The sequence below is a fragment of the Streptomyces sp. NPDC015131 genome (assembly GCF_043079975.1).
Classification (GTDB): Bacteria; Actinomycetota; Actinomycetes; order Streptomycetales; family Streptomycetaceae; genus Streptomyces.
This window is the reverse complement of sequence record NZ_JBIBVB010000008.1, coordinates 223,679-445,206: the sequence shown is the minus strand read 5'-3', so window position 1 is coordinate 445,206 and position 221,528 is coordinate 223,679. Positions and strand designations below refer to the sequence as shown.

General features: G+C 75.4%; 192 protein-coding genes, 2 pseudogenes and 2 riboswitches (1 of these 196 cut by a window edge). Of the genes and pseudogenes, 103 read left to right on the top strand and 91 right to left on the bottom strand.

Annotated features, from left to right (window positions below):
* From purL to purS, 3 genes are all read right to left on the bottom strand, one after another.
* The coding region (purL, locus tag ACF08D_RS29835; RefSeq protein WP_392227070.1) for a phosphoribosylformylglycinamidine synthase subunit PurL at nt 1-1,172 on the bottom strand (1,172 nt) is incomplete at its 3' end.
* Nucleotides 1,172-1,852, bottom strand: a complete 681-nt coding sequence (purQ, locus tag ACF08D_RS29830) for a phosphoribosylformylglycinamidine synthase subunit PurQ (RefSeq protein ID WP_392227068.1) — start codon at nt 1,850-1,852, stop codon at nt 1,172-1,174. The genes purL and purQ, both read right to left, overlap by 1 nt.
* The gene (gene purS, locus ACF08D_RS29825; RefSeq protein ID WP_073756364.1) at nt 1,849-2,094 is read right to left on the bottom strand and encodes a phosphoribosylformylglycinamidine synthase subunit PurS; all 246 of its coding nucleotides are present in this window, start codon (nt 2,092-2,094) and stop codon (nt 1,849-1,851) included. Before purS ends, purQ begins: the two co-directional genes overlap by 4 nt.
* Before the next feature lie 235 nt (nt 2,095-2,329).
* On the opposite strand from purS, the gene ACF08D_RS29820 reads away from it, so the two are divergent.
* The 16 genes from ACF08D_RS29820 (at nt 2,330) to ACF08D_RS29745 (ending at nt 19,129) form a co-directional block, all read left to right on the top strand.
* Nucleotides 2,330-3,736 carry a flavin-containing monooxygenase gene (locus ACF08D_RS29820; RefSeq protein WP_392227066.1) on the top strand — a complete coding sequence of 469 codons (1,407 nt, stop codon included), beginning with the start codon at nt 2,330-2,332 and terminating at the stop codon, nt 3,734-3,736.
* A complete protein-coding gene (locus tag ACF08D_RS29815; protein WP_392227064.1) occupies nt 3,733-4,611 on the top strand; it encodes a hypothetical protein in 879 nt (292 codons plus the stop codon). Before ACF08D_RS29820 ends, ACF08D_RS29815 begins: the two co-directional genes overlap by 4 nt.
* Complete coding sequence (locus ACF08D_RS29810; protein WP_392227062.1) at nt 4,608-5,138, top strand: hypothetical protein; 531 nt, start codon at nt 4,608-4,610, stop codon at nt 5,136-5,138. Before ACF08D_RS29815 ends, ACF08D_RS29810 begins: the two co-directional genes overlap by 4 nt.
* Entirely contained in the window at nt 5,135-6,625 is a 1,491-nt protein-coding gene (purF, locus tag ACF08D_RS29805; protein ID WP_392227060.1) for an amidophosphoribosyltransferase, read from the top strand. The genes ACF08D_RS29810 and purF overlap by 4 nt, the downstream gene beginning before the upstream one ends.
* Before the next feature lie 14 nt (nt 6,626-6,639).
* Nucleotides 6,640-8,451 carry a fatty acyl-AMP ligase gene (locus ACF08D_RS29800; RefSeq protein WP_392227058.1) on the top strand — a complete coding sequence of 604 codons (1,812 nt, stop codon included), beginning with the start codon at nt 6,640-6,642 and terminating at the stop codon, nt 8,449-8,451.
* Nucleotides 8,448-8,738 (top strand): acyl carrier protein, encoded by a 291-nt coding sequence (locus tag ACF08D_RS29795; protein WP_392227056.1) that lies wholly within the window; start codon nt 8,448-8,450, stop codon nt 8,736-8,738. Before ACF08D_RS29800 ends, ACF08D_RS29795 begins: the two co-directional genes overlap by 4 nt.
* Before the next feature lie 4 nt (nt 8,739-8,742).
* Complete coding sequence (locus ACF08D_RS29790; protein WP_392227054.1) at nt 8,743-9,054, top strand: DUF6506 family protein; 312 nt, start codon at nt 8,743-8,745, stop codon at nt 9,052-9,054.
* A 363-nt stretch (nt 9,055-9,417) separates the two neighbouring features.
* Complete coding sequence (locus tag ACF08D_RS29785; protein ID WP_392227052.1) at nt 9,418-10,590, top strand: cytochrome P450; 1,173 nt, start codon at nt 9,418-9,420, stop codon at nt 10,588-10,590.
* 14 nt (nt 10,591-10,604) lie between these two features.
* The gene (locus ACF08D_RS29780; protein ID WP_392227050.1) at nt 10,605-11,615 is read left to right on the top strand and encodes a 3-oxoacyl-ACP synthase III family protein; all 1,011 of its coding nucleotides are present in this window, start codon (nt 10,605-10,607) and stop codon (nt 11,613-11,615) included.
* Nucleotides 11,612-12,355 carry a glycosyltransferase gene (locus tag ACF08D_RS29775; RefSeq protein WP_392227048.1) on the top strand — a complete coding sequence of 248 codons (744 nt, stop codon included), beginning with the start codon at nt 11,612-11,614 and terminating at the stop codon, nt 12,353-12,355. Before ACF08D_RS29780 ends, ACF08D_RS29775 begins: the two co-directional genes overlap by 4 nt.
* Nucleotides 12,352-13,539, top strand: a complete 1,188-nt coding sequence (locus tag ACF08D_RS29770; protein ID WP_392227046.1) for a cytochrome P450 — start codon at nt 12,352-12,354, stop codon at nt 13,537-13,539. The genes ACF08D_RS29775 and ACF08D_RS29770 overlap by 4 nt, the downstream gene beginning before the upstream one ends.
* The gene (locus ACF08D_RS29765; protein ID WP_392227044.1) at nt 13,536-15,116 is read left to right on the top strand and encodes a class I adenylate-forming enzyme family protein; all 1,581 of its coding nucleotides are present in this window, start codon (nt 13,536-13,538) and stop codon (nt 15,114-15,116) included. Before ACF08D_RS29770 ends, ACF08D_RS29765 begins: the two co-directional genes overlap by 4 nt.
* The gene (locus ACF08D_RS29760; protein ID WP_392227042.1) at nt 15,113-16,000 is read left to right on the top strand and encodes an NAD-dependent epimerase/dehydratase family protein; all 888 of its coding nucleotides are present in this window, start codon (nt 15,113-15,115) and stop codon (nt 15,998-16,000) included. Before ACF08D_RS29765 ends, ACF08D_RS29760 begins: the two co-directional genes overlap by 4 nt.
* A 34-nt stretch (nt 16,001-16,034) precedes the next feature.
* Nucleotides 16,035-17,102, top strand: coding sequence for a phosphoribosylformylglycinamidine cyclo-ligase (gene purM, locus ACF08D_RS29755; RefSeq protein ID WP_392227040.1), 1,068 nt, complete (start codon nt 16,035-16,037; stop codon nt 17,100-17,102).
* Nucleotides 17,103-17,201: 99 nt separating this feature from the next.
* A complete protein-coding gene (locus ACF08D_RS29750) occupies nt 17,202-18,629 on the top strand; it encodes an amidase (protein ID WP_392227038.1) in 1,428 nt (475 codons plus the stop codon).
* A 110-nt stretch (nt 18,630-18,739) separates the two neighbouring features.
* Complete coding sequence (locus ACF08D_RS29745) at nt 18,740-19,129, top strand: VOC family protein (RefSeq protein ID WP_392227036.1); 390 nt, start codon at nt 18,740-18,742, stop codon at nt 19,127-19,129.
* Between the two features lie 75 nt (nt 19,130-19,204).
* Here ACF08D_RS29745 and ACF08D_RS29740 read toward each other — a convergent pair whose 3' ends face one another.
* Both ACF08D_RS29740 and ACF08D_RS29735 read right to left on the bottom strand, forming a co-directional pair.
* Entirely contained in the window at nt 19,205-20,503 is a 1,299-nt protein-coding gene (locus ACF08D_RS29740; RefSeq protein ID WP_392227034.1) for a geranylgeranyl reductase family protein, read from the bottom strand.
* Between the two features lie 49 nt (nt 20,504-20,552).
* The gene (locus ACF08D_RS29735) at nt 20,553-21,011 is read right to left on the bottom strand and encodes an SRPBCC family protein (RefSeq protein ID WP_392227032.1); all 459 of its coding nucleotides are present in this window, start codon (nt 21,009-21,011) and stop codon (nt 20,553-20,555) included.
* A 219-nt stretch (nt 21,012-21,230) separates the two neighbouring features.
* Between ACF08D_RS29735 and ACF08D_RS29730 the strand changes: the two genes are divergently transcribed.
* Entirely contained in the window at nt 21,231-21,647 is a 417-nt protein-coding gene (locus ACF08D_RS29730; protein WP_392227030.1) for an STAS domain-containing protein, read from the top strand.
* Between the two features lie 21 nt (nt 21,648-21,668).
* On the opposite strand, the gene ACF08D_RS29725 is transcribed toward ACF08D_RS29730, so the two are convergent.
* The 7 genes from ACF08D_RS29725 to ACF08D_RS29695 form a co-directional block, all read right to left on the bottom strand.
* Complete coding sequence (locus tag ACF08D_RS29725; protein ID WP_392227028.1) at nt 21,669-21,830, bottom strand: hypothetical protein; 162 nt, start codon at nt 21,828-21,830, stop codon at nt 21,669-21,671.
* A gap of 89 nt (nt 21,831-21,919) precedes the next feature.
* Nucleotides 21,920-22,417, bottom strand: coding sequence for a DUF4430 domain-containing protein (locus tag ACF08D_RS29720; RefSeq protein ID WP_392227026.1), 498 nt, complete (start codon nt 22,415-22,417; stop codon nt 21,920-21,922).
* Nucleotides 22,418-22,470: 53 nt separating this feature from the next.
* The gene (locus ACF08D_RS29715; RefSeq protein ID WP_392227024.1) at nt 22,471-23,337 is read right to left on the bottom strand and encodes an ECF transporter S component; all 867 of its coding nucleotides are present in this window, start codon (nt 23,335-23,337) and stop codon (nt 22,471-22,473) included.
* Nucleotides 23,334-25,019 (bottom strand): ABC transporter ATP-binding protein, encoded by a 1,686-nt coding sequence (locus ACF08D_RS29710; protein ID WP_392227022.1) that lies wholly within the window; start codon nt 25,017-25,019, stop codon nt 23,334-23,336. The genes ACF08D_RS29715 and ACF08D_RS29710 overlap by 4 nt, the downstream gene beginning before the upstream one ends.
* Entirely contained in the window at nt 25,016-26,218 is a 1,203-nt protein-coding gene (locus tag ACF08D_RS29705) for an energy-coupling factor transporter transmembrane component T (RefSeq protein WP_392227020.1), read from the bottom strand. Before ACF08D_RS29705 ends, ACF08D_RS29710 begins: the two co-directional genes overlap by 4 nt.
* 4 nt (nt 26,219-26,222) lie before the next feature.
* Nucleotides 26,223-27,236 carry a hypothetical protein gene (locus ACF08D_RS29700; protein WP_392227018.1) on the bottom strand — a complete coding sequence of 338 codons (1,014 nt, stop codon included), beginning with the start codon at nt 27,234-27,236 and terminating at the stop codon, nt 26,223-26,225.
* Complete coding sequence (locus ACF08D_RS29695; RefSeq protein ID WP_392227017.1) at nt 27,233-30,181, bottom strand: prenyltransferase/squalene oxidase repeat-containing protein; 2,949 nt, start codon at nt 30,179-30,181, stop codon at nt 27,233-27,235. Before ACF08D_RS29695 ends, ACF08D_RS29700 begins: the two co-directional genes overlap by 4 nt.
* 125 nt (nt 30,182-30,306) lie before the next feature.
* A riboswitch (cobalamin riboswitch) is annotated at nt 30,307-30,378 on the bottom strand.
* A gap of 149 nt (nt 30,379-30,527) precedes the next feature.
* Nucleotides 30,528-30,604: riboswitch (cobalamin riboswitch) on the top strand.
* A gap of 142 nt (nt 30,605-30,746) precedes the next feature.
* Here ACF08D_RS29695 and ACF08D_RS29690 point away from each other — a divergent pair.
* Nucleotides 30,747-32,159 (top strand): hypothetical protein, encoded by a 1,413-nt coding sequence (locus ACF08D_RS29690; RefSeq protein WP_392227015.1) that lies wholly within the window; start codon nt 30,747-30,749, stop codon nt 32,157-32,159.
* Between the two features lie 68 nt (nt 32,160-32,227).
* On the opposite strand, the gene ACF08D_RS29685 is transcribed toward ACF08D_RS29690, so the two are convergent.
* Nucleotides 32,228-33,001, bottom strand: coding sequence for a response regulator (locus ACF08D_RS29685; RefSeq protein ID WP_392227013.1), 774 nt, complete (start codon nt 32,999-33,001; stop codon nt 32,228-32,230).
* A 105-nt stretch (nt 33,002-33,106) separates the two neighbouring features.
* Here ACF08D_RS29685 and ACF08D_RS29680 point away from each other — a divergent pair, with 105 nt between their 5' ends.
* Complete coding sequence (locus tag ACF08D_RS29680) at nt 33,107-34,711, top strand: ATP-binding protein (RefSeq protein ID WP_392227011.1); 1,605 nt, start codon at nt 33,107-33,109, stop codon at nt 34,709-34,711.
* Nucleotides 34,711-35,907 (top strand): PP2C family protein-serine/threonine phosphatase, encoded by a 1,197-nt coding sequence (locus tag ACF08D_RS29675; RefSeq protein WP_392227009.1) that lies wholly within the window; start codon nt 34,711-34,713, stop codon nt 35,905-35,907. The genes ACF08D_RS29680 and ACF08D_RS29675 overlap by 1 nt, the downstream gene beginning before the upstream one ends.
* 31 nt (nt 35,908-35,938) lie before the next feature.
* Here the strand turns inward: ACF08D_RS29675 and ACF08D_RS29670 are convergent, their stop codons facing one another.
* The 5 genes from ACF08D_RS29670 to ACF08D_RS29650 all read right to left on the bottom strand — a co-directional run bounded on the left by ACF08D_RS29670 (nt 35,939) and on the right by ACF08D_RS29650 (nt 42,420).
* On the bottom strand, nt 35,939-36,355 hold the full coding sequence (locus tag ACF08D_RS29670; protein WP_392227007.1) for a hypothetical protein: 417 nt from the start codon (nt 36,353-36,355) through the stop codon (nt 35,939-35,941).
* 114 nt (nt 36,356-36,469) lie between these two features.
* The gene (locus ACF08D_RS29665) at nt 36,470-37,321 is read right to left on the bottom strand and encodes an RNA polymerase sigma factor SigF (protein ID WP_392227108.1); all 852 of its coding nucleotides are present in this window, start codon (nt 37,319-37,321) and stop codon (nt 36,470-36,472) included.
* A 91-nt stretch (nt 37,322-37,412) separates the two neighbouring features.
* Complete coding sequence (gene meaB / locus ACF08D_RS29660) at nt 37,413-38,432, bottom strand: methylmalonyl Co-A mutase-associated GTPase MeaB (RefSeq protein ID WP_392227005.1); 1,020 nt, start codon at nt 38,430-38,432, stop codon at nt 37,413-37,415.
* Complete coding sequence (gene scpA, locus ACF08D_RS29655; protein ID WP_392227003.1) at nt 38,429-40,609, bottom strand: methylmalonyl-CoA mutase; 2,181 nt, start codon at nt 40,607-40,609, stop codon at nt 38,429-38,431. Before scpA ends, meaB begins: the two co-directional genes overlap by 4 nt.
* On the bottom strand, nt 40,609-42,420 hold the full coding sequence (locus tag ACF08D_RS29650; RefSeq protein ID WP_392227002.1) for a methylmalonyl-CoA mutase family protein: 1,812 nt from the start codon (nt 42,418-42,420) through the stop codon (nt 40,609-40,611). The genes scpA and ACF08D_RS29650 overlap by 1 nt, the downstream gene beginning before the upstream one ends.
* A gap of 197 nt (nt 42,421-42,617) precedes the next feature.
* Here ACF08D_RS29650 and ACF08D_RS29645 point away from each other — a divergent pair, with 197 nt between their 5' ends.
* Nucleotides 42,618-43,364, top strand: a complete 747-nt coding sequence (locus tag ACF08D_RS29645) for a (2Fe-2S)-binding protein (protein WP_392227000.1) — start codon at nt 42,618-42,620, stop codon at nt 43,362-43,364.
* Nucleotides 43,365-43,560: 196 nt separating this feature from the next.
* Here ACF08D_RS29645 and ACF08D_RS29640 read toward each other — a convergent pair.
* Both ACF08D_RS29640 and ACF08D_RS29635 read right to left on the bottom strand, forming a co-directional pair.
* Nucleotides 43,561-44,196, bottom strand: a pseudogene (locus ACF08D_RS29640) (sigma-70 family RNA polymerase sigma factor); the annotation flags it as partial.
* Between the two features lie 107 nt (nt 44,197-44,303).
* On the bottom strand, nt 44,304-45,053 hold the full coding sequence (locus ACF08D_RS29635) for a hypothetical protein (protein ID WP_392226998.1): 750 nt from the start codon (nt 45,051-45,053) through the stop codon (nt 44,304-44,306).
* A 123-nt stretch (nt 45,054-45,176) separates the two neighbouring features.
* Between ACF08D_RS29635 and ACF08D_RS29630 the strand changes: the two genes are divergently transcribed.
* Complete coding sequence (locus ACF08D_RS29630; protein ID WP_392226996.1) at nt 45,177-46,478, top strand: MFS transporter; 1,302 nt, start codon at nt 45,177-45,179, stop codon at nt 46,476-46,478.
* Nucleotides 46,479-46,649: 171 nt separating this feature from the next.
* Here ACF08D_RS29630 and ACF08D_RS29625 read toward each other — a convergent pair whose 3' ends face one another.
* A complete protein-coding gene (locus ACF08D_RS29625; RefSeq protein ID WP_392226994.1) occupies nt 46,650-47,894 on the bottom strand; it encodes an acyl-CoA dehydrogenase family protein in 1,245 nt (414 codons plus the stop codon).
* Between the two features lie 156 nt (nt 47,895-48,050).
* Here ACF08D_RS29625 and ACF08D_RS29620 point away from each other — a divergent pair, with 156 nt between their 5' ends.
* Together ACF08D_RS29620 and ACF08D_RS29615 are read left to right on the top strand one after the other, a co-directional pair.
* The gene (locus ACF08D_RS29620; RefSeq protein ID WP_392226992.1) at nt 48,051-49,847 is read left to right on the top strand and encodes a CoA transferase; all 1,797 of its coding nucleotides are present in this window, start codon (nt 48,051-48,053) and stop codon (nt 49,845-49,847) included.
* Complete coding sequence (locus ACF08D_RS29615; RefSeq protein WP_392226990.1) at nt 49,844-51,547, top strand: AMP-binding protein; 1,704 nt, start codon at nt 49,844-49,846, stop codon at nt 51,545-51,547. The genes ACF08D_RS29620 and ACF08D_RS29615 overlap by 4 nt, the downstream gene beginning before the upstream one ends.
* A 163-nt stretch (nt 51,548-51,710) precedes the next feature.
* Here ACF08D_RS29615 and ACF08D_RS29610 read toward each other — a convergent pair whose 3' ends face one another.
* From ACF08D_RS29610 to ACF08D_RS29600, 3 genes are read right to left on the bottom strand one after another with little or no spacing between them, the layout of a single operon-like run.
* Complete coding sequence (locus ACF08D_RS29610) at nt 51,711-52,517, bottom strand: metal ABC transporter solute-binding protein, Zn/Mn family (RefSeq protein ID WP_392226989.1); 807 nt, start codon at nt 52,515-52,517, stop codon at nt 51,711-51,713.
* Nucleotides 52,475-53,341, bottom strand: coding sequence for a metal ABC transporter permease (locus ACF08D_RS29605; protein WP_392226987.1), 867 nt, complete (start codon nt 53,339-53,341; stop codon nt 52,475-52,477). Before ACF08D_RS29605 ends, ACF08D_RS29610 begins: the two co-directional genes overlap by 43 nt.
* Complete coding sequence (locus ACF08D_RS29600; protein WP_392226985.1) at nt 53,338-53,973, bottom strand: metal ABC transporter ATP-binding protein; 636 nt, start codon at nt 53,971-53,973, stop codon at nt 53,338-53,340. Before ACF08D_RS29600 ends, ACF08D_RS29605 begins: the two co-directional genes overlap by 4 nt.
* Nucleotides 53,974-54,224: 251 nt before the next feature.
* Here ACF08D_RS29600 and ACF08D_RS29595 point away from each other — a divergent pair, with 251 nt between their 5' ends.
* Both ACF08D_RS29595 and betA read left to right on the top strand, forming a co-directional pair.
* A complete protein-coding gene (locus tag ACF08D_RS29595; protein ID WP_392226983.1) occupies nt 54,225-54,905 on the top strand; it encodes a pyridoxamine 5'-phosphate oxidase family protein in 681 nt (226 codons plus the stop codon).
* Between the two features lie 137 nt (nt 54,906-55,042).
* Nucleotides 55,043-56,707: a choline dehydrogenase gene (gene betA / locus ACF08D_RS29590; RefSeq protein WP_392226981.1), complete on the top strand. Its 1,665-nt coding sequence runs from the start codon at nt 55,043-55,045 to the stop codon at nt 56,705-56,707.
* Here the strand turns inward: betA and ACF08D_RS29585 are convergent.
* The 4 genes from ACF08D_RS29585 to ACF08D_RS29570 form a co-directional block, all read right to left on the bottom strand.
* Nucleotides 56,704-58,185, bottom strand: a complete 1,482-nt coding sequence (locus ACF08D_RS29585) for an FAD-dependent monooxygenase (protein WP_392226979.1) — start codon at nt 58,183-58,185, stop codon at nt 56,704-56,706. The two genes, betA and ACF08D_RS29585, sit on opposite strands and share 4 nt — an antisense overlap.
* Nucleotides 58,186-58,219: 34 nt before the next feature.
* Complete coding sequence (gene helR, locus ACF08D_RS29580; protein WP_392226977.1) at nt 58,220-60,376, bottom strand: RNA polymerase recycling motor ATPase HelR; 2,157 nt, start codon at nt 60,374-60,376, stop codon at nt 58,220-58,222.
* A 64-nt stretch (nt 60,377-60,440) separates the two neighbouring features.
* Nucleotides 60,441-61,676: a glycosyltransferase gene (locus tag ACF08D_RS29575; RefSeq protein WP_392227106.1), complete on the bottom strand. Its 1,236-nt coding sequence runs from the start codon at nt 61,674-61,676 to the stop codon at nt 60,441-60,443.
* Nucleotides 61,677-61,834: 158 nt separating this feature from the next.
* A complete protein-coding gene (locus ACF08D_RS29570; RefSeq protein WP_392227104.1) occupies nt 61,835-62,902 on the bottom strand; it encodes a MerR family transcriptional regulator in 1,068 nt (355 codons plus the stop codon).
* Between the two features lie 131 nt (nt 62,903-63,033).
* On the opposite strand from ACF08D_RS29570, the gene ACF08D_RS29565 reads away from it, so the two are divergent.
* Nucleotides 63,034-63,438 (top strand): DUF6336 family protein, encoded by a 405-nt coding sequence (locus tag ACF08D_RS29565; protein ID WP_392226975.1) that lies wholly within the window; start codon nt 63,034-63,036, stop codon nt 63,436-63,438.
* 36 nt (nt 63,439-63,474) lie between these two features.
* Here ACF08D_RS29565 and ACF08D_RS29560 read toward each other — a convergent pair whose 3' ends face one another.
* On the bottom strand, nt 63,475-64,632 hold the full coding sequence (locus ACF08D_RS29560; protein WP_392226974.1) for an alpha/beta fold hydrolase: 1,158 nt from the start codon (nt 64,630-64,632) through the stop codon (nt 63,475-63,477).
* 83 nt (nt 64,633-64,715) lie between these two features.
* On the opposite strand from ACF08D_RS29560, the gene ACF08D_RS29555 reads away from it, so the two are divergent.
* The 4 genes from ACF08D_RS29555 to ACF08D_RS29540 all read left to right on the top strand — a co-directional run bounded on the left by ACF08D_RS29555 (nt 64,716) and on the right by ACF08D_RS29540 (nt 68,053).
* A complete protein-coding gene (locus tag ACF08D_RS29555) occupies nt 64,716-65,849 on the top strand; it encodes an ArsR family transcriptional regulator (protein WP_392226972.1) in 1,134 nt (377 codons plus the stop codon).
* A 41-nt stretch (nt 65,850-65,890) separates the two neighbouring features.
* Nucleotides 65,891-66,991: a TerC family protein gene (locus tag ACF08D_RS29550; protein WP_392226970.1), complete on the top strand. Its 1,101-nt coding sequence runs from the start codon at nt 65,891-65,893 to the stop codon at nt 66,989-66,991.
* A gap of 46 nt (nt 66,992-67,037) precedes the next feature.
* Nucleotides 67,038-67,247, top strand: a complete 210-nt coding sequence (locus ACF08D_RS29545; RefSeq protein ID WP_392226968.1) for a hypothetical protein — start codon at nt 67,038-67,040, stop codon at nt 67,245-67,247.
* 71 nt (nt 67,248-67,318) lie between these two features.
* Nucleotides 67,319-68,053: an adenosylcobinamide amidohydrolase gene (locus ACF08D_RS29540; RefSeq protein ID WP_392226966.1), complete on the top strand. Its 735-nt coding sequence runs from the start codon at nt 67,319-67,321 to the stop codon at nt 68,051-68,053.
* A gap of 188 nt (nt 68,054-68,241) precedes the next feature.
* Here the strand turns inward: ACF08D_RS29540 and ACF08D_RS29535 are convergent.
* Nucleotides 68,242-68,979 (bottom strand): annotated as a pseudogene (locus tag ACF08D_RS29535) (DUF817 domain-containing protein); the annotation flags it as partial.
* A gap of 128 nt (nt 68,980-69,107) precedes the next feature.
* On the opposite strand from ACF08D_RS29535, the gene ACF08D_RS29530 reads away from it, so the two are divergent.
* The 8 genes from ACF08D_RS29530 (at nt 69,108) to ACF08D_RS29495 (ending at nt 78,512) form a co-directional block, all read left to right on the top strand.
* The gene (locus tag ACF08D_RS29530) at nt 69,108-69,968 is read left to right on the top strand and encodes an ABC transporter ATP-binding protein (protein WP_392226964.1); all 861 of its coding nucleotides are present in this window, start codon (nt 69,108-69,110) and stop codon (nt 69,966-69,968) included.
* The gene (locus tag ACF08D_RS29525) at nt 69,965-70,942 is read left to right on the top strand and encodes an ABC transporter substrate-binding protein (RefSeq protein ID WP_392226962.1); all 978 of its coding nucleotides are present in this window, start codon (nt 69,965-69,967) and stop codon (nt 70,940-70,942) included. Before ACF08D_RS29530 ends, ACF08D_RS29525 begins: the two co-directional genes overlap by 4 nt.
* A gap of 4 nt (nt 70,943-70,946) precedes the next feature.
* Entirely contained in the window at nt 70,947-73,013 is a 2,067-nt protein-coding gene (locus tag ACF08D_RS29520) for an iron ABC transporter permease (protein ID WP_392226960.1), read from the top strand.
* A gap of 166 nt (nt 73,014-73,179) precedes the next feature.
* Nucleotides 73,180-74,052, top strand: a complete 873-nt coding sequence (locus ACF08D_RS29515; protein WP_392226958.1) for a 2,3-dihydro-2,3-dihydroxybenzoate dehydrogenase — start codon at nt 73,180-73,182, stop codon at nt 74,050-74,052.
* Between the two features lie 161 nt (nt 74,053-74,213).
* A complete protein-coding gene (locus ACF08D_RS29510) occupies nt 74,214-75,419 on the top strand; it encodes an isochorismate synthase (protein WP_392226956.1) in 1,206 nt (401 codons plus the stop codon).
* Nucleotides 75,416-77,122 (top strand): (2,3-dihydroxybenzoyl)adenylate synthase, encoded by a 1,707-nt coding sequence (locus tag ACF08D_RS29505; protein WP_392226955.1) that lies wholly within the window; start codon nt 75,416-75,418, stop codon nt 77,120-77,122. The genes ACF08D_RS29510 and ACF08D_RS29505 overlap by 4 nt, the downstream gene beginning before the upstream one ends.
* Nucleotides 77,123-77,147: 25 nt before the next feature.
* Nucleotides 77,148-77,780 (top strand): isochorismatase family protein, encoded by a 633-nt coding sequence (locus ACF08D_RS29500; protein WP_392226953.1) that lies wholly within the window; start codon nt 77,148-77,150, stop codon nt 77,778-77,780.
* Nucleotides 77,781-77,924: 144 nt separating this feature from the next.
* Nucleotides 77,925-78,512 (top strand): fasciclin domain-containing protein, encoded by a 588-nt coding sequence (locus ACF08D_RS29495; RefSeq protein WP_392226951.1) that lies wholly within the window; start codon nt 77,925-77,927, stop codon nt 78,510-78,512.
* 55 nt (nt 78,513-78,567) lie between these two features.
* On the opposite strand, the gene ACF08D_RS29490 is transcribed toward ACF08D_RS29495, so the two are convergent.
* Both ACF08D_RS29490 and sigK read right to left on the bottom strand, forming a co-directional pair.
* Nucleotides 78,568-79,440, bottom strand: a complete 873-nt coding sequence (locus ACF08D_RS29490) for an anti-sigma factor domain-containing protein (protein WP_392226949.1) — start codon at nt 79,438-79,440, stop codon at nt 78,568-78,570.
* Complete coding sequence (gene sigK / locus ACF08D_RS29485) at nt 79,437-80,024, bottom strand: ECF RNA polymerase sigma factor SigK (RefSeq protein WP_392226947.1); 588 nt, start codon at nt 80,022-80,024, stop codon at nt 79,437-79,439. The genes ACF08D_RS29490 and sigK overlap by 4 nt, the downstream gene beginning before the upstream one ends.
* 113 nt (nt 80,025-80,137) lie before the next feature.
* Between sigK and ACF08D_RS29480 the strand changes: the two genes are divergently transcribed.
* From ACF08D_RS29480 to ACF08D_RS29465, 4 genes are all read left to right on the top strand, one after another.
* Complete coding sequence (locus tag ACF08D_RS29480) at nt 80,138-81,820, top strand: MFS transporter (protein WP_392226945.1); 1,683 nt, start codon at nt 80,138-80,140, stop codon at nt 81,818-81,820.
* 132 nt (nt 81,821-81,952) lie between these two features.
* Nucleotides 81,953-82,378 carry a sortase-dependent protein gene (locus tag ACF08D_RS29475; protein ID WP_392226943.1) on the top strand — a complete coding sequence of 142 codons (426 nt, stop codon included), beginning with the start codon at nt 81,953-81,955 and terminating at the stop codon, nt 82,376-82,378.
* A gap of 22 nt (nt 82,379-82,400) precedes the next feature.
* Complete coding sequence (locus tag ACF08D_RS29470) at nt 82,401-83,069, top strand: RNA polymerase sigma factor (protein ID WP_392226941.1); 669 nt, start codon at nt 82,401-82,403, stop codon at nt 83,067-83,069.
* Nucleotides 83,066-83,572 (top strand): hypothetical protein, encoded by a 507-nt coding sequence (locus ACF08D_RS29465; protein ID WP_392226939.1) that lies wholly within the window; start codon nt 83,066-83,068, stop codon nt 83,570-83,572. Before ACF08D_RS29470 ends, ACF08D_RS29465 begins: the two co-directional genes overlap by 4 nt.
* A gap of 7 nt (nt 83,573-83,579) precedes the next feature.
* On the opposite strand, the gene ACF08D_RS29460 is transcribed toward ACF08D_RS29465, so the two are convergent.
* Complete coding sequence (locus ACF08D_RS29460; RefSeq protein ID WP_392226938.1) at nt 83,580-84,251, bottom strand: lysophospholipid acyltransferase family protein; 672 nt, start codon at nt 84,249-84,251, stop codon at nt 83,580-83,582.
* Between the two features lie 300 nt (nt 84,252-84,551).
* Between ACF08D_RS29460 and ACF08D_RS29455 the strand changes: the two genes are divergently transcribed.
* Nucleotides 84,552-84,878 (top strand): plasmid stabilization protein, encoded by a 327-nt coding sequence (locus ACF08D_RS29455; protein WP_392226936.1) that lies wholly within the window; start codon nt 84,552-84,554, stop codon nt 84,876-84,878.
* Between the two features lie 103 nt (nt 84,879-84,981).
* Here the strand turns inward: ACF08D_RS29455 and ACF08D_RS29450 are convergent, their stop codons facing one another.
* The 7 genes from ACF08D_RS29450 to ACF08D_RS29420 all read right to left on the bottom strand — a co-directional run bounded on the left by ACF08D_RS29450 (nt 84,982) and on the right by ACF08D_RS29420 (nt 93,140).
* Nucleotides 84,982-86,382, bottom strand: coding sequence for an aldehyde dehydrogenase family protein (locus ACF08D_RS29450; RefSeq protein WP_392226934.1), 1,401 nt, complete (start codon nt 86,380-86,382; stop codon nt 84,982-84,984).
* Complete coding sequence (locus ACF08D_RS29445) at nt 86,375-87,691, bottom strand: flavin monoamine oxidase family protein (RefSeq protein WP_392226932.1); 1,317 nt, start codon at nt 87,689-87,691, stop codon at nt 86,375-86,377. Before ACF08D_RS29445 ends, ACF08D_RS29450 begins: the two co-directional genes overlap by 8 nt.
* Nucleotides 87,692-87,855: 164 nt before the next feature.
* Nucleotides 87,856-88,947, bottom strand: a complete 1,092-nt coding sequence (locus tag ACF08D_RS29440; RefSeq protein WP_392226930.1) for an ABC transporter ATP-binding protein — start codon at nt 88,945-88,947, stop codon at nt 87,856-87,858.
* 5 nt (nt 88,948-88,952) lie between these two features.
* Nucleotides 88,953-89,843 carry an ABC transporter permease gene (locus tag ACF08D_RS29435; RefSeq protein ID WP_392226928.1) on the bottom strand — a complete coding sequence of 297 codons (891 nt, stop codon included), beginning with the start codon at nt 89,841-89,843 and terminating at the stop codon, nt 88,953-88,955.
* The gene (locus tag ACF08D_RS29430; RefSeq protein WP_392226927.1) at nt 89,840-90,733 is read right to left on the bottom strand and encodes an ABC transporter permease; all 894 of its coding nucleotides are present in this window, start codon (nt 90,731-90,733) and stop codon (nt 89,840-89,842) included. Before ACF08D_RS29430 ends, ACF08D_RS29435 begins: the two co-directional genes overlap by 4 nt.
* Before the next feature lies 1 nt (nt 90,734).
* The gene (locus tag ACF08D_RS29425) at nt 90,735-91,865 is read right to left on the bottom strand and encodes a spermidine/putrescine ABC transporter substrate-binding protein (RefSeq protein WP_392226925.1); all 1,131 of its coding nucleotides are present in this window, start codon (nt 91,863-91,865) and stop codon (nt 90,735-90,737) included.
* 123 nt (nt 91,866-91,988) lie between these two features.
* Complete coding sequence (locus tag ACF08D_RS29420) at nt 91,989-93,140, bottom strand: aromatic ring-hydroxylating dioxygenase subunit alpha (RefSeq protein ID WP_392226922.1); 1,152 nt, start codon at nt 93,138-93,140, stop codon at nt 91,989-91,991.
* A gap of 394 nt (nt 93,141-93,534) precedes the next feature.
* Between ACF08D_RS29420 and ACF08D_RS29415 the strand changes: the two genes are divergently transcribed.
* The 7 genes from ACF08D_RS29415 to ACF08D_RS29385 all read left to right on the top strand — a co-directional run bounded on the left by ACF08D_RS29415 (nt 93,535) and on the right by ACF08D_RS29385 (nt 100,989).
* Nucleotides 93,535-93,945, top strand: a complete 411-nt coding sequence (locus ACF08D_RS29415; RefSeq protein WP_392226920.1) for a hypothetical protein — start codon at nt 93,535-93,537, stop codon at nt 93,943-93,945.
* Nucleotides 93,946-94,058: 113 nt separating this feature from the next.
* Nucleotides 94,059-95,501: an NADH-ubiquinone oxidoreductase-F iron-sulfur binding region domain-containing protein gene (locus ACF08D_RS29410; RefSeq protein ID WP_392226918.1), complete on the top strand. Its 1,443-nt coding sequence runs from the start codon at nt 94,059-94,061 to the stop codon at nt 95,499-95,501.
* Nucleotides 95,502-95,511: 10 nt separating this feature from the next.
* On the top strand, nt 95,512-95,703 hold the full coding sequence (locus ACF08D_RS29405; protein WP_392226916.1) for a ferredoxin: 192 nt from the start codon (nt 95,512-95,514) through the stop codon (nt 95,701-95,703).
* A 1-nt stretch (nt 95,704) separates the two neighbouring features.
* On the top strand, nt 95,705-97,780 hold the full coding sequence (locus ACF08D_RS29400) for an acetate--CoA ligase family protein (RefSeq protein WP_392226914.1): 2,076 nt from the start codon (nt 95,705-95,707) through the stop codon (nt 97,778-97,780).
* A 26-nt stretch (nt 97,781-97,806) separates the two neighbouring features.
* Nucleotides 97,807-98,982, top strand: coding sequence for an acyl-CoA dehydrogenase family protein (locus ACF08D_RS29395; protein WP_392226912.1), 1,176 nt, complete (start codon nt 97,807-97,809; stop codon nt 98,980-98,982).
* A 59-nt stretch (nt 98,983-99,041) separates the two neighbouring features.
* Nucleotides 99,042-100,217 (top strand): acyl-CoA dehydrogenase family protein, encoded by a 1,176-nt coding sequence (locus ACF08D_RS29390; protein WP_392226910.1) that lies wholly within the window; start codon nt 99,042-99,044, stop codon nt 100,215-100,217.
* A 160-nt stretch (nt 100,218-100,377) separates the two neighbouring features.
* Nucleotides 100,378-100,989, top strand: coding sequence for a TetR/AcrR family transcriptional regulator (locus ACF08D_RS29385; protein ID WP_392226909.1), 612 nt, complete (start codon nt 100,378-100,380; stop codon nt 100,987-100,989).
* 30 nt (nt 100,990-101,019) lie between these two features.
* Here the strand turns inward: ACF08D_RS29385 and ACF08D_RS29380 are convergent, their stop codons facing one another.
* Entirely contained in the window at nt 101,020-101,913 is an 894-nt protein-coding gene (locus ACF08D_RS29380) for a helix-turn-helix domain-containing protein (RefSeq protein ID WP_392226908.1), read from the bottom strand.
* A 147-nt stretch (nt 101,914-102,060) separates the two neighbouring features.
* Between ACF08D_RS29380 and ACF08D_RS29375 the strand changes: the two genes are divergently transcribed.
* The gene (locus ACF08D_RS29375) at nt 102,061-102,702 is read left to right on the top strand and encodes an NAD(P)-dependent oxidoreductase (protein WP_392226907.1); all 642 of its coding nucleotides are present in this window, start codon (nt 102,061-102,063) and stop codon (nt 102,700-102,702) included.
* 17 nt (nt 102,703-102,719) lie between these two features.
* Here the strand turns inward: ACF08D_RS29375 and ACF08D_RS29370 are convergent, their stop codons facing one another.
* Nucleotides 102,720-104,984 carry an FUSC family protein gene (locus ACF08D_RS29370; protein ID WP_392226906.1) on the bottom strand — a complete coding sequence of 755 codons (2,265 nt, stop codon included), beginning with the start codon at nt 104,982-104,984 and terminating at the stop codon, nt 102,720-102,722.
* Nucleotides 104,985-105,264: 280 nt separating this feature from the next.
* Here ACF08D_RS29370 and ACF08D_RS29365 point away from each other — a divergent pair, with 280 nt between their 5' ends.
* From ACF08D_RS29365 to ACF08D_RS29340, 6 genes are all read left to right on the top strand, one after another.
* Complete coding sequence (locus ACF08D_RS29365) at nt 105,265-107,160, top strand: glycoside hydrolase family 15 protein (protein WP_392226905.1); 1,896 nt, start codon at nt 105,265-105,267, stop codon at nt 107,158-107,160.
* Between the two features lie 63 nt (nt 107,161-107,223).
* Nucleotides 107,224-108,876: a GMC family oxidoreductase gene (locus ACF08D_RS29360; RefSeq protein ID WP_392226904.1), complete on the top strand. Its 1,653-nt coding sequence runs from the start codon at nt 107,224-107,226 to the stop codon at nt 108,874-108,876.
* A gap of 23 nt (nt 108,877-108,899) precedes the next feature.
* Nucleotides 108,900-110,288 carry a glucose-6-phosphate dehydrogenase gene (gene zwf, locus ACF08D_RS29355; RefSeq protein WP_392226902.1) on the top strand — a complete coding sequence of 463 codons (1,389 nt, stop codon included), beginning with the start codon at nt 108,900-108,902 and terminating at the stop codon, nt 110,286-110,288.
* A gap of 222 nt (nt 110,289-110,510) precedes the next feature.
* The gene (locus ACF08D_RS29350) at nt 110,511-111,422 is read left to right on the top strand and encodes an endonuclease/exonuclease/phosphatase family protein (RefSeq protein WP_392226900.1); all 912 of its coding nucleotides are present in this window, start codon (nt 110,511-110,513) and stop codon (nt 111,420-111,422) included.
* Nucleotides 111,423-111,503: 81 nt separating this feature from the next.
* Nucleotides 111,504-113,168 carry an SDR family oxidoreductase gene (locus ACF08D_RS29345; protein ID WP_392226899.1) on the top strand — a complete coding sequence of 555 codons (1,665 nt, stop codon included), beginning with the start codon at nt 111,504-111,506 and terminating at the stop codon, nt 113,166-113,168.
* Nucleotides 113,169-113,226: 58 nt separating this feature from the next.
* Nucleotides 113,227-114,600 carry a cryptochrome/photolyase family protein gene (locus ACF08D_RS29340; protein WP_392226897.1) on the top strand — a complete coding sequence of 458 codons (1,374 nt, stop codon included), beginning with the start codon at nt 113,227-113,229 and terminating at the stop codon, nt 114,598-114,600.
* Between the two features lie 34 nt (nt 114,601-114,634).
* Here the strand turns inward: ACF08D_RS29340 and ACF08D_RS29335 are convergent, their stop codons facing one another.
* From ACF08D_RS29335 to ACF08D_RS29315, 5 genes are all read right to left on the bottom strand, one after another.
* Nucleotides 114,635-115,570, bottom strand: a complete 936-nt coding sequence (locus ACF08D_RS29335; RefSeq protein WP_392226895.1) for an STM4011 family radical SAM protein — start codon at nt 115,568-115,570, stop codon at nt 114,635-114,637.
* Between the two features lie 10 nt (nt 115,571-115,580).
* Nucleotides 115,581-116,915, bottom strand: a complete 1,335-nt coding sequence (locus ACF08D_RS29330; RefSeq protein WP_392226893.1) for an STM4012 family radical SAM protein — start codon at nt 116,913-116,915, stop codon at nt 115,581-115,583.
* Nucleotides 116,912-117,718: an STM4013/SEN3800 family hydrolase gene (locus ACF08D_RS29325; RefSeq protein WP_392227102.1), complete on the bottom strand. Its 807-nt coding sequence runs from the start codon at nt 117,716-117,718 to the stop codon at nt 116,912-116,914. The genes ACF08D_RS29330 and ACF08D_RS29325 overlap by 4 nt, the downstream gene beginning before the upstream one ends.
* 136 nt (nt 117,719-117,854) lie before the next feature.
* Complete coding sequence (locus ACF08D_RS29320) at nt 117,855-118,979, bottom strand: STM4014 family protein (protein ID WP_392226892.1); 1,125 nt, start codon at nt 118,977-118,979, stop codon at nt 117,855-117,857.
* 7 nt (nt 118,980-118,986) lie between these two features.
* Nucleotides 118,987-119,952 carry an STM4015 family protein gene (locus ACF08D_RS29315; RefSeq protein WP_392226890.1) on the bottom strand — a complete coding sequence of 322 codons (966 nt, stop codon included), beginning with the start codon at nt 119,950-119,952 and terminating at the stop codon, nt 118,987-118,989.
* A gap of 254 nt (nt 119,953-120,206) precedes the next feature.
* Here ACF08D_RS29315 and ACF08D_RS29310 point away from each other — a divergent pair, with 254 nt between their 5' ends.
* Both ACF08D_RS29310 and ACF08D_RS29305 read left to right on the top strand, forming a co-directional pair.
* Nucleotides 120,207-121,100, top strand: a complete 894-nt coding sequence (locus ACF08D_RS29310) for a diiron oxygenase (RefSeq protein WP_392226889.1) — start codon at nt 120,207-120,209, stop codon at nt 121,098-121,100.
* A 51-nt stretch (nt 121,101-121,151) separates the two neighbouring features.
* Complete coding sequence (locus ACF08D_RS29305) at nt 121,152-122,804, top strand: FAD-dependent oxidoreductase (protein WP_392226887.1); 1,653 nt, start codon at nt 121,152-121,154, stop codon at nt 122,802-122,804.
* Nucleotides 122,805-122,820: 16 nt separating this feature from the next.
* On the opposite strand, the gene ACF08D_RS29300 is transcribed toward ACF08D_RS29305, so the two are convergent.
* The 13 genes from ACF08D_RS29300 to ACF08D_RS29240 all read right to left on the bottom strand — a co-directional run bounded on the left by ACF08D_RS29300 (nt 122,821) and on the right by ACF08D_RS29240 (nt 140,188).
* Complete coding sequence (locus ACF08D_RS29300; RefSeq protein ID WP_392226885.1) at nt 122,821-123,624, bottom strand: endo alpha-1,4 polygalactosaminidase; 804 nt, start codon at nt 123,622-123,624, stop codon at nt 122,821-122,823.
* Entirely contained in the window at nt 123,624-124,574 is a 951-nt protein-coding gene (locus ACF08D_RS29295) for an NAD-dependent epimerase/dehydratase family protein (RefSeq protein WP_392226883.1), read from the bottom strand. Before ACF08D_RS29295 ends, ACF08D_RS29300 begins: the two co-directional genes overlap by 1 nt.
* Before the next feature lie 7 nt (nt 124,575-124,581).
* On the bottom strand, nt 124,582-125,295 hold the full coding sequence (locus ACF08D_RS29290; protein WP_392226881.1) for an NDP-sugar synthase: 714 nt from the start codon (nt 125,293-125,295) through the stop codon (nt 124,582-124,584).
* Between the two features lie 80 nt (nt 125,296-125,375).
* Entirely contained in the window at nt 125,376-126,377 is a 1,002-nt protein-coding gene (locus ACF08D_RS29285) for an SDR family NAD(P)-dependent oxidoreductase (protein ID WP_392226879.1), read from the bottom strand.
* A gap of 34 nt (nt 126,378-126,411) precedes the next feature.
* The gene (locus ACF08D_RS29280; RefSeq protein WP_392226877.1) at nt 126,412-127,728 is read right to left on the bottom strand and encodes a hypothetical protein; all 1,317 of its coding nucleotides are present in this window, start codon (nt 127,726-127,728) and stop codon (nt 126,412-126,414) included.
* On the bottom strand, nt 127,725-129,251 hold the full coding sequence (gene pelF, locus ACF08D_RS29275) for a GT4 family glycosyltransferase PelF (RefSeq protein ID WP_392226875.1): 1,527 nt from the start codon (nt 129,249-129,251) through the stop codon (nt 127,725-127,727). Before pelF ends, ACF08D_RS29280 begins: the two co-directional genes overlap by 4 nt.
* Before the next feature lie 99 nt (nt 129,252-129,350).
* Complete coding sequence (locus tag ACF08D_RS29270) at nt 129,351-131,537, bottom strand: hypothetical protein (protein ID WP_392226874.1); 2,187 nt, start codon at nt 131,535-131,537, stop codon at nt 129,351-129,353.
* A gap of 491 nt (nt 131,538-132,028) precedes the next feature.
* On the bottom strand, nt 132,029-132,559 hold the full coding sequence (locus ACF08D_RS29265; RefSeq protein WP_392226872.1) for a hypothetical protein: 531 nt from the start codon (nt 132,557-132,559) through the stop codon (nt 132,029-132,031).
* A gap of 276 nt (nt 132,560-132,835) precedes the next feature.
* Nucleotides 132,836-134,029: a PP2C family protein-serine/threonine phosphatase gene (locus tag ACF08D_RS29260; protein ID WP_392226870.1), complete on the bottom strand. Its 1,194-nt coding sequence runs from the start codon at nt 134,027-134,029 to the stop codon at nt 132,836-132,838.
* Nucleotides 134,030-134,175: 146 nt separating this feature from the next.
* Nucleotides 134,176-136,068, bottom strand: coding sequence for an NAD-binding lipoprotein (locus tag ACF08D_RS29255; protein ID WP_392226869.1), 1,893 nt, complete (start codon nt 136,066-136,068; stop codon nt 134,176-134,178).
* Nucleotides 136,069-136,230: 162 nt separating this feature from the next.
* Entirely contained in the window at nt 136,231-137,802 is a 1,572-nt protein-coding gene (locus ACF08D_RS29250; protein ID WP_392226867.1) for a SpoIIE family protein phosphatase, read from the bottom strand.
* A 1-nt stretch (nt 137,803) separates the two neighbouring features.
* Complete coding sequence (locus tag ACF08D_RS29245; RefSeq protein ID WP_392226865.1) at nt 137,804-138,370, bottom strand: methanogen output domain 1-containing protein; 567 nt, start codon at nt 138,368-138,370, stop codon at nt 137,804-137,806.
* Nucleotides 138,371-138,529: 159 nt separating this feature from the next.
* Entirely contained in the window at nt 138,530-140,188 is a 1,659-nt protein-coding gene (locus ACF08D_RS29240; protein WP_392226864.1) for a sigma-70 family RNA polymerase sigma factor, read from the bottom strand.
* A gap of 315 nt (nt 140,189-140,503) precedes the next feature.
* On the opposite strand from ACF08D_RS29240, the gene ACF08D_RS29235 reads away from it, so the two are divergent.
* Nucleotides 140,504-141,304, top strand: coding sequence for a DUF1206 domain-containing protein (locus tag ACF08D_RS29235; protein WP_392226862.1), 801 nt, complete (start codon nt 140,504-140,506; stop codon nt 141,302-141,304).
* Nucleotides 141,305-141,329: 25 nt separating this feature from the next.
* On the opposite strand, the gene ACF08D_RS29230 is transcribed toward ACF08D_RS29235, so the two are convergent.
* Nucleotides 141,330-143,129 (bottom strand): S8 family serine peptidase, encoded by a 1,800-nt coding sequence (locus ACF08D_RS29230; protein WP_392226861.1) that lies wholly within the window; start codon nt 143,127-143,129, stop codon nt 141,330-141,332.
* Between the two features lie 280 nt (nt 143,130-143,409).
* Between ACF08D_RS29230 and ACF08D_RS29225 the strand changes: the two genes are divergently transcribed.
* From ACF08D_RS29225 to ACF08D_RS29205, 5 genes are all read left to right on the top strand, one after another.
* A complete protein-coding gene (locus ACF08D_RS29225) occupies nt 143,410-143,982 on the top strand; it encodes an antibiotic biosynthesis monooxygenase (RefSeq protein WP_392226860.1) in 573 nt (190 codons plus the stop codon).
* Nucleotides 143,983-144,095: 113 nt separating this feature from the next.
* Complete coding sequence (locus tag ACF08D_RS29220; protein ID WP_392226858.1) at nt 144,096-144,509, top strand: VOC family protein; 414 nt, start codon at nt 144,096-144,098, stop codon at nt 144,507-144,509.
* A gap of 110 nt (nt 144,510-144,619) precedes the next feature.
* On the top strand, nt 144,620-144,997 hold the full coding sequence (locus tag ACF08D_RS29215; protein WP_392226856.1) for a phage holin family protein: 378 nt from the start codon (nt 144,620-144,622) through the stop codon (nt 144,995-144,997).
* A 145-nt stretch (nt 144,998-145,142) separates the two neighbouring features.
* Nucleotides 145,143-146,054 (top strand): DMT family transporter, encoded by a 912-nt coding sequence (locus tag ACF08D_RS29210; protein WP_392226854.1) that lies wholly within the window; start codon nt 145,143-145,145, stop codon nt 146,052-146,054.
* A 248-nt stretch (nt 146,055-146,302) separates the two neighbouring features.
* Nucleotides 146,303-146,425 (top strand): hypothetical protein, encoded by a 123-nt coding sequence (locus ACF08D_RS29205; RefSeq protein ID WP_392226853.1) that lies wholly within the window; start codon nt 146,303-146,305, stop codon nt 146,423-146,425.
* Nucleotides 146,426-146,437: 12 nt separating this feature from the next.
* Here the strand turns inward: ACF08D_RS29205 and ACF08D_RS29200 are convergent, their stop codons facing one another.
* Both ACF08D_RS29200 and ACF08D_RS29195 read right to left on the bottom strand, forming a co-directional pair.
* Complete coding sequence (locus ACF08D_RS29200; RefSeq protein WP_392226851.1) at nt 146,438-148,045, bottom strand: glycerol-3-phosphate dehydrogenase/oxidase; 1,608 nt, start codon at nt 148,043-148,045, stop codon at nt 146,438-146,440.
* Nucleotides 148,042-148,641, bottom strand: a complete 600-nt coding sequence (locus ACF08D_RS29195) for a TetR/AcrR family transcriptional regulator (RefSeq protein ID WP_392226849.1) — start codon at nt 148,639-148,641, stop codon at nt 148,042-148,044. Before ACF08D_RS29195 ends, ACF08D_RS29200 begins: the two co-directional genes overlap by 4 nt.
* Nucleotides 148,642-148,714: 73 nt before the next feature.
* Between ACF08D_RS29195 and ACF08D_RS29190 the strand changes: the two genes are divergently transcribed.
* Both ACF08D_RS29190 and ACF08D_RS29185 read left to right on the top strand, forming a co-directional pair.
* Entirely contained in the window at nt 148,715-150,313 is a 1,599-nt protein-coding gene (locus ACF08D_RS29190) for an FAD-binding oxidoreductase (RefSeq protein WP_392226847.1), read from the top strand.
* 41 nt (nt 150,314-150,354) lie between these two features.
* Nucleotides 150,355-151,239: a diacylglycerol/lipid kinase family protein gene (locus tag ACF08D_RS29185; protein WP_392226845.1), complete on the top strand. Its 885-nt coding sequence runs from the start codon at nt 150,355-150,357 to the stop codon at nt 151,237-151,239.
* A gap of 144 nt (nt 151,240-151,383) precedes the next feature.
* Here the strand turns inward: ACF08D_RS29185 and ACF08D_RS29180 are convergent, their stop codons facing one another.
* The 3 genes from ACF08D_RS29180 to ACF08D_RS29170 form a co-directional block, all read right to left on the bottom strand.
* A complete protein-coding gene (locus tag ACF08D_RS29180; protein ID WP_392226844.1) occupies nt 151,384-151,899 on the bottom strand; it encodes a hypothetical protein in 516 nt (171 codons plus the stop codon).
* Between the two features lie 207 nt (nt 151,900-152,106).
* A complete protein-coding gene (locus ACF08D_RS29175) occupies nt 152,107-153,003 on the bottom strand; it encodes a GNAT family N-acetyltransferase (RefSeq protein ID WP_392226842.1) in 897 nt (298 codons plus the stop codon).
* Nucleotides 153,004-153,185: 182 nt separating this feature from the next.
* Nucleotides 153,186-155,468 (bottom strand): MMPL family transporter, encoded by a 2,283-nt coding sequence (locus ACF08D_RS29170; RefSeq protein ID WP_392226840.1) that lies wholly within the window; start codon nt 155,466-155,468, stop codon nt 153,186-153,188.
* A gap of 227 nt (nt 155,469-155,695) precedes the next feature.
* Here ACF08D_RS29170 and ACF08D_RS29165 point away from each other — a divergent pair, with 227 nt between their 5' ends.
* Together ACF08D_RS29165 and ACF08D_RS29160 are read left to right on the top strand one after the other, a co-directional pair.
* A complete protein-coding gene (locus ACF08D_RS29165; RefSeq protein WP_392226838.1) occupies nt 155,696-157,552 on the top strand; it encodes a glycoside hydrolase family 15 protein in 1,857 nt (618 codons plus the stop codon).
* A 90-nt stretch (nt 157,553-157,642) separates the two neighbouring features.
* Nucleotides 157,643-157,870: a hypothetical protein gene (locus tag ACF08D_RS29160; RefSeq protein ID WP_392226836.1), complete on the top strand. Its 228-nt coding sequence runs from the start codon at nt 157,643-157,645 to the stop codon at nt 157,868-157,870.
* Nucleotides 157,871-157,927: 57 nt separating this feature from the next.
* Here ACF08D_RS29160 and ACF08D_RS29155 read toward each other — a convergent pair whose 3' ends face one another.
* Nucleotides 157,928-158,368 (bottom strand): DUF6086 family protein, encoded by a 441-nt coding sequence (locus ACF08D_RS29155; protein ID WP_392226834.1) that lies wholly within the window; start codon nt 158,366-158,368, stop codon nt 157,928-157,930.
* A gap of 59 nt (nt 158,369-158,427) precedes the next feature.
* On the bottom strand, nt 158,428-158,724 hold the full coding sequence (locus ACF08D_RS29150; protein ID WP_392226832.1) for a type II toxin-antitoxin system Phd/YefM family antitoxin: 297 nt from the start codon (nt 158,722-158,724) through the stop codon (nt 158,428-158,430).
* A gap of 109 nt (nt 158,725-158,833) precedes the next feature.
* On the opposite strand from ACF08D_RS29150, the gene ACF08D_RS29145 reads away from it, so the two are divergent.
* The gene (locus ACF08D_RS29145) at nt 158,834-159,493 is read left to right on the top strand and encodes an ATP-dependent Clp protease proteolytic subunit (protein WP_392226830.1); all 660 of its coding nucleotides are present in this window, start codon (nt 158,834-158,836) and stop codon (nt 159,491-159,493) included.
* Complete coding sequence (locus ACF08D_RS29140) at nt 159,493-159,819, top strand: hypothetical protein (RefSeq protein WP_392227100.1); 327 nt, start codon at nt 159,493-159,495, stop codon at nt 159,817-159,819. The genes ACF08D_RS29145 and ACF08D_RS29140 overlap by 1 nt, the downstream gene beginning before the upstream one ends.
* A gap of 61 nt (nt 159,820-159,880) precedes the next feature.
* On the opposite strand, the gene ACF08D_RS29135 is transcribed toward ACF08D_RS29140, so the two are convergent.
* The 4 genes from ACF08D_RS29135 to ACF08D_RS29120 form a co-directional block, all read right to left on the bottom strand.
* Nucleotides 159,881-160,918, bottom strand: coding sequence for a lactonase family protein (locus tag ACF08D_RS29135; RefSeq protein WP_392226828.1), 1,038 nt, complete (start codon nt 160,916-160,918; stop codon nt 159,881-159,883).
* 61 nt (nt 160,919-160,979) lie between these two features.
* The gene (locus tag ACF08D_RS29130) at nt 160,980-163,046 is read right to left on the bottom strand and encodes a discoidin domain-containing protein (RefSeq protein WP_392226826.1); all 2,067 of its coding nucleotides are present in this window, start codon (nt 163,044-163,046) and stop codon (nt 160,980-160,982) included.
* Nucleotides 163,047-163,410: 364 nt separating this feature from the next.
* A complete protein-coding gene (locus tag ACF08D_RS29125; protein ID WP_392226824.1) occupies nt 163,411-164,661 on the bottom strand; it encodes a helix-turn-helix domain-containing protein in 1,251 nt (416 codons plus the stop codon).
* Between the two features lie 6 nt (nt 164,662-164,667).
* A complete protein-coding gene (locus ACF08D_RS29120; protein WP_392226822.1) occupies nt 164,668-164,820 on the bottom strand; it encodes a hypothetical protein in 153 nt (50 codons plus the stop codon).
* Nucleotides 164,821-164,997: 177 nt separating this feature from the next.
* On the opposite strand from ACF08D_RS29120, the gene ACF08D_RS29115 reads away from it, so the two are divergent.
* The 9 genes from ACF08D_RS29115 to ACF08D_RS29075 all read left to right on the top strand — a co-directional run bounded on the left by ACF08D_RS29115 (nt 164,998) and on the right by ACF08D_RS29075 (nt 176,278).
* Nucleotides 164,998-165,966 carry a DUF3068 domain-containing protein gene (locus ACF08D_RS29115; protein ID WP_392226820.1) on the top strand — a complete coding sequence of 323 codons (969 nt, stop codon included), beginning with the start codon at nt 164,998-165,000 and terminating at the stop codon, nt 165,964-165,966.
* Nucleotides 165,967-166,196: 230 nt separating this feature from the next.
* Nucleotides 166,197-167,450, top strand: a complete 1,254-nt coding sequence (locus tag ACF08D_RS29110) for a glycosyltransferase family 4 protein (protein WP_392226818.1) — start codon at nt 166,197-166,199, stop codon at nt 167,448-167,450.
* A 4-nt stretch (nt 167,451-167,454) separates the two neighbouring features.
* Complete coding sequence (locus tag ACF08D_RS29105; RefSeq protein ID WP_392226816.1) at nt 167,455-168,180, top strand: class I SAM-dependent methyltransferase; 726 nt, start codon at nt 167,455-167,457, stop codon at nt 168,178-168,180.
* Nucleotides 168,177-172,439: an alpha-(1->3)-arabinofuranosyltransferase family protein gene (locus ACF08D_RS29100; RefSeq protein WP_392226814.1), complete on the top strand. Its 4,263-nt coding sequence runs from the start codon at nt 168,177-168,179 to the stop codon at nt 172,437-172,439. The genes ACF08D_RS29105 and ACF08D_RS29100 overlap by 4 nt, the downstream gene beginning before the upstream one ends.
* On the top strand, nt 172,436-173,770 hold the full coding sequence (locus tag ACF08D_RS29095) for a condensation protein (RefSeq protein WP_392226813.1): 1,335 nt from the start codon (nt 172,436-172,438) through the stop codon (nt 173,768-173,770). Before ACF08D_RS29100 ends, ACF08D_RS29095 begins: the two co-directional genes overlap by 4 nt.
* Before the next feature lie 130 nt (nt 173,771-173,900).
* Nucleotides 173,901-174,662, top strand: a complete 762-nt coding sequence (locus ACF08D_RS29090) for a methyltransferase domain-containing protein (RefSeq protein ID WP_392226812.1) — start codon at nt 173,901-173,903, stop codon at nt 174,660-174,662.
* Nucleotides 174,659-175,582: a hypothetical protein gene (locus ACF08D_RS29085; RefSeq protein ID WP_392226810.1), complete on the top strand. Its 924-nt coding sequence runs from the start codon at nt 174,659-174,661 to the stop codon at nt 175,580-175,582. Before ACF08D_RS29090 ends, ACF08D_RS29085 begins: the two co-directional genes overlap by 4 nt.
* On the top strand, nt 175,579-175,881 hold the full coding sequence (locus tag ACF08D_RS29080) for a Trm112 family protein (RefSeq protein WP_392226808.1): 303 nt from the start codon (nt 175,579-175,581) through the stop codon (nt 175,879-175,881). The genes ACF08D_RS29085 and ACF08D_RS29080 overlap by 4 nt, the downstream gene beginning before the upstream one ends.
* A 10-nt stretch (nt 175,882-175,891) precedes the next feature.
* On the top strand, nt 175,892-176,278 hold the full coding sequence (locus ACF08D_RS29075; RefSeq protein ID WP_392226806.1) for a VOC family protein: 387 nt from the start codon (nt 175,892-175,894) through the stop codon (nt 176,276-176,278).
* A gap of 84 nt (nt 176,279-176,362) precedes the next feature.
* On the opposite strand, the gene ACF08D_RS29070 is transcribed toward ACF08D_RS29075, so the two are convergent.
* The 4 genes from ACF08D_RS29070 to ACF08D_RS29055 form a co-directional block, all read right to left on the bottom strand.
* The gene (locus tag ACF08D_RS29070; RefSeq protein WP_392226804.1) at nt 176,363-177,229 is read right to left on the bottom strand and encodes a C40 family peptidase; all 867 of its coding nucleotides are present in this window, start codon (nt 177,227-177,229) and stop codon (nt 176,363-176,365) included.
* Between the two features lie 248 nt (nt 177,230-177,477).
* The gene (locus ACF08D_RS29065) at nt 177,478-181,341 is read right to left on the bottom strand and encodes a helix-turn-helix domain-containing protein (RefSeq protein ID WP_392226802.1); all 3,864 of its coding nucleotides are present in this window, start codon (nt 181,339-181,341) and stop codon (nt 177,478-177,480) included.
* Between the two features lie 229 nt (nt 181,342-181,570).
* The gene (locus ACF08D_RS29060; protein ID WP_392226801.1) at nt 181,571-181,948 is read right to left on the bottom strand and encodes a hypothetical protein; all 378 of its coding nucleotides are present in this window, start codon (nt 181,946-181,948) and stop codon (nt 181,571-181,573) included.
* A gap of 165 nt (nt 181,949-182,113) precedes the next feature.
* Nucleotides 182,114-182,779 carry a TOPRIM nucleotidyl transferase/hydrolase domain-containing protein gene (locus tag ACF08D_RS29055; RefSeq protein WP_392226799.1) on the bottom strand — a complete coding sequence of 222 codons (666 nt, stop codon included), beginning with the start codon at nt 182,777-182,779 and terminating at the stop codon, nt 182,114-182,116.
* A gap of 293 nt (nt 182,780-183,072) precedes the next feature.
* On the opposite strand from ACF08D_RS29055, the gene ACF08D_RS29050 reads away from it, so the two are divergent.
* Complete coding sequence (locus tag ACF08D_RS29050) at nt 183,073-183,951, top strand: alpha/beta hydrolase (protein ID WP_392227098.1); 879 nt, start codon at nt 183,073-183,075, stop codon at nt 183,949-183,951.
* Between the two features lie 244 nt (nt 183,952-184,195).
* Nucleotides 184,196-187,111, top strand: a complete 2,916-nt coding sequence (locus ACF08D_RS29045) for an AAA family ATPase (protein WP_392226797.1) — start codon at nt 184,196-184,198, stop codon at nt 187,109-187,111.
* Nucleotides 187,112-187,147: 36 nt separating this feature from the next.
* On the opposite strand, the gene ACF08D_RS29040 is transcribed toward ACF08D_RS29045, so the two are convergent.
* Together ACF08D_RS29040 and ACF08D_RS29035 are read right to left on the bottom strand one after the other, a co-directional pair.
* On the bottom strand, nt 187,148-187,942 hold the full coding sequence (locus tag ACF08D_RS29040; protein WP_392226795.1) for a VOC family protein: 795 nt from the start codon (nt 187,940-187,942) through the stop codon (nt 187,148-187,150).
* A 110-nt stretch (nt 187,943-188,052) separates the two neighbouring features.
* The gene (locus tag ACF08D_RS29035; RefSeq protein WP_392226793.1) at nt 188,053-189,687 is read right to left on the bottom strand and encodes an FAD-binding oxidoreductase; all 1,635 of its coding nucleotides are present in this window, start codon (nt 189,685-189,687) and stop codon (nt 188,053-188,055) included.
* Nucleotides 189,688-189,844: 157 nt separating this feature from the next.
* Between ACF08D_RS29035 and ACF08D_RS29030 the strand changes: the two genes are divergently transcribed.
* Nucleotides 189,845-190,405 (top strand): DUF2165 domain-containing protein, encoded by a 561-nt coding sequence (locus ACF08D_RS29030; RefSeq protein ID WP_392226791.1) that lies wholly within the window; start codon nt 189,845-189,847, stop codon nt 190,403-190,405.
* Nucleotides 190,406-190,465: 60 nt separating this feature from the next.
* Here ACF08D_RS29030 and ACF08D_RS29025 read toward each other — a convergent pair whose 3' ends face one another.
* Entirely contained in the window at nt 190,466-191,062 is a 597-nt protein-coding gene (locus ACF08D_RS29025) for a Type-2Aa cytolytic delta-endotoxin (protein ID WP_392226789.1), read from the bottom strand.
* 198 nt (nt 191,063-191,260) lie between these two features.
* On the opposite strand from ACF08D_RS29025, the gene ACF08D_RS29020 reads away from it, so the two are divergent.
* Entirely contained in the window at nt 191,261-192,559 is a 1,299-nt protein-coding gene (locus ACF08D_RS29020) for an alpha/beta fold hydrolase (protein WP_392226787.1), read from the top strand.
* A gap of 42 nt (nt 192,560-192,601) precedes the next feature.
* Nucleotides 192,602-193,345, top strand: coding sequence for a PIG-L deacetylase family protein (locus tag ACF08D_RS29015; RefSeq protein ID WP_392226786.1), 744 nt, complete (start codon nt 192,602-192,604; stop codon nt 193,343-193,345).
* On the opposite strand, the gene ACF08D_RS29010 is transcribed toward ACF08D_RS29015, so the two are convergent.
* Nucleotides 193,346-194,809 carry a pyridoxal phosphate-dependent aminotransferase gene (locus tag ACF08D_RS29010; RefSeq protein WP_392226784.1) on the bottom strand — a complete coding sequence of 488 codons (1,464 nt, stop codon included), beginning with the start codon at nt 194,807-194,809 and terminating at the stop codon, nt 193,346-193,348. It lies immediately after the preceding gene.
* Nucleotides 194,810-195,100: 291 nt separating this feature from the next.
* Here ACF08D_RS29010 and ACF08D_RS29005 point away from each other — a divergent pair, with 291 nt between their 5' ends.
* The 12 genes from ACF08D_RS29005 (at nt 195,101) to ACF08D_RS28950 (ending at nt 206,772) form a co-directional block, all read left to right on the top strand.
* Nucleotides 195,101-196,069, top strand: coding sequence for an NADPH:quinone oxidoreductase family protein (locus ACF08D_RS29005; protein ID WP_392226783.1), 969 nt, complete (start codon nt 195,101-195,103; stop codon nt 196,067-196,069).
* Nucleotides 196,066-197,247, top strand: a complete 1,182-nt coding sequence (locus tag ACF08D_RS29000; protein WP_392226781.1) for an acyl-CoA dehydrogenase family protein — start codon at nt 196,066-196,068, stop codon at nt 197,245-197,247. The genes ACF08D_RS29005 and ACF08D_RS29000 overlap by 4 nt, the downstream gene beginning before the upstream one ends.
* A complete protein-coding gene (locus tag ACF08D_RS28995; protein ID WP_392226780.1) occupies nt 197,244-198,416 on the top strand; it encodes an acyl-CoA dehydrogenase family protein in 1,173 nt (390 codons plus the stop codon). Before ACF08D_RS29000 ends, ACF08D_RS28995 begins: the two co-directional genes overlap by 4 nt.
* Before the next feature lie 113 nt (nt 198,417-198,529).
* Nucleotides 198,530-200,125, top strand: coding sequence for an ABC transporter substrate-binding protein (locus ACF08D_RS28990; protein WP_392226778.1), 1,596 nt, complete (start codon nt 198,530-198,532; stop codon nt 200,123-200,125).
* A gap of 38 nt (nt 200,126-200,163) precedes the next feature.
* Nucleotides 200,164-201,129, top strand: a complete 966-nt coding sequence (locus tag ACF08D_RS28985; protein ID WP_392226776.1) for an ABC transporter permease — start codon at nt 200,164-200,166, stop codon at nt 201,127-201,129.
* A complete protein-coding gene (locus tag ACF08D_RS28980) occupies nt 201,122-201,988 on the top strand; it encodes an ABC transporter permease (protein ID WP_392226774.1) in 867 nt (288 codons plus the stop codon). The genes ACF08D_RS28985 and ACF08D_RS28980 overlap by 8 nt, the downstream gene beginning before the upstream one ends.
* Nucleotides 201,989-202,011: 23 nt before the next feature.
* Nucleotides 202,012-202,935 carry an ABC transporter ATP-binding protein gene (locus ACF08D_RS28975; RefSeq protein WP_392227096.1) on the top strand — a complete coding sequence of 308 codons (924 nt, stop codon included), beginning with the start codon at nt 202,012-202,014 and terminating at the stop codon, nt 202,933-202,935.
* On the top strand, nt 202,928-203,590 hold the full coding sequence (locus ACF08D_RS28970) for an ABC transporter ATP-binding protein (RefSeq protein WP_392226772.1): 663 nt from the start codon (nt 202,928-202,930) through the stop codon (nt 203,588-203,590). Before ACF08D_RS28975 ends, ACF08D_RS28970 begins: the two co-directional genes overlap by 8 nt.
* 80 nt (nt 203,591-203,670) lie before the next feature.
* Nucleotides 203,671-204,450 (top strand): hypothetical protein, encoded by a 780-nt coding sequence (locus ACF08D_RS28965; protein ID WP_392226770.1) that lies wholly within the window; start codon nt 203,671-203,673, stop codon nt 204,448-204,450.
* Nucleotides 204,451-204,555: 105 nt separating this feature from the next.
* Entirely contained in the window at nt 204,556-205,422 is an 867-nt protein-coding gene (locus ACF08D_RS28960; protein WP_392226768.1) for an ANTAR domain-containing protein, read from the top strand.
* A gap of 112 nt (nt 205,423-205,534) precedes the next feature.
* Nucleotides 205,535-206,452, top strand: coding sequence for a phosphatidylinositol-specific phospholipase C/glycerophosphodiester phosphodiesterase family protein (locus ACF08D_RS28955; RefSeq protein WP_392226766.1), 918 nt, complete (start codon nt 205,535-205,537; stop codon nt 206,450-206,452).
* Nucleotides 206,453-206,577: 125 nt separating this feature from the next.
* A complete protein-coding gene (locus ACF08D_RS28950) occupies nt 206,578-206,772 on the top strand; it encodes a hypothetical protein (RefSeq protein ID WP_392226764.1) in 195 nt (64 codons plus the stop codon).
* Nucleotides 206,773-206,811: 39 nt separating this feature from the next.
* On the opposite strand, the gene ACF08D_RS28945 is transcribed toward ACF08D_RS28950, so the two are convergent.
* Complete coding sequence (locus tag ACF08D_RS28945; RefSeq protein ID WP_392226762.1) at nt 206,812-208,020, bottom strand: phosphodiester glycosidase family protein; 1,209 nt, start codon at nt 208,018-208,020, stop codon at nt 206,812-206,814.
* A gap of 214 nt (nt 208,021-208,234) precedes the next feature.
* On the bottom strand, nt 208,235-209,041 hold the full coding sequence (locus ACF08D_RS28940; protein ID WP_392226760.1) for an aminoglycoside N(3)-acetyltransferase: 807 nt from the start codon (nt 209,039-209,041) through the stop codon (nt 208,235-208,237).
* A 228-nt stretch (nt 209,042-209,269) separates the two neighbouring features.
* On the opposite strand from ACF08D_RS28940, the gene ACF08D_RS28935 reads away from it, so the two are divergent.
* Nucleotides 209,270-209,662, top strand: coding sequence for a VOC family protein (locus tag ACF08D_RS28935; protein ID WP_392226758.1), 393 nt, complete (start codon nt 209,270-209,272; stop codon nt 209,660-209,662).
* A gap of 22 nt (nt 209,663-209,684) precedes the next feature.
* On the opposite strand, the gene ACF08D_RS28930 is transcribed toward ACF08D_RS28935, so the two are convergent.
* The 5 genes from ACF08D_RS28930 to pgm form a co-directional block, all read right to left on the bottom strand.
* The gene (locus ACF08D_RS28930; protein WP_392226756.1) at nt 209,685-210,275 is read right to left on the bottom strand and encodes an ATP/GTP-binding protein; all 591 of its coding nucleotides are present in this window, start codon (nt 210,273-210,275) and stop codon (nt 209,685-209,687) included.
* Entirely contained in the window at nt 210,262-210,576 is a 315-nt protein-coding gene (locus tag ACF08D_RS28925) for a DUF742 domain-containing protein (protein WP_392226754.1), read from the bottom strand. The genes ACF08D_RS28930 and ACF08D_RS28925 overlap by 14 nt, the downstream gene beginning before the upstream one ends.
* Before the next feature lie 50 nt (nt 210,577-210,626).
* Nucleotides 210,627-211,028 carry a roadblock/LC7 domain-containing protein gene (locus tag ACF08D_RS28920; protein ID WP_392226752.1) on the bottom strand — a complete coding sequence of 134 codons (402 nt, stop codon included), beginning with the start codon at nt 211,026-211,028 and terminating at the stop codon, nt 210,627-210,629.
* Nucleotides 211,025-213,340 (bottom strand): nitrate- and nitrite sensing domain-containing protein, encoded by a 2,316-nt coding sequence (locus ACF08D_RS28915; protein WP_392226750.1) that lies wholly within the window; start codon nt 213,338-213,340, stop codon nt 211,025-211,027. Before ACF08D_RS28915 ends, ACF08D_RS28920 begins: the two co-directional genes overlap by 4 nt.
* Nucleotides 213,341-213,585: 245 nt before the next feature.
* The gene (gene pgm, locus ACF08D_RS28910) at nt 213,586-215,229 is read right to left on the bottom strand and encodes a phosphoglucomutase (alpha-D-glucose-1,6-bisphosphate-dependent) (RefSeq protein ID WP_392226748.1); all 1,644 of its coding nucleotides are present in this window, start codon (nt 215,227-215,229) and stop codon (nt 213,586-213,588) included.
* Between the two features lie 196 nt (nt 215,230-215,425).
* On the opposite strand from pgm, the gene ACF08D_RS28905 reads away from it, so the two are divergent.
* The gene (locus ACF08D_RS28905) at nt 215,426-215,875 is read left to right on the top strand and encodes a DoxX family protein (RefSeq protein WP_392226746.1); all 450 of its coding nucleotides are present in this window, start codon (nt 215,426-215,428) and stop codon (nt 215,873-215,875) included.
* Here the strand turns inward: ACF08D_RS28905 and ACF08D_RS28900 are convergent.
* Both ACF08D_RS28900 and ACF08D_RS28895 read right to left on the bottom strand, forming a co-directional pair.
* Nucleotides 215,872-216,741, bottom strand: a complete 870-nt coding sequence (locus ACF08D_RS28900; RefSeq protein WP_392226744.1) for an oxygenase MpaB family protein — start codon at nt 216,739-216,741, stop codon at nt 215,872-215,874. The two genes, ACF08D_RS28905 and ACF08D_RS28900, sit on opposite strands and share 4 nt — an antisense overlap.
* Nucleotides 216,742-216,843: 102 nt before the next feature.
* Nucleotides 216,844-217,245: a DUF5997 family protein gene (locus tag ACF08D_RS28895; RefSeq protein WP_392226742.1), complete on the bottom strand. Its 402-nt coding sequence runs from the start codon at nt 217,243-217,245 to the stop codon at nt 216,844-216,846.
* Nucleotides 217,246-217,302: 57 nt separating this feature from the next.
* Between ACF08D_RS28895 and ACF08D_RS28890 the strand changes: the two genes are divergently transcribed.
* Complete coding sequence (locus tag ACF08D_RS28890; RefSeq protein ID WP_392226740.1) at nt 217,303-218,115, top strand: LysR family substrate-binding domain-containing protein; 813 nt, start codon at nt 217,303-217,305, stop codon at nt 218,113-218,115.
* A 53-nt stretch (nt 218,116-218,168) separates the two neighbouring features.
* Here the strand turns inward: ACF08D_RS28890 and ACF08D_RS28885 are convergent, their stop codons facing one another.
* Nucleotides 218,169-218,534, bottom strand: a complete 366-nt coding sequence (locus tag ACF08D_RS28885; RefSeq protein WP_392226738.1) for a transglycosylase family protein — start codon at nt 218,532-218,534, stop codon at nt 218,169-218,171.
* Between the two features lie 134 nt (nt 218,535-218,668).
* Complete coding sequence (locus ACF08D_RS28880) at nt 218,669-219,472, bottom strand: alpha/beta fold hydrolase (protein WP_392226736.1); 804 nt, start codon at nt 219,470-219,472, stop codon at nt 218,669-218,671.
* Nucleotides 219,473-219,579: 107 nt separating this feature from the next.
* Between ACF08D_RS28880 and ACF08D_RS28875 the strand changes: the two genes are divergently transcribed.
* Nucleotides 219,580-220,803 carry an MFS transporter gene (locus ACF08D_RS28875; protein ID WP_392226734.1) on the top strand — a complete coding sequence of 408 codons (1,224 nt, stop codon included), beginning with the start codon at nt 219,580-219,582 and terminating at the stop codon, nt 220,801-220,803.
* Between the two features lie 72 nt (nt 220,804-220,875).
* On the top strand, nt 220,876-221,528 hold the 5' portion of the coding sequence (locus ACF08D_RS28870; protein WP_392226732.1) for a SpoIIE family protein phosphatase. Its footprint extends 1,471 nt past the window's final position; only the first 653 of its 2,124 coding nucleotides appear in the window; the start codon lies at nt 220,876-220,878; the stop codon falls past the right edge of the window.

Here is a 221,528-nt window from a genome sequence, read left to right as displayed (position 1 = left end):
GCGTAGGGGCGGTGGTAGGTCGGGCCCTCGTGGGCGACCGTGCCCGGGGGCACGTCCACGATCTGCTCGCCGTGCCAGAAGATCTCCAGCCGCTCGCCGTCGGTCACTTCACCGATGACGGTGGCGATGACGTCCCACTTCTCGCAGATCTCCATGAAGCGGTCGACGTGCTGCGGCTCCACGATCGCGCACATCCGCTCCTGCGACTCGCTCATGAGGATCTCCTCCGGCGAGAGCGAGGCGTCGCGCAGCGGCACCGTGTCCAGCTCGACGCGCATACCACCGGTACCGGCCGAAGCCAGCTCCGAAGTGGCACACGACAGGCCCGCGCCACCGAGGTCCTGGATGCCCGCGACCAGCTTCTCCGCGAAGATCTCCAGGGTGCACTCGATCAGGAGCTTCTCCTGGAACGGGTCACCGACCTGCACCGCCGGGCGCTTGGTGGGCTTGGTGTCATCAAAGGTCTCCGACGCGAGGACCGAGACGCCGCCGATGCCGTCGCCACCCGTGCGGGCGCCGTACAGAATGACCTTATTGCCCGGGCCGGACGCCTTCGCGAGGTGGATGTCCTCGTGGCGCATCACACCGATGCACCCGGCGTTGACCAGCGGATTGCCCTGATAGCACTCATCGAAGACCACCTCGCCACCGATGTTCGGCAGGCCCAGGCAGTTGCCGTACCCGCCGATGCCCGCCACCACACCCGGCAGGACGCGCTTGGTGTCGGGGTGGTCGGCCGCACCGAACCGCAGCGGGTCGACGACCGCGACCGGGCGGGCACCCATGGCGAGGATGTCGCGGACGATGCCACCGACACCGGTCGCCGCGCCCTGGTAGGGCTCGATGTACGAAGGGTGGTTGTGCGACTCGACCTTGAAAGTCACCGCGTACCCCTGGCCGACGTCGACGACGCCCGCGTTCTCACCGATCCCCACCAACAGGGCATCGTTCTCGGGGGCCTTCTCACCGAACTGCTTCAGATGCACCTTGCTGCTCTTGTACGAGCAGTGCTCCGACCACATCACCGAGTACATGGCCAGCTCGGCACCCGTGGGACGGCGGCCCAGGATCTCCCGGATGCGCGCGTACTCGTCCTTCTTCAGGCCGAGCTCGGCCCACGGCTGCTCGACGTCGGGGGTCTCGGTGGCGTGCTTGACGGTGTCCAGAGTCATCAGGCGTTGACCAGCTTCTTGAGAATCGACGTGAAGAAACCCAGGCCGTCCGTCTTGCCCGTACCGACCAGCGGCTCGACCGCGTGCTCGGGGTGCGGCATCAGGCCGACGACATTGCCCGCGGCGTTGGTGATGCCGGCGATGTCGCGCAACGAGCCGTTGGGGTTGAAGGCGCCGTACCGGAACACGACACGGCCCTCGGCCTCGAGCTCGTCCAGCGTGCGCTCGTCGGCGACGTAACGGCCGTCGATGTTCTTCAACGGGATGTGGATCTCCTGGCCGTCCGTGTAGTCGGAGGTCCAGGCGGTCTGCGCGTTCTCCACCCGCAGCTTCTGGTCGCGGCAGATGAAGTGCAGGTGGTTGTTGCGCAGCATCGCACCCGGCAGCAGGTGCGACTCGGTCAGCACCTGGAAGCCGTTGCAGATGCCCAGGACCGGCATCCCGGCCTTCGCCTGCTCAATGACCGTCTCCATCACCGGCGAGAACCGCGAGATCGCGCCGGCCCGCAGGTAGTCGCCGTAGGAGAACCCGCCCGGCAGCACGACCGCGTCGACCTGCTTGAGGTCCCTGTCGCGGTGCCAGAGCGATACGGGCTCCGCGCCCGCGAGCCGGACCGCGCGCAGCGCGTCCCGGTCGTCGAGCGTCCCGGGGAAGGTGACGACCCCGATCCGAGCGGTCACGACTCCACCTTCACGACGAAGTCCTCGATGACGGTGTTGGCGAGGAACGTCTCGGCCATCTCATGGATACGGGCAAGGGCGGCATCGTCCACCGGCCCCTCCACATCGAGCTCGAAACGCTTTCCCTGACGGACGTCGGCGATCCCCTCGAAACCGAGGCGGGGCAGTGCGCGCTGCACCGCCTGGCCCTGCGGGTCGAGGATCTCCGGCTTGAGCATGACGTCGACCACGACGCGTGCCACTGGCACTCCTAACGCGAGAGTCTTCAGCAGGTTCATTCGGAAGAGGAAAAGTGATGCAATTCACTCTTCACCGAAGCCTGGACGTAGCCATTAGGCGGAGGCCGGCGCCGGGAAGTCAAGCTTCTGTCGGGTACTCGCCCGTCGCTTCAAAGTCTTTGAAAGTCACTGGAGTCGGACCGGAGCCGTGCGGCACGCTTCATGCATCCGACGTCGCACGGTGTGCGTGGCGTAGGTCATGAACTCAATGGGGGAATTGACGCACATGGCAGAACCACAGAACGATTCGCGTCCGGTCGCAGTGATCGGAGCAGGGCCTTCCGGTCTGGCCTCACTCAAGAGCCTCACCGATCTCGGCATTTCCTGCGTGGCCTACGAGTCCCACTCCGGTGTCGGCGGCATCTGGGACATCGGCAACGCGCGAAGCTCGGTGTACCAGAACACGCACACCATCACGTCCCGCGAGGTGACCGGGTACGCGGACCTCCCGATGGACCGGGCGCTCCCGGCGTATCCGCGCCACGATCAGGTGCTCGGGTACCTCCGCCAGTACGCGGAGCGGTTCGACCTGCTGAAGCTGATCCGGTTCGACTCCGACGTCACCGGCGTCGAGCGGCTCACCGACGGCTGGCGGGTCACGACCGCCGACGGCGAGGAGCACGAGCACAGCGCACTGATCATCGCCAACGGGCACAACTGGCACCCCTATCTCCCCGCCTTCTCCGGGAAGTTCGACGGGGAGCTGCTGCACAGCCGCGACTACACCAACGCGGCGGCGCTCACCGGCAAGCGCGTCCTGGTCGTCGGCGCCGGCAACTCCGGCTGCGACATCGCCGTCGAGGCCGCCGGGGTCGCGGACCACGTCGCCATCAGCATGCGCCGCGGCTACCACTTCTTCCCCAAGTTCATCTTCGGGAAGCCGGCGGACCAGGTCTCCGAGTCGAGCCAGCACCTGCGCCTGCCGCCGCCGGTGGCGCGCGCGGCGTACCGCACCATGCTCAAGCTGAGCATCGGGCGCCCGGAGCAGTTCGGGCTGCCGAAGCCCGACCACGAGCCGCTGGAATCGCCGCCCATCGTCAACTCGCTGCTGCCGTACTACTGCGCGCACGGCCGGGTGAAGGTCCGCAAGGCGCCCGTGCGTTTCGACGGGAAGTTCGTCGAATTCTCCGACGGAACCTTGGAGGAATACGACACCGTCATTCTCGCCACCGGTTTCCGGATTCACATTCCGTTCGTCGGCGAGGAACACCTCGACTGGGTCAAGGGGCGTCCCGACTTCTACCTCCTGGCCTTCTCGCCGCGCTACGACGACCTGTTCATCGCCGGTATGACCGACGGTACGGGCGGCCATTTCCCCACCGTGGAACTCCAGTCGCGCGTGATCGCCGGATATCTCGCGGCGCGCAGGCGGGACCCCGAGGCGGCCCGCCGGTTCGACGACCTGAAGCGCAGCCGGAGCGTCGACATCACCGGCGGCATCAACTTCCTCGACTCCCGGCGCAACCTCACCCAGTTCGAACTCACCACGTATCTGCGCATCCTGCGCGACCACCTGGCGGTGCTGGGTGGCCAGGACACCACGTACGCACGGCGGCCCTCGCTGCTCCAGCAGGCGGCCGGGCTCCTCCAGGGAGGTCGCAAGTGAACACCGTCGGTGCGGCGCTGCTGAGCGACGTGCAGAAGGAGGTCCTCGACGAGGTCCTCGTGGGCGTCCCCTACAACAGCGCCTCCCAGTTCCACGAGTACTTCGGCACCAAGGCCGCCCCGCCGCGCTTCGGCCTGTCCTGCGCCTGGCAGTCCTTCACGGCCGGACGCATGGTCGCTGAGCGCTCCGGCATCACCGCCGAGTACCTGATCGACGGTCGCCACGTGGCCGCCGTCTACCGCACGCAGGACGGCCTGGCCATCCTCGACCCGTACCTGCTGCACGGCGAACCGCTGCGGCTCGACCGGGGCGCCGCCGTCGACGGCAGCGTACGGACGACGGTCGACGCCTACCCCTTCCGCGTGAAGGCGGACGGCAGCCCCGCGCCGAGCCGGGTGCGGGCCACCTGGAACCTGGCCGACGACTCCATCCGCCTCGACTACCTGCGGTACAGCCCGACCCGCGGCCACAACACGGCCTCCCGGTCCTTCCTGCTGCGCCCCGAGTCCCGGCTCGACACGGTGCCGCCGGCGGCCGACTTCGTACGGCGGCTGCTGGTCCACCCGGAGCAGCACAGCGTCTCCGTCCGGGTCCTGCACCCGGTCACCCGCGGGATGGCCGAGCTGATCCTGCCGCTGGCGGGACGCCCCGCGGGCATCGCCGAGGACAGCGCCCTGATGCTCACCAAGGACAACCAGGGCGCCGTCGCCACCCATGGCGACGCCCGCTTCCAGCGCGACCTGGAGGTCGTCGCGGACGCCGTCGCGGCCTCCACCGACGACGTGACCGCCTTCCTGCTGGAGGCGGCGGCCATCCACCGCGCCGCCGCCCCCGCCGGGCTCGACCTGGCCCCGTACTCCCTGGAGGACGAGTGACCGCCCTCGAAGCGCCGGGCGCGCCCCCGCTGACCCGCTCGTACTTCCTCGCGGGCACCATGCAGGGCGCCCGCACCGGATCGGACCTCGTCGACCAGACCTACCGCGAGCGGCTGACCGCGGCCCTGCTGGCCCGCCGGCCCGGCGCCGTCGTCAACGACCCGGGTGTGGTGATGGCCGAGTGGCTGGCCGCCCACCCCGGCGCCCGCCCCGCCCACGCGGCGCTCGCGGACCGCGCGGTGCTGCACCACGACCGGCTCGCCCCCGAACTGCGCGAGCTGACCGCGCTGTTCCACCGGCTCACCGAGCTGGCCGCCGCCAGCGACGTGTGCGTGGCGTGGCTGCCGGGCCACGAGCCCAGCATGGGCACCGCGGCCGAGATGCTGTCGGCCCACCGCGCCGGGCGCACGGTCGTCTCGATCACCGACATGCGCCAGAACCTGGCGGTGCTCTCCTGCTCGACGGTGATCCTGCCGGACCTGGACGCCTTCACCGACTGGCTCGACGCGGGCGGGGACACGTCGTGACCGGCGACCCCATGGACGCGGACAAGCCCAGGGAGGCCTGCGGTGTCGCGGGCGTCTGGGGCCCCGCGGGCCACCACGCCGCCGTGGTGCGGGAGATGCTCGTCGCGCTCCAGCACCGCGGGCAGGAGAGCGCGGGCATCGCCGTCGGCACCGGGGACGCCCTGGTCGCCCGGCACGGCGCCGGGACCGTCGCCGAGGCCCTGCCGGACCTCGACGGGCTGCCCCTCGGCCCGGTGGCGGTCGGCCACGTCCGGTACGCCACCCACGGCACCCGCGACGCGCTGGCCGGGGCGCAGCCGGTCGTGCTCGGCCGGCCGCCGCTGGCCCTCGCCCACAACGGCACGCTCGTCGACCCGCACACCGCGCCGGGGGCCGACGCCGTCGACCCGGGGGAGTGGTTCACCGACAGCGAGCTGCTGACCCGCCTGCTGCAGGCCGCCCGCACGGAGAAGGGGCTCGACACCGTGGCCGCGCTCCACGCGGTGCTCCCCGGGCTGAAGGGCGCCTACGCCCTGGTGGTGTCCGACGGGCACCGGCTGTACGGCGTCCGCGACCCGCACGGCTTCCGGCCGCTCGCGGTGGGCCGGCGGGGCGACACCTGGGTGCTGGCCTCGGAGACCGCCGCGATCACCGCCGTCGGCGGCGACGTGGTGCGCGAACTGGAGCCCGGCGAGGTGCTGTCGATCGGCCCGCACGGCACGGCGAGCAGCCGGCTCGAGGTGCCCGACGCCAAGACCGCCGCCTGCCTCTTCGAGTACGTGTATTTTGCCCGCGCCGACTCCCACCTGTCCGGGCGCAGCGTCTACCAGGCGCGCTTCCGGGCCGGCCAGGCGCTCGCGGACCACGCCCCGGTGGACGGCGAGCCGCGGCCGGTGGTCGTCGCCACCCCGGAGACCGCGCGCGTCGCGGCCGACGGGTACGCCGAGCGCGCCGGACTCACCGTTGTCCAGGGGCTGTTACGGCCCGGCCAGGGCGGGCGCAGCTTCATCGCCCGCGACCAGGAGGCCCGCCACCACGCGGTGCGCCGCAAGCTCAGCCCCGTCCCGGCGGCGGTCGCCGGCCGCCGGGTGGTCCTGGTGGACGACTCGCTGGTCCGCGGCACCACCATGCGCACCGTGGCGCGGATGCTCCGCGACGCCGGGGCGCTGGAGGTCCACCTGCGCGTCGCCTCCCCGCCGTACCGCTGGCCCTGCTTCTACGGCATCGACACCGGGCGCCCCGAGGAGCTGCTCGCCGCCCGGCTGTCGATGACGGAGCTGGCCGGCCAACTGGACTGCGACAGCGTGGCGTTCCTGTCGCTGGACCGGCTGCTCGAGGCCGCCGGCGGCGACCGCTCCGGCTACTGCACCGCCTGCCTGACCGGCCGCTACCCGACCGCCACCCCCGCGGGGGCCTTCCCCGCGCCGGCCTGCGCCACCGGGCCGGGAGCCGCCGCGCCGGGCGCCGGCACCACCACCGCCCTTGCATCCCAAGGCACCGCCGAATGAGGAGAACCCCAGCAGTGAACACGCCCACCGAGGCGACCGCCACCCGCGCGCCGGCCGAGGCGCACACCGGCCGGGATGCCCGCACCATCGTCGAAGCCCTCATCGCCCGCACCCAGGGCCCGGACGCCGACCGCGCCCTGGTCACCGCCCTGGACGCGGCCGGCGAGGTGATCGAGACCCTGACCCCCGTCGCACTCGACCGGCACGCCCGCGCGCTCGCCGCCGCGCTGCGCCGGACCGGCCGCCCCGGCGACCGGGTGATCGTCCCCGCCCTGCCGGGGCTCGACTTCCACATCGGTTTCCTGGGCTGCCTGTACGCCGGCATGATCGCCGTACCGGTGCCCGCCTTCCGCGCCGCGGCCCGGACCGGCACCACCTCCCGCGCCGAACGGCTCGCCGCGATCTGCGGCGACTGCACGCCCTGCGCGGTGCTCGTCTCCACCCAGCAGGACGCCGAGGACGCCGGGGACGACCTGGCGCCCGGAGTGGAGTGGGTCGCCGTACGCCGCCCGGAGGGCGAGCCGGGTGACACCGCCGCCCTGCCCGACCCGCTGGCGCTCGACCCGGCGGCCACCGCGCTCCTCCAGTACACCTCCGGATCCACCGGCGATCCGCGCGGTGTCGTCGTCGGCCACGGCAACCTGGTCGCCAACCAGGCCGCCATGCGCGACCGCTGCGAGGTGGAGCCCACCACCACCATCGTCAGCTGGCTGCCGTTCTTCCACGACATGGGCCTGTGCACGGCGGTCGTCCTGCCGCTGGTGTCCGGCGCCACCACCGTCACCATGGAACCGGCCACCTTCGTGCGCGACCCCCGGGTGTGGCTGCGCGCCATCTCCGCCGAGGACGACGTCTTCACCGCCGCGCCCGACTTCGCGTACGACATCTGCGTCAACCGGATCCCGGCGGAGGAGCGCGCCGCGATCGACCTGTCGACCTGGCGGGTCGCCGTCAACGGCTCCGAGCCCGTGCGCGCCGCCACCCAGCGGCGGTTCGCCGAGGCGTTCCGGCCGAGCTTCTTCCGCGAGGAGGTCTTCTCGCCCGGCTTCGGCCTCGCCGAGTGCACCCTCGCGGTGAGCCTGACGCCCTCGCTGGTCCCGACCGTCGTGGGCCGCTACGACCGCGAGGCGCTGGCCGAGGGCAAGGCGGTGGCGACCACCGTCGCGGACGAGGGCCTCGAACTCGTCGGCTGCGGCACCGTGGTGGACGACGTCCGCGTCGCCATCGTGGACCCGGAGACGCACCGGCCGCTGGCCGACCGGGTCGTCGGCGAGATCTGGGTGGACTCCCCGGGCAACTGCGGGGGCTACTGGCGCCGCGAGGAGGAGTCGGCGGACATCTTCGCCGCCCGCCTCGCCGGCACGGACGGCGACGAGTCCGGCCGGACCTACGTCCGCACCGGCGACCTCGGGTTCCTCGACGGCGGTGAGCTGTTCATCACCGGCCGCATCAAGGACGTGCTGATCATCGGCGGCGAGAACTACTTCCCGCAGGACGCCGAGGCCGTCGCGCTGGACGCGCACCCCGCCTTCGCCCAGCAGCGGGCCGCCGCCTGGCCGCTGAGCGAGGACGACAAGGGCGTGGCGGTGGTCGTGGAGACCATCGAGCGCGACCCGGAGGCCCTGGCCGTCGCCGTACGGGCGGCCGGCATCGCCGTGGCGAAGGTGCTGCCCACCGCGGTCAGCGTCTACGCCGTACCGCGCAACAAGGTGCCCCGCACCACCAGTGGCAAGATCCGCCGGCGGGCCTGCGCCGAGCAGGTGACGTCCGGCCGCCTCCAGCCCCTGGCCCAGTGGTCCAGCCGGCGCACGGGCGGTGCCGCGTGAGCGCCGTACGGAGCACCGCGCCGGAGGCCCTCACCCGGGAGGCCGTGACGGAGCGGCTGAAGCAACTCCTGGGCGAGCTGCTGGAGATGGAGCCCTCGGACCTCGACGACGAGGTGCCGCTGAGCGCCTTCGGCATCGACTCCATGACCAGCTCCGCCCTCGTCTCCGACGTGGAGAAGTGGTGCGGCGCACAGTTGGAGAGCGCCGGCGCGCTGGGCAGCCTGACTCTGACCGAAGTGGCGGACGAGGTCGTGGCCCTGCTGCGACCGCTTCCCGAAGGGAATTGACACCATGGCACTCGACGCATTCGGGTTCCTCTTCACCGGACGCGGGCTCGACCCGGACCGCGACCGCACGGTGATCGAACGGGACGGGTTCCGTGCCGTCATCGTCGGCATGGCCGACCCGGCACGGGGGCCGGAGGTCGCGGCCGCGCTGGTCGACGAGGGCATCCAGCTCATCGAGCTGTGCGGCGGCTTCGGGCCGGTGTGGACGGCCAAGGTCATCGAGGCCACCAAGTCCCGGGTCCCGGTCGGATCGGTCGGGTACGGACCGGAGTCCATCGACGGCATGGCCGCGCTCTTCCCGCCGCAGACCGGCTGAACCCGGCCGCACACCCGCCCCGGGGCGGCGCCCACGCGCCACGCCCCCGCCCCGGGGCCGGGCGCCGGCACCCGGGGGCTCGCCGAAGCGCCGCCCGCGCCCACGAGCCCCCGGGCCGCCCGCCCGGCACCGGAGCCGGCCGCCCGGCACCAGGAGCCGCCGCGCCCGGCTGGCCACCCGGCCCCCCGGGCCGCCGCGCCCGGCCGGGCCGCCCCGGCCTCCCCGTACCGCCAGGACGCCCCGGAACCGGGGCCCCGATCTCCTGCCGGACCTCCTCCACGCGACCTTCCCCCGGGCCCCGGAGGAGGCCCGGCAGGCCCTTCGCCGTGTCCGCCGCCCCGCGCAACGACGAGATGGATCACCATGAACCGCGCCGAATTCCACGAGCTGCGCGTGCTGGCAGCCAGCCGTCCCGCACTGCCCCTGCTGCTGCACGCCGGCCGCATGGCCCGCCCCCTCAAGCACATCCCGCGCATCGGCTGGGTGACCGCCGACGCGGCGACGGCGCGGTCCGTCCTCACCGACCCCGAGCACTTCACCGTCCTGGACCGCGGCGGCGTCGGCCGGCTGTGGGCCCAGCTCCTCGGCGACTGGGTCGACGACCTCTTCGACGGCGAAGGGCACCGCGCCCTGCGCACCGCCACCCGCGACCTCTTCGGCGAGACGACCGCCCGCGCCCTGGTGGACCGGGTGATCGGCGCCCGGCTCGCCGAGGCCCGCATCCGGCTCGCCTCCGGCCGGCCCGTCGACGTCGCCGCCCTCGGCCGTACGCTCGTCGGCCGCATCGTCGCCGAGCTGCTGCGGGTCCCCGTGACCGGCACCGACGACGCCGCGTACGAGAAGGTCTTCGCCACCGCGCGCGAACTGGCCGCCATCTCCCTGGAGGCCGCCGGCGGGGCCGACCTCACCGACGAGACCGTCGCCCGGGGCCGCCGCGTCGTCGCCCGCCTCACCGGGCACGTCGAGGACGAATGGCGCACCGGCTCCACCGAGCACCTCGTCGGCCGCTGCCGCGAAGCCGGCCTCGACGCCCACCAGACCGCCGGGATGGCCGCCCTCGTCGGGGTCGCCGCGACCGAGACGGCGGCCAGCGCCATCACCCGCACCGTCGCCCTCCTGCACGACACCGGCGACCAGCACCGCCTGCTCGCCTCACCCGAACTCGTCCCCGACGCGGTCCGCGAAGGACTGCGCGTGACGGCCCCCGCTCCCGTCATCGGCAGAACCGTACGCGGCGACGTCCGCCTCGCCGGCCGCACGCTCCGGGCCGGAGAACGCATCACCCTGCTCAACTACACCGCCAACAGCCTCACCGGAGGCTTCCGCCTCGGCCGGCCACCGGAGCCGGCCAACCGGGAGCTGTGGTTCGGCGCCGGACGGCACCGCTGCCTCGGCTCCGCGATCGCCCAGGCGGAGATCGGCCGGACGCTGGAGACCCTGGCCGGCGTCGGCCGTCCCTGGCGGATCGTCGAGCGACGCTACAGCCGCCGCGTGGTCATCCCCACGTACGAGCGGCTCACCGTGACACTCGTCTGACGGGAGACCAGTCCATGCCCGCACTCCACGCCCGGCTCGCCGGAGTCGCCGTACACCTGCCCGAGACCCTGCGCACCGCGGCCGAGACCGAGAGCCTCGTCGCCGCCGCCTCCACCGGCTTCCGCCCGCCGCCCGGCCTCGTCACCCGGCTGACCGGCGTACGGCAGACCCATGTCATGCCCGGTGACTGGCAGGCGTCCGACGTCGCCGCGGCCGCCGCGCGCAAGCTGCTCGCCGACACCGGCACCGACCCCGGCGACATCGACCTGCTCCTGTTCGCCGCGGCCAGCCAGGACATGATCGAGCCCGCCACCTCGCACATGACCGCCGACCGCCTCGGCCTGCGCTGCCCCGCCTTCGACGTCAAGAACGCCTGCAACAGCGTGCTCAACGCGCTGGAGACCGCGCACGCGCTCATCGCCCAGGGCCGCTACCGCCGCATCCTCATCGCCTGCGGCGAGTCCCCCTCCCGGGCCGTGCGCTGGTCGGTGCCCGACCTGCGCACCTACCTCACCTCGATCCCGGGCTACACCCTGTCCGACGCGGGCGCCGCCCTGCTCGTCGAGGCGTCCGCCGAACCGGGCGTCATCGGCTGCGGGTTCGCCGCCGACTCCGCCTCCTGGAGCGTCGGCACCCTTCCCTCCGGCGGCTCCGCCCACCCGCGCGGCGAGGAGCACACCTACTTCCGCCTCGACGGCGTGGGCCTGCGCCGCGCCTTCGAACGGCTCGGCCCCCAGGTCCTCGACGACACCCTGGAACGGCTGGGCCTCGGCTGGCACGACATGGCCGCCATCTGCGTCCACCAGGTGTCCGAGCCGTACCTCGAACAGCTCGCCGACCGGTTCGGCCTGCCCCTCGACAAGGTCCCCGTCACCATCACCGAGCACGGCAACGCCGCCTCCGCGAGCCTGCCCCTCCAGCTGCTCCGGGCGCGCGAGAGCGGCCGGGCCGCCCCCGGCGACCTGGTCGCCCTGGTGGGTCTCGCCGGCGGCATCAGCCTGGGAATGAGCGTGATCCGGCTGTGAGACTCTGGGTGGTGGTCCCCGCGTACAACGAGGCCCACGGCATCACGGCGACGCTCCGCGCGCTCGCGTCCCAGACCGACGGGGACTTCTCCCTCGTCGTCGTGGACAACAACTCCACGGACGGCACCGCCGACGTCGTCCGGTCCTTCCCGTTCCCCGGCGACGTGCACGTCGTCCACGAGACCCACAAGGGCACCGGCGCCGCGGCCGACACCGGCATGCGGTACGCCATCGCCCACGGCGCCACGCACCTCGCCCGCACCGACGCCGACTGCCTCCCGGCGCCCGACTGGACCGCCCGCATCCGGGCCGCCTTCGGCACCGGACTGCAGCTGATCGCCGGGCGGTTGAGGCCCCGCACCGACGAGTCGCCGCTGCCCCCGCTGCGCCGCACCGCGCTCGTCGCCGCCACCGAGGTCGCCGCCCTGTTCGGCCGGTTCCGGCCGGGGAACCGGGGCGCCGGCTACCTCGGCCCGTACATCATGGCCCCCGGCTGCAACATGGCGATCACCGCCCGGCTGTACGTCCGCGCCGGCGGCTTCCCCCGCACCGCCATCGAGGAGGTCCACGAGGACCGGGCCCTGGTCAACGCGGTACGGCTGCTGACGACGGCGTACGGCCTGCGCAGGGACGTCCGGGTCCTGGGCTCCGCCCGCCGGGTGCGCGAATGGGGCCTGCGCCGGACCCTGGGCTGGTACGCGGACCACCGCTACCGCCCCGAGGTGGTGGACATCCGATGACCACGGCCACCACCGTCCCCGACGCCGGCTGGCAGCGGTGGGAGCACCGGGTGCAGACCTCCGCCCACCCGGTCGCCTACCGCCTGCTCCGCTCCATCGCGGCCCGCGGCCCGGTGGTGCGCGTCCCGCGCGTCGGCGTCGTCGTCAGCGACGCGACCCTCGCACGCGACGTCCTCGGCGACACCACGCACTTCACCAAGACCGGCCCCGGCTCACCGTCCGACCTGTGGACCCCGGTCCTCGGGCCCGCCGTGCTGCTCAACATGGAGGGCCCCGACCACACCGCGCTGCGCCGCCGCCTCTCCGGCCTCTTCACCCCCGGGTACGTCACCGGGCTCTGCGACCGGGTGCTGGCCGGGCCGCTCGCCGGCCTCACCCGGCGGCTCGCCGCGGGCGAGGAGGCCGACCTCGTCGCCGTCGCCAAGTCCTGCGCGGGCGCCGCCATCTGCGAGATCACCGGCATGCCCGCCGAGCCGGAGCGGTTCGCCGCCGCCCACGCGGACGCCTCGGAGGTCACCAAGGCGGTCCGGCTGTGGCGGCACTCCCTGCCCCCGCGGCAGATCCGGCACGCCCGCGAGGTGCTGGGACGGCTCACCGCCTCCGCCGTGGACGCCTACCGGCGCGGCGGCGACGACACCCTGCCCGGCCGGCTGCGCGGCCTCGGCCTCACCGAGGAGGAGGCCCGCGGCGCGGTCGGCGCGTTCCTGCTCACCGGCACCGAGACGCTGGTGTCCTTCATCCCCCGGCTCGTCGCGATCTGCCACGACACCGGCCTCCTCGACCGGCTCCGCGACGGCACGGCCGACGCCGGCACCGTCATCGAGGAGGCCCTCCGGGTCACCGTCCCCTCGCCGGTGATGCTCCGCAGCGTCGCCCGCGCCACCGAGGTCGGCGGCGTGCCCGTGGCCCCCGGCGACCGGGTCGTCGTCGCCACCCTGCTGTGCGCCGCCGCGTACGGCGGGTTCGACCCCGGCCGGCCCCACCCGCCGGAGCTGCGCCGGCTGTGGTTCGGCGCCGGACCCCACTTCTGCATCGGCATGCCGCTGGCCATGGTGCAGATCCGCGCGGTGCTGGACGCGGTCCTCGCCGCGGGCCCCGTCGTGGTCGCCGGCCGCCGCACCGCCCGCCGGGTGCTGATCCCCGGATACGCCCGGCTCACCCTGACCCGACGGAGCGCGCCGTGACCGACACCCCGCACCCCACCGGACCCGGCACCACCGACGTCCTCACCGCGCTGACGGACACCGCCCGCCGGCGCGGCGACGCCCCGGCGCTCACCGGCCCCGGCGGCCCCACCCTCGGCCACCGGCAGCTCGCCGACGCCGTCCGGGCCACCGCGCACGGGCTGCGCCAGGCGGGCATGGCACCGGGGGAGCGGGTGCTGTTCTCCGTACGCCCCGGCCCCGAGGGCGTCGTCCTCGCCCTGGGCATCATCGCGGCGGGCGCCACCGTCGTCTTCATCGACCCGGGCGCCGGGCCCGAGCTGTTCGCCGCCCGCAAGGAGCTGGCCGACCCCCGCTGGGCCGCCGCCGAGTCGCTGCTGTACGCCGCCGCCCGCTACGGCCGCCCGCTGGCCCGCCGCCGCGGACTGCTGCTGCCGGACTACCACCGGCTCGGCCTGCGCCACATCCACGCCGGCCGCAGGCTGCCCGGTGTGCCCGCCGGGGCGCTCTCCGCGCGGCGGCTCGCCGCCGGACCGGCCGGGACCTTCCGGCCGGAGCCCGCGCCCGGCCAGGAGGCGCTCGTCGTCTTCACCTCCGGCACCACCAGCGCCCCCAAGGCCGTGGTGCACACCCGCGGTTCCCTCGGCGCCGGCCTGGCCGGCTGCGGGCACGCCCTGCGGATGGGCGACGGCGACACCGTCCACACCGACCAGCTGATGCTGGGCATCCCCGCCCTCATCACCGGCGCCCACTGGACCATGCCCCCGTACGGCTTTGCGCCCGCCGCCGACCCCGTGCGGTACGCCGCCGGGCTGCACGGCGCCACCCACACCTTCTGCGTACCGGCCGACCTGCCCACCGTCCTCGACGCCGTCGAGCGGGGCGAGGCGACCGTGCCCACGACCCTCCGGTACCTGGTCCTCGGCGGCGCCCCGGTCCTGCCCGGGCTGCTCCGCCGCGCCGCCCGCACCCTGCCGGGCGTCACCGTCCTCGCCGTGTACGGCATGACCGAGATCCTGCCCGTCGCCGTCGCCACCGGCGCGGAGAAGCTCGCCCACGACGGCCCCGGCGACCTGCTCGGCACCCCGCTGCCCTCGGTGGCCGTCCGCACCGCCCCGGACGGCGAACTGCTGGTGTCCGGCCCGAATCTGTGCCGCGGCTACCTCGGCCGGCCTCCCATGGACGAGCACGCCACCGGCGACCTCGCCCGGCTGGAGAACGGCCGGCTGGTCCTGCACGGCCGCAAGAAGGACATGCTCATCCGGGGCCGCACCAACATCTACCCCGGCCTGTACGAACCGGCCATCACCGCACTGCCCGGAGTCGCCGAGGCGGTCATCGTCGGCGTCCCCGACGACTACGGCGACGAACGCGTCGTCCTCGCCCTCGTCCCCGAACGGCCCGGCGCCGCACCGGAGTCGCTCGCCGACCGGGTGCGCGGCCGGCTCCCCGCCCTGCTCGACGCCGCCGTCCTCCCCGACGACGTGGTGGTCCTCGACCGCGTCCCGGTCGCCGGCCGCTCCCGCAAACCGGACCGCGACGCGCTCCGCGCCCAGCTGCGCCGCGCCGCCGCCCGGGGGACGGAGCCGGTGCGATGAGGATCGCCGTCACCGGCGCACGCGGCTTCGTCGGCGGCGCGGTCTGCCGCGCGGCGGCCGAGCGCGGCTGGACCGTCCACGCCCTCACCCGCGCCGACTGGGACCTCACCACCGGCCGGTGGGCCGGCGCCCCCCGGGTCGACGCGGTGGTGCACGCGGCGGCGGCCGTGAGCGACTGGGGCGCCCCCGGCCCGGTGTGGCGGGCCAACCTCGCCGGCACCCGGCACGTCGCTGCGTCCTTCCCCGGCACCCGGCTGGTCCACATCTCCACCGCCAGCGTGTACGACCCCTTCCGTCCGACCGTCCACGCCGACGAGTCCGAGGCCCCCGTCCGCCGCTACCTCACCCCGTACGCCGCGTCCAAGGCCGCCGCCGAACGCGCCCTCGACGGGCGGCCCGACACCGTGGTGCTGCGCCCGCACGCCGTGTACGGCCCGGGCGACCGGACCCTGCTGCCCCGGGTGCTGGGCGCCGTGCGCGGCGGCTCGCTGTTCCTGCCGGGCGACGGCACGGCCGCGCAGTCCCTCACCCACATCGGCAACCTCACCGCCGCCGCGCTGCGCGCCTGCGACCCCGCCGCCCCGCCCGGCACCTACAACGTCGCGGACGCCGAGCCCGTACCCGTGGGGGAGGCGCTGCGCGAGCTGCTGGCCGCGCGCGGCATCCGGGTACGCCTGCGGTGCCTGCCCGCCCGCGCCGCGGACGCCGCCGCCGTGGCGGCCGAGACCGCGTGGCGGCTGGCCCGGCGGCCCAGTCCGCCGCGGCTCACGCGGTACGCGATCAGCCACCTCGCGGTGGAGCGCACCCTCGCCCTGGGCGCCGCCCGCCGGGACCTCGGCCTCGACCCGGCGCCCACCTCGTTCGACGGCGCCGGCGCGTGGTGACCCGCCGTCCGGCACTTCTCCGAAAGGCATGACCGTGACCTCTGACACCGGTGCCAGCTATGCGGCCGCGGGCGTCGACATCGAAGCGGGCGACCGCGCCGTCGAGCTGATGAAGGAGTGGGTGAGGAAGGCCGACCGTCCCGAAGTCCTGGGCGGTCTGGGTGGGTTCGCCGGGCTCTTCGACGCCTCCGCCCTGAAGCGCTACGAGCGGCCGCTGCTGGCGTCGGCGACCGACGGGGTGGGCACGAAGGTCGACATCGCCCGCCGGATGGGCGTGTACGACACCATCGGCCACGACCTGGTCGCCATGGTCATGGACGACATCGTCGTCTGCGGCGCGGAGCCGCTGTTCATGACCGACTACATCTGCGTCGGCAAGGTCCACCCGGAGCGGGTCGCCGCGATCGTCAAGGGCATCGCGGAGGGCTGTGTGCTGGCCGGCTGCGCGCTGGTGGGCGGGGAGACGGCCGAGCACCCGGGGCTGCTGGGGCCGGACGACTTCGACGTCGCGGGCGCGGGCACCGGTGTGGTGGAGGCGGAGCGGCTGCTGGGCGCCGATCGCATCCGTACGGGGGACGCGGTGATCGCGATGGCGGCGTCCGGCCTTCACTCCAACGGGTACTCGCTGGTGCGGCACGTGCTGCTGGAGCGGGCGGGGATGCGCCTGGAGCAGCGGGTGGAGGAGTTCGGGCGGACGCTGGGCGAGGAGCTGCTGGAGCCGACGAGGATCTACTCGCTGGACTGCCTGGCGCTGACGCGGACGACCGAGGTGCATGCCTTCAGCCACATCACCGGTGGGGGACTGGCGGCGAACCTGGCCCGGGTGGTGCCGGACGGGCTGCACGCGCGCGTGGACCGCTCGACATGGGCGCCCGGAGCGGTGTTCGACCTGGTCGGCAGGGCAGGGCGGGTGGAGCGGCCGGAGCTGGAGAAGACCCTGAACATGGGAGTCGGCATGATCGCGGTGGTGCCGGCCGGATCGGTCGACACCGCCCTGACCACGCTGGCCGACCGGGGCGTCGAGTCCTGGGTCGCGGGCGAGATCACCGAACGCGGCGACCGCACCACCGGCGCGGCACTCACCGGCGAGCACCCGGCCTGACCCGGATCGCCGCCGGGAAATGCCCCGCACCCCTCGTCAGTTACCCGACGGTAGGGAATGATGGCGGGCAATCATCCACACGGCCGGGCTGAGGTAGCGGTGACCACACACGAGCAACGGACCACGGTGCACGCCTTCCGGGACGACGCCCTGGGGGAGCACGACGCCGTCGGGCTCGCCGAGGCGATCCGGCGCGGCGAGGTCGGCGCCGCCGAGGCCGCCCGGGCCGCGGCCGAGCGCGTACGCGCCGTCGAGGCGCGGCTGAACGCGGTCCAGGTGCACATCGACGACCCCGTCCCCGCGACCGCGACGGGCGGCGCCCTCGCCGGCGTGCCCACCTTCGTCAAGGACAACGTCGACTACCTCGGCCTGCCCACCGGCCACGGCAGCGCGGCCTTCACCCCGAGGGCGGCACGGCGGCACGCGCCCTTCACCCGGCAGTTCCTCAGCAGCGGCGTCACCGTGCTCGGCAAGACCCGTATGCCGGAGTTCGGCTTCAGCCCCACCACGGAGTACGAGGGCGCCGAGCCGGTCCGCAACCCGTGGAACACCGGCCACTCCGCCGGTGGTTCGTCCGGCGGCAGCGCGGCGCTCGTCGCCGCCGGCGCGGTGCCGGTCGCCCACGCCAACGACGGGGCCGGGTCGATCCGCATCCCCGCCGCCGCGTGCGGGCTCGTCGGCCTCAAACCGACGCGCGGCCGCGTCGTGCTCAACGCCCAGGGCCGCCAACTGCCCATCGACCTGGTCTCCGACGGCGTGGTGAGCCGCACCGTGCGCGACACCGCCGCGTTCCTCGCCGCCGCCGAGACGTACTGGCGCAACCCCAAGATGCCCCCGCTGGGCCTGGTCGAAGGGCCCTCGGACCGGCGCCTGCGCATCGGCTACCTGGTGGACTCGCCCAACGGCGTGGTCTCCGACGCGCCCACCCGCGCCGCCGTCATGGAGACCGTGGCGACCCTCCGGCGGCTCGGCCACACCGTGGAGCCGGTCGAGATCCCCCTCGACCCCCGCTTCACCGCCGACTTCCTCACCTACTGGGGCCTGCTGTCCTTCCTCCTCGGCGTCACCGGCCGGACCCTCGGCTCCGGCTTCGACCGGCGCCGCATGGACGGCCTCAGCCGCGGCCTGCGCGAGGCGTACGTACGGGAGTGGCGCCGCACCCCCGGCGTGCTGCGCCGGCTGCGGCGGACGACCACGGCGTACGCGGCGGCCTTCCGCGGCCTCGACCTCATCCTGACGCCCGTGCTGGCCCACACCACCCCGCCCATCGGCCACCTCAGCCCCGACGTCCCCTACCACCTGCTGATCGAGCGCATCCTCGCGTACGTCGCCTTCACCCCGCTCAACAACGTCGTCGGCACCCCCTCCCTCTCCCTCCCCGCACCCCGCACCACCGGCGACGGCCTGCCGGTCGGCGTGATGTTCTCCGGCCGCCCCGGCGGCGAACGCACCCTCCTCGACATCGCGTTCGCCCTGGAGGCCGAGTGCCCCTTCCCGCGCATCCAGGACGTCGCTCCCCGCGGGTGAAGGGCACAGCACCATCCGGGCCCCTCCCGCGTGGCGTGCCCCCGGACCCCGCCGGCGGTGGTGTGCCCTGGGACGGCACACCCGCCCACGCGCGAAGGGGAACACCCGGCATGTTCGGACAGTCACAGGCGTTCAGCGGCTTCTCGGTCGACGACCTCACCGCCGCCCGCCGCTTCTACGGCGACACCCTCGGCCTCACGGCCGAGGAAGCGGGGGAGGGGGACATGCGCATGCTGATCCTCACCCTGGGCGGCGGCGCGCGCGTCTTCGTCTACCCCAAGGAGAACCACACCCCGGCCTCCTTCACCATCCTCAACTTCCCCGTCGACGACATGGACGCCGCCGTCGCCGAGCTGGAGCGGCGCGGAGTGAGCCTGAAGCGCTACCCGGGCTTCACCCACGACGACAAGGGCGTCGTCCGCGGCGACGAGGGCCCCGCGGCCATCGCCTGGTTCACCGACCCGGCGGGCAACGTGCTCTCGGTGCTCCAGGAGGAGTGACCGCACCGCGGGCCGCTCGGCCGCTCCGGCACCGGCGCGGCGCCCCTCCCCGGGGCGCCGCGCCGGTGGGCGGGGTCAGCGCCGGGGTGCCGGGACCAGGCGCAGCAGGGTGTGCAGCAGGGCGTCGACCGTGTCGTGGGCCGGGCCGTCGACGGGCTGGGTGAGCAGCCGCGCCAGGACGCGCAGCAGCGGGGGCGCGGCCATGACGCGGGGGTGCAGCAGGGGGCGGTAGCCGTAGCGCGAGAAGAGGACCTCGCCGGCGAGGTTGCCCAGCCGGTAGTAGCGGCCCCAGCGGCGGCGGAGTTCGACCGGGTAGTGGTGCAGCGCGTGCTCGCGGCGCGGGCCCTCCGGCCTGGCCAGGGCCAGGGTGATGACCTCGGCGGCCAGTTCGGCGGCCTCCATGGACTGGGCGATGCCCTCACCGCTCCAGGGGCTGATCATCCCGGCGCTGTCCCCGACCAGCAGCAGGCCCCGCCGGTACTGCGGGCGCCGGTTCAGCCCCATGGGCAGCGGCGCGCTGCGCAGCGGCGAGTCGGCGGTCTCCTCCCGCACGTCCCAGTGCGCCGGCATCCGGGACACCCAGTGGTCCAGGACCGCCCGCAGCTCCACCGGCCGGCGGCCCGGCCGGGGCAGGGCGCCCAGCCCGACGTTGACGCGGCCGTCCCCGAGCGGGAACAGCCATCCGTAGCCGGGCAGGTCCCCTCCCGTCCGGGGGCAGCGCAGGTCGGCCCACAGCTCCAGGTACGGGTCGTGGGTGCGGGCCTCGCTGCGGTAGTAGCGGCGGGCCGCCGCCGCGACCGGCCGCGCGGTGTCGCGCTCCAGCCCGAGGGCCAGCGCGGTCCGGGCCGACGCGCCGTCCGCCGCGACGACCAGCGGCGCCCGGTACCGCAGCGGCTCCTTGTCCGGGCCCTGCGCGGTGACCCCGGTGATCCGGCCCGCCGGGTCGGTCACCGGCGCCGTCACCCTGACCCGGGTGCGCAGCCGCGCCCCGGAGCCGCGGGCGTGCGCGGCGAGCAGGTCGTCGAAGTCGTGCCGGCTGCGGGTGAGCCCGAAGTCGGGGCCGCTGCCCAGCCGGGGCCAGTCCAGCTCGACCTGGTTGCCCTCGCACACCCAGCGCATGCCCCGGTTGCGCATCCACCCCGGCGCGCCGACGTCGATACCGAGGCGCAGCAACTGGCGTACTCCGCGCGGGGTCAGGCCGTCACCGCAGACCTTCTCCCTCGGGAAGTCGCTCTTCTCCAGCAGCAGTACGTCGACCCCGGCCCGGGCGAGGTGGGCCGCCGCCGCCGAACCGGCCGGCCCGGCGCCCACCACGATGACCTGGGCCTCCTCGTCGGTCGCGAGACCGCCCGCTTCGTCACGATTGGTGATCATTCCCCCACTATGCCGCAGCACGGTCGGCGGCGCCCCGCTCCCGACCGCATCAGCGGGGCGGGATGGCCGCTTCGGCGGCGGCCTTGATGCGCGCCCCGAACGCGGGCCCGTCCTTGCGGGCCGCCGTGAGGGCCAGCCCCGCCACCAGCCTGCCCAGGCCGTGGCCCTCCAGCACGTTGTACAGACGCAGCCGCGTCCGGCCGCCGTCCAGCGGCTCCAGGTCGTACCCGCCCTCGCGCACGGTCACCAGGTTCTTCGACACCTCGGTCCACCGGATCCCCGACGGGGCCTCCAGGGCGGTGATGCGGAACTCCCGGGCCGTCTTCATCCCGGCGTCCTTGACCACGCTCCGGAAGACCGTGCCCACCCCGGTCGGAGCGTCGGGCACCCGCTCGATCCGCAGCACCCGGGGGCTGAACCGCGGATCGTTCCGTCCGTCGGCGAGGAACGCGAAGACCTCCTCGACCGGCCGGTCGATCTCCGCCGTCGCTTCGAACTGTCCTGACATGGGCGCTCCTGGTCCCTCGGGCTCACGGCGCGGCCGCGCCACGGCACCGCGACCCTACGCCGCGGCGGCGCGCCGCGCCCGGCGGACGCGACCGGCCGGGTGGAACCCGCCCGAGCGGCCGGGCATGCCCCGGGCATTGTCCGCAGGGGCGGGGGTAGGGGAGACGACGGTGGTCAGGAAGCGGCCCCTCCTAGTCAGCACGCCCGTGGGGAGTCCGCCTTGCTGTTCCCGTGCCACCGTCCCGTCCCCGACGAGCTGGTGATCGAGATCCACGACGTGGTGGACATCGGCCAGGAGGACGCCGTCCACCGGGCCCTGTCCTCCCTGATCACCGGCTCCGGCGCCCGTACGGTCCACATCGACCTGCGGACGCCGCTGGTCACCGCCGCCATGGTCACCGTCCTGCTGCGGGTCCGGGACACCGCCCACCGCCGGGGGACCGCCCTGACCGTCGTGGCCCGCCGCCCGCTCGCCCGCAAGGTGTTCCGCATCTGCGGCGTCTCCCGCTCCCTGCTGGTCACGGCCACGCTCACCGCGGCCAGGACCGTCACCCGCGGCTGCCACCACGAGGCGCGACCGCCCCGCCCGCGGGACCGCAGCACCGGCCCGGCACGCGTGAACGGCACACTCGGCTGACCCCGGGCCCGGCGGAGCCCGTCACCGGATCATCTCGATCAGGAAGGCGCCGATCACGGCCCACACCGCCACGCCCAGCAGCCACAGGGACCCCAGCAGGGCCCCCGCGACCGCCGCGGGGACGGCCAGCACCAGGAGGCCGGCGGTGAGGCGGCGCGGACCGCGGTCGTAAAGGGCGGGCATGGTCCCGAGCGTACGTCCCGGTAGGCGCACCGGTGGCCGGTCCGGCGCGCCGAAGCCGTCAAGAACGTGTCAGAGTCCGGGGACGGCCGTCAGAACGACGTCCAGACGAACGAGACCGTGTCGCCGTGCTCGATCTCGAACTGGCAGCCGCCGACCGGGGTCGGGGTGCCGTTGACGGAGATGTTCCAGTACGCGGAGCCGCCCCCGCTGACGCCCTTCACGGTGTCGACCGAGAAGTCGTCGAACGACGCGTACCACGTGCCGTCCCAGGTGAAGCCGTTGCGCTTCGCCGCGTGGTCCAGCGCGGCCGTCGGGGTCGGCACCTTGGAGGCGTGCGCGCCGCCGTTGGTGCCGTCGCACTTGTGGGTGCCGCCGGTCGCCGTGGTGACGTCATGGCCCCAGGTGAGGACCTTCTTCTCGAAGAGCAGCCCGTCCGGGCCCTGGACGGAGACGGTGACTCTCACCGGCAGGTTGGTGAATCCGGTGGCGGCTCGCTCCTCGGCGACGGCGGCACCGGGGGTCGCGGCCAGGGCCAGGCCCAGGGCGGCGGTGGTCACGGCGGCACGGCGGAACAGGGTCGGGCGCATGGCGGGGTCCTCTCGGGACGGTCGTGCTGACGAGTGGTCGGGTGGTGCGTGGTTCATCCGCCGGCGCCGTCCGCGCCCGCGTCCCGGCGGTCGAAGCGGACCGGTGCCTGGAAGCGGGCCTTGCGGGCGGCGCGGCGGAAGACGGTGAGGACGGCGGGGCCGGCCAGGGTGACGCAGACGAAGTTGGTGACCGCCCGGCCGGTGTCCCAGCCGAGCGACGTCGCCAGGTCGAAGGCCAGGTAGCGCTGGAACTGCTCGGTGAACGGCAGCCCCGGCAGGTACGCGATCGAGCTGTTCGGGTCCAGCGAGAAGGGCCAGAAGGACAGGTTGAGCAGGAAGCCGAACAGGTAGCCGGACAGCGACCCGTAGACCGCGAGCATCAGCACCTCGCGCCGCCCCGTCGCCCGGGGCAGGAAACCGGCGAGCATGCCGACGAAGGCGCAGCCGAACATCTGGTACGGCATCCACGGCCCGACCCCGCCGGTGATCAGCGCCGACGCGAACAGCGACGTGCAGCCGAGGGTGAACCCGAATCCCGGCCCGTACACCCGGCCGGCGAGGACGAGGATGAAGAACACGGTCTCGATGCCGGCCGTCCCCGCGCCCAGCGGACGGATCGCGGCGTTCACCGCGGACAGCACGCCCAGCATGGCCAGCGCCTTCGGGTTGATGCCCCCCTCGGCGATCTCCGAGATCACCACACACAGGACGATCACCAGCAGCACCCCGAAGATCAGGGGCGGGGCGTAGTGGGAGCCGAACTTCCCCGGCGCGACGAGGAACGGCCAGAAGAACGCCACCAGCCCGAGGAACGCGGCCATGGCGATGACGACACCGGCACGCGGCCCGATCCGGATGGCCGAAGCCCGCCCCGTCCTCGCCACAGGCCCGGACGCACCGGCCGTCACGGGCCCGGTCATGACGCCGCGTCCGTACCGCCGCCGGACCCGTCCGGCAGCACCCCGGTCACCTGGCCGACCGTCAGGAACGGCAGCGGCGCCAGGATCTTCGCCGTCTGGGGCGCGAAGACCGGCGAAGCCACGATCACCTCGGCGGTCGGGCCGTCCGCCACCACGTCGCCCTCCGCCATCACGACCACCCGGTCGGCCGCCCGGGCCACGAACTCCACGTCGTGGGTGGAGATCACGACCGACCGGCCCTCGGCGGCGAGATCGTCCACGATCCGCACCAGCTGCCGCTTGGCCCGGTAGTCCAGCCCCCGGGTCGGCTCGTCCAGCAGGACCACCCCCGGCGCGGCGGCGAGCTGGATCGCCAGCACCAGCGCCAGCTTCTGGCCCTCCGACAGGTCGCGCGGGTGCACGGTGTCGGGGATGCCCGGCGCGAGCCGGTCCAGCACCGCACGGGCCGGTGTCCCGGTCGTCGCCGTCCCCGACTCGGTGTCCGCCTGGTCCAGCTCCTGCTTCACCGTCTCCAGGTACAGCAGGTCGGTCGGGGTCTGCGGGACCAGGCCGACCAGACCGCGGGCCTCGGCCGCCGGCAGCCGGCGCGGATCGGTGCCCTTCGCGGGACGCGGCGCGCCGCCCGGGTCCGGCGCGCCCGTGATCCTCACCGAGCCCGCCGTGCGCGGGCCGGAGCCCTGGAGCGCCCACAGCAGGGACGACTTCCCCGAGCCGTTGCGCCCCATCAGGGCGGTGACCTCACCGCCGCGCAGGGTCAGGTCCACCTCGCGGACGGCCGGCACACCCCGGTAGGACACGCTCACCCCCCGGGCGGTGAGCAGCTCCGGGCGGTCGCCGGGCAGCGGCGGACGGGCCGGGCCCGGCGCGGTGCCGGCCAGCCGGGCCCGCAGCGGCGCGGCGGAGCGGCGGGCGTCGCGGATCGACAGCGGCAGCGGGGACCAGCCCGCCGCCCGGCCCAGCTCCACGATGGGCGGGGCGATGGACGTCGTACGGAACACCTCGGCCGGCGGCCCGGACACCACCCGGCCGTCACCGGGGAGGTGCAGGACCCGGTCGGCGTACTGGACCACCCGCTCCAGCCGGTGCTCGGCGAGCAGCACGGTCACCCCCAGGTCGTGGACGAGCCGGGTGACCGCCGCGAGGACCTCCTCGGCGGCGGTCGGGTCCAGGGCGGAGGTGGGTTCGTCGAGGACCAGCACCCGGGGGTGCGCGGTGAGCACGGAGCCGATGGCGACGCGCTGCTGCTGCCCGCCGGACAGCTCGTGCAGGGCGCGGTGGCGCAGATCGGCCAGCCCCAGCAGGTCGAGCGTCTCCTCCACCCGCTTGCGCATCGTCGCGGGAGGCACCGCCAGCTGCTCCATGGTGTAGGCGAGCTCCTCCTCCACCGTGTCGGTGACGAAACCGTCCAGCGGGTCCTGCCCCACCACCCCGACGGCGTCCGCCAGTTCACGCGGCGGATGGTCGGCGGTGTCCCGCCCGTCGACCAGCACCCGGCCGTACAGGGTCCCGCCGGTGAAGTGCGGGACGAGCCCGTTGACCGCGCCGAGCAGGGTCGACTTGCCGACCCCGGTGTGGCCGACGACGAGGCACAGCTCGCCCTCCTCCACGGTCAGGTCCACGTCCCGCAGGACGGGTTCGGCCATGTCCTCGTACTGGACGGTGACCCGGTCGAAGGTGATCACGAGGCATCCCGGGGGCGTGCGGAGGGAACGGGGGAGGGGGCCGGAACGGGGGCGGACGGCGGCGGGGCGAGGAAGCCCGCCGTACCCGCGAGGAGGATCGCCGCGGCGGGCACCGGCGGCAGCGTCGGCCAGCTCAGCGGATAGATGGACGGATTCAGCTCGGCCGCGTTGAACCCGGCGTTGCTGAACAGCAGCACCGCCGACAGCACCCCGCACCCGGCGACCGCCCACTCCGCGAACCGCCAGGGATCGGGCCGGTAGGTGGTACGGGTCACCCGCCGCCCCCCGAGCCGCAGCCCGGCGAAGCACAGCAGCGCGCCCACCACCATGGCGGGGAGCCCCAGAAACGCCGGCGCGGTGGCGTCCAGGAGCCCGTAGGCACCGGCGCACAGCCCGCACATGCCCAGCAGCATCAGCGCCCCGGTGGCCCGCCGCGACGCGCGCGTCGCGGTGCCGGCCCGGCCGTACCCCCGCGAGTCCATCGCGGCGGCCAGCCGCAGCGAGCGCTCCAGGGCGTCCTCCAGGACCGGTACGACGATGCCGCGCAGCGCCCGCAGGCCCTTGGTGCGGCCCGCCCGCAGCCGCCGGGCGCGGTGCACCCGCTGGACGCTCTGCACCAGTTGGGGGGCGACGCTGATCGACACCGTGACGGCGACGCCGAGTTCGTACAGCGCGCCGGGCAGGACGCGCAGCGCCCGCTTGGGGTTCGCCAGGGTGTTGGCGGCGCCGATGCAGCACAGCATGCACGCCAGCCGCAGCCCGTCGGTGGCGGCCGACAGCAGCGCCTCCAGGGACACCGGGCCGCCGATCTGGATGCCGGCGTACCAGTCGGGCGTGGGGATGTGCGGCAGCGAGAACAGGAAGTGGTCGTGCGGGGTGATGCCGGTGGCGAACACCGCCCGGAACACCACCCGGATCGCCACCACCGTCAGGGCCAGGTACAGGTAGTACGCGAAGCCGCGGGCCCAGGGCGCCTCGGTGCGGCGCATGGTGACGACGTATCCGAGGACCGCGAGGACCAGGAACAGCAGCAGCGGGTTGTTGGTGCGGCTGACGGCGGTGGCCAGGGCCAGCGCCCACACCCACCAGGCGACCGGGTGGAGGGTGCGCGGCAGCCGGCGCCCGCCCCGGTCGGGGCCGCCGCCGGCGGCCGGCGCGGTGCCGGCGGGAGCCGCGGCCGGGGGAGAGGGTCGTGGCACGCGGTCACTCCGCCGGGCGGCGGCGCTTCGTCGCGTACCAGGCGGCCCCGCCGATCAGCAGGACGAGCGCACCGGTCACTGCGGCGGGCAGGAAGGAGCCCACGTCGTACGCCGCGTCGGCCGCCGGCGCCGCGTCCACGACCCGGGGGCCGCCGCCGGCACCCGGGGCCGTGCCGCCCGAAACGGCGGACGCGGACGGGGAGGGCGACGCGCTCGGCGACGCGCTCGCGGCCGGCGCCGTGGCGGACGCGGACGCGGAGGCCGACGCCGCTGTGGACGGCGGGACGGAGGGCGCGAGGCCCGCCGCCGGGGCCCGGGTGGGCGGCGGAGCGGCGGCCGGCGCACCGCCGCGCGGCGGTGCGGCGGGCGGTGGTGCCGGCTGCCCGGGCCGGGGCCCGGTGTGGGTGCCCGGCGGCAGCGGCGGCGCGGTCCGGGTGTCCTGCGGCACCGGGCGGTTCTCCCCGGCGGGCCGGGTGTTGTGGGCCCGCAGCTGGTCGGGGGTGACGGTGGGACGGCCCTGGGTGCCCTCGATGTTCGTCCCGCCGAAGATCCACAGGTCGACGCTGCCGGGCTTCGGCTTGTAGAGCATGGCGCCGAGCTGGCTGTACGTCCAGGTCTTCTGGCCCGGGTCGGCGTGCCAGTACGACCAGTAGGCCGAGGCGGGCGGGGTGAGGACGCAGTCGTCCTCGGCGGGCGTCGGGTACTGCCTGCCGCCCTGGTGACCGCTGTAGCCGATGCGGCAGATGAAGGCGGGGCCGTCGTGCCCGGTGCCGGTGGTGCGCCAGCCGCCCTGGTTGAGCAGCTCGTACCCGGTGGTGGGCGTGGTGCCGCAGGAGCGGTAGACCGGCCCGCCCCAGCGGCTGAAGTCCACGGCGAGGACGACGCCCGAGGTGGTGGTGCACCGGCCCATGGGCTGCGGGGCGGCGCCGGCGGGACCGGCGGTCGCGCCGAGCGCGGCGGCGGTCAGGCCGAGGGCCGCCGTCAGCCGGGCGGCGGAGCGGGCGGTACGGGCGGTCATCGCGGACCCTCCTTCGCGGTGCGCTGCCGCCGCGCCAGCCGGGTGGCGCCGAACCCGCCGAGGACGAGGAGCGCGGCCGCGGCGGCCAGGGTGGTCACCCGGGCGCCGGTGGAGGCGAGCCCGCCGCCGGTCCCGGTGACGCCGCCGGTCTGCGACGCGGTGCCGCCGGTCTGGGTGACGATGCCGGTGCCGCCCGCGGCGCCGGAGCCCGCCGTGCCGCCGGTGCCTCCGGCCGCTCCGGTCCCGCCCGCGGTGCCGGTGCCGCCGGTCTCACCGGGTGTGACGATCACCGGCGGCGTGGTGGTCCCGCCGGAACCCCCGGCCCCGCCCGACCCGCCGGTCCCGGAACCCCCGGTCCCGGAGCCCCCGTTCCCGCCGGTGCTGCCGGAGCCCCCGGCGCCTCCCGGACCCGTGCCCGGGTCGCCCGGGTCGGGCGCCGGGACCGTGCCGGACAGGTCCCGGGTGAGCGTGCCGAACGAGATGCCGGTCGAGCCGCCCAGCGCCTGGGTGGACGCGCGGACGTCGGAGTCCCGCTGCGGCGCGTCCTGCGCCACGGCGAAACCGCCGTCGGCGTTCTGCTGCGTCGCCAGGAACGCCCGGGCGGCGGCGATCTCCTTCTGGTACGTCGCCGCGTCGAGGAACAGGCCCTGGACGGCCAGCGCCGCGGAGTTGACCGAGTTGCCCGACGCGCCGGGGAAACCGCCGTCGGCCTTCTGCTGGGCGGCGAGCCAGGCGAGCGCCTTGTCCACGGACGCCTGGGTCCGCTCGTCCGGCAGGAGGTCGAGCGCCATCGCGGCCATCGCCGTGGAGTCCACCTCGGCCCGGCTCGGCGCACCGACCAGGCTGGGCCAGGCGCCCGACGGCTCCTGAAGGCTCTTCAGGTACGCCACCGGCTCGGCGGCGGCAGCCGACTCGCCCGCCCGCAGCTGGGCCATCACTCCCAGGGCCTGGGAGAACACCGAACCGGCGTTCCGGTACGCGCCCTTGCCGGCGCAGGCCCCGTCGCCCTCGGGGGACGGCCCGGCGCAGGTCGCGCCCGCCAGCTCCGCGAGGAGGTCCTTCCCGGCGAACTTCCGCGGGTCGCGGCCCACGGCCTCGGCCAGCAGCGCCGCCTTGCCCAGCCGGCCCCCGGTCACGTACGGGGTGCCGAGCCCGGCCCAGGCGTGGACGTCCCGGCCGCTGCCGTCCTTGCCGCCGGTGGCGAGGAAGTCCACGATGCCGCGCAGGGTGGCGTTGTCGGTGCCGGTCGCCGCCAGGGCGTACGCGCCGTCGATGGTCAGGCCGAAGTCGGCGTGCCCGGTGCCCGGGGCGCTCTCGTAGTACCGGCCCCGGATCAGGCGGGCGCGGTCCGTGAGGTAGGCGGTGCCCTTCGCCAGGTCGGGGGCCGGCCCGGGCGGCAGCGTGGGCGGCGGGGCGGGCTTCTCGGTGGTCAGCGCCACCAGGTCGCTCCGGGCGCCCGCGAGCACGGCGGGCCCGGTGGCGAACAGCAGCGGGTCGGTGGAGCCCTCCTCGAACGCGAAGGCACCGCCGGGGAGTTGCTGCCCGGACAGCCAGGACACACCCGCGTCCGCGCGGGCGGTGTCCCCGAGGGCCCGCATCGCCTGGGCGGCGAAGCCTGTCGCGTACGCGCTGCCCACGGTGCTGTAGTACACGGCGGGCCACGCGCCCGTCGGGAGCTGGGACTTCCGCAGGTACGCGCGGGCCGAGGCGACCGCCTCGTCGTGCCCGCCGGCCCCCCACAGGGCGAGGGCCGCCATACCGGTGGCGCCCGCCTCGCTCTCGCAGTAGCCGCCGGCGGGTATGAGCATGCTGGTGAAGCCGCCGTCCTCGCACTGGAGGTCGGTCAGCCGCCGCACCGCGTCGGCGGGCGGCTCCACACCGCCGCCCAGCAGGGCCAGCACGGCGAGCGCCTGCCCGTCGGCCTGGCCGCTGTCGGTGCGGAAGTCGCCCTTGGTGGTGCAGCCGGGCACCGGCTCCGGGGCGTCCGCCCCGGCCGTGCAGACGTTCTTCACCAGGTCGCCCAGCAGGTCGTGCCCGCCGGTCGCCCGGGGGTCGCCGCCCGTCGCGTCGGCGACCAGCGCGAGGCGCGCGGCGGCGAGCGTGTCGGGCGCCTGGTCCTTGCCGAGGGGGTAGGCGTACGCGTCGGTCTGCTCGGGCCGGGCGAGGTGGGCCGCCACCTTGGCCGCGGCCGCCGGGTCGGTGGCGGCCAGGGCCAGCGCGACCTCCGTGGTGGCCTGCTGGTTGCGCCGCTCGTCGGCCTCGTCGACGACCCGCTCGCCGTCCTTCAGCCGGCCCGCCAGCCAGCGCGTCGCCTTCGCCAGGTCGACCTCGGCGGCCGGGACCTGCGGGACCGTGGGGTCGTCCGGCACCGGCGCCCCGCCGCCCGCGCGCACGTCGTCGGGCGTGAACTTCGGCCCGCCGGTGGTGCCGCCGATGGACGTGGCACCGAACACCCAGGCGTCGACGTCGCCCGGCTGCGGCTTCCGCGCCATCGCCCCGTAGGGGCTGTACGTCCACTTCTTCTGGCCCGGCGAGGCGATCCAGTACGACCAGTACGCCGAGGCCGGCGGGGTGATCTCGCACTTCTCCGCGGCCGGGGTGGGGTACTGCGTACCGGAGCCGAACGAGCCGTGCCCGATGCGGCAGATGAACGCCGGGCCGTCCTTCACGGTCCCGGTGGTGCTGAAGCCGGCCTCGTGGAGCAGGTCGTAGCCGGTGGTCGGGGTGGTGTCGCAGCCGCGCTCGACCTTGCCGCCGAAGGGGCCGAAGTCGACGGCGACGACCGCGCCGGTGGTGGCCGTGCACTTCTCCACCGGGTCGGCGCTCGCCGGGGTGGCCGGTGCGAGCAGGCCCGCCGCCGCGCCGGTGACCAGCAACAGGGCCGCCCCCAGGGGCAGTACCCGTCTCGCCCGCCCGCGCCGTCCCGCCACCTGCTCGGTCTCCACGGACCCCCCGTCTCTGCCGGGCGGCCGGGTACGTGGCGAGACGCCCCGCACGGCGCGCCGTGGGAGGCGGTGACGACCACGCCGTAGTCCGCGACGGCGTTCAGTGCTCGTTCACCCACGTCCCAGGCGATCCGGCTCGCCCGGGACGGTACCGGGCCCACGGTTGCGGGTCAGCGCCGGAATTCGACCGGCTTCCCCTGGGGCTGAGTGGTTATCAGGCGGAATGGAACACCGATTCGGCGGCCCCGTCAAGATGGCCTTCGTCTCACGGTCCGTGCACCCGTGAACACGCCGCCCCCGCTGGCGGACCCGTGACCGCTCGGGTACCGTCCAGACCCGCCAGATGGGGGAACCCGGTGGGAATCCGGGGCTGACGCGCAGCGGTGTGGAACGGCGGGGGCCGACTTCCGAGCCCGAATGCCCATACGGCGACAGAGCAACAGGAAGCCGTACCACGCGATTTCGGACGGCGGCCCACCGGCCCCTCGCGCGTGCCCCGGCCCCGCCCCGGCACCCGCTCCCGGCGCCGGGAGCGGTCGGCGTCCGCCGACATCAGGAGCAGGCCATGTCCCGACCCCGTACCGCCAGACGTCTCACGATCGTGGTACCCGCGGCGCTGGGCGCGTTCGCCCTCGCCGTGCTGCCCGCCTCCGCCACCTCCACTCCCGCGCAGATCGCCACGTCGAAGACCAACGGCGTCGCCTACCTCAAGACCCTTCAGGCGGCGGACGGTTCCTACGCCGGGTCCGGCCTCTCCAATGAGTGGGCGTTCGGCGCCTTCGCCGCAGCGGGTACGGCCGTCGTGGACGTCGCCCCCGGCGGCGACACCACCAAGAACGCGCGGACCGTCTACCGCAACCTGCTCTCCACGTCGGGGTGGCCCTCCGCCTCGCCGGTCGTCACCGACTACGAGCGGGGCGCCCTCAACGCGTACGCCGCCGGGATCGACCCGGCCCGGGTCTCCGCCTCCCGCAACCTGATCGCGCAGATCTACGGCTACTGGCAGACCGCCGAGCCGGGCTACTTCGGCCCGTCCTCCACCTTCAACGGCACCGTCTTCGCGGCTCTCGCCCTCGGCGGGGCCAGGACGCAGGCCGGCGGCGCCCGGGTGCCGCAGGCGCTGACCGACGCCATGGTCGCCCGGGTCCGCGCCAACCAGCACAACGACGGCGGCTGGACCTACCAGAAGGTCGAGGGCAACCCGGCGGCCCAGAACACCGCCAGCGACATCGACATGACCGGCGCCGCCATGGCCGCCCTCTGCGCCTCGGGCGTGCCCAGCACCGACACCGACGTCGTCCAGGCGAAGAACTTCCTCAAGGGCAAGCTCGTCACCACCTCCGGCGCCTTCACCTCGATGTACGGGGTGAACACCAGCTCCAACGGCTGGGCCGTCTCCGGGCTGAACGCCTGCGGCATCAACCCCCAGTCGGCGGACTTCACCACCACCAGCAACAAGACGCCGATCGACTTCCTGCTCGCCAACCAGTACAACCCGGCCGGCGGCTTCAAGTACAAGCCCAGCGACACCAGTCCGTCCGCGTACGCGTCCATCGACGCGCTGCGCGCCGTCGCCGGGGGCGGCTTCACCGCCGCCCCGCCCGTCCCGGTGACCCCGGGCGCCCCGCAGTGGGTCGCCCAGTCGTCCTTCACCGCCGGCACCGCCACCAAGCTGGCGCTGAGCGTGGACGACGGCGCCGGCAGCCTGAAGGTCTGCTCGGTCTCCTTCACCCCCACCGGCACCACGACCACCCTCGGCGACGTCCTGAACGCCGCGACCACCTCCGCCACCCCGTCCGGGTGTGTCACCTCCGTGACGCCGTCCTCCGGCACCGGCACCATCACGGCCGTCAACGGCAAGGCGAACAGCGGCTCCGGGACCTGGAAGGTGAGCGTGGACGGATCGGCGTTCGCCGGCGCCACCCGCGGCAAGACCGTGGGCGTCGGCGACACCATCGCCCTGCGCTGGGGAGCCTGACCGGCACGACGGCACCTCATGACGGAACCCGTCCCGGCCGGTGGGCCGGGACGGGTTCCGGTGGTGCGTCAGGGGCGCGGGCGGGCCGCGGTGTCCAGGTAGAAGGCGTCGATGCTCTGGACGGCCTGCTCGAACTCCTCCAGGTTGACCGGCTTCGTCACATAGGCGTTGGCGTGGCTGCTGTACGCCCCGGTCACGTCGTCCGGCGCCGTGGACGTGGTGAGGACCACGACGGGGATGGTGTGCAGGTCCTCGTCGTTCTTCAGGACCTTCAGCAGCTCCCTGCCGTTCATCCGGGGCATGTTCAGGTCGAGCACGATCAGGTCGGGGCGCGCGGTGCCCGGGGTGCGCAGGTGCTCCAGCGCGGCGACCCCGTCGGTGACCTGGACCAGGTTGCGCGCCCCGCGCGCGGAGAGGGCTTCCTCGATGAGCATGGCGTCGGCCACGTCGTCCTCGACGAGCAGGACGTCGAAGGGGCGGGCGGGAGTGGTCATCATCGGATGCTCCGTGGGTTTCTCGGGGGAGTGGTGGAAGAGCCCCGGCCAGCGGCGGCGGGCGCCCTGACGGGTCATGCCGCAGGCCGCGCCGATCTGCGGGTAGCCGGCACCCGCCTGTGCGGCGGTCACGGCGGCCTCCCGCTGGAGCCGCTCGGTGGCCTGCTGAAGGTGGTCCAGCACATGGAGCAGGGCCAGGGCCGGCCCGGGATCGTCCGGCGACCCCTGCCGCGGGGGTGCTTCCAGCAGGTGTTCGGTGAGGCGCCGCGCAAGATCACCGACCGCCGCGTCCGCGACGGCCGCCGTCTCCTGCGGAGTGGACCGCAATGCGAAGTTCTTGCCTGGCACACCCGCACTCTAGGTCCAGGGACACCCCCGCGACAACAACAGTTGTCGCCGACTAAAGTGTGCTGGCCGCATGTGCCGCGGCTGTCACAGCGAGGAGCCCAGAGGATGACCGGCGACGAGAAGCAACCGCGTGCGCGGGGACTTTCCACGTGGACGACCCGGCGGTGGCTTCGCGTGGGCGCCGCCGCGTCCCTGGCGCTCCTGGCCCTGCTCGGGGTGACCGGCGCCTGGATCCTGTCCCGTACCGAGACGATCAGCAAGGACCTCGTCGACAGCCGGTCCCCGGCGCTGACCCAGGCCGTCCGCCTCGAGTCGGCCATCCTCAACCAGGAGACCGGCATCCGCGGCTACGGACTGACCGGGCAGCCGGACTTCCTCACCCCCTACCGCGAGGGCCTCGCCCAGCAGAAGTCCAGCACCGCCCAGCTCACCCGGCTGCTCGACGGCGACCGGGCCGCCCTGGACGACCTCCGGTCCGTGATCCTCGCCACCGGGCGCTGGCAGGAGCGGATCGCCCGCCCCGTCGCCGACGCCCCGCCCGGCGCCCCCGTGCCCCTGGCCGCACAGCGGGCCGCGGAGGGCAAGGCCGCCTTCGACGGCGTCCGCACCGCGCTCGCCGCCCAGCAGGAACGGCTGCGGGTCCAGCGGGCCGAGGCCAGGGACGACCTGATGTCCATCCTGGCGATCCGCAACGTCGTCTTCTCCGCCATCGCCGTCCTCATCGCCGTCCTCACCGCCCTGATCTTCGAGGGGCTGCGCCGCGGCATCAACACGCCGCTGGACCGGCTCGGCGCGGACGCCCGCGCCGTCGCCGGAGGTGACTTCGACCACACCATCACCCCCCACGGCCCCGCCGACCTCCGCCGCCTCGGCGCCGAGATCGACTTCATGCGCCGGCGGCTGCTGCGGGAGCTGGCCTTCAGTGAGGAGGCCCGGCTGCGGCTGGACGCCCAGGCCGCCGACCTCCAGCGCTCCAACGCCGAGCTGGAGCAGTTCGCGTACGTCGCCTCGCACGACCTCCAGGAGCCGCTGCGCAAGGTGTCCAGCTTCACCCAGCTCCTCCAGCGGCGGTACGGCGGACAGCTCGACGCCCGCGCCGACCAGTACATCGACTTCGCGGTCGACGGGGCCAACCGCATGCAGATCCTCATCAACGACCTGCTCGACTTCTCCCGCGTGGGGCGCCTGCACAACGCCCAGCAGAGCGTCGACCTGGAGGAGGTGCTGGAGCGGACCCTGTCCGCGCTCAGCGTCGGCATCGAGGAGGCCGGGGCGGCCATCACCCACGACCCGCTGCCCTCCCTGGTCGCCGACCCCACCCAGATGGGCATGCTGTGGCAGAACCTGATCGGCAACGCGGTCAAGTTCCGCCGCCCCGGCCAGGAGCCGCGCATCCACATCACGGCCGCCCGGGACGGGGACCTCTGGCGGTTCACGGTCACCGACAACGGCATCGGCATCGCGCCCGAGTACACCGAGAAGGTCTTCGTGATCTTCCAGCGGCTGCACACCAAGGACGCCTACAGCGGCAGCGGCATCGGCCTCGCCATGTGCAAGAAGATCGTCGAGTTCCACGGCGGCACCATCACCGTCGACCCGGACTACCGCGACGGCGCCCGCTTCGTCTTCACCCTGGCCCCCGAACCGCCGGAGGCCGCAGTGGCAGCCCCGGCCCCCGCCGCCGTCGCCGCGGGCGCGGAGCGGGCGTGATGTCCACCGCACCGGCCGTCCCGCCGCAGGCGGCCACCGAGCCGATGTACCGCATCCTGCTGATCGAGGACGACCAGGGGGACGCCCTGCTGGTGGAGGAGCTGCTCCTCGACACCGGCCTGCGGTTCGAGCTGACCACCCGCACCACCCTGGCCGACGCCCGTCTCGACCTGGCCGCGGGACCGGTCGACTGCGTCCTGCTCGACCTGCACCTGCCCGACGTGTCCGGCATCGACGCCGTCGCGGCCGTGAAGGCGCTCGCCCCGCACACCGCGGTGATCGTCCTGACCGGCCTGTCCGAGTCCCACGCGGGCACCGACGCCATGGCCGCCGGAGCCCAGGACTACCTCGTCAAGGGGAAGGTCGAGGCGGACCTGCTGCACCGCACCGTGCGCTACGCCGTCTACCGGAGCAAGACCGAACGCGCCGGCGCCGAGGCCCAGGCCGCCCGGCTGCGCGCCGAGGAGAACGCCCGGCTGGAACGCGGCCTGCTGCCCCGGCCGATCCTCGACACCTCCACGGTCCGGGTGACCTCCCGCTACCTGCCCGGCACGGCCATGGCGCTGCTCGGCGGCGACTTCCTCGACGTGGTGGAGGGCGACGACGGGCTCCTGCACGCCGTCGTCGGCGACGTCAGCGGGCACGGCCCCGACGCCGCCGCGCTCGGCGTCTGCCTGCGGATCGCCTGGCGGTCCCTCGTCCTCGCCGGACACCGGGGCGGCGACCTGCTGCACCTGATGGAGCGCATCCTGATCGCCGAGCGCGGCGACCAGCACCTCTTCGCCACCTGCACCCTGCTGACGGTCGACCAGAAGAACGGCACGGCCACCCTGCACCTGGCCGGGCACCACGAGCCCCTCCTCACCACGGAGGAGGGGACCCGCGAGGTGACCGCCGCGCACGGCGTCGCCCTCGGGCTCGTCCCGGGGCTGCGCTGCTGGCCGCCCACGGTCGTCCCGCTCCCGCCCGCCGGCGCGCTGACCGTCTACACCGACGGCCTCACCGAGGGGCACAACGGGGCCAAGGCCGAACGGCTCGGCGTCGAGGGGCTGCTCGCGCTGATCGACGACCTGCCGCCGGGGGACCCGGCCGTCCTGGTGGACCTGCTCATCAAGGAGTCCCACGCGCTGAACGCCGGACGGCACTCCGACGACATCGCGGTCCTCCGCCTCGACTGGGGCGGCCACCCCCGCTGACGCCCGCCAGGGGCGCGCCGGGGGCGGGACGTCAGGCCGGGGCGCCCAGCGACCAGCCGGACACGTCGCTGAGCCGGCCGCGCCACAGCGGGGCCGTCGCGGTGCCCGGCACCGACAGGTAGGTGACGTCCACCAGGTGGATGAAGGCGTGCAGCCCGCTCGCCGCCTCCCGCTCCGTCCCCTCCAGCGCGCTCTGGACCGTACCGGCCAGATGGGCCAGATGGTCGCGCGGGTCCTCGCCGCCGGTGGTGGACGACACCACCTCCTCCCAGCGCCGCGCCCAGGCGCGCGACCCCACCAGATGCCCGGCGACGACCCCGCCGGGCGTGGTCAGGCAGATCGCCATGCTCGCCTCGGGCTGGGCGTCCACCAGCCGGAGCAGGATCTCCAGCTGCGTGTCGACGGCCGGCCGGCCCGCCGCCTCGCCCTCGGTCTCGAAGTCGCCCACCGCGCACACCTTTCCGCCATGCCCGTCTCGTACGGGATTGTCCGTGTCATACGTGAGCCGCCGGCCGACATCCGTCGGCCGGCGGCTCGTGTTCGTGTCTGTCCGTCGTGCGGCTCAGTGGGTGGTGAGCATGCCCTCGCGCAGCCGCTTCAGCGTGCGGGACAGCAGCCGGGAGACATGCATCTGGGAGCAGCCGAGGCGCTCGCCGATCTGCGACTGGGTCAGCTCGTCGACGAACCGCATGTGGATGATCTGCCGGTCGCGCTCGTCCAGCTGGGCGATCAGCGGCGCGAGCGCGTGGAAGTCCTCCACCAGCTCCATCGCCGGGTCCTCCGCGCCGATGAAGTCCGCGAGGGCCGCCTCGCCGTCGTCACCGCCGTCGCCGACGGCCGCGTCCAGGGAGGTGGAGTTGTAGCCGTTGGAGGCGAGCCGGGCCTCGACGACCTCCTCCTCGGTGAGGTTCATCAGCTCCGACAGCTCCCTGACCGTGGGGGTACGGCCCAGGCGGCTGCGCAGCTCCTCGGTGGCGCGGGCCAGCTCCACGCGCGCCTCCTGGAGGCGGCGCGGGACGTGCACCGCCCACGAGGTGTCACGGAAGAACCGCTTGATCTCACCGACGATGTACGGCACGGCGAAGGTGGTGAACTCGACCTCGCGGGTCAGCTCGAACCGGTCGATCGCCTTGATCAGGCCGATCATGCCGACCTGGACGATGTCCTCCATCTCGTCGGCGCCCCGGCTGCGGAACCGGCCGGCGGCGTACCGCACGAGGGACATGTTCATCTCGATCAGCGTGTTGCGGACGTCCTGGTACTCCCGGGTGCCCTCCTCCAGGACGGCGAGCCGGTCGAAGAACAGCTTCGACAGGGCCCTGGCGTCCTTGGGGGCGACCCGCCGGGGGTCGGCGACCTCGGGCAGCGCCTCGGCGGTGCTTCCGGCAGCCGTGGTCCGCCCGGTCATCGTCATCGCCTTCATGCTCGTCCCTCCCATGCCCGCCGGTATCGCGCGCGTCGTTCTCACAAGCCGACGATGCGGCGTCTACCCCGGCTCACGCCACCTACACACCTGTTTTTCCGGTGGATTCCCCGGGCCGTCCGGCGGGGGCCTCACCGAACGCGGCCAGGAGCCGCTCGGCCGCCGACGTGGCCGTCAGCTCGCCCTCGCGCACCCGCCGTTCGAGGTCCGGCGCCAGGGACCGTACCGCCGGATGGTCCCGCAGCCGGCCGAGCAGCTCCTCGCGGACCATCGTCCACGTCCAGTCGACCTGCTGGTCGCGCCGCTTGGCGGCGAGCCGCCCGGTGGAGTCCAGCAGCGTACGGTGCTGCTCCAGCCGCTCCCACACGTCGTCCAGGTGGAGCGACTCGCGGGCGCTGCAACTGAGCACCGGCGGGGTCCAGAACGCGTCCTTGCCGTGCATCAGCCGCAGCGCGCCGGCCAGCTCCCGCGCGGCCGCCCGGGCGTCCCGCTCGTGCGGGCCGTCGGCCTTGTTGACGGCGATCACGTCGGCCAGCTCCAGCACACCCTTCTTGATGCCCTGCAGCTGGTCGCCGGTACGGGCCAGCGTCAGCAGCAGGAAGGAGTCGACCATGTTGGCCACCGCCGTCTCCGACTGGCCGACGCCCACGGTCTCCACCAGCACGACGTCGTAGCCCGCCGCCTCCATCACCACGATCGACTCACGCGTCGCCTTGGCCACACCGCCCAGGGTGCCCGCGGTGGGGGAGGGGCGGATGAACGCCGCCGGGTCCACCGCGAGCCGCTCCATCCGCGTCTTGTCGCCCAGGATCGACCCGCCCGTCCGGCTGGACGACGGGTCGACCGCCAACACCGCCACCCGGTGCCCCCGCGCGGTCAGCATCGTGCCGAAGGCGTCGATGAACGTCGACTTGCCCACCCCGGGCACCCCGCTGATCCCGATGCGCCGCGCCCGGCCGCTGTGCGGCAGCAGCGCGGTCAGCAACTCCTGCGCCAGCACCCGGTGCTGCGGCCGGGTCGACTCCACCAGGGTGATCGCCCGCGCCACCAGGGCGCGCCTCCCCTCCCGTACGCCCTTCACATAGGTGTCGAGATCGATCACAGCTGGTGCCCGAGATCGGCCGCCAGCCGCTCGACGAGGTCGTGGGCCGCGTCCGGGATGACCGTCCCCGGCGGGAACACGGACGTCGCCCCCATCTCCAGCAGCGTCGGTACGTCCTGCGGGGGGATCACCCCGCCCACCACGATCATGATGTCCTCGCGTCCCTCCTCCGCGAGCTGCTCGCGCAGCGCCGGGACGAGCGTGAGGTGCCCCGCCGCCAGCGAGGAGACCCCCACGATGTGCACATCCGCCTCGACCGCCTGGCGGGCGACCTCCGCGGGCGTCTGGAACAGCGGGCCGACGTCCACGTCGAACCCGAGGTCGGCGAAGGCCGTGGCGATCACCTTCTGGCCGCGGTCGTGACCGTCCTGGCCCATCTTGGCGACCAGGATGCGCGGGCGGCGCCCCTCGGCCTCCTCGAACGCGGACACCAGGGCGCGGCAGCGCTCGACGGACGGCGACTCACCGGCTTCGTTGCGGTACACACCGGAAATGGTACGGATCTGGCCCGCGTGCCGGCCGTACACCTTCTCCAGGGCGTCCGAGATCTCCCCGACCGTGGCCTTCGCCCGGGCCGCGACCACGGCCAGCTCCAGCAGGTTCCCGTCGCCCCCGGCCGCGCGGGTCAGCGCGTCGAGCGCGTCCTGGCAGGCCCGCTCGTCGCGCTCGGCGCGCAGCCGCCGCAGCTTCTCGATCTGCTGGGCGCGCACCGAGGAGTTGTCGACCTTCAGCACGTCGATCTGCTCGTCGCTGTCGACGCGGTACTTGTTGACGCCGATCACCGGCTGGCGCCCCGAGTCGATCCGCGCCTGGGTACGGGCCGCGGCCTCCTCCACCCGGAGCTTGGGGATGCCCGCGTCGATGGCCTGCGCCATGCCGCCCGCCCGCTCCACCTCCTGGATGTGCTGCCAGGTCCGGTGGGCCAGGTCGTGCGTCAGCCGCTCCACGTACGCGCTGCCGCCCCACGGGTCAATCACCCGCGTCGTCCCCGACTCCTGCTGGAGCAGCAGCTGGGTGTTGCGGGCGATGCGCGCCGAGAAGTCGGTGGGCAGCGCCAGCGCCTCGTCCAGCGCGTTGGTGTGCAGCGACTGCGTGTGCCCCTGGGTGGCGGCCATCGCCTCCACACAGGTGCGGGTGACGTTGTTGAACACGTCCTGCGCGGTCAGCGACCAGCCCGACGTCTGCGAATGGGTGCGCAGCGACAGGGACTTGTCGTTCTTCGGGTCGAACTGCCGCACCAGCTTCGCCCACAGCAGCCGGGCCGCCCGCAGCTTGGCGACCTCCATGAAGAAGTTCATCCCGATCGCCCAGAAGAACGACAGCCGCGGCGCGAACGCGTCCACGTCCAGCCCCGCCTCCCGGCCCGCCCGGATGTACTCCACCCCGTCCGCCAGCGTGTACGCCAGCTCCAGGTCGGCCGTCGCACCCGCCTCCTGGATGTGGTAGCCGGAGATGGAGATCGAGTTGTAGCGCGGCATCCGCTGCGAGGTGAAGGCGAAGATGTCGGAGATGATCCGCATCGACGGCTTCGGCGGATAGATGTACGTGTTGCGGACCATGAACTCCTTGAGGATGTCGTTCTGGATGGTCCCCGCCAGCTTCTCCGGCGGCACGCCCTGCTCCTCGGCCGCCACGATGTACAGCGCCAGCACCGGGAGCACCGCGCCGTTCATCGTCATCGACACCGTCATCCGGTCCAGCGGGATGCCGTCGAACAACTGGCGCATGTCGTAGATCGAGTCGATGGCCACCCCCGCCATGCCGACGTCACCGGTCACCCGCGGGTGGTCGCTGTCGTAGCCCCGGTGCGTGGGCAGGTCGAAGGCGACCGACAGGCCCTTCTGCCCCGCGGCCAGGTTGCGCCGGTAGAAGGCGTTCGACTCCTCGGCCGTCGAGAAGCCCGCGTACTGGCGGATGGTCCACGGCTGGTTGACGTACATCGTCGGGTACGGGCCGCGCAGGTACGGGGCGATGCCCGGGTACGTGCCCAGGAAGTCCAGCCCCTCCAGGTCCTTCCCGGTGTACAGCGGCCTGACCCCGATGCCCTCCGGGGTCTCCCAGGTCAGGTCGTCCGGCGCGGCGCCGGTCGCCTCGCGCACCGCCGCCCGCCACGCGCCGGTGTCACCGCCCGGGTGCGGGACCCCGAGGTCGATGCCGGAGAAGTCGGGGATTCCCATCAGGACACTCCCATGCGGTCGAGGGTGGCGGAGAGGACGGCGACGGCGTCGCAGCCGGCGAACACATGGCCGTCGACGTCCGCGTCCCACGGGCCCGGGCGGCCGGCCAGGAACACATGGCGCGCCCCGGCCTCCCGCAGCGCGGCGGCGGCCGTCGCCGCCTGCTCCTCGTACAGCGCGTCGGAGGAGCACAGGCACGCCTCCAGCGCCCCGCTCTCCTCGAAGGTGCCCTCGGTGACGGGCTCGATCCCGCCCGCCTGGAACAGGTTCGCCGCGAAGGACGCCCGCGCGGTGTGCGCGGCGGCGGGCCCCAGCGCCGCCAGGTAGATCCGGGGACGGGCACCGGTCGCGGCCAGGTGGGCGTCGGACCGGGCGCGCAGCGCCTCGTACGCCTCGTCGCGCCGCACCCGCGGCAGCCCCCCGGACGGCGGCTCGGGCGCCGGGGCCCGCTCCACCGGACGCTCCGCCAGGTGCGGGAACTCGCTCACCCCGGTGATCGGCTCGCGCCGCCTGGCCAGCTTCGCCGAGCGCTCCTGCCACGTCCCGGCCAGGTCCTGGGCGAGCCGGCCCGAGCGCAGGGCCGCCGCCTGGCCGCCCAGCCCCTCGATCCGCCGGAAGAACTCCCAGCCCGCGTGCGCCAGTTCGTCGGTCAGCCGCTCCACGTACCAGGACCCTCCGGCCGGGTCGATCACCCGGGACAGGTGGGACTCCTCTATGAGGATGGTGGAGGTGTTACGGGCGATGCGCCGGGCGAACCCGTCCGGCAGCCCCAGGGCGTGGTCGAAGGGCAGCACCGTGACGGAGTCGGCGCCACCGACCCCGGCCGCGAGCGTCGCGATCGTCGTCCGCAGCATGTTCACCCACGGGTCGCGGCGCGACATCATCACCGGGGACGTCACCACGTGCTGGACCTGCGCCCCCGCGCCGGCCGCCCCGCACACCTCGGCCACCCGCGCCCACAGCCGCCGCGCGGCCCGGAGCTTGGCGATCGTCAGGAACTGGTCGGCGGTGGCCGCGTACCGGAACTCCAGCTGCGCGCACGCCTGCTCCACCGTCAGCCCGGCGCCCGTCAGCTCCCGCAGATACGCCACCCCCGTCGCCAGCGAGGCGCCCAGCTCCTGCGCGGCCGACCCGCCGGCCTCGTGGTACGGCAGGGCGTCCACGGTCAGCGCCCGCAGCCCCGGCCAGTCCGCCAGGCACCGGCGCGCCAGGCCCACCGCGAGTGCGGCGTCACCCGCGCGGCCCGTCCGCGCCTCGTACCCCAGCGGGTCGGCGCCCAGCGAGCCGCGCGCCGCGCCCGGGTCGACGCCCCGCTCCCCGTACAGCCGCAGCAGCGCGTCCGCCGCGGCCCGGGTGTCGCGCCCGGCGTCCAGGACGACCGGCGCCAGGTCGAGGTACACGCCGTCGAGCACCCCGGCCAGCGACGACACCGGGAAACCGCCCTCGCCGACGACCAGCCAGAGGGAGGTGACGCCGTTCTCCAGGTCCGCCAGCACCGCGTCGTTCGCGGCCGTGGTGTGCCGCTGGCGCAGGTCCCAGCCGCCCGCCGTGCTCCCGGCCGCCCGCCCGCCGCGCACGAACGGCGCGAACCCGGGCAGACCGGCCTCGGGGGCAGTGTCGCGTGCGGTGTACAGGGGCCGGGTGCGGAGCCCGTCCTCCAGCACGGTGGACAGTGCGTCTTCGGCTGCCGTGCCCGCGGCTTCCTTGCCCGACTTGCGGAGCACGCCCTCGACGAGGGCCTGCCATTGCTCGTGTGTGGCGGGAGGGAAGTCGGCGGCCAGCGAGAGCCCGTCGTCTGGCAGGACCGTCATGCTCGGATGCTAAGCGACGCGTACAAAGGAGCAGCAGAGGGCGCGGCTGTGACCTTGCCCTCGCCCGGCCGGTCTTGATCCACAATCGGCGCGGTACTAAGGCGGTGCCGGGGCGGTGCTCGCCTGGCACGATGTCCCCCGGTCACTGTCCCCCGGAGCCGGTGACCCGCGACCCCAGGAGAGGACGGTGGCCCCGCGTGCACCCGCGAACGGGTGACGGCCGCGCGCCGTCCGGCGCCGCCGGGACGGCCCCCGGCGACTGGGCCCGGGTCTCCGCCGTCGGCCCCTACTTCGCGGTGTCCTGCGGCCCCCGGCCCGACACCGCCGGCTTCCGCCCGCTCACGGAGCTGTACGAGGACCCCGGCGCCCTCGGCGGGTACGTGGCGGACACCGCGCGGCGGATGGGCACCGCCGACCGGCGGGTCGCCGCCTCCACCCTCCACCTGGGCCTCGCCGCCCGCCTGTGGTCGGTCGCCCTCGGCGCCACCGTGCTCACCGGCCGGGTGCCCGGCCCCGGACCCGGCCGGCTGTGGTGGCGGGCGCCCCGCTCGGGCCCCGTCGACCTGTGGCTGCCCGACCCCGCCGGACCGGCGACGGCCACCGCGACGGAGGCGGAGGCGGCCGTCGCCCTGCACACCGCAGTGGTCGCCGCCCACCTGGAACCCCTGGCCCGCGCCGTACGCCGGGACTGCGGGGTCTCCCCCCACACCCTGCTCGGCAACACCGCCTCCGCGCTGATCGGCGCCGTACGGGTGCTGCGCGCGCACGCCCCCGGCGCCCCGCTCCGGCCGCTCCCGCTCGCCGCCGCCCTGCTGGGCCGCGCACCGCTGGCGGACGCCGGGACGTTCACCGCCGCCCCGTTCGCCTTCCGCCGCCGGAGCTGCTGCCTCTACTACCGCGTCGAGGGCGGCGGGTACTGCGGCGACTGCGTCCTCGTCCGCTGAGCCCCCGGGGCCGGACGCGCGGTGCCCGGCCCCGGGAGCGCCCCGCTCAGCGGGCGACCGCCCCCAGCCGGGCGCGGGCCACCCGCGGCGCGCGGACCACCGGCCGGACGGGCGCCCGGTCCGCCACCGCCGCCGGTGACACGGGCCGCTCCGGGCCGCCGGGGGAGCCGGGGCCGCCGGCGGTGCCGTGGACGGGCTCCCGCAACAGCTCCACCAGGGCCGCCCGCGCCCGCGCCACCCGGGAGCGGACGGTGCCCACCGGACACCCGATGGCTTTCGCGGCGTCGGCGTACGGAAGGCCCAGCAGCTGCGTCATCACGAACGCCTCGCGCCGCTCGGCCGGCACGGCCGCCAGCAGCTCGGCGAGCGCCACGCCGTCCTCGAAGCCCGGCACCCCGGGCTGGTACCGCTCCGCGGCCGTCTGCCAGTCCTCGCGGTCCGACAGCCGGGGGCGGGCGGCGGCGTGCCGCAGGCTGTCCACGACGGTGCGCCGGGCGATCGACAGCAGCCAGGTGCGGGCCGAGGAACGGCCCTCGAAGCGGTGGAGGCTGCCCAGCGCCCGCAGGAACGTCTCCTGCGTCAGGTCGTCGGCCGCCTGCGGATCGGCGCTCAGGTAGGCCACGTACCGCCGGATGTCGCGGTGCAGCGCCCGGACGAACGCCTCCACCGCGCGCGGGTCGCCGCCGCGCGCCGCGAGGGCCAGGAAGGTCACCTCCTCGTCGGCGGCGGGGCTGTACCGCGACGCCGGCCGGGCGGGAGCGCCCACGGGGACGTCTGCGCCCGCTGTGGCGGGCGGGATGGGGGAGGCGGGGGAGGTGAGGGCATGGGTCATCGCCACGTGTCCTTCGCAAGTGCGGGTCCGGTCCCGCGCCCCGGGGCGCCGGGGACCGGTGAGTCGTGACGGCCCGCCGGACGGCAGGGCCGATGCCCGGGGCGCCGTTACGCGGCGAGACCCCGGGGAGCCGGCTGTCGGACGACAGCGGACCCCGACGGCGGACCCCTGGTGACACAGGACGTGGCGAGAAGCAGACGGCGCGGTGTGACGGCGGTGTGCCGCCGGCGCACCCGCGGACGCGGGACGCCGGGAAGCCAGGACGGCCACAGCGCGAGCCGCAGCGGCGCGGCGAGCCGGGCGGCCACGGCCCGCAGGAGCCGGAAGGCGGCCCGCTCGCCGTACGCGAGCCACACACCGCACAGCAGTGCGGCGAGCAGGTGGGCCGCGAGCATGCCGCCCGGCGACATGGCGGCCGACGCCACGGCCTCCGGGGCGACGGCGGCCGGGTCGTGCCCGGCCGGGGCGCCCGCGGCGGGCGTCCAGGCCACCGCCGCGTGCCGCGCGTGCCCGTGCGGATGGGACGGCACCATGCCGTGCGGGGCGCCGCCGGACGTGCCCACGTGCCCCGCCCCGCACAGCACCTGACCGGCCCACCGGCGTACCAGTGACGTGCCGTCACCGGGCGCGGCGGGCAGGATCACCACCTGGGCCAGCGAGAAGCCGGCGTGCAGGACGGCCTGGGCCGTGACGGCGAGCCCGGTCACGGCGGGCAGGCCCCGCTCCCGGCCGGCGAACGACCAGGCCGCGCCGGCCGTCACCGCGAACCCCGCGCCGAGCGCCCACCAGGGCACCGGGGAGCCCGACATGAGGAGGTGACCCGCGCCGGTGAGCAGCACACAGGTCGCCGCGAACACGGCGGCTCTCCCTGCGCGGCTGCATCGGCCTGAAGTCATGGCGGGGTCATCCTCGCACTCCCCTGGAACGGCGGACACGGGCTGGTACGCAAAATCACGGACCGGAGTTTCAGCGTCCGCGGTGTGTCGCACACCACAACGACCGCCGGGAACCCGGCCGTTGACGCCTCCGACTCCTCACCGTGGCCCACGACCCGTGAGGCCGGCGAGGAGGCGGACATGAAGGCGGCGCACCGGGAGCACGCCCTGACGGCGGTGCTCACCACCGCCATGGCGCTGTCCATGCTCCAGCTCTTCGTGCTCGGCGCGCTCGGGCCGCGCCTGGTGGACGACCTCGGCGTCTCCGTCACCGTCCTCGGCCTGACGACCACGGTCGGCTTCGGCACCGCCGCCGTGCTGTCGCCGTCCGGCGGGCGCCTGGTGGACCGAGTGGGCCCCCGCCGCGCGCTGGTCGCCCTGTGCCTGATCACCGCCACGGCCCTCGCCCTGATCGCCTCGGCGCCCGGCGCGGGCCTGCTCCTCGGGGCGGTCGCGCTGGGAGGGCTGCCGCAGGCACTCGCCAACCCGGCCACCAACAAGGCGATCCTGGCCGCCGTCCCGCCCGCCCGCAGGGGCGCGGTCACCGGGCTCAAACAGTCGGGCGTCCAGCTCGGGGCGTTCGCCGCCGGTCTGCCCCTCGCGGCCCTCGCGGCGGGCGTCGGCTGGCGTGGCGCGGTGTGGACGGCCGCCGGAGCGGCGGTGGCGGCGGCCCTGTGGACCCGGCACGTCCTGCCGGCCGACCCCCGGCCGGGCGGCGGGGGCCCGGCGGCGCCCGGCGGGCGGTTCTTCCCGGTGCCGCGCGGACACGTGGCATGGCTGGCGGTGTTCTCCCTCTTCCTGGGCGGCGGCATCGCCTCGATCAACACCTATTTGGCGCTGTTCGGCGACCGCCGGCTGGGCCTGGGGCCCACGGCGGCGGCCGGGCTCGTCGCCGTGCTCGGCGTCGCCGGGATCGCCGGCCGCGTCGGCTGGTCGAGGGTCGCGGGGCCGGGGCGCGCCGAACGCCTGCCGTGCGGGCTGGCCGCCGGCGCGGTCGGGGCCGCCCTGCTGCTGGCCGCCTCGGCGCACGCGGCGCCCCTCGCTTGGGTGGCGGCCGTCGCGGTGGGCGTGTTCGCCGTGTCCGGCAACGCCGTCTCGATGGTGCTGGTGATGCAGCGCGCGAGCCCGGGCCGGGCGGGGCAGGACTCGGCGCTGGTCTCCGCCGGGTTCTTCGCCGGCTTCGCGGCCGGCCCGCCGCTGTTCGGACTGCTCGCCGAGAGCGGCCCGTTCACCGCCGGGTGGCTGCTGGTGGCGGCCGAGTTCACCGCCGCGGCGGCCGTCGCCGGCGCCTGGGCGGTACGCGACCGGCGACGCACCCGCCGCGACCGGGACGCCGCCACGGCCTGAACGCCGCGGTGCGGGTGTGCCATTGGGTCGGTACGGCGCCGGGTCGGTCACCCGGACACGTACACCGCCGGGTGCGGGGGCCGTTGGGTCCGTTCGCCGGGCACGTACACCGCCGCCGGCCGCGCCGCCGCCGGGTCCGTGGGCCGTTGGGTCCGTACGCCGCCCGGTCCGTCACCCGGGTCCGGGGCCGCCGTCCGGCGCGGCGTCGCCGAGGGGGGCGGCGGCCCCGGCCGCGTACGCGCGCAGGACCCGGCGGGCCACCGAGGTGATGTGCAGTTCGTCCGGGCCGTCGAGGACGCGGGCCGCCCGGCCGGTGCGGAACAGCGCCGGCAGTGCGGTGTCCGGGCCCAGCCCCGCCGCGCCGTGCACCTGGATCGCGGCGTCCGTGACCTGCTGGAGCGTCCGCGCCGCCGCCACCTTGGCCAGGCCCACCTCGGTCCGCGCGTCCCGCCCGGCGTCGATCAGGCGGACCGCCTCGTACACCAGGGGACGCGTGGTGCGCAGGGCCAGCAGGGCGTCGAACACGTGCTGCTGCACCAGCTGGTGCCCGGCCAGCGGGCCCCGCGACCCGCTCCGGCCGACGGCACGCGCGCACATCAGGTCGAACGCGCGCCGCGCCTGGCCGAGCCAGCGCAGGCACCGCAGCGTACGGCCCAGCTCCAGCCGCTCCCCGGCGACGTCCAGGGCCCGGCCCGGCGCTCCGACCAGGTGGTCGGCCGGCACCGCGACGTCGTCCAGCTCGATCTCCCACTGCCCCGCCCCGCCCAGCACCGGCAGCGGGCGCACCACCCGGAAACCCGGCGCGGAGGCGGGCACCAGCAGCAGGGACAGGCCGTCGCGGTCGCCGTCCGCCCCGCTCGTGCGCGCCAGGACGGTCACCAGGTCCGCGTCCGCCGCCCCCGAGATGAACCACTTCCGCCCGGTCACCCGCCAGCCGCCGCCGGGGCCCTCCTTCGCGCGTGTGCCGGTGGAGAACGGGTCGGTGCCGGGCGTGTCCGGTTCGGTCATGGCGTAGCAGGCGCGGATCTCCCCGGACACCAGCCGCCTGAGATACCGCTCCCGGACGGCGGGGGTGCCGTGCCGCGCCAGCATGCCGACGTCGAGCAGCGGCGCCGAACCCAGCGCCGCCGGGCCGTGGTCGCTCGCCCCCTCCGCCTCCGCCAGCGGCGCGTACCGGCCGAGCGTCAGCCCGCCGCCGCCCAGGTCCGCGGGGAGCGGCAGCCCCCAGAGCCCCGACTCCCGCGCCCGGAGGCGCAGTTCGGCCATGGCGACCCGCGCGCCCTCGCCGCCCGCGTCCAGCTCCGGCTCGCGGGGGACCACCTCCGTACCGACGAAGTGGGCGACGCGGGCGCGCAACGCGTCCGGGGCGTCGCCGTGCGGCGGTCGCACGGCGGCTGACGGGTCGTGAAGCGGCACGGGCTCTCCTCCAGTTGACCGGATCCGATCCCCCGGGAACCCGGGGGAACGGCTGTCCGACTGTCTCTTCCGTGGAACGGGTCGGGCGCGGGGCCCGGAGGGTTCCCGTTCCCCGGACGACTCGGGCAGGCCACCGCCCGCCCGGAGAGGAGAGGCATGGCGTCACCAGTCACCACGAGGACGGTCCGGCCACTCGACGCGCTGCACCTCGACATCGCCGGCCCGCCGCCGCTCACCGGCCTGGTCGGGCACCATCTGCGGCTCCTGGGCGCGAGCACCGGGGACGCGGCGGAGCCCGGCGCGCCCACCAGTTCCGCGCCGCCGGCCGGTTCCCTGACGCTCACCGGCGGCGGCTTCGCACCGGTCCGGGCCGGCACCGGCTGGTCCGCGCCCGGCACCGGCATCACCGACGAGGCCACCGCGCAGGCGGCCACCGGTGTCATGTCGGTCCACGGCCGGCGCGACGGGCACCCGCGCGGCACGGCCGCCGACTGCGTGGCCACCGCCACCGCCGTCCTCACCGTGCAGGGCCTGCTCGCCGCGCTGCTCGCCCAGGCGCGCGGCGGCACCACGAGCCGGGTGGCCACCCGGGCGGACCACGCCGGGCTGCTGATGGTCTCCCAGTACCTCGCCGCGGCGGGCGCCGACGAGGGGGAGGCCGCCGAACTCGCCCCGGGCGGTCCCCCGTTCACCTCCGCCGACGGGACCCTGTTCGAGCTGGAGACCCTCGACCCCGGCGCCTGGGCGGCCTTCTGGCGCGCGCTGGAAGCCGGCACCGACGCGGTACGGCGCGGCTGGCGGCCCTTCCAGTTCCGGTACGCCACCGCCTGCGCGCCCCTGCCCGGGGCGCTGCACGACACCGCACGCGGCCACTCCTTCGAGGCGATCCGGCGGGCCGCGGCGGTCGCGGGCGCCGATGTGTGCCGCGTACGGACCCTGAAGGAACGGGCGGCGGAGCACGACGGCGCCGACCCGTGGACGCTGGCCCTGCTGCGCCCGGCCGCCCCCGCGCCCCCCGGTGCCGCTCCCGGTCCGGACCGGCCGCTGGCGGGGCTCACCGTGCTGGAGGCGGGCCGCCGGATACAGGCGCCGCTCACCGCCCACCTGCTGGGCCTGCTCGGGGCGGACGTCGTCCGCGTCGAACCGCCCGGCGGCGACCCGCTCCGGGGGATGCCCCCGGCCTGCTCCGGGACCTCCGCCCGCTGGCTCGCCCTCAACCGCGGCAAACGCGCCGTCGAGATCGACATCAAGGACCCGGCCGGCCGGGACCGGCTGCGCGACCTGGCCGCCGGAGCGGATGTCTTCCTCCACAACTGGGCCCCCGGCAAGGCCGCCGAACTCGGCCTGGACGCCACCGACTTCGCCCGGGTGAACCCCGCCCTCGTGTACACCTACACCGGCGGCTGGGCCGGCCGGATCCCGGGCGCGCCGATGGGCACCGACTTCATGGTCCAGGCCCGCACGGCGGTCGGTGAGGCCGTACGGCCCGAGGGCGAGCCCCCGGCGCCCTCCCTGATGACCCTGCTCGACGTCCTCGGCGGGCTGCTCGGGGCGGAGGCGGTCCTCGCCGGCCTCCTGCTGCGCGAACGCACCGGGCACGGCGTCCGCGTGGACTCCTCCCTCCTCGGCGCCGCCGACACCCTGACCGGCCCCGCCCTGCGCCGCGCCGCCCGGGGCGAGAACCCCAGGCACCCGGCCGGGTACCGCCACCCGCTGCGCACGGCGGACGGCTGGATCGCCCCGAGCGACGCCTGCGCCGCCGCCGCCCGCGCGTACGACCTGACCGCCCTCACCACCGGTGACGCGCTGGCCATGCTCCGCACCCACGGGCTCGCCGCCACCCCGGTCACCACCGACCTGGCCGGCCTCCTCCACGACCCGCGCCTGGGCGGCTCGATCAGCCGCGACGCGCACGGCGCCCCCGCCGTCCCCGACCCCTGGAGCTTCGCATGACCACCGACCGGCCCGCCCTGCGCGACCTGGTGCCCGCCGCACTGCGCCGGTCCTGGGTGCTCGACGGGACCTGCCCCGACCTCGACCTCTACAGCCTCTACCGGGCCCGCCAGGTCGCCGGCATCCACCGCCCCGCCGTGATCGACGCCAAGGGCTCCCTGTGCTACACCGCCCTCGACCGCAGAGCGCGCGCCATGGCGGCCGGGCTCAGAGACCTCGGCGTGGGCCCCGGGGACGTGGTCGGCATCCAGCTCCCCAACCACCGCGACGCGGTCGCCGCCGACCTGGCCGTCGCCGCGCTCGGAGCCGTCGCCCTGCCCTTCCCGGTCGGGCGGGGCGCCCTGGAGGCCGAGTGCCTGCTGCGGCGCTCCCGGGCGGTGGCCGTGATCGCCGCCGTGGAGCACCGGGGCGTCCGGCACGCCGAGGAGCTGCGGGCGCTCGCCGCCGGGCTGCCCGGCCTGCGGCACGTCATCGCCGCCGGACCGGGCACCGCACCCGACGGAACGATTCCGCTGTCCCGGCTGACCCGCACCGACCCGGCCGGTTTCGACCCGGCCCGGCCGCACCCCGACAGCGCGGCCCGCATCCTGGTCTCCTCCGGCTCCGAGGCCGACCCCAAGATGGTCGCCTACTCGCACAACGCGCTGGCCGGGGGGCGCGGCAACTTCCTCGCCTCGCTCCTCCCCGAGGACGGCACCGCGCCGCGCTGCCTGTTCCTCGTCCCGCTCGCCTCCGCCTTCGGCTCCAACGGCACGGCGGTCACCCTCGCCCGGCACGGCGGCACGCTCGTCCTGCTCGACCACTTCACCCCCGAGGCCGCCCTCGCCGCGATCCGCGAGCACCGCCCGACCCATGTCCTCGGCGTGCCCACCATGATCCGGATGATGCTGGACCGGCTTGCCGGTGAACCCGGCGGCCCCGGTGTCCCCGCCGGCCTCACCGCCCTGGTGCTCGGCGGGGCGCCGCTCGACCCGGCGACCGCCGAGGAGGCGTCCGAGGCGTTCGGCTGCCCGGTCGTCAACCTGTACGGCTCCGCCGACGGCGTCAACTGCCACACCGGCCTGGACCGCCGCACCCCGCCGGCCGACCGGCACGGCGTCGTCGCCGGCCGGCCCGACCCCCGGGTGGCCGAGATCCGCGTCACCGACCCGGACACCCAGGAACCGCTGCCCGACGGCCGGGTCGGCGAGATCGTCGCCCGCGGCCCCATGACCCCCCTGTGCTACGTCGGCGCGCCCGAACTGGACGCCCGCTACCGCACCCCCGGCGGCTGGGTGCGCACCGGCGACCTCGGCGTCCTCGACGACGGCGTCCTCCATGTCGTCGGCCGGCTCAAGGACGTCGTCATCCGGGGCGGCGCCAACATCAGCCCCGCCGAGGTGGAACGGGAGCTGCGCACCCACCCGCTGATACGGGACGTGGTCTGCGTCGGTGTGCCCGACCCGCTGATGGGCGAACGCCTCGCGGCGTGCGTCGTCCCGGGCGCCGCCCCGGACGCGCCCAACCTCGACGGGCTCGGCGAGCACCTGGCGGGGCGCGGCGTCGCCCGGCACAAGCACCCCGAACGGCTGCTGGTCGTCGCGGAGTTGCCCCTCACCCCGGCGGGGAAGCCGGACCGGGCCGCCCTCCGCGAGCGCCTGACCGCCGCGCCGGCGGCACCCGCCCCGGCGGCCCGGCCCCCGGTCGCCCGCGCCGGCTGACGGGCACGCCCCGCGGAGGGACGACCCCGAGCCCCACGGCTCGGCCGGCGCACCCCACGCGCCGGCCGGGCCGCCGCACATGGGCCCCGGCGGCCGGGACACACCACGCGCCCGGGTGCCCCGCCGTCATGGGCGGGGCACCCGGGCGCGGGAGACGGGGAGGCTAGAGCGCGGCCATCGCCTTCTTCAGCTCGGCCGCGGCGTCGCGGTACACCGTGAGCAGATCGAGCTCCTCGCCCGGGTAGTTGACGATCTTCACCTGGGCGGCGCCCGCGTCGGGCAGGACCGTGCCGGTCGACATGTGGGCGTTGTCCAGGACGAGGGCCGGCTTCTTCTTCGCCAGGTCGGCCAGCTGCGCCGGGGTCACCGCCTCCGGGCCGTACGTACCGACGGTCGTCGCCCCCGCCATCGACGCCGCCCAGGTGGTGAAGACCTGGCTCACCACGGCCGGGCTCTTCCCGCCCGGCCACGCCGCCTTCAGCTCCGCGCCGAGCTTCGCGTACTCCGTGTCGAACGCGGCCGTCCAGCCGCTCGCGGCCTTCTCCGTGCCGAACTTCCCGGCCAGGCGCTTCACTTCGGCCTTCACCTTGGCCGCGTCGTTGTCGAGGGCCACCTCCACCAGCTCGGCGTCCGAACCGGCGGCCTCCTTGATCTTCTCGGCGTACGGCTCGAAGGGCGCGTACAGCACGAAGTCGGCCTCGGCCACGGCCGCGAGGTCGGAGGGCTTGGGGTCGTAGTCCGGGGCGTGGTGGACCGACTGCGGGACGATGACCGTGACGTCCTCGGCCCCCGCCGCCTTGGCGAAGGCGCCCTCCCAGGTGGTGGTGACCACGACCTTGGGCGCGCCCGGCCGGTCGTCCCCGCCGCTCTTGGCGGCGGGGGAGCCGCCCCCGTCGCCGCAGCCGGCGACGAGGACCAGCGCTGCGGTCAGTGCGAGGAGGGAAGGGATGCGGACGCGGATGCGCGCCATGAGCGGTTTCTCCGTTCGGGAAGGGCGTGGACGGCGAGGACGACGGCCCCCGCGGTCAGGACGAGGACGGGGCCGGGCGGCCAGTCCAGCCACAGGGCGAGCAGGAACCCCGTCGCGTTGACGGTGACGCCGATCGCCACCGCCCACACGGTGATCGACGTCAGCGACGTGCCCAGCCGCCGCGCCGCCAGGGCGGGCAGCAGCGTGAGCGCGTCGACCAGCAGCGCACCGGTGAGTTTGATCGCCCCGGCGACGGACACCGCCACCAGGACCAGCAGGACCAGGGTGAGCGGCCCCACCGGGACGCCCGAGCACTGGGCCAGTTCCCGGTCGTGCAGCAGGAGGGCGACATCCCGGCGGCGCCACCAGAACAGGCCGGGCACCACCACCGCCAGCACTCCGAGGACGACCAGGTCGGGTGCGCCGACGGAGAGGACGGACCCCCAGAGCAGGGCGAAGGCCCCGGAGGCGTTGACGCCCGAGACCGCCAGCACCAGCAGCGCGGCGGCGACCGCCAGGCTCATCAGCAGGCCCATCGCGCCCGCGAGGCCGCTCGGGGTGCGGGCCAGCGGTGCCACCCCGGCGCCCGACAGGGCGCACGCCACCAGGGCGCAGAGCATCGGGTCCAGCCCGGTGAGCAGCCCCACCGCGATGCCCAGCAGCGCCACGTGCATCATCGCGAACCGCACCGGCATGATGTCCAGCCCCACGATGACCACCCCGATGACCGGCAGCCCGACGGCCGCCAGCAGCAGGGCGAACGCGGCGCGCTGGACCGGTACGAGCTGGAGGAGGGCGCCCACGTCGGCGGTGGCGAGGGTCACCGGACCTCCCGCAGCCGCCCCGCGGCCATCTCCAGCACCCGGTCGCACCGCTCGGCCAGCGCCCGGTCGTGCGTCACCACCAGGAGGGTGACGGGCAGCGTGGTGAGCACCTCCGCCGCCTCCTCCTGGCCCGCGAAGTCCAGGGCGGCGGTGGGCTCGTCGGCCAGCAGGACCAGCGCCCCGGCGGCGACGGCGCCGATCGCCCGCGCCAGGTACATCCGCTGGAGCTGCCCGCCCGACAGGGTGTGCAGCGGCCGGTCCGCCAGCGCCCCCACCCCCAGCCGGTCCGCCGCCCGCCGGGCGTCGGAGGGAGCGCCGCCGGAGGCCAGCAACTCGTGCGCGAGGAGCGGGAAGCGGCCGGACGCCGGCTTCTGCGGGATCCAGGCGCAGGCACGCCGCCGCCAGGACCGCTCCGCGGCCGTACGGTGGTCGCGGCCGCCCACCAGGACGCTCCCGGCGGCCGTCGGGTGCAGGCCGAGGACGGCGCGCAGCAGCGTCGTCTTGCCGGACCCGTTGGTGCCGGTGAGCGCCACCTTCAGCCCGGGTGGCACGTCCAGGTCCACACCGGCGACGGCCTCCACCCGGCCGTGACGGCACCGAACCCCGCTCATCCGTATCTCCAGCCCACCCATACGACGCCTCTCCGCCCACCCGCCGTCCCGCCGGGGCACCCCGCGCACCCGGCCCCGCGCCGGCTGCGCAGGAGGAGTCGGCCGGAGCGCCGCGCCGGTTCCCGCCCCGCCACGCTCTTCCGGTTCCGTATCAGGAGGGTCCCGCTACGACGAAATCCGCAGAACACTAGCCATCATGCTGCTGATATCGATAGCGTCGAGCGTGTACGGACCACACATGTGCGGACAACAGGCCCAGAGAAGGACCCGAGATGACCGACCGGCCCCTGCCCGCCTCCCTCCCCGAGACGGAGCGCACCCGCCACCGCCGGCTGCGCGACCAGGGGAGCCTGGAGCGCGCCCGGCTCGACGAGATCCTCGACGCCGGCTTCCTCTGCCACCTCGGCGTCGTCGTCGACGGAGCCCCGATGGTCGTGCCCACGGTGTACGGCAGCGACGGCCGGACCCTGTACGTCCACGGCTCCGTCGCCAGCCGCAGCCTGGCCGCCGCGCCCGGGACACCGGTCTGCGTGACCGTCACCCACCTGGACGGGCTGGTCCTCGCCCGCTCGGTGTTCGAGCACGGGGTCAACTACCGCAGCGCGATGATCCACGGCGTACCCCGGCCCGTCACCGACCCGGAGGAGAAGCAGGCCGGGTTGCGCCGGCTGACCGAGCAGGCGGCACCTGGGCAGTGGGACTACGCCCGGCGCCCCAGCCGCAAGGAGCTGGCGGCCACCGCGCTGCTCGCGCTGTCCCTGGAGGAGGCGTCCGTCAAGATCCGCACCGGCGCCCCCGACGACGGCGACGGCCCCGACGCGGCCCTCGGCCTCTGGGCGGGCGTCCTGCCGCTCACCGCCGCCTGGGGAGCGCCCGAGGCCGACCCGCTGCTCCCCGACGGCGTCACGCCGCCCCCGCACATCGCCGCCCGGGCCCACACCCGCGCGGGCTGAGCCCCCCGCCGCACCCCTCCGCCCGGCCCGGGGCCGGTGGCCCGAATGCAGCACCATCCCGCGCGCCGCCGCACGCCCGCCGCTTATGTTCGGCGCATGACGCCCGGACGGCGGAGCCGGCGAACCCGAGGAGCGGCATGAGCCAGGCGGAGTACGACTACATCATCGTCGGCGGCGGTTCCGCGGGCTGCGCCCTGGCCAACCGCCTCAGCGCCGACCCGGCCAACAAGGTGCTCGTCCTGGAGGCGGGCCGGCCGGACTACATCTGGGACATCTTCACCCACATGCCCGCCGCGCTGACCATGGTCATCGGCAACCCCCTCTACGACTGGTGCTACGAGTCCGAGCCGGAGCCCTACATGAACGGCCGGCGCGTCAGCCACGGCCGCGGCAGGCTCCTCGGCGGATCGAGCTCCATCAACGGGATGATCTTCCAGCGCGGCAACCCGCTGGACCTGGAGCGCTGGGCGGCCGACCCCGGCATGGAGAGCTGGGACTACGCCCACTGCCTGCCGTACTTCAAGCGCATGGAGCACTGCGCGGCCGGCGCCGACGAATGGCGCGGCCAGGGCGGGCCGCTGTGGCTGGAGCGCGGCCCCGCGACCAACCCGCTGTTCACGGCGTTCCTGGAGGCGAGCGAGGAGGCCGGGTACTCCCTGACCTCCGACGTCAACGGCTACCGGCAGGAGGGCTTCGCCCGGTTCGACCGCAACATCCGCAAGGGCCGGCGCTGGTCCGCCGCCCGCGCCTACCTGCACCCCGTGATGAAGCGGCCCAACCTCACCGTCCAGTGCTTCTCGCAGGTCGACCGCGTCCTGTTCCGCGGCAAGCGGGCGGTCGGCGTCGTCTACCGCCGGTACGGCAAGGCGTACCGCCGTGCCTTCGGCGGCGAGGTCATCCTCTGCGGCGGCGCCGTGAACACCCCGCAGCTCCTGCAGCTGTCCGGGATCGGCAACCCCGACGAACTGCGGCCGCTGGGCGTCGAGATGGTGCACGCGCTGCCCGGCGTCGGGGAGAACCTCCAGGACCACCTGGAGGTCTACGTCCAGCACGCCTGCAAGAAGCCGGTCTCGTTCAACCCCTCGCTCAAGTGGAGCCGGCGCCCCGGGATCGGCCTCCAGTGGCTGCTGTTCCGCAGCGGCCCGGCCGCCACCAACCACTTCGAGGCGGGCGGCTTCGTCCGCGGCAACGACGTGGTGGACTACCCCAACCTGATGTTCCACTTCCTGCCCATCGCGATCCGCTACGACGGCACCCAGGTGGACGCCGACCACGGCTACCAGGTGCACATCGGGCCCATGTACTCCGACGTCCGGGGCTCGGTGAAGATCACCTCCCGGGACCCGCGCGTCCACCCCGCGCTCCGGTTCAACTACCTCTCCACGCCCAACGACCGCAAGGAGTGGGTGGAGGCGATCCGCGTCGCCCGCGACATCCTGTCGCAGCCGGCCTTCGCCGAGTACGACGCGGGCGAACTCTCCCCGGGCCCCGCCGTGCAGACCGACGAGCAGATCCTCGACTGGGTGGCCCGCGACGCCGAGACCGCCTACCACCCCTCCTGCACCGCCCGCATGGGAGTCGACGAGATGTCCGTCCTGGACCCGGCCTCCATGCGCGTCCACGGGGTCGAGGGCCTGCGGGTGGTCGACGCCTCCGCGATGCCCTACCTCACCAACGGCAACATCTACGCCCCGGTGATGATGATGGCCGAGAAGGCCGCCGACCTCATCCTCGGCAACACCCCGCTCCCGCCCGCCACGGTCGGCTTCTACCGCCACCGCGACCAGGAGAGCGCCTCCTAGACCCCCTGCCGGGCGCGGCCGGCCCGCGCGCCGGGCCGGCCGGCGTCACGCGCGCGTGACGGTGCGCCGAACCACCGGGTCACGGCCGTGAGCAGGCCGGTGCCGTCCTCGCCGGTCCACACGATGTGGCCGTCCGGGCGCAGCAGCACCGCGGGGGCGGGCACCTCGTCGCCGCCGTCCACGACATGGTCGATCCGGTCCTCCCACCCCGGTACGGCGAGCCGGCCCGTGCGGTCGAGGAGCAGCCCGCGACCGGTGTGCGTCAGGTCGTAGAGGCGGCCCCGCTCCAGGGCGACGTCCGGCATCCGCCGGCCCAGCGGTTCCGCGGGGTCGCCGACGTCGTACCGTACGCCCAGCGCCGTGACGGCCTCGGTGAGGTGGCGGTTCACGTCCGGGAACTCCATCAGCTCCGCCAGCAGCCGCTGGAGGGCACGGGCCCTCGGGCCGGGCTGCAGCAGGGCCATCTGCGCCCGGGTGTTGTCCAGCACGCGCGCGGCCACCGGGTGGCGCTCGGCGTGGTACGTGTCCAGCAGGCCGTCCGGCGCCCAGCCGGCCACCTCGGCCGCCAGCTTCCACCCGAGGTTGAAGGCGTCCTGGAGCCCCAGGCTCAGCCCCTGCCCGCCGGTCGGCGGATGGATGTGCGCCGCGTCGCCCGCCAGCAGCACCCGGCCGGCGCGGTAGCGCTCCGCCTGCCGGGTCGCGTCGCCGAACCGGGACAGCCAGCGCGGTGAGCGCACCCCGAAGTCGTCGCCCGCGAGCGCCCGCAGCCGCCGCCGGAACTCGTCCAGGGACGGCGCCGCCGAGCGGTCCTCGGCCAGCCCCGCGGCCGGTACGAGAACCCGGTACACCCCCTCCCCGGTCGGCATGAAACCGAACAGCGGATGCGTCCTGCGGACCTCCTCCGACGCGGCCGCCAGCACCTCGGGCGACGCGGTGACCTCCATCTCGCCCAGCAGGATCTCCGTGCCGGCCGGCTCACCGGGGAAGCCGACCCCGGCCAGCCGGCGCACCGTGCTCCGGCCGCCGTCGCAGCCCACCAGGTAGCGGGAGCGCAGCCGGGCCCCGCCGGCCGACTCGGCGGTCACGCCCTCCTCGTCCTGGCTCAGCCCCACCAGCTCCCAGCCGCGCCGGACCTCCACGCCCAGCTCCACGGCCCGCTCGTGCAGCAGCCGTTCGACCACGGGCTGGTGCACCGCGACGCCGTAGGGGTGCGCGGTGTCCGTCCCCTCCGGCCACGGCGCGCTGACGCCGCCGAACAGACCGCCCACCGAGAACCGCTCCCCGACCGCCAGGAGCCGGTCGAGCAGCCCCCGCTGGGCCATCACCTCCACACTGCGCGCGTGGATGCCCAGCGCCCGTACGTCCCGGGTCGGCTCCGTCAGCCGCTCCAGCACCACCGTGCGCACGCCGTGCAGCCGCAGTTCGCAGGCCAGCATCAGACCGGTCGGCCCGCCACCGGCGATGATCACGTCATACATAAGGTTCCCCGTCTCTCTTCTCGCTCGTATGTGTTCAGTGGCTGGTGAGGACGGCGAGGCGCTGTGTCGCGCGGGTCATCGCCACATACCGGTCGACGGCCCCCTCGACGCCGCCGCCGAAGGCGTCCGGATCCACCAGCACCACCAGGTCGAACTCCAGGCCCTTGGCCAGGCCGGGGCTCAGCGACCGGACGCGGTGCGAGGACGGCCGGTACGACGGATGCCCGATCACGCACGCGACGCCCTCGGCGTGCGCGGCGAGCCAGTCGCCGAGGATCCGGTCCAGGTCGCCGAGCGGCCCGCGCACCACCGGGACCCCCGACGCGCGGACCGACACCGGGACGTTGGCGTCCGGCAGCGCCGCCCGGATCACCGGCTCGGCCTCCGCCATCACCTCCGCCGGGGTGCGGTAGTTGAGGGTCAGGGACGCCACCTCGACCCGCCCGAACCCGGCCCGCTCCAGCCGCTCCCGCCACGACTCGGTGAAGCCGTGCCGGGCCTGGGCCCGGTCCCCGACGACGGTGAAGCTCCGGGAGGGGCAGCGCGCCAGCAGCATCTGCCACTCGGCGTCGGTCAGTTCCTGCGCCTCGTCCACCACGATGTGCGCGAACGGACCGGCGAGGGGCTCGACTTGCGCGCCGGGCAGAGCGTCCCCGTCCACCAGACTGTCCCGCAGGTCCCGCCCGTGCAGCATCGTCACCGCGCCCTCGCCGTCGGCGTCCGCCTCCAGCAGGTCGTCGACGACCCGGGCCATCCGCGCGCGCTCGACGGCGGCCGACGCCTCCCGGCGCCGCGCCCGCGCGGACGCCCCCGCGTCACCCAGCCGCCGCCGCGCGGCGTCCAGGACGGGCAGATCCGCCACCGTCCACGCGGACGGGTCCGCGCGCCGCAGCCGCTCGACGTCCCCCGGGCCGAGCCACGGCGCGCACAGCCGCAGATACGCGGGCACCGTCCACAGGTCGCCGACCACGTCGGCCGCCTCCAGCAGCGGCCAGGCCCGGTGCAGCGCCTCCCGCAGCTCCCGGTCCCGCAGCAGCGCGGTCCGCAGCGACTCGCGGGGGACGTCCTCGTCGTGCCGGTCCATGAGGAGGTCGAACAGCGCCTCCTGGATCTGGTCGCGTGCCTCGTTGTGCGGGGTGCCCGGCTCCACGGCATCGAAGGCGGCCGCCCAGTCGGCGGCGTCCAGCCGCGCCCCGCCCCAGGGCGTCGTGACCGTCAAAGGCTCGGTGGGCGGCTCCTCGTAGAACCGGACGGCCTTCTCGACCGCCGCCACCATCCGGGCGGACGACTTCAGCCGCGCCGCCTCCGGGTCGGCCTCGGCCACCGCCGACGCGCCCTCGGGCACCAGGTCGCGCAGGGTGCAGGTGCGGACGCCGTCCTCACCGAGGCTCGGCAGCACATCGGCGACGTACCCCAGGTACGGCTCGTGCGGGCCGACGAACAGCACCGCCCCGCCGCGCCGGCCGAGGCGGGGGTCGGAGTGCAGCAGGTACGCGGAGCGGTGCAGGGCGACGACGGTCTTGCCGGTGCCCGGACCCCCGTCGACCACCAGAGCACCGCGCGAACCCGCCCTGATGATCGCGTCCTGGTCGGCCTGGATCGTGCCGAGCACGTCCCGCATCCGGCCCGAACGGCCCTCGCCCAGACCGGCGAGGAACGCCGACTGGTCGTCGAGCGCGGCGTGCCCGTCGAGCCCGCCCGGGGTGAACACCTCGTCCCAGTAGTCACCGATCCGCCCGCCGCGCCACCGGTACCGGCGGCGGCTCGCCAGGCCCATCGGCCGGGCGTGGGTCGCCCCGAAGAACGGCTCGGCCGCCGGGGAACGCCAGTCGACCAGCAGCCGGCGCCCCTCGGCGTCGGTGAGCCCGAGCCGCCCCACGTACACCGGCTCGGAACCGTCCTCGCCGACCATGCGCCCCAGGCACAGGTCCAGCCCGAAGCGGCGCAGGGTCCGCAGCCGGGCGGTCAGCCGGTGGATCTCGGCATCCCGGTCCATGCCCTGGCGGCCGAGGCCGCCGGGCGCCCTGCGGGTGGCGTCCAGCAGGTCGGTCAGCTCGGCGACCGAGCGGTCCAGGCACTCCGCGACGGCCGCGAAGTGCCGCTCGTCGGCGGCGATCAGCGCCGGATCGGCCTTCGCCGAGAGAGCGGCGGGCAGGTCGAACGCGCTGCCGGCCGACTGGGTACGAGGCATGACGGACTCCGATCCGGCGCGGGTTACGCGCAAGGAAGATCTTGGGTGGGGGAGGGGCAGGTGCTCAGCGGGCGGCCGGACGGGCCCCGCCGTCCGCGAGGGCGAGCAGCCGCCGCGCGGCCACCGCCGCTCCGTCGGTACGGACCAGGCGGGCGACGGCCGCCGCGCGCTCACGCGTCTCCGGCGCCAGGGCCGTGGTGAGCGCCGCGGACAGGGACGCCCCGGTCGGGACGGGGCCGTCGTGCGCCGCGCCGATGCCGAGGGCGGCCACCCGGCCCGCCCAGTACGGCTGGTCGGCCGCCTGGGCGACGACCACCTGGGGCGCACCGGCCCGGGCGGCGGTCGTGGTGGTGCCGGCGCCCCCGTGGTGCACGACCGCGGCCACCCTGCGGAACAGCGCCCGGTGGTCGGCCTCGCCGACGACATGGCAGTCGTCCCGGTCGTCCACCGCGTCCAGGGCGGCCCAGCCGCGGGCGACGAGCACCCGGTGGCCCAGCGCCCGGACCGTCTCGACCGCCACCCGGGCCGCGTCGGGCGCGGCGTGCAGCGGCATGCTCCCGAAGCCCACGTACACCGGTGGCGCCCCGGCGTCCAGGAACTCCACCAGATCGGCCGGGAGCGGGCGTTCACCGTGCGGGAGCCAGGCACCGGTCTGTACGACGCCGTACTCCGGGACGTCCCGCCAGGGGTCCAGGACGGGGTCGGTCGCCAGCCACGGACGGTCGCCCACGACGTAGTCGCGGACACCCTCCACCGGGGCCAGCCCCGCGTCCGCCCGGTGCCCGTTGAGCGCCGCGCCGAACAACTCGTCCACGGTGCGGGCGTCCAGCTCCCACAGGGCGCGGTGGTCGGTCACCTCCGGCGGGAACGGCCGGCCGGGGTACGCCAGCGGCGCCCGGTGCGGCGACGGCAGGGTCAGCTGCTGGAAGGTCACCGACACGGTGGGGACGCCCAGTTTCTCGGCCACCGAGAGCGCGCCCGCCGCCGCGGGCAGCATGCCGGTGGCCACCAGCAGGTCGCCGCCCTCCGCCGCTTCCGCCACGGCCTCGAACTGCCCGCCGATCAGCCGGGCCGCCCGCTCCGGCAGCGACGACGGCCCCGGCACGGCCGTCGTCAGCGCCCGCGCCGACAGCCCGACCGGCACCAGCGGTACGCCGTTCGCGGCGAGCCGCTCGGCGAACTCCTCGTCCGGCGGCGCGCACATCCGTACCCCGGCGCCCAGCCGGCGCAGCTCCGCCGCCAGGTTCACCAGCGGCTCGACGTCCCCACGCGACCCGTACGTCGACAGCACCACACGCACCACTTGTGACTCCCCGTTTTCGCAGATCCCCGAGCTGAGATCGGCAATTCTGCGCCGCCAGGGGGGCCTTGCGGCAAGACCCCCTGTCTGCTATACGTTGAGAGTGGCAAGGAGCGCGGGCTCCTTGCTTTTTTGCGTGGTGGGGTGCCGACAGGCTCTCAGGCGCCGTCCGGTTCGGGCAGCGCGACGGGCATGGCGAGGGTGGTGAGGTCGCCCCGGTCGGCCGAGCGCACCGTCACCGGACGGTCGGGGCCCCGCAGGTCGAGCAGCACATCGGGGCCGACGGCCGTGCTGGCCGCCGGATAGAGCGTGGTCAGGGAGAACCCGACCGTGAGGGCGTCCCCGGTGACGGCGGCCGGAAGGCCGGTCCCACCGCCGGGTTCCCGCCGGCCCCCGGCCGGGAGGACGTGGACGCCCCGGGAGCCGAACCGCAGGGCGATCCGCTCGCCGGGGTGGTCCTCCAGGGCGCGCAGGAGCGCCTCCTTGCGCACGGTCGCCCGGGTCGTGGCCTCCGGCAGTGAGCCGAGCACCGCCCGGTGGTCGGGGAACTCCTCGGCCAGCACCCGGCAGTACGGGTCCTCGCGGTCCGGCAGGCGCAGCCACACCCCGTGCGGTGTCGCCTCCAGCCGTACGCGCGCGCTGCGGCGCACCTCGGGGGCCGCCGCCCGCAGGTCGTCCCCGTGGAGGGTGGCCGCCCAGGCGGAGGTGACGGAAGTGTCCGGCACGAGGGTGCGGGTGGACAGCCGGTAGCGGTCGGTGGCGGTCAGGGTGACGGCCTCCGGGGCGACCTCGACGCGCAGGCCCGCCAGCACCGGAAGGCCCGGTTCCGTGGCGGTCGCGGTGAGGACCTGCTCGACCGCGTCGGCCAGGACGGGGCCCTTCAGGACGGCCACCGGCACCGGCGACGCGCCGGTGAGCGCCGCGGTGACGGCCGCGGCCGTCCGCCGGGCGCCGGCGGCCTCCCCGAGGACCCGGGCGACGTGCGCGTCGACGAGGCGGGACGCCTCGCCGGGTGCGGCGTCGAGGACCTCGGCGACGGCGGTGAGGGGCATACCGATCTCGCGGAGCCCCCGCAGCGCGGCGGCGCGCGGGACCTGGGCCTCGCGGTAGTGGCGGTAGCCCGTCACCGGGTCGGTCTCGGCGGGGCGGAGCAGCCCGGAGTCGGCGTAGAACCGCAGGGCGCTCGGGGTCAGCCCGCTGCGGCGGGCGAAGGTACCGATGGGCATCAGCCCGGTGGGCGGGGTGGGTTCGGCGGAGGTCACCCGGCCATCCTCGGCCTTCGAGCAACTCGAAGGTCAAGCCCGGGAGGCCGGAGGCGGTCGGAGCGGGGCCGGACGGCTGGACTACCGTGCCGCACATGCACAGCGAGGCAGAGATCGTCCGGCCCCTGCTCCGGCTCCGGGACGTCGCCGCGCGCGGCGCGCTCTACGGCCTGGCCGCCGTACCCCTCCTCGGGGCCGGCGCCCTGTTCGTCGGCGACCACCACGACCGGATGACGTTCCTCGCCGTCGTGGGCGGGTTCTCCGCGTCCCTGGCGGCCTTCGGGATCGTGATCGGCCTGTTCTTCTGGTGGGCCTGCGGGGGCGACATCCGCCGCTGCCGCGACTGGCGCACGGTCAGGAGCCAGAGCGCGTCCGTCACCGTCGCGGCCCCGGTCCTGCTACGGCTCGGGGTGCTGGCCCTGGTGCTGTTCCCCGGCGCCTTCGGGCTCTACCACCTGGTGGACGCCGCCGGGTACGACAGCCGGCTGTACGGCGGCTGAGCCCCCCGGCGCGTGCGCGGCGCCCGCCCGGTTCCCTCAGCGCGGCAGGTGACGGGCGAAGAAGGACCGTACGAGCGCGCGGACGGCCGGCACGGTGACGCCCGGATCCGCCGGGCCGACCATCTCCGCCCGCCCCGCTGCCGTCATCAGGCCGGCCGTCTGGAACTGCGGGACCAGGGCCGCGTAGTCGGTGAACACCCAGTGCGAGGTGGAGCCGAGTTGCCGGCGGGCGACCGGCCCGCCGTGCGCGAGGAGCGCCGCCCACGACCGGTCCAGCCGGGCGTCGCGGTAGCCGTCGGTGCCCGCCAGCAGCAGGGGCCGGTCCGTGCCCTCCCGCGCCACCGGGAACAGCGCGCCGTCCACGTGGTCGAGATACCCCTCCAGGTTGACCGCCGCCGCGAACCGCCGGTCCTCGAAGAGGGCCTGGGCGACCGCGGTGCCGCCCGCCGAGTGCCCGTAGAGCCCGGCCCGCCGGACCCCGAGGGCGTCCAGGACGAAGCGGAGGTCGGCCACCCGGGTCTCGATCATGGTGCGGAAGGTCGCGGTGTCGATGACGGGGCCCAGCGAGGTCGTCCGGACGCGCGGACGGCCCGGCCGCTCGCCGGGCAGCTCCACCTCGCTCGTGTCGCCGGGATGGTCGACCGTCACGACGGTCCAGCCGTGCGACGCGAGGTCGGTCGCCAGGGACGTGCCCATGGTGCGGGCGTCACCGCCGCCGGGGCTGTAGAGCAGGACGGGGCGCCGGCCGGGCAGTGGGCGGGCCCCCACGCGCGCGTGGGCCAGGGTGGCCGCCCAGTCGACCCCGGCGGCCGGCAGCCACGGGCGGATGCGCGGGCCCAGCTCCGCGAACGTCTCGGCGGCCAGGGGCGTCAGGTGCGGCAGGCGCGGGAGGCGCCGCCCGGGGACGGCCGGCCGCAGCACGGTGACCATCAGCTCACGGGCGCCGGCCGCGGGCTCCCACGGGTCCGGGCGGGACCGGTCGACGAGGTGCAGGACCCGGGCGCCGACCGGGTACGGGCCGGTCGGCGCGGGCAGCAGCGGGACGGTGGCCCCCGCCCGCCCCGCGGAACCGGGCACTCCGGAGGCCGCGGCGGAGCCGGGAGCGGCGTGGGCGAGGAGCAGGGCGGCGGCGCCGGCCAGGCCGCCCCGGACGACGGAGCGCCGGCCGGGGCCGGAAGCGTACGAATCGATCATGCAGGCATGCTGGGTCCCGGGGGCGCGCCGGGGCGATCTGTTCGGCGAGGCCCGAAAGGCCGGTGCGGAACGGGGGAGTGTGCATGCTGCGGATCCACTTCACGGCGGACGACCTCGCCCTCGTACGGTTCGCGCCCCGGCCCTCGCCCCTGCCGGAGCTGCACGCCGCGCTGATGGCGCTGGCCGCCCCGGGAGCGGACCTCCTCACCGGGCAGTGGCGCGCCCGGCTGCTGCGGGGCCTGCCCCGCGCGGCCGGGCCGCTCGCCGACCTCGTACCGGACGGGACGCCGCCCGCCTTCCTGGACGTCCTCGGCGACACCCTGGACGAGGGGCTCGCCCTGATCGCGGAGGCCCGCCCCGAGGCCGTGCGGTCCGGGATCGAGCGGGTCTACGCGCGGCGCCCCGCGCCCCCGTGGATCCGGGCCTTGCACGGCGGGGAGGCCGGGGCGCTGCGGACCCTGGAGCGGGCGCAGCGGGCGGCCCACGCGCATGTCCTCGCACCGGTCTGGCCCCTCGTCCAGGACCTGCACCGGGCGGAGTTCACCCGCCACGCCCTCGCCGTCGCCGAGCGGGGCGTCGGTGCCGCGCTGACCGGCCTGGTGCCCGGGTCGCGGCTGGCCGGAGGCGTCTGGGAGTGGCCCGCACCGGACGGTACGGGCCGGGCGGACGGTGCGGGTGCCACGGACGGTACGGGCCGGGCGGGCGGTACGGGCGGGGTGGCCGGTCAGGGCCGGGCAGACGGTACGGGCGGCCCGGGCGCGGCCGGCGTGCGGGAGATCCGGCTCGGCGGGCGCGGGCTGGTCCTGCGGCCCACCTTCCACTGGCGCCACGGACCGCTCGTCCAGGACCTGCCCGGCCGCCCGGTGGCGCTCGCCCTCCCGGTGGGCCGGGGCGTGCCGCCCGTACCGGACCAGGACCCCGGCGCGGGCGGCGAACCGCTCGCGGGGGTCCTGGGGCGCACGCGCCTGGCGCTGCTGCGCTCCCTCGACGAGGGCGGCGCCACCACCACCGGGCTGGCGCGCCGCCTCGGGGTCGGCGCCGCCACGGCCTCCGCCCACGCCTCGGCGCTGCGGGCCGCCGGACTGCTCACCACCACGCGCGCGGGCCGCTCGGTGCGCCACGCACCCACGCCCTTGGCGCTGCTGCTGCTGGGCGGCGGCCCGGCCGGGGAGGGGCGCGCGGACGACAGGGGAGCGGCCGTGGGCGAGACTTTCTGAAAGGAGACATTTCCGGCCCCACCCGTAGGAGGGGGTCTTCCGTGCTCGACGTGCCGTTCTGGCTGTGGGCGGTGTTCGCCGTCATCGTCGTCGTGTCCCTGGCGGTGGACCTGCTGGCCCACCGGCGCGCCCATGTCATCGGCTTCAAGGAGGCGGCGGCGTGGAGCGGGGTCTGGGTGGGCCTCGCGCTGGTCTTCGCCGTGGTCGTCTTCGTGGTGCTGGGCACCGCGCCGGGGGTCGAGTACACCACGGCGTGGCTGCTGGAGAAGAGTCTGTCGGTCGACAACCTCTTCGTCTTCGCGCTGATCTTCGCCTACTTCCGGGTGCCCCGCGCCTATCAGCACCGGGTGCTGTTCTTCGGCGTCATGGGGGCGCTGATCTTCCGCGGCATCTTCCTGGCGGCCGGTGTGGCGGTCGTCAGCCGGTTCACCGCGGTGCTGTTCGCCTTCGCGGCCGTGCTCTTCTACAGCACGTACAAGATCCTCAAGGGGGAGGAGGAGAGCTTCGACCCGGGCCGCAGCTTCGCCGTGCGGCTGCTGCGCAAGATCATGCCGGTGCGGGACGAGTACGCGGGGATGAAGTTCTTCGTCAAGGAGGCCGGGAAACGGGTCGCCACCCCGCTGCTGGCCGTGGTGGCCGCGATCGAGGCCGCCGACCTGATCTTCGCGGTGGACAGCGTCCCGGCCGTCCTCGCCGTCAGCGACGACGCGTTCATCGTCTACACCAGCAACGCCTTCGCCATCCTGGGCCTGCGGGCGCTGTACTTCCTGCTCGCCGGGCTGCTCGACCGCTTCCACTACCTGAGCAAGGGGCTGGCGCTGATCCTGTCCTTCATCGGACTGAAGCTGATCCTCCAGGCCAGCCACGAGATCTTCAGCCCCAGCGTGCCGGAGATCCCCTCGCCGGTGAGCCTGGCGGTGATCGTGGTGGTGCTGGCGGTGTCGGTGATCCTCAGCATCCGGCGGCCGCCCCGGCACGCGGGCGAGGCGGCGGGGCCGGAGAGCGGGTCGTCACCGGACGGCGGGTCGTCACCGGGCAACGGGTCGTCGTCGCCGCCCGGCAACGGTTCGCCGCCCGGCAACGGTTCGCCGCCGGGCAACGGGTCGTCGTCGCCGCCCGGCGACGGGGGCGGCCCCCGGTGAGTACAGTTTTGGTCGCCTTTAGCAGGTTTTGACCTATTCTTGGGGCATGAGCAGAGACGAGCATGAGACGGCGCGACAGGCCGGACATCTCTGCCCCGCCTGCCGCACTCCGGTGACCGAACACATCGAGCGGCACAAGACCATGGGCGTCTATGTGCCGCTGTGGAAGACCGATTCCTGCCACAACCCCGAGTGCCCGTCGTACGAACCGGCCGAGGGCGAACACCGGCACCGCAGGCACACGGTCGACGGCTGAGCCTTCCGGCCCACCGCCCGGGTGCCACCGCGTAGGATCACCGGGTCCGCGCCCACGAGGAGCCCCGCCCGGTGACCGCCACCGTCCCCCCGCCCCGGCACGCCACCGGCCCGCTGCCGGTGCTCCGGCTGACCCGCGACGAGGACGGTGAGCGGCTGGGCGCCCTGTTGTGGCGCGCGGGCCCCGGCTGGCGGATGGTCAGCAGCGCGGTGCTCGGCGGCGGGATCGGTGCCCGCTCCTGGGTGCTCAACGCCCAGGTCTCGCACGGCTACCGGCGCACCGACCCGGACCGGCACCTCGCCCAATTGGCCGCGGGCGCCGGGCTGCGGGGAGCCGGTGTGGGCCTGATGACCGCCGCCGACGTCGCGCGCCACGGCCGGGGCCACGACGGCGGCGTCGGCGCGTTCGCCACCGCGGGCCTCGGGGTACGCGGCTGGGCCGCCGCCCCCGTACCCGGGACCGCCGGGCCGGGGCGGCCGGGCACCGTCAACATCGTGGCCGCCGTACCGGTGGCGCTGACCGACGCCGCCCTGGTCAACGCGGTGGCCACCGCCACCGAGGCCAAGGTGCAGGCGCTGCTCGACGCCGGGTACGACTGCTCGGGCACCCCCACGGACGCCGTGTGCGTCGCGGCCCGCGCGCCCGGGGACGGCGAGGGGGAGGTCCACGCCTTCGCCGGGCCCCGCTCGCTGTGGGGCGCCCGCCTGGCCCGCGCCGTGCACGCCGCCGTCCACGCCTCGGCCCGCGCCGCCGGAGAGCGCCCGGACTACCCGGACTACCCGGACTACCCGGCCGCCCGCGACTGACCTCCCGTACCGGTGCGCCCACCGCCGGCCCGGCCCGGCGGAACCGGCTCCCGGTCCGAGTCCGGCTCCTGGCCCGGCGGAACCGGCTCCCGGCCCGGGTCCGGCTCCCGGCCCGGCGGAACCGGCTCCCCGCCCGGGGCCGCCGCCGGGGCGGGCCGCCCGGTCCCGGCCTCCCAGGCCAGCCGCTCCGCCAGGACGAACGTGACGCCGATCAGCAGCGCCCACGCGCCGAACTTGGCGAGCGCCACCGGCTCCCACCCATCGAGCTGGTGCGGGTAGCTCCATGCGCCCACGAAGGTCGCCGCGTTCTCGGCCACCCACAGGAAGAAGCCGATCAGGACGAAGGCGACCGCGAGCGGCATGCGGTACCGGCTCCGGCCCACCGCGAAGCCCACCCACGTCCCGGCGGTCACCGCCACCATGGCGACGGCCAGCGGCCACCGCAGGTCCGGCAGCCAGTGGTGGGTGAAGAAGTTGACGTAGACCGCCGCCGCGACCACGGCCGTCGCGGCACGGCGGTACCCGGTCAGCCGCAGGTCGAACAGGCGCCGGGCGCGGCAGACGTACGAGGCCACCGCCGCGTACAGGAAGCCGCCGTACAGCGGCACCCCGGCGACCTTGGTCAGCGCCTCCTCGGGGTAACTCCACGACCCCAGCCGCACCTTGACCAGCTCGAACAGCAGCCCCACCGCATGGCACGCCACGACGACCAGGGTGTCCCGCCGGGACTCCCACCCCAGCAGCCCGGCCGCGGCCGTCAGCAGCACGCCGTACACCAGCACCAGGTCGTAGCGGGCGACCGGGAGCTCCGGCAGCAGCCGCGACGCCGCGATCCCGCCGAGCAGCGCCACCGCGAAGGCGCAGCACCGCACCTGGAGCAGCGTGAACCGGCCGAGCTGGGCCAGGGCGGCGAGAAGGGTACGCATACCGGAGAGGACGGCGGCGGAGCGGCGGCGGTTCGTCCGGTGGCCGCGCGAACATGGCGGAAAAGTGCCTTGCGCTCGTCCCGGGACCCCGGGGATGCAAGATCGTAAGGTTAGGCTAACCTTTGCCCGTGCATCCAGGTGAAGAGTCCCCCGAGGCCGGCCGCGCCCGCGGCCACGAACTGTCGGCCACCGGTGTGACCGTGGCGTACGACGGCGTCGACGTCGTCCACGACGCGTCGGTGACGCTGCGGCCCGGCGAGGTCACCGTCCTGGTGGGCCCCAACGGCAGCGGCAAGTCGACGCTGCTGCGGACGATCGCACGGCTGCAGCGCCCCAGGACCGCCACGCTCACCCTCGACGGCGGCACCGACGCGCTCGCCCTGAGCCCCCGTGAGTTCTCCCGCCGCGTCGCGCTGCTGACCCAGGGCCGGCCCACGCCCAGCGGGCTGACCGTGCGGGACGTGGTCGAGTTCGGCCGCTACCCCTACCGGGGGCGCTGGGGCAGGACCGACCCGGACGGCCCGGCGGCCGTGGACCGGGCGCTCGCCCTGACGGGCGTCACCGGCCTCGCCGACCGGGGGGCCGAGCACCTCTCCGGCGGGCAGCTCCAGCGCGTCTGGCTGGCCGGCTGCCTCGCCCAGGAGACCGGAGTGCTGCTCCTCGACGAGCCGACCACCTACCTCGACCTGCGCTACCAGGTCGAACTCCTCGACCTGATGCGCGACCTGGCGGACGACCACGGGATCGCCGTGGGCGCCGTCCTGCACGACCTCGACCAGGCCGCCGCCGTGGCCGACCGGATCGTCCTGCTCCACGAGGGCCGGATCGTCGCCGACGGCGACCCGGCCGCCGTCCTCACCGCCGAGCGGCTGACCGGCACGTACGGCATCCGCATCGACGTCGATACCGACCCCCTGACCGGACGGCTGCGCACCCGCGCGATCGGCCGGCACCACTCGCGAACCGAAAGGCTCAGCACCCCGTCATGAGACGCCTCCTCCTCACCGCGGCCGCCGCCACCGCCGCGGCCCTCACCCTGTCCGCCTGCGGGACCACCGAGCCCGCCGCCGACGACACCGCGAAGTCCGCCGAGCGCATCACGCTCACCGACGCCTCGGGCGTCAAGGTGCAGCTCGACGGCCCCGCCAAGAAGGTCGTGGGCACCGAGTGGAACGTCGTCGAGAGCCTGATCTCGCTCGGCGTCGACCCGGTCGGCGTCGCCGACGTCAAGGGCTACAAGACCTGGGACACCGCCGTCCCGCTGAAGAACGAGCCCAAGGACATCGGCACCCGCGGCGAGCCGAGCATGGACACCATCGCGTCGCTGAAGCCGGACCTCATCGTCGCCACCACCGACCTGCCCCCGGCCGCCGTCAAGCAGCTCCGCGAGGTCGCCCCCGTCCTCAACGTCCGGGCCGCCGACGCCGCCGACCCGATCGGCCGGATGACCGGCAACCTGGACCTCATCGCCAGGGCCACCGGCACCACCGAGCGGTCCGCCGCCCTCAAGAAGGGCTTCGAGGCCAAGATCGCCGAGGGGAAGAAGGCCCTCGCCGGCGCCGGCCTCGCGGGCGCCCGGTACGCCTTCGCCGACGGCTACGTCGTCTCCAACCAGGTGACGATCCGGCCCTTCACCAGCGGCTCCCTCATCGGCGCCGTCAACGAGCGGCTGGGCCTGAAGAACGCCTGGACCGTCAAGGGCGACGCGAGCTACGGCCTCGGCTCCACCGACGTCGAGGGGCTCACGAAGCTGGGCGACGTCCACTTCGCCCACATCGGCAACGACGGCGACAAGAGCAGCACCCCCTTCACCGGCGTCCTCGCCAAGGACAAGGTGTGGACCTCGCTGCCGTTCGTGAAGAAGGGCAACGTGCACCGGCTGCCCGACGGCATCTGGATGTTCGGCGGGCCCGAGTCGATGAACGCGTACATCGACCAGGTCGTCACCGCCCTGACGAAGTAACCCCATGGCCGTCACCGCACCCACGTCCGCCACCCGTTCACCGGCGGCCGCGTCCTTCGCGGGCGCGGCCGCGGTGACGGCCGCACTGGTCTTCCTCGTCGCCGTCCTCGCGGCCGTGGACATCACCCAGGGCACGGCCTCGGTCGGCGCCCCGGAGGTCTGGAAGGCGCTCACCGGCCGGGCCGACCCGTCCGACGCGTCCGTCGTCGTCGCCTCCCGGCTGCCGAGGATGGCGGCCGGACTGCTCGTCGGCGCCCTGCTCGGGGTCGCCGGCGCCGCCCTCCAGGCGGTCAGCCGCAACGTCCTCGCCAGCCCCGACACCCTCGCCGTCAACGCCGGTTCGTACGCCGCCCTGGGCATCGCCGCGGCCACCGGCGTCTCGCTGCCGCTGCTGGCCTCCTCCGGTGTCGCGTTCGCCGGCGGGCTCGCGGCGGCGGCGGTCGTCCTCGGCCTGTCCGGGCTGGGCACCGGCACCGTCCGGCTCGTCCTCGCGGGCAGCGCGCTCACCCTGGGGCTCACCGCCGTCACCGAGGGGATGCTGCTGCTCTTCCCCGAGGAGACACAGGGCCTCTACCGGTGGAACCAGGGCGGCATCGCGCAGAGCGGCTTCGACGGGATCGTCCGGATGGCGCCCCTCGGCCTGGTGGGCCTCGTCGGGCTGCTGCTCCTCGCCCGCCGGGTCGACGCCCTCGCCCTCGGCGACGACGCGGCGCGCGGCCTGGGCGTACCGGTGCGCGCCACCCGGGTCACCGCCGTGGTGCTCGCCGCGCTGCTCTCCACGGCCGCCGTCACTCTCGCCGGGCCCATCGGCTTCATCGGCCTGTGCGCCCCCGCCCTGCTGCGCGGACTGGCGCGCCAGATCCGCGCGTTCACCCGGACCCGGGCCGCCCTGCCCGCCGCCGGGCTCATCGGCGCCGCCCTGGTGATCGGCTCCGACGTGCTGCTGCGCGCCGTCGTCCCGGCCGACACGGCGGTCGCCGTGCCGACCGGTGTGGTCACCAGCCTCGTGGGCGCGGTCTTCCTGATCGTCCTCGCGGTACGGCTGAAGGACACCACCGGGGCCACCGCGCCCGACCGGCTGCGGCTGCGCAGCAGGACCGCCTTCCTCACGACCACGGCCGTGCTCGTCGCCGTGCTGGCCGGGGTGACCGTCGCGGCCGTCCTGCTCGGCGACAGCAAACTGCTGCTGGGCGACGTGGCGAACTGGCTCCAGGGGAGGGCCGGGCGGGCGACCGCCTTCGTCCTCGACACCCGGGTGCCCCGGGTCGCCGCCGCCCTCCTCGCCGGCGCGGCGCTCGGCCTGGCGGGCACCCTCGTCCAGGCCGTCACCCGCAACCCGCTCGCCGAACCGGCCGTCCTCGGAGTGTCCGGCGGCGCCGCCCTCGGCGCCGTCCTCCTGGTGACGACCGTCCCGATGGCCGGCACCTGGGGCGTGGCGGGTGCCGCCTTCGGGGGCGCCGCGCTCAGCTCCGTGCTGGTCTTCGGGCTCGCGGCACGGGGCGGCTTCCAGCAGAACCGGCTGGTCCTCGTCGGGTTCGGCGTCGCCACCGGGACGTCCGCGCTGATCAGCCTGCTCATCATCCTCACCGACCCGTTCAACGCCACCAAGGCGCTCACCTGGCTGTCCGGCTCCACCTACGGGCGCACCTGGCCCGATGTGCTGCCCCTGGCGGTGGTGCTCGCCGCCGGCCTGGCCGCCGCCATGGCGTGCCGCACCGAGCTGGACCTGGTGTCGCTGGACGAGGACACCCCCCGGCTGCTGGGCATCCGGCTGGGGCGGGGGCGCCTGGGCTTCCTGTCCCTCGGCGTACTGCTCAGCGCCACGGCCGTGGCCGCCGCCGGGACGATCGGCTTCGTGGGGCTCGTCGCGCCGCACGCGGCGCGGGCGCTGGTGGGGCGTCAGCACGCGCGCGTGGTGCCGGTCGCGGTGCTCCTGGGGGCCGTACTCGTCTGCGCCGCCGATCTGGTGGGCCGCACGGTGATCGCCCCGGCCCAGCTCGGCGCGGGCATGATGACCGCCGTGATCGGGACGCCCTACTTCCTCTACCTGCTGGTGCGCAGCCGCCGTTAGCCCCGGGGCGGGGCGCCGCGGGTGCGCCGGGCCGGCGGGCCGGCGGGCCGCCCCGCCGAACGTCCGTGCGGCTCACCGGTGTCGGACACCTCCATGGCTTGATAAGGTTAGCCTTACCTAAACAGCCAGGGGGGAGAGCCCCTGCACGGAAAGGGGGGTCGCAGGCATGTCCGACGCCATAGCCGGCGCGTACACGTCCCCGGCCGAGCGAAGATCCGGAGACGCGTACGCGACCCCGGACGCGCCCGGGCTGCTGGCCGGCCGCCGCGCGCTGGTCACCGGGGCCGGCCAGGGGATCGGCGCCGCCGTCGCGCGGGCGCTCGCCGCCCAGGGCGCCCATGTGGCGGCCACCGACCACCGCGCCGAGGGCGTGGAGGCCCTCGCGGCCGGATGGCCGGACGCCACCGCCCGGCCGGACAAGGCCGGTGACATCACCCCGTACGTCATGGACGTCACCGACGCCACCGCCGTCCGGGACGTCGTGAACACCGCCGCCACCCGGCACGGCCCCCTGGACGTCCTCGTCAATGTGGCGGGCATCCTGCGCCCCGGCCCGGCGGCCGAACTCACCGACGCCGACTGGGCGGACACCTTCGCCGTGAACACCACCGGCGTCTTCCACACCGCCCGCGCCGTCGCCCCCGGCATGGCCGCCCGCGGCCGCGGCAGCATCGTCACGGTCGGCTCCAACGCGGCCGGAGTGCCCCGCGTCCACATGGGCGCCTACGCCGCGTCCAAGGCCGCCGCCGCCATGTACACCAAGTGCCTGGGCCTGGAGCTGGCCCGCAGCGGCGTACGGTGCAACGTCGTCGCCCCCGGCTCCACCGACACCGCCATGCAGCGCGCGCTGTGGCAGGACCCCGACGCCCCCCGCCGGGTCGTCGACGGCGACCCCGCCACGTACCGCACCGGCATCCCGCTCGGCCGCATCGCCGAACCGTCGGACATCGCCGAAGCGGTCCTCTTCCTGGCGTCGGACCTCGCCCGCCACATCACCCTGCAGGAGCTGTACGTCGACGGCGGCGCCACCCTCCGCTGAACACCCGCCCCGCGGGGCGCCCCCTTCCGGGCGCCCCGCGGGCGCGCGCCCGTCCGCGCACCGCACCCCGCGCACGCACGCCACACCCCCGCGCACCCCACCCCGTACCCGCACCGCACACCCGCGCCCGCAGCCGGTCGTGCGAGAAACGGAGCCCCACCGTGTCGACGGCACCCCAGGTCGCCGCAGTCCGCACGCTCGCCGAACCGGCCCACCCGGCCGTGGGCGTCGCCACCGCCCTGCTCGACTCCTACGTCCCCGGCGCCCGGTTCCTCGCCACCCCGACGCGCACGCTCCTCGGCCGGGGCGTCCACGCCGAAGTGCCGCACGACGACCGGCCGGTGACCCGGCGGGTGGCGGCCACCCTGGCGGCGGCCCGCGCGGCCGGCCACGCCTCGCCGCTGGTCATCGGCGCCGTACCGTTCGCACCCGACGCGCCCGCGGCCCTCGCCGTACCCGCGACCCTGCACACCGCGCCGCCCCTCACCGCCGACCCGCTGGCCTCCCTGCCCGCGGACCCGCCGGCGCCCAATGAACTGACGGTGCATCAGGAGCCGGCGCCCGAGGACTACGCCAAGGCCGTGGCCGCGGCCGTGGACCGCATGTGGCAGGGCGAGTTCAGCAAGGTCGTCCTCGCCCGCACCCTCCGCGTCGAGGCCGCCCGGCCCTTCGACCTCCCGGCGATGCTTCAGCGGCTCGCCCGCCGCGACCCGTCCGGCTACACCTTCGCCCTGCCCACCGGACCCGGCCGCACCCTCCTCGGCGCCAGCCCCGAACTGCTGGTCTCCCGGCACGGCAACCGCGTCGTCGCCAACCCCCTGGCCGGCTCCGTGCCCCGCCACCCCGACCTCGCCGAGGACGTACGCCGCGCCGCCGCCCTCCTGGACTCCGCCAAGGACCTCTACGAACACGCCGTCGTCGTCAACGCCGTCGAAGAGGGACTCGCCCGCCACTGCGCCGACCTGATCGTCCCCGCCCGCCCCACCCTCGTGCGCACCGCCACCATGTGGCACCTCTCCACCACCGTCACCGGCACCCTGCGCTCCCCGGACACCACCGCCCTCGACCTCGCCAGCGCCCTCCAGCCCACCCCGGCCGTGTGCGGCACCCCCACCGAGACCGCCCGCCGCGTCATCCGGGAGAGCGAGCCCGTCGACCGCGGCTTCTACACCGGCATGGTCGGCTGGGGCGACGCCGACGGCGACGGCGAATGGGTCGTCACCATCCGCTGCGCCGAGGCCACCGGAGACTCGCTGCGCCTGTACGCCGGCGCCGGCGTCGTGGCCGCCTCCGACCCCGAGGCGGAGACCGCCGAGACCGCCGCCAAGTTCCGTACCTTCCTCAGCGCGGTGGGAGCCCAGCTGTGACCGTCCACCCCACCCCCACCTGGCCCGCCGACACCGCCGAGCGCTACCGCGCCGCCGGGTACTGGCGCGGCGAGACCTTCGGCGCCATGCTCCGCGACCGCGCCGCCGCGCACCCGGACCGGGTGGCGATCGTCGACCCCGGCACCGCCGGCACGGAGCCCCGCCGCTGGACCTACGCCGAACTCGACACCCGCGCCGACCGGCTCGCCGCCGGACTGCTCGCCCGCGGCATCGGCAAGGGCGACCGGGTCGTCGTCCAGCTGCCCAACACCGCCGAGTTCTTCGAAGTGATCTTCGCCCTGTTCCGGATCGGCGCGCTGCCGGTCTTCGCCCTGCCCGCGCACCGCGAGACGGAGATCCGCTACTTCTGCGCCTTCACCGAGGCCGCCGCCTATGTCGTCGCCGGTGAACACGGCGGCTACGACTACCGCACACTGGCCGCCGCCGTCCGCGCCGACGTCCCCACCCTCCGGCACGTGTTCGTCACGGGCCCGGACGCCGGGGAGTTCGAGCCGCTCGCCGACGTGCCCGCCGACCCCGTCCCGCTCGACGGACCCGGCCCCGGTGACCTGGCCTTCCTCCAGCTCTCCGGCGGCAGCACCGGCGTCCCCAAGCTCATCCCGCGCACCCACGACGACTACATCTACTCGCTGCGCGGCTCCAACGAACTGTGCGCGGTGGACGAGAACAGCGTCTACCTGTGCGTCCTGCCCGCCGCGCACAACTTCCCGCTCTCCTCGCCCGGCACGCTCGGCGCCCTGTACGCCGGCGCCCGCGTCGTGCTCTGCCCGCAGCCCAGCCCCGAGACGGCGTTCGCACTGATCGAGCGCGAGGGCGTCACCATCACCGGGCTCGTCCCGCCGCTCGCCCTGGTCTGGACGGAGGCCGCCGCGCGCACCGCGCACGACCTCAGCAGCCTGGACGTCCTGCTGGTGGGCGGCGCCAAGTTCAGCGAGCAGGCCGCCCGGCGCGTCCGCCCCGCCCTGGGCTGCACCCTCCAGCAGGTGTTCGGCATGGCCGAGGGCCTGGTCAACTACACGCGCCTGGACGACCCCGAGGAGACCATCGTCACCACCCAGGGCCGGCCCATCTCGCCCGACGACGAGATCCGGGTCGTCGACGACGAGGACCGGGACCTGCCCGTGGGCGCCACCGGGCACCTCCTCACCCGCGGCCCGTACACCATCCGCGGCTACTGGAACGCGCCCGAGCACAACGCCCGCGCCTTCACCGAGGACGGCTTCTACCGCACCGGCGACATCGTCCGCCTCACCGGGACCGGCCACCTCGTCGTGGAGGGGCGCGCCAAGGACCAGATCAACCGGGGCGGGGAGAAGATCGCCGCCGAGGAGGTGGAGAACCACATCCTGGCCCACCCCGCCGTGCACGACGCCAACGTGGTCGGCGAGCCCGACCCGTACCTCGGCGAACGCACCTGCGCCTATGTCATCCTGCGGGCCGGTGCCGTGCCGCTGAAGCCGGTGGCCGTCAAGCGGTTCGTCCGCGACCGCGGCCTGGCCGCCTACAAGGTGCCCGACCGGGTGGAGTTCGTCACCGAGTTCCCGCAGACCGGAGTCGGGAAGATCTCCAAGAAGGCCCTCCGCCAGGCGGCCGGGACCACCGGCCCCGACACCCCCGCGGGCTCACCCGCCCCTGCCGCACCCTCCGCCCCCGCCGCACCCTCCGCCCCTTCCGACAGCTGAACGAACCGGACGAGACTCCTCCACCATGGCCCTGCCCAAGATCACCCCGTACCCGATGCCCGCCCCCGCCGACCTGCCCGCCAACCGGGTCGACTGGAAGGCGGACCCCGACCGCGCGGTCCTGCTCGTGCACGACCTCCAGAACTACTTCCTCTCCGCCTACGACACCCAGGCGTCCCCCGTCCCCGAGCTGCTCGGCAACGTGGCCGCCCTCAGGAAGCGGGCCGCCGCCCTCGGCATCCCCGTCCTCTACACCGCCCAGCCGGGCGGCCAGACCCCGGAGGAGCGCGGCCTCCAGCAGGACTTCTGGGGACCCGGGCTGCCCGCCGACCCGGCGGCCGAGGCCATCGCCGACGCCGTGGCCCCCGGCCCCGGGGACACCGTGCTCACCAAGTGGAAGTACAGCGGCTTCGTCCGCACCGACCTCGCCGAGCGGCTCGCCGCCCTGGGCCGGGACCAGCTGATCCTCACCGGCGTCTACGCCCACATCGGGGTCCTGATGACCGCCTGCGACGCGTGGATGCGGGACGTCCGGGCCTTCGTCGTCGCCGACGCCGTGGCGGACTTCTCCGCCGAGGAGCACGCCATGGCCCTGCGCTGGGCCGCCGGCCGGTGCGCGGTCGTCACCACCACCGACACCGTGCTCGACGGGATCTGACATCGATCCGGGCCCGGGACCAATCCGGACCGGGCCCGGCTCCGAAGTACGGGTGTGAAGCGATGGAAAGCCCGTCCCACCGCGCCGGGCGACCGCCGGCCGAGCGGCCTCCGGCGCAGCACACCTCACACCAAGGATGAACCGATGAACGCGATCCGAATCCGCCGTGCCGCCGGAGCCGTGGCCGTCGCCGCCGTCCTGCCGCTGGGACTGACCGCCTGGGCCGCCGGGCCCGCGTCCGCCGCCCCCGCCCCGGACCAGCCCTTCGGCCCCGCCTGCGCCTCGCTGCCCCAGGAGGGCGAGGGAAGCGCGGCGGGGATGGCGGACGACCCCGTGGCCACCGCCGCGTCCAACAACCCGGCCCTGTCCACGCTGGCATCGGCGGTACAGAAGGCCGGACTGGTCGACACGCTGAACAAGGCCGAGAACATCACGGTGTTCGCGCCCACCAACGAGGCGTTCGCCAAGATCCCCAAGGCCCAGCTCGACCAGGTCCTCAACGACAAGGCCGCCCTGACCAAGATCCTCATCTACCACGTGGTGGGCCAGAAGATCACCCCGCAGCAGATGCAGGACGGCTCCTTCGAGACCCTGGAGAAGGGCACCCTGACCACGTCCGGCTCGGGCGAGTCGTACAAGGTCAACAACACCGCCAACGTGGTGTGCGGCAATGTGCAGACCGCCAACGCCACCGTCTACGTCATCGACAGCGTCCTGATGCCGAAGATGTGACACCCGCGGCGCCCCGCCCCCACCGCCCCTGGGCCGTGGGGGCGCTCCGCGGCCCTCAGACCGGCAGCGTCATCCGCATCACCGGGTCCGTCGTCGGCTGCCGCGAACCACCCGCAGGCTCGACCGTCACACCGATCCCGGTGGCCCCGTCCACATCCCCCTCCATCAGCGACGCGCCGTCCCGCCCCACCAGCCCGGCGGCCCGCATCGCGCCGTCCTCGTCGAACCACAGCTGATAGGTCCGGTCACCCGGCAGCCGCGGCAGACCCGACGCCAGGAACACCGCGCTGTTCTCCGCGCGCGACACCACGACCGTCGCCCGGGTCCCGCCGCCCACCGTCGTCGTGGTGCTCCGCGCGTCCGGGGCGGCGAGGACCGCGAGCAGCCGGTCCGTCTCCTGCCGGGCCTCCCGCACCCGCTCGTCGGCGTCCCGCGCCTCCTGCCACTGCCAGACGGCCACCCCGCCGAGCCCGGCCGCCACCGCCAGGCACGCGGCCAGCACCAGCTTCCCGGCCCGCCCGCCGAAGGCCCGCCCGCCGAAGGCCCGCCCACCGCGAGGCCCGGTTCGCACCCCGGGGCCCGGGGCAGCGGCGCCCTCCGGCACCTCCCGCGCCCCACCGGCCGCCGGCTCCTGCGGCTCATCGGCGCGCACCTCCCGCGCCCTACCGGCCGCCGGCTCCTGCCATACGCCGTCGATGCGGGCGAACACCGCGTCCCGCAGCCCGGCCGGCGGCGGCGCCGCCACCGCCGCCCCCAGCAGCGCCGCCGTCGCGGTCAGCTCCCGCACCTCCCGGGCGCACGCGGCGCAGCCCTCCAGATGGCGGACGAACGCCTCGCGCTCCTCGCCGTCCAGCGCGTCCAGGACGTACGCACCCGCCGCCGCGTGCGGGTCCGGCTCCTCGGCCACGCCGTTCACCCCACCGCTCACACCGTCACCCCCATGCAGTCCCGCAGCCGGATCAGACCGTCCCGCAGCCGGGTCTTCACTGTCCCGACCGGCGCCGACAGCGACGCGGCGACCTCCCGGCACGTGTAGCCCCGGTAGTAGGCCAGGGTCAGGGCCTGGCGCTGCACCTCCGTCAGCGACCGCAGGCACCGGCGCACCTGCTCGCTCTCCAGCCGCGCCGTGACCGCCTCGCTCACCTCGTCGTACGCGGGCATCCGCTCCCGCCGCGCGCTGCGCCGCTCCCGCTCCGACGCCGCCTGCTCCGCACGGACCCGGTCCACCGCACGGCGGTGGGCCATCGTCATCACCCACGCCATCACACTGCCCCGGTCGGGCGAGAACCGGGCGGCGGTGCGCCACACCTCGACCATCACGTCCTGCGCGACCTCCTCGGACTGCGCCGGGTCCCGGACCACGCTGCGCACCAGCCCGAGGACCGGCGCGGCGACCGCCTCGTACAGCGTGCCGAAGGCGTCCTTGTCGCCCGACGCCACCCGGGCGACGACCTGCGACAGGCCGGGGTCCCGCAGCCGCGGGGAACCCACGGTCACCTCGTGGTCGCCCATGCGCTGCACCCCATCGGTTCGGCTGTCCGGCCGGCCCGCGGCCCTCACCCCTCGATGCTGACACGAGTGGACCCGGCGTGCGGGCCGGGAGGAGCGGGGCGACCATGTTGACCATGAGCGCTCACAGGGGTTCCCCCGGGCCCGGGACGGCGGCACCCGCCACCGGCGCCAAGCAGCCCAGCCAGTCCCTCGCCCTGGCCGCGACGCTGTTCGCCGTGTCGATGACGTTCATCGACCAGACCATCGTCAGCATCGCCGCGCCGAGCATCATCGACGAGCTCGACCTGTCGTCGTCGGGCATGCAGTGGGTCGTCAACGCCTATCTGCTGGCCCTCGCCGCCTTCTTCGCCCTCGGCGGCAGGCTCGCGGACCTCTTCGGGCACCGGCTGGTCCTGCTGGCCGGCACGCTCGTCTTCGTCCTCTCGTCGGTGCTCTGCGGCTGCGTCCCCACCGGCGGCTTCGCCCAGGGCTGGCTGATCATCTTCCGGGCCACCCAGGGCTTCGGCGCCGCGCTGATGTTCCCCGCGGCGCTCGCCGTGGTCATCACGGTGTTCCCGGTCGAGAAACGCGGCCGGGCGCTGGCGCTGTTCTTCGGCCTGTCCGGCGCCCTGACCGCCCTGGGCCCGCTGCTCGGCGGCTGGCTGACCGACTGGACCTGGCGGGCCGTCTTCTGGGTCAACGTCCCCGTCGCCGTGGTGGCGCTCGTCCTCGCCGCGATGGCGCACATCCCCAACACCCGGCGGCCCGAGCGGCTCGACGTGGTGGGCGCCGCCCTGGTGTGCGCGGGCATGGGGCTGAGCGTGCTCGGCCTGATGCAGGCGTCCGCCTGGGGCTGGGGCAGCGTCGCCACCTGGGCGTGCATCGCCGGCGGACTGGTCGTCCTCGTGCTGTTCTGCCGGTACGAGCTGACGCGGGAGCACCCGCTGGTCCGGCTGGAGGTGTTCCGCGACCGGGCCTTCACCGTCGACATCCTGGTGCTGTTCTTCGCGATGCTCGCCTTCGTCCCGGTGTTCTTCTTCGCCTCGGTGTACGCGCAGGTCTCGCTCAGCTCCTCGCCCAACCAGGCCGCCCTGTACCTGCTGTACTTCTTCATCGGCTTCGGCATCGCCTCCCAGTGGGGCGGCCGGATCCTCGACAAGCGCGGGGCGCGGCCGGCGATGAAGCTCGGCTGCGCGCTCGGCGCGGCCGGCTTCGCCCTGTGGGCGAGCAAGCTCACCGACCTCTCCACGCACGACCAGTGGCCGTACGCCGCCCTCGCCGGCGCCGGTATCGGCTTCCTCCTCGCCCCGGCGTCCACCGACGCGGTCAACCGGGCGATCGGCGCCTCCTACGGCGAGGTCACCGGCATCACCCAGACCGTCCGCAACTACGCGGCCAGCGTCGGCCTGGCCATCTTCGGCACGATCCTCACCCACGTCACCACCAGCCGGATCACCGACACCCTCACCTCCCGGGGCCTGCCCGAGGACCGGGCCGAGGACACCGCCCGCCACATCGCGGAGTCGGTGACCGGGCACCCCGACGGACAGCAGCCCACCGGGGACGGCCCGGCCGCGTCCGCCATGCGGGACGTCATGGACGCCGTCCGCCTGGACTTCGCCGAGGCCAACCAGTACGTCTTCTACGGCATGGCCATCGCGCTCGGCGTCGCGTTCCTCTGCGCCCTGCGCCACCCGGGGACCCGGGTCACCTCCGCCTCGGGCACCGGGCCGGACGGCTCCGCGGGGACGCCCGCCACCGAACCCCCGGCAGGCGCCCCGCGCACCCCGCCGGGACCCGGCGCCGGCCCGCGCTGACGCCACCGCGCCGCGACCCTCCCGAAAACTTCTCCGGAAACTTTCCCCCGACCGGCAACCTCCCGGCCCCCCGCGCGTCGTGCGGGGGTGAAAGGGCGTGAACCCGCGCCCCTGCCGACCCGGGAGAACCACGTGAACCACCTGAAGCGCGCGGTCGTCACGACCGCCGTCGCCGGCGCGGCGCTGAGCGCCCTCGCCGCCCCGGCCCTCGCCACCGGCGGCCACGCCGCCATACCCTCCGCGACCCCCTCCCCGGCGCCCAGCGCCAGCCCCTCCACGCCCCCGGCCACCCCCGCCCCGGTGCCGTCCGCCCCGCCCTCCGCGCAGCCGTCCACGGCCCCGTCCGCCGAGCCCTCCGCCGCGCCGTCCGCGCGGCCCTCCCCGTCGGTCAGCGTCCCGCCGGGCACCACCCCCACCCCGGCCCCCAGCACGGACCCCGAACTCGCCCATACTGGTGGCTCCACCGCCACCAACACCGCCCTGGGCGCGGGCGCCGCCGGACTCGTCGGCATCGGCGCCGCCACCCTGTACGTCGTCCGGCGGCGCGCGCTCCGCTGACGTGTTCGACCCGAGGAACCCCGTGCCGCACCACGCCCTGCCGCTCCGCCCCGTCCTGCCCGTCCCGTTCCGGGCACCGCGCGGCGGGCGGGGCGTGCGTGCGGCCCTGCGCGCCCTGCTGCTCCGCCACGACCGGCCCGCCCCGCCCGCGCCACCGCACCACGCGCGGGCCCACGCCCCGGCCCCGTACGCCGCCGGCGACCCGCCGCCGACCGTCACCGACCTCTACCACGCGCACCGGCTGCGCATGGTCCGCCTCGCGGTCCTGCTCGTCGACGACCTCGCCACCGCCGAGGACGTCGTCCAGGACGCCTTCACCGCCCTCTACCGCCGCCACGGGGAGCACATCGCCGAGGTCGACAACGCGCTGGGCTATCTGCGCACGGCCGTCGTCAACACCTCGCGCTCGGTACTGCGCCGCCGCCGCACCGCCCGGGCCTGGACACCGCCCGCGCTCTCCGACGTCCCCTCGGCCGAGGAGCACGTCGTGCTCGACGAGGCGCACCGCGAGGTCCTGGCCGCCCTGGCCCGGCTCACCCCCCGCCGCCGGCAGGTCCTGGTCCTGCGCTACTGGGCCGACCTCAGCGAGGCCGAGATCGCCGAGACCCTGGGCATCAGCCGGGGAGCGGTCAAGTCCAACGCCAGCCGCGCCCTGGACGCGCTGGAACGCATCCTGGAGGGACGGATATGACGACCGGCGCGCCACGCGAACGCCCCGTGGAGGGCCGCCTCCGGCAGGCGCTGCACGCCCGGGCGGACGCGGTCACCGTACGGGACCTGCGTCCCGCCGCACCGCCCCGCCCGGCGGGCCGGGTGCGGCGGCGACTGCCGCGGCCGGTGTTCCGCGCCGGGCTGGCCGGGCTCGCCGCCGCCGCGGTGGCGGGTGCCGCCTGGCTCGCCCTGGGCCCCGACCCGGCCGGCCCGCGCCCCGCCCCGCCGGCCGTGCCGCCCCGTACCGTCTCCCCGACCCCCGCGCCCTCCGCCCCCGAGTCCACCCCGAGTCCGGTCCCCACCCCCAGCCCGAGCGCCACCCCGGGCGCCACCCCCGGCGGGGCGACCCCCAGCCGGCCCCCGGGCGGCCCGGGCACCGCTCCGGCCGCCACGGCGAGCGTCAGCCCGCCACCGTCGGCCGCGCCTCCGTCCTCGACCACCGGGCCCGAACCGGGACCCGGGGCCGGGTCACCGACCGGCTGACGAACCGTCAGGCTCCGGCAGCGGTCGCCCGGCCCGGCTCGCCGAGCCGGGCCGCCGCCGTCCGCCACGCCTCGCTCACCGCCCGGTGCACCTGGGCCGTACGGGCGGCGACATCGCCCGACGGCGTCAGCGGCGCCCCGACGTGGACGTGCAGGTCCGGGCGGCGCAGCGGGGCGGTGACCAGCCCCGCCACCTGCTTGGCCACGCCGCCCGAGGTGATCCGGCGGGCCCCCGCCTGGCCGACCGGCACCACGGGCGCGCCGGTGCGCCCGGCGAGCCGGGCCAGACCGGTGCGGAACGCCAGCGGCGGCGCCTCGGCGGCGTCCCGGCGGGCCGGCAGACCCCCCTCGGCGTACAGCAGCACCAGCCGGCCCGCCTCCAGGGCCGCCGCGGCGAGGTCCAGCGCGTGCGCGGCGCGCCGGTCGCCGCGGTGCACGGGGATGTGGCCCTCGCGGGCGAGCAACCGGCCGAGGAACGGCACCCGCCACAGCCCCGCGGCGGCCATCACCACCGGCCGGACGCCCAGCCGCCCCAGCGCGGCGAACAGCACCGCCGGGTCCGCGAGGGAGGTGTGGTTCGCGGTGACGATGCTGCCCGGAGCGAACCCCGCCCCGGCGTCGGCGGTCACCGTGAGGCGCCCGACGGTGGGCACCAGACCTTGGGCGAGACGGCTGAGCATGCGCTTCTCCTGGCTCCGGGACGGACGGTGGGACGGCCGGCGCCCGGGCCGGTACGACGGCCCGGACGGGCGGCGGGACGTCATCGTCGCCCCGGCCCGGAGCCGTCGTCCTGAGTGCGCGTACTCAGGACGGTGCCGCCGGGACTCATGGCGCCGTCACCCGACTGGTGCGCCCGGCGGGGCCCGCCGGACGCACCTGACGTGAAATGGCAGAGGTCCGGGTAGGCGCGCTTCCGACGGGGCAGTCGGGAGAACGAGGCAGACATCGGACTGCGACGAACCACGACATCGGAGGCGACCATGCCGGCAGGATCCAGCCCCAAGCGGGAACGGCAGTACGAGCACATCAAGGACAGCGCCCAGAAGCGGGGCGCGCCGACCGGCCGGGCGAAGGAGATCGCCGCACGCACGGTCAACAAGGAGCGCGCGCGGTCCGGCGAGTCGAAGACCGCAAGCAAGACCTCCACCCAGGACCGGAAGTCCGCCTCGCAGCGCGGCGGCGAGCGTTCGCACAGCGGCGCCCAGGGCCCCACCCGCGACCAGCTGTACGCGGAGGCCAAGAAGAAGAACATCGAAGGCCGTTCCTCGATGAACAAGCAGGAGCTCAAGCAGGCCCTCGGCCGCTGAGCCCGCCGGCCGCGGCCGTGTCCCCCGGCCGGTGGCGCTCCCCGACGAGAGCGCCACCGGCCGGCCGCGCGCGCGTCCCGGGCACGGCCCATGGCGGCGCGCGCTACAACATCACGTGCTTGGCCTGGGTGTAGTCCAGCAGCCCGGACATCGACAGATCGCTGCCGTGGCCCGAGTTCTTGACCCCGCCGTGGGGCATCTCGGAGACCGTCGTGCCATGGGTGTTCACCCAGACGATGCCGGTGTGCAGCGCCCGGGTCGCCCTCATCGCCCGGTCGTGGCCGGCCGTCCACACGCTCGCCGCGAGGCCCAGCGGGACGCCGTTCGCCAGCCGCAGCGCCTCCGCCTCGCCGGCGAAGGGCTGGACGGTCACCACCGGTCCGAAGATCTCCTCCCGTACGATCTCGTCGCCCTGGCGCACCCCGGTCACCACGGTCGGCTCGTGGAAGAAGCCCGGGGACTCCACGCGCCGGCCCCCCGTGACGATCTCCGCCCGGCCCGGCAGCCGCTCCAGCAGCCCCCGCACCGACGCCAGCTGGGCGGCGCTGTTGAGCGGACCCACCCCGGTCCGGACGCACAGTTCGCGCGCCGAGGCGGCGAAGGCGGCGACGAAGTCGTCGTACACCTCGCGCCGCACCAGCAGCCGCGCGGGCGCCGTGCAGTCCTGCCCGGCGTTGTCGTACGCGATGCCCGCCAGCTCCGCCGCCGTCGCGGCCACGTCCACGTCGTCGTGGACGATCACCGGCGCGTTGCCGCCCAGCTCCAGATGGACCCGCTTGAGTCCGGCCGCCGCCGCGGCCGCGACCTCCCGGCCCGCCCGGACGCTGCCGGTGAGCGCGACCAGGGCCACCTCGCGGTGCGCGGTCAGGGCCCGGCCGGTCTCCCGGTCGCCGCACACCACATTGAGCACGCCCGGCGGCAGATGGGCGGCGGCGAGCCGGGCCAGCAGCACCGACGACGACGGCGTGGTGTCGGCGGGCTTGAGCACCGTGGTGTTCCCGGCGGCGATCGCCGGCGCGATCTTCCACACCGCCATCATCAACGGGTAGTTCCACGGAGTGATCTGGGCGCACACCCCGACCGGCTCCCGGCGCAGCAGCGACGTACGGCCCTCCGTGTACTCGGCGGCGACCGCCCCCGGCAGGTTCCGCGCGGCACCGGCGAAATAGCGCAACGTGTCGGTGATGGCGGGCAGTTCACCCTCCCGGAACCGCTCCGGAGGCTTCCCGGTGTCCCGGCACTCGGCGGCCGTCAGCGCGTCCGCGTGCGCCTCGACCACATCGGCGATCCGCAGCAGGGCGCGCTGCCGCTCGGCCGGGGTCGTCACCGCCCACCGCTCGTACGCGCCGGAGGCGGCGGCACAGGCGGCGTCCGTGTCGGCCGGCCCGGACAGCGGGGCACGGCCGTGCACCCGCCCGGTCGCCGGGTCCACCAGGTCCATGACCGCCCCCGACGCGGCCGGCCGGTCCACCCCGCCGATGTGGTTGTGCAGCACCTCAGCCATGGCGCAGCACCTCCTCGGCGGCGGCGCGCCCGGTCCGTACCGCACCCTCCATGTAGCCGGCCACCCACTGGTCCGAACCGCAGACGTAGAACGGCGGGGCGTGCGTGCCGTGCGCCGGGCCGACGGCCATCACATCCCCGGGCGCCCACTGGGTGACGTACCCCAGCGTCCAGGGATCGGTGCCCCACAGCCGCAGATGGCAGGCGAGCGGGCGGAGCGCCTCGTCACCGTACAGCCGCGCGACCTCCGCCAGCAGTCCGGCGGTGCGCGACCCGGGCGGCGCGCCCAGCAGCACGCCGTACCGCTCGGGCGGGACGAGCGCGGAGAGGACGCCCTGGCTCTGCGGCCAGGTGCTGCCGAGGACGCCCTCGCTCTCCGAGAGGCCGCTGCGCCCCGCCGCGCGCCAGAAGGGCCGCTCGTACGCCGCCGTGAACTTGGCCGCGACGGCGTGGCGCTGGCGGTGCAGCGAGTCGAGCCGCTCCTCCGGCACCCCGCTCACCGCCACCGCGCGCAGCGGGCCGGCCGGCAGGGCGCTGACCACGGCCCCGGCGGTGAGCGTCTCACCGCCCGCGAGCCGTACGGAGCAGCCACCGTGCCGCCGCACGGCGACGGACACGACCGGGGAGCCCGTCCGGACCCGTCCGGCGAGACCGGCCGCCATCCGCAGCGCCACCGTCGCCGAGCCCTCGGCCACCCTCAGGCCCTCCCACGCCTCGTAGGCGTAGGGGGCGTCACCGGGGACGGCGGCGTGCTTGCGCACCGCGGCGAGCAGCGAGGTCCGTTCGCAGGAGCCGTCGGCGAGGGCCAGCTGGCCGATCTCCCAGAGGCGTACGACCGCGGGCCCCGCTCCCGTCGCGCGCAGCCAGTCGCCGACCGAGAGCCGGTCCAGGGCGGCGGCCTCGGGGTGGGACCACGGGTCGGCGGGGTCGACGGTCCGGGCCAGCGCGGCGAAGGCGGCGCACGCCTCCCGGTGCCGGGCGTCGTCCCCGGCCCCGAACCAGTGCGGAGGGTCCCCGGCGGACACCCCCTCGGGCGTGGCGCGCACGAGCGCGCCGGGCTCGGCGACGTAGCTGGGCACCAGGGTGAGGCCCAGTTCGGCGACGAGCGCGGTGTAGGCGGTGTGCGCGCGGCCCACCACCTCGCCGCCGAGCTGGACGAGCCGTCCGTCCGGCAGCGCGGTCTGCTCGACCCGGCCGCCGACCCGGTCGCGCGCCTCGACGACGAGGACGTCCGCGCCGCCGGCGGCGAGGTCGCGGGCGGCGGCGAGACCGGCCAGGCCCGCGCCGAGCACGATGACGTCGTGGTTCATGGGGGGAGCCACCTCCGGTGGCGCGGGACTTGGCCCGCGGTGCATCGGGCCCCGGGGGGCCGGGACGGGGGAGAGGGGAGCAGGGGGCGGGACGTCTCGGCCGAGGACGAGGCGCGGGGCCGCGGGACTCTCGTTCGAGGACGCGGCGCGGGGCGCGGGACGGCTCAGTCGAGGACGAGGCCGTGTTCGGGCCGCCAGCCCACCTCGACGCGCTCCCCGCCGCACCAGCGGTCCTCCATCCGGGAGCGGTCGGTGTTCTGCTCCAGCACCGACACCGTGACCCCGGGGGCGAGTTCGATCAGGTACGTGGTGGTGGGGCCGGAGTACACCGTCTCGCGGACCACCCCCTCCACCCGCGCCATCCCGGGCTCCAGGTCCGAGAGCCAGATCTTCTCGGGCCGGATCGACAGGCTCACCCTGCTGCCGTCGGCGAGCCCCGGCCGGGCGCACACCGGCAGCTCGGGGCCCGCGTCGAGGACGATCCGCCCCGGGCGGTAGGTGCCCGGCACCAGGTTGGAGGTGCCCAGGAAGGAGGCGGTGAAGCTGCTCGCGGGATGCTCGTAGACGTCCTCGGGCGTGCCGCACTGCTCGACACGGCCCTCGTTCATCACGGCGACCCGGTCCGACATGGTCAGCGCCTCGTCCTGGTCGTGGGTGACGAAGACGAAGGTGATGCCCACCTCTCGCTGGATCTGCTTGAGTTCGACCTGCATCCGGCGCCGGAGCTTGAGGTCCAGCGCGGCCAGCGGCTCGTCCAGCAGCAGCACCTGGGGGCGGTTGACCAGGGCGCGGGCGAGTGCGACCCGCTGCCGCTGACCGCCGGAGAGGGTGGCCGGCCGGCGGTCCGCGACCGCGCCGAGCTGGACGAGGTCGAGCATGTCGGCGACCCTGCGGCGGATCTCCGGGCGCGGCACCCGCTTGCGCCGCAGGCCGAAGGCCACGTTGTCGGCGAGGGACAGGTGGTCGAAGAGGGCGTAGCTCTGGAAGACGGTGTTGACGTCCCGCTTCTCCGGCGGCAGGCCCGTGACGTCCTCCCCGCCGAGCAGCACGCACCCCTCGGTGGGGTCGGTGAAGCCGCCGATCATCCGCAGCAGGGTCGTCTTGCCGCAGCCGGAGGGGCCGAGCAGGGAGAAGAACTCACCGGCGGCCACGTCGAGTTCCACTCCGCGTACGGCATAGGCGTCGGCGGAGGTGCCGGGGTACCGCTTGCCGACCCGGTCGAGCCGGACGGCGGGGTGGGGGAGGGAGGGCTGCATGGGGGTCACTTCCCGGAGAGCAGATCGAGGCCGCCGCGGCGGCCGAAGAGGCGCGGGATGGCGAGCGCCAGGACGATGAGCCCGATCGATCCGGCGAGCATCAGCGTGCCGGCGGCGTTGATGGTGGGCTGGACGCCGAACCGGATCGCCGAGTAGATGCGGACCGACAGGGGTTGCGGGTCGACGCCGGTGGTGAAGTAGGCGAGGACGAAGTCGTCGAAGACGAGGGCGAAGACGAGCACCGCGGACGCGAGGATGCTGGGCAGCAGCGCGGGCAGGGTCACCAGCCGCAGCGCCTGCCGGCGGGTCGCGCCCAGGTCGCGCGCCGCCTCCTCGATCTCCGGGTTGAGGGCGGCGACCCGGGAGCGCAGGATCACCGTCACGTACGAGACGGAGAAGGTGATCTCGGCCAGGATCACCGTGGTGGTGGACAGCGGGACGCCCACGCCCTTGAACAGCAGCATCGCCGCCACCCCGGTGACGATCTCGGGGGTGATCAGGGGGACGAGCATCACCAGGCCGGCGAACGACCCGAGCCGTCCCCGGCCGCGCACCAGCCCCAGGGCCAGCGCCACGCCCAGGACGACCGAGCCCGCCATGGCGACCAGAGAGATCTCCAGGCTGGTGCCGAGTGAGCCGAGCAGCACCTCGTCGCGGGCGAACGCCCGGTACCAGCGCAGGCTCAGCCCGTCGAGGACGGTCAGGGACTTCTGCGCGTTGAACGAGAAGAGCACGACCACGCCGACCGGGAGGTACAGGAAGGCGAAGAAGGCCACCGTGACGGCGAGGGCGAAGCGCGGCCGGCGCTCGGCCCCGCGGCGTCGGCGACGGGGCGGCCGGGGCCGGGGCTCGGGACGGGTGGGACCGGTGGTGGGGGAGGTGTCCGTGGCGGTCATCGGGCCGCCTCCGCCTCGTCCTTGCGGGTACGGCGCAGATAGCCCAGCATCCCGAGGAACAGCACCGCCATGAGCAGCATGGTGAGCGCGGAACCGAGCGGCCAGTTCTGGCCCTGGAAGAACTTGTCCTGGATCAGGTTGCCGATCATGATCTGGTCGGGTCCTCCCATGAGCTGGGCGCTGACGAAGTCCCCCATCGCGGGGAGGAGGACCAGGACGCAGCCCGCGGCGGCGCCCTGCCGGGTGGCGGGCACGGTGACCAGCAGGAAGGTCCGCAGCGGGCCTCCGTACAGGTCGCGCCCGGCCTCGATGAGCGAGGTGTCCATGCGCTCCATCGCCGCGTACAGCGGGATGATCATGAAGACGACGAAGCCGTAGACGAGACCGGCGACCACGCCCGCGCCGGTCTGGAGGATCGTGGTGCCCTCGCCGGCGAGGCCCGCCGCCCGCAGGAGCCGCAGCAGGGGCCCGTCGTCGGAGAGGACGACCGACCAGCCGTACATCCGCACCAGGTAGTTGGCGAAGAAGGGCACCACGATCGCGGCGATGAGCAGGTTCTTGTACCGCCCGCCGCGCAGGGCGACGGCGTACGCGACCGGATAGGCCACCAGCAGGCAGATGAGGCACGTCACCAGCGCGTACCCGAGCGAGCGCAGGAGCACGGTCCGGTACGCGGGGGCGGTCAGGGCGGCGAAGTTGTCGGGGTTGAGACCGAACCGCGGGTTTCCCAGGGGGTCGGTGGTGCCGAACGCCAGGGTGGCGACCAGGAGGAGGGACGCGACCAGGAAGGTGGTCATCCACAGGGTGCCGGGGAGCATCAGCCAGGTCCAGAGCCGGGTCCCCCGCCTGCCGCCCCGGGAGGCGGTCTTGGCTTTCCTGTCGGTTCCCATGTCAGCCGGCCTTCACTTCGGTCCAGGCGGCGTCACGGGCCCGTTCGGCCTCCGGTGTGCCGTTGCGGAAGAACAGGCCGGCCTTCAGGTCGTCCTGGGTCACCAGGCATTCGGGGAAGGGCTCCACCAGTGCGCGGTAGGTGTCCTCGCTGCCCGCCACCGGCATGGGGTAGCCGATGTACTCGATGTTCCGCCGTACGTTGTCGGGGCGCAGCATGTAGTCGATGAACAGCATCGCGGTGCCGGGGTGTTCGGCGTCGGCCGGGATGGCGTAGCAGTCGGAGTTGACCGGCGTCCCCTCCCGCGGGGCCTGGAAACCCAGCACCGACGGGTCCTTGGCCTGGGCGAGCATGGCGGCCATGTCCCCGCTCCACGCCTGGGTCATGTCGGCGTTGCCGTTGAGCAGGTTGTTGTAGCTGTCGCTGGAGAAGCCCCGCAGATGGGGGCGGAGCGAGCGCAGCTTGCCGGTGACGCGGCCGATCTCCCCGGAGCCGGACGCGTTGAGGTCCGCGCCGACGGTGAGCGCGCCGACGCCCAGCACCTCGTCGCGGTCGTCCAGGACGAAGACCCTGCCCTTCGCGCGGGGGTTCCACAGGTCGTCCCAGGAGCCCTCCAGGTCGCCCAGCCGGTCGCGCCGCCAGCCGATGCCGGTCTTGTACATGATGAAGGGCACGGTGTGGGCGGAGCCGGGGTCGTACCAGGGGTCGGCGAAGTAGTCGTACCCGCCGAAGACCGCCTCGGCGTTCCTCAGCCGGGTGTGGTCGATCCGGCGGAGCCTGCCGCCGTCGGCGAGGCGCTGGGCCCACTTGGCGGTGGGGAAGATGATGTCGTAGCGGTTGCCGGCGTTGAGTTTGGCCGCCATGCCCTCCATGGAGTCGAAGTTGGACTGCACGACCTTGACGCCGTACTCCCGCTGGAAGCCCTCGAAGACGGCCGGGGCCACGAAGTCGGCCCAGTTGAAGTACACGAGGTCGCCGTCGACCCGGACGTCGATGGGTTCGTTCGCGGCGGCCTCGGCGGCCGGGTCGGCTCCGGCGACGAAGCCGCAGCCCGCCGCGGAGAGCCCGACGGCGGCGGCGGTGCAGGCGCGCAGGAAGGCGCGGCGGGACGGGGTGGGTTCCTCGGGGGACATCGGTGTCCTCTCCGTAGGGCCGTACGGGACGGCGGGGCCGATCGGTGCGTCGGGGGAGGAGAGTCGGGGGCTCGGGGCGGGGGCCGGCGCGACGGGCGGCCGGACGGGGGCCGCTGAGATCCGTCAGCGCGCCAGGTCGGCGCGGATCCGGTCGGCGAACCAGCCGACGGCGGACTCGCGGCGCGAGAGGGGGCCGGGTTCGAACCCGGGGGTGGTCAGCCCCTTCTGGACGCGGGCGACCAGCTCGGCGTCCTCGTCATTGGTGATCCAGCCGATGTGGATGTTCAGCCGCCGGGCGAGCCGGGTGCGCGCGCCGCTGCCGGGGCGGGTGTAGAAGGCGCCGGGGACGGCGACCCGGTCCACGGCGGTCGGGATCGCGGTCCAGGCCAGTACGTGGTCGGGGTAGAAGTCGATGAGGGTGTTGGGGTAGATCACCGCGTACCGCCACACCCGGCGGTCGGCCTCGGTCAGACCGGGCATGGGCGCGGCGACGCGCTGGTAGAGGCGCTCGGCCCAGTTCGAGGACGGCTTGTCGCGCAGGGGCGAGGTGAACAGGGCGTACGCGTCCTCGATCGTGCAGGTGTAGCCCTGGTAGTCGAGCAGCCGCATCAGCCCCGGGTGGGCCACCGGGACGTGGTAGCCCTCCAGGTAGTTGTCGACGGCGACCTTCCAGTTGGCCTGCTGCACCTCGGCGCGGGTGAGGTCGTGGATCCGGTCGCGGCCGACCGGCACCAGGTCGGCGCCGGCGTAGTGGCCGACCGCGTCGGCGAGCCCGGCGCAACTCTCCGCCAGCGGTACGGCGTCCAGGTCCAGATTCACGAACACAAAGCCCAGGAAGGACTCGGCGCGGGCCGGGAAGAGGCCGAGGGCGGGCTTGTCCAGGCAGGGGATCTGCCGGGCCTCCGGCGCGCCGACCAGGGTGCCGTCGAGGCGGTAGGTCCAGCCGTGGTACGGGCAGCGGATCGCCTTTCCGGCCGGTTCCGGACCGGTGACCAGGCGGGTGCCGCGGTGGCGGCACACATTGAGGTGGGCCGCCAGGCCGCCGTCCTCGGTGCGGACCACCAGGACCTCGCGGTCCGCGACGGTGGCGGCGATCCGGGCGCCCGGCCGGGGCAGGTCGGACTCGTGGCAGACGACCTGCCAGGACGTGGCGAAGACCTGCCGCATCTCCGCCGCGAGCATGTCGGGGTCGGTGTAGTGGCGGGCCGGGAGCGCGGAGCCGGGGGTGTCCCGGCCGGGCGTGGCGGGTGCGGTGGTGGGGGCTTCGGACTGCATCGGGTGACTCCTCCGTGCCGGCGGTGCGGCGGTTCGGTGTCGGGCGGTCCAGCGGGGCGGGCAGGGCGGCCGGGACGGACGCCCACGACCACGCTGACCGATTGGACAGTAAGACTGGTGGCTGAATTCCGTGGGGTCAAGACTTGTACGCTGACCGATCGGTCAGCTAGCGTAGTGCATGGCTGACCGATCGGTCAGCTTCTGTGGACCGGTGCCGGTCCGGCCGTGACGGGCCTGTGCAGGCCCCTTGGAGCGGCCGGCCCCGATTCCCGTACGCGAACGGTGTGGGGCGTCCCGCCCCCCGCCTACGCCCCCTTCTTCCCCCCCCACTCCCACCCCACGGCGTACGGCGGCCCGGGCCGCCCCCGCCCCCCACCTCCCGGAGGAGGCACGCATGAGCGGTCACCGGCGTCTGGCCTGGCTCGGGCTCACCCCCGAACCGGAGCGGGAACTGCCCGCGGCGGTCGCCGCGCTCCGTGCCCCCGCGCCCCACCAGGACGGCGCGATCGGGCAGCGGACCGCCGCCGAACGGCGCCGCGTGGAGCGCCTGATCCTGCGCGGCGGCCGGCACGACTGGCTCCGCTACCTCGCCGAGGTCACCGCCCTGGTGATCGCCGTCGCCGACGGCACCCGGCAGGGCGACCGCGCCGCCGCCCTGCTCGCCGGCGAGGTGGTCCTGGACCACCACCGCATGCTGATCGGCCTGCCCGGCCCCGGGTACGGCCGCACCGCCGCCGACCGCGCCGCCCTGGAGACCGCGCTGCGGACGCTGCGGACCGACACCCCGGCGGGCGCGGCCCGGTGACGCCCCGGCCCGCACCCGGCGCCCCGCCCCCCACCCTCGACCGACACACCACCCTCGACCGACACACCGCCCCCGACCGACACACCGCCCCCGACCCCGACAGGAGCCGGACGATGACCACCATCCGCCACCCGGCGACGCGGCCGCCGGGCCCCGTGCTCGGCACCGCACCGGAGCTGACCGAGAGCGCCGGGGCGTACCGCGCCACCGGCGGCTACACCTCCACCACCGGACCCGCCGCCCTGCTGGACCACCTCGCCGACGCGGACCTGCGCGGGCGCGGCGGGGCCGGCTTCCCGGCGGCCGTGAAGCTGCGCGCCGTCCGCGACCGGGGCGCGGCGCCCGTGGTGGTGGCGAACGGCGAGGAGGGGGAGCCGGGCTCGGCAAAGGACCGCTGGCTGCTCCGGGCCCGGCCGCACCTGGTCCTCGACGGCCTCGCCCACGCCGCCGCGATCACCGGGGCGGCCCGCGGCTACGTCTACCTGTCCGACCCCGCCGCCGCCTTCGCCGTACGCCGGGCGCTCGCGGAACACCCGCCGCCCCTGCCGGTGGAGGTGGTGGAGACCGGCCACACCTATGTCGCGGGCGAGGAGTCGGCCGTCGTACGCCGGATCGACGGCGGCCCCGCCCTGCCCGCCGCCAAACCGCCCCGCCCCTTCGAGCGGGGCGTGGGCGGAGCGCCCACCCTGGTGGCCAACGTCGAGACCCTCGCCCGGATCGCCCTGGTCGCCGCCCACCCCGCCGACCGGCACCGCATCGCCGGCACCACCCTGCTGACCCTGTCCGCCGGCAACGGCGGCAACGCCGGCAACGGCGGGCACGGCGGCAACGGCGGGCACGGCGGCAACGGCGGGCACAGCAGTCACCACGGCAACGGCGGTCACAACGGTCCCGGCGGTCACGGCGCCGACGAAGGCAACGACACCGGCGAAGGCCACGACGCCGGCCACCGCGCCACCCCCGTCCTCACCGAAGTCCCCTACGGCACCCCCCTGCGCACCCTGGCGGCCGAGGCGGGCGCACCCGGCGCGACCGGCGCGCTCATGGGCGGGCTGTTCGGCGGACTGGCCGGCCCGGACGTCCTGGACCTGCCGCTCGACCCCGGCGCGCTCACCGCCGCGGGCACCGCGCTGGGCTGCGGGGCCATCCGCTTCCTCGTCCCCGGCCACTGCCCGGTGACCGCCGCGGCCGACGCGGCGGCCCACCTCGCGGCCGGCAGCGCCCGCCAGTGCGGGGTGTGCCTGTCGGGCACCGGGGCGATCAGCGAGGCCCTGACCGGACTCGCCCTCGGGGCGGCCGGCCCCGACACGCTCGCCGCCCTCGGGCGCTGGGCCCGGGGGCTGCCCGGCCGCGGCGCGTGCGGGCTGCTCGACGCCGCCGCCCACACCGCCGGCAGCCTCCTGCGCCACTTCCCCCACGTCGTCCGCGCCCACCTCGACACCCGCTGCCCCTCCTGCGCGGCCGCCCCGCGCTCCGGCGGCGACGACCGCCTGACCGTCACCGTGCCCCGCGTCGCCCCCGCCCCCGGGGCGGCGCCCGAGCCCGCGCACCGCTGAAAGGAACGCCATGAAACTCCTGCTGGACGCCACCCGCTGCCAGGGCTACGGACTGTGCCAGGAACACGCCCCCGACCTCGTCGAGCTGGACGAATGGGGCTACGCGCGGATCGTCGCCGTCACCGTCCCGCCCGGCGAGGAGGAGACGGCCCGCGCCTGCGCCGCGAGCTGCCCCAACGACGCCCTGCGGACGGAGCGCTGACATGCCCCGCGACCTCGAGGCGCTCTTCGACCCCCGCTCCGTCGCCGTCGTCGGCGCCAGCGACGACCCGGCCAAGTACGGCCACGCGGTCGCCGCCCAGGCGCTCCGCGCCCCCGGCCGCAGGCCCGTCCACCTGGTCAACCGGCGCGGCGGCACCGTCCTCGGCCGGCCGGCGGCCCCCTCGCTCGCCGCGATCGGGGAACCGGTCGACCTGGTGGTGATCTCCGTGCCCGGCGCCGGGTTCGAGGCCGCCGTGGACGACGCCCTCGCCTGCGGGGCCCGGGCACTGGTCGGCATCACCGCCGGGTTCGCCGAGGCCGGCGCGGCGGGACTCGCCCGGCAACAGGCCGTCGCCGCACGGGTCCGGGAGGCGGGCGCCCTCCTCGTCGGCCCCAACTGCCTCGGCATCGCCGACAACACCACCGAGCTGTACCTCGCCTCCGACCGCTTCGCGCCCGGCACGGTGGCCCTCCTCAGCCAGAGCGGCAACCTCGCCCTCGAACTCCAGCTCCGCGCCGAGCCGCACGGCCTCGGGTACTCCCGGTTCGTCTCTCTCGGCAACCAGGCAGACGTCACCCTGGTCGACCTGGTCGAGGACTGCGCCCGCCACGAGGGCACCGAGGCGATCGCCATCTACGCCGAGGACTTCGGCGACGGCCGGGCCTTCGCCCGGGCCGCCGCCGGGGCGGGCAAACCGGTGGTGCTGCTCACCGCCGGCCGGGGCCGCGCGTCCGCCCGCAGCGCCGCGTCGCACACCGGGGCGCTCACCACCCCGGCCGGCGTCGTGGCCGCCGCCTGCCGTGACGCGGGCGTCGAACTCGTCCGTACCGCACGGGAGATGACCGTCGTGCTCGCCGCGCTCACCGGCGGGACACGCAGGGCGCGGGGGCGGCGGACCGCCATCCTCACCGACGGCGGCGGCCACGGAGCCGTCGCCGCCGACGCCGCCGAGGACGCCGGGCTCGACGTCCCCGAGCTGTCCGGACCCGCCCAGGACGCGCTGCGGGCCGTGCTGTGGGACCAGTCGGCCGTCGGCAACCCTGTCGACCTCGCCGGCATGGGCGAACAGCGCCCCCTGTCGTACGCCGACGCCGTCGGCCGGCTGCTCGCCGCCGACGACGTGGACGCCGTCCTGATGACCGGCTACTTCGGCGGGTACGCCGCCGCCGGGGGCGGACTGGGCGGCGGCCCGGCCGGCGGTGCCGTCCTCGCCGAGGGCGAGGAGCGGGCCGCCAAGGAGATAGCCGCGCATCTGTGGGCGGGCTCCAAGCCCCTGGTCGTCCAGTCGATGTACCCCGGCTCCCCGAGCTGCCGGGTCCTGCGCGGGGCCGGCGTCCCGGTGTACGCCGCCACCGAGGACGCCGCCCGCGCGCTGGCCGCCCTGACCGCCCCGGCCGGCGGGGCGCCCGGGGCCGGCGTGCCCCCGCTGCCGCCCGCCGCGCCGCCGCTCACGGACACCGGATACCACGGCGTACGGGCGCTGCTCGCGGCCGGCGGCGTCCCCTTCCCGCCCGCCCGGGAGGTCACCGACGAGGCCGGACTGCTCGCCGCCGCCGGGGAGTTCGACGGCCCGTACGTCCTCAAGGCCCTCCACCTGCTGCACAAGTCCGACGCGGGCGGGGTGGCCCTGCGCCTCCCCGACCGCGACGCACTGCTCGCCGCGTACCGGGAGATGCGCGCCCGGCTCGGCGCGCCCGCCCACTCGGTGGAGGCGATGGCCGACCTCACCGACGGGGTCGAGCTGATCGTCGGCGTGCGCCACGACCCCCGGTTCGGGCCCGTCGCCATGGTCGGGCTCGGCGGCGTCCTCGCCGAGACGCTGCGGGACGTCGCCCTGGCGCTGGCGCCCGTACCGGCCCGCCGCGCCGAGGCACTGCTGCGCGGACTGCGGAGCGCCGCTCTGCTGGACGGGGTGCGCGGCCGGCCCGCCGTCGACGTGGCGGCCGCGGCCGCCGTCGTCGAACGCGTCACCACCGTGGCCGCCGCGCACCCCGAGATCGCCGAACTGGAGGTCAACCCGCTGCTGGTGCGCCCGGACGGGGCCCTCGCCCTGGACGCGCGCGCCGTCCCCCACTGACGCCCGGAGATCTGGAGGAACCCGCCATGGACTTCCGCTACACCCCCGAACAGGCCGGCCTGAAGGCCCGAGCCGCCGCCTACGCACGGCTCCTGATGCGGTACGAGGACCAGTCCGAGGAGGCGGGCGGCCCGCTGCCCGCCGACACGGTCCGTGAACTGACCCGCGCCGCCATCGACGCCGGTGTCTACGCCATCAACATGCCCCGGGAGTGGGGCGGGGCGGGGCTCACCCTGCTGGACCAGGTGATCGTCGAGGAGGAGTTCGGCAAGGTCACCAACTGCCTCTGGGACATCCCCTGGCGCCCCGCCAACGTCCTCGCGTACGGCACCGACGCCCAGCGGGAGAAGTACCTGCTGCCGGTCGTACGGGGCGAGCGCTTCGACGCCTTCGCGGTCACCGAGCCGGGCGCCGGCTCCGACCCCGGCTCGGGCACCAGCACCGCCACCCGCACCGACGCGGGCTGGCTGCTCAACGGCGAGAAGTGGTTCGTCACCTGCGGCGACATCGCCGACTTCCTGCTGGTCCAGGCCGACGCCGGCCCCGAGCGCGCCCCGACCCTGTTCTTCGTGGACAAGGGGGCCGCCGGTGTCGAGATGACCCGCGTCCCCCGCTTCATGCACTCCGCGGTGAACGGGCACCCCGAATTCACCTTCACCGACGTCTTCGTCCCCGACGAGGACGTGCTCGGCGGGGTCGGCAACGGCTACGAACTGACCAAGGAGTGGTTCACCGACGAGCGCCTGATGATCGCCGCCCGTACCGTCGGCGCGGCCGAGCGGGCGCTGGAGCTGGCGCGGGACTGGGCGGTCCAGCGGCGGCAGTTCGGGTCGCCGATCGCGGACTTCCAGCTGGTGCAGGGGATGCTGGCGGACTGCGCGGTGGACATCGCGGTCAACCGCGCCTACACCCACCAGGTCGCCTGGGAGGCCGACCAGCCGGGCACCGACCGCAAGACGCTGCACGCCAAGGCGTCGACGGCGAAGCTGGCGGCGAGCGAGGCGGCCGGCCGGGTGATCGACCGGTGCGTGCAGATCTTCGGCGGCCGGGGCTACGACCGCTCGTACCCGGTCGAGCGCATGTACCGGGAGCTGCGCGTCGACCGGATCTGGGAGGGCACCTCCGAGATCCAGCGCCTGATCATCGCCAATGAACTCGTCAAGCGCGGCACCCGGGTCCTCGCCCTGCCCACCGCCCCCTGAATCCCCCTTCGCTCTCTCCCTCCTCTCCCCTCTCCCCGCGATCCGGAGGACACACCGGCATGGACTTCCGCCTCACCGCCCGCCAGGAGCAGCTCAGGCGCTCCGCCCGCGCGCTCACCGACCTGATCAGCGCCTACGAGAACGACTGCGAGGAGAACAACGGCCTGCCCCCGAGCGCCCACGAGAAGATCCGCGACGCCGTCCTCGACAGCGGCCTCCAGGCGGTCAACATGCCGGCCGAGTGGGGAGGCGCGGGCCTCACCATCCTGGAGCAGGCCGTCGTCCAGGCCGAACTGGGCCGCCTCACCGGCGCGCTGTGGGACATGGTGTGGCGCCCGGCCAACGCCCTGACCCACTGCACCCCCGAACAGCGCGCCCGCTATCTGGAGCCGGTCATCCGGGGCGAGCGCCGCGACTGCTACGCCGTCAGCGAGCCCGGGGCCGGATCCGACCCCCAGAGTCTGACGACCACCGCCACGCGGACCGGCGGCGGCTGGCTGCTCAACGGCGAGAAGTGGTTCGTGACGGTCGGCGACCACGCGGACTTCATGATCGTGCTCGCCGCCGCGGGGGAGGAGCGGGCGCCGACCCTCTTCCTGGTCGACAAGGACACGCCCGGCGTCGAGATGACCCGGGTGCCCCGCTGGATGCACACCTTCGTCTACGAGCACCCCGAGTTCACCCTCACCGACGTCCGCGTCCCGGACGACGCCGTCCTCGGCGGGGTGGGCGACGGCTACGACATCACCCGCTCCTGGTTCACCGAGGAACGCCTGATGATCGCCGCGCGGACGATCGGCGCGGCCGAGCGGGCGCTGGAGCTGGCGCGGGACTGGGCGGTGGAGCGGCGGCAGTTCGGGTCGCCGATCGCGGACTTCCAGCTGGTGCAGGGGATGCTGGCGGACTGCGCGGTGGACATCGCGGTCAACCGCGCCTACACCCACCAGGTCGCCTGGGAGGTGGACGAGGGGGTCGCCGACCGCAAGACCCTCCACGCCAAGGCGGCCATCGCCAAGCTGGCGGCGAGCGAGGCGTCCGGGCGGGTGATCGACCGGTGCGTGCAGATCTTCGGCGGCCGGGGCTACGACCGCTCGTACCCGGTCGAGCGCCTCTACCGCGAGCTGCGCGTCGACCGGATCTGGGAGGGCACCTCCGAGATCCAGCGGCTGATTGTCGCGGGGGAGCTGGTCAAGCGCGGCACCGGCGTCCTGCGGATGCCGTCACCGGCCGCCTGACGGCCGGCGCCCCTCCCGCCCCGGCGGCGGCCCGGCTTCCCGGGCCGCCGCCGTGTCCCCCGTACGACCGGGGAGGCGGGGTGGGCGAGAATGATGATCCGGAGGCCCGGCGGCGGGCCCGTCCGCCGCCCCGGCGGGCGCCGACACGGGGAGAAGCCGAGTGACCAAGGCCGAACGCGCGCAGGAGACACGCGAGCGCATCCTCACGGCCGCGTGCGAAGTGATCGCCGACATCGGGTTCGAGAACATCAGCATGCGCAAGGTGGCCGACCACGCGGGTGTGTCGAAGGCCCTGCTCCACTACCACTTCGACACCCGCGAGAAGCTCTTCGCCGAGGCGATGACGCACTCCTTCGCCCAGACCGGCACCTACGCCGGTGACGACGGCGGCACCGCCCCCGCCGCCGTCGTCCTGGCCCGGATCGTCCGCAGCATGCTGCCCACCGACGAGGAGCTGCGGCAGGACTGGAAGCTCTGGCAGGAGCTGTGGGTGCGGGCCCAGCGGGACACCGCGGCCCGGCACCTCGCCGTCGACCTGTACGACCAGCTGCACGCCTGGGTCGGCGGGGCGGTGGAACGCGGTGTCGCCTCCGGGGAGTTCACCGACTGCGACACCGACGCGGTCGCCACCCTGATCCTGGCCCTCTCCGACGGCCTCGGCATCCGCGTCATGCTGGACGACCCCAAGGTCGGCCTCGCCGCCGCCCGTTCCACCCTCTGGCGCACCGTCGCCCCCCACCTCGGCATCCCGCCGGCGTTCCCGGAGAGCTGACGCCCCGCCCGAAGGCGCGCACCTCGCCGGTCATCGCCTGGTGTCCGCCGCCGCGCCGCGTACGGAGTCGCGGAAGCCCAGCGGGGTGACACCGGTCCGGTGCTGGAAGAACTTGCCGAAGTTGGTCGCGCTGGAGAAGCCCAGCGCCAGCGCGATCCCGCCGGCGGTCCGGTCGCTGTGGGCGAGCAGCCGCCTGGCCTCCAGCACCACCCGCCGGTCGATGAACTCCTTCGCGCCCACCCCGGCGGCGGCGAGCGTCGCCCGGGACAGCGTCCGGGGCGCGTAGCCCAGCGCGCGGGCGTAGTCCTCCACCCGGCGCGTACGGGTGAAGCCGGCCTCCACCGCGTCCCGGAAGCGCTCGTAGGGGCCCTCCGGCCGGCCGCCGGGACCACCGCCCGGCGACGGCGGGACGGCGTGCGCCAGGCGCAGCACCAGCACCGCCAGCAGATGGCGCAGCGCCGCCCGGTGCGCCTCCAGCGGCAGCCGCCCCAGCGCCCCGAACTCGTGTCGCAGGTGCTCGGCGGCCAGGAGCAGCGCCCCGGCGTCGTCCGGGCCGGGGGTGGCGACGGCGGCGGCGTACGGATCGGCCAGCCGCGCCGCGCCGGCGGTCGCGGCGTCCAGGAACTCCGTCTCGAACAGCACCACATGGCCCTCGGCCGCACCCAGGTCGTACCACTGCTGCACCTGCCCCGGCCGCACCCACAGCCAGGAGCCCGGCACCACCCGGTGGACCGTGAAGTCCACCGCGTGCCGCAGCTCCCCGGAGAGCGGCGCCATCAGGTGGTGGAAGGAGGGACGCTGCGGTGTCAGGACGCTCCGCCGCGGCAGCCGCGCCGCCAGCTCCCCGAAGGTCAGCACCTCGACGCCCGACGGCACCCCGGGCGGGGCGGCGAAGGGCACCTCCCTGATCGGCCCGCCGTCCATGGCTTCTCCCGGGTGTGTCGGATTCTGACCATCATCCGTCGCCACCGTACCCCGAGGCGCCCTGCCCCGCCTCCTACGTTGGAACACGCCGGGCCCCACCGGGCCCGGCGACGTCCGAATCGGAGCACCACGCGAGAGGGAACCACCATGAGGATCAGTCTGTTCGGGGCCACCGGAATGATCGGCAGCCGGATCGCCGCCGAGGCGGTGCGCCGGGGCCACGAGGTCGTCGCCGTCTCCCGCTCCGGCGAGGCGCCGGTGCCGGGACCCGGTGTGACGGCCGTCGCCGCCGACGCCGCCACCGCCCGGCAGGTCGCCGAGGCGGTCGCCGGCGCCGACGTGGTGGCCTCCGCGCTGGTACCGCCCCGGGACGGCACCGACCCCCGAGTGCCGTTCGCCGCCCTGTACGACGCCTTCCTGCGGGGCGTACGCGCCGGCGGCGCCGGCCGGGTGGTCGTCGTCGGCGGCGCGGGGTCCCTGACCACCGCGGACGGCGTGCCGCTGGCCGACGCCCCCGGGTTCCCCGCCGCGTACCGGGGGGAGGCCCTGGCCCACGCCGACCTGCTCGCCGTGCTGCGCCGCACCACCGACCTCGACTGGACCTATGTCTCCCCGGCCGCGCTGATAGCCCCGGGGGAGCGGACGGGCACCTTCCGGGTCGGCGGCGACACCCTGCTCACCGACGCCGAGGGCGAGAGCCGCATCAGCGCCGAGGACTACGCCGTGGCCTTCGTCGACGAGCTGGAGAAGGGCGGCCACCCCCGCGCCCGGATCTCCGTCGCGTACTGAGCCGGGGGGCCCGGGGCTCAGCGGATCTCCCGGCCCGCTCCGGTCAGCAGCCGTACGTCGTGCCGGAGGACCGCCAGCCACTGCCGCAGGTCGGCCAGTTCGGGCACGCCCGCCCGGGGCACCACCGCCGCGCCGGGCCCCGGGACGTCCGGCGGCGGGCCCTGGCCACAGGCGGCGGCGTCCGCGACCGCCGTCAGGGAGCGGGCCAGGCTCTCCGCCCGGCTCCGCAGCGCGTCCCCGTCCCGCTCGGGAACGGCGCCCGCACCGGGCCGGTCGTACAGCGGCAGCCAGTACGCGCCCGCCAGGGTGTGCTGCCCGATCATCAGGGCCGCGTGCCAGTCCAGCGCCTCACCGCCCGGTTCCCTCGCGCCGCCCGGTTCCCCCGTGCCGCCCGGGGCGTCCTCCCGGCCGCCGCGGCCGGGCGCGCCGGGGCCGGCCGCGCGGCCGGGGCGGGCGGCCGGTTCGGTCAGATACTGGGCGTACGCCGTCTGGGCGAGGAACAGGGCATGGGCGGCCGGTTCGCCGTCCACCCCGGCCGCCCGCCGGGCCGGGCCGCCGGCCAGCGCGGCCGCCGTGGAGGCGACCAGCCCGGCGCACTCCCGCAGCAGGTGCGCCATCGCGGTGCGCAGCTCCCGCCGGGCGCCCCTCGGCCACGCCAGCAGCCCGCACACCAGCCCGATCGCACTGCCCGTGAGGACGTCCAGCAGCCGTACCTCGTCGAGCTGCCAGCTCACCGGCGCCAGCTGGGCGAACACCACCGACACCACCACGGTGAACAGGCCCTGCGCCCACGCCACGCCGAGCAGCGGACCCACCGTGAACGCCACCATCATCACCGGGGCGAGGAGCGCGGCGTACACCGCCGGAGCCGGCCCCGCCGCCGTCAGCAGCGCCGCCGCGGCCAGGGCGCCCACCAGCGTCCCGCCCAGCGCCCGGGCCACCACCGACCGGGTCTGGAGCACCGTCGTCCGCACCAGCGTCAGCACGGCCAGCAGCACCCAGAAGCCGTGCGACAGGTCCAGCAGCCCCGCCACCAGCCGGGCCGCGGCCAGCCCCAGCGCCACCCGCACGGCGTTCTGGAACAGCACCGAGCGGGGCGTCAGGTGCCCGCGCACCCGCCGGGCCCACAGCCGGAGGGCCGGGGCGTCCGCGTACCAGAACAGCGACCGCGGCTCCACCGGGCCGACCCGCCGGCCCAGCAGGGCGATCCGCACCGCCAGCTCCACATTGCGCGCCGACTCCGCGGCGGCCAGCACCGCCGACCTCAGCGCCGGGTCGGCCTCCGGCCGGGAGCGCACCTCCCGGTGCCGCGCGGACTGGAACCCCACGATCGCCGGATGGACGGTGCCCGGGCGTGGCGGGGCGCTCCCGCGCAGTGCCGCCGCCGTCTGCTGGAGCGTGTCCGCCATCGCCGCCAGCAGCGCGGTCACCAGCGGGTCGGGACGCCCGGCGCGGCCGGGGTCGCCGGAACGGTCCGGGCCCGTGGTGACGAGCTGGTGGAGCTGGTGCAGCAGGGTCCGCGCGGACGCCCCGGCCTGGGCGTAGGCCCGGCTCGACCGGGTGGGCGCGGCGGGCCGCTCCTGCGGGGGCAGCGTGGCGGGACTCAGGGCGTCCGCCACGGCGAGGGCGTCCACCCCGGGCGCGGCGCCGGTTCCGCCGCCGTCCGCCGCGCCGGGCCGGCCGCCCGCGCCGGCGGCCGGGGAGGCGGCGAGAGCGGCGGCGGTGCCGACCGCCAGCGCCAGCCGTGCCCGGTGGCCCGGGGCGGCGCGCTCCGGCAGGACCCAGCGCTCCGCGGCGGCCAGCAGGACCAGCCCCAGGGCGATCCCCGCCAGCCGGTCGCCCAGCTGCTCCGGCGCGTACGGCGGGAAGCACGCCAGGATGCAGCAGAGCTGGAGCCCGCTGGACGGGCCCGCCGGACGCGGCCCCGCGACGGCGGCGAACATCAGCGCGAAACCCACCACGAAGATGCCGAGCACCGCCGTCCACGTCCACACCGCGATCCAGGTCCCCAGCGCCGTCAGCGCGAGCGCCGCCGGCAGCGCCTTGAGCACCCCCGCCGCCGCGGCCCGGCCCGACCCCGCCGTACGGGACAGCACGCCCAGCGCGATCACCGCGAACAGCGCGTACACCGCCATCACCGGCCGCTCCAGGCCGTACCGGCAGGGGAAGAAGCCCACCGACACGGCGAGCGTGACCCGGAACGCCGAGCGCAGCGCGGCCCGGTGCCGGGCGTCGCGCCACACCCCGGCGGCGGCACGGACCCGCCGCGGGAGCCTGCTCACCGGCGCCACGGCACGGGGCGGCACGCCCGGCCCGGCGGGGCGGGGGAGCGGTGCCGCGTACCGGCGTCCGTACGTACTCGGTGCAAGGCCGTTCCACCTCCGGCGCAGCCGGTGACCGAACCGGGGCGCGCCGGTCGCGCGCGTCCCGGTTCCAGCGTAGGCGCGAGGGCGCCGGCCCGCCGGTCCCGGACGGCGCCCCGCCGCCGGACGCGCCGGATCCGGGGGCCCCGGCGACAATGGGACGGTGACGGGCAGGACGGCACACCCCCTGGAGGGTCCCGTGCAGCGCTATCCCCTCATCGCGGACCACGGCCTGGTGGGCGACCTCCAGACCGCGGCCGTCATCTCGGCGGAGGGCGTCGTCGACTGGTACGCCGCCCCCCGGTTCGACTCGCCGGGCGTCTTCGCCGCGCTCCTCGACCACGACCGGGGAGGGCACTTCGCGCTCGGCCCCGACCCGCCCGACGGCACCACCAGCAAACAGCTCTACTACCCCGGCACGGCGGTGCTGGTGACCCGCTTCATGTCACCCGGCGGAGTGGGCGAACTCCTCGACTGGATGCCCCCGTTGCTCACCCGGGCACCCAGCGACCGGCACACCCTGTTCCGCATGGTGCGCTGCATGCGCGGCTCGGTGCGCTTCCGCCTCGCCTGCGCGCCCCGGTTCGACTTCGGGCGCGACCGCCACACGCTCACCACCGAGGGCGACCGGCACGCCGTCTTCCACGGCACCCGGCTCGACGCCCACGTCGGGGCCACCTTCCCGCTGCGGCGCCGTGGCGACGACATCGAGGGCACGGTCGCGCTGAACGCCGGCGAGAGCGCGGGCGCCGCCCTCACCGTGTGCGCCACCGGCGGCCCGCCACCCGCCCCGCCCACCACCGGCGAGCTGACCGACCGGCTGTGGGACGCGATCCGCTTCTGGCAGGGCTGGGTGCGCACCACCCGCTACCGGGGCCGCTGGCCCGACATGGTCCACCGCTCCGCCATCACCCTCAAGCTGCTCACCCACCTGCCCACCGGGGCGCCGATCGCCGCCGCCACCATGGGCCTGCCCGAACAGGTCGGCGGCGAGCGCAACTGGGACTACCGCTACACCTGGATCCGGGACGGCTCCCTGTCCGTACGGGCCCTGCTGGACCTGGGGTTCGAGGAGGAGGCGGCCGCCTTCACCGACTGGCTGACCCGCCGCCTCTCCGAGCGGGCCGACCTGCCGCACGGCCCCGCCGGCACCCCCTTGCAGATCATGTACCGGGTGGACGGCGACCCCGACCTGCCCGAGGAGACCCTGCCGCACCTGGAGGGCTACCGGGGCTCCGCCCCCGTCCGGGTCGGCAACGCCGCCAAGGACCAGCTCCAGCTCGACATCTACGGCGAGGCCCTCTACGCCCTCGCCCAGGAACGCGGCTCCGGCGGGCGGGGCGGCGCGCCCCGGCTCTCGTACCGCGACTGGCGCGCCATCGCCCGCGTGCTCGACGAGCTCACCACCCGCTGGGACCGGCCCGACGACGGCATCTGGGAGACCCGGGGCGGCCGCAAGGACTTCACCTTCAGCCGGGTGATGACCTGGGTGGCCTTCGACCGCGGCCTGCGCCTGGCGGACCGGCTCTCCTGGCCCGCCGACGCCGCCCGCTGGCGCGCCACCCGGGACGCCGTCTTCGCCCAGATCATGGACAAGGGCTGGCACCCCGGCCGCCGCGCCTTCGTCCAGCACTACGACGACGACGTCCTCGACTCCTCGCTCCTCCTCGTCCCCCGGGTCGGCTTCGCGTCCCCCACCGACCCCGACTGGCTCAGCACCCTCGACGCCATGGAGAAGGGGCTCGTCTCCGACAGCCTGGTCTACCGCTACGACCCCCACGCCTCGCCCGACGGACTGCGCGGCAGCGAGGGCACCTTCAGCCTGTGCAGCTTCCTGTGGGTCGACGCCCTGGCGCGCGCCGGACGGCTGGAACAGGCCCGCTTCGCCTTCGAGAAGATGCTCACCTACGCCAACCACGTCGGCCTGTTCGCCGAGGAGATCGGCCCCAGCGGGGAGCAACTGGGCAACTTCCCGCAGGCGTTCACCCACCTCGCGCTCGTCATGGCGGCGACCACCCTCGACGACGCCCTCGACCGGCGCCTGCTGGGCGGCGAGGCGAAACCCCCGGAACGGATGCCGCCGCACCTGATGTGACCGCGCCCCGGGCCGGGGACGCGCGGATGCGGGCCCCGGGAAGCCCGCCTAGCGTGGAAGGGAATGACCCCGTGTCCGGCGGCCCGGAGTCCGGAGCCCTCGCGTCCGGCGGATCGGTGCCAAGAGGCCTCGGAGGGATCCGTGGACGACCAGCACTACGACGTGGTCATCGTCGGAAGCGGCGCCGGCGGGGGCACCCTCGCCCACCGCCTCGCCCCGTCCGGCAAACGCGTCCTGCTCATCGAACGCGGCGGCCACCTGCCGCGGGAACGCGACAACTGGGACTCGCGGGCCGTGTTCGTCGAGTCCCGCTACCGCGCGCCCGACCTCTGGTACGACCACGACGGCAAGCCGTTCCCGCCCGAGGTCAACTACTACGTCGGCGGCAACACCAAGTTCTACGGCGCCGCCCTCTTCCGGCTGCGCCCCCGGGACTTCCACGAGATCGTGCACCACGGCGGCCTCTCACCGGCCTGGCCCCTCGACTACGGCGACCTGGAGCCCTACTACGGCGAGGCCGAGCACCTCTACCGCGTCCACGGCCACCACGGCGACGACCCCACCGAGGGCCCGTCGAGCACCCCGTACGCCCATCCGCCGGTCACCCACGCGCCGCGCATCGCCCAACTCGCCGAGCAGTTGAGCGCTTTGGGACTGCACCCCTTCCCGCTGCCCATCGGCGTCGACCTCACCGAGGGGCCCGACGGGCTGCCCACCCGCGACAGCGCCTGCATCCGCTGCGACCGCGTCGACGGCTTCCCCTGCCCGCTGCTCGCCAAGTCGGACGCCGAGACCGTCTGCGTCACCCCCGCGCTGCGCCACCAGAACCTCACCCTCCTCACCGGCGCCCGGGTGGACCGCCTGGAGACCGACCCCACCGGCCGGACCGTCACCCGCGCGGTGACCACCCTGGAGGACGGCACCGTCGTCCGCTTCCGCGCCGACGTGTTCGCGGTGGCCTGCGGAGCGGTCAACACGGCCGTCCTGCTGCTGAAGTCCGCCTCCGACCGCCACCCCGGCGGCCTGGCCAACAGCTCCGACACCGTCGGCCGGCACTACCTCCGCCACAACAACGAGGCCCTGATGGCGGTGTCCCGGGAGCCCAACCCCACCCGCTTCCAGAAGACCCTCGCGGTCAACGACTTCTACGCCGGTGCCGACGACTGGGACTACCCCCTCGGCGGCATCCAGATGCTCGGCAAGTCCGACGCCGAGCAGATCCGCGCCGACGCCCCCCACTGGGCCGGTCTCGGCCCGCCCGACATGCCCCTGGAAGTCCTCGCCCACCACTCGGTCGACTTCTGGCTGTGCGGCGAGGACCTGCCGGACCCACGCAACCGGGTCACCCTCGACCGGGACGGCGCCGTCCACCTCGCCCTGCGCGACACCAACACCGAGGGCCTGCGGCGGCTGCGGCACCGGCTGGAGAGCATGCTGGAGGACCTCGGCATGCACCCCCACCACCTGCTGCCCCACAAGGCGTACCTGCACAAGGACATGCCCATCGGCGCCACCGCCCACCAGGCGGGCACCGTCCGCTTCGGCACCGACCCCGCCACCTCGGCCCTGGACCCCGACTGCCGCGCCCACGACCTCGACAACCTGTACGTCGTCGACGCGTCCTTCCTCCCCAGCATCGGCGCCGTCAACCCGTCCCTCACCGTGATGGCGAACGCGCTGCGGGTGGGCGACCACCTGGTACGACGGCTCGGCTGACCCCACCCCGAACGGGAGACACCATGGCAACGGACCGCGTGGACGCGCTCGTCATCTTCGGCGCCACCGGAGATCTCGCCAAACTGGAGACCTTCCCCGCGCTCGCCGGACTGGCCGGACGCGGCATGCTCGACGTGCCGGTCATCGGCGTGGCCAGGAGCGGGTGGGGCCTCGACCAGTTCCGCGACTACGCCGCCGCCTCACTGCGGCACGCCGGCATCGACCCGGACGGAGCGCCCGGCCGCCGCGTCCTGGAAGCGCTGCGCTACATCGACGGCGACCTCACCGACCCGGCGACGTACGACACCCTCGGGCGGACGCTCGGCGACTCCCGCCGCGCGCTGTTCTACCTGGAGGTCCCCCCGGCCCTCTTCGGCCGCATCGCCCAGGGCATCGCCACCACCGGGCACGCCGAGGGTGCCCGGGTGATGATCGAGAAGCCCTTCGGCACCGACCTGCGCAGCGCCCGCGAACTCAACGCGACCGTCCACCAGGTCTTCCCCGAGGACGCGGTCTTCCGCGTCGACCACTGGCTCGGCCTGGAGCAGATGCAGAACCTGATGTACGCCCGGTTCGCCAACTCCGTCCTCGAACCGCTGCTCAACCGCACCTACGTGGACAGCGTCCAGATCACCATGGGCGAGGCGTTCGGCGTCGACGACCGGGGCCGCTTCTACGACCGCACCGGCGCCGTGCGGGACGTCCTCCAGAACCACCTGCTCCAAGTGCTCGCCACCGTCACCGCCGACCCCCCGGACGGGCCGGGACTGTCCGAGTGGGACGACGCCCGCGCCCGGGTCGTCACCGCGCTGGAACCACTGGACCCGCGCACCACCGTCTTCGGCCAGTACACCGGCTACGACAAGGTCGAGGGCGTCGAACCCGGCTCCCGCACCGAGACGTTCGTGGCGGCGCGCCTCTCCCTGGACTCCTGGCGCTGGGCAGGCGTGCCCATCCTCATCCGGGCCGGCAAGAAGCTGCCCGTGTCCGCCACCGAGGTCGTCGTCACCTTCCGCAGGCCCCCGACCGACGTCTTCGGCCTCGGCGACGCCCTGGGCGCCGACCACCTGCGGGTACGGCTGCGCCCCGACACCGCCCTCAGCCTGGGCCTGCTCGGCAAGAAGCCCGGGCCCGGCGCCGCCGCGCAGCGCGAGGCGCTGGCCTTCCACCGGAGCGCGGCGCTCGACATGCGCCCCTACGACCGGCTCATCGGCGCGGCCCTCGCGGGAGAGCGCTGGATGTTCGCCCGGCAGGACACCGTCGAGGCCGCGTGGCGCGCCGTCGACCCGGTGCTCACCGGGGACCTCGCCCCGCACCCGTACGACCCGGGCACCTGGGGCCCGGAACAGGCCGACACGGTCCTGCCGCCGGGCGTCCGGTGGGAGGAACCCCTGCCGCCGGACGCCCACTGACGCTCCTGCCGGCCTACGCCGTCGGCAGCTTGCCGCTCCTGGTCAGGACCTCGTCCATGAACCACGGCACGGTGACCACGCGCCGGTCACCCCGGTCGCCGTCCGGGAACCCGATCCGGTGCGGGTGCGTCGTCGTCCGGTGTGGACAGGGGTACGGGAACGCGCACGCGGCCGGCCGGGACCAGCGGGCCGGGGCGGTCCTCGCCCTGGCGGCGGGGGCGGGTGGTGGCCGCGACCGCCGTCGCCGCGGCCTGCCTGCTGGCCTTCCCCGGTGCCGTGCCCCGGACCGCCGGGCGTCCCGACAGCCTGGTCGTGACGTTCCTGCCGTGGCTGGGGCTGCTCCTGCCCGTCCTGCTGGTCGCGGCCCGGCTGCGGCGCTCCGCCCTCGCGCTGCTCGCCCTGCTGCTGCCCGCCGGGGTGTGGCTCGCCCGGTACGGCGGGGAGCCACCGGAGCCCCCCGCGACCGGCCCCGGCGTCATCACCGTCGTCCAGCACAACGCCGCCGACGACAACCGCGACCCGGCCGGCACCGCCCGCGCCCTGACTCGCGCCCGGCCCCGGCTCATCGCCCTCCAGGAGCTGACCACGGCCGCCCTGCCCGCCTACCGGGCCGTGCTCGCGCCCGGCTACCCGTACCACGCGGTCCACGGGACCGTGGGGCTGTGGTCGGCGTACCCGCTGCGTGACGTCCGGCCGCTGGACATCCGGCCGCCCGGGTTCGGCCCCGACTGGAACCGGGGGCTGCGCGCCACCGCGCTGACGCCGTACGGCCGGACCGCCGTCCACGTCGTCCACCTGCCGTCCGTGCGCCTGCGCCCCGCCACCGGCCTCGACTCCGCCGCCCGGGACGCCGCCGCCGCGCGCCTCGGTGCCGCGATCGCCGCCGAACCCGAGGAACGGCTCCTCCTGCTCGGCGACCTCAACGCCACCGCCGGCGACCCGGGACTCGCCCCCGTCACCACCCGGCTGCGCCCGGCCCCGCAGCGGCTTGCCTTCAGCCGGCCCGCCGCGCTGCCGGTGGCCCGCATCGACCAGGTCCTGGCTCGTTCCGCGACCGTCCTCGGCATCCGGCCGCTGCCCGCCACCGGCAGCGACCACCTCCCGGTCGCCGCCACGATCCGCCTGCGCCCCTGAACGCACGCATCCGGCGACCGCCCCCGCGCCGAACAGCACCGAGGACCGCGCCACGACAGGCACCGCGCGGTCCCAGCGGTGATGATCGGGTACAAGGGCACGACACCGGACGGACGGGCGGAGGAACGGACTGTGGACACGGGGCGAGCCGAGCACGACTCGGGGGCGGGGCTGCACTGCCTGGTCACCGGGGCCACGGGCTACATCGGCGGACGGCTGGTGCCGCAGCTGCTGGACGCGGGCCACCGGGTGCGCTGCCTGGCCCGCACCCCCGCCAAACTGCGCGACCACCCCTGGGCGGGCGACGCCGAGGTGGTCCGGGGCGACGTCACCGACACCGAGTCCGTCGCCGCCGCGATGCGCGGCATCGACGTGGCGTACTACCTGGTCCACGCCCTCGGCACCGGCAAGGACTTCGAGGAGACCGACCGCAGGGCCGCCCGCGTCTTCGCGGAGCAGGCCCACAGGGCGGGCGTGCGGCGCATCGTCTACCTCGGCGGCCTCACCCCCGAAGGCGTCCCCGAACGGCACCTCTCGCCGCACCTGCGCTCGCGCGCCGAGGTCGGCCGCATCCTCCTCGACGGCCCGGTCCCCGCCGTCGTCCTCCGCGCCGCCGTCATCATCGGCTCCGGCTCGGCCTCCTTCGAGATGCTGCGGTACCTCACCGAACGCCTCCCCGTGATGGTCACCCCCAGCTGGGTGCGCACCCGCATCCAGCCCATCGGCGTCCGGGACGTGCTGCGCTACCTCGTCGGCTCCGCCCGCGTGCCGGGCACCGTGAACCGCACCTTCGACATCGGCGGCCCCGACGTGGTCACCTACCGCGACATGATGCGCCGTTACGCGGCCGTCGCCGGGCTCACCCGGCGCCTGATCGTGCCCGTGCCCGTCCTCACCCCCGGCCTGTCCAGCCACTGGGTCGGTATCGTCACCCCCGTACCGGCGTCCATCGCGCGCCCCCTCACCGAGTCGCTGCGCCACGAGGTCGTCTGCCACGAGCACGACATCGCGCGGTACGTGCCCGACGGCCCCGGCCTGCCGCTGCCCTTCGACGAGGCGCTGGCCCTCGCCCTGCGGCGGGTCGGGGACGCGCAGGTCGCCACCCGGTGGTCCTCCGCCGCCGTCCCCGGCGCGCCCAGCGACCCGCTGCCCACCGACCCCGACTGGGCGGGCGGCAGCCTCTACCGCGACCGGCGGCAGCTGTCCGTGGACGCCCCGCGCGACGCCCTGTGGCGGGTGATCGAGGGCATCGGCGGCGACAACGGCTGGTACTCCTTCCCGCTGGCCTGGGCGGTACGGGGCTGGCTGGACCGCTTCGTCGGCGGCGTCGGCCTGCGGCGCGGGCGCCGCGACGCCGAACGGCTCCGGGTGGGCGACTCGCTGGACTTCTGGCGGGTGGAGGAGATCGAGCCGGGCCACCTGCTGCGGCTGCGCGCCGAGATGCGGCTGCCGGGCCTCGCCTGGCTGGAGATGTACGCCGAGACCGGTGACGACGGCCGCACCCGCTACCGGCAGCAGGCGCTGTTCCACCCGCGCGGCCTGCTCGGGCACCTGTACTGGTGGAGCGTCTCGCCCTTCCACGCCGTGGTGTTCGGCGGCATGGCCCGCAACATCACCCAGGCGGCGGCCAAGGGCCTGGCGTCCCGCAAGGACGACCCGGCCCCCAAGCGGTCCCGGCTCGCCCGCCGGGCCCGCCGCGACCGCAGGGACCGCCGTACGGACCCGGCCCGCCGGGCCGGCCGGTAGCGGCGCCACGCCCCGCCGGAAGACCGCCTCACCACCCCCACGCCCCAGGAGCCGGCACATGACCGTCGCGGTCGTCCTGTTCACCTCCGACCTGCGCCTCCACGACCACCCACCGCTGCGGGCCGCGCTGCGCGCCGCCGACGAGGTCGTCCCGCTCTTCGTCCGCGACCCGGCCGTCGACGCCGCCGGGTTCGCCGCCCCCAACCGGCGGGCCTTCCTCGCCGACTGCCTGGCCGACCTCGACGCCGGGCTGCGCCGGCGCGGCGGGCGGCTGGTGGTGCGCTCGGGCCCGGTGGCCCGGGAGGTGGCGGCGGTCGTCGCCGACTGCGGGGCGGACCAGGTCCACATGTCGGCCGGCGTCTCGCGCTACGCCCACCGCCGCGAGGAGGAGCTGAGCCGGGAGCTGGAGGCGCGGGGCGCCGCCCTCCATGTGCACGACGGGGTGGTCACGGTGGTCGCCCCGGGCACCCTCACCCCGGCGGGCTCCGACCACTTCGCCGTCTTCACCCCCTACTTCCGCCGCTGGACCGGGATCACCCCGCGCGACCCGCTGTCCGCGCCGCGCGCGGTACGGGTCCCGGAGGCGGCACGCGGCGAGGAGGTGCCCTCCCGCGGCGCCGTCGCCGACGTCTCGCCGGGGATCCCCCGGGGCGGGGAGACCGAGGGCAGGAAGCGCCTCGCCCGCTGGACCCGTTCCGGAGTGGCGGACTACGCCGGCCTCCACGACGACCTGGCCGGGGACGCCACCTCCCGGCTCTCGCCCTACCTCCACTTCGGCGCGCTGTCCCCGGTGGAGGTGGTCCGCAGGGCGTCCGGGCACGGCGGGCCCGGCGCCGAGGCGTTCGTCCGCCAGCTGTGCTGGCGCGACTTCCACCACCAGGTGCTCGCCGCCCGCCCCTCGGCGTCCACCCGCGACTACCGGACACGGCACGACCAGTGGCGCACCCCCGAGGAGGCGGCCGGCGACATCGCGGCCTGGCGCGAGGGGCGGACCGGCTACCCCCTGGTCGACGCGGCCATGCGGCAGCTGCGCCACGAGGGGTGGATGCACAACCGGGCCCGGCTGCTCACCGCCAGCTTCCTGGCCAAGACGCTGTACGTCGACTGGCGCGTCGGCGCCCGGCACTTCCTGGACCTGCTGGTCGACGGCGACCTCGCCAACAACCAGATGAACTGGCAGTGGGTCGCCGGCACCGGCACCGACACCCGGCCGCACCGGGTGCTGAACCCCGTCGTCCAGGGCAAGCGGTTCGACCCCCGGGGCGCGTACGTGCGCCGGTGGGTGCCCGAGCTGCGCGAGGTGGACCCGCGCCGCGTCCACGAACCGTGGCGGCTGCCCGAGGACGAGCGGGCCGCGCTGGACTACCCCGCCCCGGTGGTGGACCTCGGCGCCGCCCTCGACCGCTTCCGGCACGCCCGGGGGCGGGACTGACCCGCGCCGGGCCCGCCCTGGCCGGCGGCTCCCGCTACCCCTCCGGGCCCGGGAGGAGCGGGAGCCCCGGACGGCCCGGCAGGACCGGCAGGCCCGGGAGCCCCGGACGGTCCGGCAGGGCGGCCGGCAGGTCCGCCGGGACGCGCTCCAGCACCCCGCCCGCGAACACGTCGTACAGCGGCAGGGTCTCCAGGTGCACATAGCCGATGTGGCAGTCGCACCGGGCCAGCGGGCACGGCCGGGGCCCCAGCGCGGCGCGGTAGGAGCCGTCGTACAGATTGCCCAGCTCGGCGCGGACGAAGTGGCAGCGGCGGACCGTGCCGTCCCCGTCGACCGAGATCACCGACCGCCCCGTCCGGCACGGCAGTCCGGCCGAGCGGTGCGGGTGCCTGCTGTACGGGAAGAGCGGGTCGAGCGCCGTCCAGACCTCCGCCTCCTCGTCGGTGTACGCGTGGCCCTCGGCGGCGTTCACCCACAGGTAGACGTGCCGGGGGAGCGCGGCGCGCAGCCGGCGGGCGTCCGCCAGGTGCCCGGGCAGGCCGACGACCCCGACGCTGAACCGGATGCCGAGACCGGCCAGCTCCCGGGTTCTCGCCACGAACCGCTCAAAGGGCGTCTGGCCCGGGTGGTAGGTGCACCACAGCGCCACCGTGTCCGCGCGGGCGTCGGCGAGCCAGCCGGTGCGGCAGCTCAGATTGGTCTGGATGGCGACCCGTTCCACATGCGGGGCGTGCGACAGCTCCACCAGCGCCCGCCGGTACCAGGAGCGCACCAGCCCCTCGCCCCACGGGGTGAACAGCACGGACAGCCGGTCGCCGGTGGCCGCCTGCGCCCAGCCGGTGAAGCGCTCCAGGGCGGCCCGGTCGGCGCGCAACTGCGCCGGGGTGTCGCGCCGCTTGGCGAAGGGGCAGTAGGGGCAGTCGTAGTCGCAGGAGGCGAGCGGCCCCCGGTACAGCAGCGTCAGGTCCACGGCCGGCCGCCTACTTCGGCGCGTACGCGGCCATCGCGGCCCGTACGGCGGGGGAGAACAGCGCGGGCCCCACGGCGTCGGAGTGGGCCAGGCCCTCCGGGGAGAGCCGCAGCAGGCCCGGCTCCGCCCCGTCCAGCCAGCCCCGGCCGGCGAACTCGGCCAGCTCGGCGCCGAAGTCCTCGTACGGGTCGGAACCGAACCGGGAGCGGTAGTCGGCCAGCGGCATGCCCCGCGCCTGCAGCAGCGACTGCACCAGATGGCGGCGGCGCGCCTCGTCCCCGTCCATGGCGCGGCCGTGCACCGCCCGGCCGAAGTCCTCGGTGGCCGTGTAGTCGTCCACGATGCGCCGGATCTCGCCCATGTCCACGGCGTAGTCGAAGGAGTAGTGCAGGGCGGAGGTGTACGAGCGGGCCCCGCAGCCCAGGCCGATCATGCCGTCGGTCTGGCAGGCGTGGTCGTCGGGCCCCTGGCCGGGCGCGCCCGCCCGGCGGAACATCCGCATGGACACCTGCTCGTAGCCCTCGGCCAGCAGGTGGTCGCGGCCCCGCCGGTAGAGGTCGAGGCGCTGGGCGTCCCAGTCGCGGTCGGTGTGGGCGGTCCGCCGGGCCAGGCCGGTCAGCGGCCGTACGTACAGCGGGTAGAGGTACAGCTCCTCGGGGTGCCAGGCCAGCGCCGCGTCCAGGGAGGCGCGCCAGGTGGCGGGGGTCTGGCCGTCGATGCCGTAGATCAGGTCGATGTTGAGGACGGGGACGCCCGTGTCCCGGATCCGCCCCAGCGCGGCCTCCACGTCGGCGCGCCGCTGGGGGCGCACCGCCGCCCGGGCCTCCTCGTCGACGAAGCTCTGCACCCCGATGCTCAGCCGGGTGGCGCCCCGGCCGGCGAGGACGGCGAGCCGGTCGGCGGTGGCCGTGGCCGGGGAGGTCTCCACGGACAGCGGGATCGCCCGCAGGTCGGCGCCCATGCGCTGCTCGGCGATGTCGCAGAGCCGGTCCAGCTCGCCGGCGGTCAGGAAGGTCGGGGTGCCGCCCCCGAAGGCGGCGTTGGCGAAGCGGACCCCGCCGCCGCCCGGCTCCCCGAGCGCGTCGCGGACGGCGCCGGCCTGCCGGTCGAGCGCGTCGAGGTAGCGCCCGGCGAGCCCGTCGGGCGCGCCGATCCGGGTGAACAGGTTGCAGAAGCCGCAGCGGACCTCGCAGAACGGTATGTGCGCGTACAGCGAGAGCGCGTCGGTGGCCTCGCCCCGCCACAGGTCCCGCAGCGCGGGCCGGCCGGGCAGCGGCCGGTAGGCCGTCTTGTGGGGGTAGGCGTAGACGTAGCTCTCGTACGGGCGGGGGAGGGTGGTGCTCATGCGGTCGGCTCCAGGAAGAAGTGGGCGTACGGCACCGTCCACACGGCCTCGTGGGCGAGGCGGTGACCGGTGTAGCCGTCGTCGCCGTAGGTCGTGCCGTGGTCGGAGCAGACGACGGCGAAGCACCGCCGCCGGGCGCGCATCGCGTCGAAGAGGCGGCCGATGTGCCGGTCGACGTACTCCAGCGCGGCGGCGTGACTGGCGCGGCTGTCGCCGTCCTCGCGCGAGGCGCCGGGCAGGTGGAACCAGTTGGGCTGGTGCATCGCCGAGACGTTGAGGAACAGGAACAGCCGCCGCTCCGGCGGCAGCCCGGCGACCACCTGCTCGGCCCGCTCCACCTGGGCCTCGAAGGAGGTGGGGGAGGCCACGCCGAAGGAGGGCTCCCAGTGGCTCTCCTGGAACAGCCCGGGCAGCACGCCCCCCAGCGCGCCGCTCTTGTTGAAGAACCCGACCCCGCCGACGCACACCGTGCGGTACCCCTCGGCCGCGAGGGCCGTCACCAGGTCGGGGGCGTCGAACACATAGGTGTTCCCGGCGGTGGTCTCACTGCCCGCGAAACGCGCGGCGAACAGCCGCTCGTGCGGGCCGGGGGAGGCGGGTGTGGGCAGGAACCCGGCGAACATCGCCTGGTGGGAGGCGTAGGTGAAGCTGCCGGGCGCGTGGCGCTTCTCCCAGGCGCCGCCCGGCAGATGGCGCGCCAGGTGCGGGATGCGGCCCGCCTCGGCCAGCTCGGCCGCCACGTCGTACCGCAGGGTGTCGAGGGTGACGAGGAGCAGGTCGTCGCGGCCGACGACCCGGTTCATGTCGGGGTCCGTCCCGGTGGCCCGGTCGCCGGCCGCGGCCGGTGTCGCGGGGCCGGTCCGGGCGTCCGGGCCGGGGCAGGTGCCCGGACCGGGGTGCGCGGCGGGGCTCTCGGCGGGGCGGGTGCCCGCGCCGGTCTCAGACGGTCGCACGGTCGTTCCTCACGGGGTGGTGCGGGGTGTGGTGCCGCCGCAGGACCGCGGCGACCTGGCAGGCGTAGGTGTCGAGGCCCTCCGCCCCGCTCCCCGGCAGGCCGGTGAGACCGGGCAGCAGGTCCCCGAAGGCGTTGACCTCGCCCACGGCGAACCGCCGCCAGCCGGTGGACGGGAGGAGGTCCACCCCGACGCACACGGTGCCGGGGAAGCAGGCCGCGGCCCGTTCGCAGACGTCCAGGGCGTCGGCCCAGCGGCCGCCCATCGCGTCGGTGGCGGCGGCGAGGTCCCCGCGCGCACCGCCCAGGTGGAGGTTGGTCATCGGGGAGTGGCTGGTGCGGACGACGGCGTGGGTCGCCCGGCCGCCGACGACGACCACCCGGAGGTCGGCCCGCCGCCCGCCGCCCAGCCCCGCCTTGGGCCACCACCGCTCGATGTGCAGCCCCTCGGGCGCGAGGGCGTCGACCAGCGCGGCGACCTCCCGCTCGCCGGTCACCCGGCGGACCCGCAGCGAGTTGTGCAGGCGCCCGTCCGCCACCTCCACGGAGGTGGTGGCCAGCAGCCGGCCGGGCCCCGCCGTCTCGACGGCGACGACCCCGGAGGCGGACGACCCGTGGGCGGGCTTCACGAACACGCGCCGCATCCCGTGGGCGGCCATCAGGGCCCGCACGTCGCCCCAGCCCCGTACCGGTGTACGCCCTCCGGAGGTGGGCGACTCGGGCACCGGGACCCCCGCGCCCAGGAGCCTCGCGTGACAGAGCCGCTTGTCGAACAGCACCGCCAGCTCGGCGGGGTCGTCGAGCCGGACGCCCCCGCGCAGCGAGGCGACGGCCGCGGTGAAACGGGCGTACCAGCGGGGGCCGCCCTCCACCCGGGTGGGGTCGTCCACCCCGCGCAGCAGCCGGTCCACCTCCGCGTCCTCCCCGGGCGAGTCGAGGCGCACGATCTCACCGGCGCCGAACCGGGCGCCGCCGTCGCGCAGCACGGCCGCCCACGGCACGACCCGGGCGGCGGGCAGCCCCGCGGCCCGGACGGCATCGGCGAACAGCGACACGCGCCGGTTCCCCGGATTGCCGACGACCGCGAACCGGACGCGGGGTGCCCCCGTCACGACCGGGTCACTCGCCCACGGCGACGTAGCGCCAGACGCGCCCGTCGTACTCGTGCTCGTCGGCGTGGCCGCGGTCGAGGTCGAGGGCGACACCGGCGCTCCCCAGGGTCGCCTCGAAGCGCTTCCGCAGGTCGTCGCCCAGGTAGTTGTGGTGCAGGTCGAGGCGCTCCAGATGGGTGAGGGACTGGCCCTCCAGCAGCGCGGTGGCGCCCGTGTCGGTGAGGACGCCCATCGAGAGGTCGAGGCTCCTCAGGCGCGGGACGACCGGCGCGGAGGCGACGGCCGCCGCGATCGCGTCCTGGTAGTCGCTGTTGCGCAGCCCCAGGTGGCGCAGGTTCGGCAGCCGGGCGCCGTCGAGGAGCGGCGCCACGTCCTCGATCCCGCTGTCGCCCCCGTACTCGGACGTGCCCAGCCACAGGTCCAGGAACTCCAGGGCGGGCAGCTCGGCGGCGGCGACCCCGCGCACCACCTCCGCCGGCAGCCCGCCCGCCTCCAGGACGAGGAGGCGCAGGTGCCGGTGGGCGACCGGGCGGAAGACCAGACCGGTGCCGCCGCGCGCGCCGAACTCCTCCAGCCCGGGGAAGGCCTCCAGCAGCTCGGTGACGTCGCCCTGGTTGATCCAGGAGATCTCGCACTCCTCCGACGTCATGTCGCCCACGAACAGGGCCCGCAGCGCGGGCAGGGCGGCGCGCGCCCCGAGGAGAGTGGCGATCACCGGCTTCACGCCGACCTCGTCGTCGTACGCCTCCTCGCAGGCGCCGGTCACCAGGGCGCGCACCTCGGCGGCGTCGACGGCGGCGAGGAACCGCGCGAAGGCGTCCGCCCAGCTCTCCTCGCTGTCGTAGGTGTCGGTGGAGATCCGCCAGGCGACGGAGGCCGCCGGGGGCAGCTCCACGGCGTCCTCGTCCCCGGCCTCCGGGAAGTCGAACACGGGCAGCCCGTGCCACATGCGCAGGTGTTCCGCGTAACTCATCGCTCTGCCGCTCCTCGCCGCTCGCCGTCCGATGCGCTGCAAGTTGTAGCAAGGGGCACTGACAACGCCCCCGCCGGGGCGGGTCCGTCCCGGGCGGCTCCACCGGGGCGTGACGGGAGCCCCCGCGCCGTACGGGAGCAACCACCGCTCCCGTACGGGGGGTTGCGCGGCCGCGCCGGTGCCAGTACGGTCCGGTCGACAGCTTGCTTACATTGTGTCTAACAAGGAACGCCGCTCGATCCGAGGAGCCCACCATGGCAAGCAGCACTGCCCGGACGGCCCGGGACGTCGCCCGCCGCCTGCTCGACTCGGCCGCGACGCTCTCGTACGACCCGGCCACCGAGGTCGACTGGGAGACGCCGCTCGACAAGGACTTCCACGGCGCCAGCCCCGAGTGGAGCACCCTCTACGGCACCGCCTACTGGCGGGAGATGGACGAGGCGCAGCGCAAGGAGCTGACCCGCCAGGAGGCCGCGTCCGTCGCCAGCACCGGCATCTGGTTCGAGATGATCCTCCAGCAGATGGTGCTCCGCGACATCTATGCCAAGGACCCGACCGACCCCGGCTTCCAGTGGGCGCTGACCGAGATCGCCGACGAGTGCCGCCACTCGATCATGTTCGCCCGGGGGGCGGAGAAGCTGGGAGCGCCCGCCTACCGGCCGCACCGGGTCGCCGTCGAACTCGGCCGCGCCTTCAAGACCCTGGCCTTCGGCGAGGGCGCGTACGCCGCCATCCTCGTCGCCGAGGAGGTCCTCGACGTGATGCAGCGCGACTGGATGCGCGACGAGCGGGTGGTGCCCTTCGTCCGCACCATCAACAACATCCATGTCGTCGAGGAGTCCCGGCACATGAAGTTCGCCCGCGACGAGACGCGCCGCCGCCTCGCCCGCGCCGGGCGCGTGCGCCGCCACATCCACGCCGTGGTGATCGCCGTGGCGTCGTACGTGATCGTCACCAGCATGGTGAACAAGGACGTGTACCGCAACGCCGGCCTCGACGAGAAGCGCGCCCTGCGCGAGGCGCGGGCCAACGAGCACCACAAGGCCCTGATGCGGTCGAGCTGCGCGGGGCTCATGGAGTTCCTGGCGTCGGCCGGGCTGCTCACCCGCCCCGCCCTGAAGTTCTACCAGCGCGCCCACCTCATCTGACACACCAACAGATCCCCGCCCGACCGACCGGAGCCGGACCGAGCCGACGCCATGACCTACGCCATCACGCAGACCTGCTGCGCCGACGCCACCTGTGTCGCCGTGTGCCCGGTCAACTGCATCCACCCCACCCCCGACGAGCCGGCGTTCGGCACCACCGACATGCTCTACGTCGACCCCGCCGCCTGCATCGACTGCGGGGCCTGCGCCGACGCCTGCCCGGTGGACGCGATCCACCCCGCCGACGCACTGCCCGCCGGACAGGAGGAGTTCGCAGCGGTCAACGCGGCCCACTACGAAGGCGGCGAACGCGCGCCGGCCCCCGTCGGCGGGCCGAACTTCCACGCCTGGGGCGCGCCCCGCTTCGACCGCGGCCTGCCCGCCGACTTCGCCCCCCTGCGCATCGCGGTCGTCGGCACCGGACCGGCCGGGATGTACACCGCCGAGGACCTCCTCCTCCACACCAACGCCCAGGTCACCCTGGTCGACCGGCTCCCGGTGGCCGGCGGTCTCGTCCGGTACGGAGTGGCCCCCGACCACCCCGGCACCAAGCGGATCGGCGACACCTTCGCCCGCTTCCACTCCCACCCCCGGGTGCGGATGCACCTGGGCGTCGGCGTCGGCACCGACATCACCGCCGCGGAACTGGCCGCCCACCACCACGCGGTCGTGTACGCCGTCGGCGCCTCCACCGACCGGCGGCTCTCCATCCCCGGCGAGGACCTGCCCGGCAGCCTCTCCGCCACCACCTTCGTCTCCTGGTACAACGGCCATCCGGACGTCCCGGCGGGCGCGGTGGCCCCGCGCGGCGAACGGGTCGTCGTGGCCGGCACCGGCAACGTCGCCCTCGACATCGCCCGCATCCTGGTCTCCGGCCCCGGCGCCCTCGCCGCCACCGACATCGCCGACCACGCGCTGGCCGCGCTGACCGCCGCCCCGGTCCGCGAAGTGGTGCTGCTCGGCCGCCGTGGCCCCGAGGACGCCGCGTACACCCGCTCCGAACTGCGGGCGCTCACCCGCCTCGACGGGGTCGAACTGGTCGTCGACGACCACGACCCCCGCACCGGTGCGGCCGTCGACGCCGCCGGGGACTCCGGGAAGGCCGGCTGGCTGCGGGGCGTCGCCCGGCGGCGGACCGACTGGTCCCGGCCGCCCGCCCCCGGGCGCCGCATCGTGCTCCGCTTCCACTCCGCGCCCCTGGAGGTGCTCGGCGACGACGCCGTCACGGGCGTACGGGTCACCGGGGGCGAGGGGGAGCGGACCATCCCCGCGGGCACCGTGCTGCGCGCGGTCGGCTACCGGGGCGTGCCCGTCCCGGGGCTGCCGTTCGACGAGGCCACCGGCACCGTTCCGCACGAGGCGGGCCGGGTGCCCGGCCGCCCCGGCACCTATGTGGTGGGGTGGATCAAGCGCGGCCCCTCCGGCGGCATCGGCACCAACCGCACCTGTGCCGCCGAGACGGTGGGCACCCTGCTCGCCGACGCCGTCGCCGGTGACCTGCCCGAACCGGCCGGCACCGCCCGGGACTTCCGCAAGCTGCTGCGGCGGCGCGCGGGCGGCGCCGTCGACGCCCGGGGCCTGGCGGCGATCGACCGGGCCGAGCGCGAACGGGGCCGTCCCGAGGGCCGGCCCCGGGTCAAAATCACCACCGTCGAGGAACTGCGGGCGACGGCGAGACGCGCCCGCCGCACCCCCCTGACCTGACGGCCGGGTACACCGGTCAGCAGGGCCGGCGCCAGGCGTCCAGCCGCAGCCGCTTGCGCATCGACGACAGCCCCAGCCGGCGCGACTGCTCACAGAACTCCGCCGGGGCGAGCGCGTACTCCACATGGAACACGGCCTTGCCCGCCCGGACGAAGGGAACCAGCCGCCCGCACTCGCCGAACTCGGCACACTGCTCGTTCACCGCGAAGTCGAAGTCCCGCACGAGCGCGGGGATCTGCGGCAGGTCGTTCTTCAGCCCGACCGCCATCCCCCGCTCGTGCGCCGCCCGGGCGATCATCCGGTTGTACGCCAGCTGGTGACGGGCCGTCAGCGGAAAGCCGGTGTCGTGCAGGTAGCCGTCCATCAGGTCCGGCTCCACCGCGTCGAACCCCTTCTCCCGGCACATGTCCAGCCGCCGTTCCATCAGCGGGCGCAGGACGTCCAGCCGGCGCACGTCCAGCCAGCGCTCACCCGCCCAGCCGTTGGCCCGGCCCCGCACCGCCTCCGGGAAGGCGTCCCGGTCGGGGCGGAAGTCCTCCCACGCCCCGGCGTTGACGTAGCAGATCACCCGCCGCCCCTCGCGGTGCAGCCGCCGCACGTCGTCCGCCGAGTTCTCGAAGCCGTCAATGTCGTACACCGGCACGTCGGCCCGCGGGTCGACCCGCCCGTCGAGCTGCCACTCCCAGGCCGTGCCCGGACGCGGCACCCACCGCTCCCCGGCCCGGCCGGGCGCGGGCGGGTCCCCGGTGCACCCGGCGACCGCCAGCAGCAGCGCGGCGGCCAGCAGCCCCACCCGGCGGCCCGGCGAACCCGGACGCATCACCGCACCGCGCCCGCGCCGGGCGGCGCCGGCACCCGCCCGGCCCCGTCCGCCGCCCCCGGCCCCGCCACCGACGCCCAGAGGGCCGCGACCGACTCCTCCGTCCCGAAGCGGGGCGCCCAGCCGAGCGCCGCGCCCGCCGCCGTGATGTCGGAGCACTGCCACGACACGGCCGCCGAACGGTCCGAGCCGCCGCCCGCCTCCTCGACCCGCCCGGTGAACCCGGCCGCCGCCACCAGGGCCCGCACCAGCTCACGGACTCGCACCGCCCTCCCGCCGCCCACGTTCAGCACCGGCGGCACACTCCCCGCCCGGGTCGCCGCGAGCACCGCCGCCCGCGCCACGTCCCGTACGTCCACGAAGTCCCGGTACGCGGACAGGTCACCGAGCCGGATCACCTCGCCGGACCCCGTGCCCGCCCGGCGCAACCGGGCCGCCAGCCCGCCCGGCAGCCCCGCCTCCGGCGCCCCCGGCCCCACCGGATTGCCCACCCGCAGGACGACCGCGTCCAGCCCCGACGACGTCACCGCCACCGTGCCGGCCAGCTTGCTCGCCCCGTACGGCGCCACCGGACGGGTCGGCGCGTCCTCGGCGACCGGCTCGCCCGGCCGCCCCGGCCCGTACTCGGCCGCCGACCCCAGGTGCACCAGCCGCGCCCCCGGGGCGGCGTCCCGCAGCGCGGCGCACAGCACCGCCGGGCCCCGGGCGTTGACCTCCGCGAGCGTCACCGCGTCGCCGCCGACCGCGCCCGCGCAGTTGACCACCGCGTCGGGGGCGAGTGCCGCCAGCGCCTCGGCGAGCGGCCCGGTCCGCGCGGACGCCAGGTCCACCACCAGGTCCGCGCCGGGGGCGCGCCCGCCGGTCAGCACCCGCGCCCCTGGGGTGGCGCGCAGCGCCGTGGTGACATGGGCCCCCAGATAGCCGGAGGAGCCCAGGACGAGAACGCGCATCGGGACCTCAGGCCCCCTTCAGCAGGAGCGACTGGTGGGTGGTGAACTCCGCGTTGGCGCGGTCGTAGTCGTCGGGGCGCCCGATGTCCAGCCAGTACCCGTCGAACTCGTACGCCGCCGGGGGCGTCGCGGTGCCCAGCAGGTCGAGGATCAGCTCGTCGAAGCCGAGCGGCAGCCCGGGCGTGTAGCCGTCCAGGGTGGCGCGGGACAGCCCGTACACGCCCATGGAGACCCGGTAGTCCAGGCGGGGCTTCTCACGGAAGCCCACCACCCGGCCCGCGTCGGTGGTGAGCACCCCGAAGTCGATGTGCACCTGCCGGGCGTAGGTGGCGATGGTCAGCGGGGCGCCCCCGGCGGTGTGGCGGCGCAGCAGGTCGGCGTAGTCGAGGTCGGTGAGCACGTCGCCGTTCATCACCAGGAACGACTCGGGCAGCCGGTCCCGCATCATCAGCAGCGGCCCGATCGTCCCCAGCGGGCTCTCCTCGGCCGAGTAGTCGACTTCCAGGCCCCACCGCGAGCCGTTGCCGACGTATGCCCGGATGATCTGCCCCAGGTGGCCGATGGCCAGGGTGCAGCTGGTGAAGCCGGCGGACGCGAGCTGCCGCAGCACGATCTCCAGGATCGCGTGCTGGTCCCCGATCGGCACCAGCGGCTTGGGCAGAGCCGTGGTGTACGGGCGCAGCCGGACGCCCTTGCCCCCGGCGAGTATCACTGCGTGCATGGGAAGCCTCCCTCTCCATGGGTCCTGTACGGTCCTGACGGTCGTGCTCGGGCTGTGCTCCCGGTGCCGTGCCGGGCGGGTCAGATGTTGTAGATGTCCGTCTTGTAGCGGGCCAGGTGCGCCGGGTCGCGGAAGAACGCGACGGTCGCGGCGAGACCGTCCTCCAGGTCGTGCGCGGGGGCCCAGCCGGTGGCGTCGCGCAACCGGGTGGCGTCCGCGACCAGCCGCATCACCTCCGACGCGGCGGGCCGGATGCGCTCCTCGTCCTCCACGACGTCCAGGTCGGTGCCCATCACCTTGCCGATGAGCCGGACCAGGTCGCCGACCGATATCTCCTGCCCGGTACCGGAGTTGAAGGTCCGCCCCACCACCCGCTCCGCCGGGGCGGTGCCCACCGCGAGGAACGCGCGGGCGGTGTCGGCGACGAAGCTGAAGTCGCGGGTGGGCCGCAGGTCGCCGAGGGTGATGGTGCGCGAGCCGGCGGCGACCTGCCCGATGACGGTGGGGATGACCGCGCGCATCGACTGGCGGGGCCCGAAGGTGTTGAACGGGCGCAGCGTCACCACCGGGGTGCCGAAGCTCGCGTGGTAGCTGTCGGCGAGCCGGTCGCCGCCCGCCTTCGACGCGGCGTACGGCGACTGGGTGTGGATCGGGTGGTCCTCGGTGATCGGCACGGTTTGCGCGGTGCCGTACGTCTCGCTGGTGGAGGTGTGCACCAGCCGGGGCGTGCCCAGGGTCCGTACCGCCTCCAGGACGTTGAGCGTGCCGGTCACATTGGTGTCGACATAGCTGTGCGGCGCCCGGTAGGAGTACGGGATCGCGATGAGCGCGGCCAGGTGGTAGACCGCGTCGGCCCCTTCGGCCAGGGCGCGCACCGAGCCGGGGTCGCGGACGTCGCCCAGCACGATCTCGACCTGGTCCAGGACGTCGCGCGGCAGCACCTCCAGCCAGCCGTACGACGAGAAGGAGTTGTACTGCGCCATGGCGCGCACCCGGTGCCCCGAGGCGACCAGGGCCTCGGTCAGGTGCGAGCCGATGAAGCCGTCGGCTCCGGTGACGGCGGCGAGCGGTGCGGAGGTCATGAAGGGTCCTTTCCGGCGGGGGCGAGGGGACGGTTCAGGCGTGCGCGGACGGCCGGCCCAGGACACGCAGGGCGACGGCGGCCAGGACGAGAGCGGCGGCGGTGCAGCACAGCGGGGACAGCCAGGCCGGCGGCGGCCCGGCGGCCGTCGCCGCCAGGACGGTCCCGGCGGCGGCCAGGCACACGGCGGCCGGCGGACCGCCGGTGCCGAATGCCTGGAGGAGGAGCGCGAGCCACAGGGCGGCGCCCAATGCGGCCAGTTCGGCGGGCGGCGCCCCGGTCAGCAGCGCCGCGGGCACCAGCAGCGCCAGATACGCGGCGAGGCACACCGCCAGGCCGCGCGCGGTCCGCAGCCGGAAGCCGCGCAGTGTGGACGAGGCGCGCAGCGCCGCCACCGACAGCCCGCGGAAGCGGTACAGCAGCCACTCCGCGGGCCCCATGCTCACGGTGAGCGCCACCACCGCGTACGGTTCCCGGGCGCCGGTCAGCAGGACGAGCGTCCCGGCCGCCAGGCCGAACAGCCCGTACGGCAGCGACGGCAGGTACGCCGGCCGGCCCGCCCCCGGCGCCGGGTCCGCCCGGAGCGCGCCGCGCACGGCGTGGGCGGCGAGCCCCGCCGTGGCCGCCAGCGACAGCAGCGGCAGCGCCACCCGCACCGCGGTGCCCGGGTCCCCGTACAGCAGCCAGACGCCGCCCCCGGCCAGCGGCAGCAGCGCCACGGCCAGCGACCGTTCGCGCCCCAGGACGAGCAGGACGCCCGCGGCGGCCAGGTACGCGGACTGGCCCACGGCGAAGACGGCCGCCGGGCCGGGGCCCGCGAACGGCAGCGCGGCCAGGGACGCGAGGACCGCGCCCGCCGGGGCACCCGCCCGCAGGGTGAGCCCGGCCTCCCGGCGGCCCGACGCCAGTCGGGTGTAGGCGCGGTGGCTCAGGGCCTGCCCCCACGCCCAGGACAGCAGCCCCGCCACGACGAGAGCGGACACCGCCCCGGCGGCCCGCCAGAGCGGGGCGGTCAGCGGGTAGGCCAGCCCCGGCAGGGCGAACAGCAACCCCCGCAGGGCGCAGCGCACATGGTCGGGCGCCCAGGGGTCGGCCGCCGGGGGAGGGTCGGGGAAGGCACGCGGCACCCGGCGGTACAGCTCCTCGGCGAGCGAGAAGATGTCCCGGTGGCCGTACCGCTCCCGTACCTGATCTCCCGTCAGGCCCTCGGACTCCAGCAGCGCCGCGACCTCGTAGGGGTGCACGGCGGGCGCCGCCCGGCCGGCCAGCTCGGCGGCCAGCTCGTCCACCGGCCCGGCCAGCCGCAGGGACACGGTGTCGCTGTCGGGCTCCGGCCCCGGACGGCCGCTCACCCGGCCACGCTCCGCCCCGCGGCGAACCGCCCGTACTCCGGGCGGGGCCCGGCGACGGCCGCACTGTCCGCCGACTCCCGGTGCCGAGAGGCGAGTTCGAGGTAGATGGAGCGGAAGGTGTCCACCGTCTGGCGCAGGGTGAACTGCTCGATCACCCGCAGCCGGGCCGCCTCGCCCATCGCGGCACGGCGCGCCGGGTCGGACAGCAGCTCCAGCGCCGCCGCGGCCATCGCCGCCGGATCGCGCGGCGGCACCACCAGCCCGGCGCTCCCCACCGCCTCCCGCACCCCGCCCACATCGGTCGAGACGGTGGCCCTGCCGCACGACATCGCCTCGATCAGGGTGAAGGGGAAGCCCTCGCTGATGCTGGACAGCATCACCACATTGCCGGCCGCGTACGCGTCCCTGATGTCGTCGACCCGGCCCTCGAAGGTCACCGCGTCCCCCTGGCCCAGCGACCGCGCCAGCTCCTCGCACCGCTCCCGGTAGGACTCGCCGCCCCGGGGCGTACCGCCGAAGATCCGCAGCACCGCGTCCGGCACCCGCTCGCGCACCTGCGCGAAGGCACGTATCAGCGTCTCCAGGTCCTTGATGGGGTCGACGCGCCCGGCCCAGCTCAGCGTGGGCCGCTCCGGTTCCGGTCCGGCCGCCGGGAAGGCCGCCGGGTCCACGCCGTTGTACACGGTGCGGATCAGGGCGGGGTCGGCGCCGCCCTGCTCCTCCCACAGCCGGTTGTAGCGGTTGCCGGGGGTGATCAGGGCGGCCCGCCGGTAGGTCTCCCCGGCGAGCAGCCGGAAGAAGCCCAGCATCACGGCCTTGACGGGCCAGCGGTAGGAGCCGCTCCGGTAGCCGAGGTACCGCTCGCGCAGGTAGACGCCGTGCTCCGTCAGCAGCAGCGGCACCCCGTGCAGCTGGTGGGCGGCCAGCCCCGGCAGGGTGGCGATGCCGCCGCTCACCGCGTGGGTCACCCCGTGGCGCGGCGGGTCGGCCGCCAGCGGTCGCAGGGCGTGCTCCAGCAGGCCGGTCGCGGTCACGGCGTCGTGCAGGGAGGGGCGGGCGTCCCGGACGGTCAGGCCGGGGCGGTTCCACACCGAGGTCAGGACGGCGACGGCACGGTCGCCGCGCAGCGCCGGGCTCAGCAGCCCCTCGCGGGCCGCGTGCGCCAGCTCGTACAGCGCGGGCCCGAACAGCTCCTCCTCGGCCGGGTCGAGCAGGGCGGTGAGGAAGCGCTCGTACGCCTGCAGCAGGCGCCGGCCGCGGCGCCCGCCCGGCGCCGTGCCCGGCGGGGTGGGGCCCCACATGGGCACCGACACCGGTTCCGCCACATGCGGGGGGATCGTCCAGACCAGGGGCTCACGGCCGGTTCCGGTCACCGCGATCACCTCGAAGTCGATGTCGGGCATGCCGCTGACGAGCTGGTCGCACCAGACGCTGACGCCGCCGTGACTGTGCGGGTAGGTGCCTTCGGTGAGCAGGGTGACGTGCGCCGCGCCGGTGCGCGGCGCGGGGGGCGATACGTGCATGGACGTGCTCCGCGGCAGCAGGGACCGGCCGGGGGACGGGCACCGGCGAGGGCGCCGGTGCCCGTCGGGGCCGGGTGGGGAAACGTTCTTGTCGGTGGGTCAGCGACCGGGGCCGGGAGGCACCGGCCGGACCACGCCCGGCGGCACCGGCGCGGGCGGCGCCGGCCGGTAGGGCGACCGCGGTGCGGTGGCGGCCGGGGCGCCCCGGGTGGCGGTCGCCGTGGCGTCCGCGACCGCGGCGGAGGGGAGCGTGATCGACGTGGTCCCGTCCGGGCCGCCCGCCACCCGCCCGGAGGTGGTGCCGGCGTACGGCTCGCCGAGGGGACCGCCCCCGAGGACGGTGCCCGCCGGCATGGTGGCGGCGACCGGGAGGCCCGCCGGGGCGTGCACCGTCACGGTGCCGCCGATCCGGTACGCGGTGACGTCACCGGCCCGTACCGCCGCCTGCCAGGCCGCCCGGTCGCGCAGCTCGGCGCCGATGCCGCTCATCGGCAGGTTCACCAGCGGGGTGCCGGCGGCGAACAGTTCCTCGTACCGGCTCAGCACCCCGTCGAGGACCGGGTAGCCGATGCGGTCCTCCGCCAGGTTCGACTGGTGGACGAAGTGCGGCCGCGGATCGCCCGCCAGCACGTGCCCGAGCGCGGTGCGCGTCTCCAGCGGCACGATGTGGCCGGTGAACCCGGTGGCGGTGTCCAGCGGCCGGTCCAGGCAGGTCGTGGAGGCCAGCTCCTCGCACAGGCCGCTGCCGCCCTGCGCCCGGCTGGTGTAGATCCAGTTGTACTCGTCGACCTGCTCGGCGACCCGGCCCGCGTTGTAGAAGATGTTGATGGGGTGGCGGGACACCGTGAGGGCCGAACCCACCGCGCGCTGGCCGGGGTCGCGGGAGTTGTCCGCCGCCAGCCAGGCGATGCCGTTGCCGGTCAGCGACGGCGCCAGGTTCGGGTTGTCGTCGGGCTGCTGCGGCAGCAGCCGCAAGCCCGAGTGCTCGCCGGTGATCAGCTCGCCGGTGCGCAGCGGCAGCCCGGCCCGCTCGGCCCACCGCCGGTTGTCCGCGATCTGGTGGTCGATCTCGGCCCGGGACACATAGCGGACGGAGCCGTCGGGCGCGGTGGCGCACTTCCACGGGACGGCGCTGACGTCCTGCTCGCAGCCCAGGTAGGGGTGGTCGTAGGTGTGGTTGATCCAGCGGAACGCCTCACGGTCGGCGATCAGCCGGTCGGCCGCCGGGTCGCTGCCGCCGTTCTCCTCCCGGTGCTCCACGCTGCCGCCGCCGTTGAAGGCCATGTCGAGGGTGAAACCGCGCTCCCGCGACCACCGGACGGCGTGCTCCACGTCGGCCGCGGTCATCCGGATCGGGTTCGGGGTGCCGGTGCCGGGCGCGCAGTCCACGTCGCCGGGCGTGCAGTTGAGGGTGGTGTCCCACCGGTCGTCGGCCGCGAAGACGTCGTCCACGTGCACCGCGAAGTAGTGCCGCGAGGTGCCCAGCCGGGTCTGCCCGGTCATCCAGTCGACGATGCCCCGGGCCAGCAGCCGGAACTGCTGCTGGTGCTGGTTGTACGCGAAGGTGACCACCAGCTCGCGGCGCCCGTCGTGGCGGTACTCGCCGACCAGGACGCCCCGCGTCTGCCGCCCCGGCAGGGGCGCGTCGACATAGGTGGTGAAGTCGGCGCCGGCGGCCGGGCGGGACAGGAAGGCGTAACTCTCGCCCACGGTCGGCGAGTTGTCCTCGAACGGCACGGCGCCGTCGAGGTAGCCGAACGGCCCCGCCCGGCCCGCGTCCGTCACCTGGGCGCGCAGCCCGTCGACCGACCCCATGTAGCCGCCGTTCACCGGGTACTCCAGCCCGGCCTGGGGCCGGGCGTAGGTGTAGGCGTCCACCTGCGGCACCGCGTACGCCTTCTCGTACGCCACCAGCGCCGCCATCTCGCCCGAACCGGCCGGGAAGGGCGCGTCGTTGGGCAGGACGACCGCCTGGAACCTCGCCCTCGGCCGGCCGTCCACCGTGTCGGCGAGGAACGCCGCGTCGATCACGGGCCGGTCCGGCCGGGTGAGGTCGACCAGCGTGTACGGGGTGCCCGCGGTGTCCAGTTCGGCGGCTATCGCCGCGGTGGCCGGCCCGCCGTCGGTGACGATCAGCACCCGCAGGTCGACGCGCGGCGCCAGGGCCGCCGCACCGCCCGCCGCCGCGCCGGGAACGGGCGCGGCGGTCACCGGGGCGGCCGGTGCGGCGAGTCCGAGTAACACCGCGCCCATGGTGAGCGCGGTCGTGCGCAAGGTCCGCTTCATGCGGTGACGTCCCTCCCCGGAGGGGTGACCCGCCTCTCCCCGGCGGACACACCCCACCCCCCAGCGTCACGGGCGCACCCCACGAAGGCGCCCCCGTTCCGCTCCGACGCGTCACATAGTGCGGCCTGTGTGGAGGATTCGTGAGCACGACGTGGAACATGACGGAAAACCACAGGTGCGGCACCGGGTGGGCGGCCCGTCCGGGACGCGGGGGGCGGGGCGTCGCCGGGGCCCGTCCGGCGCGTCCGCGCGGGGGCGCACCCCTGGTGGCACACGCGGGAAATCGCTTGCGCCCCCGTCCGCCGCCGCCCCGTCCCGGGGCGCCCCGGCCGGCCCGGCCGGGGCCCCGCACCGCCTGCCGCTTTTCGGCCAGGCGCGGCGGGCCCGGCGGCTGCCGGAAGCCGCGGCGGGCCGGTGCGGCGGCGGGCGCACACGACGGCGGCCGGTCGCACCCGGGGTGCGGCCGGCCGCCGAGGGGCTCGGGGGAGGGATCAGGGCTGGGCGGGAGCGCAGGTGACGCGCGTCTCCGGAGTGGTGAACACCCCGTCCTTGGTGGACTGCCCGCCGTTGTACTCGTAGTACAGGTAGGAGTAGAAGCCGATGTTCCCGTTGCAGCCGGAGTCGGCGGCGATCTGCACCGCGAGGTTCACCGTCCGGGAGGCGCCCGGCGGGATCGGCACGGCGTAGTTCAGACCCACCGCCGTGGTGCCCGTGCCCGAACAGGTCACCCCGTCGGCGGTGCACGAGGCGATGGCGTACTTGAGGTCCTTGCGCTGGGTGGTGAGCCAGGTGGGCTGCACCGACTGGTAGACGAACCAGATGTCCGTCTCCTGGTTGTTGGTGAACGTCATGGTCAGGTTCACCGTCGAGCCGGGGGCGACGGTCGGCTGGTCCACGGCGAAGGTGAGGTCCGCCGCGGCGGCCCGCCCGTCAGCCGCGGTCGCGGGGCCGCTGAGGCCCAGGACGACGGCGATGCCCAGCAGTGCGGTCAGGAACGCTCGTCCGAGGTGTGTGAGTCGCATGGCGCGGGAGGCTAGGTCACCCCCGGCGCGCCCGTCTGCCCCCGCGCGCCCCGGCGCACGCCGCCACGGCTCGAACCCGCCAGGGCGCGCCGCGTGCCCGGTTCGGCCTCCGTGGCCCGCCCGGGACACGCATATGCCCCGGATGCGGGCCGATGCGGAACCGCCCGCACCGGCGGTGACACCGCGCGGGCAAGCGATTGCCGTACGTAAGGAGGGAATGGCGCATTCCGGCACGGTGACCCGGCCGGGGCGGACGCCCCGGCCCGTACCGGCGGATCAACCGGTCCGCATGCCCCGCAAGCCGTCCGCCCCGGTGCCGTACCAGTCGAGGCACAACGCCGTGGCGTCGTCCCGCATCTCGCCCTCGCACGCCGTGCGCACCGCGCCCACCAGCGCCGACACCGCCTCCCGCGGATGCATCCCGCGGGTGTCCCGCACCAGGGCCGGCAGGTCCACGCTCTCCGCGCACCGCTCCTGCATCCCGTCGGTCAGCAGGACCAGCCGGTCACCCGGCCGCAGGTCCAGCCGCTGCACCCGGTAGGGCCGGGGCGACGGCACCCCGAACGGCAGGTTGACGGTCAGGGCCAGCTCCTCGACCACACCGTCCCGCAGCCGCAACGGCCTGGGATGGCCCGCGTTGACCAGCTCCACCCCGCCGCCGTCCAGCCCGATCCGCAGCAACTGGCCGGTGGCGATGCCGCAGTCGTGTGTCAGCAGGGCCCGGTGCGCGCGGCCGGCCTGCTCCACGATGTCGCACCCGGCCCGCCGGGCACCCCGGAGCGCGCCCACCAGCAGCGTGGCCAGCAGGGCCGACTCGGTGTCGTGCCCCATCGCGTCCGTGATGGACAGGTGCAGCGTCTCGCGGTCCAGAGCGAAGTCGTAGGTGTCCCCGCCGATGTCGTCCGCCGGCACCAGACCACCGGCCACGGAGAACTGCGCGGCCTCGCAACACGAGGCGGACGGCAGCAGGTTGTGCTGGATCTCGGCGGCCAGACTGGTCGGCGTCGTCCGCCTGCCGCAGTGGTACAGATCGGTGAACCGCCGGTCGGTGACGATGATGTACGCCAGCGCCAGCGCCGCCTCGTGCACCTGCCGCAGCACCGTCTCGTCGGTCCCGGGCAGTGTCATCTCCAGCACCCCGATGCGGTCGCCCCGGTTGGTGACCGGCGCGATCACCCGGCGGGCGCCCCCGGCGTCCGGCTCCACGTGCAGCCGCTGGGACGACAGCACCTTCTCGTACACACTGCCCGGCAGCTCCACATGGGTGGCCGCCTCCTGCTCCCCGCTCACCCCGTCCGCGATCGCCAGCCGGACCAGGCGCTCCCCGATCAGGTCGGCGAACAGGAAGGAGACGCACACCGCGTGGAACCGCTTCTGCAGATGCCGGGCGACGACGTCGACCGACTCCACCGGTGAGGCGTCCGCCGCCTCCGCGAGGACGTCCCCCAGTCTCAATGCTTCACCCTCCACGGCACCCTCCTTCTGCTGCCGCACCTTGTGCCCCGGCTCCGGCGGTTCTCACCCGGTCGCGGTCGGTGACGGCCGGTCCCCACCCCGACGGGTGACGGCCGTGGCCGGAGGTGCCCGGGTGAGCGCCGGTACGGGTGGGGGCGGGCTCACCCCTCCGCCACCACGATCACCGCGTCCCCCGGACCGAACCGCACCGTCCGCCGCTTGTCCGGATTGACCCGCACCCCGTACCCGGGTCCGGTGGACGCCTCGGCGCGCAGCCGGTAGCCGATGGCGCATTCCTGCCGGCGCCGCGCCGACTCCACCACCGTGGCGAAGGAGACCTCCCGCCCCGCCGCCACATAGTCGGTCGCGGGCCGCAGGAGGACCGAGCTGCCGCCCGCCGTGAACAGCTCGTCGAACACCCCGGCCAGATGCGGGTTCTCGGCGATCTGCGTCATCAGCAGGCTGATCAGCCGGCCGCTGACGATGAAGTCGGCGCCCTGCCGCACCGGCGCCAGCAGCCGGTTGCGGTCGTCGGTCATCTCGGTGATCACCGCCAGGTCCCGCCCGGTCGCCTCCTCCACCGCCCGCAGGTGCAGCAGGGTCACCAGGGTCCGGTCGTCGGTCTCCCGGTCGTCCCCCTGCCCGGCGCCCTCGTCCCCCACCAGCAGCACACTGTCGTACGCCGGCACGTCCAGCCGCGCCAGCGTGCGCCGTTCGGTGATGTCGCCCCGGTGGAACGTCACCAGCAGCCGCCCGGTCCACCCCGCGACCGCGCGCACCCCCGCCGGATCGCTCAGGGACACCACGTCGAGCGACGACCCCGGCCGTACGTACTGGTCGAGCTGGGCCACGATCAGCGGGGCGCGGGGGTTCCAGCCGAGCAGCAGCAGCCGCTCCGCCACCGGCTCCCGGACCGGCGCCGCCACGATGGCGTCCTCCTCCACCGGCGGGGCGGCCGCCGCCGGCACCGCGGTGTCGTCGTCCTCGGTGATCACCACCAGCCGGTCCTCCGGCCCGATCACCGTGCCCGGCGGCGGGTTCAGCACCAGCCCGCCGCCGGCCCGGACCAGCCCGGTCACCGACGTGGTGGCGAACGCCCCCAGCGCCTCGCCGAAGGTACGGCCCGCCAGAGGGCCGGCCGGCACCACATAGAACTCGTCGCCCGCGAAGTCGAGCAACTCCTGGTAGACCAGCGACAGTCCGGGCTGCCGCGAGGTCTGCACCAGCAGCCGCGCCACGATGTCGTCCACGTTCAGCACATGCCCGTACGGCCCGACGGCCAGGGTCGCGGCCGTGTGGTGGCCCGGGTCCCGCACCGCGGCCACCACCACCCGGCCCGGACCGCGCGGCACCGCCGCGTCCAGCGCCAGGAGCGTCTTCACCACCTGCCGGTCCGCGCCCGGACCGGCCGGCGGCAGCACCAGCACCGCCCGGGCGGTCGCCGGGCTCACCCGGGGCAGGATCGCCGGGTCGGTGGTGGCACCGCTGCGGCACACCACCCGGGTGGTGCGGGTGTGGCCGACATGGCTCGCGATCTCCCCGTCCATGAGCAGCTTGTCCTCGTCGCCCAGCACCGCGACCGCGGCCCGGCGCCGGTTCGCGTTGGCCGCCACCAGCTCCCCGACCACCGGGAAGACCTGGTCGGACCAGCCGAGCACCACCGTGTGCCCCTCCTCCACGACCGCCGACCGGCCCAGCCGCAGGGCCAGCAGGCGCTCATTGAGCCCCGTGGTGATCAGGCTCACCAGCGCCGACACGAACAGCAGCGCCACCAGGGCCAGCAGCACCGACATCGCCACATAGACCGGCGGCCCCACCTCGCCGCCGAGCCGCAGCGTCCGGCCGACGCTTCCCCACACCGCCGCCACCCGGCCGGAGAACGAGGGCGGGGCCGCGCGGTCCGCCCACACCAGCACCACACTGGCCGGCACCACGATCAGCAGGCACAGCAGCGTCAGCCAGCCGATCAGCACGGGGGTGCCGTGCGCCATCGCGTTGTCGAAGCGGTACCGCAGGCGCGACCACGCGCCGGCACCGGACGCGCGCCGCGCCATACCGAGCCCCCCAGAACACCGGGCCGGACACCGGCCACGACGGACGTCACCTCGGGGCGGCCGGGACCACGGACCCGGACACCCCCGGGGACAGTGTCGCGGCGCGAGGAGCGGACGGGGCGATCTTCCGCGCCCGCTTCACCCGCAGGAGTCACCCACCCGTCAGGGACCGGGCGGAAAGCGGACGATCAGCAGCGCCCGGTCGTCCGGCACGTCCGTGTCGGGCTGCCGGTCCAGCAGCAACTCGCCCGTACCGAGGGCGTCCAGGCCCGGGGCGGCCGCCGCCGTACGGGCCAGCCGGTCCAGCCCCACGTCCAGGCTCTCGCCCCGCCGCTCGATCAGGCCGTCGGTGTAGAACACCAGCGTCGCGCCCGGCGGGACGGCCACCTCCGCCTCCGGGTACCGGTCGAACGGCACCGGACCCAGCGGCGGCGCCAGCCCCGCCATCAGGTACTCGGTGGTGCCGTCCTCCCGGATCAGCAGCGGAGGGGGATGGCCCGCCCGGGTGTAGCGCAGCGTCCGCGCGGCCCGGTCGTACGTGGCGTAGCACGCGGTGGCCATCAGGCCCTCGTGGTACGTGCCCAGGAAGTCGTTCAGCTCCGCCATCACCGCCGGCGGCCGGTCGCCGTGCCGGCGCGAGATGCTGCGCAGCACCGTGCTGATCTGCGCCATCGCGGTGGCCTCGGCGATGCCGTGCCCGGCCACGTCCCCGATGGTGAGGCCCACGGTCTGCGGGCCCAGCGGATGGACGTCGTACCAGTCGCCGCCCACGTGCACCATGTGCGTACCGGGGGCGTAGCACCCGGCGATGTCCAGGCCGGGCACCTCCGGCAGCCGGGGCAGCAGACTGCGCTGCAGCCGCACGGCCAGCCGGTGCTCGTGCTCGAACAGGCCCGCCCGGCGCACGGCCTGGGCGATCAGCTGGGCGATGGCCGTGGTGTGGTCGGCGTCCTGCCCGGCGCCCGGCCCGTCGTGGATGACCAGGCTGCCCAGGACGACCCCCTCCGCCTCCAGCGGCACCCGGCGGGCCGGCCCGGCCGGCGGCGGGGCGGGCGGCCCGGCGTGCGGCCGGTCCAGGTCGGTCCACGACGCGGTGGTGGAGACGGGCAGCGTGTCGGTGGCGGCGAGGGACGGGACGATCCGGCGCGGATGCAGCTCCAGGGTCACCCCGGCCGCGTCGAGCGCCTGCGGCGCGCTCTTGTGCACCGCGTCGCACACCTCGGTGAGGTCGCCGCTCGACGCCAGCGCGGCGGTGAGCCGGTACAGCCGCTGCATCCGGGCGCGCGCCTCCGTCTCGGCGCGCAGCAGGCGGTCCCGCTGCTCGGCGATGGCCCGGCGGTAGGCCATCTGCTGGTTCATCAGGCTGAGCCGCTGGCTGAGGGCCACGAAGCGGTCGCTGACGTCCAGCCGCGAGAGGTGCACCTGGACGGCCGGGGAGGGCCCCGTCCACCAGGTGGCGCGCGCGCCGTGGCAGCGCAGCCGCACCGGGCGGCCCTCGCCGTCCCGGGCGGTCATCACGCCGGGCAGCGGCGCCCCGCTGCGCAGCCACTGGGCCAGCCGGCCCGCGACCGCCTCCGGGTCGGTCACCAGGGAGAGCAGGTCCTCCCCGGGGCGCAGGGTGTCCACGGTGCGCCGGGTGGCGGGGTTGGCGGCCAGGATCCGGCCCGAGGCGTCGGCCACCAGGACCGCGTGCGGGAGGAGCTTCGCCACGGCGTGGAAGGCCGCCAGGTCCATCTCACTCCCCTCGCGGCCGGCGCGGGGAGGGCGCCTGGTACACCGGCGGGTGGGCGTCGTCGAAGTACTCGCGGCCGTCCTCGTCGTCCGGTACGGGGTCCGGGGTGAGGTGCACCACCACCCGGCAGCCGGTGCTGCCCCGGGCGATGGTCTCCTCCAGCTCGACCCGGGCGTAGCCGAGGTTCCGGGCGGCGATGGTGCCGAAGACGTTGGACGTCATCATGCACATCGACTCCCGCCCCAGCACCTTCTCGGCGAACGGGCAGCTGCGGCTGCCCAGCACGATCCGCTCGTCGTCCTGGGAGATCAGGTAGAAGTCACCCCCGATCCGCTGCTTGAGGTCGACCAGGACGTCGGCGACCTGCTCGCGGTCGAGCCGCGGGAGCCGCAGGGCCCTGGTGTACGCGTCGTTGATCTGGGAGCCGACCGACTGGCCGACCAGGCTGATGTAGCCGGACGCCTCCTCCAGCCCCACGACGGACTCCAGCGACGTCGCCAGCTCCCGGACGAGTCCCCGCAGGAACACATCGCGGTCCAGCTCCACGTCCGCTTCCCTGGCCGGCTTCACGACCGCTCCCTTCCGGTGGCGGGGCGCCGGGCGACGGCCCCCTTCCCGGCCGGCGCGGCAGGGTGCCCCGGCGGCCCGCAACGAGGATAGGCCCCCGGTCCGCCGCCGCTGAACCCTTCCTGCGACACCCCTCGTACGGGGCACTCCCGGCCGGTGCCGTCAGCCGCGCGCGCCGAACACCTGTGTCCACCACGGGCCGCCGGACCCCTGGTGGGCGCCCACGCCGATCTCCTTGAACGAGCAGTTGAGGATGTTGGCGCGGTGGCCGGGGCTGTTCATCCAGGAGTCCATCACCGACGCGGGGGACTGCTGGCCGCGGGCGATGTTCTCGCCGTAGGTCGACCACTGGTAGCCGGCGGCGGTGATCCGGTCGCCGGGGTCGGTGCCGTCGGGGCTGGTGTGGTCGAAGTAGCCGCGGGCGGCCATGTCCTCGGAGTGGCGCAGGGCGGCGGTGTCGAGGGTGCTGTTCTGGCTCACCGGGCCGCACCCGTTCCTGGCCCGCTCCTGGTTGACGAGCGTCGTCACCTGCTGCCCGAACGAGCCGGACGGGGCCTCGGGCTCCGGGGCCGGGGCGGAGCGCTGCCGGGCCGGGGACCGCTCGGGGCGCGGCTCCTCGGGCGTCCGGCTCGGTTCCGCCTTCTTCGAGGGCTTCTTCGACGGGGTCGCCGAGGGCGAGGGGGTCGCGGAGGCGGAGGGCGACGGCGAGGCGGAGGCCGAGACCGACGGGGACGGCGAGGCCGGTGCGGAGGCCGTCGCCTCCAGGGAGGGTGCGGGGGCGGTCGCCGCCTCGGTACGGATCTGACGGCTGCCCTCGTCGTCGGGGACCAGCAACTGCACCCCGGCCACACCGCCGCCGGCGACCAGCAGCGCCGCCGCGGCCACCGCCCCGCGGCGCTGCCGCCTGCGCCGGGCGTGCCGCTCCTGGCGCCGGTTGCCCGCGGGCCCCGCGCCCCGGCCGCCGGCACCGTGCCGGGCCACCGCCGCCTCGCCGCCCAAGACGCCCGCACCCGGGGACCCCGCCCCCGCCAGGCCGAAGGCGCCGTCCGCGGCGCCAGCCCCGGCGAGCGCCGCGCCCACCGGCACCAGGCCCAGGCCCACCAGCAGCCCCTCGGCGGGGACCAGCCCGGCGCCGTGGCCGGAGCAGACCGTGCAGCCGCGGGCGTGCCGGGCGATGCGCTTGCGCCACAGCGCGGACGGCAGCCCGTCCCAGCCGGCCAGCGTGCCGTCCAGCAGCACGCAGCGCGGTGCCGCCGCCAGCGCCCGGACGACGATCCGGGCCGTCTCCAGCTGGGCCTTCATCCGCTGCACCCGCACCGCGGTGTGCTCCGGCGTGAGCTCCAGCGCGTCCGCCACCTCGGTCCGGCTGAGCTCCCCGGCGGCCTCCAGCCACCACAGCGACAGCAGCTCCCGGTCGCCGTCGTCCAGCCACCGGGTGGCCTCGGCGACCTCGCGCCGCTGCCCCGACAGGCCCAGCCGCAGGATGGTGAGGTCCACGAAGTCGGCGCCCGGGTCGGCCGGGTCGGCGCCCTCCGGCAGCGGCGCGGCGAGCGCCGGGTCGAAGCGGTGGTCGCGTATCTGGTTCATGGTGATCGCCACCAGCCACGAGCGGAACCGCCGGGGGTCGCGCAGCGAACCCAGGCCGCCGAGCGCCCGGATCATCGTCTCCTGGACGACGTCGTCCACGTCCGCGTGGCCGCTCAGCGCCCGGCCCGCGATGTTGTAGACGAGCGGCAGGTACGCCGAGACCAGTTCGTCCTGCGCCCGCTGGTCCCCGGACTGCGCCGCCTCGACCAGCCGTACCTCGTGTGTCTGGCTCACCTGTCGGTCCCTCTCGTGGTCGCTTTCCCGCCGGGCGGGGGTGTGCCCGGTACAGGGGAGACCGCGTGGAGGGGAGCGGATAACGAAAACCGGCGAAGGATTCCGGAGAAGCCTCCCAGGATTCCGGAGAAGCCTCCGAAGAATCCGGAGGAGCCTCCGAAGAATCCGGAGAGAACCGGAGGAAACCGGAGAAGACTCCGAGGAATCGTTTCACCGTGGGTGCCGCCGCCCGCGCCCCGGACGGTCCGTGCCACCCCGCCCGCCCGGTGGTTTCCCGTCCGGATCGCGGGGCAACGGGGCAGGGGAGGTGACGAGGTGAGCATACGCAGCCGCGCAAGGGGCAAGAACGGCAGAACCGTCGTCGAGGTCGCGGGGCGGTGGGGGTTCGCCGCCCGGGGTGTGATCTATCTGCTCGTCGGCGCCCTCGCGCTGCGGATCGCCCTCGGCGACCCGGCCGAACAGGCCGACCGGGGCGGCGCCCTGAGCGAGATCGCCGCCAGGCCGCTGGGCTCGGTGGTCCTCTGGCTGCTGGGCATCGGCCTGGTGGGCATGGCGCTGTGGCAGCTCACCGAGGCGCTGTGGGGCCACAAGACGACCCGGCGGCTGCTGTCCGCCGGGCGCACCGTCTTCTACGCCGTGATCGCCTGGTCGGTCCTGGTGTTCGCCGCCGGGGACCACAGCGAGGGCGGCGGCGAGAGCGACCGCCAGTCCCACGACCTGACCGCACGCGCGCTGGAACTGCCCGCCGGCCAGTGGCTGGTGGCGGCGGCCGGGATCACCGTCGCCGTGGTGGGCGCGGTCGGCGCGGTGCAGGCGGTCCGCCGCAAGTACCGCAAGCACCTGCGGCTGGGCGACATGCCCGCCAGGGCCCGTACCGCCGTCGACGTGGCGGGCGTGGCCGGGGGAGTGGCACGGGGGCTGGTCTTCATGGCGGCGGGCGGGTTCGCGGTCCGGGCGGCCGTCACCTACCGGCCGAGCGAGGCGAAGGGCCTCGACGACACCATCCGCTCCTTCGCGGGGACTCCCGCCGGTCCGTGGCTGCTTGTGGTGATAGCGGTGGGTCTGGCCCTGTACGGGGTGTTCTCGTTCGCCATGGCGGTGTGGCGCCGGGTGTGAGCCGGCACCACACCGCGCGGTGGGATCAGAAGGTCAGGTTCCAGGCGTTGATCCGGCCGGTGTCCTGGGCGGCGACGTCCCGGACCCGGAGCTTCCAGGTGCCGTTCGCCACCTCGGACGAGGCGTTGACCGTGTAGGTCTTGCGCACGTCGTCCGCGCCGTCGCCGTCGGCGAAGTCCTCCAGCGGGTACACCGTGCCGTCCGGCGCCACCAGGGAGAGCACCAGGTCGCCCCGGTAGGTGTGCGCGATGTCGACGCCCACCTTCAGCGCCGCCGGCGCGTTGCCCGCGACGCCCGAGACCGGCAGGGGGCTCTCGACGGTCGCGTTGTCCGCGATCGCCACGTCCGCGGTGTTCTCGAAGTACCCGCCGGGCGGCGGCGTCGTCCCGCCGACCGCCTTCAGCGCGTCGGTCCGGCCCTCACCGAAGAAGCCGTTCTTCGCGGTGGTGCCCGCGCACCGGCGGTCCGAGGGGCAGGGCACGTCCACGGCCTGGACCCCCAGGCGGGCGCGCAGGTCCGCCGGGGTGGCGGCCGGATCGGCGCTCGCCATCAGCGCGGCCACACCCGCGACGTGAGGGGACGCCATCGACGTCCCGTTCATGTTGCCGTAGGTGCCGCCCGGCAGCGTGGAGTAGACGCCGGAGGCACCGTCACCGCCCGGCGCGGTGATGTCCACGACGCCGTTGCCGTAGTTGGAGTACGACGCCTTGACGTCGCCCTTGCCGGTGGCGGCCACGGTGACCACACCGGGCAGCTCGGTGGGGATGTCCAGGCAGGCGTTGGTGATCGGGCGCCGCACCGGGGTGGAGTCGTTGGGGCTCTCCGTGTCGACGGTCTTGTTCGCCAGGTCGAGGTTGGAGTTGCCGGCCGCCGCGACCTGGAGCGAACCGCGCCGCTCCGCGTACTCCTGGGCGCGCCGCACCCCCTCGATGATGGCGGCCTGGTCCGCGTTGTCCGGGCAGTTGAACTGCCACGGGTCGGTGTAGTAGCTGTTGTTGGTGACCTTGAAGCCGTGGTCACCGGCCCACATGAAGCCGCAGATGGTGTTCTCGGCGAAGAACAGGCTGCTGCCGGGCTCGGCGATGCGCACCGAGGAGATCCGCACCCCGGGCGCCACACCGACGACGCCCTTGCCGTTCTTGGCCGCCGCGATGGTGCCGGCGACATGCGTCCCGTGCGTGCCGACGTCGCGCCAGGCGCCGGCCCGGGTGTCCGCTCTGCCGTACGCGCAGGAGACGGAGTCCGCCGCGTTGAAGTTGGGCGCGATGTCCTGGTGCCGGTCGTCCACACCGGTGTCGAGCACCCCGACCTTGACGGACGCCGAGCCGGTGGTGACCGCCCATGCCTTGTCGGCGTTGATCTGGGTCATGTCCCAGCGGGTCAGGCTCTCGGTCAGGGTCGTCGGTGTCTGGGACGGGTTCGCCGGCAGCGCCGGGTCGTACGCGTCGGCCGGGACGTCCGAGGTGCGGGTGGCGCCCACCTGCTGGACGCCGGGAACGGTGCGCATCGCGGCGGCGAAGCCGGCGGACGCCGAGTGGGCCACGACGACGCCGATCGCGTCGTAGGAGGCGTACACGGAACCGCCGTTGGTGCTCACGGCGGCCCGTACGGCGGAGGTGTCACCGGGGGCGGTGATCACCAGGTGGGCCCGGGTCCCCGCGGCCCACGCGGCGGGGGCGGCGGCGGCCGCGGGGGCCGCGGCGCGCGGGGCGGGCTCCGGAGTGGCGGCCGTGGCCGGGGCGGAGAGGGCCAGGGCGGTGCCGAGCGCGGCGGCGGCGACGGCGCCCGAGGTCAGCGGGTGCCGTCTGGATATGTGACGTATCAATGCGTCCTCCGAGTCCCGGCGTGCTGGTCGGGCAGCCGGGTCGCACGAGCAGGGGGAGAACGCACGATGTCAGAACCGTGAACGGCTGAGAAGGAGGGGAAACCCTTGCTGATCGCCCCGGCGGGCGGGGGGTTCCCCGGCGGGCGGGGGGTCCCCCGGCGGGGGCCCGGTGGGGCGTTCCGGCGGGCGGGGCGTTCCGGTGGGCGGGGGCCGGAGGGTGGCGCCGCGGGCGCAGCCCCGTACAGTGCCCCTGGGCGCGGCACGAGCATCGGGAGAGCAAGTGACCGCTGTCAGCCTTGAGCACAGAGCCGTGCCCGCCGACACCGGCGAGGTGACCCTGCTGATCGCCCGGGAGGTCGAGGCCGGGCACGAGGCCGCCTTCGAACGCTGGGCGCGCGGCATCCTCGCCAGCGCGGCGCAGTTCCCCGGCCACCTGGGCCACGGACTGTTCCGCCCCTCCCACGAGGGCGCGCCCTGGTTCCTGGTCCACCGCTTCCGGGACGCCGAGGCGTGCCGGGCGTGGCAGGAGTCGCCGGAGCGCGCCGCCTGGTTCGCCCACTGCGAGGGCCACTACCACCACGAGGTGGCGCGGCGCGAACTGACCGGCATGGAGACCTGGTTCGCCGAGCCGGGCGCGGTGACACCGGCGCCGCCGCGCTGGAAGATGGCGATCAGCGCGACGCTGGCCATCTACCCGATCTCGCTGGCGGGCAGCTATCTGCTGGTGCCGCACCTGACCGGGCTGCACCCGGTGGTCGGCAGCGCCGTGATCGCCGTCGTCTTCAATGTCCTCATGACGTACGCGGCGATGCCCGCCGTGAGCCGCGTCCTGCGCCGCTGGCTCCGGGGCTGAGAGGAGAACAGGGGGCGAAGGACGGCGAAGAGGCGGCGGAGGGGAGCGGAGTACGTGATGTTGCGGTGCGGCCCCCATCCGCGAGGATGGGGGCGCACAGAAAGGGGCACAACATGGCACTCCGCCTCAACCCGTACATCAGCTTCGACGGTGACGCACGCCAGGCCATGGAGTTCTACCAGCAGGTCTTCGGCGGCCATCTCGACCTCAACCCCTACGGCAGCTTCGGCACCTCCGACCACGGCCAGGCCGACAAGATCATGCACGGCATGCTGGAGACCGACCGGGGCTTCACCCTCATGGGCGCCGACACCCCGCCCGGCTCCGAGCACCGCCCCGGCAACTCCATGTCCGTCAGCCTCAGCGGCGACAGCGCCGACGGGGACACCCTGCGCGGCTACTGGGAGAAGCTCTCCGACAGCGGCACCGTCACCGTGCCCCTGGAACGGCAGATGTGGGGCGACGAGTTCGGCATGTGCGAGGACCGCTTCGGCGTCACCTGGATGGTGAACATCTCCCCCTCGTAGACCTCGTAGACCTCGTAGACCTCGAAGGCCCTCGGAGATCCTCGTGGACCCCGCCGCCGCGCGCGGCCGGGCACCGGTGTGCCGGGCCGCGCGGCGGGTATGCGCGTGCCATGGAGCAGTCGGTACAGGATGTTCACACCCTCGTCCGCGAGGACACCACGGTCCGCGAGGACATCGAGGCCGCGCGCGAGGAAGCGGCCCTCGGCCTGTCGGAGGCGCGCCACGGCGCCGTGGCCCTCGCGGCGGGCGGCGCCTGCGGCCTGCTCGCGCTGTGGTCGGCGCACTCGGCGATCGTCCGGGGGCTGGAGCGGGTCTGGGCGCCGGAGCGCGTCGCGGGCGCGCTCGCCGTGGCGTACGCGTCGGGCGCGTCTGTCCTGGTCCACTACGGGTCCAAGCGCGTCCGGGTGGCCCGCACCGCCTCCCGGGAGGCGCTGAGCTCCTCGGCGGACGCGGTCCGGCACCTGGTGGACGAGCTGAAGGACGGCTGACCGCCGGCGCGTACGCCGGGCCCGCCGCCGTACGCCGTGCGGGAGGGCCGTCCGCGCCACTCCACCGGCGCACCCCGCCACTCCACTGGCCCGGGTCCGCCGTGTCCGCCTCGCGCGGTCCGCGCGCCGGCAGCAGGATCGACGGATGGGCGTCCTCCTCCCCACCGTCTTCGCGCTGTGCGCCGCCACCGCCAACGCGCTCGCCACCGTCCTCCAGCGCCGGGCCACGCTGACCGTCCCCCAGGCCCAGGGCTTCCGCCCCGGCATGATCCTCGATCTGCTGCGCCGCCCGCTGTGGCTGGCCGGCATCCTCACCGTGATCGTCGCCGGGGTCGCCCAGGCCGCCGCCCTGGCGACCGGCCCGCTGGCCCTCGTCCAGCCGCTGTTCATCCTGGAACTGCCGCTGGCCCTCCTCTTCGGCTCGTTCGCGGACCGCCAGGGCCTGCCGGGCCGCCAGTGGGCCGCGGTGGCCGCCGTGGTCGCCGGGCTGGGCCTCGCCATGATCGCCGCGTCCCCGGAGGGCAACCGCACCCGCGTCCCGATCGACCGGTGGGTGTTCACCCTCGCGGGTTGCGCCGTGGTGGTCGTGCTGCTCACGGCGTACGCGCTGCGCAAGCCGCCGGGCCCCGCGCGGGCCGGCTGCCTCGGCCTGGCCACCGCCATCTGCTACGCCCTGACGGCCGCCCTGATGAAGACGTCCATGCACATCCTCGACGAGGAGGGCGTCGGCGCGTTCTTCACCGCCTGGCAGACCTACGCCTTCGCCGCGTGCGGCGTCTGCGCGCTGCTCCTGCTGGAACACGCCCTCCAGGGCGGCCCGCTCGTGGCGTCGCAGCCCGCGCTCACCCTCGGCGACGCGGCCGTCAGCCTGACGCTCGGGCTGCTGCTGTACGAGGAGCACCTGCGCGGGCACTGGTGGCTGGTCCCGGAGGCGATCGGCGTCGCCCTGGTGGTCACCGGGGTGCTGGTCCTGGCACGGGCGGAGAGCGACGCCGGCACCGGCACCGCGACCGCCCCGGCGGACGGGAAGGCGGCCGGCAAGACCCCGCCCGCCTGAAGCCGGACCGTCAAGGCCCCCAACCGCCAAGTCCCGCCCGACGGCCCGTCACGTCCCGGCCGGGCGTGAGACCCGGGTGCCCTCCCGGCGCGGCGCGCGGGCCATTCGTCGTACGCGGCGGGCGGATCCGGCCGGGCCGTCTCGATGTGGCCGGTGCGCCGCGCCGCTGCGTCGCTCCCCGCCGACGGGGTAGGCGCGACCCATGACGACGGAGCACCACCACGACACGACATGACTCGGAGGAACCGGTGAACACCTTTGTGACCGCGGCCCAGGACGCCTCTGCCGCCCCCGCGTGGCTGCATGTGACCGTGATGGCGGTAGCCGTCCTGATTCTCTGCTACAGCCTCACCCGTCACAGCAACAACTGACCCCCCGCCTCCCTACGCGGACACGGCACCGCCCGAGCGCGGTGCGAGCAGCTCCTCCTCGTGGCGCAGCACCTCACGGGCCGTCACCAGCGCCGCCGCCCGGTCGTCCGGGACGACACCGATCCGGGTGCGGCGGTCGAGGAGGTCGGCCTCGTCCAGGGCGCCCTCGTGGCGCACCGCCCACACCAGTTCGGCCGCGGTGACCGGATGGCCCGGTACGACGGGCCGCGCCAGAGCCGGATCCGCGAGGCCCAGGGCGTGAACGGCCGTGGCCTCGGTGCCGTAGCGGCGCACCAGCCGGCGCGGGGCGTCCAGCGCCGCGAGCCGGGCCGGGGACGCCGCGCCGACCAGCGGCAGGGCGGCCGTCCGGCAGGGGCCCGCCACCAGACCGCGCGCGGCGACCGCCGCGTCCAGTGCGTCCTGCGCCATCCGCCGGTACGTGGTGAGCTTGCCGCCCACCACGGTCACCACCCCGTCCGGCGACGTCAGCACCGCGTGCCGGCGCGAGATGTCGGCCGTACGGGGCGCCCCGGCCGCCCCGGAGGTGTCCAGCAGGGGCCGCAGGCCCGCGAAGGCGCCGATCACGTCCTCCCGGCCCAGTGACACGTCGAGGGCCGAGCCCAGCACGTCCAGCAGGAAGCCGATGTCCGTCTCCGGCACCTCGGGGACGTCCGGCACCTCGCCGTCGACCGGCTCGTCGGTGAGCCCCACGTACACCCGGCCGTCGCCCTGGGGGAGGACCAGCACGAAACGGTTGGCCTCCCCGGGGATGGGGATGTGCAGGCCCGCGGTGAGCGACCCGAGGTCCTCGGAGCGGAGCACCAGGTGCGTGCCCCGGGAGGGCCGCAGCCGGATGTCGTCGATCAGCCCGCCCGCCCACACCCCGGTGGCGTTGACGACCGCACGGGCCCGGATCCTGGTCTCCTCGCCGGTCGTCTCGTCGCGCACCAGGGCGCCCGTGCCGTCCAGCGACAGGGCCCGGACGCGGGTCAGGACGCGCGCGCCGTGCGCGGCGGCGGTCCGGGCGAGCGCGGTGACCAGCCGGGCGTCGTCGCTGAGCCTGCCGTCCCAGGAGAGCAGCCCGCCGCGCAGCCCGGCGGGGCGCAGGGCGGGCGCCATGTGCCGGGTCTCGACGGGGGAGAGGGCGCGGGGCCCCGGCAGGGTGGCGCGCGAGGTGCGGGCCGAGGCGCGCAGCACGTCGCCGGCGTGCAGCCCGGCGCGCGCCAGCGCCGCCTGCGCGCGCGACACCAGCGGGGTCAGCGGCAGGACGAAGGGCTGGGCGGCGACCAGGTGCGGCGCGGTCCGCTCCATCAGGACGCCCCGCTCCACCGCGCTCTCGTGGGCGACGTCCAGCTGGCCGGACGCCAGATAGCGCAGCCCCCCGTGGATGAGCTTGGAGCTCCACCGGGAGGTGCCGAAGGCCAGGTCGTGGGCGTCGATCGCGGCGACCGTCAAGCCCCGGGACGCGGCGTCCAGCGCGGCGCCCGCACCGGTGGCGCCGAGCCCGACGACCAGGACGTCGACCTGCTCCCCGCCGGCGAGCCCGGCCAGTTCGCGGCGGCGGCGCGCCGCGCTCAGCGAGGACGACCGGGTGGACGTGGTGTCACGCGGGTGGCTCATGGGGTGAGGGTCCTTTCCAGGAGGGTCCGCAGCTCGGCGAGGAACGCCGCCTCCCCGAGCGCGGGGTCCGACTCCTCGGTCATGGTGCGCAGCGAGAGCGTGAAGGACTGGACGACCAGCAGGACGGACCGGGCCTGGAGATCGGGGTGCATGTGCCGTACGGAACCGTCGGCGTGCCCCTCCTCCAGCGCACCGGTGATGAGGCCCAGCAGCGCGTCCTGGCTGGCGCCGCGCCGGTCGAGCACATAGGGCAGCAGCAGCTCGGGGTCGACGTCCAGGATCTTGTGGAACAGCGGGTGGGCGCGGAACGCCTCGATCCCGGCGACCAGCCCGTCGACGAGCCGCGTCCGGGCCGGGGCGCCCGGGACCCGCCCGGGCATCGCCGCCACGGCCAGGCCGACCCACTCACGGGTCATCACGTCCCCGACGAGGGTGCGCACGTCGGGCCACCGGCGGTAGAGCGTCATGCGGGAGACCCCGGCGCGGCGGGCCACGTCGGTGAGCGTCGTCCGGCGCACGCCGACGGCGAGGACGCAGTCACGGGCCGCGTCGAGGACGGCTTCCGCGTCCGAACTGTTGTGACGAATGGGCGTCATCTGTCACAGTGTACCGCCAGGCGGGCCGGCGAGCACGCCACGATCCCGAACCGACGGTGAGGAAACCGATCCCGTGGACATGTTGTGGAGCGGCTGGGGCGACCCGGCCAAGGCGGCGCCCCTGCCCGAGTCCGTGACCGGCCTGCTGCGCGACCTGCTCGGCGTCACCCCGCGCGCCGGGGGCCCCGCCGCCCTGGACGACATCGAGGTCCCCGAGTCCCCGCTCGCCCCCGAGGCGCACCGCGCCCTCGCCGGCGCCCTCGCCGACCCCGGCGCCCTGGTCACCGACGCGGAGACCCGCGTCCGCCACACCCGCGGCAAGTCCACCCCCGACCTGCTGCGCATCCGCGCCGGTGAGGTCGACGACATCCCCGCGGCCGTCCTGCTCCCGGCGAGCCACGACGAGGTCCTCGCCGTCCTGCGGGTGTGCGCCGAACACCAGGTCGGCGCCGTCCCGTTCGGCGGCGGCACCTCCGTCGTCGGCGGCCTCGCCCCCGAGCGGACCGTCTTCGTCGCGCTCGACCTGCGCCGGATGGACGCCCTGCTCGACCTGGACGAGGTCTCCCGCACCGCGACCCTCCAGCCCGGCCTGCGGGCCCCGGCCGCCGAGGCCCTGCTCAACGCGCGCGGCTACACCCTCGGCCACTTCCCCCAGTCCTTCGAGTGGGCCACCGTCGGCGGTTTCGCCGCCGCCCGCTCCAGCGGCCAGGCGTCCGCGGGCTACGGCCGCTTCGACGAGATGGTGCTCGGCACCACCGTCGCCACCCCCGAGGGCACCTGGGAGGCCGGCCGCGCCCCCCGCTCCGCCGCCGGCCCCGACCTCCGCCAGCTCGTCCTCGGCTCCGAGGGCGCCTTCGGCGTGATCACCGCCGTCACCGTCCGGATCCGCCCGCTGCCCCGGGAACGCCACTACGAGGGCTGGCGGTTCGCCTCCTTCGAGGCCGGGGCCGCCGCCCTGCGCCGCATCGCCCAGGACGGCCCGCGCCCCACCGTGCTGCGGCTCTCCGACGAGACCGAGACCTTCATCGGCCTCGCCCAGCCCGACCGCATCGGCAGCGCCGACGCCGGCGGAACGTCCGGCTGCCTGGCCGTCGTCGGCTACGAGGGCACCGCCGCCGCCAACGAGGCGTGCCGGGCCGGCGTCCACGAGGCCCTCCTCGCCGCGGGCGGCGAGTACGCCGGCCGCGAGCCGGGCGACCGCTGGGCCCACGGCCGCTACAACGCCCCCTACCTGCGCGACGCCCTCCTCGACGCCGGCGCCTTCGCCGAGACCCTGGAGACCGCCGCCTTCTGGTCCGCGATCCCCGCGCTCTACCAGGACGTGCGCCAGGCGCTCACCACCGCCCTCACCGAGGCCGGCACGCCCCCGCTGGTGATGTGCCACATCTCCCACGTGTACGAGAACGGCGCCTCCCTCTACTTCACCGTGGTCTCCGCCCAGGGCAAGGACCCCGTCGCCCACTGGGCCCCCGCCAAGCACGCCGCCAACGAGGCGATCCTCGCCGCCGGCGGCACCATCAGCCACCACCACGGCGTGGGCACCGACCACCGCGACTGGTACGCACGCGAGGCCGGCCCCCTCGGCGTCCGCGTCCTCCAGGCCGTCAAGGCGGAGGTCGACCCGGCGGGCGTCCTCAACCCCGGCATCCTCGTCCCCGTCCGTCACCCCTGACGGCCCGGCCACCCACCGCCCTGCCCTACGGAGGCGCGCACATGCGACAGTTCACCGCCGTGGTCAACCCGGCCGCGGGGAGTTCCAGCGGCACGGCGGCCCTGCTGCCCGTGGCCCGGCTCCTGCGGGAGGCCGGGGCCGGGCTGGAGACCCGCTACAGCCGCAGTCTCGACCACGCCCGCGAACTGGCCCGGCAGGCCGCGGCCGAGGGGCGCACCGTGCTCGCCGTCGGCGGGGACGGCATGGCCGGCGCGGTCGGCGGGGTGCTCAGCGGCACCGGCGCCGTCCTCGGCCTGGTGCCCTCCGGCCGCGGCAACGACTTCGCCCGCGCCCTGGGCCTGCCCGCCGACCCCGCCGCCCTGGCGGAGCTCCTGCTGCACGGGGAGCCCGCCGCCGTCGACACCATCCGGGTGGACTCCGCCGCGCACGACGGCGTCACCGTCCTCGGCAGCGTGTACGCCGGGGTCGACGCGGTCGCCAACCGGTACGCCAACCACTCCCGGTACCTGCGCGGCGCCGCCTCGTACTACGCGGGCGGCGCCCGTGCCGTCGCCGCCTGGCGCCCCGCCGCGTTCCGCGTCACCGTCGACGGCGCGGAGCCGGCCGAGCGGCACGGCTACACCGTCGTCGCCGCCAACTCCGGCTACTACGGCTTCGGCCGCCGCATCGCGCCCGGCGCCCGTGTCGACGACGGCCTCCTCGACGTCGTGATCGTCCGGCACGCGCCCAAGCGCCTGTTCTTCGCGATGATGAACGAGCTGAAGACCGGCGCCCACCTGCGGCGCCCGCAGGTCGAGGTCCTGCGCGGCAAGGAGATCCGCATCGAGGCGGACCGGGACCTGCCGTACGGCGCGGACGGCGAGGTCGACGCGGCCCTGCCGGTCACGGTACGCGTCCAGCCGGGCGCCCTCACCGTCCTGCGCTGAACCGGGGCGCGGCACCGGACCGGGCACTCGCGCCGAACCGGGGCGCGGCGCCGGACCGGGGCGCTCGCGCCGGACCGGGGCGCTCGCGCCGGACGGGGGCGCGGCGCCGGACCGGGGCACTGAGGCCGGGTGCCGCGCCCGGGCTCAGTGCCGGGCGCCCTCGTGCGGCGCCGCCGCCCGGCGCCAGTAGTCGGCGAGCGTCGTCTCCGCCCCGGTCGCGGCGTTCCGCACCGGGGTGGTCAGATCGGGCGCCGGGAAGGGACGGGAGCCCGGCAGCAGCCCGTGCTCGTCGTCCTCGTTGTGCCAGGACGTGGTGGCCAGGACGTACTTCCCGCCCTCCTCCAGCGCCGGGTCGCCCTGCGGCTGCGTCACCGTGACCGTGCCGGTGAGACGGCCCTTGAACACCTGGCCCACCCGCACCTCGTACAGCCGGGAGGGGATCTCGGCGATCGTGCGCCGGCCCGACAGGCGCACCACGGTGCCGTGGAACACGTCGTCGGCGTCGTGCGCCGTCTCGCGCGCCTCCGCCGGATCGTACGAGGCCGCCGCCGAACCGGGCGGCGCCCCGGACGAGGTGACGGGCCGGAGGGCGAGGTACCCGCCCAGGGCGACGGCCGCGGTGACGAAGGCGGCCAGGGCGGCGAGCAGCGTCTTGTTCATGGTCGTTCCCACGGGGTGCGACGGCGGTGTGCGGGCCGTACGGCGCCACGCGTGCCGATGCGGCGGCACAGCGGTACGGCGGTCGCCATGTCGCTGCCCGCGCGGCGGCCGGGTCATCCCCCCGCGCCCACTAGTCGTACCGCCGCGCACCCCGTACGGGGGAACACCCGGGGGCGCACCACGGCCGGCGCGCCCCCGGACCGGGCGTCAGCCCCGGGCGCCGGGCAGCAGGTTGATCCGCTCCGACACCACCGGGTAGCCCGCCCTGGTGAAGTTGGCCGCCATGGGTGTGTTGCCCTGGTCGGTGGCCCCCGCGATGAAGGAGGCGCCCCGCTCGGCGAGGAAGTGGGTGCACTCGGCCAGCAGGTCGTAGGCGTAGCCCCGGCCGCGCTGCTCCGGCACCACCCCGATGTAGCCCACACAGGGCCCCGACGGGTTGTGCGCCGGGATGTGGATGCCCGCCAGGTCGCCGTCGCCGGTGTACGCCACCTGCCACCACGCGCGCGGCGAGGGGCACCAGTGGAAGAAGTCCATCTCCTCCTGGGCCGCCTGGTCGAGCCCGCCCTCCTCGATGGCGCGCAGCGCGTGGGCGTCCAGCGTCGCCGAGTGGATCCTGCGCAGCGCGTCGAAGAACACGGCGTCGTCCGGCTCCGCGGCGAACGTCAGCCGCCCGGGCCGCTCGGGCAGCCCCAGCTCGGGCGTCCAGCGGTACATGAACCGCTCCACCAGCAGCTCGTAGCCCGCCGCCCGGGCCGCCCGCAACCGGGTCTCGCCGGCGGCGCGGGCGGCCGGGTCGTCGCGCCACCCGGCGGGCAGGTCCAGCTCCAGTTCCACCTGGTGCGGTGCGGAGAGCAGCAGCCGGGCGCCCGCCTCCTCCTCGCCCTCGGCCACGTCGAACCAGTTGACGTTGACGGGGGTCTCGTCGTCGGGACCGCCCCACCAGGCGCCCCGGGCGACGACGGTGCCGTCACGGAGCGCCACCCGCTTCCAGTCGGGGCGGTGCGCCGTGCGGGCGTGCCGCGCGGCGGCGCCGAGCGGGTCGGGCAGGGTGTCGAAAAGATGCGCGTCGCTCGGGGAGAGCGCGCGGACGACCGTAGCGGTCATGGAAGGTGATCCTCCGGGATGCGGTGAACGAACTGCGCTCCCGGTCAGGAAAGGGACGCCGGGGAAACGGAACGGGAGCGCGCGAAACGGAACGGGTACATGGCGCTCGCCTCCTTTCCACCGTCGTGGGCGTCACCGCACACGCTAGATCGCCCGCCGTCCCGCGTCCACCCCTTTCCGGCTCAACCGCGTCCGCCGCCCGCCTCCTTGGCGACGCCCTCGCCCTCGGCGTCGATGTGCGGCAGCAGCCGGTCCAGCCACCGGGGGGTCCACCAGGCCGACCTGCCGAGCAGGGTCATCGCGGCCGGTACGAGCAGCAGGCGGACGACGGTGGCGTCGATGAGCACACTCGCGGCCAGGCCCAGCCCCAGCATCTTGACCACGATGTTGTCGCTGAGGATGAAGGCGGCGAAGACGCTCACCATGATGAGCGCCGCGCAGGTGATCACCCGTGCCGTGATCTCCAGGGCGTGCGCCACACTTGCCTTGGGGTCGCCCGTGCGCAGCCACGCCTCGTGCACCCGGGACAGCAGGAAGATCTCGTAGTCCATGCTCAGCCCGAAGACGATCGCGAACATCATCATCGGGACGTAGCTCTCGATCGGCACGTCGCCCGACACTCCCAGCGCCGGCCCGCCCCAGCCCCACTGGAACACCGCCACCACCACGCCGTACGAGGCGGCGATCGACAGCACGTTGAGCACGGCGGCCTTCACCGCGACGAGCACGCCCCGGAAGACGATCAGGATGACCAGGAAGGCCAGCCCGACGACCACCGCGATGATCAGCGGCAGCCGGCTGGAGACGATGTCGAGGAAGTCCACCTGGGCCGCGGTCGTGCCCGTCACATACGTCGTCGCGTCCGTCCCGGACACCGCCTGCGGCAGGACGTCGTCCACCAGGTGGTTGGTGAGGTCTGTGGTCCTCTCGTCCTGCGGGGCGGCGACGGAGTAGGCCGTGCCGATCAGCACGTCGCCGTCGGACGTCGGCTTCAGCGGGGTGACCACCGCCGCGTCGGGCACGTCGGCCAGGGCGCTCTGCGCCTTCGACGCCAGCGACGCACGGTCCGCCTCCGGGACGCCGCTCTGGTCGATCACCAGCGTCAGCGGCCCGTTCGACCCCGGTCCGAAGGCCGACGACATCAGGTCGAACGCCCGCCGGTCGGTGAACGACTTCGGGTCGGCCCCGTCGCCGATGTGGCCGAGCTGGATCGAGAACAGCGGGACCGCCAGCACCGCCAGCACCACGACCCCGGAGGCCAGGAACCACCACGGGCGGCGCTCCACCCGCTGGGCGTACCGGTGCCAGGTGCCCTGCGCCGTCTCGCCGGGGGCCGCCTCCGTCTCCGCGATGGGCCGCCGCACCCGCAGCCGGTCGATGTGCCGGCCCACCAGCCCCAGCATCGCCGGCACCAGGGTCAGCGCGCCCAGCACGGCCGTCACCACCGTGACGGCGGCGGCCAGCCCCAGCTTCCCGATGAAGCTGATCCCCGACACCCACAGCCCGGACAGCGCGATGATCACCGTGCAGCCCGAGACCAGCACCGCCCGCCCGCTGGTCGCCGTCGCCAGCCCCGCCGCCGTCCCCGGGTCCCGCCCGTCCATCAGGTTCTGCCGGTGACGCGTGATCAGGAACAGCGCGTAGTCGATGCCCACCCCCAGACCGATCATCGTCGCCAGCGTCGGCGACACGGTGGCGAAGGTGAACGCCGCCGCCAGCAGCCCCAGCAGACCCAGCCCGCACACCACCGCGACCAGCGCCGTCACCAGCGGCATCACCGCGGCCAGCACACTGCCGAAGCCCAGCAGCAGGACCAGGATCGCCACCCCGAAACCGATGGCCTCGCTGGTACGGTCGTCCGGCTCCGGGCGCGCCAGCTCGCCCAGCGGACCGCCGTACTCCACCTCCACGCCCGCCGCGCGCAGCGGCTGCACGGCCGAGTCGACCCCGTCGAGGTAGGACGCCCCGAGGGTGGACGGCTGCACGTCGAACCGCACGGTGATGTACGCCGTCTTCCCGTCCGACGACAGCGGGCCGACGTTCGCCGCCCCCTGCGCGGGCGGCGGCGTCCCCGGCGGCGGCAGCGGATTCTGCGCGCTCAGCACGTGCGGCAGCTTCTCCAGGCCGCTCACCGCCGAGCCGATCTGCCCCGACACCCCGGTGAGCGGCCCGGCGTCGTCGTACAGGACGACCTGGGCGCTGTAGCCGCCCGCCGCCGGCTCATGGGCCTTCAGGACGTCGAGGCCCTCCTGCGACTGGGAGCCGGGCAGCGCGAAGTTGTCCGAGTAGTCGCCCCCGTACGCCCGGTCCAGCACCTGGAGGCCCGCCAGCGCCGTCAGCCACAGGACGATGACGACCACACTGTGCCGGGCGCACCACGACCCGGTGCGCCGCAGCACCCCCCTGGGCCGTGCCGAGTCCGGGCTCGCGGGCGTCTTGCCCGCCGGTGGCCGCTCTGTCGACATGCGCCCTCCCTGCTGCCCCGGCCCGCCGTGGCACGACCGGTGGCGCGACGACGCCCGCCGCCCGGCCGGCGGGCGGCGCGCCTGATGACCGCCATTCAAGACGCCCCCGCGCCCCGGGGCACGCCCCGCGCCGCCCGACGGGTGACACCGGGCCGGACCGCCCCGCGTGCGCGGGCGCACCCGCCGACGTAGCGTGGGCTCCCGGGCGAGTTCGCGAAGGGGACGCCATGCGCCGCTACCCACCCGTCGCCGACCACGGCCTGATCGGCGACCTCCGGACGGCGGCCCTCGTCTCGTCGGACGGCGTGCTCGACTGGTTCTGCGCCCCCCGCTTCGACTCGCCCAGCCTCTTCGCGGCCCTCCTCGACCACGACAGGGGCGGCCACTTCGCCATCACCCCCGACGCGCCCGACGCGACGACCCGCCAGCTGTACCTCGCCGACACCGCCGTCCTCGTCACCCGCTTCCTGACCGAGGAGGGCGTCGGCGAGGTCGTCGACTTCATGCCGCTCGCCGGTGACGACACCCCCGAGGAGTGGCGCCGCGTCATCCGCGTCCTGCGTGTCACCCGCGGCACCGTCCGCTTCCGGCTGTCCTGCCGCCCCCGCTTCGACTACGGCCGGGCGCCCCACCGGCTCGACCTCGACCCCGCCACCGGCACGGCCCGCTTCACCGGACCGGACCTGACGGCCTTCCTCCACCTCGGCGGGGAGACCGGCGACGGCCCCCCGGGCCTGCTGCCCGACGGTCCCGCCGGCACCGACGTACGCGCCGGGCTGACCCTGCGCCAGGGGCAGCGCGCCGCCGCCGTGCTCACCGTCGTCCCCGGCGCCGACGCGCCCGCCGTCCCCCGCCCGGCCGCCGCCGACGTCCGGCGGGCCTTCGACGCCACCTACGGCCACTGGCACCGCTGGGTCCGCCGCAGCCGCTACCGGGGCCGCTGGCAGCAGCAGGTCAACCGCTCCGCCATCACCCTCAAACTGATGACGTACGCCCCCACCGGCGCGCCCGTCGCCGCCGTCACCACCGGCCTCCCCGAACGCCCCGGCGGCGAACGCAACTGGGACTACCGCTACACCTGGGTGCGCGACGCCTCCCTGTCCGTACGGGCCCTGCTGGACCTCGGGTACGAGGAGGAGGCGGACGCCTTCCGGCGCTGGCTCGGCGCCCGGGTCGCCACCGGCGCCACGGTCACCGGCGAGCCGCTGCAGATCATGTACCGGGTCGACGGCGACCCGCACCTCGCCGAGGAGGTCCTCGGCCACCTGGAGGGCTACCGGGGCTCCGCGCCCGTCCGGATCGGCAACGACGCGGCCGGCCAGCTCCAGCTCGACATCTACGGCGAGGTCGCCTACGCCCTCGCCCACTCCCACGACGCCGCCCAGCTCGCCGGCTACGACGGCTGGCGCAACCTCAGCGCCCTGCTCGACTGGCTGGCCCGCACCTGGGACCGGCCCGACGAGGGCATCTGGGAGACCCGCGGCGGCCGGCGCGACTTCACCTTCAGCCGCCTGATGTGCTGGACCGCCTTCGACCGCGGCATCCGGCTGGCCCGCGACCTCGCCCGCCCCGCCGACACCGCCGGCTGGACCGCTGCCCGCGACGCCGTCTTCGAGCAGGTCATGCGGCGCGGCTGGAGCGAGCGCCGCCAGGCGTTCGTCCAGCACTACGACGGCGACGTCCTCGACGCGTCCCTCCTGCTGATGCCGGTCGTCGGCTTCCTCTCCCCGAAGGACCGGCGCTGGCTCTCCACCCTGGACGCCATGGAGGCCGACCTCGTCTCCGACAGCCTGGTGCACCGCTACGACCCGCGCGCCTCGCCCGACGGACTCCGCGGCGACGAGGGCACCTTCTCCCTGTGCAGCTTCCTGTACGCCGGCGCCCTCGCCCGCGCCGGCCGGCTCGGGATGGCCCGCTACGCCTTCGACAAGATGCTGACCTACGCGAACCATGTCGGCCTGTTCGCCGAGGAGATCGGCCCCACCGGCGAGCAACTGGGCAACTTCCCGCAGGCGTTCACCCATGTCGCGCTCATCATGGCGGCGCTCGCCCTCGACGAGGAACTGGACCGCGCGGGCGACTGAGCCACCCGCCCCGCCCGGCGGCGCCCCGGCAACCACCCGGACGGGCGACCGGCGCCGTGACCGCCCGCGGCGCGGGGTCGTTGGCCGGTCATGTCACCCACCGCCGCCCAGCGCGCCCTCACGCTCCTCGCCCTCGCAGGCGCCGCCCTCACGCCCACCGGGGCCGCCCACGCCGCATCGCTCAACGAAGGCATCGTCGACAAGATCCACGTCGGCGTCGACGGCCGCCTCGGCCAGCACGTCCTGGACGAGACCCTCCACACGGTCGACACCGTGCAGTCCAAGGCCTCGATCCCCCCGGCCGCCCCGGCGCACTGACCCCGCCCCGAGCCCCCGCCGCCCGGCGGGGGCTCGGCGACGCTTCGGCCGGGCCAGTCAGTCCGGCATGCCCCGGCTCAGCTCCGCCGCCCTGGCGCGGAGCGTCGACCACCAGGCTCCGCCTTCCGCTGAAGCGGACATTCCGACGGTGGCCGAGACCTGCACGTCGCGGAGCGGGCCGTCCGGGGTGGCACCGAACTGAGCCCTGTCCACGGTGATTCCCGCACGCTCCGCCAGAACGAGCACGGTCGCTGTGAACCCTTCGGAGAGGGCCAGCAGGACGGCGTGGCTCGTTCTTCGGTGATGTGCCAGCAAGGCGTGCACGAAGGTCTCGAAGGCACGAGGATCGATCTGGCACTCGTCGTCCGTCATCGGCCCGAGGCCTGAGGGGAGTCCTAGCTCCGCCTCGAAGACCGCCACCTGCCGGATGAACATCCGGGAGGCCCCGTTGGACGGGTTCCACAGGGTCCGGTCGCCCACGGTGAAGTACTGGCTCATCGCGATGCCTCCCCGTAGTTCGAAGTGCGGCCGCGGCCGGCGCGACAACGGCCCGTGCGTCAGGGGCCGTAAGGGCCTTGCGGGGCGCCGTACTCGGCGGTGAGGCCCAGTTGGCCCGGTTCGCTGATGGAGGACGGGACGTCCGAGACGAACGACACGGTGCCGACGACCCGCTCCGACGAGCCCTCCGCCTCCTTCGCGGCGGACTCCAGTCGTTCCAACTCCGCAGCTGCCACGAGGGCGACGAGCGGCTTGCCGTGGCGGGTCAGGACCACCTGCTCCCCGCCGTACACCACGCGGTTGATCAGTTCCGCCAGCTCCGCGCGGGCTTGCGTCACCGGAATCTCATAAGCCATGCTGCTGATTCTACGTTCTGTACGTCCTGTACATTTTGATCATGTGCCCGAGCAGCGCTCGGATACGTCCAGCTCTGCGAAGCGACCTCTCTATCGATAGGACGACACGGTGACTTCCCGGAACTTCCCTGACTTTGATGGACGCACGGACCGGGCCGCGGGCGCGCGCTACGTGGTTCCGCATTTCACGGAGCGCACTGCGCAGGGTGTGCGCGAGTACGACCCGTACGCGAAGCTCTTCGAGGAGCGCATCATCTTCCTCGCCGTGGAGATCGACGACACCTCGGCCAACGACGTCATGGCCCAGCTGATGTGCCTCGAAGGCGCCGACCCGGACCGGGACATCTCGATCTACATCAACAGCCCCGGTGGTTCCTTCACCGCGCTGACGGCCATCTACGACACGATGCAGTTCGTGAAGCCGGACATCCAGACGGTCTGCATCGGTCAGGCGGCGTCCGCCGCGGCCGTGCTGCTCGCCGCCGGTACCCCCGGCAAGCGGATGGCCCTGCCCCACGCGCGCGTGCTGATCCACCAGCCGTCCGGCGGCACCGGCCGTGAGCAGCTCTCCGACCTGGAGATCGCGGCCAACGAGATCCTGCGCATGCGCAGCCAACTGGAGGAGATGCTGGCCAAGCACTCCACCCAGCCGATCGAGAAGATCCGCGACGACATCGAGCGCGACAAGATCCTCACCGCCCAACAGGCGCTGGAGTACGGAATCGTGGACCAGGTCGTGACGCCGCGCAACAGTCACCTGGCCTCGTGATGTCGCCGCAGGAGTCGGGGATCCCGGCCCTCACCGAGGCGGAGAGCCAGGTCGTCGACGCCTACCTCGCCGTCCTGAAACGCCTCCACAGCGTCAATCCGACGCGGACGACCGGAACGTACACGGCGCTCAGGGCCGCACAGGCGCTGGTGAGCGAGGCGCGGGCGCTGCGGGACGCGCTGACCACGATGTTCGACCGCCGGGAGAGCGAGATCCACGTGCGCACGATGGCGAGGGCCCTGCGGTCCCTCGACGGTGACCGCTTCCTCCCGCGCCTGGGCCCCTCCGGCGAGGGGACACCCTCCGGCGGTTCCGGCCCCGGATAACCACCGCACGCCCGGCCCCGGTTGCTACCGCGCGGTGCCACCGGCCCTCCGCGCGCCGCGCTCAGGTGAAGAGCACGCACGCAGCGGCCGGTACCCGTAGCGCCCCGGCCGGGGTGAGGCGGCCGCTCTCGTCGTCGGCGTCGAACCAGGTGATGTCGCCGGACCACTCGTTGGCGACGTACAGGCGGCCGCCGGGGCCCTGGGCCAGGTCGCGCGGCCAGACGCCGCCGCAGTCGACCCAGCTCGTCAGCAGCGGCTTCTCGGCGCCGCCGGCCAGCGCGTACGTGAGGATCCGGTTGCTGCCGCGCACCGCGGCGCGGACGAAGCGGCCGTCCGGCGAGACGCACACCACCGACGGGTACACCCGCTCGCCCTCCGGCGCGCCCTCGGGGCCGATCGCCACCTCCGCGAGGGGCTCCAGCCGCCCCGACACCGCGTCCCACCGGCACACCGTCATCTGCGGCTCCAGCTCGTGCAGGACGTAGACCACCTCACCGGCCGGGTGGAAGGCCAGGTGCCGGGGCCCCGATCCGGCGCGCAGCACCGTCTCGCCGTGCACCCGCAGGCCCTCGCCGGGGGCGCCGGGCGCGTACACCCGTACCGCGTCGGTGCCCAGGTCCGGGCCCAGCACCCAGGGGCCCGCCGGCGCCGGGAGCACCTGGTGGACGTGCGGTCCGCGCTGCCGGTCCGGGTCGGGGCCTGCGCCGTGGTGGGCCGTCACGGCGGGCGGGCCGGCCAGGCCCCCGTCGGGCTTCCGGGTGAAGCAACTGACGCTCCCGCCGCCGTAGTTGGCGGTCAGTACCCGGCCGCCGGCCAGGCACAGGTGCGCCGGCCCGGCGGCGCCCGCGTCCACCGCCGGGCCGATCGGGGTGAGCCCGCCGTCCGGCCCGGTGCGGAGCGCCACGACCGCGCCCGGGTTGCTGTCGCCCACCGCGTACAGCACCCCGGCCTCGCGGTCGAGGGCGAGGCACGCGGGGTTGACCACGGCCTGGACGCTCGTGCGCGGGGCCGGCGCCCCGGTCGCCGGGTCCACGGCCGCGACGGTGATGCCGCGGCCGCCCCCGGAGGTGAACGAGCCGATGTACGCCCACTGCGTCACGCGGATGCCCTTCCTGCCGTCGTCCGGACTGGCTGGGCACTGTACGCACGGGCGGTCGCCGTCACCGCTCGTACACGCCGACCTCGTACAGCGAGTAGCCCCATCCGGTCCCGCGTTCGAGGCCCGTCACCCGCACATGGCGGGCCGGTACGGCGGGGAACACCACCGTGTCCAGGCCGCCGTCGCCGCCGGTGGCGGACGCGACGGTCCGCCAGTCCCGCCCGTCGGCGGACACCTCGACGCGGTACGCCCGGGCGTGCGCGCGCTCCCAGTCGAGGGTGACCCGGCCGACGGTGCGGGTGGCGCCCAGGTCGACGCTCAGCCACTGCGGGTCGCGCCAGTGGCTGGCCCAGCGGGTGGACCGGTCGCCGTCCACCGCCCGGCCGGGCGCGTAACTGGTGAAGGGGTGCCACTCCGACGTACTGGCGGAGGCGGCTGCCCCGGCGGCGAGGTTGGCGCCGGGCCGGTGCCTCTCCGAGGCGCCCCAGGTGGTGAGGTAGGACTCCGCGCCGAGGAACAGGTCGTCGATGACGTCCTGCCCGCCGGTGACGCGGATGTCCTCCAGCCAGTCCGGCACCAGGCCGTAGTGGGCGGCGCCGTCGGTGTTGACGTCCCACGTCCGGCGGCCGGTCGTCTGCCGCTCGACCACCGAGCCGCCGTCGGCCGTCCGGAACGGGTAGCGCACCGGGTCGGCCGCGTCCGCGCCGCGCGGGCCGGGCCAGCCGCCGACCCCGTTCATGTCGGTGCCGTAGCCGTACCCCACGCCGTACTTCTCGCGCAGCGCCCCGGTGCGGCGCGCCTCGGCGGTGAACTGCTCCGAGCCGTGCATGTACTGGGCGATGAAACCGCCGAGCCGGTAGACCCGCTCGGTCCAGTCCATGTCCATCCAGCTGTGCGAGGAGAGCACTCCGGGGTACGACTCGGACTCCAGGACGTCCAGCACCCGGCCGGTGGCCTTGACGCTCATGTGGTCGATCTCGACCATCATCCCGCGCCGCATCATCCCGCGCAGCGCGTACTCGCCGAGCGAGCTGAGCCCCCGGGTGTTGCACCGGGCGTCGGCGGCGTAGGAGGGGACGGAGACGCCGGGCGGGAGCTTCTTCTCCGCGCCGGCGGCCGGGGCGAGGCCGATGGGATTGTCGGACTGGGGCCCGGCGCACTTCTCCGTCTTCCAGAAGGTGCCGGTGGACAGGAACTGGCCCACGTTGATCGCCGTGCCGAGGCTGCCCGAGTCGAACCGGACGCCGCACAGGGCGTTGTCGAACTTGTGGCACAGGAACATGCTGCGCACGCCCAGCGCGTGGAGTTCGTCCAGGCCCCGGTCGATGTCCTCCCTGTCGCACTGCGGCACGTCGAGGATCTGCTTGCAGCCGAACGGCTCCGAGGTCTCCACCCCGAGGACGACGGCCATCTTGCCCTGCTCGATCACCTGCCGGGCCTGTGCGGAGCCGGTGACGATCCGGAACCAGCCCTTGCCCGGGCCGCCGTGCATCCGGTCCACGTACTCCTGCATCTCGTACGTCTTGCGGGCCTGGAGGCGGATGGAGGTCATCTCGTCGCAGCCGCGGTCCTTGAAGAAGTACACCGAGCAGATGACGCCGTTGGTCACCAGGTCGTTGACGAGCACCCGCTGGCCGCCGCGCCAGGCGCGTTCCACCCATGCGTAGTAGTTCTGCTGGTGGGTCAGCGAGTCGTGGGCGGGCCAGTCCGCGAAGGTCGGCCAGCCGTCGGGATCGTGCTTGCCGTCACCGCCCTTGGTGATGAAGTCGAACACCGCGAGCGAGCCGTCGGGGTAGTGCTCCGGGCAGTCCTTGAGCGCGTCGGCGATGCCGTGTTCGGAGAACGCCTTGCCGCAGATCAGCCGCCCGCCGAACGCCTCGTTGGACATGATGTGGTCGTGCGCGTCGACGAAGCCCCGCACCCGGCCCTGGGCGTCGGTGCCCTTGAAGGGCTCCCCGGTGACGCCGATCTCGGAGTCGGGGGCGGGGCGTGCCACCGGGTCCCACCAGCCGGACCCGGCGCGGGCGTCCGTGGCCGCCGGGGCGGGGCCCGGTGCCAGCAGGGTGAGGAGCAGGGAGAGCACGGCCAGCACCGTGAGCCTGCCGTGCGAGCGTCGTGACAAGGTCATCACCCGTGTTCCAGCCGGAGCGGCCACCGTGGGGGAGTGGGCCGGAGGGAGCGGCCGGTCCGGGCGCGCGGCCGGGCCGGGGACGGGAACCCTCCCACGATGATTGTCATGTACGGATAAATCGTGTCCCGAGAATCCCGGCAGGCCACCGCGGCCGTCAAGAGGCCCGCACCATGTCGGAACGTTTCTCCGGCGTCCCGGCACCGGCGGCGGGCGCCGGGCGGCCCCCGCCGGCGCGCCGGGCGGCCCCCCGGCGCCCGGCCCGCCCCTCCCGGCCAGTGCCGAGGGCGCCCTCCCGGTCAGTGCCGAGGGCGCCCGCCCCGCCCGGCCGTTCACGCGCCCGGCCGGTCACCCGCCCCGCCGTTCACCCGACCGGGGGCGACAGCCGGCCCTGGAGGCGCTGCGAGCGCAGCACCAGCTCCAGTTCGAACCGGCGGTCCGGGTCCTCGACCACGTCCCCCCACAACTCCCTGATCTGCCGCATCCGGTACCGCACCGTCTGCGGATGCACCCCCAGCCGTGAGGCGGTCTCCGGGGCGCCGCCCCGGGTCTCCAGCCACGCCAGCAGGGTCTCCGCCAGCCGCCGGCGCTGGGTGGGGCCCCGGTCCGCCAGCGGAGCCAGGCACCGGTCGGCCAGCGCCTCCAGCAGCTCGCCCGGCGGCAGCAGTACCAGCGCGTCGATGTGCTCCGTGCAGTGCAGCAGCCCGCCCGACGGCAGCAGCCCCCGCTCGATCAGCCCCATCGCCTCCGACGCCCAGCGCAAAGACACCGCCGCGTCCGCCGGCGCCACCGCCGGGCCGACCGCGCCCGTCCAGCCCCGCAGCGCCCGCTGCACCTGCTCCCGCCGGCCCGGCACCGCCGGGTCCGGCACCAGCAGCAGCGGCTGTTCCCGCTCCATGTCCAGCAGGACCTCCGGCCCCACGGCCGGCGCCACGGCCTCCCGCGCCGGGCGGGACAACACCCCCACGGCGACCCGCTGCGGCAGCGCCCACCCCAGCCGGGCGGCGTGACCGGCCCACCCCTCCAGCGGCCCGGAGCGCTCCGCGCCCTGCTCGCCCAGCAGGGCGCGGGTCAACTTCCGCTGCAGCCGCAGCCGTTCACCCGCCTGCCGGGCGGCGGCCTCGGCGTAGCCGCGTACCGTCTGGTCCACCAGGCCGTCGAGGAAGGCGAACCCGGCCTCCGCCAGGTCGTACATCGCGGGCGGCGGGATACGTGCCTCGTGGCCGATCTCCGCGAGCCGCCGCCACGCCAGCCGCACCCCCAGCCGGTACACGGCCTGGAGGGAGTCCAGGGTGCGGCCCCGCTGCCCCTCGCCGCGGCCGAAGTCCTGGAACACCTCCAGATGGAGCTGCGGGCTGCCCGAGCCCCGGACGAGATGCTGGACGAAGCCCTCCAGCGCCCGCCGGATGCCCACCAGCGCGACCAGCTCGCCGGACTCGTCCACCAGCAGCGGCATGCGCGGATGCTCGCGGCAGATGGTGTCGAGGATCTCCCGGGCCAGCGCCGGCACCTCCCGCAGGGCGCGGTCGGCGAAGTCGCGCACCTGCCGCCCGGGCAGGTCCGCCCAGGCCGGACGCTCGGCGGCGGCGGGCGCCCGTACATCCACTCCGGTCATGTCGGATCACCCCCGGGGCAGAGCCGTCTGATGGCTGATCAAAGGCACGTTGGGCTGCTCCGGGGCGGCGTCGAGCAGGGCCACGAGGGCGAGCGCCGTTCCCACGGCGAGCGCCGCGGCGGCCACCGCGGTCAGTGCGGCGGCGAGCAGTCTGGGCATGGCGGGCCGGCCTTTCGGTCGCTGGGACCCACCACGAGTCCGTTCACCCCGGACGGCGACGCGACCCATCGCACCAGTGCATTGACAGCCCGTCAAGAGGACCCCTACGGTTCCCGGCCCGTACGCAGCGCACGTCTACGCCGCGCCATCCCGCCCCGGCCCCACGGAGTGTCCGCCATGCGTCGCACCGCTTCCCCCCTCTCGCTCCTGCTCCTCGGGGCCGGGGTGTTCCTGCTGGTCCTGGCCCCGCTGCTGGTCCAGTACGTCCAGCCACGCGCCAAAGTGACCCCCGTCGACGTCGACACCGTCACCGTCTTCACCGGTACCGGCAGCTACTTCGACACCGGCCGGATCGCGACGGTCACCGGCCGGCCGCTGACCATCACCCGCCAGGTGCGCGGCGACGTCGCGGACAGCGTCCGCAGCGGACACGCCGTCTGGGACGTCTCCACCTCCGTGGACACCGACCGCACCCTGCCCGCCTCCGCCACCCACGACTCGCTCCAGTGGACCCTGGAGCGGTGGGTGACCGACCGGCGCACCAACGAACCGGTGCACTGCTGCGAGGAGTCGCCCACCTTCGACGGGGAGGCGTACCTCAAGTTCCCCTTCGATGTGGAGAAGCGGTCCTACCGCTGGTGGGACGGCACCCTCGGTTCCACCGTCACCCTCCGCTTCGCCGGCACCCAGAAGGTCCAGGGGTACGAGGGCTATCGGTTCACCGGCCGGGTCGAGCCGGTGCGCACCGGCACCCGCCTGGTTCCCGGCCGGCTCGTCGGGCAGCCGGCCCGGCCCCAGGTGCTCGCCGAGGAGTGGTACGCCAACCACGGCATCGAGCTGGTCGTCGACCGGCGCACCGGCCGCATCGTCAACGCCGCGATCGGGCCCCGCAAGGTGCTCAGGGCACCCGGCTCCCGCAAGGACGCGGTGGTGCTGCTGGACAGCCGGCGCATGGAGTTCACCCCCGGTACGCAGCGGGCGCAGGTGGCGCTGGCCGCGGCCGACAACCGCAAGCTGCGGCTGCTGGGCGAGACCGTGCCCCTGGCAGCCGCCGTCCTCGGCGGACTCGCCGCCGCGGCCGGACTGGTCCTGCTCGTCCGGGGACGGCCCCGGAGGCCCGACTCCGCCGCCGCGCCCACGATGTGACGTCGCGTCACCCGCCGTCCCGGCCCGAATTTGTCACCCGGGTGAGTAGCTCAACCGGCGCCAGTGACGAAAACTGACCAGCCCACCACACCACCACGCCCGTACGCCCCGACGACGGCACCACCCCGGGCGGCCCTCCGGCGGCCCGGCCCCCCACCCGCTCCCGGCGACCGCTCTCGCCCGGCACCGCGCACCACCACCGGTCCCCGTCCCGACGAGTTGGAGCTCGCATGCCCCAGCACGTACCCCCCACACCGGTCACGGCCGCCCCGCGCGCCACCCGCTCCCGCCCGGGCGGACACCTCCCGCCACGCCGGATCGTCTTCCTCTCCCGCCGCGACCTGGGCAACCCCGCGGCGGGCGGCTCCGAACTCCTCGTCGACCGGCTCGCCGAGGGCCTCACCGGCCAGGGGCACCAGGTCACCCTGCTCTGCGGCGGCCCGGCCGTGCACCGCGACTACCGGGTCGTCTCGGCCGGCGGCGACCTCGGCCACTTCCTGCGGGCGCCCGCCGCCTTCAGCCGCCAGGTCGGCGACTGCGACCTGCTGGTCGAGGTCTGCAACGGCCTGCCCTACCTGACCCCGCTGTGGCACCGCGGCCCCACCCTGTGCCTGGTCAACCACGTCCACACCGAGCTGTGGAGCATGCGGTACCCCCGCCCCGCCGCCGGCATCGGGCGGCGCCTGGAACGCTGGGCCCTCTCCGGCGCCCAGCGCGGCAACCTCCTCGTCGCCGTCTCCGACTCCACCGCGTCCGCCCTCGCGGGCCTGGGCGTCGACCCCGCCCGGATACGGGTGGTGCACAACGGGGTCGAGGAGCCCGGGCCCCGCGCGCCGAGGTCGCCGCGGCCCCTGTTCCTGGCGGTCGGCAGGCTGGTCGAGTACAAGCGCATCGACCTGCTGCTGCGGCTGTGGGAACGCGTCCGGCCGGTCACCGGCGGCACCCTGGTGATCGTCGGCGACGGCCCCGAACGCCGCCGGCTCGAAGCACTCGCCGGGCCGGGCGTCCACTTCACCGGCCGGGTCCCGGACGACGAGAAGCACCGGCTGCTGTGCGCCTCCTGGCTGCTGCTGCACCCCTCCGCCGTGGAGGGCTGGGGCCTCGTCGTCACCGAGGCGGCCACCCGCGCCACCCCCTCCCTCGGCTTCGACGTCCCCGGGCTGCGCGACTCCGTGGAGCACGGGACGACCGGGGCCCTGGTCCGGGGCGAGAGCGCCTTCGCGGCGGCCTGGTGCGCCCTCGCCCTGGACCACGAACGGCGCGAGGTGATGGGCCGGGCCGCCGCCCTGCGGGCCGAGCGCTACCGCTGGGCCACCACCGTGCGGCGCTTCCGCGAGGTCGCCGCCGAGGCCACCGCCCGCCACACCGCGGCGGCCCGCCACGCCCCCGGCGGGCCCGCCCCGGCCGCCGCCCGGCTCGTGGGGCGCACCACGCCCGGCGGGAGGGCGCGCACCACGGCGCCGGCCCCGCCGCACCGGGGCTGAGCCCATGAAGGACCCCTCCCTGCGGCGGTCGGTCACCCTCTTCCGCGGCTTCCTGCGCGAGCCGTCCGACCCCCGCTCCTTCTACGAACTCCTCGCCCGGGACGCCGCCAACCAGGTCGAACGGTACGCACCCCTCGCCGGCCGGGTCGTCGTGGACGTCGGCGGCGGGGGCGGCCACTTCACCGCCGAGTTCCGGCGGCGCGGCGCGCGGGCCTTCCTCTTCGAACCCGACCCGGCCGAACTCGCCGCCTCACCCCGGCCGCCCGAGGGCGCCGTCGTCGCCGACGGCTACCTGCTGCCCCTCGCCGACGGCACCGCCGACGTCTGCTTCTGCTCCAACGTCCTGGAACACGTCGACGACCCGGTCACCTTCCTCAGCGAACTGGTCCGCGTCACCCGGCCCGGCGGACTGGTGTACGTCGCCTTCACCAACTGGTACTCGCCCTGGGGCGGCCACGAGTGGGCGCCCTGGCACTACCTCGGCGCCGAACGCGCCCGCCGCCGCTACGAACGCCGCACCGGCCGCCCGGCCAAGCACGTCCTCGGCGAGAACCTCTTCCCCGTCCACGTCGGCACCACCCTGCGCCAGGTGCGCGCCCGGGACGACGTGACGGTCCTCTCCGCCCGCGCCCGCTACTGGCCCTTCGCGCCGGGCCTGGTCACCCGGGTGCCGCTGCTGCGCGAGTTCGCCACCTGGAACCTCCTCCTCATCCTCCGGCGGTGCCCATGACCACCACGATGCCCGCGCCTCCCCGCACCCCGGCGCCCGGAGCGCCGCCCGCCCCCGGCCAGGACGGCGGGCCCCGCTCCCGCCGCTGGCTGTGGGGCTTCTGGGCCCTGGCCCTCGCCGCCTTCCTGGCCGTCGCCCCCGGCCGGACCACCTTCGACACCAAACTCGGCGTCGTCCTCGACCCCTGGCGGTTCCTCGGCGACCTCGGCGACCTGTGGCACAGCCGCGCCGGCTTCGGCGGCATCTTCGACCAGTACGTCGGCTACGCCTTCCCGATGCTGCCGTTCCACGCCCTCGCCGACCTCGCGCGGCTGCCGGACTGGCTCGCCGAACGGCTGTGGCTGTCCCTCGTCGTCACCACCGCCTTCTGGGGCGCGCTGCGCCTCGCCGAACGCCTCGGCGCCGGCGACCCCCGCGGCCGGCTCCTCGCCGCCGCCGGATACGCCCTGTGGCCGGTGTTCACCGTCGTCGTCGGCTCCACCTCCGCCGCCGCGCTGCCGGGCGCCCTGCTGCCCTGGGTGCTCCTGCCGCTCACCGACCCCCGCCTCCCCGCCCGGACCGCGGCCCTGCGCTCCGCGCTGCTGATCCCCCTCATGGGCGGCGTCAACGCGGCCTCCACCCTCGCCGCCCTGCTGCCCGTGGGCCTCTACCTGCTCAGCCGGCCGGCGGGACCGCGCCGCCGGACCCTGCTGGCCTGGTGGATCCCCGGCGTGCTGCTCGCCACCGCCTGGTGGGTCGTCCCGCTGCTCCTGCTGGGCCTGTACGGCGAGAACTTCCTGCCGTACGTGGAGCAGTCCGCGACCACCACCGCCACCATGTCCGCCACCGAGACCCTGCGCGGCGCAGGCAACTGGGTGGCCTACCTCAACTTCGGCGAACCGTGGCTGCCCGCCGGCTGGACCGTGGCGACCGCCGCCCTCACCGTGCTCGGCTCCGCCACCGCCGCCGCCCTGGGCCTGGCCGGCATCGCCCGCCGCGACGCGCCCGAACGCCGCTGGCTGCTGCTCGTCCTGCTGACCGTCGCCCTGGTGACCCTCGCCGGTTATGCCGGGCCACTCGGCGGCCCCCTCCACGAGCCCGTACGGGACCTGCTGGACGGCCCCCTCGTACCGTTCCGCAACATCTACAAGTTCCAGCCCGGACTGGCCCTCGCCCTGATGCTCGGGCTCGCCCACCTGGTCGCCGTCCTCACCGCGCGGCGCGGACCACGGGCCGCCCGCCCCCGCCCGTACGTCCCGCTCGCCGCCGCCGTCCTCGTCCTGCCGGGCCTGCTCCTGCCGTACGCCAACGGCAGCATCCTCCAGCCGGGCGCCTTCCGTCAGCTGCCCACCCACTGGGAGCGCGCCGCCGACTGGCTGGCCGCCAACGCCCCCGGCTCCCGCGCCCTGGTCGTCCCCGCCACCGCCCACGGCATCCACACCTGGGGCACCACCATCGACCAGCCGCTGGACGTCCTGGCCCGCTCCCCGTGGGCCCAGCGCGACTACGTCCCCTTCGGCACGCCCGGCAACCGGCGCGCCCTCGACGCGGTCGAGCAGGCGCTGCTGTCCGGCGGCGAAGTGCCCGGCCTGAGCGCCTTCCTGCACCGGGCGGGACTGCACCACGTCGTCGTACGCAACGACCTCGACCCCGACCAGATCGGCTACGTACCGCCGCACACCGTCAAACGCGCCCTGGAGGCGTCCGGCTACCGCCGTGTCACCGGCTTCGGGCCGCTCCTCACCGGCGGGCGCATCGCCGACGACACCCCCGTCCAGGTCGAGGGCCTCTACCCGCGCCAGCGGGCCGTCGAGATCTACGCGCCGCCCGCCGGCACCGAGCGCCCCGGACGGGCCGCCGTCCGGCCCGTCGCCGACACCGCCGTCGTCAGCGGCGGCCCGGAGGCCCTGCTGCGGCTGGCCGCCGACCCGGCGACCCGCGACCGGCCCGCCGTCCTCGCCGGCGACGCCACCCCCGGGCTCACCGCCCCGCGGGTCCGGGCCGTCGCCGACGGACTGCGGCGCACCGACACCCGGTTCGGGCTGGTCAACACCAACACCTCGTACACCTACACCGCCACCGAGAACAACCCGCCGGAAAGCGTCCAGGACCCCGGCCGGCCACCGCGCCAGATCCTGCCCTCCGCCGACCCCGCCCACCAGACCGTCGCCGTCCTGCGCGGCGCGGCGTCCGTCACCGCCTCCAGCAGCGGCAACTGGCTCTTCCACCTCCCGCAGTACGACCCGGTCAACGCCTTCGACCGCGACCCGGACACCGCGTGGACCGAGGGGAGCGCCGACTCACCGGCCGGGCAGTGGATCCGGGTCGACTTCACCCGCCCGCTCACCCTGCCCGCCTCCATCCGGCTGACGCCCCTCGCGCCCGGCGGGCTGCGCGCGGCGGCCACCTCGGTGCGCGTGGACACCGAACGCGGCAGCGAGGTCAGCCCGTTGCGGCCGGACGGCTCCCTCCAGACCGTCCGCGTCCCGGCCGGGCCGAGCCGCCACCTCACGCTCACCATTGAGGGCGCCCAGCAGGGCCGCCCGGGGCTCGTCGGCGCCGGCTTCTCCTCCGTCGACATCCCCGGCGTCACCGTCACCCGCCTGCTCGCCCTCCCCGAGGACGGCGGCGGCGAGGAGAGCCCCGCCCAGGAGATCGTCTCCCTGCACCGGGGCAGCGACCCCGGCGGCCTCTCGCCCGCCGCCGCCGAAGTCGGCCTGCACCGCCAGTTCGTCACCCGCACCGCCGGCACCCACACCCTCCGGGCGACCGCCCTGCCCGTCCCCGGCGAGGCACTCGACCGGCTCCTGTACCGGCTGGCGCCCGAGCGGCGCGGCAAGCTCACCGCCACCGCCGACTCCACCGCCCGGCTCGGCCCCTCGCTCACCCCCCGGAACCTCGTCGACGGCGACCTCACCACCGCCTGGATCGCCGGCGACCGCGCCGTGATCCACCTGCGGTGGCCCGGCAAACGGCCGGTCGGCGAGATCGTGTTCGCCCCGGCCGGCGGCCTGTCCACCCGCGCCCGGCAGGTCGACATCAGCTCCCCGGACGGCGCCGCCACCGCCTCGGTCGACGACAACGGCCTCGCCCGCTTCGAGCCCATCACCACCGACCGGCTCGACATCACCGTCTCCCGGACCGCGCCCCTCACCCTGCACAACCCCGTCGCCGACGACCGCCTCCAACTCCCGGTCGGACTCAGCGAGGTGTACGTGCCCGCGCTCGACGACCTCCGGGTGCCCCAGCCCGACCCGGCCACCACCTTCAGCCTGCCCTGCGGACAGGGCCCCGTCCTCGCCATCGACGGCACCCTGCACGCCACCACCGCCCGCGGCACCGTCCGCGACCTGACCGAGCGGCGTCCCGTCGACGTCCGCCTCTGCGCGGGCGCCGAACGCGACGGCACCACCCGCCTCACCGCCGGCACCCACCGGATCGAGGCCGGCGACACCGGGCCCCTCGCCCTCACCGACCTCACCCTCACCCGGGGCGCCGCGCCCCGCCCGGCCACCACCGCCGAGCGCCGGACCCTCACCACCGGCGAATGGGACGGCGACCGCCGCACCGCGCGGGTGGGCGCCGGGCCCGCCGCGTACCTCCAGACGTACGAGAACCACAACGACGGCTGGCGGGCCACCCTCGACGGCCGCGACCTCACCCCCGTCCGCATCGACGGCTGGCAGCAGGGCTTCCTCGTCCCCGAGGGGCAGGGCGGCACCGTCCGCCTGGAGTTCGCCCCGGGGCGCTGGTACACCGCCGGGCTGGCCGGCGGGGCCGCCGCCGTGCTGCTGCTGGCGGGCCTCACCCTGGTGCTCGGCCGCCGGGACCGCCGCAGGGCCGGTACGGGCGCGGACGCCCTGCCCCCGCCGCCGGCCCCCGGGCCCGTCCTCGGCCTCGCCGCCCTGACCGTGGTGGTCGCCCTGGTGGCGGGCTGGACGGCCCTCGTCGTCCCGGCCCTCGCCGTGGCCGCCCACCTGCGCCGCTGGGCCCCGGTGGCGGTCGCCGCCGGAGCCATGGCCGCTGCCGGGGTGGTGGCGGCCTGGGGCGCGGGCGCCCTCCCGGCCTCCGAGCAGGGGGCGTTCGGGCCGGCCGCGCAGTTCCTCGCCGTGACCGCCCTGGCCGCGGCCGTGGTGACCACCGGGGACGGCGCCCCGACCGGGCGGCGCGCCCGCGGGCCCGGCCTCCTGACGCGGTGGCGCGCCCGCGGGGCCGGCGCGAGCCCCGGACGGAAGCCCGCCGGACCGCCACCGACGCCCACCGGGGGGACGGGCCGATGACGGCACTCCACCGCCCCTCCGGCGCACCACCCGCCACCCGGGTGCCGTTCTCCACCGTCGACGAGGTGACCCGCCACTGCCTCACCCCCCGCGAGCCGGAGACCGTCCACATCGAGGTGCACCTCCCCGGCCGCCCCGACCCCGCCCGGCTGCGCACCGCCTTCACCGAGGCGCTGCGGCGCCACCCGCGCATCCTGATGCGCGAGGCGCCCGGCCCCTGGTACCGCAGGCGGTACGAATGGGAACTCACCGACGGCCCCGACCCCGGCACCGAACCGGTCACCGTGCCACCCGCCGACCCCGGCGACCCCGCCGACCCCGGCCCCGGAGCCCTGGAGCGCGCCCGGCGGCGGGCCCTCACCGAGGCGCCTCCGCTCACCGCGTCGCCCCCGGTACGGCTGGAGATCGTCGACCGGGTCCTGGTCCTCACCGTCAACCACACCGCACTGGACGGCCCGGCCTGCCTCCGGGTCCTCGCCACCGCCGCCGAACTGTACGGCGGGCGCCGCAACACGCCCCAGGCGCCCCCGGCCCGCCCGCCCGCCGGCCCGGCACCCCGCGGGCTGTTCCCCGACACCGGCGGCCCCCGCCTCGCCACCGGGCTCGCTCCGGTCGCCCGCGTCGCCCGGGGCACCCCCGGCGCCGGGCCCGCCAACGGCCTGCTGACGGCCGCCCTCGACGTCCCCGGACGCCCGCGGGGCGCTCCGTACACCGTCAACGACCAGCTCATGGTCGCCACCGCGCGGACCATCGCCCGCTGGAACCACGACCGGGGCGGCCCCGCCCGGCCGCTGCGCATCACCATGCCCGTGGACGACCGCAGGCGCGGGATGGACATGCCCATCGGCAACGGCACCCGCCTGGTCGAGGTGCCCTTCACGCCCGCCGAACTGTGCCTGCCCACCCCGGAGCTGCTCCGCCTGACCGCCGCCCGCACCCGCGCCCTCAAAGCACTGCGCCGCCCCCAGCTCGGCCGGGGCGCCGCCCTGCTGACCGCACCCGTCCTGCCGGTGGGCCTGCGCGCCCCGCTCGCCCGCGCCGCCCGCCGCGCCCTCGCCCCCTGGACCTCCACCACCCTGCTCAGCAACATCGGCCGCGTCCCCTACCCCCTGGACTTCGGCGAGGGCGCCGGCGCGGCCACCGCCGTCTGGTTCTCCGCCCCGGCCCGCATGCCGCGCGGACTGACCGTCACCACGGCCGGCACCGGCGGCCGGCTGCACCTCGCCCTGCGCTGGTCCGCCGAACTCCTCGGCCCCGACGACGGCGCACACCTCCGGGAGATGTTCACCCGGTACCTCGACGCCACCGGCCCGGCCGGCCCCCGCCCCTGAACACGCCACCGGCCCGGCCGGCCCCCGCCCCTGAACACGCCACCGGCCCGTCCGGCCCCCGTTCGTGAACACGCCACCGGCCCGTCCGGCCCCGCCCCCGAACACCCCGCCGCACCAGGGAGCCACCCCCATGACCCGCACCCTCCACCCGCCGCGCGGACTCCGGGACTTCTACGAGAACCCGGCCGTCCCCGTCGCCTCCGGCGACGCCCGCAGCCGGCGCCAGGCACGGATGCTCGCCCACGCCCTGCGCGGCAGAACCGGCGCCACCGTCCTCGACGTCGGCTGCGGGGACGGCACCGCGGCGGCCGTCGCGGCGGCCCACCTGCCCGGCCACCGCCTCATCGGCGTCGACTGGTCGCAGGACGCGCTGCGCCGGGCGGCCCCCCGCATCGGCACCGTCGTCCGCGCCCAGCTCGGCGGCGGCGGACCCGGCAGCGGCCAACCCGGCGGCGGGGGACTGCCGTTCGCCACCGGCTCCGCCGACGCCGTCCTCTTCAGCGAGGTCGTCGAACACCTCGTGGACCCGGACGCGGCGATGGACGAACTGCGCCGCGTCCTCGCACCCGGCGGCCATCTGATGCTCTCCACCCCCAACCTCGCCGCCTGGTACAACCGCGCCCTCCTCCTCGCCGGCGTCCAGCCCGTCTTCTCCGAGGTCAGCCTGCGCGGCATCCACGGCCGCCCCGGCTCCCAGGTCGTCGGCCACCTGCGCCTCTACACCGCCCGCGCCCTGCGCGCCTTCCTCACCGCGTCCGGCTTCCACGTCGTCCGCGTCGCCGGAGCGCCCTTCCACGGCGTCCCTCGCGCCCTGCGGCCCCTGGACCGGCTGGCCTGCGCCGCGCCGGGCGCCGCCTCCATCCTCCTGGCCCACGCCCGGCGCGCCCCATGACCGGCGCCATGTGGTGGGGCGTCGCCGCCGCCCTGTCCGCCAACGTCCTCTACAGCTCCGGCTTCGTCCTGGAGAAACGCGCGCTCTCCGCCCTCCCCTCGCTCAGCGCCCGCCGCCCGCTGCGCCTGCTCCGGCTGCTGCTCGGCAGCCCGCTGTGGATCGGCGGCTCCCTGGCCCTCGCGGCCGGCTTCGCCGCCCAGCTCGTCGTCTACCGGACCCTGCCCATGGCCGCCGCCCAGGGCCTGTTCGTCTCCGGCCTCGTCCTGCTGCTCCTGCTGTCGTCCCTGCTCCTCGGCGAACGCCTCTCCGCCCGCGAGCGGTACGCCACGGCCGGCATCCTGGCCGCGCTGCTGATGGTCGTCGCCTCCCTGGGGCCCGGGGCGGACACCGTGAGCCGCACGGCCCCGGCCCTCTCCGTCCTGCTCCTCTCCGGCGCCTCCCTGACCGCCGGGCTCCTGCTGTACGCCGCCGCCGAGCGGCGCTCCGCCCGGCGGCGGCACGCGGCGCCCCCGGCGGGCGTCACCCACGCCGTCGCCGTGGGCCTGGTGTACGGCGTCAGCTCCCTGGCGATCAAGGGCGTCTCGGCGCACCTCGCCCCCGGCGCGCCCGCCGACTCCGCCCTGGCGCTGGCGGCGACCCCGTACCCGTACCTGCTGCTGATCACCGGCGCGGCCGGACTGGTGATGTCGCAGACGGCGCTCCAGCGCTGCCGGGCCTCCCTGGTCGTCCCCGTGTGCACCACCACCTCCTGCCTCTACACCGCCACCCTCGGCAGCCTCGCGTTCGGCGAATCCCTGCCGGGCGACCCGCTGCGCCTGACGCTGCTCGTGGCCGGGGCGGCGCTGGCCCTGACCGTCCTGCTCGCGCTGTCCCTCCCGTCCGCCCGGCCACCGGCCGCAACCGAAGGGGGCGCGCCATGAGGCCCGACGACCCGCTGCTGACGATCCTGGTGTGCCCGCTGGACAAGGGCCCGCTCCTGCTCGCCCCCGGAGAGCCCGGCGCCCCGGGCGGATCCGGCCCGGTCCTGTACAACGCACGGCTGCGCCGCCGCTACCCCGTCGTCGACGGCGTCCCGCGACTGCTGCCCTCCTCCGGGGTGCCGGTGACGGACGAGGAACACGAGCTGATCCTCCGCCGGGCGGGCACGCCGCCCGGCACCGATCCCTCACCGCCCCCGGCGCCCCCGGCGCCCCCGGCGCCCCGGTCGCCACGGTCATAGGGTTGGGGGCATGGTGCACGTACTGAGCAGCAGGGTCCTCCTCCGTCCGCGCGACCCGGACGCCTCCCGCGCCTTCTACGGCGGGGCGCTCGGCCTGGCCGTCTACCGGGAGTTCGGCACGGGGCCGGAGCGGGGGACCGTCTACTTCCTCGGCGGCGGGTTCCTGGAGGTGTCCGGGCGGTCGGACGCGGAGGCGACCCCGACGCTCCAGCTGTGGATGCAGGTCGAGGACTGCGCCGCCGCCCACGCCGAACTGGCCGCCCGGGGCGTCCGGGTGCTCCGGGAGCCGGTGCGGGAGCCCTGGGGCCTGATCGAGATGTGGATCGCCGACCCGGACGGCCACCGGATCGTGCTCACCGAGGTCCCCGCCGACCACCCGCTCCGGTACCGCCCCTGACCGCGGACACGCCGTGCGCACCAGTGGCCGACCCCCGTGGCGGTCACTGGTGCGGACGGCTGCCCGGCCGGCGGAGCCGGGAGATCAGAAGGTGCAGGTCGGCACGGTGTCGAGCCAGGCCGGCCCCTTGATGTAGATGTTGGTCATCCACGCCTTGTAGTCCGGGAGGTAGGACCAGGCGTCGTTGGTGTACCCGTCGGACGTGACCTTCTCCGCGTGCTTCTGGCACTGCACCCGGATCGTCGTCGGCCCCGGGAAGGCGTACACCCGGGCGGCCCTCACCGACGGTTCGGCCTTGGTCCACACGCCGGTGCCCCACGTCTGGAAGACGTGCCCGGTCACCGGGCCGGTGTTGACGCGGACGGCGCCGAAGTAGTCGCCGCCCAGCCGGACGTCGCTGACCATCAGTTTCGTGCCGGACTGCCGCGCCTCCACCATCTTCCCGGCGCCGAGGTAGAGGGCGATGTGGTGCACCTTCTGGGACGTGCCCCAGACCAGCAGGTCCCCGGGGACCAGCGGGGCGAGCCCCTGCGCGGCGGTGAAGCGCTCGGCGGCGCGGTGCGTGTAGAACTGGCCGGCCGCCACCCCGTTGAGTATGTCCGAACCGGTGGCCCGGGCGTAGGCGTACCGGACCAGACCGGAGCAGTCGAAGCCGAGCCGCTCCGGGTCGTGTTCACTGGCCGGATCGGTCGGGTCGACCTGCCCGTACGTGGGACCGGGCTGCGGGCCGTGACCGCCGCCCCAGGTGTACCAGACGCCCGCGGCGACCTGTTCGCACGCGGCGGCGACGGCGCGCTCGGCCGCCGCGGAGGCACCCGGCGCCCTGACGGCGCAGGTCTCGGCGGCGGTCGCCGCAGCGGTGGCGGTCGCCGAGGCGGCGGGCGGCGGCGCCCAGAGGAGGAGTGCGGCCAGTCCGGCGAGGGTGCCGGCGAGCCGGGAGCGGCGGAACATACGGGCCCTCGTTCTCTGTCGGACGTACGTGCTCTGCGCGGCGTACGTGAACGCGGTCGGGCGTACGGGATGGGGAGGGGACGCCCATCGGGTCACCGGCGGACGTGCCTTCCGGACAGCAGACTGCTGGCCGGGGCGCCCGGCCGTCGAGACCTCCGCGTCACCCCACCCGGACGGGCAACGGGCAACACCCGGGAAACCCCCGGTGACCTGCGGCCGGGGTGAGCCGCCCCCGGGGTGAGCCGGCGTCACCCGCCCGCGCAGGAAGGGTCCGGGAGCGCAGCGGCCTCCCGGGTCGCGCTTCCCCCGTGCCCCCGGACCCGGCACACCTCGGCCAGCCGGGCGCCGACGTCCAGGTTCCACAGCCGCACCGTGCCGTCGTTGCTGCTGCTGGCCACCGTCCGCCCGTCGCCCGAGAAGGCGATGCCCCACACCGCGTTGGTGTGTCCGGTCAGCACCGCCCACGGGCGCCGCCCCGGCACGTCCCACAGCCGGACCGTACGGTCGTTGCCGCTGCTGGCGAGGGTCCGCCCGTCGGGCGAGAAGGCGATCCCCCGCGCGGACCCGCTGTGCCCGGCCAGCACCCCGGCGGGACGCCGCAGCCGGGTGTCCCACAGCCGGACCGTCCCGTCGTTGCCGCTGCTGGCCAGCGTCCGCCCGTCCGGGGCGAACGCCACGCCCCGCACCGCGCCCGTGTGCCCGGTCAGCGTCCCCAGCGGGCGGCGGGCCGCCACGTCCCAGAGCCGTACGGCCAGGTCGTCACCGGCGCTCGCCAGGGTCCGCCCGTCGGGGCTGAACGCCACGTCGTTGGCGAAGTCCGTGTGCCCGGTGAGCACCGCCACCGGTCGCCGCGCCGCCACGTCCCACAGCCGCACCGCCCGGTCGGACCCGGCCGACGCGAGGGTCCGCCCGTCGGGCGAGAAGGCCACCGCGAACACGTCCCCTCCGGTGCCGGTCAGTGTCGCCAGGGCCCGCCGCGCCGCCACGTCCCACAGCCGGACGGTGCCGTCCGAGCCGGCCGAGGCGAGGATCCGCCCGTCGGGGGAGAAGGCCACCGAGAACACCATCTCGCGGTGGCCGTGGAGCGTCGCCACCACCCGGCGGCCCGCCACGTCCCACAGCCGCACGGTGTGGTCCGCGTCGGCGGTGGCCAGCAGCCTCCCGTCCGGGCTGTACGCCGTCTGCCAGATCTCGGTGAACGGACGGGACGTCAGGACCGAGCCGCCCAGGTCCCAGAGGACCACCGACTGGTCGAAACCCGCCGTCGCCAGCACTCCGCCGCCCGCGTCGAGCGCGACCCCCAGGACGTAGTCGGTGTGCCCGGTGAGCGTCGCGGTGGGCCGGCCGCTGCGTACGTCCCACAGCCGGGTGGTGCCGTCACCGCTCGCGCTGACCACCATGGTGCCGTCCGGGGTGTGGCCGACCGCGTTGACGTCGTCGCTGTGCCCGGTGAGCGTGGCCCCCGCCCGCCGCCCGGCGACGTCCCAGAGCCGTACGGTGCGGTCCACCCCGCCGGTCACGACCGTCCGGCCGTCCGGCGCGAACGACGCCCCGAGCACCTCGTCCGTGTGCCCCTTCAGCACCGCCGCGGGGCCGCCGGACGTGTCCCACAGGCGTACGGTCCGGTCGGCGCCCGCCGACACCAGAGCACGCCCGTCGGGCGCGTACGCCAGGGTGTTGACCCGGCCCGTGTGCCCGGCGAAGGACGCCACCGGCCGGGCGGGGGCCGCCGCACGCGCGGGCCCGGTGCCGACGCCCGACACGTCCCACACCCGTACCGTCCCGTCGCCGCCCGCCACGGCCAGCGTCCGCCCGCGCGGGGCGAAGGCCACCGCCCGCGCGCCCGCCGTCACCGCGGGCAGCACCGCGGCCGGCGCCCGGGGGGCGGAGGTGTCCCAGAGCCGCACCGGCCCGTCCGTGGAGGTCGCCGCCAGCATCCGCCCGTCCGGGGCGAACGCGAGCGCCCGTACCCGCCCGGGAACGGTGAGCACGGCGGTCGTACGGCGGTCCGCCGGGCGCCACAGCCGTACCGTGCCGTCCGAACTCGCCGACGCCAGCACCGCGCCCCGCCGGGCGGTGCCCGGGGCGAAAGCCACCGCGTTGACCGGGCCGGTGTGCCCGCTCAGCCGGGCGGAGAAGGGCTGTGCCTGGGTGCTCAGCAGCGCCCCGCGCGCCTCGGTCGTCGGCGCCGTGCGGTACGCCTCCCCGGCGAGCAGCATCGACGACTCCGGCTGCCCGGCGGCCAGCGACGTGGACCGCGCGGCGAGCGCCTGCGACCGGGCGACGCGCTCCTGGTCGAGGGCGTTCGCCCGCTGCTGGTAGGCCACCCCGCCGGCGGTCAGCGCGAGCAGCAGCAGGACGACCAGGGTGGCCAGCATCCGCTGCTGCAACCGCACCTGGCGCCGGGCCTGCCGGGCGCGGCGCTCCTCCTCGGCCTGCCCGGCGCGCAGGAACGCCGCCTCCCGGGGGCCGAGCCGGCTCGCGCCGTCGAGGTCGTCCGCCCACGCGCGGACCGTCTCCAGCCGGGTGCCCCGGTAGAGGGCGGACGGGTCGCGCCCCTCGCGCTCCCAGTCGGCGGCGGCGTGCACCAGCTGCTGGTGGATCAGCAGCCCGGCGCGGTCCGCCCGGATCCAGCCGCGCAGCCGGGGCCAGGCGTGCAGCAGCGCCTCATGGGTGATCTCCACGGTGTCCCGGTCCATGGTGATCAGCCGGGCCCGTACGAAGGCGTCGAGCGCCGCCACCGCGCCGTCCGGGTCCGCCAGCTGCTCCAGCAGGGCGGCGCGGCCCATCCGCCGCCGGGTCGCCCCGGTGCCCTCGGCGACATGCACCAGCCGTACCAGCGCGCGGCGGATGGTCCGCTGCTCGGCCGGGTACAGCCGGGCGAACACGTCCTCGGCTGTCCGCGCGATCGCCCCCTGGATCCCGCCGGTGGCCTCGTACCCGGCGACCGTCAGCGTGCCGCCCTCCCGGCGCTGCCAGGTGGCCAGCAGCGCGTGGGAGACCAGCGGCAGCGCGCTGGACGGCGCCCGTTCGGCGGCGTCGCGCAGGCCCGCGTCCCGCAACAGCAGGGCCACCAGGCCGGGTTCCAGCGAGACGCCCGCCAGCTCCGCCGGGCGGGCGACGGACTCGCGCAGCTCCGCGAGCGTCATCGGAGGCAGGACGAACAGACCGTCGGTGAACAGGGACGCCGGCTCCGGCAGATCCAGGCAGGCGCCGGTGAAGTCGGCCCGCACCCCGATCACCACCACGGCGGCGTCGAAGCCGGTCGCCTCGGGGCGGGAGGTGGCCACGGAGGTGAGCACCCGCACGAACGCGCGCCGCTCCTCCTCGTCCGGGCACAGGGTGAACAGCTCCTCGAACTGATCCACGATCAGCACCGGCCGGACCGGTGGCGGGTGCCGCCCGTCCGGGCCCGGCGGGGTGCGGCCGCCGGTGAGCCGGTGGACGGCGTCGAGCAGGCACTCCGGGCGCTCGCGCACCTGCTCGGCGCCGACGCCCAGATCGCTGCCCAGCACCTTCGCGGTGCGCTCCAGCAACTCCCGCACCGGCTGCGCGGTGGGCGTGAACACCACCACCGGCCAGGCGTCGGCGCCGGGCATCGGGAAACCGCCGGGGCGCCGGACGGCCGGTACCAGACCGGCGTTGAGCAGCGACGACTTCCCGGCCCCCGAGGGGGCGACCAGCAGGACGGGCCCGCTGCCGACCCGCTCGAAGACCCGCTCCACCAGCGCGGCCGTGACGCGCTCCCGGCCGAAGAACCGGCCGGCGTCCTGCGGGGTGAAGGCCGCCAGGCCCCGGTAGGGGCAGGCCCCGTCCGGCGGTTCGGCCGGCCCCGGCGCGGGCACCGGGGGCTCCCGGACCAGGCGCAGCAGCTCGCCCTCCGCGCCCAGCACCTGGTCGCAGCGGCGGGCCACGTCGACGGTCACCCGCTTCGCACCGGTCTCGATCTTGCTGAGGTAGCCCTTGCTGTAGTGCGTCTGCCGCGCCAGATCGGCGAGCGACAGCCCGCGCCGCAGGCGCAGGTGCCGCAGCCGCGTGGAGAAGGACGCCGCGGCGTCGTCGGTCAGTTCCTGCGGACGGTCGGTCTCCCGTCCGCGGTCCGGATCCCCCAAAGCATCCCCCATGGCAAGGTGCGCCCAGATTGTGAGATGACAGGCGTCCAGGCTACAGCGGGGGTCCGACGGCCGACCAAGCCGTTCGGGCGGTGTGGCGGGAACAGGACTCGCGGGAACCGGAGTTCCGGAAGGGGCGCTTCCGGTGCCGGTCTCCCCGGAAACAGCGCTTCCGGAGCCGCCATGACGGCGGCCCCGGAAGCTGTCCACGGATTCGGGAGGCCGGGGACTACGGCTGGAGGGTGATGGAGTTGATCGGCGTCATGTCCTTGTCGATGAACCAGCCGGCCGGCAGGTAGCCCTGGCAGCCGGTGCCGTTGTAGCCGGTGCAGGTCCGCACGGTGGCGCCGCCGGTCTGATTGTTGAAGATCCGGTACGTCCCGTACATGTTGCTCATGTTGTGGGCCCCGTACGTGTAGTACCGGTGGCTCGGGCGGTCGCCGTTCCAGCCCGCACCCGGGTACAGGCACACGTACCCGGACGGACAGCCGTGGCTGGCGGCGGCGGCGCTCTCGGCCGCCTGGGCCTGGGTCGCGGTGACCCCGGTCATCGTGCCGACGGCGAGCGCGAGCGCCGCGACGGTCCTCATCGTCTTCACCTTGCGCATGATTCCCCCTTGTGGGTGGTGCGTCGTGCTGACGAGGTCAAGACTGTCCACCCCGGCGCCCCGGGTCGACGGGTTGCCCGTTGCCCGTCGGGCCCCGCCCCGGGAAACCACCCCTGACCAGCCACGCGGGTCACGAGGGGGCAACAGGGGGTCGTTCGGGCGGTCCTAGGCGGCGGCCTCGGTCAGCAGCCGGTCCAGGGGGCGGGGGATCCGCGCCGGGTCCAGCCGGTGGACGAGGGCCCGCGCGTACTGCGACTTGCGGCCGCTGTGCGTCCCCATGAACCGGTGCAGCCGCTGCTCGACATCGCGGTCGCGCTGTGCCGGCTGGTTGCGGAAGGTGCGGTACGGGCGCCACTCGCCCTCGTCGGCGATGACCTGCTCGACCGCCTCGGCGCCCAGCGCCCGGATCAGCTCGTCCTCCAGGTCGGCGACACACACGAAGAACCCGCGCCGCTCCATGCCCTCCCGGTCGGGTACGCCGTCGAGCCCGGCGCGCTCCAGGGCCCGCCGGAACCAGCGCTCCTCGCCCGCGTCGCAGAGGCCCGCCACGGCGAGGCCCAGCCCGCGCGGCCCCAGCACCTCCAGGAACCGCCCGATGCTCGTCACCCCGCCGAGCGGGACGACCGGGAAGCCCTCCGCGTCCAGGTCCCGTCCCAGCCGGGCGGCGAGCGCCTCGAGGGCGGCCCGGTCGCTGGGACCCTCGACCAGCACGATCCTCTTCGGGCGGGTCCGCGCGGCCAGTTCACGCGCGGCCGCGGCCGCCGCCGCCGCGCCGGGGCCGCCCGCCGCCCAGGCGACCGCCGCCGCCCGGAACCGCTCCATGTCGTCCATCCCCGCCATTGTTCCGCAGCGGTGCCGGACCGTCGTGCGATTTTCCGTCCGCCCGGGTGCCGGCCGGTGACCGGTCGCGCTCCAAGCCGACCGGTGAGACCGGTGATTACGCCGATGCCGCGCGGGCCCGAGCGCCAGGACAGTGGCACTCCCCACCCGCCACGGCACCCCGGACCGGCCGCTCGGGACGCGGCGCCGGCGACCGAGAGGACGACTCCGTCGTGCAGCAGCATCAGCGAGAGCAGCAACAGGGGCAGCAGGCACCGCATCCTCAGCAGGAGGAGCGGGGCCGGATCGCCCGCCCGCGAGCCTTCACCGCGGGCCTGGTGGCACTGGCCGCCGCCGCCGGACTCACCGGCGCCATGACCACCGGCGCGCAGGCCGCGGACAACCCCTACGAGCGCGGCCCCGACCCCACCACGGCGAGCATCGAGGCCGCGCGCGGACCCTACGCGGTGTCGCAGACCACCGTCTCCTCGCTCGGCGCCACCGGCTTCGGCGGCGGCACCATCTACTACCCGACCACCACCGCCGACGGGACGTTCGGCGCGGTGGCGATCTCGCCCGGCTTCACCGGCACCCAGTCGTCCATCGCCTGGCTGGGGCCACGGCTCGCCTCGCAGGGGTTCGTCGTGTTCACCATCGACACCCTCACCACCCTCGACCAGCCCGACAGCCGGGGCCGCCAACTGCTCGCCGCCCTCGATCACCTGACACAGCGCAGCCCGGTGCGCGGCCGGATCGACAGCACCCGGCTGGGCGTCATGGGCCACTCCATGGGCGGCGGCGGCTCACTGGAGGCCGCCAAGGCCCGCCCCTCCCTCCAGGCGGCCATCCCGCTCACCGGGTGGAACACCGACAAGACCTGGCCCGAGGTCCGCACACCCACCCTGGTCATCGGCGCCGACGGCGACTCGGTCGCCCCCGTCTCCTCGCACTCGGAGCCGTTCTACGCGTCGCTGCCGGCGTCGCTCGACAAGGCGTACCTGGAACTGAACAACGCCACCCACTTCACCCCCAACTCCCCGGACACCACCCTCGCCAAGTACAGCGTGTCGTGGCTGAAGCGGTTCATCGACGACGACTCCCGCTACGAGCAGTTCCTCTGTCCCGTCCCGCGCCCGAGCCTCACCATCGAGGAGTACCGCGGCACCTGCCCGCACGGCTCCTGACCCGCGCCCCCTCTCCCCACCGTCCTCCCGACCGTCCTCCCCGGTGGCGACCCTCCCCGCGCGTCCGCGGCCGCCACCGGGGGGCACTGTGCACCGGCACACAATCGCCCCGCGTCCGGTGGACGGGCGCCCACCGTACGCCCGCGTGGGAGCACGTTCCCGCAGGTCAAAAGGGAGGGGTAGGTCCCCGGCCGGCGGAACCGGCCCCTGTCGGCCACCGCCACGCGCGCGTAGCGTCACCCGGGTGACCACGACGACGACCGCCGTGACCCGCCCGGCCCCACCGCGTCTGTCCGGCCGCGACACCGAACTGGCCGCCGTCGCCGCCCTGACGCGGCGCCTCCTGTCCGGCCGGTCCGGAGTGCTGCTGGTCGCGGGGGAGCCGGGACTCGGCCGGAGCGCCCTCCTGGACCGGGCGGCGTACGACATGGCCCCGGCGCCCGTCCTGTACGCCCGGGCCGCCCCCGCCGAACGCCACCTCGCCCTCAGCGGGCTGCACGCCCTGCTGAGCACCGCCCCGCCGGACACCGCGCCCCCGGGGGCCCCCGCACCGCACCCGGCGGCGGGCCCCGGCCTCCCGCCCGCCGGTTCCGCGTTCGCCGGTCTCCCGCCCGCCGGCCTCCCGCCCGCAGGTCTCCCGTTCGCCGCCCTTCCGCTCGCCGGCGACCCCCGGCCCGGCGTCCTCCTCGACCTGCTGCGCCACCGGGCCGGACCGCACCGGCCGCTGCTCGTCTGCGTGGACGACGCCCACGCCTGGGACCCCGCCTCCCGCGCGGCCCTCGGCTACGCCGCACGCCGGTCCGGCACCCTGCCCGGGGTCGGCCTGCTGCTGTCGGCCGCCGGACACCGGGCCGCCGCACCGGACTTCGCCGGGCTGCCCCTGCTGCGCCTCGGCCCGCTCACCCGGCCCGCGGCCGACGCCCTGCTGGACGACGTGACCGGTGGCGCGGCCACCGATCCGTACGTACGCGAGGAGCTGCTGCGCGAGGCCGAGGGCAACCCCGCCCTGCTCACCGCGCTTCTCGCCCGCCTGTCACCCGCCCAGCTCCGCGGCCACGCCCCGCTGCCCCGGCCGCTCGCCGACGGGCCGGTCCTGCGGCGGGTCCTGGGGGACCGGCTCGCCGAACTGCCGCCCGCCACCCGGGACCTGCTGCTCCTGGTGGCCCTGGCCCACGAGCCCCACCCGGACGGCGACGGCGCCGACGCGTCCCTGGTGCTGCGCGCCGCCCGCACGGCCGGGCTCGACCCGGGCGCCCTGGAGGCCGCAGAGGCCGGGGGAGTGGTGCGGAGCAGCGGCGACCGCCTCCGGTTCGACGACCCGCTGGTGCGCCGCGCCGTCCGCCGGGGCGCCCCGCTCGCCCGCCGCCGCGCGGCGCACACCGCGCTCGCCGCCGCCCTGGACGGCGCACCCGGCGCCGACCGGCACCGGCTGGCCCGGCTGTCGCACCGCGCCCTGGCCGGCGACGGCCCCGACGCCCGGCGCGCCGCCGAGCTGGCCTCCGAGGCCGGTGACCCGTCCGTCCCGGCGAGCCCCCTGCTGCGGTCGCTGGCCCTGGCCCGCGCGGCCCGCCTCACCCCGGCCGGCGGTGAGCGCGCCGCGCGGTTCACCGCCGCGGCCGACCACGCCCGGCTGGGCGGCGATCCGCGCCGGGCGGGCGAGCTGCTGGCCGCCGCCGGGGAGGGCGCGGCCGGCGACGACACCGTACGCGGCCGGGCCGCCCGCGTACGCGGCGAGCTGGCCCTGCGCGACGGGCCGGTCGAGGACGCCCACCCGGCCCTGCTGCTGGCGGCGGCCCTGCTCGGGCCGCACGACCCGGCCGCCGCCCGGGACGCGCGGTTCGCGGCGATGGAGGCCGCGTGGGCCGCCGGTGACGTCCCCGGCTGCCTGGCCGCTCTCGGCGGGCACCGGACGGCCGGGCGCCCCGGATACCCCGGACACCCCGGCGACAGTCCCGCCGACGAGGACTTCCGCGCCGGGACGGCGGCCGCCCTGGGCCTCCGGTTCACCGAGGCGCGCGGTCCCCTGCGGCGGTCGCTCGACCGGGCCGGGCACGACGACGACCCCGTCCGGCTGCTGCGGGCCGGGGCGGCGGCGCTCGTCCTGGGCGACACCACCGCCGCCCGCAGGATCAACGCCCGGGCCCTGGCAGTGGCACGGGCGTGCGACGGCACCTGGCTCGTCCCCCAGGCCCTCGAACACCTCGCCTACGCCGAGCTGCGGTCGGGCGGCCACGCCCGCGCCCGCGCGCACGCCGAGGAGGGACTGCGCGCCGCCCACCGCGCGGGGCAGCGCAACGCCGCCGCCCACTTCCACGCGGTGCTCGCCCTGGTGGCGTCGATCGAGGGCGACGGCGCCGATGTCGCCGCCCACGCGGGCGGAGCGCTCGCGGTCGCGGACCGGCACGGCCTGGCCCAGACCGCGACCCTCGCCCAGTGGGCGCGCGCCCGCGCCGCCCTGGGCCGCGGCCTCGCCCAGGACGCCGCCGCCCGGCTGGGCCCCCTGGTGCGGCCGGGGCACCGGAGGGGCCACTTCGCGGTCCGCATGCTGATGGTCCCGTGCTTCGTCGAGGCCGCCGTGCTCGCCGGTGAAGGCGGCGCCGGCGCGGCGACCGCAGCCGACGAGTTCGCCCGGTGGGCGGAGTTGGGCGCCGACCCGCAGGCGCCCGCCCAACTGGCCCGCTGCCGTGCCCTGCTGGCCCCGCAGGGCAGGGCGGGAGCGCTGTACGCCCAGGCCCTGGCCCGCCATGAACGGGCGGGCGGCGACTTCGAGCACGCCCGCACCCTGCTGCTGTACGGCAAGTGGCTGCGGCGCCGGCGCAGGCCGAGCGAGGCGCGGGGACGGCTCCTGGACGCGCTCCGCGCCTTCGAACGGGCCGGCGCCGCGGTGTGGGCCGACCAGACCCGCGCCGAACTGCGGGCCACCGGTGCGGCGGCGGACCCGGGGGCGCCCGGCGCGCTGGCCCGGCTCACGCCCCAGCAGCTGCGGATCGCCCGGTGCGTCGCCGAGGGGGCGACCAACCGGGAGGTGGCGCTGCGGCTCTCCCTCAGCCACCGCACCGTCGACCACCATCTGCGCAACGTCTTCGCCGCGCTGGGGGTCCGCTCCCGGGTGGAGCTGTCCCGGCTGGTGGTGACCGAGGACCCCGTCACGGCCGGGTGACCGGCCGGCCCCGGGCCCGGAGGGGACCCTCCCGCGTCAGCCCTGGGACGGGGTGAGGACCACGAAGTCCGCGCCGGACGGGTCGACGCAGACCGCCAGGCGGCCGACGCCCGGCGCGTCCTCGGGGCCCATCTGGATCGTGCCGCCCCCGTCCCGGACCTTGGCGACCGTGGCGTCGCAGTCGGTGGAGCCGAACACCGGGTGCCAGTAGGGGCGGCCACCGGTCAGGGACAGCGCGTCGGCCGGGAGCTGCATGATCCCGCCGTGCATCCGCTCCGGGGGCAGCCCGGCCGGGCTGATCATCGAGTACGCCCCGCCGCCGCCCGGCAGGTCCATGTCCTGGGTCTGCCAGCCGAACAGGCCGCCGTAGAACTCCTTGGCCGCCGCCGCGTCCGTGGTGTACAGCTCGATCCAGCCCAGGCTGCCCGGGCCGTCCACCACCTCCACACCCTTCGTCCTCCCCGGCTGCCACACCGCGAACTGGCCGCCCTGCGGGTCGGTGTACTGGGCCATCACGCCCTCGCCGTCGGCGTCCATCGGGGTCACCCGGACCTCGCCGCCCGCCCGGCGCACCGCCTCGGTCATGGCCTCCGCGTCGTCCGTCCGGAAGTAGATCATCCAGGCGGAGCGGGCGCCCTCCTCGGTGAGCTTCCCGATGCCCGCGACCGCCTTGCCGTCCATCCGGAACATGCCGTAGTCCTGCTCGTCCGGGCTCATCGGCTCGAAGTCCCAGCCGAACACCGAGCGGTAGAAGCCGACCGTCGCCGGGACGTCGGGCGCGCCGAGGTCGAGCCAACAGGGGGAGCCGGGAGCGAAGTCGGTGGTGATCACGGCGCTGCCTCGTTTCGTGAGTGGTTCACATCGGTCGCGTACGGCAGCAAGCGTGGCACCCCCCACTGACATCCGCCCCCGGGGACGGACGAACCGGTGACACCGGTGGGTCAGAAGGCGTGGGCGTGGCGGAAGAGACGCTGCGGGTCGTACGCCTTCTTCACCTTCACCAGCCGGTCGAGGTTGCCGCCGTAGTAGGCCCGCCGCCAGTCCCGCAGGGCGGGATCGGTGTAGTTCTGGTACGCCCGGCCGCTCGCCCACGGCCGCATCGCGGCGTGCGTGCCGTCCAGCCACGCCCGGTGCCGCGCCACCACGGCCGAGGAGGCCCGGTCGGGCCACGAGACGATGTACTGGGCGAGGAACAGCGCGTCGCGGTGGACGAACGCCGTGTCGGCCGCCCGCACCCGGTTCACGGCACCGCCCATCGCGTCCAGCGCGATGCTGCCCGCCCCGCCGCCGCTGAGCCGCGCGAGCTGCTCCACCCGGGCGATCAGCGCCTTCACCCCGTCGGCGGGAACGGGGCGCGTGTAGAAGTCCGAACGCGCCGCGTACGACTCGCGCGCCACCTTGCCCTGGGGGGTACGCCCCGGCAGGGCGCCCTTCTGGTGCGCCTGGGCGACGGTCCACCCGGACACCCCGCCCATCACCTTCATGGCGTCCATGAAGGGACGGGTGCGCACGGACTCCGACCGGGGCGCCGCGCCGACGGCGGAGGCCAGCCGGTCGAGCCGGTTCTCCAGGTCGGCGCGCCCGGTGAGGGCCAGCCCCCCGACGCGCACCGAACCGGGCCGGCCGCCCACCGGGGCCGCCAGGTGGAGGTTGGCCCAGATGCCGTCCGGGGCGGTGGGCGCCCAGCGCTGCCACTCCCGTACCACCGCGGCGGCCCGCGCCCACGGCCAGCTCAGGAAGAACGTCGTGCACTCGGGCGCCGCGTGCGTCCGCATCCGCAGCTCGGTCACCACGCCGAACTGGGCGTTGCCGCCGCCGCGCAGCGCCCAGAACAGGTCCGGGTCCCGCTTGGCGTCCACGTCCCGGATCCGGCCGTCCGCGGTCACGATCCTGGCCCCGGTCACACTGTCGCTGGTCAGCCCGTACGCACGGCTCACCACACCGATCCCGCCGCCGAGCGCCAGACCGGACACGCCCACGGTGGGGCACGACCCGGCCGGCACCGTCCGGCCGCGCGCCGTCAGCCGGTCGTACACGTCGATGAGTTTGGCGCCCGCGCCGACCGTCGCCGTACCGCCCGACAGCGACACGGCCGCCATCCGCTGCACGTCGACCACCAGTCCCGGCCCGGACGACCACCCCGCGTACGAGTGCCCACCGCTGCGGACCGCGACCGGGACCCCGTGCCGCCGGGCGAACTCCAGGCAGCCCCGGACGTCCTCGGGCCGGGCGCAGTACGCCACCCCCGCGGGGCGCACGGCGTCGAACCGGGGGTTGAACAGGGTCCGGGCGGCGTCGTAGTCACGGTCGCCCGGCCTGACCAGCGTGCCGTCCAGCCCCTTGGCGAGCGCCGCCCAGTCCGCGGCCCGGGGCGCTCCGGGAGCGGCGGGCGCCTTCGGTACGGGGCCTTGGGCCGCCCCGGTGGCCCGGCCCGCCACCGCGCCCGCCAGCAGTGTCCCCGACAGGGCGGCGGCCCCGGCGCCCAGCAGCCGGCGCCGGCTCGGCCCGCCCCCGTCCCGCGCGCCGCCGTCCCGCTCCCGTGCCCCGCCGCCCGTCGTGGTCGTCGTCTCGTCCATCGCCCGTTCCCCACTGCCGTGTTGACCTGTCGCACGGAGGATGATGAGAGGAACGCGCGCGAGGTTGCGTGCGGGAAGCGGACACATCGACGAGCGAGCAGACGGACACGTGAACAAGCGGACCGGCGGACACGCGGGCACGGAGGGGAAGCGCACCATGGCGGCAGGCACGGACCGTACGGAGAGCACCACGGCGGCACAGGAGGGGCGGCGCCGGACGCCGGGGACGGTGTCCTTCGCGGCGGCGGCCCTCACGGCGACCGTCGCCCTGTCCATGGTCCTGGTGGCCTTCGGCAACATCACCGACTTCGGGACGAACCGGGAGTTCGTCCGGCACGTCCTGGCCATGGACACCACGTTCAAGGACCCGGACCTGATGTGGCGGGCGGTCACCTCGCGGACGCTCCAGGACGCGGCGTACCTGGCCATCATCGCCTGGGAGGCCGTCACCGCGGCGGTGCTCGTGCTCGCCACCTGGCGGTGGGCCGCGGCTCTGCGCGGTGGTTCTCCCGACCGCGCCCGCCGGGCGAGTTCGGCGGGGCTGGTGATGGTCCTGCTGCTGTTCGGGGCCGGTTTCTTCGGGATCGGCGGTGAGTGGTTCGCCATGTGGCAGTCCGCCGACTGGAACGGCCTGGACTCGGCGCTGCGTTACGTCGTCCTCGCCGGGCTCGCCCTGGTCGTCGTCCACCTGCCCGCCGCGTCCCGGCCGGCGGACTGAGTGACGCGCGCGTGGACCCTGCCGGCCGCACGGCCGGGAGGGGCCCACGCGCGCGTGCCGTCAGCTCGCGGCGCCCGCCTCCTGGCGCACGGTGATGGTGTTCAGCCGGATCGTGAACGGCGCCGTGTCCTCCACGGTCAGCGCACGCACCTCGTCCGGACCCAGCGCGACCGTCACATTGACGCAGAACGCGACCGCGTACACCGCGTCCCCGGTCTCCTCGTCCTGGAGCGCGAACAGCACGTTGTAGTAGTAGCTCGTACCGCCCGGCTCCTCCCGGTAGAAGGAGAGATGGGTGCCGGTCTGCCCGTACAGCCCCACAAAGGCATCGGTCAGGGCCCGTTCGGCCTTCTCCCAGAAGGCCGGGTTGGCGAACGGCTCCGGCAGGGACTGGCGCACCGCCTCCCGGAGGGAGAGGACCATCACGCTGACGGGAGCCGTCTCCTGGAGACCCCATCCGCGGACGATCTTCACGGTGGTGCCGCCGGGGATCGCGCCCGCCGCCCGGCTGATCTCGCCGAAGTCGAAGTCCACCGTCGCGGGGGCGATCGCGTGCTGGAACCGGGCCTCGATGCCCCGTGCCTGCTCCATGAACGACGACCCCACCTCGAAGACCGGCCTGAAGGCCGCCTTCTCCGTGGCGATCCGGTCAACCATGGCTGCTCCTAGCAAGTCGGAAGTGATCGCGCCCGGTCGGTCAGTATGCCGCCCGCGCGGGCGGCCCCCGCACCCGTGTCCGCCCCCCGGAACCCGGTCCCCCTCCGGCGCCTCCCGCAGGCCCCGTGTGGTCCACTGGGCGGACGGGGGAACCAGGGGCGTGGGCGCGCCCCGTGACACCGGACAGGAGCCGCAGCCGTGACCCGTTACCGCCAGCCCGGCGTCGTCCTCAGGGACCACACCTTCACCGTCCCGCTCGACCACGACGACCCCGGGGGCGAACGCATCGAGCTGTACGCGCGCGAAGTGGCCGCCACGGGCCGCGAGGACGACGACCTGCCCTGGCTGCTGTACCTGGAGGGCGGCCCCGGCTGCGCCGCACGCCGCTTCGTCGGCCGCCAGGCATGGCTCGGCCGGGCCCTCCGGGAATTCCGGGTGCTCCTGCTGGACCAGCGCGGAACCGGCCGCTCCACCCCCGCCAACCGCCAGACGCTCCCGCTGCGCGGCGGCCCGCGCGCCCAGGCCGCGTACCTCGCGCACTTCCGCGCCGACGCCATCGTCCGCGACTGCGAGCTGATCCGCCGCCGGCTCACCGGGGGCGCCCCCTGGACCGTGCTCGGCCAGAGCTACGGCGGCTTCTGCGCCACCCACTACCTGTCCACCGCCCCCGAGGGCCTGCGCACCGTGCTGATCACCGGCGGGCTGCCCTCCCTCACCGCCTCCGCCGACGACGTATACCGCGCCGCCTACCCGCGCATGCGGCGCAAGACCGAGGCGCACTACGCCCGTTACCCCCAGGACGCCGAACGGGTCCGGCGGATCGCCGAGCACCTCGCCGGCCACCGCACGGTCCTGCCCGACGGGCACATCCTCACCATCGAGGCGTTCCAGTCCCTCGGCGCGCTCCTCGGCACCGGCGACGGGAGCCACCAGCTGCACTACCTCCTGGAGAACGCCTTCCTGCCCGGCCCCGGCGGCCCGGTCCTCGCCGACGCCTTCCTGGAGGCCGTGCGCGGCACCCTCTCGTTCGCGGCGGCGCCCCTGTACGCCGTGATCCACGAGCCCATCTACGCCCGGGGCCAGGGTCCCACCGCGTGGGCCGCCGAGCGCGTACGCGCCGAGTTCCCCGCGTTCGACGCCACGGCGTCCCTCGCCGCGGGCCGGCCGCCGCTCCTCACCGGCGAAACGATCCACCCCTGGCACTTCACCACCGACCCGGCCCTGCGCCCGCTGCGCGAGGCCGCCGAGCTGCTGGCCGGCCGCGAGGACTGGCCCCCGCTGTACGACCCGGCCCGGCTGGCCGCCAACGAGGTGCCCGTCGCCGCCGCCGTCTACCACGACGACCTCTACGTCGACACCGCGCACTCCCTCGCCACCGCCCGCGCGATCCGCGGCCTGCGCACCTGGGTGACCGACGAGTACGAGCACGACGGCGTCCGCGCGAGCGGCCCCAAGGTGCTGGACCGCCTGCTGGCGCTGGCCCGTGACGAGGTGTGAGACCTCACGCCCCCGGGTGACCGGCCGCCGTATTCTGCGCTCATGACGGATCATGTGAACGACCAGCTCCAGCCGATGCCCGAGGACTGGCAGCGCGCGCTCGCCGTCGTCGCCCACCCCGACGACCTGGAGTACGGCTGCGCCGCCGCCGTCGCCGGCTGGACGGACGCCGGCCGCGAGGTCGGCTATGTCCTCGCGACCCGCGGCGAGGCGGGCATCGACGGCATCGACCCCGCCACCTGCGGGCCGCTGCGGGAGCGGGAGCAGCGGGCGAGCGCGGCGGTCGTCGGGGTGTCGTCGGTCGACTTCCTCGACCACCGGGACGGGGTGATCGAGTACGGGCTCGGGCTGCGCCGGGACATCGCCGCCGCGATCCGGCGCCACCGCCCCGAACTCGTCATCACTCTCAACCACCGCGACACCTGGGGCGGGGTCGCCTGGAACACCCCCGACCATGTGGCGGTCGGCCGTGCCACCCTCGACGCGGCCGGTGACGCCGGGAACCGCTGGATCTTCCCCGAGCTGACCGAGCAGGGCCTCGAACCCTGGAACGGGGTGCGCTGGGTGGCCGTCGCGGGGTCGTCGTCGCCCACCCACGCCGTCGACGCCACCCCCGGCATGGAGCGCGCCGTCCAGTCCCTCCTGGAGCACCGCGCGTACATCGAGGGGCTCACCGACGAGGAGCCGGAGCGGTACTGCCGCTCCTTCCTCACCGCCACCGCGCAGGCCGCGGCGGCCCGGTTCGGCGGGCGGCCGGCCGTGACGTTCGAGCTGTTCAGCCGCTGATCAGCCGGTGACCAGCCGGTCCACCGCCGCGGTGCCGGACGAGGTGTACCCCCGGGCCATCGCCATGGGCCCCACGGCCGGCGCGGGGGCCGCCCCGCCCGGCGGCACGGCGGTCGCCGCCTGCGGTACGGCAGTCGCGGCCGGGGGTACGGCGGCGGACGCCGCGACCGGCGGGCCCGCCGGCCACAGCGCGGGCGCCGGGGCGGACGCCGGGACCAGGCGCAGGCCGGGCGGCACCCCGGCCGCGCCCGCGGCCACCGCCCCGGGCCCCGCCACCACCGCCCCGCCCAGCCCCGTACCGAGCGCGGCGGCGGGCGCCCGCACCGGGGCGCCCTGCACCGGCCCGCCGTACAACACCCGCTCCAGCGCCCCGACCAGGCGCTCCACGTCCTGGGGCGGGCGCACCACCAGCCGCAGGAACCGGCTGGAGCTGCCCACCTTGTTGCCGCACTCCCGGACCAGTACGCCGTGCTCGGCCAGCAGCCGGTCGCGCAGGGCCACCCCGTCCACGCCCACCGGGAGGCGGACGTACAGGAAGTTGCCCTGCGAGGGGTAGACGGTCAGCCCGGGCAGCGTCGAGAGGCGGGCGGTCATCTCCCGCCGGTCCTGCCGGGCGCGGCGCAGGCTCTCCCGGTACTCCTCCTGGTGCTCCCGCAGCATGAACACCACCGTCTCCGCGAAGGAGTTGAGGTTCCACTTGGGCAGCATCGACCGGATCCGCCCGGCCAGCGCCGGGTTGGCCACCAGGTAGCCGAAACGCACCCCGTGCAGGCCGAAGTTCTTGCCGAGGCTGCGCAGGACGACCACATGGGGCCGCACCACGGCCTCCTCGGCCACACTCGTCCGGCCGGGCGCGTCGGAGAACTCCAGGAAGGACTCGTCCACCACCACCAGATCCAGGTCCTGGAGGCCGTCGCACACCGCCAGCACCTGGTCCTTGGCGAGCAGCCCGCCGTCCGGGTTGTTGGGGTTGCAGACCACCGCGGTCCGCGAGCCTCTGGCCCGGACGAACCGTACGAAGGCGTCCGGGTCGAGCCGGAAGCCGTGCGCCTCGGCCAGCGGCATCATGTCGACCCGCTTCCCGGTCTCCATGGGCTGGTCGGTCCACCGGCCGAAGGTCGGCACCGGCACGGCGAGGGAGTCCCGTACGAGCAGGTGGTCGATCCAGGTGATCAGCTCGGTGGAGCCATTGCCCATGGCGACGGTCTGCGGGTTGAGCCCGAGGGTGCGGCACAGCTCGGCGCTGATGGTGTCCGCGTCGCTGGGGTAGTACGTGAGGATGTCGCGCAGGCTCCCGGCGAGCCGCTCGAACATCGCGGGCGTGGGGAAGTGGGGGTTGCAGGGGATGCAGAAGTCGGTGATCGGCGCCCCTCCCGGGCCCCCGCCCCCGGCCCGGCCGAGCATGGCCATCGACGGGCTGTGCGCGGTGGACGCCCGCAGGAGCGTGGTGGGGTCGCCGGCCATGGAACTGCCCTCCCTGCACGGGGAAAGGCCCGCACGGGGGAGTGCGGACCGCCGATCCATACGGATCGTGCCCGGACGGCGTTCAACGGCGGCGCCCGAGCGGTCCCCGAGCGGCCCCCGGGCCCGCCCCGGAACCGGCCCCGGCCCGCCCTCGGGCGGTGTCGCCCGGCGGCGCCTGTTCCCTCTCGGCAAGCGACCGCTTAGTATGCGGTCGGGGCCGGCTCCGTGCCGTGCGGCGCCCCGGCCCCGTGCGACCGGCGCGGTACTGCCCGACTCTCTGTGGAGGCCCCGATGCAGGCATGGCGTGTGCACCAGAACGGCGAACCGGGCGAGGTGATGCGCCTGGAGGAGGTCGACCGGCCGGCACCCGGGGACGGGCAGCTCCTGCTGAAGGTCCGGGCCGCCAACGTCAACTTCCCCGACGCGCTGCTGTGCCGGGGCCACTACCAGGTGCGCCCGCCCCTGCCCTTCACCCCGGGCGTGGAGGTCTGCGGCGAGACCGAGGACGGCCGGCGGGTGATCGCCACCCCCGCCCTGCCGTACGGCGGCCTCGCCGAGTACGTCGTCGCCGACGAGGCCGCGGTGCTGCCCGCGCCCGACGCGCTCGGCGACGCCGAGACCGCCGCCCTGCACATCGGCTACCAGACCGGCTGGTTCGGACTGCACCGCAGGGCCGGGCTGAAGGAGGGCGAGACGCTCCTGGTCCACGCGGCGGCCGGGGGCGTCGGCAGCGCGGCCGTCCAGCTCGGCAAGGCGGCCGGCGCACGGGTCATCGGCGTGGCGGGCGGCGCCGCCAAGGCCGCCGTCGCCCGCGAGCTGGGCTGCGACGTCGTCGTCGACCGGCGTACCGACGACGTCGTCGCGGCCGTCAAGGACGCCACCGGCGGGCGCGGCGCGGACGTCGTCTACGACCCGGTCGGCGGCGCCGCGTACACCATGTCCGCCAAGTGCGTGGCCTTCGAGGGGCGGATCCTGGTCGTCGGCTTCGCGAGCGGCGACATCCCCTCCCCGGCCCTCAACCACGCCCTCGTCAAGAACTACTCGATCGTCGGACTGCACTGGGGCCTCTACAACCAGCACGACCCGGCGGCCGTACGCCACTGCCACGACGTCCTCACCGGCTACGCCGCCAAGGGCCTGATCGCCCCGCTGATCAGCGAGCGGGTGCCGTTCGGCGACGCGGCCGGCGCCGTGCAGCGGGTCGCCGACGGCACCACCACCGGCCGCCTCGTCGTCGTACCGGAAGGAGCCGGACGGTGACCGGAGCCGGCGAACTGCGGTCCCGTACCCGGGACCTGCTGGCCGCGCACCCGCCGGCCACCACCGCCCCCGCCGACTTCCTGCGGGCCCGCTTCGACGCCGGTCTCGCCTGGGTCCACTTCCCCGAGGGCCTCGGCGGGCTCGGCGCGCCCCGCACCCTCCAGGCCGTCGTCGACACCGAACTCGCCGCCGCCGGCGCGCCCGACAACGACCCGCGCCGTATCGGCATCGGCCTCGGGATGGCGGCCCCGACGATCCTCGCGTACGGCACCGAGGAGCAGAAGAAGCGCTTCCTGCGCCCCCTGTGGCTGGGGGAGGAGGTGTGGTGCCAGCTGTTCAGCGAACCGGGCGCCGGGTCCGACCTGGCGGCGCTCGGCACCCGCGCCGTCCGCGACGGGGACACCTGGGTGATCGACGGCCAGAAGGTCTGGACGTCCAGCGCCCACCTCGCCCGCTGGGCCATCCTCATCGCCCGCACCGACCCCGCCGTGCCCAAGCACCGGGGCATCACCTACTTCCTGTGCGACATGACCGCCCCGGGCGTCGAGGTGCGGCCCCTGCGGCAGATCACCGGCGAGGCCGAGTTCAACGAGGTCTTCCTCACCGGCGTCCGCATCCCCGACGCGCACCGCCTCGGCGAGCCCGGAGACGGCTGGCGGGTCGCGCAGACGACCCTGATGAACGAGCGCGTCGCCATCGGCGGCGCCCGGCTGCCCCGTGAGGGCGGCATGATCGGTCCCGTCGCGCGGACCTGGCGCGAGCGCCCCGAGCTGCGCACCCACGACCTCCATCAGCGGCTGCTCGACCTGTGGGTGGACGCCGAGGTGGCCCGGCTCACCGGGGAGCGGCTGCGCCAGCAGCTCGCCGCGGGCCGGCCCGGCCCCGAGGGCAGCGGCATGAAGCTGGCCTTCGCCCGCCTCAACCAGGAGATCAGCGGCCTGGAGGTGGAACTCCTCGGCGACGAGGGGCTGTTGTACGGCGACTGGACCATGAGCCGCCCCGAGCTGGTCGACTTCACCGGCCGTGACGCCGGATACCGCTACCTGCGCTCCAAGGGCAACTCCATCGAGGGCGGGACGAGCGAGGTGCTGCTGAACATCGTCGCCGAACGGGTCCTCGGGCTCCCGCCCGAACCGCGCACCGACAAGGACGTCGCCTGGAAGGACCTCACCCGATGAACGACCGGCCCGAGCTGCCCGGCCTCCTGTACTCCGAGGCGGAGGACGACCTGCGCGCCGCCGTGCGGGCCCTGCTGACCGCCCGCGCCGACCCCGGGGAGCTGCCCGCCCGGGTCGAGACGGACGGGGCGTACGACCCGGCCCTCTGGACGGCCCTGGCGGCGGACATGGGCGCCGCCGGCCTCCTCGTCCCCGAGAAGCTCGGCGGCCAGGGCGCGACCCACCGCGAGGCGGCCGTGGTGCTGGAGGAGCTGGGCCGGGCGGTGACCCCGGTCCCGTACCTCACCAGCGCGGTCGTGGCCACCGAGACGCTGCTCGCCGCCGGGGCCGGCGACCTGGCGGGTGAGCTGGCCACCGGGCGCCGGGTCGCGGTGCTCGCCGTCCCGCTCTCCACGGGGCCCGGCCACGAACCGGCCGCCTCCGCACCGGCCGCCACCGAACCGTCCGCTGCCAAGCCGGCCACCGAACCCACCGCCACCGAGCCGGCCACCGCCGCACCGGCCGCCGGCGGCCCGGTCTCCGGTGTGGCAGACGCGAGCCGCGCCGACGTCCTGCTGGTGGTGCGGCCCGACGGGCTGTACGCGGTCGACGCCGCCGAGGCCACCCTCACCCCGGCGACCCCGCTGGACCTCACCCGGCCGCTCGCCACCGTCACCGCGCACGGCGCCGGGACCCGGCTCGCCGACGCCGCCACCGCCCGCGATGCGGTACGCGCCGGCCTGCTGGCCGGGGCCGGGCTCCTCGCGTCCGAGCAGCTCGGCGTGGCCGAGTGGTGCCTGGAGGAGGCGGTGCGGCACACCCGCGAGCGGCACCAGTTCAACCGGCCGGTCGGCTCCTTCCAGGCCCTCAAGCACCGGATGGCGCAGCTCTGGCTGGAGGTGGTGCAGGCCCGGGCCGCCGCCCGCAACGCCGCCGGGGCGCTCGCCGCCGGCAGCCCGGACGCCCCGCTGGCGGTGGCCCTCGCCCAGGTCCACTGCTCCCGGGTGGCGGTGCACGCCGCCGAGGAGTGCGTCCAGCTCCACGGCGGTGTCGGGATGACCTGGGAACACCCCGTACATCTCTATCTGAAGCGGGCCAAAGCGGACCAGATCGCCTTCGGGTCGCCGGGGCGGCACAAGGAGACCCTGGCCCGCCTCGTGAACCTCCCCGGCCCGGTGACCACCGGGTAGGGACGGCAAGAGGAACTCACCCTTCTACATGCTGTTTAATGGCGAATCGTCATTTGCACGACGATCGCAACAACGGCCGATCTTCAATTCGGCCTCACGAGGGGTGTGGGACCATGACCGCCCGATCCATACGCGGCATGGCCGCCGCCACGCTGGCCGGAGCCCTGGCCATCACCGCGGCGGCCTGCTCGAACCCGGGATCCTCCGGCAAGAACGCCGCCTCCGGGGACAGCGCGGTCGTCGGCATCGCCTATGAGCCGGACACCCTCAGCCCCCTCCTCGGCTACGGCAAGGACGGCAACTCCAAGATCTTCGACGGGCTGCTCGCCTTCGACGGCGACATGGAGCTGCGGCCCGCCCTCGCGGTCGCCCTGCCCAAGGTCAGCCCCGACGGACTGACGTACACCTATACGCTCCGCCAGGGCGTGAAGTTCAGCGACGGCAAGCCCTTCACCGCCAAGGACGTCGTCTTCACCTACCGCACCATCCTCGACAAGAAGACCAACAACCCCGCCAAGAGCGAGCTGGACGCCCTCAAGGACGTCCGCGCCACCGGCGACGACACGGTCGTCTTCACCCTGAAGTACCCCTACGCGGCCTTCGCCGAGCGCACCGTCCTCGGCATCGCCCCCGAGCACGTCGCGGCGGAGCAGGACGTCAACAGCGGCCCCTTCACCACCAGGCCCGTCGGCACCGGCCCGTATGTGCTCACCGGCTGGTCCAAGGGCGAGAAGCTCAGCTTCCGCGCCAACCCGGACTACTGGGGCGGCGCGCCCAAGGTGAAGAAGTTCACCATGGCGATCATCAAGGACGACGACGTCCGCGCCACCCGCCTGCGCTCCGGCGACCTCGACGGCGCGATCCTCCCGCCCAACCTCGCCAAGGGCTTCAGGAGCGACAGCGGCAGGAAGACGTACGAGGCCACCAGCTACGACTACCGCCTGGTGACCCTCCCCACCCACAACAAGGTCACCGGCGACACCGCGATCCGCCGCGCCCTCGACGTGGCCGTCGACCGCGACACCATGGTCGAGAAGATCCTCGAAGGCGCCGGCAAGCCCGCCTACGGCCCCGTCCCCACCGACAGCGAGTGGTTCACCAAGGGCACCGAGCGCCCCCACGACCTCGCCGCCGCCAAGAAGATCCTCGACGCCGCCGGCTGGAAGCCCGGCCCGGACGGCATCCGCGCCAAGAACGGCGTCCGCGCCTCCTTCCCCCTCTGGTACCTCTCCGGCGACAAGCTCCGCCAGGACCACGCCCTCGCCTACGCCTCCGACGCCAAGAAGGCCGGCATCGACATCAAGACCCAGGCCGGCACCTGGGAGGTCATCGAGCCCCGGATGAAGCAGGACGCGGTCCTCGCCGGCGGCGGCTCGCCCGGCGACCCCGACTTCGACCAGTACCTGCTGCTGAAGTCCTCCCTCGGCGGCGACGGCTTCAACAACATGGGCTGGTACGACAACCCGGCCGTCGACAAGGCCCTCGAGACCGGCCGCAGGACCGACGACAAGGCGGCCCGCAAGGCCGCCTACGACACCGTCCAGCGCGAACTGGTGAAGAACCCCGGCTACACCTTCCTCACCCACATCGACCACCTCTACGTGGTCGACGACTCCTGGACCGGCCTGTCCACCCAGGTCGAGCCGCACGACCACGGCCTGGCCTCCGGCCCCTGGTGGAACGTCGAGAACTGGGTCCCCAAGAAGTGACCCCCGCGAAGACCGGCCGCCGCCTCCCCTGGGGAGCGATGGCCAGGATGGCGGGACGGCGGGCCCTGTTCGCCGTCCCCGTCCTCCTCGTCGTCACCTTCGCGGTCTTCGCCGTCGCCGCGGCCAGCCCCTTCGACCCCGTCAAGGCGTACGCGGGCACCGCCGGCCTCACCGCCTCGCAGGAGAACCTCGACCAGCTCCGCGCCAACCTCGGCGCCGACCAACCGCTCGTCCCGCGCTGGTGGGACTGGCTCACCTCCGCCCTCACCGGCGACCTCGGCGACTCCAGCGTGATGCGCCAGCCCGTCGCCGACGTCATCGCCGAACGCATCGGCTGGTCCGTGCTCCTGGCCGCCACCGCCTTCGCCGTCGCCATCCTGCTGGGCACCGTGCTCGGCGTCCTGGCCGCCCGCCGCGGCGGCGGCTGGCTCGACCGCTGCGTCAGCTCCGCCGCGTACACCCTCGAAGCCGCCCCGGCCTTCTGGCTCGGCCTGCTGGCCATCTGGTTCTTCTCCCTGCACCTGGGCGTCCTGCCGGCCGGCGGGCTCACCGACACGGCCAGCGACACCGTCACCCCCGGCCAGGTCGCCTCGCACCTGGTCCTGCCCGCCCTCGTCCTCGGCGTCTCCCAGCTGCCGTGGTTCTTCCTGTACGTCCGCCAGGGCGTCGCCGACGCGCTCGACGAGGACCCCGTGCGCGGCGCACGCGCGCGTGGCCTCAGCGAACGCACCGTGCTCGTCGGGCACGCCCTGCGCTCCGGCATGCTCCCCATGCTGACGCTCATCGGCTCCCGCGTGCCCGAACTGATCACCGGCGCCCTGCTCGTGGAGTCCGTCTTCAGCTGGCCCGGCATCGCCGCGGCGACCGTCCAGGCCGCGACCTCCGTCGACTTCCCGCTGCTCGCCGCACTCACCGTGCTCGCCACCGCCGCCGTCCTGCTCGGCAACCTGCTGTCCGACCTGCTGTACGGACTCGCCGACCCGAGAGTGGGCTTCGATGGCTGACCTCGCCTGGCGCTCCCACGGGCGCACCCGCCGCTCCACCCGCACCGTCCGCCTCTCCGTCTCCGCCCTCGTCACCGGGGCCGTGCTGCTCGCCGTGCTCCTCGTGCCGCCGCTGGTCCAGCTCGACCAGCAGGCCGTCGACCTGTCCCAGAAGCTCCTGCCGCCCTCGGCCGCCCACCCCTTCGGCACCGACGACGTCGGGCGCGACCTGCTGCTGCGCTGCGTCTACGGGCTGCGCGTCTCGCTCCTCGTCGGCCTGGTCGCCGCGCTCGTCGCCACCGTCATCGGCACCGCCGTGGGCGCCGCTGCCGCCGCCTTCGGCGGCTGGACCGACCGCCTGGTGATGCGGCTCGTCGACACCTTCTCCTCCGTGCCGCACCTGCTGCTGGGCATCTTCATCGTGGCGATGTTCCGCCCCGGCGTCTGGCCCGTCATCGTGTCCGTCGCGCTGACCCACTGGCTCTCCACGGCCCGGATCGTCCGCTCCGAGGTGCTGTCGCTGCGCTCGCGCCCCTACATCGACGCGGCCGTCTCCGGCGGCGCCGGCCGCTGGCGGGTCACCGTCCGCCACCTGCTGCCCGCGGTGCTGCCGCAGGCCGGGCTCGCCGCCGTGCTGATGGTGCCGCACGCCATGTGGCACGAGTCCGCGCTGTCCTTCCTGGGCCTCGGCCTGCCCGCCCACCAGGCGAGCCTCGGCACCCTGGTGCAGACCGCGCGCGGCTCGCTGCTCGCCGGCGACTGGTGGCCCACGCTCTTCCCCGGCCTGTTCCTCATCGTCCCGACCCTCGCCATCGCGGGCCTCGCCGGAGCCTGGCGGGAACGCATCAACCCGCGCCGCCGATCGGAGCTGATGCTGTGAGCCCCGTCCTCTCCGTACGGGACATGTCCGTCCGCTTCCGGATGCGCGGCGGCCACCACATCGCCGCCGTCAGCGGCGCCACCTTCGACCTCGCGGCCGGCGAGTGCCTCGCCCTCGTCGGCGAGAGCGGCTGCGGCAAGTCCGTCCTCGCCTCCGCGCTGCTCGGCCTGCTGCCCGGCAACGCCCAGACCGCCGGCAGCGCCCTGATCGACGGCACCGACCTGCTGGCCGCCGACGAGCGCACCCTCGCCCGCACGGTACGGGGTCGGCGCATCGGCCTGGTCCCGCAGTCCCCGGCCGCCCACCTCACCCCCGTACGCACCGTCCGCGCCCAGCTGGAGGAGACCCTCCGCGAGCTGACCGGCACCCCCCGCGCCGCCCTGCGCGCCGCCGCGGTCGCCGCCGCCGAGCGCGCCGCCTTTCCCACCCACCTCCTCGACCACCACCCCCACCAGCTGTCCGGCGGGCAGGCCCAGCGGGCCGCCACCGCCCTCGCCCTCATCGGCGACGCCCCGCTGCTGCTCGCCGACGAGCCGACCACCGGACTCGACCGCGACCTCGTCGACCGCACCGCCGACGAACTGCGCCGCCACGCCGACGACGGCCGCGCCCTGCTGATGATCACCCACGACCTGGCCGCCGCCGAGCGGATCGCCGACCGCGTCGCCGTGATGTACGCGGGCCGGATCGTCGAACTCGCCGACGCCGACCGCTTCTTCGGCGACCCCGGGCCCCGCCACCCCTACGCCCGCGGCCTGCTCGCCGCCCTGCCCGAACGCGACTTCACCCCCATCCCCGGCATGCCCCCGGAGCTGGGCGACCTCCCGGAGGGCTGCGCCTTCGCCCCGCGCTGCGACCGGGCGAGCGCCGCCTGCCGCTCCGTACCGCTCCTCGCCGGCGGAGTCGCCTGCCACCACAGCGAGGAGCAGGAGCCCGCCCGTGCTTGAACTCGACGCCGTCACCGCCGGATACCGCCCCCGCGACCCGGTCTTCCGCGCCGCCTCCCTCACCGTCGCCCCCGGCGAGGCCCTCGGCCTGCTCGGCCCCAGCGGCTGCGGCAAGTCGACCCTCGCCAGGGTCGCCGCCCTGCTGCACCGGCCCGACGCCGGCCGGGTCCGCGTCGACGGCCGGGAGGTACGCGGCTGGCGCCACCGGGCACCGCGCGAGCTGCGCACCGCCATCGGCGTGGTGTTCCAGCAGCCCCGGATGTCCGCCGACCCCCGGCTGCGGCTGCGCGACCTGATCGCCGAGCCGCTGCGGGCGACCGGCCGGCGCGACGAGGCCGCACGGCGCGTCCCCGAACTGGCCGAGGCCGTCGGCCTCACCGGCGACCTCCTCGCCCGGCGCCCCCACGAGGTCAGCGACGGCCAGCTCCAGCGCGCCTGCCTCGCCCGCGCCCTGGTGCTCCGCCCCCGCTGGCTGATCTGCGACGAGATGACCGCCATGCTCGACGCCTCCACCACCGCCGCGCTGGTCGCCGTCGTCGAGACCTACCGCCGCGAGCACGGGGCCGGGCTCCTCGCGGTCGGCCACGACCGCGTCCTGCTGGAGCGCTGGTGCGACCGCACCGTCGAGTGGGACACCTGCCTGACCGCCCCCTGACGGCCCGCTGGTAGGGTCGCTTCCTTCGGCCCCGCCCGGCACGTCCGGCGGACACGGCCGGAGTCCCCGAGGGGTTCGCCATGACCTCCGCAGACCCGGCCGCCCCCGTGCCGGCGACCCCCGCCGCCGCCCGCCTGGAGGCGGCGCTCCACCGGCTGCGCCTGGCCTTCGCCGGTGCGACGGCCCGGCCCGACGAGTCCAACTGCCCCTGCCACTGGGGCAGCGAGGAGGAGCTGGACCTCCTCAAGACCCCGGACGTGCCGCTCGACCCCGACCTGCTCCACCGCACCTGGTCGGCGCCCGACTGGCACGACCACGCGGCCGTGACCCGCCGGATCCTCCCGCAGTTCGCCCGGGCGCTGGTGGCGGGGGAGTGCCGCGACGACGGCGCCCGCGCCGGGCACTCCCTCGCCCGGTCCGGCTGGCGGCGGTGGCCCGAGGCGCCGGTCGTCGGCGCCTTCCTGGACGCCTGGTGGGACCGGACCCTCCAGTCGGCGGACCCGCCCGTGCCGGCGCCCGAGGTCTTCGAGGTCTGCCTCCACGCGTCCGGCACCGCCGCCCCCTGGCTCGCCCGCTGGGAGCGGCACACCGGCCCCGCCGCCGACGCCCACCTGCTGGCCGCCGCACGGGAGTGGATCGACGACCTGGAGCACGACGACTTCCCCTTCCCCGGCGGATGTTGGTACGACGTCCCCGGCGTGTACGCGTACGACGACGAAGAGGCGGTGGTCCTCGCCCTCAACACCTGGCTCGCCCGGCACGCGCGCCCCCGCCTGGCTGCCCGGGGCGCCCCCCGGGACCTGCTGGACCGGCTCACCCTGCTGGGGGTGCCCTGGGAATGGCGCTGGGACAGCCGCTGAGACCACCCTCCGAACGCCCCGGCTCCACGGCGCGAGTGAGGGGGGACACGTCGGCGGGGGCCGCCCGGGGAGTGTCGGCCCCCGCCCACCGGGCAGGCACCGAGCATGACAGAGACGTTCAAGCCCGGCGGGTACGAGGCGGGCGACACCGGCGACGAGGTGGCGCGCCTGCGCGAGCAGCTGCGCCACCTGCGGGCCCGGGCCCGCAACCGTCCCCTGGTCGCGGAGGCGCAGGGCCTTCTGCGTGAGCGGTACCGGCTGGCGGACTCGGAGACCGCCTTCGCGCTGATGCAGCTCGCCTCCCAGCGCCACAACGTCCGGCTGCGGACCCTCGCCGAGGCCGTCGTCCGGCTGGAGCGCCCCCGCGACGGCGGTGAGCAGTGGTTCCCCGGCCGGACGCGGCACCCGGCGCCCTCCCTGGACACCCTCGCCGTCGACGACCCCTCGCACGCCCACCGCGGCGCGGTGCTGGGCGCCGTCCTGTCGCAGACCCTCGCCGTCACCGCCACCCACATGGGCAATGTGCAGATCGGGGACCACGCCGGCGGCGGACTGTGGATGGAGAAGCACACCGGCCTCAGCGACGACTTCGTCTCCTTCTTCGACCACGTCGGCCCCTCGGGCACCTCCTGCGCCCAGGCCGCCCAGGACGTCCGGCAGGTCACCGTCCACGACGTCGCCACCGACCCGGTGTTCGCCGAGGACGCCCGCGGCGCGATCCTGGAGGCGGGCAGCCGCTCCTGCCACAGCGTGCCCCTCGTCAGCGGCGGCCGGGTCCTGGGCATGGTCTCCGCCCACTTCGACCGGCCGATCGCCGACCTGCACACCGCCCAGCTCGCGGCCCTCGACCACACCGGCCGCCAGGTCGGCCGCTGGCTGGCCTGGTACGACCGCACGGTCGTCCTCGACGCCCTGGAGGACCTGCACACCCTCGCCCGCGACCCCGCGATGAGACGGGTCCGCCGCCGCTGAACATCCGGCGGCGAACCGGCCAACTCCCCGTGCGCACACGGCGGGAGGGGCCGGGGGAGTCCCATACTCGACCCGTCCCTCCCGCCCGCACCGTGCCCGGAAAAGCCCCGCCATGGCGCCGCTCTCCCGCCGCTCCGCCGTCCTCGGCCTCGCCGCCGCCCCGGCCGCCGCCCTCGCCCTCCCCGCCCCGAGCGCCACCGCGAGCACCGCGGCCACCCGGGGCCCGATAGCCACCGCGAGCACCGCGGCCACCGCGGGTCCGGTGGCCACCCAGTTGTGCGCCCGCCCCCTGCGCCGCGCCCACGCCCACAACGACTACCTGCACCCGCGGCCCCTCCACGACGCCCTCCACCACGGCTTCACCAGCGTCGAGGCGGACGTCTTCCTCGTGGACGGCGCACTCCTCGTCGCCCACGACCCCGCCGGGCTCGACCCCGCGCGCACCCTGCGCGCGCTCTACCTCGAACCCCTCGCCGCCCGCGTCCGCGCCCACGGTTCCGTGCACCCCGGCCACCACCGGCCCGTACAGCTCCTCGTGGACATCAAGGCCGACGGGGTGGCCGCCTACCGGGCGCTCCACCGCGAACTGGCGCCCTACCGCTGGATGATGAGCCGCTGCGCCGACGGCCGCGTCCGGCCCGGCGCCGTCACGGCCGTGGTCTCCGGCGACCGCGCGGCCCGCGCCCCCCTGGAGGCCCAGCGGGTCCGGTACGCCTTCTACGACGGCCGCCTCGACGACCTGGGCACCGCAGCGCCCGCCTCCCTCGTCCCGCTGGTCAGCGCCGCCTGGTCGTCCGTCTTCGGCACCCACGGCACCGGCCCGCTCCCGCCCGCCGCACGCGCCCGCCTCCACCGGCTCGTCGCCGCCGCCCACCGCGAGGGCCGCCGCATCCGGTTCTGGGGCACCCCCGACACGCCCGGCCCGGCGCGCGACGCCCTCTGGGCCGAGCTGCTCGCCGCCCGCGTCGACCACCTCAACACCGACGACCTGCCTGGCCTCGCGCGCTTCCTCCGCATGCACGACGAGTAACGGGTCACGGCCCATCAATACCCGTTCGGCCGACATGCCGTACGTCCGGACGGCGCCGCCGCTCGGCCAGACTGGCCGCCGAATGCCGCACAGACCGTGCGGCGACCGGTCGAGGAGGGCGACACATGGCCGTTTCCATCTCCGTGGTTCTGCTGCTGCTGATCATGGCGGTGATCTTCCTGCGCAACGGCGGACTGAAGATCTCCCACGCCCTGGTCTGCGGCCTGCTCGGCTTCTTCCTCGCCAGCACCAGCCTCGCACCCACCATCTACAACGGCGTCTCCGCCACCGCCGACGTCGTCAGCAACTTCAAGCCCTGAGGCCCACGCCCCGAGAGGGGCTCAAGCCCTGCGGGGGCGTCAGAAGCCCTCCACCCCCCGCACGAAGACCCCGATGCCGTTGGGGACGGCGCGCTGGGCCCCGCCGCTCGGGTGGTTGAGCACGCTCACCCTCGCCGCGCCGCCCCGGCGGGCCACCAGCGTGGAGGACCCGCCGCCGTCCAGGTTCACGGCGTCCGAGGCGCCCAGGTCCCGCATCGCGCCGGCCACCTCCACGACGGTCAGCCCGCTGCGGAACCCGGGGGAGCCGTCCAGCGCCAGCAGCAGCAACCGCCGCCCGCTGTCCCGTACCCCCGCCGCCGTGCGCACCGCCGGCGTCACCTTGTCCATCCCGCTCAGCGGGGTGCCGTCGCGGAGCACCGGGAAGCCGCCCACCGCGAAGCGGTACCCGCCGCCCGACGCGTCCCGCCCGGCGGGGACCAGCTCGTACGCCACGCTCACCCGGTCACCGACGGCCAGGGCCCGCAGCGCCCGGGCGCCCGCCTCCCGCCCCACCAGCACCTCGGTGTCCCGGCCGATCGCGCCCCGGCCGGGCTTCTCCGCCACCGCGACGACCTCACCGCCGCGCACCGTCACCTCGAAGGTCTCCGTGCTGCACGGGGCGTCCCGCCGGGTGTCCGTGCCGCAGGTGGCACGCGCGCGTGAGGCGGCGCCCCAGTCGGCGGTGAACAGTCCCACCGAACCCACCGGCAGCGCGTACTGGTTGAGCCCGCCCAGGGCGATGTCGCCGCCCGGGTGGCTCACCGTGCCGTCCAGGGCGAGCTCCCCGATCCGGGCCAGGCCGTCCTCGCCGACGCCCAGCACCTGCCGGGCGGTCGTCCCGGGCGGCAGCGACGGCCCGAAGCGCTGGCCGTTCGGCACGGCGGCCTTCAGGGCGCGCCCGTCCGCCACGGCGGGCCCCACCGGCGCGCCGGTCGCCTCCACCTCGGGGTGCTGGGTCTCGGACAGGTGGAAGAAGTCGCCGTTGACCCCGCCCACCGCGCCCGCCCCGTCGGCCAGCGAGGACAGCGGCGACCGCGCCGCCACCACCCCCGGGTACAGCAGCCCCGCCGACACCCGCGGATCGCCCAGGTCCACCGAGAGGAGGTGGGCGCGGGCGGTGCCGCGCGTGGAGGGGATGTCGAACCAGCGGTACTCCACCCCGGTCGCCACCCGCTGCCACACCGGGGCCGGGGCGGCGGCGGGCGCCGCCGCCAAGGAGGCACCCAGCAGGGTCAGCAGAACGAGCATCAGAAACGCACGGCCGCGCGGCACGGTCACGGTCCCCCCAAGTCCAGGGCAACTCCCACAGGTCAGGGAAGAGTTGCCCGGACGGCGCACGCGGTGAACGGCCGAACGGGCGACGAACGGGTGAACGAAAACTCCGGGTGGCCCATTCGGGCGCAGGGGCCCCTCCGCCCGCTCGGGTCACGCGCCGCGGCGGTCAGCGGTCAGCGGTCACCGGTCAGCGGTGGCGGGTGAACCACCCCTGTGCGAAGTCCACCGCCGGTGCGAGGTCCACCAGCCGGCAGGCCGCCGCACCGACCGTCCCGGTCCGGACGGTCCCGGCGCCGGACCGCTCCAGGTCCGCCCCGAGCGCGGCGAAGTCGCCGTCGTCGAGGGCGACGTCCTCGTACGACCACCACCGCGCCGCCCCGTCCTCCCGCACCACGCAGCGGTAGGTGCGCCGGGGCGGCCGGGCCACCCGGTACTCGCCGAGGTGGAAGGCGGTGCACGCGCCGAAGCCCGTGCCGAGCAGCAGGATCGAGGCCCGCAGGTCGTACAGGCGGGCGAGGGGCGAGTCCTCGCCGAGGTGGCAGTCGGGCCGGTGGCCGGAGACGACCTTCTCGGCGTACGGTCCCAGCGCCGCGAACGACGTCTGCGGGTGCGCGCTGCGCAGCGCCCCCGGACGGGTCCGCACCAGCTCGGGCAGCACCCCGAGCCCCTCGTCGCACGGCATGGTCCCGGCGTCGTACGGCGGCATCGCCGCGCGCACGGCGGCCCGCCCGGCCTCGTCCAGCCCCCGCACCCGCTCCAGATGGGCGGCCGAGGTGTCCGAATTGCGTGCCGTGAACGCCGGGACGACGAGCGTGCCGTCCGGGCCGAGCGCCGCCCGCAGCGCGCGCAGCACGGCCGCCCCGCCACCCGCCACCGGCCCCACCGCGCGCAGCGACGCGTGCACCAGCAGGGGCCGGTCCGGCCGCACACCCAGCTCACGCAGCTGCCCGGTGAGCCGATGCTCCGTAGGTGTCCCGGTTCCGGTCACTGCCACCCGTTCGTCCGCCGTCGGCCCGTGGCCGCCCATCGTAGAGGCCCCGGGCGGGCGTGTCGGGACCATAAGCGGCCAATGCCCCGTTCGTGGAGCCGGTGCCCCCGGCGGGCCCCCGGGCCGGCCCCCGGCGGACCCTGGTACAAGTGCCACGACCTGAACACCGAGCCGCCGCGGCGGACGGCCGGGCGGCGGCTCACCGCCGCCCCACCACAACCGGAGGAGCACCCCATGAAGATCCGTCTGACCAGCGTCTTCGTCGACGACCAGGCCAAGGCGCTGCGCTTCTACACCGAGATCCTCGGCTTTGTGAAGAAGCACGACGTCCCGGTGGGGGAGGGGGCCCGGTGGCTGACCGTCGTCTCGCCCGAGGAGCCCGACGGCACCGAACTGCTGCTGGAGCCGTCCGGCCACCCGGCCGTCAAGCCCTACCGCGACGCGCTCATGGCGGACGGCATCCCCCTCGCCCAGTTCGCCGTCGAGGACGTCCGGGCCCACTACGAGCGGCTGCGCGCCCTCGGCGTCCGCTTCACCCAGGCACCGCTGGACATGGGACCGGTCACCACCGCCGTCCTCGACGACACCTGCGGCAACCTGATCCAGCTCGCGTCCCAGCCGCGATGACCCGGGGCCGCGCCCGGCGGCCTCACACCCGGGCGGCCCGCCCCGCCCGGGCGATGACCGTGTCCAGCAGGGCGAGCAGCGCGCCCCGGACGTCCCCGCGCAGCCGCGCGTCCAGCAGCAGGACGGGAGTGTCCGGGTCCCGCAGGTGCAGGGCCGCCCTGATCTCCGCCTCCGTGTAGAGCTGCTCCCCGTGGAAGCAGTTCGCCCCGACCACGAACGGCAGCCCGCGGCTCTCGAAGAAGTCGACCGCCGCGAAACTCCGGTCCAGCCGCCGGGTGTCGGCGAGGACGACCGCCCCCAGCGCCCCGTTCAGCAGCTCGTCCCACATGAACCAGAAGCGCTCCTGCCCCGGGGTGCCGAACAGGTACAGCACGACCCCGGCCTCTTCCAGGGTGATCCGGCCGAAGTCCATCGCCACGGTGGTGGCCGTCTTCGACTCGATGCCGTCCAGGTCGTCCACACCGACCCCGGCGGCCGTCAGCCGTTCCTCCGTGCGCAGGGGCTCGATCTCGGAGACCGCCTCCACCAGAGTCGTCTTGCCCACGCCGAATCCCCCCGCGATCAGGATCTTCACGGGGGCGGCCGCCTGGGCGGGGGTGTCATATCCGGGCAAGGTTGTCCCTGATTCTCCTGAGCAGATGGACGTCGGTCGTCCCGGCCTCCGCCGACGGCGGCCGGTGGTGGATCAGCCCGCGCTCCGCGAGCTCCCCGAGCAGGAGGGTCGCCGGGGTCAGACGCATCCCCAGCCGGGCCGCGATCTCCGCGACCGCCCTCCCGTTCGGCGGCGGGCACATGGCGAGGACCGCCCGCCACTCGGTCGGCAGACCCTCGTGGGCGTCGCCCGCCACGGCCGCGGTGATGGTGGTGTCCATCGTGAGGGCGGTGCGCGGCGCGGCCGTACGGCCGTCGGTCAAGGCGTACAGCCGCGTCCTTCGACGGCGTGCGCGCTGCGGCTCGTCGGGCATTACGGCGTGGCGGTCCCGGCGCGGTCCGGGGTGCCGAGCCATTCGCCCAGCGCCTGCGCGGTCCGCACCGCCTCGCCGCCCAGCTCCCCGAGCCGGGCCTTGCGGGACGTCACCACGATCAGCGTGCTGCCCTCGCCGCAGCCGACGATGCACAGATACCGGTCGTCCATCTCGACGAGCTGGCGGATCACCCGGCCGCCGTCGATCTCGCGCGAGATCGCCTTCATGGTCGACGCGATCCCGGAGGCCGCCGCGGCGATCCGCTCCGCCTGGGGCCGGTCCAGCAGGTACGCGCTCAGCTTGATCCCGTCGTTGGACAGCAGCACGGCACCCTGGATTCCGGCGATCCGGCTCAGGTTGTTGTCCAGCACGCTGAAGATCATGTCGTTGTCCGTCGTCATGGCTGATCCTGTCGCAGTTCGATTTCCACGGTCCGGGTCCCCTGTTCGTAGTCGTCCCAGGCGTCGGCGACCTCCTCGGGCGTCGCCTCGTCCCTCTCCGGCGCCGGCGCCGGGTCCGGGTCGCGCTCCTCGCGGAGCTGCGCGGCCATGTGCGTCTGCGGCACCCGCTCGGGCAGCGCCGGGCGCCCGGCCGGTGCCGGGGCGGCGGTCCGCTCGTGCTCCTCCGGTACGTCACGGCCGGTCACCGGCCGCCGCTGCGGCAGCGGTTCCACGGCAGGCCGCTCCTCCGCCGGGGCCGGGGCGGCCGGCCGCGGCGCGGGCACCGGGGTGGCCACCGGAGCGGGCGCCGGGGCGGCCGGGAGCACGGTCGGGACCAGGTGCGCGTGCGGGACGATCACCACGGCCGACGTACCGCCGTACACCGAGCGGCGCAGCGTCACGGTGGCGCCCAGCCGGTCGGCGAGGTGGCCCACCACGAACAGGCCCAGCCGGTGCGCGTTCTCCGCCAGGACCGCGTACGGCGGCGCCGAGTGCAGGCGCCGGTTCATCTCCTCGTACGACTCCGGCGTCACCCGCGGGCCCCGGTCCTCGATCTCGACCGACAGCCCGTCGGCCACCAGCTCGGCCCGGATGACCACCTTGGTGCGCGGCGGCGAGAACCGGGTCGCGTTGTCCAGCAGCTCGGCCAGCAGATGGCTGACCTGGCTGATCGCCCCGGGCTCCACACTGATCTCGTCCAGCGCCTGCCGCTCGATCCGCCGGAAGTCCTCCACCTCCGCGGCGGCCTCGCGCAGCAGGTCGGCCACCCGCATCGGGTCGGTGTGCGGGTCGGGGATCTCGCCGCCGGAGAGGATGAGCAGGTTCTCGATCTGGCGCCGCATCCCCACGGTGAGCTGGTCCGCCCGCATCAGCTGCGCCAGCAGCGCCTCGTCGGTGCCGAAGGTGTCCTGAAGCTCCTCGGTGAGCGTGAGCTGACGGCTCACCAGATTGCCGGTACGGGAGGCGATGCCCGCCGCGAAGAGGCCGAAGCCGTGCCGCTCGGCCGCCAGCCGGCGGTGCCCGTCCACGGACACGGCCACCACCCGGGCGAACGCGTCGCCGACCCGGCCCACCTCGTCCCCCTCGCCGCGCACCACCGGCAGCGCCCCGGTGTCCACGGGCCGGCCCTGCTGGAGCCTGGCCACCACGTCCGGCAGGGTCTCCTCCGCCACGATGACCGTCCGCTCGTGCAGCACCCGCAGCCGGCGCAGCACCGACCGGGTGGTCACGCCGACGATCCCAGCCACCACCAGCAGCGCCGCGGCACTGCCCGCGATCAGCCAGGTGACCTCCCGCTCCAGCTCGGCGGCCTTGGCGTCGCCGTGCGCCAGCAGGGCCCGCGTCCGCTCGGTGTTGAGCGCCTCCAGCTCGGGCGACCACACGCGGTGCGCGGCCGGCCAGCCGCTCACGCCCGCCGGGAGCCGCACCGACGCCCCCGCGTCCTCATGACCCGCCAGCACCTCGTTCTCGACGCGGGACTTGGCCTGCCAGGCGTCCGAACCGGCGATCGCCGCGTAGCGGTCGGCCCCCTCGACGGGCATGGCCGGAACGATCCAGCGGTCGTACAGATGCCGGTGGGCGCCCACCGCGTTGACGAAGTCCGCGAACCGGCGGGTGCTCAGCTCCCGCGACGGCCCGGCGAGCGCCAGGATGGTGTCCTCCTGCGCCATCATCTCCGACGCCGTGTAGAGCGCGACCACCACGGTGCTCTCCTCGGTCAGCTCCGCGTCGTCCGTGTGGCCGAAACCGTCCTGGAAGTAGCGGATCATCTGACCGATCAGGTCGCTGTAGAACACGATCAGGCCGTCGGCGCTGCCGAGCCGGGCGTCCGCCCGCTCCCGGTACGCGTCCAGGTCGTCGAGGCCGTTCATCACCTCCAGCAGGCGCCGGTCCGTCTCCTCGGTGCCCGGCCCCGCGGCGGCCGACGCCCGGCGGAACGCCTCCGCGGCCGCGTCGGTGGCCGCCCGCCCGGCGCGCACCTCCTCCTCCGGGACGGCGGTGCCCGACCACATCGCGGCGGTCGTCCTGCGCTCGGCCTGCATCCGGACGATCAGGGTGTGCAGCGGCGGGCCGATGTGCTCGCCGGCCGCCACGTCGGAGCGGAGGTGACCGGACCGCGCCAGCAGCCGCTCGGCGGTCACGGCGACATAGGTGCCCATGGCCGCGGTGGGGATCAGGGCCAGCAGGACGAGCAGCGTCCGCAGACGGACGGCACGGCGGCGCCGGGGGAGCGGCGCCGCGTCGCGGGGACCTTCGGGTCGTATGGAAGACATCAGCCCTCGGGAGCGGGGAGCGGGACAGGCCGGCCACCGGGGCCGGCACTGCCCTGGTGAGGGCATGGGGGGACGGCCGGCCCGGCTCCGGTGACGCGTGGGGGTGCGATCATAACCAGCCACCCCGGGTAACAGAGAGGTCGCTTCCGGTGGAAGAGGACGACCGCCCCCGGGCAGCACACCGGCCGGCGGCCCGCCCACGGCGAACCACCGGCCGGAAAAGGGATGTTCCGGGCGGGAACGGCTCAGTCGTTCAGCGCCGCCGTCACCACCGCACGGGCCTCCTCCTGCACCCGGGCGAGGTGCTCGGCGCCCAGGAACGACTCGGCGTACACCTTGTAGACGTCCTCCGTGCCCGAGGGCCGGGCCGCGAACCAGGCGTTCTCCGTCGTCACCTTGATGCCCCCGATGGCCGCCCCGTTGCCCGGGGCCTCGGTCAGCACGGCGGTCACCGGCTCGCCCGCGAGCGTCCCGGCCGTCACCCGCGAGGCGTCGAGGCGGCCGAGGACCGCCTTCTCCTCCCGGGTCGCCGGCGCGTCCACCCGGGCGTACGCCGGCTCGCCGAACCGGGAAGCCAGCTCCGCGTACCGCTCGCTGGGCGTCCGCCCCGTCACGGCCAGCATCTCGGAGGCGAGCAGCGCCAGGACGATGCCGTCCTTGTCGGTGGTCCACACCGAGCCGTCCCGCCGCAGGAAGGACGCCCCGGCCGACTCCTCGCCGCCGAAACCGATCGTCCCCTCCGCCAGCCCGTCCACGAACCACTTGAAACCGACCGGCACTTCCACCAGCGGCCGGCCCAGATCGGCGGCCACCCGGTCGATCATGCCCGACGACACCAGCGTCTTGCCCACCCCGGCCCCGGCCGGCCACCGCTCCCGGTGCCGGTACAGGTAGTCGATGGCGGCGGCCAGGAAGTGGTTGGGGTTCATCAGCCCGCCGTCCGGGGTGACGATGCCGTGCCGGTCGGCGTCCGCGTCGTTGCCGGTGGCGATGTCGAACCGGTCGCGCCCCTCGATGAGCGAGGCCATCGCGTACGGCGACGAGCAGTCCATCCGGATCTTCCCGTCCCAGTCCAGCGTCATGAACCGCCAGGTGGGGTCCGTCTCCGGATTGACCACGGTCAGGTCCAGCCGGTGCTCCTCGGCGATCCGGCCCCAGTACGCGACGGACGCGCCGCCCAGCGGGTCCGCGCCGATCCGCACCCCCGCCGCCCGCACCGCGTCCAGGTCCAGCACCGACGGCAGGTCCCGCACGTACGCGCCGAGGAAGTCGTACCGCCCGGTGGTGGGCGCGGCCAGCGCCCGCGCGTACGGCAGCCGCCGTACGTCCTTGCCGCCGCCCGTCATGATCTCGTTGGCGCGCTCCTGGATCCAGCCGGTCGCCTCCGAGCCGGCCGGGCCGCCGTTGGGCGGGTTGTACTTGAACCCGCCGTCGGACGGCGGGTTGTGCGACGGGGTCACCACCACCCCGTCGGCGAGACCCGTGCCGCCGCGCCCCCGGTTGTGCGTGAGGATGGCGTGCGACACCGCCGGGGTGGGGGTGTGGCCGTCGGCGGTGTCGACGAGGACCGTCACCCCGTTCGCCGCGAACACCTCGACGGCTGTCACCCGGGCCGGCTCCGACAGGGCGTGCGTGTCGGCGCCGAGGAACAGCGGCCCGTCGATGCCCCGCGCGGCCCGGTACTCGCAGATCGCCTGGCTCGTCGCCGCGATGTGGTCCTCGTTGAACGCCCCGGCCAGGGACGATCCCCGGTGCCCGGACGTCCCGAACGCCACCCGCTGGGCGGGGTCCGCCGGGTCGGGGTGCAGTGCGTAGTACGCGGTCACCAGCCGGGCCACGTCGATCAGGTCCTCCGGCCGCGCCGGCCGCCCCGCGCGCTCGTTCGGCATTCCGTCCACTCCTCCAAGTCCGTCGACCACCCGGTCGGTGCGGTCGGCAACGTGACGATCATCGCCGCTCGGCCGCGTTCCGTACGGCTGCCCCTCCGCCCCCTGTTCCCGGGGCCCGGAGGGACACGCTCCCGGGGCCCCCTGCGCGGGGGCCCCGGAAGGGCATGCCCCGTGCGCCGCCGGGCACCCGCACCGCATGGCGATTTTCCGAAAGTTGGCACGTCCCCTGCTGGCCTCCACCTTCGTCTCCGGTGGGCTGCACACCCTGCGCGACCCCGGATCGGTGGCCCCGGCGGCCGAACCCGTCGCCCGGCCCGTCACCGAACGGATCCCGGCGCTGCCCGACCAGACCGAGAAGCTGGTACGCGTCAACGGCGCGATCCAGGTCGGCGCGGGGCTCCTGTTCGCCACCGGCCGCTTCCCCCGCCTGTCCGCGCTCGCGCTCGCCACCACCCTGGTGCCCACCACGCTCGCCGGGCACGCCTACTGGACGGTGGAGGACCCCGAGGAGCGGGCCGCCCAGCGGATCCACTTCTTCAAGAACCTCTCCATGCTCGGCGGCCTGCTGATCGCCGCCGCCGACACCCACGGCAAGCCGTCGCTGGCGTACCGCTCGGCGGCCCGCGCGAAGTCCCTGGCGCCCTAGTCCGGCCCGGCCCGCCCCGGCGGCGGGGCGGGCCGCATCGCCCACCTGATCGTCCCGGTGAGCGCGTGCCCCGACGCCCGGACGACGGTGTCCTCCAGGCCCGGCAGGCGCGGCGGCAGCCCGAGCGGGCGGCGGGCCCAGGGCGGCAGCGTGGCCACCGCGTTGGCCGCGAGGACGGCGTACGGCGCCCGGGCGGCCCACGGCAGGGGCGGGCGCAGCAGGATGAAGCGGGCGGCCTCGCGCGCCTCCCGCGTGGCGCGCAGCTCCGGCCGGTACGCGTCCAGCCGGGCGGCCAGCTCTGCCCGGTCGCGCGGCGGGTCGACGACCCCGAGGGCCGCCGCCACGTGCGCGGTGTCGGCGATGTACGCGTCGCAGCCGGCCGCATCCAGGGGCCGGGCGCCGTAGCGCTGGTGGGCGGTGAGGAAGCTGTCGACCTCGGCGACGTGCACCCAGCCCAGCAGGTGCGGATCGGCGGCGTGGTAGGGCTCCCCGTCCGGGGTCGTCCCGCGCACCCGCTCGTGCACCGCCCGGACCGTCTCCACCGCCCGCCGCGCGTCGGCCGCCGTGCCGTACGTCGTCACGGCGAGGAAGGTGCTGGTGCGCTGGAGGCGCCCCCACGGGTCGCCCCGGTAGCCGGAGTGGGCGTCCACCGCCGCCATAGCCAGCGGGTGCAGCGACTGGAGCAGCAGCGCCCGCAGCCCGCCGATGAACATCGAGGCGTCACCGTGGACGGTGCGGATCGGGCGGCCCGGCCCGAACCAGCGGGGCCCCGGGGTGTCGTGGATCCGGGCCCGGGTCACCGGGCCCTCGGGCCCCGCCACCCGGGCGAACAGGCCCCGGCCCAGCCGCTCCCGCACGGTGCTCATGCGGCCAGTATCCGCCCCGCCGGGCCCCGGCGGGAGGCCCCTGCGAGGCCCGACCGGAGGCCCCTGCGAGGCCCGGCGGGAGGCCCCCGCGGGGCCCCCGCGTCAGCGGCCCTCGGCCGCCTTCTGCTCCTTGAGCCGGGCCGCTTCCTTGAGCCGCACGGTCTCCTTGCGGACCTCGGCCTGCACCGCCCGCTCCCGCACCAGCCACTCCGGGCTCTCGGCCTTCAGCGCCTCGATCTGCTCCGTGGTCAGCGCCTCGGTGACCCCGCCGCGGGCCAGACCGGAGATGGAGACGCCCAGCTTGGAGGCGACCACCGGCCGGGGGTGCGGGCCGTCGCGGCGCAGGTCCAGCAGCCACTGCGGCGGATCGGCCTGGAGCGCGGCGAGCTCCTCGCGGGAGACGGTGCCCTCCCGGAACTCGGCGGGGGTGGCCTCGAGGTACACACCCAGCTTCTTCGCCGCGGTGGCGGGCTTCATCGTCTGGGCGGTCTGGTGCGACTTCATGCGTCAAGGGTATCGAGCGTGTGCGCGACCGCCGACCACGCCCGGTAACCTGGCGGGGTGACAGGCTCGGACGCAACCCCTTCCTTCCGGCTCGCCTATGTCCCGGGTGTGACGCCGGCCAAGTGGGTCCGCATCTGGAACGAGCGGCTGCCCGGTGTTCCGCTGACCCTCCTCCAGGTGTCCGCCGCCGAGGCGCCCGGCGTCCTGCGGGACGGGCGGGCCGACGCGGGTCTCCTGCGGCTGCCGGCCGACCGGACCGCGCTCAGCGCCATCCCCCTGTACACCGAGACGACCGTGGTCGTGGTCCCGAAGGACCACCTCGTGGCGGCGGCCGACGAGGTCTCGGCGGCGGACCTCGCCGACGACATCGTGCTGCACCCGCTGGACGACACCCTCGGCTGGGAGACCCCGCCGGGACGGCCCGCGCTGGAGCGCCCGGCCACCACCGCCGACGCCGTCGAGCTGGTGGCCGCGGGCATCGGGCTGCTCGTCGTGCCGCAGTCGCTGGCCCGGCTGCACCACCGCAAGGACCTCACCTACCGGCCGCTGACCGACGCCCCGCAGTCGCGGGTGGCGCTGTCCTGGCCGGAGGAGGAGACCACCGACCTGGTCGAGCACTTCATCGGGATCGTGCGCGGCCGCACCGTCAACAGCTCCCGCGGCCCCCGGGTCCCCTCCGCCTCACCGGCACCGGCGCAGCGGAAGAAGGCCCCCGCCAAGGGCGCCCGCAGCGGCCAGGGCGGCCAGGGCGGCGCGGGCGCCGCGAAGGGCGGCAGGGCGGGCAAGACCGGCAAGGGGGGCAAGGGCGCCGCCCAGGGCAAGGGCGGCGGCAGGGGAGCCGCGGGCGGCCGCCGCGGCAGGCGTACGTAGCTTCCGTACCCGCCCGGGGCCCGTGGCCCCGGCCCGGCCCGGCCCCCGGCCCGTCAGCGGCGCCGGGCGCAGGCCCAGGCGCCCATGCCCTGGAGGGCGGCCAGCCGGCGCGCGGTGGCGATCTGCTCCTTCCTGGTGGCCAGGTCGGCGCGCGGCGCGTACTTCAGCCCGCCGGCCGCCTCCCAGCTGGACTGCTTGAACTGCAGCCCGCCGTAATGGCCGTTGCCGGTGTTGGCGTCCCAGTCCCCGCCCGACTCGCAGGCCGCGATCGCGTCCCAGTCGACCCGCCCGGCCGGCCGCGGGCCCGCCGCGTGGGAGGCGGGCACGGCGAGCGCCAGCACGGCCGACGCGCACCACGCCGTCAGCGTGAGCCTGCCGAGGGCGCGTACACCGCCGCCACCGCTGTGGTGACCGTTCATCAGGTTCCCTCCGGATCCGTCGTGCCCGCCTCCGGAAGGGGGCCGGCTGGATGGGTCCGACCGTAGGGTCGCCGGGCCCGCCCGGCACGCGGTGCTGCGCCGGGCGGGTGGGTCCCGGCGCGGCTGACGGCGTGTCAGCCCACCGGCCGGGTCAGGTACTCGGCGATGTCCCGGCCCCAGCCGCGCACCTCCGCGCGCGTGTGCGCCACCCGCAGATCGGCGTCCAGCAGCCGGGCCAGTTCCGTCGCCGTCGACAGCGGGTGCCCGGGGTCGTCCGCCCAGGCCAGCACCAGGACGGGCAGCCGCAGCCGGGCCAGGTCCGCCGGCGCGGGCAGGTCGGAGGCGGCCAGGCCCCGCAGCACGGCCGGCAGCACCCGCGCGGCGGGCGTCGGCCCGGGGTCGGGCACCCCCGCCACCGCCGGCGGCCGGGGCCCGCCCGCCCGGGCGGCGCGCCAGGCACCGGCGCCGTCCCGCTCGATCGTCTCCGCCGCCGCGCGGTTGCGCCGCGCGTACGCCTCCCGGCCCGACCAGGCGGTCGGCGGGATCAGCAGCACCAGCCGGGAGAACCGCCCCGGCGACCGGACCGCCGCGTGCAGGACCGTCCCGCACCCCATCGACGCGCCGAGCGCGTCCACCGGGCCGTCCGCGCCCAGATGGCCGAGCAGGGCCAGCAGGTCGCCGGCGAGCGAGGCGTACGTGTAGTCGTCCGGCACCGCCGCGCCCGTGGACCGGCCGTGCCCCCGGGCGTCGTACCGGACCAGCCGCCGCCCCGCGGCCACCACCGGCGCCCAGTCGAACAGGCCCATGCGGTCCTCGGCCGCCCGCCCGGCGAAGCCGCCGTGCGCGTACACCGCGAGCGGGCCGCGCCCGGCGGCCTCGTACCGCAGCTCGGCCCCGCGGTGCCGGAAGCCGCCCTCCCCGGCGCTGTACGCGTCCACTGCCCTCCTCCGGGCCCGTCCCCGGACCACCCGGGTGACCGGTTCTCTCCCATGCTCGATGCGATGTTGTCCGGAAATGACCGGCTCTTCTCCCTAGTGTGATCGTCATGACCCGCACATCCCCCGCATCCCGGCGCGCCCGGCCGCGCCCCGCACGGCGCCCGGGCTACCTCGCCGCGGCGGCGGTCTTCGCCATCGGCATGGCCGGGACCACGCTGCCCACCCCGCTGTACGGGCTCTACCGCGCCGAGCTGGGCTTCTCCGAGCTGATGGTGACGGTGGTCTTCGCCAGCTACGCGGTGGGCGTGATCCTCACCCTGCTGCTGGCCGGCAACCACTCCGACGTGGCGGGACGGCGCCCCGTCCTGCTGTGTGCGCTGGGCCTCGCCGCCGCCAGCGCGGTGTGCTTCCTGCTGGAGGGCGGACTGCCCGCGCTCTTCGCCGGGCGGGTGCTCTCGGGCTTCTCGGCCGGGCTGCTGAGCGGCTCCGGCACCGTCACCGTGCTGGAGCTGGCGCCGCCCGGCCGCAGGTCCCGGGCCGGCCTCGCCGCCACGGCGGCCAACATGGGCGGCCTGGGCTGCGGCCCCCTGCTGTCCGGGCTGCTCGCCGAGTACGCCCCGCTGCCACTCGCCCTGCCCTTCCTGGCCCATCTGGCCCTGGTGGCCGTCGCCTGCGCCGTCGTCCTGCTCCTGCCCGAGACCGTTCCCGACCCGCGTCCCCGGGCCCGGCCCCGGCCGCAGGGCCTGTACGTCCCGCCCGCCGTCCGGGGCGTCTTCACCCCCTCCGCGCTCGCCGCCTTCGCCGGGTTCTCGCTGCTCGGGCTGTTCACCGCCGTGGCGCCCAGCTTCGTCTCCCAGATGCTCGGCATCGGCAACCTCGCCGTCTCCGGCCTGGTGGTCTTCTCGGTCTTCCTCGCCTCCACCGCCGGGCAGTCCCTGACCGGCCGGGTAAGCGCCCGCGCCGCGCTCCCGCTCGGCTGCGGGGTGCTGGTGGCGGGGCTCCTCCTGGTCGGCGCCTCGCTGTGGGCCGAGTCCCTGGCGCTGATGGTCGCCGGCGCCGTCTGCGGCGGACTCGGGCAGGGCCTGGCCTTCCGCGCCGCGCTCACCGCCGTCGGCGAGGCCGCCCCCGCCGCCCACCGCGCCGCCGTGATCTCCTCGTTCTTCGTCGTCGCCTACACCGGCATCTCCCTGCCGGTCGTCGGCGTCGGCGCCCTGACCATGTGGCTCGGCCTGGAGCGCGCCGGGCTGACCTTCACCGCCTGCGTCACCCTGCTGGTCCTGGCCGTCGCCGTACGGCTGATCCGCCACCCCGCGGTGAGTCGCGGTCGCTGATGCCTCGGATAGGATGATTTACCAGGATTTGATCTACGAGTCGGCATCACGCCCGATGGTGAGGTCATCGCGTTGGACGCGCACGAGTCGACCAGTGGCGTACCGGGTCAGCCCCTGACCGCGGTGGGATACGCCGGGGTGCTCGGCGGCCTCCTCCCGATGGCGCTCTGGCGCACCGATGCCGAGGGCACCCTCGTCGAATGGTCCCTCGCCGCGCAGGACCTGCTGGGCCACACCGCCGAGGAGATCACCGGCCGGGCCGCCAACGACGCCCTCGTACCCGCGGGCAACCGGGAGCTGGCCGAACGGCTCGCCACCCGCATCCTGGCCGGCGAGGCCGTCGTCGCCACCCTCCCGGTCCGGCACCGCGACGGCCACTTCGTCCGCATGGAGATGTGGCTGTGCCCGGCGCCCGACCACCGGGGGCGGACCGGCACCCTCGCCATCGCCGTGGAGACCACCGCCGTCCGGCACATGCGCGACTCCCTCGCCGCGCTCCAGGGACTCTTCAGCCAGTCCCCGATCGGCCTCGCCCTGCTCGGCCCCGACCTGCGCTTCCTGCGGGTCAACGAGGCCCTCGCCCGGATGAACGGCGTCCCGGCCCGCGACCACCTCGGCAGACGCCTCACCGACGTCGCCCCCGGCATCAACGCCGCCGACCTGGAGACCGTCATGCGCCAGGTCCTGGAGCACGGCGAGGCGGTGGTCGACGTACGCCGCACCGG

What these genes read in the sequence shown, in the direction of transcription:
- ACF08D_RS29310 (WP_392226889.1), top strand. Translation starts at nt 120,207, where the DNA reads ATGGCAAGCAGCACTGCCCGGACGGCCCGGGACGTCGCCCGCCGCCTG.
- ACF08D_RS28900 (WP_392226744.1), bottom strand. Translation starts at nt 216,741, where the DNA reads ATGAGCACCGTGCGGGAGCGGCTGGGCCGGGGCCTGTTCGCCCGGGTG.
- ACF08D_RS29325 (WP_392227102.1), bottom strand. Translation starts at nt 117,718, where the DNA reads ATGAACCGGGTCGTCGGCCGCGACGACCTGCTCCTCGTCACCCTCGAC.
- ACF08D_RS29465 (WP_392226939.1), top strand. Translation starts at nt 83,066, where the DNA reads ATGACGACCGGCGCGCCACGCGAACGCCCCGTGGAGGGCCGCCTCCGG.
- ACF08D_RS28990 (WP_392226778.1), top strand. Translation starts at nt 198,530, where the DNA reads ATGACCGCCCGATCCATACGCGGCATGGCCGCCGCCACGCTGGCCGGA.
- sigK (WP_392226947.1), bottom strand. Translation starts at nt 80,024, where the DNA reads ATGGGCGACCACGAGGTGACCGTGGGTTCCCCGCGGCTGCGGGACCCC.
- ACF08D_RS29380 (WP_392226908.1), bottom strand. Translation starts at nt 101,913, where the DNA reads ATGGACGGCGGGCCGATCAGGGAGGTGCCCTTCGCCGCCCCGCCCGGG.
- ACF08D_RS29105 (WP_392226816.1), top strand. Translation starts at nt 167,455, where the DNA reads ATGAAGGACCCCTCCCTGCGGCGGTCGGTCACCCTCTTCCGCGGCTTC.
- ACF08D_RS29455 (WP_392226936.1), top strand. Translation starts at nt 84,552, where the DNA reads ATGCCGGCAGGATCCAGCCCCAAGCGGGAACGGCAGTACGAGCACATC.
- ACF08D_RS29395 (WP_392226912.1), top strand. Translation starts at nt 97,807, where the DNA reads ATGGACTTCCGCTACACCCCCGAACAGGCCGGCCTGAAGGCCCGAGCC.
- ACF08D_RS29770 (WP_392227046.1), top strand. Translation starts at nt 12,352, where the DNA reads ATGACCACGGCCACCACCGTCCCCGACGCCGGCTGGCAGCGGTGGGAG.
- ACF08D_RS29425 (WP_392226925.1), bottom strand. Translation starts at nt 91,865, where the DNA reads ATGTCCCCCGAGGAACCCACCCCGTCCCGCCGCGCCTTCCTGCGCGCC.
- ACF08D_RS28875 (WP_392226734.1), top strand. Translation starts at nt 219,580, where the DNA reads ATGACCCGCACATCCCCCGCATCCCGGCGCGCCCGGCCGCGCCCCGCA.
- ACF08D_RS28935 (WP_392226758.1), top strand. Translation starts at nt 209,270, where the DNA reads ATGAAGATCCGTCTGACCAGCGTCTTCGTCGACGACCAGGCCAAGGCG.
- ACF08D_RS29270 (WP_392226874.1), bottom strand. Translation starts at nt 131,537, where the DNA reads ATGAAGCGGACCTTGCGCACGACCGCGCTCACCATGGGCGCGGTGTTA.
- ACF08D_RS29420 (WP_392226922.1), bottom strand. Translation starts at nt 93,140, where the DNA reads ATGCAGTCCGAAGCCCCCACCACCGCACCCGCCACGCCCGGCCGGGAC.
- ACF08D_RS28920 (WP_392226752.1), bottom strand. Translation starts at nt 211,028, where the DNA reads ATGACGACGGACAACGACATGATCTTCAGCGTGCTGGACAACAACCTG.
- ACF08D_RS29500 (WP_392226953.1), top strand. Translation starts at nt 77,148, where the DNA reads ATGGCCCTGCCCAAGATCACCCCGTACCCGATGCCCGCCCCCGCCGAC.
- ACF08D_RS29160 (WP_392226836.1), top strand. Translation starts at nt 157,643, where the DNA reads ATGTCACCCACCGCCGCCCAGCGCGCCCTCACGCTCCTCGCCCTCGCA.
- ACF08D_RS28960 (WP_392226768.1), top strand. Translation starts at nt 204,556, where the DNA reads ATGACAGAGACGTTCAAGCCCGGCGGGTACGAGGCGGGCGACACCGGC.
- ACF08D_RS28980 (WP_392226774.1), top strand. Translation starts at nt 201,122, where the DNA reads ATGGCTGACCTCGCCTGGCGCTCCCACGGGCGCACCCGCCGCTCCACC.
- ACF08D_RS29675 (WP_392227009.1), top strand. Translation starts at nt 34,711, where the DNA reads ATGTCCACCGCACCGGCCGTCCCGCCGCAGGCGGCCACCGAGCCGATG.
- ACF08D_RS29760 (WP_392227042.1), top strand. Translation starts at nt 15,113, where the DNA reads ATGAGGATCGCCGTCACCGGCGCACGCGGCTTCGTCGGCGGCGCGGTC.
- ACF08D_RS28945 (WP_392226762.1), bottom strand. Translation starts at nt 208,020, where the DNA reads ATGCTCGTTCTGCTGACCCTGCTGGGTGCCTCCTTGGCGGCGGCGCCC.
- ACF08D_RS29025 (WP_392226789.1), bottom strand. Translation starts at nt 191,062, where the DNA reads ATGGTTGACCGGATCGCCACGGAGAAGGCGGCCTTCAGGCCGGTCTTC.
- ACF08D_RS28915 (WP_392226750.1), bottom strand. Translation starts at nt 213,340, where the DNA reads ATGTCTTCCATACGACCCGAAGGTCCCCGCGACGCGGCGCCGCTCCCC.
- betA (WP_392226981.1), top strand. Translation starts at nt 55,043, where the DNA reads ATGAGCCAGGCGGAGTACGACTACATCATCGTCGGCGGCGGTTCCGCG.
- ACF08D_RS29330 (WP_392226893.1), bottom strand. Translation starts at nt 116,915, where the DNA reads ATGAGCACCACCCTCCCCCGCCCGTACGAGAGCTACGTCTACGCCTAC.
- ACF08D_RS29450 (WP_392226934.1), bottom strand. Translation starts at nt 86,382, where the DNA reads ATGGCTGAGGTGCTGCACAACCACATCGGCGGGGTGGACCGGCCGGCC.
- ACF08D_RS29175 (WP_392226842.1), bottom strand. Translation starts at nt 153,003, where the DNA reads ATGACCGCTACGGTCGTCCGCGCGCTCTCCCCGAGCGACGCGCATCTT.
- ACF08D_RS29005 (WP_392226783.1), top strand. Translation starts at nt 195,101, where the DNA reads ATGCAGGCATGGCGTGTGCACCAGAACGGCGAACCGGGCGAGGTGATG.
- ACF08D_RS29250 (WP_392226867.1), bottom strand. Translation starts at nt 137,802, where the DNA reads ATGGACCTGGCGGCCTTCCACGCCGTGGCGAAGCTCCTCCCGCACGCG.
- ACF08D_RS28895 (WP_392226742.1), bottom strand. Translation starts at nt 217,245, where the DNA reads ATGAAGTCGCACCAGACCGCCCAGACGATGAAGCCCGCCACCGCGGCG.
- ACF08D_RS29700 (WP_392227018.1), bottom strand. Translation starts at nt 27,236, where the DNA reads ATGACCGCCCGTACCGCCCGCTCCGCCGCCCGGCTGACGGCGGCCCTC.
- ACF08D_RS29435 (WP_392226928.1), bottom strand. Translation starts at nt 89,843, where the DNA reads ATGACCGCCACGGACACCTCCCCCACCACCGGTCCCACCCGTCCCGAG.
- ACF08D_RS29520 (WP_392226960.1), top strand. Translation starts at nt 70,947, where the DNA reads ATGGCCGTCACCGCACCCACGTCCGCCACCCGTTCACCGGCGGCCGCG.
- ACF08D_RS29300 (WP_392226885.1), bottom strand. Translation starts at nt 123,624, where the DNA reads ATGCGTCCGGGTTCGCCGGGCCGCCGGGTGGGGCTGCTGGCCGCCGCG.
- ACF08D_RS29735 (WP_392227032.1), bottom strand. Translation starts at nt 21,011, where the DNA reads ATGTCAGGACAGTTCGAAGCGACGGCGGAGATCGACCGGCCGGTCGAG.
- ACF08D_RS28885 (WP_392226738.1), bottom strand. Translation starts at nt 218,534, where the DNA reads ATGAACGGTCACCACAGCGGTGGCGGCGGTGTACGCGCCCTCGGCAGG.
- ACF08D_RS29340 (WP_392226897.1), top strand. Translation starts at nt 113,227, where the DNA reads ATGACCGTCGCGGTCGTCCTGTTCACCTCCGACCTGCGCCTCCACGAC.
- ACF08D_RS29010 (WP_392226784.1), bottom strand. Translation starts at nt 194,809, where the DNA reads ATGGCCGGCGACCCCACCACGCTCCTGCGGGCGTCCACCGCGCACAGC.
- ACF08D_RS29215 (WP_392226856.1), top strand. Translation starts at nt 144,620, where the DNA reads ATGGAGCAGTCGGTACAGGATGTTCACACCCTCGTCCGCGAGGACACC.
- ACF08D_RS29055 (WP_392226799.1), bottom strand. Translation starts at nt 182,779, where the DNA reads ATGGACGACATGGAGCGGTTCCGGGCGGCGGCGGTCGCCTGGGCGGCG.
- ACF08D_RS28905 (WP_392226746.1), top strand. Translation starts at nt 215,426, where the DNA reads ATGGCGATTTTCCGAAAGTTGGCACGTCCCCTGCTGGCCTCCACCTTC.
- ACF08D_RS29495 (WP_392226951.1), top strand. Translation starts at nt 77,925, where the DNA reads ATGAACGCGATCCGAATCCGCCGTGCCGCCGGAGCCGTGGCCGTCGCC.
- ACF08D_RS29255 (WP_392226869.1), bottom strand. Translation starts at nt 136,068, where the DNA reads ATGGCGCGGCGCGCGTCCGGTGCCGGCGCGTGGTCGCGCCTGCGGTAC.
- ACF08D_RS29125 (WP_392226824.1), bottom strand. Translation starts at nt 164,661, where the DNA reads ATGACCGGAGTGGATGTACGGGCGCCCGCCGCCGCCGAGCGTCCGGCC.
- ACF08D_RS29600 (WP_392226985.1), bottom strand. Translation starts at nt 53,973, where the DNA reads ATGGGTGGGCTGGAGATACGGATGAGCGGGGTTCGGTGCCGTCACGGC.
- ACF08D_RS29445 (WP_392226932.1), bottom strand. Translation starts at nt 87,691, where the DNA reads ATGAACCACGACGTCATCGTGCTCGGCGCGGGCCTGGCCGGTCTCGCC.
- ACF08D_RS29360 (WP_392226904.1), top strand. Translation starts at nt 107,224, where the DNA reads ATGACCCCGTGTCCGGCGGCCCGGAGTCCGGAGCCCTCGCGTCCGGCG.
- ACF08D_RS29690 (WP_392227015.1), top strand. Translation starts at nt 30,747, where the DNA reads ATGTCCCGACCCCGTACCGCCAGACGTCTCACGATCGTGGTACCCGCG.
- ACF08D_RS29140 (WP_392227100.1), top strand. Translation starts at nt 159,493, where the DNA reads ATGTCGCCGCAGGAGTCGGGGATCCCGGCCCTCACCGAGGCGGAGAGC.
- ACF08D_RS29115 (WP_392226820.1), top strand. Translation starts at nt 164,998, where the DNA reads ATGCGTCGCACCGCTTCCCCCCTCTCGCTCCTGCTCCTCGGGGCCGGG.
- ACF08D_RS29180 (WP_392226844.1), bottom strand. Translation starts at nt 151,899, where the DNA reads ATGAACAAGACGCTGCTCGCCGCCCTGGCCGCCTTCGTCACCGCGGCC.
- ACF08D_RS29085 (WP_392226810.1), top strand. Translation starts at nt 174,659, where the DNA reads ATGACCGGCGCCATGTGGTGGGGCGTCGCCGCCGCCCTGTCCGCCAAC.
- ACF08D_RS29015 (WP_392226786.1), top strand. Translation starts at nt 192,602, where the DNA reads ATGACGGATCATGTGAACGACCAGCTCCAGCCGATGCCCGAGGACTGG.
- ACF08D_RS28955 (WP_392226766.1), top strand. Translation starts at nt 205,535, where the DNA reads ATGGCGCCGCTCTCCCGCCGCTCCGCCGTCCTCGGCCTCGCCGCCGCC.
- ACF08D_RS29745 (WP_392227036.1), top strand. Translation starts at nt 18,740, where the DNA reads ATGTTCGGACAGTCACAGGCGTTCAGCGGCTTCTCGGTCGACGACCTC.
- ACF08D_RS29460 (WP_392226938.1), bottom strand. Translation starts at nt 84,251, where the DNA reads ATGCTCAGCCGTCTCGCCCAAGGTCTGGTGCCCACCGTCGGGCGCCTC.
- ACF08D_RS29110 (WP_392226818.1), top strand. Translation starts at nt 166,197, where the DNA reads ATGCCCCAGCACGTACCCCCCACACCGGTCACGGCCGCCCCGCGCGCC.
- ACF08D_RS29780 (WP_392227050.1), top strand. Translation starts at nt 10,605, where the DNA reads ATGCCCGCACTCCACGCCCGGCTCGCCGGAGTCGCCGTACACCTGCCC.
- ACF08D_RS29785 (WP_392227052.1), top strand. Translation starts at nt 9,418, where the DNA reads ATGAACCGCGCCGAATTCCACGAGCTGCGCGTGCTGGCAGCCAGCCGT.
- ACF08D_RS28975 (WP_392227096.1), top strand. Translation starts at nt 202,012, where the DNA reads ATGTCCGTCCGCTTCCGGATGCGCGGCGGCCACCACATCGCCGCCGTC.
- ACF08D_RS29095 (WP_392226813.1), top strand. Translation starts at nt 172,436, where the DNA reads ATGACGGCACTCCACCGCCCCTCCGGCGCACCACCCGCCACCCGGGTG.
- ACF08D_RS29155 (WP_392226834.1), bottom strand. Translation starts at nt 158,368, where the DNA reads ATGAGCCAGTACTTCACCGTGGGCGACCGGACCCTGTGGAACCCGTCC.
- ACF08D_RS29170 (WP_392226840.1), bottom strand. Translation starts at nt 155,468, where the DNA reads ATGTCGACAGAGCGGCCACCGGCGGGCAAGACGCCCGCGAGCCCGGAC.
- ACF08D_RS29650 (WP_392227002.1), bottom strand. Translation starts at nt 42,420, where the DNA reads ATGACGGTCCTGCCAGACGACGGGCTCTCGCTGGCCGCCGACTTCCCT.
- pgm (WP_392226748.1), bottom strand. Translation starts at nt 215,229, where the DNA reads ATGCCGAACGAGCGCGCGGGGCGGCCGGCGCGGCCGGAGGACCTGATC.
- ACF08D_RS29150 (WP_392226832.1), bottom strand. Translation starts at nt 158,724, where the DNA reads ATGGCTTATGAGATTCCGGTGACGCAAGCCCGCGCGGAGCTGGCGGAA.
- zwf (WP_392226902.1), top strand. Translation starts at nt 108,900, where the DNA reads ATGGCAACGGACCGCGTGGACGCGCTCGTCATCTTCGGCGCCACCGGA.
- ACF08D_RS29210 (WP_392226854.1), top strand. Translation starts at nt 145,143, where the DNA reads ATGGGCGTCCTCCTCCCCACCGTCTTCGCGCTGTGCGCCGCCACCGCC.
- helR (WP_392226977.1), bottom strand. Translation starts at nt 60,376, where the DNA reads ATGCCTCGTACCCAGTCGGCCGGCAGCGCGTTCGACCTGCCCGCCGCT.
- ACF08D_RS29615 (WP_392226990.1), top strand. Translation starts at nt 49,844, where the DNA reads ATGACCACCGACCGGCCCGCCCTGCGCGACCTGGTGCCCGCCGCACTG.
- ACF08D_RS29315 (WP_392226890.1), bottom strand. Translation starts at nt 119,952, where the DNA reads ATGAGTTACGCGGAACACCTGCGCATGTGGCACGGGCTGCCCGTGTTC.
- ACF08D_RS29430 (WP_392226927.1), bottom strand. Translation starts at nt 90,733, where the DNA reads ATGGGAACCGACAGGAAAGCCAAGACCGCCTCCCGGGGCGGCAGGCGG.
- ACF08D_RS29030 (WP_392226791.1), top strand. Translation starts at nt 189,845, where the DNA reads ATGGCGGCAGGCACGGACCGTACGGAGAGCACCACGGCGGCACAGGAG.
- ACF08D_RS29555 (WP_392226972.1), top strand. Translation starts at nt 64,716, where the DNA reads ATGCTGCGGATCCACTTCACGGCGGACGACCTCGCCCTCGTACGGTTC.
- ACF08D_RS28965 (WP_392226770.1), top strand. Translation starts at nt 203,671, where the DNA reads ATGACCTCCGCAGACCCGGCCGCCCCCGTGCCGGCGACCCCCGCCGCC.
- ACF08D_RS29740 (WP_392227034.1), bottom strand. Translation starts at nt 20,503, where the DNA reads ATGATCACCAATCGTGACGAAGCGGGCGGTCTCGCGACCGACGAGGAG.
- ACF08D_RS29560 (WP_392226974.1), bottom strand. Translation starts at nt 64,632, where the DNA reads ATGATCGATTCGTACGCTTCCGGCCCCGGCCGGCGCTCCGTCGTCCGG.
- ACF08D_RS29440 (WP_392226930.1), bottom strand. Translation starts at nt 88,947, where the DNA reads ATGCAGCCCTCCCTCCCCCACCCCGCCGTCCGGCTCGACCGGGTCGGC.
- ACF08D_RS29305 (WP_392226887.1), top strand. Translation starts at nt 121,152, where the DNA reads ATGACCTACGCCATCACGCAGACCTGCTGCGCCGACGCCACCTGTGTC.
- ACF08D_RS29820 (WP_392227066.1), top strand. Translation starts at nt 2,330, where the DNA reads ATGAACTCAATGGGGGAATTGACGCACATGGCAGAACCACAGAACGAT.
- ACF08D_RS29585 (WP_392226979.1), bottom strand. Translation starts at nt 58,185, where the DNA reads ATGTATGACGTGATCATCGCCGGTGGCGGGCCGACCGGTCTGATGCTG.
- ACF08D_RS29715 (WP_392227024.1), bottom strand. Translation starts at nt 23,337, where the DNA reads ATGACCGGGCCCGTGACGGCCGGTGCGTCCGGGCCTGTGGCGAGGACG.
- ACF08D_RS28985 (WP_392226776.1), top strand. Translation starts at nt 200,164, where the DNA reads ATGGCCAGGATGGCGGGACGGCGGGCCCTGTTCGCCGTCCCCGTCCTC.
- ACF08D_RS29390 (WP_392226910.1), top strand. Translation starts at nt 99,042, where the DNA reads ATGGACTTCCGCCTCACCGCCCGCCAGGAGCAGCTCAGGCGCTCCGCC.
- scpA (WP_392227003.1), bottom strand. Translation starts at nt 40,609, where the DNA reads ATGGGAATCCCCGACTTCTCCGGCATCGACCTCGGGGTCCCGCACCCG.
- ACF08D_RS29060 (WP_392226801.1), bottom strand. Translation starts at nt 181,948, where the DNA reads ATGCGCAAGGTGAAGACGATGAGGACCGTCGCGGCGCTCGCGCTCGCC.
- ACF08D_RS29295 (WP_392226883.1), bottom strand. Translation starts at nt 124,574, where the DNA reads ATGCGCGTTCTCGTCCTGGGCTCCTCCGGCTATCTGGGGGCCCATGTC.
- ACF08D_RS29515 (WP_392226958.1), top strand. Translation starts at nt 73,180, where the DNA reads ATGTCCGACGCCATAGCCGGCGCGTACACGTCCCCGGCCGAGCGAAGA.
- ACF08D_RS29610 (WP_392226989.1), bottom strand. Translation starts at nt 52,517, where the DNA reads ATGGCGCGCATCCGCGTCCGCATCCCTTCCCTCCTCGCACTGACCGCA.
- ACF08D_RS29035 (WP_392226793.1), bottom strand. Translation starts at nt 189,687, where the DNA reads ATGGACGAGACGACGACCACGACGGGCGGCGGGGCACGGGAGCGGGAC.
- ACF08D_RS29120 (WP_392226822.1), bottom strand. Translation starts at nt 164,820, where the DNA reads ATGCCCAGACTGCTCGCCGCCGCACTGACCGCGGTGGCCGCCGCGGCG.
- ACF08D_RS29525 (WP_392226962.1), top strand. Translation starts at nt 69,965, where the DNA reads ATGAGACGCCTCCTCCTCACCGCGGCCGCCGCCACCGCCGCGGCCCTC.
- ACF08D_RS29090 (WP_392226812.1), top strand. Translation starts at nt 173,901, where the DNA reads ATGACCCGCACCCTCCACCCGCCGCGCGGACTCCGGGACTTCTACGAG.
- ACF08D_RS29570 (WP_392227104.1), bottom strand. Translation starts at nt 62,902, where the DNA reads ATGCCCATCGGTACCTTCGCCCGCCGCAGCGGGCTGACCCCGAGCGCC.
- ACF08D_RS29185 (WP_392226845.1), top strand. Translation starts at nt 150,355, where the DNA reads ATGCGACAGTTCACCGCCGTGGTCAACCCGGCCGCGGGGAGTTCCAGC.
- ACF08D_RS29790 (WP_392227054.1), top strand. Translation starts at nt 8,743, where the DNA reads ATGGCACTCGACGCATTCGGGTTCCTCTTCACCGGACGCGGGCTCGAC.
- ACF08D_RS29720 (WP_392227026.1), bottom strand. Translation starts at nt 22,417, where the DNA reads ATGCGCCCGACCCTGTTCCGCCGTGCCGCCGTGACCACCGCCGCCCTG.
- ACF08D_RS29165 (WP_392226838.1), top strand. Translation starts at nt 155,696, where the DNA reads ATGCGCCGCTACCCACCCGTCGCCGACCACGGCCTGATCGGCGACCTC.
- ACF08D_RS29080 (WP_392226808.1), top strand. Translation starts at nt 175,579, where the DNA reads ATGAGGCCCGACGACCCGCTGCTGACGATCCTGGTGTGCCCGCTGGAC.
- ACF08D_RS29130 (WP_392226826.1), bottom strand. Translation starts at nt 163,046, where the DNA reads ATGACCTTGTCACGACGCTCGCACGGCAGGCTCACGGTGCTGGCCGTG.
- ACF08D_RS28995 (WP_392226780.1), top strand. Translation starts at nt 197,244, where the DNA reads ATGAACGACCGGCCCGAGCTGCCCGGCCTCCTGTACTCCGAGGCGGAG.
- ACF08D_RS29195 (WP_392226849.1), bottom strand. Translation starts at nt 148,641, where the DNA reads ATGACGCCCATTCGTCACAACAGTTCGGACGCGGAAGCCGTCCTCGAC.
- ACF08D_RS29415 (WP_392226920.1), top strand. Translation starts at nt 93,535, where the DNA reads ATGAGCGGTCACCGGCGTCTGGCCTGGCTCGGGCTCACCCCCGAACCG.
- ACF08D_RS29545 (WP_392226968.1), top strand. Translation starts at nt 67,038, where the DNA reads ATGAGCAGAGACGAGCATGAGACGGCGCGACAGGCCGGACATCTCTGC.
- ACF08D_RS29375 (WP_392226907.1), top strand. Translation starts at nt 102,061, where the DNA reads ATGAGGATCAGTCTGTTCGGGGCCACCGGAATGATCGGCAGCCGGATC.
- ACF08D_RS29345 (WP_392226899.1), top strand. Translation starts at nt 111,504, where the DNA reads ATGATCGGGTACAAGGGCACGACACCGGACGGACGGGCGGAGGAACGG.
- ACF08D_RS29665 (WP_392227108.1), bottom strand. Translation starts at nt 37,321, where the DNA reads ATGACGATGACCGGGCGGACCACGGCTGCCGGAAGCACCGCCGAGGCG.
- ACF08D_RS29285 (WP_392226879.1), bottom strand. Translation starts at nt 126,377, where the DNA reads ATGACCTCCGCACCGCTCGCCGCCGTCACCGGAGCCGACGGCTTCATC.
- ACF08D_RS29565 (WP_392226975.1), top strand. Translation starts at nt 63,034, where the DNA reads ATGCACAGCGAGGCAGAGATCGTCCGGCCCCTGCTCCGGCTCCGGGAC.
- ACF08D_RS29220 (WP_392226858.1), top strand. Translation starts at nt 144,096, where the DNA reads ATGGCACTCCGCCTCAACCCGTACATCAGCTTCGACGGTGACGCACGC.
- ACF08D_RS29200 (WP_392226851.1), bottom strand. Translation starts at nt 148,045, where the DNA reads ATGAGCCACCCGCGTGACACCACGTCCACCCGGTCGTCCTCGCTGAGC.
- ACF08D_RS29075 (WP_392226806.1), top strand. Translation starts at nt 175,892, where the DNA reads ATGGTGCACGTACTGAGCAGCAGGGTCCTCCTCCGTCCGCGCGACCCG.
- ACF08D_RS29070 (WP_392226804.1), bottom strand. Translation starts at nt 177,229, where the DNA reads ATGTTCCGCCGCTCCCGGCTCGCCGGCACCCTCGCCGGACTGGCCGCA.
- ACF08D_RS29480 (WP_392226945.1), top strand. Translation starts at nt 80,138, where the DNA reads ATGAGCGCTCACAGGGGTTCCCCCGGGCCCGGGACGGCGGCACCCGCC.
- ACF08D_RS29595 (WP_392226983.1), top strand. Translation starts at nt 54,225, where the DNA reads ATGACCGACCGGCCCCTGCCCGCCTCCCTCCCCGAGACGGAGCGCACC.
- ACF08D_RS29410 (WP_392226918.1), top strand. Translation starts at nt 94,059, where the DNA reads ATGACCACCATCCGCCACCCGGCGACGCGGCCGCCGGGCCCCGTGCTC.
- ACF08D_RS29400 (WP_392226914.1), top strand. Translation starts at nt 95,705, where the DNA reads ATGCCCCGCGACCTCGAGGCGCTCTTCGACCCCCGCTCCGTCGCCGTC.
- ACF08D_RS29405 (WP_392226916.1), top strand. Translation starts at nt 95,512, where the DNA reads ATGAAACTCCTGCTGGACGCCACCCGCTGCCAGGGCTACGGACTGTGC.
- ACF08D_RS29265 (WP_392226872.1), bottom strand. Translation starts at nt 132,559, where the DNA reads ATGCGACTCACACACCTCGGACGAGCGTTCCTGACCGCACTGCTGGGC.
- ACF08D_RS29290 (WP_392226881.1), bottom strand. Translation starts at nt 125,295, where the DNA reads ATGCACGCAGTGATACTCGCCGGGGGCAAGGGCGTCCGGCTGCGCCCG.
- ACF08D_RS29620 (WP_392226992.1), top strand. Translation starts at nt 48,051, where the DNA reads ATGGCGTCACCAGTCACCACGAGGACGGTCCGGCCACTCGACGCGCTG.
- ACF08D_RS29680 (WP_392227011.1), top strand. Translation starts at nt 33,107, where the DNA reads ATGACCGGCGACGAGAAGCAACCGCGTGCGCGGGGACTTTCCACGTGG.
- ACF08D_RS29725 (WP_392227028.1), bottom strand. Translation starts at nt 21,830, where the DNA reads ATGCCCGCCCTTTACGACCGCGGTCCGCGCCGCCTCACCGCCGGCCTC.
- ACF08D_RS28950 (WP_392226764.1), top strand. Translation starts at nt 206,578, where the DNA reads ATGGCCGTTTCCATCTCCGTGGTTCTGCTGCTGCTGATCATGGCGGTG.
- pelF (WP_392226875.1), bottom strand. Translation starts at nt 129,251, where the DNA reads ATGCACGTATCGCCCCCCGCGCCGCGCACCGGCGCGGCGCACGTCACC.
- ACF08D_RS29100 (WP_392226814.1), top strand. Translation starts at nt 168,177, where the DNA reads ATGACCACCACGATGCCCGCGCCTCCCCGCACCCCGGCGCCCGGAGCG.